213 protein-coding genes and 3 riboswitches (2 of these 216 running past the window's edge) are annotated in these 230,686 nt (G+C 50.2%); of the genes, 34 read left to right on the top strand and 179 right to left on the bottom strand.

Annotation, left to right across the window (positions count from 1 at the left end):
* Both MKX50_RS06455 and MKX50_RS06450 read right to left on the bottom strand, forming a co-directional pair.
* On the bottom strand, positions 1–2,755 hold the 5' portion of the coding sequence (locus MKX50_RS06455; RefSeq protein WP_339158835.1) for a choice-of-anchor I family protein. Its footprint begins 2,243 nt before the window's first position; 2,755 of the gene's 4,998 nt are visible here — the first part of the coding sequence; the start codon lies at positions 2,753–2,755; its stop codon lies beyond the left edge, outside the window.
* Positions 2,756–3,421: 666 nt separating this feature from the next.
* Positions 3,422–4,402: a DMT family transporter gene (locus MKX50_RS06450; RefSeq protein ID WP_339158833.1), complete on the bottom strand. Its 981-nt coding sequence runs from the start codon at positions 4,400–4,402 to the stop codon at positions 3,422–3,424.
* Between the two features lie 128 nt (positions 4,403–4,530).
* A riboswitch (FMN riboswitch) is annotated at positions 4,531–4,683 on the bottom strand.
* Positions 4,684–4,945: 262 nt separating this feature from the next.
* On the opposite strand from MKX50_RS06450, the gene MKX50_RS06445 reads away from it, so the two are divergent.
* Together MKX50_RS06445 and fetB are read left to right on the top strand one after the other, a co-directional pair.
* On the top strand, positions 4,946–5,680 hold the full coding sequence (locus MKX50_RS06445; protein ID WP_339158831.1) for an ATP-binding cassette domain-containing protein: 735 nt from the start codon (positions 4,946–4,948) through the stop codon (positions 5,678–5,680).
* Positions 5,668–6,420, top strand: coding sequence for an iron export ABC transporter permease subunit FetB (fetB, locus tag MKX50_RS06440; RefSeq protein WP_339158829.1), 753 nt, complete (start codon positions 5,668–5,670; stop codon positions 6,418–6,420). The genes MKX50_RS06445 and fetB overlap by 13 nt, the downstream gene beginning before the upstream one ends.
* A 342-nt stretch (positions 6,421–6,762) precedes the next feature.
* On the opposite strand, the gene MKX50_RS06435 is transcribed toward fetB, so the two are convergent.
* Positions 6,763–6,978 carry a hypothetical protein gene (locus MKX50_RS06435; protein ID WP_339158828.1) on the bottom strand — a complete coding sequence of 72 codons (216 nt, stop codon included), beginning with the start codon at positions 6,976–6,978 and terminating at the stop codon, positions 6,763–6,765.
* Positions 6,979–7,201: 223 nt separating this feature from the next.
* Here MKX50_RS06435 and MKX50_RS06430 point away from each other — a divergent pair, with 223 nt between their 5' ends.
* Complete coding sequence (locus tag MKX50_RS06430) at positions 7,202–7,555, top strand: hypothetical protein (RefSeq protein WP_339158826.1); 354 nt, start codon at positions 7,202–7,204, stop codon at positions 7,553–7,555.
* Between the two features lie 145 nt (positions 7,556–7,700).
* On the opposite strand, the gene MKX50_RS06425 is transcribed toward MKX50_RS06430, so the two are convergent.
* The 18 genes from MKX50_RS06425 to MKX50_RS06340 form a co-directional block, all read right to left on the bottom strand.
* Complete coding sequence (locus tag MKX50_RS06425; RefSeq protein WP_339158825.1) at positions 7,701–7,970, bottom strand: hypothetical protein; 270 nt, start codon at positions 7,968–7,970, stop codon at positions 7,701–7,703.
* Between the two features lie 6 nt (positions 7,971–7,976).
* Positions 7,977–8,822: a MetQ/NlpA family ABC transporter substrate-binding protein gene (locus tag MKX50_RS06420; protein ID WP_213592578.1), complete on the bottom strand. Its 846-nt coding sequence runs from the start codon at positions 8,820–8,822 to the stop codon at positions 7,977–7,979.
* A gap of 58 nt (positions 8,823–8,880) precedes the next feature.
* The gene (locus MKX50_RS06415; protein ID WP_339158824.1) at positions 8,881–9,564 is read right to left on the bottom strand and encodes a methionine ABC transporter permease; all 684 of its coding nucleotides are present in this window, start codon (positions 9,562–9,564) and stop codon (positions 8,881–8,883) included.
* A complete protein-coding gene (locus tag MKX50_RS06410) occupies positions 9,557–10,321 on the bottom strand; it encodes an ATP-binding cassette domain-containing protein (RefSeq protein WP_339158823.1) in 765 nt (254 codons plus the stop codon). The genes MKX50_RS06415 and MKX50_RS06410 overlap by 8 nt, the downstream gene beginning before the upstream one ends.
* A gap of 228 nt (positions 10,322–10,549) precedes the next feature.
* Complete coding sequence (locus MKX50_RS06405) at positions 10,550–11,293, bottom strand: stalk domain-containing protein (RefSeq protein WP_339158821.1); 744 nt, start codon at positions 11,291–11,293, stop codon at positions 10,550–10,552.
* Between the two features lie 249 nt (positions 11,294–11,542).
* Positions 11,543–13,825, bottom strand: a complete 2,283-nt coding sequence (locus MKX50_RS06400) for a PQQ-binding-like beta-propeller repeat protein (RefSeq protein WP_339158820.1) — start codon at positions 13,823–13,825, stop codon at positions 11,543–11,545.
* A gap of 96 nt (positions 13,826–13,921) precedes the next feature.
* Positions 13,922–14,251 carry a thioredoxin family protein gene (locus MKX50_RS06395; RefSeq protein ID WP_213592585.1) on the bottom strand — a complete coding sequence of 110 codons (330 nt, stop codon included), beginning with the start codon at positions 14,249–14,251 and terminating at the stop codon, positions 13,922–13,924.
* A 294-nt stretch (positions 14,252–14,545) separates the two neighbouring features.
* Positions 14,546–15,370 carry a carbohydrate ABC transporter permease gene (locus MKX50_RS06390; RefSeq protein ID WP_213592589.1) on the bottom strand — a complete coding sequence of 275 codons (825 nt, stop codon included), beginning with the start codon at positions 15,368–15,370 and terminating at the stop codon, positions 14,546–14,548.
* Complete coding sequence (locus MKX50_RS06385; RefSeq protein ID WP_213592591.1) at positions 15,367–16,260, bottom strand: sugar ABC transporter permease; 894 nt, start codon at positions 16,258–16,260, stop codon at positions 15,367–15,369. Before MKX50_RS06385 ends, MKX50_RS06390 begins: the two co-directional genes overlap by 4 nt.
* 126 nt (positions 16,261–16,386) lie before the next feature.
* On the bottom strand, positions 16,387–17,703 hold the full coding sequence (locus tag MKX50_RS06380; protein WP_339158817.1) for an ABC transporter substrate-binding protein: 1,317 nt from the start codon (positions 17,701–17,703) through the stop codon (positions 16,387–16,389).
* Positions 17,704–17,785: 82 nt separating this feature from the next.
* Positions 17,786–18,091 (bottom strand): hypothetical protein, encoded by a 306-nt coding sequence (locus tag MKX50_RS06375; RefSeq protein WP_213592595.1) that lies wholly within the window; start codon positions 18,089–18,091, stop codon positions 17,786–17,788.
* Positions 18,092–18,231: 140 nt separating this feature from the next.
* Positions 18,232–20,253 (bottom strand): histidine kinase, encoded by a 2,022-nt coding sequence (locus tag MKX50_RS06370; RefSeq protein ID WP_339158815.1) that lies wholly within the window; start codon positions 20,251–20,253, stop codon positions 18,232–18,234.
* Complete coding sequence (locus MKX50_RS06365; protein ID WP_339158813.1) at positions 20,250–21,863, bottom strand: response regulator transcription factor; 1,614 nt, start codon at positions 21,861–21,863, stop codon at positions 20,250–20,252. Before MKX50_RS06365 ends, MKX50_RS06370 begins: the two co-directional genes overlap by 4 nt.
* A gap of 140 nt (positions 21,864–22,003) precedes the next feature.
* On the bottom strand, positions 22,004–23,203 hold the full coding sequence (locus MKX50_RS06360) for an ABC transporter substrate-binding protein (RefSeq protein ID WP_339158812.1): 1,200 nt from the start codon (positions 23,201–23,203) through the stop codon (positions 22,004–22,006).
* A gap of 139 nt (positions 23,204–23,342) precedes the next feature.
* The gene (gene yjfF, locus MKX50_RS06355; protein WP_339158811.1) at positions 23,343–24,305 is read right to left on the bottom strand and encodes a galactofuranose ABC transporter, permease protein YjfF; all 963 of its coding nucleotides are present in this window, start codon (positions 24,303–24,305) and stop codon (positions 23,343–23,345) included.
* Positions 24,298–25,335 carry an ABC transporter permease gene (locus MKX50_RS06350; protein ID WP_213592603.1) on the bottom strand — a complete coding sequence of 346 codons (1,038 nt, stop codon included), beginning with the start codon at positions 25,333–25,335 and terminating at the stop codon, positions 24,298–24,300. Before MKX50_RS06350 ends, yjfF begins: the two co-directional genes overlap by 8 nt.
* Positions 25,332–26,852: a sugar ABC transporter ATP-binding protein gene (locus tag MKX50_RS06345; RefSeq protein ID WP_213592605.1), complete on the bottom strand. Its 1,521-nt coding sequence runs from the start codon at positions 26,850–26,852 to the stop codon at positions 25,332–25,334. Before MKX50_RS06345 ends, MKX50_RS06350 begins: the two co-directional genes overlap by 4 nt.
* A gap of 89 nt (positions 26,853–26,941) precedes the next feature.
* A complete protein-coding gene (locus tag MKX50_RS06340; protein WP_339158810.1) occupies positions 26,942–28,006 on the bottom strand; it encodes an ABC transporter substrate-binding protein in 1,065 nt (354 codons plus the stop codon).
* Positions 28,007–28,253: 247 nt separating this feature from the next.
* Between MKX50_RS06340 and MKX50_RS06335 the strand changes: the two genes are divergently transcribed.
* From MKX50_RS06335 to MKX50_RS06320, 4 genes are all read left to right on the top strand, one after another.
* On the top strand, positions 28,254–30,053 hold the full coding sequence (locus tag MKX50_RS06335; protein WP_213592609.1) for a sensor histidine kinase: 1,800 nt from the start codon (positions 28,254–28,256) through the stop codon (positions 30,051–30,053).
* A gap of 3 nt (positions 30,054–30,056) precedes the next feature.
* On the top strand, positions 30,057–31,841 hold the full coding sequence (locus MKX50_RS06330; RefSeq protein ID WP_339158809.1) for a response regulator: 1,785 nt from the start codon (positions 30,057–30,059) through the stop codon (positions 31,839–31,841).
* Positions 31,813–32,793 carry a substrate-binding domain-containing protein gene (locus tag MKX50_RS06325; RefSeq protein WP_339158808.1) on the top strand — a complete coding sequence of 327 codons (981 nt, stop codon included), beginning with the start codon at positions 31,813–31,815 and terminating at the stop codon, positions 32,791–32,793. The genes MKX50_RS06330 and MKX50_RS06325 overlap by 29 nt, the downstream gene beginning before the upstream one ends.
* A gap of 67 nt (positions 32,794–32,860) precedes the next feature.
* On the top strand, positions 32,861–33,499 hold the full coding sequence (locus MKX50_RS06320; RefSeq protein ID WP_339158807.1) for an NAD(P)H-binding protein: 639 nt from the start codon (positions 32,861–32,863) through the stop codon (positions 33,497–33,499).
* Between the two features lie 140 nt (positions 33,500–33,639).
* On the opposite strand, the gene MKX50_RS06315 is transcribed toward MKX50_RS06320, so the two are convergent.
* The 20 genes from MKX50_RS06315 to MKX50_RS06220 all read right to left on the bottom strand — a co-directional run bounded on the left by MKX50_RS06315 (position 33,640) and on the right by MKX50_RS06220 (position 56,468).
* Positions 33,640–34,197, bottom strand: coding sequence for a glutathione peroxidase (locus MKX50_RS06315; protein ID WP_213592618.1), 558 nt, complete (start codon positions 34,195–34,197; stop codon positions 33,640–33,642).
* 1,341 nt (positions 34,198–35,538) lie between these two features.
* Positions 35,539–38,547, bottom strand: a complete 3,009-nt coding sequence (gene pgmB, locus MKX50_RS06310) for a beta-phosphoglucomutase (protein WP_339158805.1) — start codon at positions 38,545–38,547, stop codon at positions 35,539–35,541.
* 55 nt (positions 38,548–38,602) lie between these two features.
* Positions 38,603–39,694 carry a carbohydrate ABC transporter permease gene (locus tag MKX50_RS06305; protein WP_339158803.1) on the bottom strand — a complete coding sequence of 364 codons (1,092 nt, stop codon included), beginning with the start codon at positions 39,692–39,694 and terminating at the stop codon, positions 38,603–38,605.
* Positions 39,695–40,777, bottom strand: coding sequence for a sugar ABC transporter permease (locus tag MKX50_RS06300; protein WP_339158800.1), 1,083 nt, complete (start codon positions 40,775–40,777; stop codon positions 39,695–39,697).
* A 204-nt stretch (positions 40,778–40,981) separates the two neighbouring features.
* Positions 40,982–42,388 carry an ABC transporter substrate-binding protein gene (locus MKX50_RS06295; protein ID WP_339158798.1) on the bottom strand — a complete coding sequence of 469 codons (1,407 nt, stop codon included), beginning with the start codon at positions 42,386–42,388 and terminating at the stop codon, positions 40,982–40,984.
* A gap of 268 nt (positions 42,389–42,656) precedes the next feature.
* A complete protein-coding gene (locus tag MKX50_RS06290; RefSeq protein WP_339158796.1) occupies positions 42,657–43,661 on the bottom strand; it encodes a LacI family DNA-binding transcriptional regulator in 1,005 nt (334 codons plus the stop codon).
* A gap of 243 nt (positions 43,662–43,904) precedes the next feature.
* A complete protein-coding gene (gene hxlB, locus MKX50_RS06285; protein WP_213592630.1) occupies positions 43,905–44,468 on the bottom strand; it encodes a 6-phospho-3-hexuloisomerase in 564 nt (187 codons plus the stop codon).
* Positions 44,469–44,484: 16 nt separating this feature from the next.
* Entirely contained in the window at positions 44,485–45,120 is a 636-nt protein-coding gene (gene hxlA / locus MKX50_RS06280) for a 3-hexulose-6-phosphate synthase (RefSeq protein WP_213592632.1), read from the bottom strand.
* A 25-nt stretch (positions 45,121–45,145) separates the two neighbouring features.
* A complete protein-coding gene (locus MKX50_RS06275) occupies positions 45,146–46,141 on the bottom strand; it encodes a dihydroxyacetone kinase subunit DhaK (protein WP_213592634.1) in 996 nt (331 codons plus the stop codon).
* Between the two features lie 12 nt (positions 46,142–46,153).
* A complete protein-coding gene (gene dhaL, locus MKX50_RS06270; RefSeq protein ID WP_213592636.1) occupies positions 46,154–46,798 on the bottom strand; it encodes a dihydroxyacetone kinase subunit DhaL in 645 nt (214 codons plus the stop codon).
* A gap of 21 nt (positions 46,799–46,819) precedes the next feature.
* The gene (locus MKX50_RS06265) at positions 46,820–47,986 is read right to left on the bottom strand and encodes a mannitol dehydrogenase (protein WP_339158793.1); all 1,167 of its coding nucleotides are present in this window, start codon (positions 47,984–47,986) and stop codon (positions 46,820–46,822) included.
* Between the two features lie 54 nt (positions 47,987–48,040).
* Positions 48,041–48,892 carry a PTS system mannose/fructose/sorbose family transporter subunit IID gene (locus MKX50_RS06260; RefSeq protein WP_213592640.1) on the bottom strand — a complete coding sequence of 284 codons (852 nt, stop codon included), beginning with the start codon at positions 48,890–48,892 and terminating at the stop codon, positions 48,041–48,043.
* Positions 48,893–48,897: 5 nt separating this feature from the next.
* The gene (locus MKX50_RS06255) at positions 48,898–49,650 is read right to left on the bottom strand and encodes a PTS sugar transporter subunit IIC (protein ID WP_213592642.1); all 753 of its coding nucleotides are present in this window, start codon (positions 49,648–49,650) and stop codon (positions 48,898–48,900) included.
* Between the two features lie 3 nt (positions 49,651–49,653).
* Positions 49,654–50,148 (bottom strand): PTS sugar transporter subunit IIB, encoded by a 495-nt coding sequence (locus MKX50_RS06250; RefSeq protein WP_213592644.1) that lies wholly within the window; start codon positions 50,146–50,148, stop codon positions 49,654–49,656.
* Entirely contained in the window at positions 50,142–50,561 is a 420-nt protein-coding gene (locus MKX50_RS06245) for a PTS fructose transporter subunit IIA (RefSeq protein WP_213592646.1), read from the bottom strand. Before MKX50_RS06245 ends, MKX50_RS06250 begins: the two co-directional genes overlap by 7 nt.
* Positions 50,562–50,576: 15 nt before the next feature.
* The gene (locus tag MKX50_RS06240) at positions 50,577–51,368 is read right to left on the bottom strand and encodes an SDR family oxidoreductase (protein ID WP_213592648.1); all 792 of its coding nucleotides are present in this window, start codon (positions 51,366–51,368) and stop codon (positions 50,577–50,579) included.
* Positions 51,369–51,574: 206 nt separating this feature from the next.
* Positions 51,575–52,327 (bottom strand): GntR family transcriptional regulator, encoded by a 753-nt coding sequence (locus MKX50_RS06235; protein WP_213592650.1) that lies wholly within the window; start codon positions 52,325–52,327, stop codon positions 51,575–51,577.
* 92 nt (positions 52,328–52,419) lie between these two features.
* Positions 52,420–54,204 (bottom strand): cellulase family glycosylhydrolase, encoded by a 1,785-nt coding sequence (locus MKX50_RS06230; RefSeq protein WP_339158791.1) that lies wholly within the window; start codon positions 54,202–54,204, stop codon positions 52,420–52,422.
* Positions 54,205–54,482: 278 nt separating this feature from the next.
* Entirely contained in the window at positions 54,483–54,653 is a 171-nt protein-coding gene (locus tag MKX50_RS06225) for a hypothetical protein (protein WP_339158790.1), read from the bottom strand.
* A gap of 114 nt (positions 54,654–54,767) precedes the next feature.
* Positions 54,768–56,468, bottom strand: coding sequence for a hypothetical protein (locus MKX50_RS06220; RefSeq protein ID WP_213592654.1), 1,701 nt, complete (start codon positions 56,466–56,468; stop codon positions 54,768–54,770).
* A gap of 468 nt (positions 56,469–56,936) precedes the next feature.
* Here MKX50_RS06220 and MKX50_RS06215 point away from each other — a divergent pair, with 468 nt between their 5' ends.
* On the top strand, positions 56,937–57,158 hold the full coding sequence (locus tag MKX50_RS06215) for a hypothetical protein (RefSeq protein ID WP_339158789.1): 222 nt from the start codon (positions 56,937–56,939) through the stop codon (positions 57,156–57,158).
* 100 nt (positions 57,159–57,258) lie between these two features.
* Here the strand turns inward: MKX50_RS06215 and tyrS are convergent, their stop codons facing one another.
* From tyrS to MKX50_RS06185, 6 genes are all read right to left on the bottom strand, one after another.
* Entirely contained in the window at positions 57,259–58,518 is a 1,260-nt protein-coding gene (gene tyrS / locus MKX50_RS06210; RefSeq protein WP_213593049.1) for a tyrosine--tRNA ligase, read from the bottom strand.
* Between the two features lie 367 nt (positions 58,519–58,885).
* Entirely contained in the window at positions 58,886–59,167 is a 282-nt protein-coding gene (locus tag MKX50_RS06205) for a hypothetical protein (RefSeq protein WP_213592658.1), read from the bottom strand.
* Positions 59,168–59,467 (bottom strand): DUF2089 family protein, encoded by a 300-nt coding sequence (locus tag MKX50_RS06200; RefSeq protein ID WP_213592660.1) that lies wholly within the window; start codon positions 59,465–59,467, stop codon positions 59,168–59,170.
* Between the two features lie 264 nt (positions 59,468–59,731).
* Positions 59,732–60,313 carry a hypothetical protein gene (locus tag MKX50_RS06195; protein ID WP_213592662.1) on the bottom strand — a complete coding sequence of 194 codons (582 nt, stop codon included), beginning with the start codon at positions 60,311–60,313 and terminating at the stop codon, positions 59,732–59,734.
* A 391-nt stretch (positions 60,314–60,704) separates the two neighbouring features.
* On the bottom strand, positions 60,705–61,184 hold the full coding sequence (locus MKX50_RS06190; RefSeq protein WP_339158785.1) for a GyrI-like domain-containing protein: 480 nt from the start codon (positions 61,182–61,184) through the stop codon (positions 60,705–60,707).
* Positions 61,185–61,267: 83 nt separating this feature from the next.
* Positions 61,268–62,170 carry a YafY family protein gene (locus MKX50_RS06185; RefSeq protein WP_339158783.1) on the bottom strand — a complete coding sequence of 301 codons (903 nt, stop codon included), beginning with the start codon at positions 62,168–62,170 and terminating at the stop codon, positions 61,268–61,270.
* Between the two features lie 125 nt (positions 62,171–62,295).
* On the opposite strand from MKX50_RS06185, the gene MKX50_RS06180 reads away from it, so the two are divergent.
* The gene (locus MKX50_RS06180) at positions 62,296–64,677 is read left to right on the top strand and encodes a polyprenyl synthetase family protein (protein ID WP_339158781.1); all 2,382 of its coding nucleotides are present in this window, start codon (positions 62,296–62,298) and stop codon (positions 64,675–64,677) included.
* Positions 64,678–64,787: 110 nt separating this feature from the next.
* Here MKX50_RS06180 and MKX50_RS06175 read toward each other — a convergent pair whose 3' ends face one another.
* The 6 genes from MKX50_RS06175 to MKX50_RS06150 all read right to left on the bottom strand — a co-directional run bounded on the left by MKX50_RS06175 (position 64,788) and on the right by MKX50_RS06150 (position 69,798).
* The gene (locus MKX50_RS06175) at positions 64,788–65,708 is read right to left on the bottom strand and encodes an endonuclease NucS domain-containing protein (RefSeq protein WP_213592669.1); all 921 of its coding nucleotides are present in this window, start codon (positions 65,706–65,708) and stop codon (positions 64,788–64,790) included.
* A 79-nt stretch (positions 65,709–65,787) separates the two neighbouring features.
* The gene (locus MKX50_RS06170; protein WP_213592671.1) at positions 65,788–66,180 is read right to left on the bottom strand and encodes a (deoxy)nucleoside triphosphate pyrophosphohydrolase; all 393 of its coding nucleotides are present in this window, start codon (positions 66,178–66,180) and stop codon (positions 65,788–65,790) included.
* 118 nt (positions 66,181–66,298) lie between these two features.
* Entirely contained in the window at positions 66,299–67,276 is a 978-nt protein-coding gene (locus MKX50_RS06165) for a DMT family transporter (protein ID WP_213592673.1), read from the bottom strand.
* Positions 67,277–67,354: 78 nt separating this feature from the next.
* Positions 67,355–67,465: riboswitch (purine riboswitch) on the bottom strand.
* Between the two features lie 151 nt (positions 67,466–67,616).
* Positions 67,617–69,038, bottom strand: a complete 1,422-nt coding sequence (gene pyk, locus MKX50_RS06160) for a pyruvate kinase (RefSeq protein ID WP_339158779.1) — start codon at positions 69,036–69,038, stop codon at positions 67,617–67,619.
* 67 nt (positions 69,039–69,105) lie between these two features.
* Positions 69,106–69,498 (bottom strand): type II toxin-antitoxin system death-on-curing family toxin, encoded by a 393-nt coding sequence (locus tag MKX50_RS06155; RefSeq protein ID WP_213592677.1) that lies wholly within the window; start codon positions 69,496–69,498, stop codon positions 69,106–69,108.
* Positions 69,499–69,798 carry an AbrB/MazE/SpoVT family DNA-binding domain-containing protein gene (locus MKX50_RS06150; RefSeq protein WP_244996629.1) on the bottom strand — a complete coding sequence of 100 codons (300 nt, stop codon included), beginning with the start codon at positions 69,796–69,798 and terminating at the stop codon, positions 69,499–69,501.
* A gap of 213 nt (positions 69,799–70,011) precedes the next feature.
* Between MKX50_RS06150 and MKX50_RS06145 the strand changes: the two genes are divergently transcribed.
* Together MKX50_RS06145 and MKX50_RS06140 are read left to right on the top strand one after the other, a co-directional pair.
* Positions 70,012–70,563: a sigma-70 family RNA polymerase sigma factor gene (locus tag MKX50_RS06145; RefSeq protein ID WP_339158778.1), complete on the top strand. Its 552-nt coding sequence runs from the start codon at positions 70,012–70,014 to the stop codon at positions 70,561–70,563.
* The gene (locus MKX50_RS06140; RefSeq protein WP_339158777.1) at positions 70,556–71,845 is read left to right on the top strand and encodes a DUF4179 domain-containing protein; all 1,290 of its coding nucleotides are present in this window, start codon (positions 70,556–70,558) and stop codon (positions 71,843–71,845) included. The genes MKX50_RS06145 and MKX50_RS06140 overlap by 8 nt, the downstream gene beginning before the upstream one ends.
* Positions 71,846–71,953: 108 nt before the next feature.
* On the opposite strand, the gene MKX50_RS06135 is transcribed toward MKX50_RS06140, so the two are convergent.
* Both MKX50_RS06135 and MKX50_RS06130 read right to left on the bottom strand, forming a co-directional pair.
* The gene (locus tag MKX50_RS06135) at positions 71,954–72,982 is read right to left on the bottom strand and encodes a Gfo/Idh/MocA family oxidoreductase (RefSeq protein ID WP_339158775.1); all 1,029 of its coding nucleotides are present in this window, start codon (positions 72,980–72,982) and stop codon (positions 71,954–71,956) included.
* Between the two features lie 106 nt (positions 72,983–73,088).
* A complete protein-coding gene (locus MKX50_RS06130; protein WP_339158773.1) occupies positions 73,089–73,985 on the bottom strand; it encodes a sugar phosphate isomerase/epimerase in 897 nt (298 codons plus the stop codon).
* A 128-nt stretch (positions 73,986–74,113) separates the two neighbouring features.
* Between MKX50_RS06130 and MKX50_RS06125 the strand changes: the two genes are divergently transcribed.
* Complete coding sequence (locus MKX50_RS06125) at positions 74,114–75,031, top strand: AraC family transcriptional regulator (RefSeq protein WP_339158771.1); 918 nt, start codon at positions 74,114–74,116, stop codon at positions 75,029–75,031.
* Positions 75,032–75,272: 241 nt separating this feature from the next.
* On the opposite strand, the gene MKX50_RS06120 is transcribed toward MKX50_RS06125, so the two are convergent.
* Entirely contained in the window at positions 75,273–75,437 is a 165-nt protein-coding gene (locus MKX50_RS06120; protein WP_283927332.1) for a hypothetical protein, read from the bottom strand.
* Between the two features lie 5 nt (positions 75,438–75,442).
* Positions 75,443–75,784: a DUF1492 domain-containing protein gene (locus MKX50_RS06115; protein WP_155609639.1), complete on the bottom strand. Its 342-nt coding sequence runs from the start codon at positions 75,782–75,784 to the stop codon at positions 75,443–75,445.
* Positions 75,785–75,964: 180 nt separating this feature from the next.
* Here MKX50_RS06115 and MKX50_RS06110 point away from each other — a divergent pair, with 180 nt between their 5' ends.
* On the top strand, positions 75,965–76,180 hold the full coding sequence (locus MKX50_RS06110) for a hypothetical protein (protein ID WP_306422056.1): 216 nt from the start codon (positions 75,965–75,967) through the stop codon (positions 76,178–76,180).
* Positions 76,181–76,531: 351 nt separating this feature from the next.
* On the opposite strand, the gene thiE is transcribed toward MKX50_RS06110, so the two are convergent.
* The 6 genes from thiE to MKX50_RS06080 all read right to left on the bottom strand — a co-directional run bounded on the left by thiE (position 76,532) and on the right by MKX50_RS06080 (position 82,271).
* Positions 76,532–77,203 (bottom strand): thiamine phosphate synthase, encoded by a 672-nt coding sequence (gene thiE, locus MKX50_RS06105; protein ID WP_339160026.1) that lies wholly within the window; start codon positions 77,201–77,203, stop codon positions 76,532–76,534.
* The gene (gene thiD / locus MKX50_RS06100; RefSeq protein WP_339158765.1) at positions 77,200–78,012 is read right to left on the bottom strand and encodes a bifunctional hydroxymethylpyrimidine kinase/phosphomethylpyrimidine kinase; all 813 of its coding nucleotides are present in this window, start codon (positions 78,010–78,012) and stop codon (positions 77,200–77,202) included. The genes thiE and thiD overlap by 4 nt, the downstream gene beginning before the upstream one ends.
* Positions 78,009–78,854, bottom strand: a complete 846-nt coding sequence (gene thiM / locus MKX50_RS06095; RefSeq protein WP_339158763.1) for a hydroxyethylthiazole kinase — start codon at positions 78,852–78,854, stop codon at positions 78,009–78,011. Before thiM ends, thiD begins: the two co-directional genes overlap by 4 nt.
* Before the next feature lie 15 nt (positions 78,855–78,869).
* Positions 78,870–79,559, bottom strand: a complete 690-nt coding sequence (tenA, locus tag MKX50_RS06090) for a thiaminase II (protein WP_339158761.1) — start codon at positions 79,557–79,559, stop codon at positions 78,870–78,872.
* A 156-nt stretch (positions 79,560–79,715) separates the two neighbouring features.
* Positions 79,716–79,820: riboswitch (TPP riboswitch) on the bottom strand.
* Between the two features lie 64 nt (positions 79,821–79,884).
* Complete coding sequence (locus tag MKX50_RS06085; RefSeq protein ID WP_213592697.1) at positions 79,885–81,057, bottom strand: SEC-C metal-binding domain-containing protein; 1,173 nt, start codon at positions 81,055–81,057, stop codon at positions 79,885–79,887.
* A gap of 719 nt (positions 81,058–81,776) precedes the next feature.
* The gene (locus MKX50_RS06080; RefSeq protein WP_339158760.1) at positions 81,777–82,271 is read right to left on the bottom strand and encodes a hypothetical protein; all 495 of its coding nucleotides are present in this window, start codon (positions 82,269–82,271) and stop codon (positions 81,777–81,779) included.
* Here MKX50_RS06080 and MKX50_RS06075 point away from each other — a divergent pair.
* Entirely contained in the window at positions 82,247–83,956 is a 1,710-nt protein-coding gene (locus tag MKX50_RS06075) for a DUF2339 domain-containing protein (protein WP_213592701.1), read from the top strand. The genes MKX50_RS06080 and MKX50_RS06075 overlap by 25 nt on opposite strands.
* A 183-nt stretch (positions 83,957–84,139) precedes the next feature.
* Positions 84,140–84,679, top strand: a complete 540-nt coding sequence (locus MKX50_RS06070; RefSeq protein WP_213592703.1) for a hypothetical protein — start codon at positions 84,140–84,142, stop codon at positions 84,677–84,679.
* A 606-nt stretch (positions 84,680–85,285) separates the two neighbouring features.
* On the opposite strand, the gene MKX50_RS06065 is transcribed toward MKX50_RS06070, so the two are convergent.
* Positions 85,286–86,158, bottom strand: coding sequence for a DUF6612 family protein (locus tag MKX50_RS06065; RefSeq protein WP_213592705.1), 873 nt, complete (start codon positions 86,156–86,158; stop codon positions 85,286–85,288).
* Positions 86,159–86,312: 154 nt separating this feature from the next.
* Between MKX50_RS06065 and MKX50_RS06060 the strand changes: the two genes are divergently transcribed.
* Positions 86,313–86,918, top strand: a complete 606-nt coding sequence (locus MKX50_RS06060) for a DUF1273 domain-containing protein (protein ID WP_213592706.1) — start codon at positions 86,313–86,315, stop codon at positions 86,916–86,918.
* A 512-nt stretch (positions 86,919–87,430) separates the two neighbouring features.
* On the opposite strand, the gene MKX50_RS06055 is transcribed toward MKX50_RS06060, so the two are convergent.
* The 11 genes from MKX50_RS06055 to MKX50_RS06005 form a co-directional block, all read right to left on the bottom strand.
* A complete protein-coding gene (locus tag MKX50_RS06055) occupies positions 87,431–87,931 on the bottom strand; it encodes a CYTH domain-containing protein (RefSeq protein WP_213592707.1) in 501 nt (166 codons plus the stop codon).
* Positions 87,932–87,985: 54 nt separating this feature from the next.
* Positions 87,986–88,585 carry a response regulator transcription factor gene (locus MKX50_RS06050; RefSeq protein WP_155609649.1) on the bottom strand — a complete coding sequence of 200 codons (600 nt, stop codon included), beginning with the start codon at positions 88,583–88,585 and terminating at the stop codon, positions 87,986–87,988.
* Complete coding sequence (locus MKX50_RS06045) at positions 88,582–89,718, bottom strand: sensor histidine kinase (RefSeq protein WP_213592708.1); 1,137 nt, start codon at positions 89,716–89,718, stop codon at positions 88,582–88,584. The genes MKX50_RS06050 and MKX50_RS06045 overlap by 4 nt, the downstream gene beginning before the upstream one ends.
* A gap of 112 nt (positions 89,719–89,830) precedes the next feature.
* Positions 89,831–90,892 carry a fatty acid desaturase gene (locus MKX50_RS06040; RefSeq protein ID WP_213592709.1) on the bottom strand — a complete coding sequence of 354 codons (1,062 nt, stop codon included), beginning with the start codon at positions 90,890–90,892 and terminating at the stop codon, positions 89,831–89,833.
* 281 nt (positions 90,893–91,173) lie between these two features.
* Positions 91,174–92,343, bottom strand: a complete 1,170-nt coding sequence (locus MKX50_RS06035) for an aminotransferase class I/II-fold pyridoxal phosphate-dependent enzyme (RefSeq protein WP_213592710.1) — start codon at positions 92,341–92,343, stop codon at positions 91,174–91,176.
* Positions 92,344–92,415: 72 nt separating this feature from the next.
* Positions 92,416–93,870 carry a PLP-dependent aminotransferase family protein gene (locus MKX50_RS06030; protein ID WP_213592711.1) on the bottom strand — a complete coding sequence of 485 codons (1,455 nt, stop codon included), beginning with the start codon at positions 93,868–93,870 and terminating at the stop codon, positions 92,416–92,418.
* A 669-nt stretch (positions 93,871–94,539) separates the two neighbouring features.
* The gene (locus MKX50_RS06025; RefSeq protein WP_213592712.1) at positions 94,540–95,634 is read right to left on the bottom strand and encodes a putative RNA methyltransferase; all 1,095 of its coding nucleotides are present in this window, start codon (positions 95,632–95,634) and stop codon (positions 94,540–94,542) included.
* A gap of 278 nt (positions 95,635–95,912) precedes the next feature.
* Positions 95,913–97,787: a molecular chaperone HtpG gene (gene htpG, locus MKX50_RS06020; protein WP_339158757.1), complete on the bottom strand. Its 1,875-nt coding sequence runs from the start codon at positions 97,785–97,787 to the stop codon at positions 95,913–95,915.
* A gap of 131 nt (positions 97,788–97,918) precedes the next feature.
* On the bottom strand, positions 97,919–98,776 hold the full coding sequence (locus tag MKX50_RS06015; protein WP_339158755.1) for an RNA polymerase sigma-70 factor: 858 nt from the start codon (positions 98,774–98,776) through the stop codon (positions 97,919–97,921).
* A 13-nt stretch (positions 98,777–98,789) separates the two neighbouring features.
* Positions 98,790–99,989: an FAD-dependent oxidoreductase gene (locus MKX50_RS06010; RefSeq protein WP_339158754.1), complete on the bottom strand. Its 1,200-nt coding sequence runs from the start codon at positions 99,987–99,989 to the stop codon at positions 98,790–98,792.
* 180 nt (positions 99,990–100,169) lie between these two features.
* Positions 100,170–100,439, bottom strand: coding sequence for a NifU N-terminal domain-containing protein (locus tag MKX50_RS06005; protein ID WP_213592716.1), 270 nt, complete (start codon positions 100,437–100,439; stop codon positions 100,170–100,172).
* Between the two features lie 157 nt (positions 100,440–100,596).
* Here MKX50_RS06005 and MKX50_RS06000 point away from each other — a divergent pair, with 157 nt between their 5' ends.
* On the top strand, positions 100,597–100,989 hold the full coding sequence (locus MKX50_RS06000; RefSeq protein ID WP_339158752.1) for a hypothetical protein: 393 nt from the start codon (positions 100,597–100,599) through the stop codon (positions 100,987–100,989).
* A gap of 114 nt (positions 100,990–101,103) precedes the next feature.
* On the opposite strand, the gene MKX50_RS05995 is transcribed toward MKX50_RS06000, so the two are convergent.
* The 4 genes from MKX50_RS05995 to MKX50_RS05980 all read right to left on the bottom strand — a co-directional run bounded on the left by MKX50_RS05995 (position 101,104) and on the right by MKX50_RS05980 (position 105,454).
* Entirely contained in the window at positions 101,104–102,135 is a 1,032-nt protein-coding gene (locus MKX50_RS05995; protein ID WP_155609660.1) for a LacI family DNA-binding transcriptional regulator, read from the bottom strand.
* A gap of 112 nt (positions 102,136–102,247) precedes the next feature.
* Complete coding sequence (locus tag MKX50_RS05990; RefSeq protein WP_339158751.1) at positions 102,248–103,084, bottom strand: carbohydrate ABC transporter permease; 837 nt, start codon at positions 103,082–103,084, stop codon at positions 102,248–102,250.
* Positions 103,084–103,926 (bottom strand): sugar ABC transporter permease, encoded by an 843-nt coding sequence (locus MKX50_RS05985; RefSeq protein ID WP_213592718.1) that lies wholly within the window; start codon positions 103,924–103,926, stop codon positions 103,084–103,086. The genes MKX50_RS05990 and MKX50_RS05985 overlap by 1 nt, the downstream gene beginning before the upstream one ends.
* Positions 103,927–104,062: 136 nt before the next feature.
* The gene (locus MKX50_RS05980) at positions 104,063–105,454 is read right to left on the bottom strand and encodes an ABC transporter substrate-binding protein (RefSeq protein WP_339158750.1); all 1,392 of its coding nucleotides are present in this window, start codon (positions 105,452–105,454) and stop codon (positions 104,063–104,065) included.
* Positions 105,455–105,730: 276 nt separating this feature from the next.
* Between MKX50_RS05980 and MKX50_RS05975 the strand changes: the two genes are divergently transcribed.
* Both MKX50_RS05975 and MKX50_RS05970 read left to right on the top strand, forming a co-directional pair.
* Positions 105,731–105,916, top strand: coding sequence for a hypothetical protein (locus MKX50_RS05975; RefSeq protein ID WP_339158748.1), 186 nt, complete (start codon positions 105,731–105,733; stop codon positions 105,914–105,916).
* Between the two features lie 44 nt (positions 105,917–105,960).
* A complete protein-coding gene (locus MKX50_RS05970; protein WP_339158746.1) occupies positions 105,961–106,185 on the top strand; it encodes a hypothetical protein in 225 nt (74 codons plus the stop codon).
* A gap of 421 nt (positions 106,186–106,606) precedes the next feature.
* Here MKX50_RS05970 and MKX50_RS05965 read toward each other — a convergent pair whose 3' ends face one another.
* The 23 genes from MKX50_RS05965 to MKX50_RS05855 all read right to left on the bottom strand — a co-directional run bounded on the left by MKX50_RS05965 (position 106,607) and on the right by MKX50_RS05855 (position 130,346).
* Entirely contained in the window at positions 106,607–109,231 is a 2,625-nt protein-coding gene (locus tag MKX50_RS05965; protein WP_339158744.1) for a cation-translocating P-type ATPase, read from the bottom strand.
* Between the two features lie 337 nt (positions 109,232–109,568).
* On the bottom strand, positions 109,569–109,820 hold the full coding sequence (locus MKX50_RS05960; protein WP_339158742.1) for a hypothetical protein: 252 nt from the start codon (positions 109,818–109,820) through the stop codon (positions 109,569–109,571).
* Positions 109,821–109,988: 168 nt separating this feature from the next.
* Entirely contained in the window at positions 109,989–111,119 is a 1,131-nt protein-coding gene (locus MKX50_RS05955; protein ID WP_339158740.1) for a phage tail protein, read from the bottom strand.
* Positions 111,120–111,121: 2 nt separating this feature from the next.
* On the bottom strand, positions 111,122–111,400 hold the full coding sequence (locus tag MKX50_RS05950; RefSeq protein WP_339160023.1) for a ketopantoate hydroxymethyltransferase: 279 nt from the start codon (positions 111,398–111,400) through the stop codon (positions 111,122–111,124).
* The gene (locus MKX50_RS05945) at positions 111,400–111,981 is read right to left on the bottom strand and encodes a putative phage tail protein (protein ID WP_339158739.1); all 582 of its coding nucleotides are present in this window, start codon (positions 111,979–111,981) and stop codon (positions 111,400–111,402) included. Before MKX50_RS05945 ends, MKX50_RS05950 begins: the two co-directional genes overlap by 1 nt.
* A complete protein-coding gene (locus MKX50_RS05940; protein WP_339160021.1) occupies positions 111,974–113,014 on the bottom strand; it encodes a baseplate J/gp47 family protein in 1,041 nt (346 codons plus the stop codon). Before MKX50_RS05940 ends, MKX50_RS05945 begins: the two co-directional genes overlap by 8 nt.
* A 31-nt stretch (positions 113,015–113,045) precedes the next feature.
* Entirely contained in the window at positions 113,046–113,441 is a 396-nt protein-coding gene (locus tag MKX50_RS05935) for a DUF2634 domain-containing protein (protein WP_213592726.1), read from the bottom strand.
* Positions 113,438–113,779, bottom strand: a complete 342-nt coding sequence (locus MKX50_RS05930) for a DUF2577 domain-containing protein (protein ID WP_213592727.1) — start codon at positions 113,777–113,779, stop codon at positions 113,438–113,440. The genes MKX50_RS05935 and MKX50_RS05930 overlap by 4 nt, the downstream gene beginning before the upstream one ends.
* The gene (locus MKX50_RS05925) at positions 113,776–114,732 is read right to left on the bottom strand and encodes a hypothetical protein (RefSeq protein ID WP_213592728.1); all 957 of its coding nucleotides are present in this window, start codon (positions 114,730–114,732) and stop codon (positions 113,776–113,778) included. The genes MKX50_RS05930 and MKX50_RS05925 overlap by 4 nt, the downstream gene beginning before the upstream one ends.
* Position 114,733: 1 nt before the next feature.
* Complete coding sequence (locus MKX50_RS05920) at positions 114,734–115,420, bottom strand: LysM peptidoglycan-binding domain-containing protein (RefSeq protein WP_213592729.1); 687 nt, start codon at positions 115,418–115,420, stop codon at positions 114,734–114,736.
* A 26-nt stretch (positions 115,421–115,446) separates the two neighbouring features.
* The gene (locus tag MKX50_RS05915; RefSeq protein ID WP_339158736.1) at positions 115,447–117,387 is read right to left on the bottom strand and encodes a tape measure protein; all 1,941 of its coding nucleotides are present in this window, start codon (positions 117,385–117,387) and stop codon (positions 115,447–115,449) included.
* A 189-nt stretch (positions 117,388–117,576) separates the two neighbouring features.
* A complete protein-coding gene (locus MKX50_RS05910) occupies positions 117,577–117,984 on the bottom strand; it encodes an XkdN-like protein (protein ID WP_055109346.1) in 408 nt (135 codons plus the stop codon).
* A gap of 20 nt (positions 117,985–118,004) precedes the next feature.
* Complete coding sequence (locus tag MKX50_RS05905; protein WP_339158735.1) at positions 118,005–118,466, bottom strand: phage tail tube protein; 462 nt, start codon at positions 118,464–118,466, stop codon at positions 118,005–118,007.
* Between the two features lie 14 nt (positions 118,467–118,480).
* Entirely contained in the window at positions 118,481–119,806 is a 1,326-nt protein-coding gene (locus tag MKX50_RS05900; protein WP_339158734.1) for a phage tail sheath family protein, read from the bottom strand.
* Positions 119,807–120,001 (bottom strand): hypothetical protein, encoded by a 195-nt coding sequence (locus MKX50_RS05895; RefSeq protein WP_339158733.1) that lies wholly within the window; start codon positions 119,999–120,001, stop codon positions 119,807–119,809. It lies immediately after the preceding gene.
* On the bottom strand, positions 119,994–120,437 hold the full coding sequence (locus tag MKX50_RS05890; RefSeq protein ID WP_339158732.1) for a DUF6838 family protein: 444 nt from the start codon (positions 120,435–120,437) through the stop codon (positions 119,994–119,996). Before MKX50_RS05890 ends, MKX50_RS05895 begins: the two co-directional genes overlap by 8 nt.
* Before the next feature lie 306 nt (positions 120,438–120,743).
* A complete protein-coding gene (locus tag MKX50_RS05885; protein ID WP_213592737.1) occupies positions 120,744–122,108 on the bottom strand; it encodes a glycoside hydrolase family 30 protein in 1,365 nt (454 codons plus the stop codon).
* Between the two features lie 79 nt (positions 122,109–122,187).
* Positions 122,188–124,191, bottom strand: coding sequence for a beta-galactosidase (locus tag MKX50_RS05880; RefSeq protein ID WP_213593057.1), 2,004 nt, complete (start codon positions 124,189–124,191; stop codon positions 122,188–122,190).
* Positions 124,192–124,270: 79 nt separating this feature from the next.
* Positions 124,271–125,098, bottom strand: coding sequence for a carbohydrate ABC transporter permease (locus MKX50_RS05875; RefSeq protein WP_155609680.1), 828 nt, complete (start codon positions 125,096–125,098; stop codon positions 124,271–124,273).
* Positions 125,095–125,979: a sugar ABC transporter permease gene (locus MKX50_RS05870; protein ID WP_213592739.1), complete on the bottom strand. Its 885-nt coding sequence runs from the start codon at positions 125,977–125,979 to the stop codon at positions 125,095–125,097. The genes MKX50_RS05875 and MKX50_RS05870 overlap by 4 nt, the downstream gene beginning before the upstream one ends.
* A gap of 82 nt (positions 125,980–126,061) precedes the next feature.
* A complete protein-coding gene (locus MKX50_RS05865) occupies positions 126,062–127,369 on the bottom strand; it encodes an extracellular solute-binding protein (protein WP_213592742.1) in 1,308 nt (435 codons plus the stop codon).
* Between the two features lie 132 nt (positions 127,370–127,501).
* Positions 127,502–128,560: a response regulator gene (locus tag MKX50_RS05860; protein ID WP_213592743.1), complete on the bottom strand. Its 1,059-nt coding sequence runs from the start codon at positions 128,558–128,560 to the stop codon at positions 127,502–127,504.
* Positions 128,535–130,346: a sensor histidine kinase gene (locus MKX50_RS05855; protein ID WP_244996636.1), complete on the bottom strand. Its 1,812-nt coding sequence runs from the start codon at positions 130,344–130,346 to the stop codon at positions 128,535–128,537. Before MKX50_RS05855 ends, MKX50_RS05860 begins: the two co-directional genes overlap by 26 nt.
* Positions 130,347–130,482: 136 nt before the next feature.
* Between MKX50_RS05855 and nfi the strand changes: the two genes are divergently transcribed.
* The 7 genes from nfi to MKX50_RS05820 all read left to right on the top strand — a co-directional run bounded on the left by nfi (position 130,483) and on the right by MKX50_RS05820 (position 136,150).
* Positions 130,483–131,166, top strand: a complete 684-nt coding sequence (gene nfi, locus MKX50_RS05850) for a deoxyribonuclease V (RefSeq protein WP_213592745.1) — start codon at positions 130,483–130,485, stop codon at positions 131,164–131,166.
* A gap of 172 nt (positions 131,167–131,338) precedes the next feature.
* Entirely contained in the window at positions 131,339–132,253 is a 915-nt protein-coding gene (locus MKX50_RS05845) for a YafY family protein (protein WP_213592747.1), read from the top strand.
* A complete protein-coding gene (locus tag MKX50_RS05840) occupies positions 132,250–133,080 on the top strand; it encodes an NAD(P)H-binding protein (protein ID WP_213592749.1) in 831 nt (276 codons plus the stop codon). Before MKX50_RS05845 ends, MKX50_RS05840 begins: the two co-directional genes overlap by 4 nt.
* 23 nt (positions 133,081–133,103) lie before the next feature.
* Positions 133,104–134,060 (top strand): ATP-binding cassette domain-containing protein, encoded by a 957-nt coding sequence (locus MKX50_RS05835; protein WP_213592751.1) that lies wholly within the window; start codon positions 133,104–133,106, stop codon positions 134,058–134,060.
* Positions 134,057–134,866 (top strand): ABC transporter permease, encoded by an 810-nt coding sequence (locus MKX50_RS05830; RefSeq protein ID WP_213592753.1) that lies wholly within the window; start codon positions 134,057–134,059, stop codon positions 134,864–134,866. Before MKX50_RS05835 ends, MKX50_RS05830 begins: the two co-directional genes overlap by 4 nt.
* Before the next feature lie 221 nt (positions 134,867–135,087).
* Positions 135,088–135,534 (top strand): DUF4352 domain-containing protein, encoded by a 447-nt coding sequence (locus MKX50_RS05825; protein WP_213592755.1) that lies wholly within the window; start codon positions 135,088–135,090, stop codon positions 135,532–135,534.
* Positions 135,535–135,658: 124 nt separating this feature from the next.
* Complete coding sequence (locus MKX50_RS05820; protein ID WP_213592757.1) at positions 135,659–136,150, top strand: pyridoxamine 5'-phosphate oxidase family protein; 492 nt, start codon at positions 135,659–135,661, stop codon at positions 136,148–136,150.
* Between the two features lie 178 nt (positions 136,151–136,328).
* Here the strand turns inward: MKX50_RS05820 and MKX50_RS05815 are convergent, their stop codons facing one another.
* The 6 genes from MKX50_RS05815 to MKX50_RS05790 form a co-directional block, all read right to left on the bottom strand.
* Positions 136,329–136,847, bottom strand: a complete 519-nt coding sequence (locus MKX50_RS05815; protein WP_213592759.1) for a DinB family protein — start codon at positions 136,845–136,847, stop codon at positions 136,329–136,331.
* 102 nt (positions 136,848–136,949) lie between these two features.
* On the bottom strand, positions 136,950–137,927 hold the full coding sequence (locus MKX50_RS05810; protein WP_213592761.1) for a YafY family protein: 978 nt from the start codon (positions 137,925–137,927) through the stop codon (positions 136,950–136,952).
* A 69-nt stretch (positions 137,928–137,996) separates the two neighbouring features.
* Positions 137,997–139,421, bottom strand: coding sequence for a VanZ family protein (locus MKX50_RS05805; RefSeq protein WP_213592762.1), 1,425 nt, complete (start codon positions 139,419–139,421; stop codon positions 137,997–137,999).
* A gap of 174 nt (positions 139,422–139,595) precedes the next feature.
* Positions 139,596–140,510 (bottom strand): NADP-dependent oxidoreductase, encoded by a 915-nt coding sequence (locus MKX50_RS05800; protein ID WP_339158727.1) that lies wholly within the window; start codon positions 140,508–140,510, stop codon positions 139,596–139,598.
* 44 nt (positions 140,511–140,554) lie between these two features.
* A complete protein-coding gene (locus tag MKX50_RS05795; protein WP_213592766.1) occupies positions 140,555–141,097 on the bottom strand; it encodes an NADPH-dependent FMN reductase in 543 nt (180 codons plus the stop codon).
* The gene (locus tag MKX50_RS05790; RefSeq protein ID WP_213592768.1) at positions 141,094–142,500 is read right to left on the bottom strand and encodes an MFS transporter; all 1,407 of its coding nucleotides are present in this window, start codon (positions 142,498–142,500) and stop codon (positions 141,094–141,096) included. The genes MKX50_RS05795 and MKX50_RS05790 overlap by 4 nt, the downstream gene beginning before the upstream one ends.
* Before the next feature lie 153 nt (positions 142,501–142,653).
* Here MKX50_RS05790 and MKX50_RS05785 point away from each other — a divergent pair, with 153 nt between their 5' ends.
* The gene (locus MKX50_RS05785) at positions 142,654–143,535 is read left to right on the top strand and encodes a LysR family transcriptional regulator (protein ID WP_213592769.1); all 882 of its coding nucleotides are present in this window, start codon (positions 142,654–142,656) and stop codon (positions 143,533–143,535) included.
* Positions 143,536–143,653: 118 nt separating this feature from the next.
* Here MKX50_RS05785 and MKX50_RS05780 read toward each other — a convergent pair whose 3' ends face one another.
* The 4 genes from MKX50_RS05780 to MKX50_RS05765 all read right to left on the bottom strand — a co-directional run bounded on the left by MKX50_RS05780 (position 143,654) and on the right by MKX50_RS05765 (position 147,704).
* Positions 143,654–144,397, bottom strand: coding sequence for a fused MFS/spermidine synthase (locus tag MKX50_RS05780; RefSeq protein ID WP_339158725.1), 744 nt, complete (start codon positions 144,395–144,397; stop codon positions 143,654–143,656).
* Positions 144,398–144,433: 36 nt separating this feature from the next.
* The gene (locus tag MKX50_RS05775) at positions 144,434–144,979 is read right to left on the bottom strand and encodes an RNA 2'-phosphotransferase (protein WP_339158723.1); all 546 of its coding nucleotides are present in this window, start codon (positions 144,977–144,979) and stop codon (positions 144,434–144,436) included.
* Between the two features lie 449 nt (positions 144,980–145,428).
* On the bottom strand, positions 145,429–146,313 hold the full coding sequence (locus MKX50_RS05770) for a phosphosulfolactate synthase (RefSeq protein WP_339158722.1): 885 nt from the start codon (positions 146,311–146,313) through the stop codon (positions 145,429–145,431).
* Between the two features lie 95 nt (positions 146,314–146,408).
* Complete coding sequence (locus MKX50_RS05765) at positions 146,409–147,704, bottom strand: MFS transporter (protein WP_213592772.1); 1,296 nt, start codon at positions 147,702–147,704, stop codon at positions 146,409–146,411.
* Positions 147,705–147,890: 186 nt separating this feature from the next.
* Here MKX50_RS05765 and MKX50_RS05760 point away from each other — a divergent pair, with 186 nt between their 5' ends.
* Positions 147,891–148,604: a 2-phosphosulfolactate phosphatase gene (locus MKX50_RS05760; protein WP_213592773.1), complete on the top strand. Its 714-nt coding sequence runs from the start codon at positions 147,891–147,893 to the stop codon at positions 148,602–148,604.
* A gap of 101 nt (positions 148,605–148,705) precedes the next feature.
* Here MKX50_RS05760 and MKX50_RS05755 read toward each other — a convergent pair whose 3' ends face one another.
* From MKX50_RS05755 to MKX50_RS05695, 13 genes are all read right to left on the bottom strand, one after another.
* Positions 148,706–149,362: a YitT family protein gene (locus MKX50_RS05755; protein WP_339158720.1), complete on the bottom strand. Its 657-nt coding sequence runs from the start codon at positions 149,360–149,362 to the stop codon at positions 148,706–148,708.
* A gap of 285 nt (positions 149,363–149,647) precedes the next feature.
* Positions 149,648–150,010 carry a hypothetical protein gene (locus MKX50_RS05750; RefSeq protein WP_339158719.1) on the bottom strand — a complete coding sequence of 121 codons (363 nt, stop codon included), beginning with the start codon at positions 150,008–150,010 and terminating at the stop codon, positions 149,648–149,650.
* 92 nt (positions 150,011–150,102) lie between these two features.
* Positions 150,103–151,263, bottom strand: coding sequence for a M20 family metallopeptidase (locus tag MKX50_RS05745; protein ID WP_339158717.1), 1,161 nt, complete (start codon positions 151,261–151,263; stop codon positions 150,103–150,105).
* A 22-nt stretch (positions 151,264–151,285) separates the two neighbouring features.
* A complete protein-coding gene (locus tag MKX50_RS05740) occupies positions 151,286–153,232 on the bottom strand; it encodes a S9 family peptidase (protein ID WP_339158716.1) in 1,947 nt (648 codons plus the stop codon).
* A 62-nt stretch (positions 153,233–153,294) separates the two neighbouring features.
* The gene (locus MKX50_RS05735) at positions 153,295–154,293 is read right to left on the bottom strand and encodes a dipeptide ABC transporter ATP-binding protein (RefSeq protein ID WP_339158715.1); all 999 of its coding nucleotides are present in this window, start codon (positions 154,291–154,293) and stop codon (positions 153,295–153,297) included.
* Positions 154,290–155,315, bottom strand: a complete 1,026-nt coding sequence (locus MKX50_RS05730; RefSeq protein ID WP_339158714.1) for an ABC transporter ATP-binding protein — start codon at positions 155,313–155,315, stop codon at positions 154,290–154,292. The genes MKX50_RS05735 and MKX50_RS05730 overlap by 4 nt, the downstream gene beginning before the upstream one ends.
* A complete protein-coding gene (locus MKX50_RS05725; RefSeq protein WP_213592780.1) occupies positions 155,312–156,157 on the bottom strand; it encodes a polysaccharide deacetylase in 846 nt (281 codons plus the stop codon). Before MKX50_RS05725 ends, MKX50_RS05730 begins: the two co-directional genes overlap by 4 nt.
* A 4-nt stretch (positions 156,158–156,161) precedes the next feature.
* On the bottom strand, positions 156,162–156,968 hold the full coding sequence (locus MKX50_RS05720; RefSeq protein ID WP_339158713.1) for an SDR family oxidoreductase: 807 nt from the start codon (positions 156,966–156,968) through the stop codon (positions 156,162–156,164).
* A gap of 7 nt (positions 156,969–156,975) precedes the next feature.
* Positions 156,976–157,887 carry an ABC transporter permease gene (locus MKX50_RS05715; RefSeq protein WP_339158711.1) on the bottom strand — a complete coding sequence of 304 codons (912 nt, stop codon included), beginning with the start codon at positions 157,885–157,887 and terminating at the stop codon, positions 156,976–156,978.
* Positions 157,884–158,813, bottom strand: a complete 930-nt coding sequence (locus MKX50_RS05710) for an ABC transporter permease (protein WP_213592783.1) — start codon at positions 158,811–158,813, stop codon at positions 157,884–157,886. The genes MKX50_RS05715 and MKX50_RS05710 overlap by 4 nt, the downstream gene beginning before the upstream one ends.
* 22 nt (positions 158,814–158,835) lie before the next feature.
* Positions 158,836–160,404 carry an ABC transporter substrate-binding protein gene (locus tag MKX50_RS05705; protein WP_339158708.1) on the bottom strand — a complete coding sequence of 523 codons (1,569 nt, stop codon included), beginning with the start codon at positions 160,402–160,404 and terminating at the stop codon, positions 158,836–158,838.
* Positions 160,405–160,486: 82 nt separating this feature from the next.
* Positions 160,487–161,701, bottom strand: a complete 1,215-nt coding sequence (locus tag MKX50_RS05700; protein WP_339158706.1) for a threonine synthase — start codon at positions 161,699–161,701, stop codon at positions 160,487–160,489.
* 223 nt (positions 161,702–161,924) lie between these two features.
* A complete protein-coding gene (locus MKX50_RS05695) occupies positions 161,925–162,281 on the bottom strand; it encodes a DUF6809 family protein (protein ID WP_339158704.1) in 357 nt (118 codons plus the stop codon).
* Positions 162,282–162,707: 426 nt separating this feature from the next.
* Here MKX50_RS05695 and MKX50_RS05690 point away from each other — a divergent pair, with 426 nt between their 5' ends.
* A complete protein-coding gene (locus tag MKX50_RS05690) occupies positions 162,708–162,911 on the top strand; it encodes a helix-turn-helix transcriptional regulator (RefSeq protein ID WP_213592788.1) in 204 nt (67 codons plus the stop codon).
* A 292-nt stretch (positions 162,912–163,203) separates the two neighbouring features.
* On the opposite strand, the gene MKX50_RS05685 is transcribed toward MKX50_RS05690, so the two are convergent.
* The 25 genes from MKX50_RS05685 to MKX50_RS05565 all read right to left on the bottom strand — a co-directional run bounded on the left by MKX50_RS05685 (position 163,204) and on the right by MKX50_RS05565 (position 187,930).
* Positions 163,204–163,617: a hypothetical protein gene (locus MKX50_RS05685; RefSeq protein WP_213592790.1), complete on the bottom strand. Its 414-nt coding sequence runs from the start codon at positions 163,615–163,617 to the stop codon at positions 163,204–163,206.
* 144 nt (positions 163,618–163,761) lie between these two features.
* Positions 163,762–164,211, bottom strand: coding sequence for an SUKH-3 domain-containing protein (locus MKX50_RS05680; RefSeq protein ID WP_339158702.1), 450 nt, complete (start codon positions 164,209–164,211; stop codon positions 163,762–163,764).
* Between the two features lie 366 nt (positions 164,212–164,577).
* Positions 164,578–165,477, bottom strand: a complete 900-nt coding sequence (locus tag MKX50_RS05675; RefSeq protein ID WP_339158700.1) for an ankyrin repeat domain-containing protein — start codon at positions 165,475–165,477, stop codon at positions 164,578–164,580.
* A 20-nt stretch (positions 165,478–165,497) separates the two neighbouring features.
* Complete coding sequence (locus MKX50_RS05670; protein ID WP_339158698.1) at positions 165,498–168,089, bottom strand: contractile injection system protein, VgrG/Pvc8 family; 2,592 nt, start codon at positions 168,087–168,089, stop codon at positions 165,498–165,500.
* 79 nt (positions 168,090–168,168) lie between these two features.
* On the bottom strand, positions 168,169–168,570 hold the full coding sequence (locus MKX50_RS05665) for a DUF4280 domain-containing protein (RefSeq protein WP_155609715.1): 402 nt from the start codon (positions 168,568–168,570) through the stop codon (positions 168,169–168,171).
* Between the two features lie 31 nt (positions 168,571–168,601).
* The gene (locus tag MKX50_RS05660; RefSeq protein WP_155609716.1) at positions 168,602–169,126 is read right to left on the bottom strand and encodes a DUF1629 domain-containing protein; all 525 of its coding nucleotides are present in this window, start codon (positions 169,124–169,126) and stop codon (positions 168,602–168,604) included.
* 16 nt (positions 169,127–169,142) lie between these two features.
* Complete coding sequence (locus MKX50_RS05655) at positions 169,143–169,760, bottom strand: hypothetical protein (protein ID WP_339158696.1); 618 nt, start codon at positions 169,758–169,760, stop codon at positions 169,143–169,145.
* A gap of 8 nt (positions 169,761–169,768) precedes the next feature.
* Positions 169,769–171,181, bottom strand: a complete 1,413-nt coding sequence (locus MKX50_RS05650; RefSeq protein ID WP_283925678.1) for a phage baseplate assembly protein V — start codon at positions 171,179–171,181, stop codon at positions 169,769–169,771.
* Positions 171,178–171,777: a hypothetical protein gene (locus MKX50_RS05645; RefSeq protein WP_339158694.1), complete on the bottom strand. Its 600-nt coding sequence runs from the start codon at positions 171,775–171,777 to the stop codon at positions 171,178–171,180. The genes MKX50_RS05650 and MKX50_RS05645 overlap by 4 nt, the downstream gene beginning before the upstream one ends.
* A 36-nt stretch (positions 171,778–171,813) precedes the next feature.
* On the bottom strand, positions 171,814–172,593 hold the full coding sequence (locus MKX50_RS05640) for a DNA and RNA helicase (protein ID WP_339158693.1): 780 nt from the start codon (positions 172,591–172,593) through the stop codon (positions 171,814–171,816).
* A 69-nt stretch (positions 172,594–172,662) separates the two neighbouring features.
* Positions 172,663–173,178 carry an RDD family protein gene (locus tag MKX50_RS05635; protein ID WP_339158692.1) on the bottom strand — a complete coding sequence of 172 codons (516 nt, stop codon included), beginning with the start codon at positions 173,176–173,178 and terminating at the stop codon, positions 172,663–172,665.
* A 45-nt stretch (positions 173,179–173,223) separates the two neighbouring features.
* Positions 173,224–173,709 (bottom strand): RDD family protein, encoded by a 486-nt coding sequence (locus MKX50_RS05630; RefSeq protein ID WP_244996650.1) that lies wholly within the window; start codon positions 173,707–173,709, stop codon positions 173,224–173,226.
* A 61-nt stretch (positions 173,710–173,770) separates the two neighbouring features.
* Complete coding sequence (locus MKX50_RS05625; protein WP_339158690.1) at positions 173,771–174,283, bottom strand: RDD family protein; 513 nt, start codon at positions 174,281–174,283, stop codon at positions 173,771–173,773.
* Positions 174,276–174,752, bottom strand: coding sequence for an RDD family protein (locus tag MKX50_RS05620; RefSeq protein ID WP_213592830.1), 477 nt, complete (start codon positions 174,750–174,752; stop codon positions 174,276–174,278). The genes MKX50_RS05625 and MKX50_RS05620 overlap by 8 nt, the downstream gene beginning before the upstream one ends.
* A 77-nt stretch (positions 174,753–174,829) precedes the next feature.
* Complete coding sequence (locus MKX50_RS05615) at positions 174,830–175,375, bottom strand: hypothetical protein (protein ID WP_339158689.1); 546 nt, start codon at positions 175,373–175,375, stop codon at positions 174,830–174,832.
* Positions 175,376–175,387: 12 nt separating this feature from the next.
* Entirely contained in the window at positions 175,388–178,036 is a 2,649-nt protein-coding gene (locus MKX50_RS05610) for a molecular chaperone (protein ID WP_213592834.1), read from the bottom strand.
* Positions 178,037–178,250: 214 nt separating this feature from the next.
* Positions 178,251–178,949: an iron-dependent peroxidase gene (locus MKX50_RS05605; RefSeq protein ID WP_339158687.1), complete on the bottom strand. Its 699-nt coding sequence runs from the start codon at positions 178,947–178,949 to the stop codon at positions 178,251–178,253.
* Entirely contained in the window at positions 178,940–180,226 is a 1,287-nt protein-coding gene (locus tag MKX50_RS05600) for a normocyte-binding protein (RefSeq protein WP_339158685.1), read from the bottom strand. Before MKX50_RS05600 ends, MKX50_RS05605 begins: the two co-directional genes overlap by 10 nt.
* On the bottom strand, positions 180,223–182,058 hold the full coding sequence (locus MKX50_RS05595; protein ID WP_339158683.1) for a serine/threonine protein phosphatase: 1,836 nt from the start codon (positions 182,056–182,058) through the stop codon (positions 180,223–180,225). Before MKX50_RS05595 ends, MKX50_RS05600 begins: the two co-directional genes overlap by 4 nt.
* Positions 182,059–182,103: 45 nt before the next feature.
* Positions 182,104–182,988: a PP2C family serine/threonine-protein phosphatase gene (locus MKX50_RS05590; protein WP_213593074.1), complete on the bottom strand. Its 885-nt coding sequence runs from the start codon at positions 182,986–182,988 to the stop codon at positions 182,104–182,106.
* Positions 182,989–183,008: 20 nt separating this feature from the next.
* A complete protein-coding gene (locus tag MKX50_RS05585) occupies positions 183,009–183,527 on the bottom strand; it encodes an FHA domain-containing protein (protein ID WP_339158682.1) in 519 nt (172 codons plus the stop codon).
* 42 nt (positions 183,528–183,569) lie between these two features.
* Positions 183,570–184,109 carry an FHA domain-containing protein gene (locus tag MKX50_RS05580; protein WP_213592842.1) on the bottom strand — a complete coding sequence of 180 codons (540 nt, stop codon included), beginning with the start codon at positions 184,107–184,109 and terminating at the stop codon, positions 183,570–183,572.
* A gap of 39 nt (positions 184,110–184,148) precedes the next feature.
* Positions 184,149–184,604, bottom strand: a complete 456-nt coding sequence (locus MKX50_RS05575; RefSeq protein WP_244996684.1) for a J domain-containing protein — start codon at positions 184,602–184,604, stop codon at positions 184,149–184,151.
* Positions 184,605–184,726: 122 nt separating this feature from the next.
* Complete coding sequence (locus MKX50_RS05570) at positions 184,727–185,158, bottom strand: membrane-associated protease 1 (RefSeq protein ID WP_110934058.1); 432 nt, start codon at positions 185,156–185,158, stop codon at positions 184,727–184,729.
* A 603-nt stretch (positions 185,159–185,761) separates the two neighbouring features.
* Positions 185,762–187,930 carry a transcriptional regulator gene (locus tag MKX50_RS05565; protein ID WP_213592846.1) on the bottom strand — a complete coding sequence of 723 codons (2,169 nt, stop codon included), beginning with the start codon at positions 187,928–187,930 and terminating at the stop codon, positions 185,762–185,764.
* A gap of 407 nt (positions 187,931–188,337) precedes the next feature.
* On the opposite strand from MKX50_RS05565, the gene MKX50_RS05560 reads away from it, so the two are divergent.
* The gene (locus MKX50_RS05560; protein ID WP_339158678.1) at positions 188,338–190,440 is read left to right on the top strand and encodes a VWA domain-containing protein; all 2,103 of its coding nucleotides are present in this window, start codon (positions 188,338–188,340) and stop codon (positions 190,438–190,440) included.
* On the opposite strand, the gene MKX50_RS05555 is transcribed toward MKX50_RS05560, so the two are convergent.
* The 21 genes from MKX50_RS05555 to MKX50_RS05455 form a co-directional block, all read right to left on the bottom strand.
* The gene (locus MKX50_RS05555; protein WP_339158677.1) at positions 190,403–191,353 is read right to left on the bottom strand and encodes a serine/threonine-protein kinase; all 951 of its coding nucleotides are present in this window, start codon (positions 191,351–191,353) and stop codon (positions 190,403–190,405) included. The two genes, MKX50_RS05560 and MKX50_RS05555, sit on opposite strands and share 38 nt — an antisense overlap.
* 176 nt (positions 191,354–191,529) lie before the next feature.
* Positions 191,530–193,716 (bottom strand): hypothetical protein, encoded by a 2,187-nt coding sequence (locus tag MKX50_RS05550; protein ID WP_339158676.1) that lies wholly within the window; start codon positions 193,714–193,716, stop codon positions 191,530–191,532.
* A 647-nt stretch (positions 193,717–194,363) separates the two neighbouring features.
* Positions 194,364–195,176, bottom strand: a complete 813-nt coding sequence (locus MKX50_RS05545; RefSeq protein WP_339158674.1) for a copper amine oxidase N-terminal domain-containing protein — start codon at positions 195,174–195,176, stop codon at positions 194,364–194,366.
* A 294-nt stretch (positions 195,177–195,470) separates the two neighbouring features.
* Complete coding sequence (locus tag MKX50_RS05540) at positions 195,471–197,474, bottom strand: Mbeg1-like protein (RefSeq protein WP_213592856.1); 2,004 nt, start codon at positions 197,472–197,474, stop codon at positions 195,471–195,473.
* A complete protein-coding gene (locus tag MKX50_RS05535; RefSeq protein WP_213592857.1) occupies positions 197,467–198,135 on the bottom strand; it encodes a hypothetical protein in 669 nt (222 codons plus the stop codon). Before MKX50_RS05535 ends, MKX50_RS05540 begins: the two co-directional genes overlap by 8 nt.
* A gap of 96 nt (positions 198,136–198,231) precedes the next feature.
* The gene (locus MKX50_RS05530) at positions 198,232–199,395 is read right to left on the bottom strand and encodes a hypothetical protein (protein WP_339158672.1); all 1,164 of its coding nucleotides are present in this window, start codon (positions 199,393–199,395) and stop codon (positions 198,232–198,234) included.
* A 15-nt stretch (positions 199,396–199,410) separates the two neighbouring features.
* The gene (locus tag MKX50_RS05525) at positions 199,411–199,731 is read right to left on the bottom strand and encodes a WXG100 family type VII secretion target (protein ID WP_213592861.1); all 321 of its coding nucleotides are present in this window, start codon (positions 199,729–199,731) and stop codon (positions 199,411–199,413) included.
* An 81-nt stretch (positions 199,732–199,812) separates the two neighbouring features.
* Entirely contained in the window at positions 199,813–200,103 is a 291-nt protein-coding gene (locus MKX50_RS05520; RefSeq protein WP_155609753.1) for a WXG100 family type VII secretion target, read from the bottom strand.
* Between the two features lie 37 nt (positions 200,104–200,140).
* Entirely contained in the window at positions 200,141–200,452 is a 312-nt protein-coding gene (locus MKX50_RS05515; RefSeq protein ID WP_213592863.1) for a WXG100 family type VII secretion target, read from the bottom strand.
* A gap of 38 nt (positions 200,453–200,490) precedes the next feature.
* Complete coding sequence (essC, locus tag MKX50_RS05510; RefSeq protein ID WP_339158669.1) at positions 200,491–204,405, bottom strand: type VII secretion protein EssC; 3,915 nt, start codon at positions 204,403–204,405, stop codon at positions 200,491–200,493.
* Positions 204,406–204,412: 7 nt separating this feature from the next.
* Entirely contained in the window at positions 204,413–205,231 is an 819-nt protein-coding gene (locus tag MKX50_RS05505) for a DUF5050 domain-containing protein (RefSeq protein ID WP_283927234.1), read from the bottom strand.
* 16 nt (positions 205,232–205,247) lie between these two features.
* Positions 205,248–205,478, bottom strand: coding sequence for an EsaB/YukD family protein (locus MKX50_RS05500; RefSeq protein WP_213592869.1), 231 nt, complete (start codon positions 205,476–205,478; stop codon positions 205,248–205,250).
* Between the two features lie 17 nt (positions 205,479–205,495).
* A complete protein-coding gene (locus MKX50_RS05495; RefSeq protein WP_213592871.1) occupies positions 205,496–205,999 on the bottom strand; it encodes a hypothetical protein in 504 nt (167 codons plus the stop codon).
* 8 nt (positions 206,000–206,007) lie between these two features.
* On the bottom strand, positions 206,008–206,499 hold the full coding sequence (locus tag MKX50_RS05490; RefSeq protein ID WP_213592873.1) for a hypothetical protein: 492 nt from the start codon (positions 206,497–206,499) through the stop codon (positions 206,008–206,010).
* 34 nt (positions 206,500–206,533) lie between these two features.
* Entirely contained in the window at positions 206,534–206,761 is a 228-nt protein-coding gene (locus MKX50_RS05485; RefSeq protein WP_339158667.1) for a hypothetical protein, read from the bottom strand.
* 47 nt (positions 206,762–206,808) lie between these two features.
* Complete coding sequence (locus tag MKX50_RS05480; RefSeq protein ID WP_283927232.1) at positions 206,809–207,690, bottom strand: hypothetical protein; 882 nt, start codon at positions 207,688–207,690, stop codon at positions 206,809–206,811.
* Complete coding sequence (locus MKX50_RS05475) at positions 207,687–208,670, bottom strand: hypothetical protein (protein WP_213592879.1); 984 nt, start codon at positions 208,668–208,670, stop codon at positions 207,687–207,689. The genes MKX50_RS05480 and MKX50_RS05475 overlap by 4 nt, the downstream gene beginning before the upstream one ends.
* Complete coding sequence (locus tag MKX50_RS05470) at positions 208,648–210,117, bottom strand: ATPase, T2SS/T4P/T4SS family (protein WP_339158665.1); 1,470 nt, start codon at positions 210,115–210,117, stop codon at positions 208,648–208,650. Before MKX50_RS05470 ends, MKX50_RS05475 begins: the two co-directional genes overlap by 23 nt.
* Before the next feature lie 17 nt (positions 210,118–210,134).
* The gene (locus MKX50_RS05465; protein ID WP_213592881.1) at positions 210,135–210,962 is read right to left on the bottom strand and encodes a hypothetical protein; all 828 of its coding nucleotides are present in this window, start codon (positions 210,960–210,962) and stop codon (positions 210,135–210,137) included.
* On the bottom strand, positions 210,941–211,813 hold the full coding sequence (locus MKX50_RS05460) for a hypothetical protein (RefSeq protein WP_339158663.1): 873 nt from the start codon (positions 211,811–211,813) through the stop codon (positions 210,941–210,943). Before MKX50_RS05460 ends, MKX50_RS05465 begins: the two co-directional genes overlap by 22 nt.
* A gap of 4 nt (positions 211,814–211,817) precedes the next feature.
* Positions 211,818–213,194: a hypothetical protein gene (locus MKX50_RS05455; protein WP_339158661.1), complete on the bottom strand. Its 1,377-nt coding sequence runs from the start codon at positions 213,192–213,194 to the stop codon at positions 211,818–211,820.
* A 266-nt stretch (positions 213,195–213,460) separates the two neighbouring features.
* Here MKX50_RS05455 and MKX50_RS05450 point away from each other — a divergent pair, with 266 nt between their 5' ends.
* The gene (locus tag MKX50_RS05450) at positions 213,461–213,895 is read left to right on the top strand and encodes an A24 family peptidase (protein ID WP_213592887.1); all 435 of its coding nucleotides are present in this window, start codon (positions 213,461–213,463) and stop codon (positions 213,893–213,895) included.
* A gap of 393 nt (positions 213,896–214,288) precedes the next feature.
* On the opposite strand, the gene MKX50_RS05445 is transcribed toward MKX50_RS05450, so the two are convergent.
* The 3 genes from MKX50_RS05445 to MKX50_RS05435 all read right to left on the bottom strand — a co-directional run bounded on the left by MKX50_RS05445 (position 214,289) and on the right by MKX50_RS05435 (position 217,747).
* Positions 214,289–214,492 (bottom strand): hypothetical protein, encoded by a 204-nt coding sequence (locus MKX50_RS05445; protein ID WP_339158660.1) that lies wholly within the window; start codon positions 214,490–214,492, stop codon positions 214,289–214,291.
* 106 nt (positions 214,493–214,598) lie between these two features.
* Positions 214,599–216,464: a hypothetical protein gene (locus MKX50_RS05440; protein ID WP_339158659.1), complete on the bottom strand. Its 1,866-nt coding sequence runs from the start codon at positions 216,462–216,464 to the stop codon at positions 214,599–214,601.
* Between the two features lie 287 nt (positions 216,465–216,751).
* The gene (locus MKX50_RS05435) at positions 216,752–217,747 is read right to left on the bottom strand and encodes a Gfo/Idh/MocA family oxidoreductase (RefSeq protein WP_339158658.1); all 996 of its coding nucleotides are present in this window, start codon (positions 217,745–217,747) and stop codon (positions 216,752–216,754) included.
* A 216-nt stretch (positions 217,748–217,963) separates the two neighbouring features.
* Here MKX50_RS05435 and MKX50_RS05430 point away from each other — a divergent pair, with 216 nt between their 5' ends.
* Together MKX50_RS05430 and MKX50_RS05425 are read left to right on the top strand one after the other, a co-directional pair.
* Positions 217,964–219,904, top strand: a complete 1,941-nt coding sequence (locus tag MKX50_RS05430) for a BglG family transcription antiterminator (protein WP_339158657.1) — start codon at positions 217,964–217,966, stop codon at positions 219,902–219,904.
* Positions 219,905–220,008: 104 nt separating this feature from the next.
* Complete coding sequence (locus tag MKX50_RS05425) at positions 220,009–222,027, top strand: PTS fructose transporter subunit IIABC (RefSeq protein ID WP_339158656.1); 2,019 nt, start codon at positions 220,009–220,011, stop codon at positions 222,025–222,027.
* A 75-nt stretch (positions 222,028–222,102) separates the two neighbouring features.
* On the opposite strand, the gene MKX50_RS05420 is transcribed toward MKX50_RS05425, so the two are convergent.
* Positions 222,103–223,443 carry a copper amine oxidase N-terminal domain-containing protein gene (locus tag MKX50_RS05420; RefSeq protein WP_339158655.1) on the bottom strand — a complete coding sequence of 447 codons (1,341 nt, stop codon included), beginning with the start codon at positions 223,441–223,443 and terminating at the stop codon, positions 222,103–222,105.
* Positions 223,444–224,389: 946 nt separating this feature from the next.
* Positions 224,390–225,733, bottom strand: a complete 1,344-nt coding sequence (locus MKX50_RS05415; protein ID WP_339158654.1) for an MATE family efflux transporter — start codon at positions 225,731–225,733, stop codon at positions 224,390–224,392.
* A gap of 401 nt (positions 225,734–226,134) precedes the next feature.
* Between MKX50_RS05415 and MKX50_RS05410 the strand changes: the two genes are divergently transcribed.
* Positions 226,135–226,911 carry a DeoR/GlpR family DNA-binding transcription regulator gene (locus MKX50_RS05410; RefSeq protein WP_280530425.1) on the top strand — a complete coding sequence of 259 codons (777 nt, stop codon included), beginning with the start codon at positions 226,135–226,137 and terminating at the stop codon, positions 226,909–226,911.
* Between the two features lie 873 nt (positions 226,912–227,784).
* On the opposite strand, the gene MKX50_RS05405 is transcribed toward MKX50_RS05410, so the two are convergent.
* The 3 genes from MKX50_RS05405 to MKX50_RS05395 form a co-directional block, all read right to left on the bottom strand.
* Entirely contained in the window at positions 227,785–229,167 is a 1,383-nt protein-coding gene (locus MKX50_RS05405) for a sugar ABC transporter substrate-binding protein (RefSeq protein ID WP_213592905.1), read from the bottom strand.
* 84 nt (positions 229,168–229,251) lie between these two features.
* Positions 229,252–230,079: a BtpA/SgcQ family protein gene (locus MKX50_RS05400; RefSeq protein WP_213592907.1), complete on the bottom strand. Its 828-nt coding sequence runs from the start codon at positions 230,077–230,079 to the stop codon at positions 229,252–229,254.
* A gap of 42 nt (positions 230,080–230,121) precedes the next feature.
* Positions 230,122–230,686: the 3' portion of a TatD family hydrolase gene (locus MKX50_RS05395; protein ID WP_155609779.1), read on the bottom strand. It continues 221 nt past the right edge of the window; 565 of the gene's 786 nt are visible here — the last part of the coding sequence; the start codon falls outside the window, past its right edge; the stop codon is at positions 230,122–230,124.

The raw sequence follows: 230,686 nt of genomic DNA, 5'->3' as shown, positions 1-230,686 counted from the left end.
GCACGATCACCGTCGGCGCGCCGCCATCCGAATTCAAGATGATTTCCGGCTCATCCAGCTTCGTATGGGTATGGCCGCCGACAATCAGGTCGATCCCGTCCACTGCGCCAGCGAGCTGCTTATCCCGGCTATAGCCTAGATGGGACAAGGCGATAATGATCTGAATTCCTTCTTGCTCCATCGCCTTTACCGTCTCAGCTGCAGCCTCTGCAGCGGGAAGAAATGCAACATTTTTTCCGGGACTCGATGTTTCCTTGGTATCTTCTGTGGTCAGGCCCATCACACCAACACGCTTGCCGTTGACGTCAAACACGACATACGGATACACGCCAGCATCCCCTGCCGCTTGAAAAGCGCCAGCCCTCATCGTCTTAGGCGATCTAATCCATGGCGCCATATGATTATCCTTGCTGAAATCAATGTTCGAGCTTACCAGCGGGAACTGTGCCTGGCTCACAAATTCGGCAAGTACGGCCGTTCCCCGGTCAAACTCGTGATTGCCGAAGGTCATTGCGTCATATTGCAGCTGATTCATGAACGCCAGATCGGCCAGCCCCAGCCACTTGGTAAAATAAAGATCCCCCGAGAACACATCTCCTGCATCGACCAACAGGCTGTTTCCGGCCGTCTCCTCGCGGATTTCCCTGACAAGGGTTCCGCGTCTTGCGACATCGGCCAAATGGGCATGCGTATCATTGGTATGCATCACCGTCAGCTTCCAGTCCGCCGCGGCAGCCTCACTTACTGTTACTTTTGCAATAGTCATTCCATAGCCGTCTTCGCTGATTGCCGTAACCTCCGCACTCCCGGCAGTTACAGGTGTAACGAGGCCATCCCCATTTACCGCCGCGATACCGGGATTGGAGGATGTCCATTTCACACCGACTTGGCCAACGCCGACGGCGTCCACCGCTGCCGTCAGCTTCTCTCCGGCACCGCCCAAATGAAGGCGCAAGTCCGTCTTATTCAAGGTTACCTTAGTAACCTCCAGCTCCAGGACAGCCACGGTGCCGCCAACCTCGTTTGCAACGAGCAGCAGCGGGCGCCCCGTCGGGCTGTATGGCGCAGGAATGAATTCCAGTCCCTCCGGCCCCGTATCGGTATCCAGGCCCGCGCCGAAATCACGTGTATTCGTATAATTGACGAATTCCGGCGCCGCCGGGTCAGTCACGTCATAAGTCATGACGCCGCCGATCCGCTCCAGCCCGATAAAAGCAAACACTTTATCGCCGACCCGGCCGACCGAGACGTATTCGGGCTCAGGGCCTTTTTTGCCGCTGCGGTCATCCTTTTCTGTCTTGCTGTTGCTCGCATTGAAATAATCCGGCAGACGCTGGGCTATAATTTGCTCAAAATCACTGCCGCTATCATACACAAGCCGCATGTCCGCAGCATTCCAAATGGAGAAAGAACGCCCCCCGTACAAATAGACCTCGTCGTTCCCCATATCCCCGGCGACCTCGACTTTATCGTAAACCGTTCCCTTGCTTTCTAGAAACTGCGCTGCCGCAGAGCCGGGGTTCAGCCGGGTTCGCAGCTTGCCAAGTGTTGTGCCGTTCACCCGGCCCGGCCATTCGGTGACATCTCCTTCATTGGCCGTAAACAGATAGGTCTGGCCGCCAAAATCATAGGCAGCTATTCCATCCGGCATATATTGGCCGAAGAATGGAACATTCTCCAGCTTGATCGTCCCGTCCTTCACCAAGTCCAACGAATTGGCCGGGTCGTTTAAATCTTTCACTCCTAACCCGCGCACGGCTGTTACCGTTCTGGCGGCGATACTGACCTCAGCGATCGCATTGTTCTCTTGCAGCGACACATAAGCGGTCTCTCCATCTGAAGAAAGGGCAATATACTCCGGTTCCAAATCGAACAAGGCGTCGGCTTTATTTCCCGGACCAGTGATGCTGCCGTCTGCGCCGGAAGCTCCACGGATATGCACCAAATCATCGATCACCGCAGGATCATCAAATTTAACATGCGTCACCTCTTCGGTCAGCGTATCGACGATCGTAACGCTGCCTTCCGGATCGATCCCGGCAAGCCGCGGTTCTCCCTCATCCGCCGTCAGTATATAGCGTCCGTCCGGCGTAAACAGAAGCATGTCCGGCTGCACGCCGGCCTCGTAAGTCGTCAGCAAATTCCCGTCCTCATCCATGACGAGTATTTTGCCCGCTTTGGCCGCATCCGCTTCCTGTACTGCTAGAGCTATGCGCTTCGTTTCCTCATGTACATCGACGCTGGTCAAGTCGCCGTATTGGAAGCCGCCCGACTCTGCCAGCTCCTTGACTTGAATCGTCTTCTCCTTCGTTAAAACACCGCCGGCCAGCTTGACGATATCAAGGCTTGGCGGATTGGAGGAACCGTTAACGAGGTAGAACCTCCCGTTCCCTTTATTGTATTTCACGATCTCGGCCACGCCGCCATCCTTGTTGGTGGAGCCGACCTGGTATGAACCGATTTTGCGAATGTAAAGCTTGTCTGTAAAATCGTAAGAGTCCGCTGCAGCGTATACATTTTGCGTTACGGAATATGCTTCCGCAGGTTGTCCATGACCGGCTTGTCCGGCATCGGTTTGGAGGTCGCCAGCCTGCGGCCCGCCAGCGCCAATTTCTCCCGCCTTAAGCTGCTTCAAATGATCAATTGCTGCTTTATCATCTGCGGCATAAGCTGCAGCCCCTGTAAATAGTGAGCCGGCAAGAAGCTGAACCGCCAGCAGTAAATATACAATCCTCCTGCCCATATTTCGCAACATGAATTCCCTCCCTGTAAGATGATTATTATCGCCCCCATCATATAGAACCAATGTTATCGTTAACGCTTTAAATGTAGCGCTTTATGTAAATTAGCTGATTGATCCATAAATGCAAAAAACCAGCAGGCTTCTTCTTGTCAGGAAGATGAATCCGCTGGCCCCTTGTTATACTTTATTGCCATCTCACTGGTGAATATGACCGAGCTGCTCCAAATTTTGCGGTCATTTCTCCGCGATGCGCTTCACAAAAAATCGATCATCATCGTTGCCTTCCACTGGAAGACAACGATGATGATCGATCGCAATAAATTATTGAAAATGAATGTACAGCAGGCAGATCAAGTTCATTATATATCAACCGTTGTACTAAGATGCTGTACCACAAGATGCATACCAAACTGCCCTAATTAAATGGAATGCAGGCATCTAATTAAACTCCAAACAATTGTACTAGGGAAGTAGATGGATTTAATACTCCTAAAATCATGGATACCACCCGTCACAGGCAACTTCTCTCCTTCTAACGACATGAAATCCATTTAAATCTATTTTTCCCTTCTTGCCGCAAAAACTAACTGCTATAATTCCATTTATTTTATTATAAGTTGAACCCAACAAATGAATATGTGGCAAGCACGTATATGTTGTTCACCTTATCTACATGAATTATGAAGACTTAAGTACCGCATCAGGCGCTGCTTGTGACTGCCGGGAAATCACGAACAGCGTAGCCCAGATCAGCATAAAACCGAAGGCCTGAGCGGCCGTGACCATCTCCTGAAAGGCAATCCAGTTGATAAGTACTCCGACCATCGGGAAGCTTAGCTCCGCAAGTGTGGCGACCGAGGCCTTGGTCGTAGTCAGCCCTTTATAATAGACGAGCAGGCTGAGCAAGCCTGGCAGCAGCGCTTGACCGAGCAAGTTCAAGGATACGGCCGCAAAAGCGCCAGCCTCAGTAGGTATGTTCCAAGCTGCCCCTTCGTTCCAGGTAATTGCCAACAACAGCGGCAGTGCCAGCACGAAGCGAAGCGAGGTTACCGTCTCGTATTTCATTTGGCCCACCATCAGACGGCCCATTACTGTAGAACCGCCCCACAGCGCCGCCGCGCCAAGCGACAGCAGGCTGCCGACCTGTACGATTTCGCTCCAGTGCCCGATCGGCAGAGTAAAGCCGAAGGTCAGCAGATAGGTGCCGGCCAGTGCCAGAATAATCAGCCAAGAGAAATGACGAGGCAGCCGTTCCTTTAGCAGCATTCTTGCCAGGACGATCGCAAACAGCGGCTGAAGCTTCTGCAGAAGCAGAACGGCGTTGGGATTGCCATGAACGAGTCCCATCGTGAACAGGATCGTGGCTATGGCCGATCCGCCCCAGGAAATGAAGAGCAGGGCTCCGGCTTGCTTCCAGCCCAATCCTCGCAGCTCCTGGCGATTCTTCCACATGACCGGAATGGCAATCAAGGCGATGATGATATGCTCCAGCAGCACGATTTGCGCCGATGTGAGCGACTTGAGCAAAATGATGCGAAATAGCGGATCAGCCCCCCAAAGGGCAGCTCCGAGAACGACTAGCCAGAACCCGCTTTTCGGGCGGGCGGCCTGCAGCGGCAGCGAAGGTTTGATTTTGACTCCTACAGTTGCGTTTTCCATCTTGCAATCTCCTTACCTTGAATACGGAGTCTTATACGCAGAAAACCCCCGTCATCGACATCGTCGATCTGTACGGGGGCTGATCAAATAAGCTTGCCTGGACATGACAAATCCACAGCATGCTTACCCTTGATCTTCTCCCATCCGGACTTTACCGTCGGCCCTGGATTTTCACCAGATCAGTCCCTGTCTCATTCAGACAGGGAGTCGCGGGCTAAAGGCCGTTCAAGGAACGGACTATCACCGCCGGTCAGGAATTTCACCTTACCCCGAAGATCCATATTCAAATTTTATTTTTGTTATTATCAAGCTCAGTTTGTTGCCTTGAATTTAGAATACTACAAATTAATACTTATTCCAGTGAAGGAAGTCACATTTGAAACCATTCCATGAAATGTTTCATGTAAATTCATTTCACTTTCAATTATTATAACATTATTTCATACGTTGTGTAATCCACTTTTTATTCCAAAGGTTTGTTAAAATATACTATATAAATATCCTGTAAAAGAGGTGCCCACCATCTTGCCTACTCTGCTTGAAATGGAACAATTAAAGAAGAGCCATGCGGACTCGCCCGGGACTCTTCTATTTAGCAATGTCAGCGCAGCGGTAGCCCGCCATGACCGCGTTGCCCTTCTGGGCATGTCCGGGCAAGGCAAAAGCACCTTACTGCGAATTTTATCCCTGCTGGATATAGCCGATGAAGGCGATATCCGCCTGGAGGGCATATCCTCCAGGCAAATCGATCCTATAGAATGGCGTAAAGCCGTCTGCTATGTGGCCCAGCAGGCCGTCATGCTGCCCGGCAGCGTCGAGGATAATTTGCGGACGGTGCATCAATTGCACCGCATTCCTTACGACGCTCCGCTTGTGGGCAAGCTGCTTGCACAAGCAGGCCTTGAGACGATCGACCTCAGCAAAAATGCAGCCGATTTATCCGGCGGGGAGAAGCAGCGCATCGCCCTGATCCGGTCGCTGCTGCTGCGGCCAAAAATACTATTGCTCGACGAAATCACAGCTTCGCTGGATCAGAGCAACGCCATAAGGGTAGAGGAACTGCTCCAACAATGGCATCGCCAGGAAGGCACCGCCATGATCTGGGTGACGCATCAACTGGAGCAGGCTGCCCGGATCAGCGATTATGTCTGGTTTATGGGTGATCATACCCTGCTGGAAAAGACGCCGGCGAAGCAGTTTTTTGAGCAGCCCAAGACAGGTCTTGCCCGCAAATTCCTAAGTCAGCCGCTGGACAGAGGTGAATTATGTCTCTCTTAGCACTCAGCTTTACGATTATTTTCGTGATGGTCACGATGCTGATTTCCGTATGGCAGAAGCTTGAGCTGGAGAAGGATATCGCCATCGGAACAATCCGTGCCGCTGTGCAACTGCTGCTCGTCGGCTACGTGCTTCAGTTTGTCTTTAACAGCAATCATCCATTATTCATCATAGCGATCGTCATATTCATGATTACCGTCGCTGCCAGCAATGCCGCCAAGCGGGGCAAAGGGCTGGCAGGAATCTGGTGGAGAGTGGTCATAGCCATTGCGGCCACGGAATTGCTCATGATGGGCCTCTTGCTGGGTCTGGACATTATAGAGCCAACACCCCAATACATCATTCCGATCAGCGGCATGACTATTGGCAACGCCATGGTGGTGGCCGGATTGTTCCTGAACCAGTTCAAACGCGATATCCTTGCTTCGCGCGGCGAAATCGAAACGCTGCTCTCCCTGGGCGCATCCGCTCGGAGATCGGTTCAGGATGTCATGAAACGCTCCGTGAAATCGAGTATGATCCCGACGATCGATGGAATGAAAACCGTAGGGCTCGTCCAGCTGCCGGGCATGATGACCGGCATGATCATCGCCGGAGCCGATCCCGTCGAGGCGGTTCGCTATCAAATTCTGATCGTGTTTGCCTTTACCAGCTCCGCCGCCATTACCAGCATCCTGCTCAGCACGCTCAGCTATCGTCAATGGTTTACGAAGGATTTGCGTCTGCGCCGGGTCGAATAGCGATATGACATTAATTTACTCTCCTGAGGAATCATTAAAAGAGATCCTTGATGTACTACAAGCTGGATTAACCTGGCATGCCTCCTTATATGCTTTACGATAATGTTGAGCCATTAAATAAGTAGTAAAAAAAACTAATTAGAAGCCCTCTCATAAAGTTTATGGGCTTCTGGCATTTTATTTATGAAAAATTCGCGTTACCTTGTTCAAAAAAACCACCAGCTTAAGTGAATTGTCCATGCTTTTCACCCCGTCATCGATCTTTCGACGAATAGCACTGTCAGACATACAATCATGCTTGTATATTTTCCGAGCAGGAATTTCGTACGCTGAATTTCCTGCTCACTTGCTTTTGGGAAAAGTCCCCCTTGTTCCCACGCCATCACCAATCTCCTCAATCCCCTGGTACCGTCCAATCTTCATTGCTATTTGTGGAGCAGTCGTATTCAATCGACTACTTACAACTATGCTTGGAAGCTTATCCGCTCCGATCCGCTGAAGGTGAGCATTGATCTGCTCCGAAGTCCATGATTCCGTCTTAAGTCCTTCGTCCAGCATCACCATTCCCCCTTAACGCGCTATATGATTGAACTGTGCATTAACTTATCAACTCAAACTCATCATGTAAGCATAGTCATCTATCTATTACATTTACTAATATCATCCTATCTTTCATTCAATTAAATACCCTTAAATTTCTATATTTACATATTATAATTAAAATTTAATTGATTTATTTTCCACAAATGTATATATTAATTAAAAAAGGAGGTGTTAATCTATGAAATTTAGTTTAAAAAGAACATCTTTTATCACTCTCTTCTTGACATTTTTAATTGCTATTACTTCAGTATTGCCAGCATCAACAGCCAGTGCAGCAAATAAGGCTAATGACTTCTATGATACCTCTCCAAAATATGTAGAAGTTTCTAGAACTATTTATTTTGGAAAGGGAGAGAAAGATTCTAGTTTTCCATCACTTAGTTACTACCACATTACTTACTTTCCAGCTGGTAGGTTTACAGGAACACTACAACTGGTTAATCCTTCCCTCACCGTTATTGATAACGATGGTTCAGGTTACCATTATGTGACCTACAGAGGTTACGTTCAATACAATCCATATTGGCCTTAGTAGATCAGGAGCATTCAGTTAACATAGAATGCTCCTTTTCTCTACTCATTAGGTAATATCTTCGCAAGTCCGGGACATCTCCATCAAGTCCAGAACTCGGATTCTCCTGATGGGAAGAATTCACTACTTCTGGCTCTCCACCTTCTTACTCATCATTTGCACCATCGTCTTCATGCTTTGAGCCCTGATTAAATAGCTTTTGCTGATTTTCGTCTTTCTCTTCACCATCAGGCTTCTCAGCCTTCGTGACCACGCCGGAGCTGTCAACGGTAACGTAGCAGCCGGTATATTTTTGATACATGACGTCCTCATCTTCTCCGAAATCTAGGGCAGCCTGTGGATGACCTGTATCGTTAGAAACAAAAATCCGGGGCCTCCCGCATGGGGAAATCCCGGATTTTTGTTTAATGTTCATTTGAAATCATTCGAAAGCAGGAATGGCGATTTCATCGTAATTGTCTTGCAGGAACTGCTTCACCTCAGGACCGGACATGGCCTTGGCCAGCTTCTGCACCGCTTCAGAGTCCTTGTTATCCTCGCGGGCTACTAGCGTAATCGCGAAATCGGATTCCGCCGTCTCGGTCAATAGGGCGTCCTTCTTCGGCGTCAAGCCGAGCGGGCTCGCATAAGCCGGCGTCATGAGCGCGAGATCCGCATCGTCCAGCATCCGCGCCAGCATAAGCAAATCCACCTCCTCGAACTTATAGTTCTTCTCATTTTCGATAATATCTGCTTGCGTCGCTTCAATGCCGACGCCTTCCTTCAGCTTGATAATGCCGGCTTTATCCAGCATATCCAGCGAACGTCCAATGTTGGACGGATCGTTAGCGATGGCGATCACCGCGCCCTCCGGCAGCTCTTCCATCGATTTATAACGCTTCGAATAAGCGCCGTATACAGCGTGATAGATTGGTTGTACAGCTACCAGATTAGCATTCTTGTTCTGATTGTACTGCTCCATATACGGGACGTGCTGAAAGAAGTTGACGTCCACTTCCTTATTCGCCAGCGCATCATTCGGCTGGATATTGTCCGACAATACGACAAGCTCCAAATTAACGCCTTCTTCCTTCAGCAGTGGCTGAACGAGTTCGAGGATCTCGGTCATCGGCGGAATAAGGGTTGCCACTTTAAGCGTGACCTCCTCCTGCTGCTGCGGCGATTCCGCTGGCGAGACCTCCTTATTCGCTGCGCCGCTGTCCGCTTGTTTACCGCAGCCGGTCACAACAACCATTAGTAATGAGAGCATGAGCATCCATTTTTTCATCGTATGTTTCCCTCCGAATATTTCTCTAAGTATATTGTAAAAATTATAAATCTTGCGGCTATGACCGCTTATCCAGCAACTTGGAAATCGTCGTGCCTGCATATTGAATACCCTGTACCAGCACGATCATCAATAGGATCACCCCGGTCATCAATTCCGTCTCAAAACGCTGATATCCGTAGCGAATGGCAAAATCGCCAATCCCGCCGCCTCCGACGATCCCCACGACGGTTGAATAGGAAATGTAGCTGATCGTCGACGTAGTTAATCCCAGCACGAGGCCTGATCGAGCCTCCACGTACAGAAACTTGAAGATCATCTCCAGCTTGGACGCACCCATCGAGCGCGCCGCTTCGATCACGCCGCGAGGCACATCGAGCAGCGCCTGCTCTACCTGCCTGGCATAGAGCGCAATCGCCACGACCGACAAAGGTATCGAGGCTGCCACCGTGCCGATTGCTGTACCCACAATGATCCGTGTGAGCGGAATCATGAAGACAACCAGCAGCAGAAACGGGAAGGAGCGGATGATATTGACGAGGCCGTTAAGCAGCCATGACCAGGTGCGGTTCTCGTAGATCTGGCCTTTGCGGCACAGGAACAGCAGGGTGCCGACAGGCAGGCCGCAGACGATGGCAGCGGCAACCGATATTCCCACCATGAAGAAGGTCTCGCCGATCGCCTTCCTGATTTCAGCCTCGTATTGAATCATACTGTCCAGCATGACAGAAATATCAAACATCGCTAACCCCCTCCGTCCCCAACAGCTGTTCCCTGTACGATTTCGGTGACAGGATCGCAGAAGCACGGTTCTGAGGCTGCAGTGCAAAGCTGTCCGTCAGCCGGCCGTCCTCCATCACGGAGACCCGTTGGCATAGCTGCGCTACTACATCCATCTCGTGCGTGACGATAATGATCGTGACGCCCAAGGTCTCGTTCACATGCCTCAAGACGCCAAGGATATCATTCGTCGTATTCGGATCGAGGGAAGAGGTCGGCTCGTCGCAGAGCAGTACCTTCGGGTGATTCGCCAGAGCGCGGGCTATCGCTACCCGCTGCTTCTGCCCTCCGCTAAGCGTCGCCGGGTATTCCTCCGCCTTGTCCAATAACCCGACAAACCGCAGGCACTCGCGAACCCGCTCGGCCCGCTCCTTTCTCGGCAGCCCAGCCAGCTCCAGGGGAACGGAGACATTGCCGCTGACCGTACGATTCTGAAGCAAGTTGAATTGCTGAAAAATCATGCCAATGGATCTTCTCGCCCGGCGCAGCTCGCCTTCACTCAGGACGGTCCAATCCTGGCCTGCTACGATGACCCTCCCTGCATCCGGAGCTTCCAGCATATTCATCAGCCGCAGCAGCGTGGATTTTCCTGCGCCGCTAGGTCCGATGATGCCATGAATCGTTCCTTCCTCAACCGAGAGAGTTACTTCCTGAACCGCAGCTAATCTGTCATTTCGCTGCTGGCCATAGCTCTTGCTAACCTCCTGCAGGGATATCATTCGATTGTCCCCCTTTAAACACCCTAAAATTGTACTACTAATTTCAAACACCTGTTATACTCTATATCTTCTCATGATTATACGTGATTAATGTCACTGTGTCACTAATTTTAACAAATATACTAATCAACAACATAGCAATAACCATGCAAAAAGCCGAAAGACGGCCGCATACAAGCGGTTATCTTTCGGCTTTAAACCTGATTATTTACATAGAAATAATTTAAATTAATTCTCCAGCCAGCTTTCGTCCCAAATGACGTAGCCCGTGGAATCCTCCCCGGCCGGTCCGATAAATTTAACGTACAGCTCGGTTGTGTTGTTAGGCAGCACCAGGACGTTTTCAACTACGGTGCCGTTTTCGATTTTACCGGTTGCAAAGGCTTGTCCATCCTTGTCGGCAATCGTATAGCTTCCCGAGTATTCCTTATCGGACTTCGGCGTTTTGAAGCCTACCAGCACGCCGACTTTTTTCGTGCCGTCCTTGACTTTAAAAGCAACGCCTTGTCCGGCACTGTTCACGCCCGTAACCATAAACGCGGCTTCGTATTGCGTCTCACCGAACTGCAAATCAGCCTTGTTCCGAGTAATGCCGCTTGTATAGTAGCTCCATTTGAAGTGAGATACGTTATCTACGCTAAAAGGACTGCGCTCTCCCTTGCCCGGAGTTTGGGCAACCGGTCCCGTCGTAATCGAAATTTGCTGTTTGGCCGCATCGAAGCGAATGTCCGCCCCTGTAGCCTCGGCCACAGCGCGCAGCGGTACATAAGTCGTCCCTTTATAACTGATGGGAACAGCCTTCGCCCCGTTGGCATCTTTAGCCGTCCATGCCTGTCCGTTCAACAAAAACGAAATGCCGTGGTTCAAGTTAGCCTGAATGCGCTCCAATGAAGAAGCTGCAGACACGCCAGCGGAAAAAGTCAACAACAGAACAAGTGCGGTTCCGATCATTACCGTCTTTTTGGATTTCATTTTCAAGAGTCATCTTCCTTTCCCAAAATATGCTATGTATTTAATTCTACATAATGATACATGATTCTACATTTTTCTTGAATGTGTCGAAGTCCCCAATTTCCAGGCAATTCCTTTAGGAAATCAGGGAGATTTCCGAACAACCACGACAAAAAGGCCCATCGAAATCCTTCGATCGGCCTATAAGTCCTAATTGTATTATTGTTTTCAGCTATCGATAGACACTTGGTGAATCATCTTGGTACACGACTATTTGTCTAGTTCCTTTAATCTATGTTCCAGCTTCTTCACGCTCAGCCGGGTAATAGCGCCGTTGGCGGATCCAGCGTATATTTCATCTCCCGTTATGTTCAGCAGGCCGCTGCGGGAGATTTGTTCCCTTAGTTCAGCGTATCCCATCCAGATATTCTGTATACGTCCTGCGATATGCCCATCCTTCTTGCTGAGCGCAAGCAAATCGTAGCCATAGGCGAGCAGGACGTATTCATCCAGCAGCACATAGCTGCCTGGGGTCATGAGGGAGTAATCCTGACTGGCAGTAACCGGAAGCTTCCATACAATGCGTCCTGTCTGCAGCTCTGCTTTTACCGGAACGCCGTCCAGAACCAAATACATATGCTCCCCTTCGATGATGCCTTTCGACGCTTGCCCCGGCACGTTCCAGAGCTTCTTGCCAGCAGCCGCATCATATAATACCGATTCATAGCTTTCGGCGGAGGAATCTGCTGACGTGGCTTTGGCTGGCAGTTGACGCTGTATAAGAAGGTATCGCTCATTCAGCACCTCAAAGCGTTCCCCCGTCTTTGCCGGATACCGTGCTGTCTCACTTCCCGTCTCCAGATCGACCAGCAGCCACTGATCTCCATGAAGAATCCATCTTCGTAAGCTGTTCGCTGGCGCAAAAGGATCGATTCTCGGACCGCCTGCATAATACGGATATAAATGCGGGTCTTCGCCGGTTATCGTATCCGCCTTGAGGCTCCAGACTACTGTGCCAGTATCCGTCTCCCTGGCTTGCAGAAGCTGGCCTGCTTGGATGAGTACATATGGATCGTCCGCTCCGGAGTTCAGCACCCGATAATCGCCTTGTATGGCAATTTCCCATTTCTGCTTCCCCGTCGTCCTGTCGAGTACAGCCAAATGGCCTGTTTCCCTGCCCATGTCCGGCCGGTCATATATAATGACGGAATTCTTGGCCCCGCCGATTTCCAGAAACCTTCCTTCTTCACCGCCCTCCAGCCTTAATTCCCACAGTACCTTCCCATCAGCAAGCCGAATGTGGCGCACCCTGTCCTCATACGCTTTCTTCTCCGGGCTGAGCGATGTATAGACGGTGACCGAATCATCCGCATTCCCCATCATCGTGAGCAGCCTGCCGTATCCGGCATCGATTTGCCACAGCTTCTCCCCTGTTAACCGATCAATGCCATATACGTTTGAATCATCATGCATCCCGCTGAAACGTCCATCATCCCCTTGAACTACAAGGACGTCATCACTAGCTCCGGTTAAGTAAGCGTATTGCAAATCTCCCTGATTCCGCCATACGTAAGGCATTTTCAATGTCGCCGGGAGCGGGCCCGCCATAAATTGATGGGTAAAGGGATAGTCATCACCAGCAAACAGCCTGCTCATCGGCTTATCGCCTGCCGGCCATATCCACTTGCCTGTCTCAAGTCGGCCCGCTGGGGAGAAGTAAGCGATGAATTGCCCTTCTGGACGTACAAATCTCCAGCTCTCGCCCTGCAGGTACGTACGCCCCGCGAGTTCAACATTCCCCGAATGCTCCTTCACAGCAGGCTGACCCAGAAGCCTGGCTGCATCTTCAGCTGAGGCTCCTTTATGGAGCAGCAAGTCGGCGATATCTCTAACCGCTGTAATAGAAACGGATGAGCTTGGCTCCATTAAGCCCTCGGATATCTCCTTTTGCTCCGTGACCCGGCTCTCATGAACCCATAGCACAATTGGCCGGTTCATTATATCGTCCTCATGCCAATGTGCAGGGCTTGCGACGATCCCGTACCAATCGTCCCACCGGGTAACCGATATCGGGCGTTCTTCCCCGTTTCCAAGAGTGCTGGCGCTCCACCGAATCGAGCTGCCGGGTGTCAATGACAGCTTTGTTTTTGCGCGCAGGCTTATATATACCGGTGCGGTATTTACTACTCGGCTTGAAGCCTCTGTCGTATACCAGACGGGAACCCATAGCTTCCCCCGGGAATAGTCCTGCAGCGAAACCATTTCGCCCGACCTGGCTTGCACAGCAAACGACTCCCCTGGCTGACCGAAATAGTTCACCTTGAAGCTATCAACCGGCTCTCTTCCGGACAGCGGTTCGGTGAAATAGGGGGCGGCCTGCTTGAGCACAAGCTGCTCCCCCGCTTGGACATGACCGGAGGACGCTTTCTGAGCCTGGATTTGATCCGCTGGAGAATTGCCGCTCCCCTCCACGTTCGCTGAAGTTGGCGCATCTGCTAAAAGCTGTGTCAACAGAATAGCTGTGCAAATAACCATGATGCCGCGAATTTTCATCGGGATTCTTCCTCCTTTTACCAAAACCTGTCTATATCTTAGACGCTCAGAAAGCAATTAAGTTGCCCTCTCCCTTTTACTCAGCACTCAGCGTATTCACATTTCCTCTAAAGCCCCTTCATACCTAAGCAGCACCTGCTCCAGCTCCTCAAAGCGGACAAAGCGGGATTCACGGTATACTTCCTTTCCTTGAAAAAAGAGCAGCAATGTCGGTGCAGACAACGCCAAGTACTCCGCTGCCGTGACGGGGGCATCCTCCATGAATACGTAGATTCCCCTTGCCTTCGAATGGGATTCCAGTAAACCGGCCGCCTTCGCTTGAATCGATTCACATACGCCGCATTGGCTCGTCTTGATTAAAAGCAGAACTAAGGGGTACTCCTGAATCATCTGTTTAATTTCACTCAATTGATATAATCTTTGCATGCAGCTTGCCTCCCTGATGTCTAATGGACGACCTGGTAGGAGCGATTGGCATCATGCCCCTTCGTCAGAACAAGTTCTTCGCATTTCCATATCCATACTGGCGTAGAGCAGTACTAACATCTATCGAAGAAACCGCCCGGATCCCCAAGCGGTTTCTTTACAACAAGTATAGCTGCATATATAGCTTTACTCTACCGGGTCGCCCCGGTGGAATCAGCGCCGCTGACGCCCCTCTGCCGGCCCGCAATGGTAACACGTTTCAGCGCGCGGGCGGCAGCTCGTCTGGTGGCCCATCTACTTCACAGAACCCATCATGCCCGCCACAAAATGCTTCTGCATCAGGAAAAATACCAGCGCCGTCGGCAGCGTGGCGATGACAATCGCCAGCATAATGAGGCCGTAATCCGGAGAATAACCCGATCCCAGATTGGAGATAAGCAGCGGGATCGTCTTCTGCTCCGGCGATTGCAGCACGATGAGCGGCCACAAATAATTGTTCCAGCTCGACATGAATGTAATGATGCCCGCGGCGGCGTAGGTCGTTTTCATCGTAGGCATGAATATTTTGAAAAATATCCCCAGCTCGCTCAGCCCGTCAATGCGCCCGGCTTCCACCATATCCTTGGGGAACATTTTCGAATTCTGCCGGAAGAAGAAAATCAGAAACGCTGTCGTAATCGTCGGCAGCATGACCGAAGCCATCGTATCGATGCCAATCGCCGGGAGGCTGCCGGAAATGTTGGCGAACATCCGGTAGAGCGGGATCATCAACGCCGCAAACGGAATCATCATCGATAGCAGCAGGATGCTGAAGACGATATCCTTCGCCCGGCTGCGGTAAATTTCAAACCCGTATCCGGCCAGCGACGCGATGACAATCGCCAAAATCGTCGTGAGCACGGAGATTTTCGCGGAATTCCATAATGAAGTCCATAGATCGGTCGATTCGGCGAGCTTCCGGAAATTGTCCAGAAAGTGACTGCCGGGCAGCAAGCGGCCCTTCGTGACATCCACCGACTTGTTGGTGGCGCTTACGACCATCCACAGAAAGGGGAAAATCGAGACAAACGCTGCTCCGCCGAGAAAAGCGTAGGTGAACACGCGCTTCAGCTTGCTCATTTTTTATCACCTGCCACTTTGAATTGAAGGATCGACAACAGAACAATGATAACCACGATAGAGTACGATACGGTTGCCGCATATCCGAAGTCCGCCGTGTACTTGAAGGACAGATTGTAAATATACTGCGAAATCGAGAGCGTCGCATTGCCGGGTCCGCCCTTCGTAATGTTCATGACTTCATCGAAGAGCTGCAGCGTACCGATCGTGGAGGTGATGGAGGTGAATAAAATGATCGGCTTCAGCATCGGAACCGTAATTTTAGTAAATTGCTTGAATGACGAGGCCCCATCGATCCGCGCAGCTTCATAGATAGAACTGTCGATATTTTGCAGCGCTGATAAGTAAAAGATCATGTTATATCCAGTCCAGCGCCAGGTAATCGCAATAATGATCGTAATCTTCGCCCAGAACGGATCGGTGATCCACTGAATCGGCTCCTGAATGATGGACAGCTTCATCAGCAGCGAATTCACCAGCCCGTCTGCCGCAAACAAATATTTGAACACAACGGAGTAAGCGACAAGCGAGGTAACGCACGGCAGAAAGATCGCCGTCCGGAAAAAACCGCGGAATTTCAGCTTGCTGTCGTTCAGCAGCACCGAAATGAACAACGCGAGAAGGATCATGACCGGAACCTGAATGATCAAGTAAATGAACGTGTTCGATAAGGACGTCAGAAATGTTTTGTCGGATAGCAGCCTTACGTAGTTGGAGCCTCCCGTATAAGTCAGATTGCTCCCCGTTCCGGTCTTGAACGACAGGATCAGCGCCTGAACCATCGGATAGAAATAGAAGGCCGCGATCATGACCACGGCAATTAGGATGAAGCTCCACCCGGTTAAATTGCTTTTGGCGCGGATGCTAAGGCCTGTTCTGTCCGCTTTCATCGTTAGCACGAGCCCCTTTCTGCCCGAAAAATAACCCCGGGGCGCTTCGCCTCAACATGTCTGGATGCAGCTCAGCGCCCAGGGGTTCTGGGTATTTGTTATGAAATGGGCGGATATCCCGCCGCTTTATTTAACCTGAGCTTCTGCCTGTGCCTGCGCATCGCTTAACGCCTGATCGATGCCTTTGCCGTTCAAGTAATTTTGCATTTCGACGATCAGGATATCCTCGATCGCATAAGTGGAAATGCCGTAGTTCACCTTTGGAATCTCGGCCGTCCAGACCGCAAAATCATTGACGATCTGCTGCCCGCCGAAGAACTCATCCGGCTTGGCATAGGCTTCGCCAGCAGCGGCCGCCTTCAGCGTGCCAATCGCGCCGACGTTCGTCAGCAGATTCTGGTACATCTCCACGTCCGATCCGAAGGTCTGGGCGAGGAAATCCGCAGCCGTCTCTGCCCCTGGTATGTTCATGACGTACCAGGAGCTTCCTCCTAAGTTCGTCGCGTGCACAGAGTTCGGCGATTGCGGGAGCTTAGGGATCGGCAGGATTGCCCATTGCCCGGCCTGGGAGGCTTCCGCTTTGACGGACGGCGTAATCCAGTTGCCCGTCGGCACGGTAGCGACATCTCCATTATTGATGTTGGCGATGAACTGGCTCCAGTCCGCGTTCACCTTCACGACGTTCGCTTCCATCATTTCCTTGTACAGCTCGAACGCTTCCTTCAACGCCGCATTGCCCGCCAGGTCAGGCGTCTTGCCGTCCTCCGCCAAATACCATGATCCGGCGGATTGAATCATCATGCGGATGATTCCCAAATCGTTCGGGTCAAGCGTAATGATGTCCTTGCCGGTTTTCTCCTTAACAGCTTTTCCAATCTCGATATATTGCTTCCAGTCGATATTCTTCAAATCGTCCAGCGTGTAACCCGCCTGCTCAATATAGTCTTTGCGGACGTACATGCCCGTGACCCCGGAATCGAACGGTACCCCGTATTGCTTGCCGTTCAGGCTGGTCGGCCCGATTTTGTAATCCGCGAAATCCTCAGAGCGCACCTTGCCGCTGAGATCATAGAACGCGTCCGGGTAGGATTGCAGGAAGCCCTGCGCCCGGTAATCCTCGATCAGCACGATGTTCGGCAGCCCTTTTGTTGTGCCGGAGTTCAGCCCCGTGTTCAGCTTCTGAATGATATCCGCTTGCGCGAATTCTACGATGTTGATTTTGGCGTCGGGATTCTTTTGGCTGTACGCTTCCTTCGCGATGTTCAGCGCGGCAATGTTGAACGCCGGGTCCCAGGCCCAAATAGTAATTTCCTCCGCCTTGCTGCCGGAATCGCCACCGCTGCTATTGCCTCCGCTTGCCGCCGGCTCTTGGCCGCCTCCGCCGGATGAGCAGCCTGCCAGCAGCACCATGCAGCTCAGGAATAAAGCTATTACCTTCTTCATCGTTTCAGCCCCTTTGATCGTATATGAGTTCTATTTCCCCTGCTGGTCTTTGATTTGTAAACGCTTACCACAGGGTCTGAATTTATCGTAGCACCGGGCCAGAAGGCAGCGTTAGCAATTCCTTTAGTGGAATTTGTGATTTTATCGTTTGGGTGAATACGCTTTCAAATGGCGTATGTTTTTTCTTTGGATTCTGGTAATTTTTTTGGCTTCTTCTAAGCTGCCCCACATCCGTTTTAAATTGTTCAGCTCCAAGAATAAATGGATTTATCGTAGTTAGTTTCTGCGGCAAGGAGATAAAAATAGTTTTTGATGGATTGTATGTCGTTAGAAGTGGGGAAATTGCCAATGATGGCTGGATTTTTGGTTTTAAGTGCGTAAAATCCATTTAATCCCCTGGAACATTCGCTTAGGGCGATTTTAGTTACATGAATTCCATTTAGAATAATAACAGCTTGGTACAGGCATTAGGATATGGCATTTTAGCATTCGATGAAGACCAAAATATAAGGCAATTTGTAATTGAATTTAATTTGCTACAATGAGCGGCAGCGTCATCCGTACGCGTGTGCCCTCGCCGAGCCTGCTTGTAATTGTCACACCGTACTCCTCGCCGTAAAGCAGCCGGATCCGGTCATTGACGTTGGCCACGCCAATACCTGAGAACAGTTTGCGCGAGCCTCTGAATTTTGCACCATCCTGGGCATTGCCTGCACCTGCACCGGCCCGAGCACCGCCTGCCTCTGTACCAGCCTGGGCGCTGGCTGCACCTGCACCAGTCCGAGCACTGCCAGCATCTACACCAGCCTGGGCACTGCCTGCCTCTACACTAGCCCAAGCACTGCCTGCACCTGCACCAGCCCGAGCACTACCTGCCACTACCTCAACCGCCCCTGCATCAGCAGCCTCGTAAGCCGGCCGCCCGGCTCTGCCCGCCGTCCCGTGCTCGAGCTCAAACGCCGCCATATCCATGCCATCGCCGTTGTCGGCCACCTCGCAGACCAATTTGGGTCCCTCTTTTGCTACCAGCACATGGATCACGCCTTCCCCCTTCACATTGAAGGCATGGAAAAAGGCATTTTCCATAAACGGCTGGATCATCAGCTTCGGCACCTGGTAATGTGCGCAATCCGGCGCAACGTAATAGTTCACCCGAATCCGCTCCCCATAGCGGATATGGTTAATGAATACATAGGCTCTCAGATTCGCCAGCTCCTGCTCCACGGTAATCGTCTCGCTGACGTTGCTGATCGTATTTTGCAGCAGCGAAATAAGCGCATGGATCGTCTCCACCGCCTTGTCCTTGCTGTTCTGCTGAACGAGAAATTTGACCGAAGCTAACGTATTGTACAGAAAATGAGGGTTGATCTGCTGCTGCAAAGCGGCAAGCTCCGCCTTCCGCTGCCCCTTTTGTGTCTCCACGAGCTTGTCGACATATTCATGGATCTCGTCGAGCATATAGTTATAGGCCCGACCCAGCTCGCGTATTTCGTAGCCGCCCGAGACGTTGACATAGTTATGGAAATTCCGCCGGGTCACCTTCGACATTTGGCGGGCCAGCAGGGTGAGTGAGCGAGTCATTTTGCGGGAGATCAGAAAAACCACGACCAGGGCGACCAGCACGATCGCCAGACAAATGAGGACGACGCTTCGCGTATTGACCATTTGGCCGAGCACCATCTGCTGGTCGATCATGTTGACGAGGTAGAAGTCATAGGAAGGCAAGTACTGGGCCAGCATGAGCTGGTCTTTGCCCATGAGCTGCACTTTTTTGACATCTAGTCCCTGATCTTCGATCTCCTCAGCATAAGACAGCAGCGCGAAGTTTCTTCGCCCGGTCAGATCCGGCAGATTGCTCGTCATCACCGTCCCGCTCTTGTCCATAATGACGACATCGTTTCCTTCGCTTGTAAAGCTGGTATAGAAGGGTTTGAAGTCATTCTCGTCAATGACGATATAGAGCATCCCGTATTCCTGGCCCGTCGTCCGTTCCAGCAGTACCTTTGTCGCCACGATGAACTGCCGCCCAGATGCGTCGCGGTACATTTGATACATCAGCTTGTCGGGATGCGCCTTTGCCTTGGCCGTGAGTTCGCTCTGCTGCAGTTCAAGAGCCGATGGCTTGGCCAAATTGACGTTGCCCGAATAGCTTCGCCCGTTCTTCCCAACGATCGCCACCCCGACGGAATAGGCATCCACCATGGACTGTACCCGTTTCATCTGCTGGGTCATGTTGTAATAGGAATTCATCACACGAATGGATTGCGGCGCTTCGGCCTCCGTCAGAAAGGTCTTGAGCGTCCCGCTCTGCTGCGCTTGATTCGCCGCCAGCACAATCGAGTAGTGGAACGCCTCGAAATTGTTATGAATCTGATCAATGACTTTGGAATTCGTAATGCTGAACGTTTCCAGGAACAGCTGCTCCGTCATACGCAAATTTGTCCATACGACGGACACCGTAATCGTCACAATGCAAATGACCATAACGACGAACAGCTTAATAAATAATCCATGAAATTTCAGCCGCTCAAACCGTGCCCTCATCATCATTCCTTCACCACTCGTTCGGCATATTGTCTCCGGTATTGGGTCGGGGATAGCCCTGTGCTCTTCTTGAACACTTTGCAAAAATAACTGTGATCGCCATATCCCACCCTGCTGCTGATTTCCGAGATCGGGATATCCCGCTTGCGGAGCAAATCGGCCGCCTTGTCGATCCTCACCCGATTGAGGTGCTCCTTGAAGCCTTCATGATGATGTGCCGCAAAGAAGCTGGATAAATAAGACGGGTTAAAATGGAAATGCCTCGCCATCTCCGTTAGGCTGATCGGCTCCGCATAATGCTTATCGATGTAATCAAGCAGCAGCTTCATACTGGGGTTGCCCTCCTGCAGAGCTTGCTGGGCGGCCTGTACGCAATCCTTCGTCTGCCGGCGGAACTCCTCGAGCAGCGAAGTAATGCCGCTAACATGCTGCGCCTCGTCAATGGCTTTGAAGTAGGCATATTTGGCTTCGTCCAGCGCCCTAACATCCAGATTCAGGCTGCCAAGCATATGTATGACGTTAAATAGAATATTTCCGATCAATGACTTAAATTCGAACACCTCCGCCGTATAGGCTTTGGTATGCCAAGCAATATAACGCTCCAGTCCGTCGAACCCTTCATCCAATTGCAGTCTGCGAATCTGCTCCATGAAGGCCTGAAGCGGAAATTCCTTCACCTCTTGCGGCTCCGGCAGCTCGCCTGGCATCAGCACAGCATCCAGCGGCAGGAAGAAGCGATACTGCAGCAGCTTTAGCCAAACGTCCCTGTAAATCCCGCCGAGCTGATCCAATCGGGGAAAGGGATCGCTGAGCACCCATAACAGCTCCCCTTCCTCTGTCAGGGAAGCAGGGCACAGCATCTTCAGTTTGGACGGCAGCGCCTCCCGCCCTTCTGCATCAACATTCAACACATATACGGAAAGCCCGGGATGCCCGGCAATCGGACCGCATGGCAGCTTTGCCGCAGCCATTCGCGGAAATAGCGCTTTCAATTCTTCCAGAAAGGATGAATTCCCGCTGCTCCCCAGTACATAGAAATAAGGGTAAGGGAACCATTCCTCCACCTGTTCGCGATCCAGTTCTGTTTCATATCCTGCAAGCAGCTTCTCCAGCGTTTGCTGCATGGAAACCGATGCGGGATCTGCGTTCTGACGCACGGCTCCGCTTGGAGCAGGCAGCTTCGCCGCTGTATTGCGCAGCACCTCAAGCAGCATTCCCGTCTCCAAGTGCGGCTTCAGAATATAATCGGATACCCCGCTCTGGAAGGTCGAGCGCACATAGTCGAATTCGCTGAAGCTGCTCAGCACAATAACTTCGATCTCCGGCCAGTTGTGCTTGATGAGCCGGGTCAGTTCCTCACCGTCCATGACCGGCATCACGATATCTGTCAGAACGATATGCGGGCGCAGCGTCTCAATCAGCTCCAGCGCTTCCCTGCCGTTCGATGCCTCGCCGACGATCTGAAAGCCGTCCTGCTCCCAGTTCAGTATATGCTTGATGCCCTGCCGGACCAGTATTTCATCATCCACAACGAGAATTCTGTACAGTTCGCGATTCCCCATCTCTACTCTCTCCTTCAAGCAACGTCCAACGATGTGCTCCTGCTTCCTATACATGCGTTTACTCCTATTCCCGCCATTGCCTTCTATTCGTGCTCAGGCTCCCCTGTTCGTTCTCTTGCATCGTTTTTGCGCCCTCGCTTTCACCCGCTATCTCGCTTGCTTTCTTACTTGCTCTCATGCCTCAACCTTGCTAGCTAATACTTGCGGCTGCTGATCTCCCGCTCCGCCGTCACTTCCGTAAACACACTCTCCGGGGTAACGATCCGCTTGGGCAGGGTACGGCCTTCCATGATTTCATTCACCGCCTGCATCAGATTTGGTCCGAGCAGCGGGTTGCATTCGACCACACAGTTGATTTTGCCCTTGATCAGCTGCTCCAGCGCCTTGCGCGTGCCATCCACGGACACGATAACGATATCCTTGCCTGGCTGCAGGCCATATTCCTCCATCGCCTCGATGGCTCCAAGGGCCATATCATCATTATGCGAAAATAAAACGTCGATATCGCCGCCCAGTCGATGGAGCAGCGAACGCATCTTGTCCTTACCCTGCTCGTGGGTGAAATCAGCATATTCACTTCCTAGAAATACAAACTTATCGGTACCCGTAATTGTATCATGGAATCCCCTGCCCCTGTCGATCGAGGGCGTCGAGCCCTCTGTTCCCTTCAGCTCCACGATCCCTATTGGACCGGTGGAGGCGGCCATTTTGTCCAGCACGTACTTCCCGGCCTTTTGCCCTTCCTCATAAAAATCCGACCCGATCAATGTCACGTATTGCGAGGCGTCGGCTGTGTCCACCGTCCGGTCAACGATGATAACTGGAATGCCCGCTTCCTGGATTTCGCCCAGAATGCCCTCCCAGCCAGATTGGACGACCGGAGCGATCGCGATCACATCAACCTTCTGCTGGATGAAGCTGCGGATCGCCTCAAACTGCTTGCGCTGCGACTGCTCGGCATTGTCGAAGATCAGCGTGATGCCCGCTTCTTTCGCCGCCTCCTTTACAGACTGGCTGTTGGCGTTGCGCCAGTCGCTCTCCGAGCCAAGCTGCGAGAAGCCAAGCACGATCGGGCGGGATGGCATGTCGGTGCCTCCAGACTGACCCTCTCTATGAGACGGCATGATTCCGTCGGACGAAAGTCTTCCGTCTAATGACAGGCCTTCTTCAGGCACGGCGCCGCCTCTTGGAATAGCCCCGTCCTCTGGCATCATGCCTCCTGCAGACCTTCCGGCTTCGCCTATCCTATTCTCATGCCTATGCGAACCAGCCGTATCCTCATTCCCCATGCGAACCGTACTGCAGCCGGTAGGCAGTGTCACCACGCAGACCGCCAAGATGAGCTTCAGCAGCCACAAGAAGAGAGGCTTCGAATCCTTGTGATACCCTTTCACCGCTCAGTCCCCCTTATCGCCTTTAAATCTCCTTATTTTGCAAGTCTAACATGTTTTTCGTCCATTTACAGGCAAAAGAGGATATCCAAGGACAAGATGCATTCCCCTTGAATATCCTTCAAATTGACAGCCTCGCCCCTCAGCTTCGCTCTGCCAGACGCCGCTCCCCTAGCAGTTTTTGCAGCAGAATGAACAGCAGCAGAAGCACGCCGATGACGATTCTGGTCCACCACGAGCTCAGTGTTCCTTCAAAACTGATGATCGTCTGAATGACACCCTGAATCATCACGCCAAAAAAAGTGCCAACGACAAAACCTACGCCTCCCGTGAGCAGCGTGCCGCCAATGACAACCGCCGCGATGACGTCGAGCTCCATGCCGCTCGCATGCAGGCCGTATCCGGAGAGCATATAGAAGGTGAACACGACGCCGGCGAGTGAAGAGCACAAGCCGCTGAAGCCGTACACCATGATTTTCGTCCGGGCTACCGGCAGACCCATCAGCAGAGCTGATTGCTCGTTGCCGCCGACGGCATACGTATTGCGGCCGAACCTCGTGTAGTGGGCCATGTAAATGCCAAGCGCGACGACCAGCAATGCGATAATGACGCTGATTGAAACGAAGGTATTCCCCGGCAGCCTGATTTTCGTCTGCGCCATCGTGGTGTAGAAGGCATTATCGATTGTAATCGTATTAATGCTGATCACATAGCACAGCCCTCTAGCCAAAAACATTCCCGCCAGCGTGGCGATGAACGGCTGGATGTTGAAATAATGGATCATCGCCCCCAGCGTGGTTCCGAACAGGATGCCGAGCGACAGCACGAGCGGGATAACTATATACGGCGGCCAGCCCTGCTGCAGAAGACTCGCCGAAATCATCGTCGTCAGCGCAATCATCGAGCCGACGGACAGGTCGATCCCCCCTGACACGATAACAAAGGTCATGCCGACAGCAGCAATCAGCAGGAACGAATTGTCGATAAGCAAATTCATCAGCACCTGGAGGGAGAAAAATCCGGTATACCTGAACGATCCGGCAGCAAAGAGCAGGACAAACAGGCCAACCGTCACAAACAGCGGAACATATTGGCGCTTAAGCATGGGGGTTCACCTCCCGGTTCGCCGGATAATTGCCGGCTTTGCCGCGCCCTCCGCGTCCGCGGAACAGCCTCCGGAATTTATCCGATTGGACCAGGCAGACGGCAAGGACGACGACCGCTTTGACGACAAGCGTAATTTCCGGCGGAACGCCCACCATATAAATCGTGGTTGTCAGGGTCTGGATAATCAGCGCGCCAATCAGCGTCCCCGTTAGATAGAACCGGCCGCCGTTCAGCGAAGTCCCGCCGATGACGACGGCCAGGATCGCATCCAGCTCATACCACAGTCCAGCATTATTCCCGTCGGCGCTGGATACATTTGAGCTTAGAATAAGCCCGGCCATTCCCGCGCACAGGCCGCAGAACATATAGACGGCAAGCATGACCGTCCTTGAGCGGATTCCCGCCAGACGGCTCGCCGTCGGCTTGCAGCCGACCGATTCGATGAACAGGCCCAGCGCCGTTTTCCGCGTCAGCAGTGAAGCGGCCGCAAACATGACGGCCACGATAAAGATCGAAAAGGGCAGGGTAAACAATGAACCAGCACCGATATATTGATATTTCGGACTGAGCACGGTGATGATTTGCCCGTTCGTGATCAGTTGGGCGATCCCCCGGCCGGCGACCATCAGAATGAGCGTCGCAATGATCGGCTGAATGCCGAAGCCTGCCACAAGCAAGCCGTTCCACAGCCCGAGCAGCGCAGATAATAGAAGAGCAGCCAGGACGGCAATCAGTACCGTTATAAGTGCGTTCTGGTCGACGCTGCGGCTGATGCTGAGACAGGCCATGGCTCCGGTAATGGCCACGACCGATCCGACCGACAGGTCAATGCCGCTTGTCGCAATCACTAGTGTCATTCCTATGGCTACCAGGATCAGCGGCGAGCCGAAGTTGAGAATATCGATAAGGCTGCCGTACAGATGGCCGTCCCTCATTTTGATGGAGAAGAAATCCGGCGAATAAATGAGATTAAATAGCAGCAAACCGGCTAACACGCATATCGGCCAAAACAAACGATGCTTGATCATCTCGGCTCCCCCCCTGCAATCGCCTGCATGACTTGCGACTGTCTTGCTGCTCCGCCTTGCACTTCCTGCACCTTGCGGCGATCCCGCATAATGGCTACGCGGTCGCTCACCCGCAGCACTTCCTCCAGCTCGGAGGAAATGAACAGGACGGACATTCCCTTCTCCGCCAAAGTGACAACGAGCTTCTGGATTTCCGCTTTGGCCCCGACGTCGATACCTCTTGTTGGTTCATCTAAAATCAACAGGCCAGGCTCAGTGAGCAGCCAGCGCGCCAGCAGCACCTTCTGCTGATTGCCCCCGCTTAAGTGGCGGATAAGCTGCTCGGGTGCGGGCGGACTGATGTTCAATAGGCGGATATATTCTTCGGCGATTTCATCCTGGCGCTTGCGGGGGATCGTGCGGAACCAGCCCTTCGTCGCCTGAAGGGCAAGGATGATATTCTCCCTCACAGTGAGATCGTCGATAATGCCCTCCGCCTTTCGATTCTCCGAGCAAAAAGCGATCCCCAGGTCTATGGCATGCCGCGGGCTGGAGATCATTCCGCTAAAACCGCCTAGCCGGACATGACCCTCATCGGCGCGATCCGCACCGAACAGCAGCCTGGCGAGCTCCGTGCGCCCCGAGCCGAGCAGTCCTGCAATGCCTACAATCTCGCCTTTATGAATGCGAATATCAAACGGTTCAATCGAACCCCGCTTGCCAAGGCGGCTCGCCTCCAGCATGATCTCGGCGCATCGCTCCGCCCCCTCTCCCGGCTGCTTAGGCAGCTGTTCGAGCAGCGAAAGCTCCTTGCCGATCATTTTCGCTACCAGCTCTATGCGGGGAAGATCCTGCGCCATGTATTCCCCAACAAATTCTCCATTACGGAGAATGGTTATTCGATCTGAAATTTCATACACCTGGTCCAGAAAATGCGTTACGAACAAAATCGCCAACCCTTCGCTTTTCAATTTGCGCATGATCTTGAACAGCTGGGCAACCTCGCTTTGATCAAGGCTCGAGGTCGGCTCATCCAGAATAAGCACCTGGGCCGAGACGCTTAAGGCCCGGGCGATCGCGATTAATTGCTGAACCGCTACCGAGTAGGACTGAAGTGTTCGCGTGACATCAATATGCAAATGCAATCTGTCCTGCAGGAGCTGCTCCGCATTCCGGTTCATTTCCTTCCAGCGGATACGCCCCAGGCTGCGAGGCTCATTGCCGATATAAATGTTCTCGGCAACCGACAGATTAGGACACAGATTTACTTCCTGATACACCGTGCTGATGCCGGCGTGCTGAGCCTCCTGCGGGTTGTGAACAGCAATCGTCCGGCCGTTCATTTCAACGCTGCCTGCATCGATCGTGTATACACCCGTGAGCACCTTGATCAGCGTCGACTTGCCTGCGCCATTCTCGCCCATGAGCGCATGAACTTCCCCCGGGAATAGCCGGAAGCTGACGCCGGACAATGCCTTGACGCCGGGGAACTGCTTATGGATGCCAGTCATTCGTAAAATAGGGTTATTCTCTGTCATTTGCACAGTCCTCTCCCTTCCATAGTAAGCAGCTCCGGACGCTTGGCCAGGCCAATTGTCCGGAGCCCCATTTTTCCTTGCCATCCCCGTCAGTACTGGCGGTTCGGCAGCTCCCGCTTCGCATCCTCCGAGGTGAACACACCTTCTACCGTAACGATCCGTTTAGCCACATCCTTGCCGTCTACCACGTCGCGTACCGCATCCATCAATTGCGGGCCGAGCAGCGGATTGCACTCGACGATAAAGTTGATTTTGCCTTCGCTCGCTGCGACGAATCCGTCCTTGACGCCGTCAACGGTAATGATGATGATGTCCTCGCCGGGCTTCAGGCCTGCGGCCTCAATCGCCTGAATCGCGCCCAATCCCATATCATCGTTGTGTGCGTACAGCACGTCGATCTTCTTATGCGCCTTCAGGAACGCCTGCATGACTTCCTTCCCTTTAGCCCGCGTGAAATCGCCCGTCTGGGAAGCGATCACCTTCAGCTTCGGATTGAAGGCGATCTCCTCGGCAAAGCCCTTCTGCCGGTCGATGGCCGGTGCTGAACCCGTTGTACCCTGCAGCTCTACGATGTTGATCTCTTCCTCGGTATCCTTGTATTGTTCGACCAGCCATTTGCCTGCGCTGCGCCCTTCCTCCACGAAATCGGAACCGATAAATGTTTCATATAAAGACGTATCTTTGGAATCCACCGCACGGTCCGTCAGAATCACCGGGATGCCAGCATCCTTCGCTTCCTTTAATACGGTATCCCAGCCCGACTCAACGACCGGGGAGAAGGCGATCACATCCACCTTTTGCTGAATGAAGTTGCGGATCGCTTTAATCTGGTTCTCCTGCTTCTGCTGGGCATCGGAGAACTTGAGCTCGATTCCGGACTCCTTCGCCGCATCCTGGATCGATTTCGTATTGGCCGTTCTCCATCCGCTCTCCGCCCCGACCTGTGAGAAGCCCAGTGTAATTTTCCGGTCGCTGGCATTCTTCTTGTTCACCGCCGGATCTTGGCTGGACTGGCTTACCCCTGGCTGCTGGGCATCCCCGCCGCCATTGCCGCTGCCATTTCCCCCAGCGCTTCCGCCGCCGCCGCAAGCCGCGGACATCAGCAGCATCAGCGCGGCCGCAAGAATAATTCCTGATTTCCTGAATACCTTCATTGTGTATCCTCCCCTTTTGCTAATCACCAATTTGAATGGCGTGACCAGATTATAAAACGCTTCCAAAACAGGAGGATATGGAGTTTCATCGCGGCTTGATGCGATTTTTTTTGCATTATTGCGGCCAGCCCGCTTTTTGTTTGTTTTCTTGTGAAGATGGTTCAATTTTTTATTATCGATTGCGTTTTTATAGGGGATCATTCATAATTTAATTTACATTATTTATAAGGAAAGGGTCCGACTTCCGATGAAGCTGATCCACTCGTTCTCCTCCAGCCTGCGGGCGAAGCTGCTTGCTATGTTCGTACTCCTGACCGTCATACCGTTAATCGCCATCGGACTGATCTCTTACCAGAAGTCGTATAATACGGTGTACGAGAACAGTAAGGCTGGCGCCGTGTTAATTGCTGAGCAGCTGGCTCAGGATTTGGAGATGCTGTTTACGGATACGGGCAAGCTGCTGGAGCTAGGCAAGCATCCGCGGGTGCTGCACTTCCTCTTCTCTCAGAACGACACCTATGAAGATGCCAAAGAAGTGCTTAAATTGATGGATTCATATCGGCAAACCTACAAATATGAAAGCGTTCTCAATATCTCGATGATCAATTTGTACGGCCGGGGAATCAGCGAGCGTCGCGGTGTCTTCCAGCTGGATAAAAATCCGCTGCGCAATCCCCACTTTACTTTTTTGCTGCATCATCCGGATACCGTGCTCTATGTTCCGCCGCCGGATGCCAATCCGCTGGACCGGCTGGACGGCTTCGCCGAGCCGCATGCCATTTCCATCATGGCTGCCGTGAAGCAGCGAATCACGCACGAAGTCATCGGCTTCATTGTGATCGATCTGGACGATGCCGTCGTCAAGCAGTTTTGCGACAATGTCACCATCGGCGAGACGGGATTCTTCTACGTCATTGATCAGAACGGGAGGCCGATCTTTACGCCCGCGCGTTCAAGTCGGGAAATCCAGCTCCCCGCGCAGGACAATTTAACGAGCTTAGCGGCCGGCTCCATGACGAGCTACGTAGATACATCTCGGGGCAGCCCTAAATTTATCTTTACCTCGGCTTCCAAGGCCACCGGCTGGAAAATCATCGGGCAAGTGCCGCTCCAGGAGATCGTGTCCGAGGCGAATTCTATCCGGCAGTTGATCATCATTAGCGTCATCTTAAGCATCGTGTTTGCGGTGTCGCTTCATTTTTTCATCTCATCCAGACTCACTAGACCTCTCCAATTGTTGAAAAATAAAATGCGGCTGGCTGCTTCCGGCTTCCTGGAATCGAAAGTCGCTCCTACAGGCAATGACGAAATCGCCGATCTCGGCCAAAGCTTCAATATTATGCTAAGCAAAATCAAGACACTGCTCGAGCAGAATATCCGGGAGCAGGAAGAAATGAAAAAGGCCGAGCTCCGGGCGCTGCAGGCGCAAATCAATCCGCATTTTCTGTATAACACGCTGGATTCGATTCTTTGGATGGCCGAGGCCGGCAAGACCGATAAAGTGATTCGCCTGGTCGAGTCACTCTCCCGTTTGTTCCGGATCAGTCTGAGCAAAGGAAAGGACTGGATCAGCCTGGAGAAGGAAATCGAGCATGTGCACAGTTACTTGATTATTCAACAAATGCGTTATCGCGATATTCTCGAATACGAGATCGCGGCAGAGCCGCATCTTCTCAGCGCTCCGACCTTGAAAATGCTGCTTCAGCCTATCGTGGAAAATGCGCTTTACCACGGAATCAAGAACAAGCGGGGCAAGGGCCTTATTCAGATTAGCGCCCGTGCCGCAGACGGCGGGGAGATGGAGCTCCGAGTTCAGGATAACGGCTGTGGAATGAACGCGTACAAGCTTGGACAGCTGCGCGCCAATTTGGCGAATCAACGGCTTCCGGCAGAAACCGGCGAGGAGGTCTCCGGCGGCTTCGGACTGCATAACGTGCAGCAGCGAATCCGGCTGTATTACGGACAGCAGTACGGCGTTCAGGTCGACAGCATTGAAGGCGAAGGTACGACCGTAACGATGCGAATTCCGATGAGGGGACGTGATTAAGCAATGAAGAAGGTATTTCTAGTCGATGACGAAATTCTGATCCGGGAGACGATCCGGGACTGCGTCCATTGGGAGCAGGAAGGCTTCCTCTACTGCGGCGATGCCTCGGACGGCGAGGTCGCGCTGCCGCTGATCGAGGAGCTTCATCCGGACATTCTGATCACCGACATTAAGATGCCTTTCATGAACGGCTTGGAGCTGTGCACTCTCGTCCGCCAGCGTATGCCGGATATCAAAATCATCATTTTGAGCGGACACGGCGAATTCGAGTACGCCCGGAGCGCCCTCAGCATCGGGATCGAAGAATACTGCCTGAAGCCGATCAGCTCTGCGGATTTGACCAGCCTGCTGCGGAGTGTCAGCCGAAAGATCGATAAGGAACGCAGCGAGCAGGCGCAGCTTGAACGTCTCCGGCGGAACGAGAGCATGGGCAGGGTGCAATCCCGGGCAAAGTTGCTGGACGATCTATGCAGCGGCTTCCTCACGACACCGGAGGCGCTGCATGCCGCGTCCCAGCTCGAGGTGCCCCTGGTCGCCCGTTATTATGCGGTCGTGGTGATGGATCTGCGCGAAGCCGATGACCCGGCAGGCGCACACGTGCCGGAACAACAGGCCACCGGTGAATTGACCAGTACCAAGAGCCGTGCAATTGAAGGCCATGAGACGGGAGCCAAGGAGGAGACGCCGGAGGGACTGTTCCTTGATGCTAGGCTCCTGCTCGGGCAGGCTGCAGAGCTAAGCACGGTGAATAGACAGCTAATGCAGCAAATCAGTGCCTGGGAGGAGGACACAGCTCTCCCCTTCCGCCAGAGCCGGACAAAGACCGGCTGGATTGTCAAAGGCGATACGGTCGATACCCTGAACGAGCGGATCGAGCCGTTCCGAAGGCTGCAAGAGAACGCGGCCGAACATGCCCGCAGCAGTGTCATGGCGGTCGGTATCGGCTCGATTCAGGATCGGCTGCAGGGCGTTCATCTGTCTTGTCTGGAAGCGGAGGAGGATATGCACTGGCAGCGGCTGTCCCGGCAGAACCGCCGAAATTTATGGGAGGCCACCCGCAGTACCTTACACAGAAACATTTTTCTGGACCGGCAGGCCTTCATCGGATTTCTAAAGGTCGGCTCTCCCCCGGAAACGCCAGGCTTCATCAGGGATTTTGCAGCGGTGCTGCAGCCTATTGACTGGAACACCTCATTGATCGGTTACTACATTCTCAACGACATCACACTGGAAGTCATTCGCACGGCGGAGGAGCTGTACCGCCAGCCCGAGTCTCCTGACAGCTTCCTTCGGCCGTTTCAGAGCGACATTGAGTCAATCCGAGACTGGGAGGATGCGTGCGCTTATCTGACCCGGCTGGCAGAACAGTTCTGGCTCTGGCGCACCCGCTCCTCCGACCGCTACGCCCACCTGCTCGTCCAGGTCAAGGCGTACATTCAAGCCAACTATGACAAGGACCATATTTCTCTACAGGATGCGGCTGATTACGTGAATGTAAGCCCGAGCCATCTCAGTAAAATATTCAGCCAGGAAACGGGACAGACGTTCATCGAATTCCTGACCCAGACCCGGATTCGCAAAGCGATGGAGCTGCTGCACTCCACACAGGCCAAAACGTATGAAATCGCCTTTCAGGTGGGTTATAGCGATCCGCATTATTTTTCTAATCTATTTAAGCGAACTACCGGGATGACCACGACGCAATTCCGCAGGAAGGGAACGCTCCCTGCAGCGTTGCACCGGGCAGAAGGAGCAGCAGATGAGAGCAGCCAGACAATTTCTTTATAGCCAGGTCCTGCCAGTCGCAATAATGCTGTTTAGCTGCTTGGTCTTTGCAGGCTGCCAATCTGCCGCGACCACGGAATCCAAATCACAGTCCATCAAAGTTGCTGCTGCGAGCGAAGATGAAGGGCCAAGCTATACCTTCGGCATCATATATCCGGTTGCCCATCTGTTTTATGAGGAGATTACCCGTTTAGCGGAGGAGGCGGCAGCTCCTCATTCCATACGGCTTATCGTGAAAGCGCCGGAAAGCTTCAGTGCCGACCAGCAGATCCATATGATGGAGACAATGATCCAGCAGCAGGTTGATGCCATCGCCATTGCTCCAATCGATGCGGCCGCCCTTGCTCCGGTCATCGACAGGGCGGTTGAGGCCGGAATTCCAGTCATTTGCTTCGAGTCGGACTCGCCGGGAAGCCGGCGGCTCTCTTTGATCGGTACGGATAACGTCAAGGCCGGGGAGCAAATGGGCCAAGTCATCCGGCAGCTGCACAACAACAAAGGTATGCTTCTCATTGAATCCGGCGTGCAGAGCATGAAAGTGAATCAGGAGCGTCTCGAAGGCTTGCTCCGGTATTTGCAGGATCATACGAATATTCAAGTGCTTGAAATCCGCTATCATGGTGGAAACAGTGACAAATCCTTATCCGATTTGGAACAAATGATCGACGATCACCCGCATTTCGATTCGTTAGTGTCGATAGATCCAATCTCCAGTTCAGCATCCGTGCTCGTCTGGAAGGCCAAAGGCTTGAACCGGTTTGCACTCTCTTTCAACATGACCCCGGAAATGAAGGAAGCGATCCGCAACGGACAGATCACCTCCGTCATTTCTCATCACGAACAGGATTGGGGACGCCTGCTCATTGAGCATCTGCTGCGGGCAGCCCAGGGCGAGCATGTTCCTCCTTTCGTTGACACCGGAATCCAAGTGGTACAGGGCCTGTCATCGGAATGATACATGGCTGTATTAGAATTGTAATTGAATGGATTGATGAATGAGAAACGTGAATAGGGGCGTATTTATGACAAATAACCACAAAATAGCCATTATCGGCGGGACAGGAAAAGTAGGACGCCATATCGCCGCAGCTGCGCTGCGGAAGGGTTATCAGGTGCGCATGCTCGTCAGAAGTCCGCGGAAGCTGGATGGCCAAGACGGCAGAATCGAAATTCTGCAGGGAACTGCGGAGAATAAGGACCATATACGGCAGCTGCTTCAGGATTGTCACATTGTGGTGAACGTTTTTGGTCAGCCGCCGGGAGAAATCCCGCAATATAGCTCCGTAACCGGCATGGTTCTCGAAGTGATGAACGAGCTCGAAATCAGCCGATATATCGGTGTAACCGGAGGCTCCCTTACTTTGGAAGGGGACCGGAAACGATTCATGAACAAAATCGGTGCGCTGCTGTTCAGAATCTTTTTCCCAGCGATGATCAAAGACAAGCAGAAGGAAGCGGCCATCATCCAACAATACTGCAATATCGAATGGACGCTGATCCGGCTGCCGTTCGTCGTCGAGGGTTCAGAAAGCGGCGGCATCAAAGAAAATCTCACCGATATGCCCGGCCTCAAAATTTCCAATCAGGACATCGCGAGCTTTATCGTCCGCCAAGCGGCAGAGGCCAAGTATATTCACAAAACCCCTTTTATTGCTACATAGAGATTGCAATTGAAGAAATTAAAGTCCCCGTCTCATTCATGAGATAGGGACTTCAAGTTCGGCTTTATGTCCGGCTTCGACTTCACTTCGAATTGGATTGGGAATCGGAATCGGATTTGGATTGGGAATCGGATTTGGCATTAAGCCAATTGCAACAATTCCTGGATGCTCGATTGGACAACATCGATAGAGTCCGTCGGCTCAAAACGGCGCACCACCCGGCCCTGCTGATCGATCAAGAATTTGGTAAAGTTCCATTTGATCGCATCGCCTACCAGCCATTCCGGCGCTTTTTCAGACACCATCAGCTTCAGCAGCTTCGCGTTGATATCACTCTCATCGAAGCCTTGGAACGGGGCCGCCTTCTTCAAATAATCGAACAAAGGATGCGCCTCCTCCCCATTGACCTCCACCTTCGCAAAAATCGGAAATTTCACGCCATAATTGACCTGGCAGAAGGACTCCGCTTCTTCATTCGTACCTGGCTCCTGTTCCCCAAACTGATTGCATGGAAAACCGATGATCTCCAGCCCTTCGGCGTGAAATTGCTCGTAAACCTTCTGCACATCGTCAAACTGGGGCGTAAATTTGCATTTGCTAGCCGTATTCATGATCAGGACCGGCCGGCCCTCGAGTTTATACAATGGGAACCGCTCTCCGTTCGTCTTAAGCACGTTGAAGTCATAGATTGTTGGCATGGATTTCTGTCACCTCATGATTGTATGTATTGATTTTCAACATATAATAGATTTGCAAGAAATGCAATAAAACTGCGATCCATAACCACTGTTTCACATTGCCAGCTGCTGTTTTGTAACCACCTGAAGTATAAAAATTCTACAGCATGCCCTCAGGGATTGTGAGTATCTGCTGTCACCAGTCCTTACGGACATGGGAGACCTTATTTGTAAGAAAAAGAGGCAGACTCGTGTGCTTACGGACACAGGATCAGCTATTTGAGCATTTTCACACGTTTTTGCTGCTGTAATGATGGAATAGCGGAACTAGGGTCCGATAGCCTGTGAAATTTGCTGATTTGGGACAAATAGCGGAAACAGGGTCCGTTGGCGGCGGCTTACAGCCGTGGAGGTGCCGAGAGTACGACGTGCCGAGTGTGCGACGTACCACGTGTGCGATGTACCGCGTGCGCAATGTGCCGAAGTGTGCGACGTGCCGAGCGTGCAATGTGCCGAGCGTGCAATGTGCCGAGTGCGCGATGTGACGAGTGTGCGATGTACCGCGTGCGCGATGTACCGCGTGCGCAATGTGACGAGCGTGCGATGTGACGAGCGTGCGATGTGACGAGCGTGCGATGTACCGCGTGTGCGATGTACCGCGTGCGCAATATGCCGAGCGTGCGATGTACCGGGCGTGCGATGTGCCGAGCGTGCGATGTGACGAGTGTGCAATGTGCCGAGAGTACGACGTGCCGCGTGCGCGATGTGCCGAGTGTGCGATGTGACGAGTGTGCAATGTGACGAGTGTGCAATGTGACGAGCGTGCGATGTGACGAGCGTGCGACGTGACGAGTGTGCGATGTGCCGAGTGTGCAATGTGCCGGGCGTGCGACGTGCCGAGTGTGCGACGTGCCGAGTGTGCGATGTGCCGAGTGTGCAATGTGCCGAGCGTGCGACGTGCCGAGTGTGCGATGTAACGGGCGTGCGATGTACCGCGTGCGCGATGTGCCGAGCGTGCGATGTGCCACGTGCGCGATGTACCGGGCGTGCGATGTACCGCGTGCGCGATGTGCCGAGCGTGCGATGTGCCACGTGCGCGATGTACCGGGCGTGCGATGTACCGCGTGCGCGATATGCCGAGAGTGCGATGTGCTGCCTGTGTAACTTGTGAACGTGTGTGAACAAGCAGCGCAGGTGCGGGGCATGTGGCGATGGGGTTGCTGCATTGGGTCATGCGAGGTATAGGCTCGCACAGCGTGCAGGCGCACAATGCAAAAAAGCCCCGCCCCTTCTCCCTGCAAACGGGAGAGGAGCGGGGCCGTGTTGCCGAGCCAGAACAGCCCTAGCCCGGCAGCAGCCAGACTAAGCCATCAGCTGCTGCAGCTTGTCCAGGCTCAGTTCGGCCGTCGAGGCAAGCAGCAGGTCGGCGGCGCCGAGCTGGGCGGCGCTTCCGATGCCGACGGCCTTCATCCCGGCGGCCCGGATGGCGGCAATGCCTGCCTCGGCATCCTCGACGCCGATGCAGTTCGCCGGATCTGCGCCAAGCATTTCTGCGGCCAGCAGAAATATTTCCGGATCCGGCTTGCCTTTGCGGGCGCTGCCAGGGTCAGCCACCGCCTGGAACCAGGAGCTGGCGCCTAGCCGCTCCAGGATGAACGGCGCATTGTGGCTGGCCGACGCCAACCCGACTGCGATTCCCTGCTCTTGCAGGCTCATGAGCAGCTCGCGGATGCCCGGCAGCAGATCGGCAGGCGTGATATGCTCGATCATCCGCTTATAGCTGTCGTTTTTCCGCTTCGCCAGCTCCGCCTTTTCTTCGGCGGTATAGCTCCGCTCACTGTCCTCGAGCACGATTTCCAGCGACTCCATCCGGCTGACGCCCTTCAGGCGTTCGTTTTTGGCACGGTCGAATGGAAGGCCTAGCTCCTCGGCCAGCTCCTTCCAGGCCAGATAATGGTACTCTGCCGTATCGGTAATTACACCGTCAAGGTCGAAGATAACGGCCTCCAATTTTTTTACAAATGGCATTCTCACCGGTTCTCCAGGCAGCAGGTTTAAGATATCTCCTTTATGCCTAATCTCCAAGCCCTCCGCGCTATCGCTCTCCAGCAGGGTATATACGACGCCCTCCTGATCAACAAAAATATCAACCCGTTGGCCATGGTTCATTATCTTAAAGCGATAACTGTCCCACTGCGCCGGCAGCTTCGGATCAAAACTGAGCACTCCATCATACGCGCGCATGCCGCCAAAGCCGTTTACAATCGACATCCAGGAACCCGCCATTGCCGCGGTATGCAGGCCATCCTTCGCATTGCGGTTCACATCGTCGAGATCCATGCGCACCGTGCGGTCGAAATAGGAATACGCGCTTGCCAAATCCCCGATTTCCGCGGAAATAATGCTGTGAATGCATATGGACAGCGAGGAGTCGTGTGTTGTCAGCGGCTCGTAATAATTGAAGTTGCGGATTTTATCCGCCAGGGAGAACCGGTCTCCGAGCAGGAACATCGCGAGTATTAGATCAGCCTGCTTAAGTACCTGATGGCGGTAAATCACCAGCGGGTGATAATGCAGCAGCAGCGGATATTTATCTGCCGGTGTGTTCTCGAAATCCCATTTTTTCTTCGTTAAAAATGTATCGTCCTGCGCATAAATGCCCAGTTCTTCATCGAACGGAATGAACATCTTCTCCGCTGCGTTCAGCCATCCTTCGAATTCTTCCTCCGTCAGCCCGAGCTTCCGGCACAGCCGATCGTAATCCTGCGCATACTGCTCCCGCAAAAACGCCGCTGTCTCATAGGCGTAGATCAGCTGTTCCTGTACCATCAGATTCGTGTACGCATTGTTGTTGACGATTGCCGTATATTCGTCGGGTCCGGTTACGGCATCGATGCAGAAGGCCCCGCCGCGCGCCGGATTGTAATGGCCGAGGTCCGCCCAGAAACGGGATGTCTCAAACAAAATTTCGGCTCCTTTGGTAACCAGGAATTCGATATCCCCGGTCGCCTGCACGTACTGCTTCATCCCGTAAGCAATATCCGCATTGATATGCGCCTGGGCCGTGCCTGCCGGGAAATAGGCCGAGTTCTCAGCACCATCGATGGTACGCCAAGGATAGAGCGCCCCCTTTTGCGACATGACAGCTGCCCGCTCCCGCGCTTTATCCAGCGTGTTATAACGAAACTCCAGCAAGGATCTGCCGATTTCGGGCTGTGTATACGTGAAGAACGGTAAAATATACATTTCCGTATCCCAGAAATAGTGCCCTTCATAGCCCTCGCCGGTAAGGCCCTTGGCCCCGATGTTTGTAACGCCGTCGCGGCCTGCCGATTGCAGCAGGGCAAAAGCGTTAAAGCGAATCCCCTGCTGCAGCGCCACATCGCCGTTGATTTCCACGTCGGCCCGCTGCCAGAATCGCTCCAGGTAAGCGCGCTGCTCTTCAGCCAGTAGATCAAAGCCGCTGTCGCTCGCCTGCCGCAGCACTTCACTGCTGCGGTTGACCAGCTCCTCCTCGGCATAATCCCGGGTCGTATGATACGAGATGTATTTGGTCAGCCGCGCGGTCTCTCCGCCTTTTAGCTGCAGCTTATATTTCGCCGACATCCGCTGCTCGTTCTGCTGCACCGACATTTCGTATCCCCAAGGGGCTTCGATGCGATGGCTGATCCCAGTGAGCAGGGCAAATTTCGTATAACGGGTACGATGCCTCATCCATAACATCGCTCTCTCATGCCCGGTCTCTTCGAGCAGCAAATTCGGCTCAGCGCGCGCTCCGCCAAGACGGGGATCGTCGGTCGCTTCCGGCTCGGCGATTTTGCCGTCCACCCCTGAAATCAGCGCGACGCTGCCTTCAAAATTCAGTGCGGTCACCTCATATTGGATCGCCGCCAAATGCTTGTGCTGCAAAGCGACCATCCGCTGAATCCGGATCAACACGCGATGTCCCGCCGGCGACTCCCATTCAACCTCGCGCTGCAAGATTCCCTTCTGCATATTCAATTGCCGTTTGGAGCTATGCACCTTGCCGGAGTGAAAATGAAACGGATGCCCCTCGACTCTCAGCTCGATCCATTGCGCGTTCGGAACATTGAGCATAGACTGGTTGCGCGACGGGTACCCGTAAGCCCCCTCGGGGTATACAATCGGATCGGAATCGTAGAAGCCGTTTAAGTAGTTGCCGACAACCGATTTTCCTGCCTTGCCGTAATACCCTTCCTCATAATTGCCGCGCATCCCGATATATCCGTTGCCTAAAGCGAATATGCTCTCATTTCTTTGATTGTTTTCTTCATCATAGGACTGTTCAGTAACGTGCCATTCCTCATAAGGATACAATGCCTTCGGATGCTCGTATGGCTTCATTTTCATCTCTGCCAGGCCCCTCCAATTCCGTAATCATTCTCTTGTTGATTGCAGCCCATGGTTAACCCTTGACCGATCCGCCCATAAGCCCTTTGACGAAATATTTCTGCAGCAGGAAGAAAATCGTCAGCGGCATCAGCATCGAAATGAATGCGGCCGAGGTCAGCAAATGCCAGTCATTGCCCCGCGAGCCAACGAGGTCGGCAATCTTCATGGACATAACCTGCACGTTCGGCTGATTGCCGATGAAAATCAGCGATACGAGGTAATCGTTCCAGACCCATAGGAACTGGAAGATCGCTATTGAAGCCAAGGCTGGTACGGACAGCGGCAGAATCAACCGGCTGAAAATCGTAAAATGGCTAGCGCCGTCAATAAACGCCGACTCGAACAAATCTTTAGGCAGCTGGCTGATGAAGTTATACATAAAGTACGTCACAAGCGGCAGACCAAACGCGGTATGCGCCAGCCAAATGCCCAGGTAGCTGCCATTTAGGCCAAGCGCCGTGTAGTCCTTCAGGATCGGAATAAGCGCGACCTGAATTGGAATGACGAGCATGGCGATGATGATGACAAATAGCGTCTTCCGGCCCGGGAATCGCAGCCAAGCAAAGGCGTATGCCGCGAACGAAGCGATCAGTACCGGAATAATGGTCGCCGGCACGGCTATTGTCAGCGTGTTCCAGAAGGCCTGGGACAGGCCGGTTCCTTTTTGCACCGTTTCGCTGCCGTCCCCGAGCTTCAGCTTGTATTCCTTCCCGGACAGCACGTTCTTATAGTTGTCCAGCGTAAAATCAGGCTTCACTTCCCAGCCGCGCTCCTGCATATTGATCGTACGGGCTCTGCGGTTCTCCCATACGAGGCGTTTGTCGCCCTCAGTAACGCCAGCCTTCAGCTGGTCATCCGTGTAGGTTGTGCCATTGACCTCGATCGGCTCGCGCAAATCGACGTCCTTAGACAACTGCACTGTTTCTCCGGCCTTCCATTCCTGGTGGGGGAACACCTTCCACCAGCCGGTCTGCAAAATATCCGCCGCAGGCCTGAACGAGGAGATGAAGAGTCCCAACGTCGGGAGCAGCCAGATGAAGCAGATGATGCCGAGCACAACGTTGACTACGGTCTTGTTTCCTTTTCTCTTTTTACGGCCGACCATTTAGAATCCCCCCTGCTTGCGGAACTGGCGCAAATTGATAATGATTACAGGCAAGACCGCGATCAGCAGCACGATAGCCAGCGTAGAGCCGTAACCGAAGTTGCGGTACATGAAAAACTGCCGGTAGAACTGCGTCGCAACAACCTCTGTATCGTATTGACCTCCCGTCATCACCATGACGACGTCAAATATTTTCAAAGTGAATACAATAATGGTCGTAGTGACCGTCAAAATCGTCGTAGAGATATATGGAATCATAATGCCGAAGAAAATCTTGACTTCTCCCGCACCGTCCACGCGCGCCGCCTCCAGAATATCCTCGGGGACGCCCTTGATTGCGGCGGAGAAAATAACCATCGCAAATCCCGTCTGCATCCAAATCAGGATGATAATCAGAAAAAAGTTATTCCATGGCTGGAGCATACTTGTCCAGGCCTGCGGCTCACCGCCAAAAAATGTAACAATTGCGTTCAATATCCCGATTTGTTCATCGCCAGGCTGATAGTAGTAAACGAACTTCCAAATAACGCCGGCAGCCACAAAGGAAATCGCCATCGGCATGAAGATTATCGACTTAGCGATTCTCTCGTAGCTGCTGCGGTCAGCCAGAATCGCAATCAGCAGACCCAGGCTTACGCAGGCCAGCGTCCCGACGAACACCCATAGCAGGTTGTTGCGCAGCGCCGTCGCGAGCAGGCGGTCGGTAAAAATAGCTGCATAGTTGGCCAGACCGACGAACTTATCCGAGGAGGCATTGAAGAAGCTTAAATATAGCGTCCGCAATGCAGGCAGAATAAGCAGCCATCCCAGGACAAGGGTTGCCGGACCGACGAAGACGTAAGGCAGAACTTTCCGGCGGACATGCTCCGGGTACTGCTCCACCGCCCAGTTAAACGAATAGTAGATTTGATAGATGCCGACGACTCCCCATAGCACAGCGAATACGGCCGTGAGCAGCGGATTAAGCGTCGAATCGCGGAAAAACAAGAATATCAAACCGTGTACGGCGATATTGGCCAATAGTACAAGCAAGGATAAGAGCACGGCTTTCATGCTAATTCTTGGTTTTGCTTGTGTACTCATAATAGCTCCTCCTATAAGTTTTGCGAAGCAAAACTATCTTCGTAAGCATACGCTTGTTTTGCGAAGCAAAACTTGTCTTCGTAAGCCTTGAATTACTTCGTGATCAAAAGTTGATAAGACAAGAAAAGAGGAGCAGCTAGCAATTAAACCACAGTGCTCCTCTTTACCAGTTAACAACGTGTGAAAAATGACGATAATTGCAGATTAGTTATCCCAGCCGGACTGAATTTGCTTCAATGCGTCATCCAAGGAAGCCGTACCGCTCACGTAGTCGGTCATCCCCTTCCAGAACGTACCTGCGCCAACTTTACCAGGCATCAAGTCAGATCCGTCGAAGCGGAGCGTGGATGCATCCTGTACGAGCTTCGCCATGCGGCGGTCGGATTCGGAGCTGTACCAGTCGAGAGATGCGTCGTTCATAGGCGCGATAACGCCGCCGGATTGAACCCAAGTTTTGATGGATTCGCCTGTCGTGAAGAATTCCATGACCGCGCGAACCTCCGGACGATCGTTGAACATCGCGTAAATATCGCCCGCTACAAGTACTGGCTTGCCGTATTCTTCATCAATAGATGGCAGGTAGAACCAGTCGTAATCTTCATCCACTTTAGCCGTTTCTGGGAAGAAGCTGGTGATGAAGTTGCCTTGACGGTGGAACCAGGCTTTTGGAGGGTCCGTGAACATTGGAGCCGGAGCATCACCGAATGCCGTAGTTACGATCGATTTCGTGCCGCCGTATACATAATCTTTATTCATCCAGATGTCAGACATAATTTCTACAGCACGCTTCACTTCAGGAGATGTGAACGGAAGCTCGCCGTTTACCCACTTGTCGTAATTCTCTGGAGTTGTAGTGCGGAGCATGATGTCCTCCACCCAGTCCGTAGCTGTCCAGCCTGTGGCTGCACCGGACTCGATACCGATACTCCAAGCAGGGTCGCCGTCTTTGGCGATTTGCTCGGTCAAGGCCATCATTTCATCCCATGTCTCAGGAATTTTGTATCCTGCTTCTTCGAACTGCTTCTTCGGATACCATACCAAGCTCTTCACGTTACTGCGGTTCCAGATCCCCGCCAGAATTTTGCCGTCTTTGCCGTCCATCGTTCCCATGTCCAGCCAGCTTTGGTTGTAGTTCGCTTTTAATTTGTCCTGGTCAAGAATGTTGGTCAAGTCGATGACTTTCCCCGTTTTTGCGATAGAAGCCAGCAGACCCGGCTGCGGGAAGTCAGCGATGTCCGGAGCATTTCCGCCGTCTACGCGGATATTGATCGTCGCTTCGAATTCTTTGGAGCCTTCGTATTGAATGTCGATCCCGGTTTTCTCCTCGAATTCTTTAATGCTGCTTTCGAATTTCACTTGGTCAGCATCTACGAACGGACCGAACATCGTTACTTTCGTTCCTTTGTATTCGCCCTTCAGCGCAAGCTCCAGAGGCGACAGATTCTCGTTGCTGCTGCCTTCGTTTGCTGCTCCCTGGTTGTTGCCCCCTGTATTCGCTGGCGGCTCACTTTTCGGCGTATTGCCGCCCCCGCCACAGGCGCTCAGCACCATCGTAAATGACAGCAATAGTACGAGAAGCAATGACATTTTTCGTCCTACAGCGTTCTTCATCTTATGAACATCCCCTTTAGTTTAGTAAATCTTGCGTCCCTAGTTGCAGGGTCTTGCATTCTTGCTTCTTCCTCGCTTTTTGCCCGCTAAACGGATCATTCTTCTCCAGGATCACCCCCTTCAAGAGCTTCAATCTTCGTTTCTTAGGCTAAGCATATCATGATCTACAAGGTCGCATACGTTTACATTTTGCTGATTCCTCATTCAAATTTTTACGATTTCCCGATTCTGAAAAGCTTTTCAGAATCGACAGAAAAATAAGTAAATCTTACTTTTCTCGGCAGGAATCCCGTACAATGAGCCGATGGGCCATTTTTTCTCGTAAAATGTCGATGCTTCCTGTCGTGACCAGTTCATGCACCTTCTCTGCCGCGCGATAACCCAACTCGTAGATCGGCTGCGCAATCGTCGTCAGCTTTGGAATATACATGCCCGCTACCCGCAGGTTATCGAAGCCTATAACGGATACTTGCTCCGGAACGCTGATATTCCGATCGTTCAAATAAGATATTGTCCCCATAGCGAACTCGTCGGCTACGCAGAAAACCGCGGTGATGCCCGGGTGCTCCGCAAACAATTCGCCGGCTGCCTCATACGCATGCTCAAAACGGTGGTTCGCATATTTGACCTTCTCCACGTTATGCTCCAGTCCGCACTCCGTAAGCGCTTGCAAAAAACCTTCGAAACGTGGCGGTCCGGCTATGGAATTCTCATGGTTGAAGCCAATCATGCCGATTTCAGTGTGGCCAAGCCCAATTAAGTATTTGACCGCATCATATGCCGCCGCCTTATCATCAATCTCCACGCTCGGAATGTCATATTCATAGGAGTGGGAGGAGACAAGAACAAACGGGATTCGGCTGCCGGCCAGCTTCTCGTAATACTCTGGAAAAATAATGTCACTAGCAAAAACGATACCATCCACCTGTTTCTCATGAAACGCGTCGATGTAGGACAGCAGACGATCCTTGTCGCGGTCCGTATTGCAAATCATAAGACTGTAGCCAAGCCTGATGCAGGCATCCTGCACTCCCCGAATGATGCCGGAATAGTAAATGTTCTCGATATCAGGGATCAGCAGGCCCAGCGTAAATGACTTCTTGTAAATCAGGCCCCGTGCAAAAGAGTTCGGCTGATACTGCAGCTCCTCGATCGCATCCAACACCCGCCTCCGTTTACTCTCAATCACTGTATCCGGGGCGTTCATAACACGTGATACCGTGCTGATGGATACTCCTGCCATCTTGGCAACATCCCGAATTGTAGGTTTCATCTTCGTCTACTTCCTTTTTTGAAAAGCTTTTCAACGCCATTATAGCAAGCCCTTTTTATTTTGACAATAACTTTTTAAAACGCTTTCAATTTTGTTTCCTATGAAAATAAATCTGTAAACTCTCACTCTAAACGAGAAGTATAGGCCCGACTGCGGCGTAAAAAATGAAACCCGCCAGGGTTTACCCCTGACGGTGTATAGGTAGCTTATTCGCTCCAAAGTCCGAAAGTGAGTCTCGTTTGCCTACTCCAGATTGGCATGCCGGGCAAACATATCAGCGTCGGTCTGCCCAGTCTCCCGCTTCAAATCAATGATGATGCTGTCATAAATCAACCAGCTCAACTGTTCAAAGGAAGATCCCTTTGTCTGGATGGACTTCGCGTTATCCCCTTCTTCCTCCACCTTAGAGGTGATGCCGGGAATTTTAATGCAGGCTGCAGCCATTGAACCAATCGTATTCGAAGGAAAAATCGTCAGCGTAGCCAGCTTTGCTCCCTGTTCGACTGCCTTTTGCGCCATCGCCTTCAAACTGGCGGTTTCGCCAGAGCCGGAGCCGATAATCAGGAGATCGCCTTGCTGAATGGACGGTGTAGTAGGTTCTCCGACAAAATACGAGCTATAGCCCAAATGCATCAGGCGATTGGCGAATCCTCTGGCCGCGAATCCGGAACGGCCGGCCCCTGCCACAAATACCCGCTTGGCTTCAGAAATCAATTTTTTCACCGTGTCGACCTCTTCCCCATTCACCCGCTTCGCATTCTCTGAAAGCTCTTCCAATATCGCCAGCAAATTACTGCAAGGTTTCATTGATTGCTCTCCTCCTTCAGGCTCTCCGTTCTATCGCTTCCTTAATCAACCGGGCTTCCTTGACCGGATCCTCTGCATGGGTAATCCCGGTGCCCACGATAATGATATCGGGCTCCAGCGCAACGTATTGAGCGATCGTGCGGCTGTTAATACCCCCGGCAACAGCGATCTTGGCCGACTTGGCATGCGCCTTCATCACCTTCAGATCATCAATCGGCTGTCTGCCGGCCGCCTGCTGGTCAGCCCCCGTATGAACGGCCAGCACATGGACGCCCAACTGCTCCAGCTCATCGATCTTGGCCGGCAAATCGTCCACGCATATCATATCGACCACCAATTGCTTGCCGAACTCGTTTGCGGCCTTCAGGCAGGCTTTGATGGTCAATATATCGGTAACCCCAAGCGCTGTCACGTATTCGGCTCCAGCGTCAAAAGCGAGCTTCGATTCAAAAAAGCCACCATCCATAATTTTTTCATCAGACAAAATTTCCTTGTCCGGAAAGCGCTCCTTGAATCTTTTAACCGCATTCATGCCCTCGGCGATGACAAAGGGAGTTCCGATCTCGATAATGTCGATATAGTCTTTGACCTTCTCGGCAAATTCCAGCGCTTCCTCCAGCCTCAGCTCATCCAAAGCCAACTGCAGCTTCATCTTTCTGTCTCCTCTCCATGATTCTTTATTTGAAGGCAGGGCATTGCCCCGGATAATCCAAAAGCTCCTTCAGTTCCTCATCCAGCCGTACAATCGTTAGCGACAAGCCGTTCATATCCAGGGAAGTCACGAAGTTCCCAATCAAGGTGCGATCGATCCGGTGGCCCTGTCCCGTCAGGATTTCCGCCACCTTGTCATACACTACATACAATTCCATCAGTGGGGTCGCGCCCAAACCGGACAGCATGACAGCCAGCTCCTCCGATTTGCTGAAGCCAAAATCCTGCAGGATGGCGCCGGTCATTTCGGCGGCGATTTCATCCGCCGTCTTCAGCGGCTCCACCCGGATTCCCGGCTCGCCATGGTGGCCGATCCCGAATTCCATCATTCCTTCTTCGATGGTAAAGTTGGGAGAGCCCGCTGCCGGGATCGTGCAGGAGCTGAGTCCGACGCAAATGCTCCGGGTATGGTCGACGGCCTTCTGCGCGGCAGCGATCACTTCATCCAGGGAGCCGCCCATCGCCGCCCTCGCACCTCCGGCCTTCCACATGAACAGGCCGCCGGCAATGCCATGACGCTTCTCTCTTGTCTCGGGCGGGGAGGAGGCGATATCGTCCGTCGCAGTCACGTATTTAACGGGAATTCCCTCGTCCTCCGCAAGCTGTACCGCCATTTTGACATTCATGTTGTCGCCCGCGTAATTGCCGAACAGGCAGGCCACCCCTTGGCCGGAATCGGCTTCGACGATTGCATCCAAAAACGACTGGGCCGGCGGTGAAGCGAAAACTTCGCCGATGGCGGCCGCATCCACCAGTCCCTCGCCGACATAACCGAGGAATGCCGGTTCATGGCCGCTGCCGCCGCCCGTCACGATGCCAACCTTGCCCTCTATCGGGGCCTGAATCGTCTTCACCACACGATCATTGCGCTCCGACAGTTGAATCGTATCCCCATGAGCTTTGACATACCCTTTCAGCATATCGTCTACGATGAAATCGGGGTTGTTTACAAAACGCTGCATTTCACACCCTCCTTAATCGGCTTTGACCAGCCGGAGAGAAGCCTCGGCCAAGGCTTCCAGAATGATATAGCAGGAAGTCGCTCCGGCGTCCTGATGCCCGATTGCGCGTTCTCCGAGACGGCTACCGCGGCCGACTTTGGCTGCCATCTCCTTGGTGGACTCGAGTCCCCGCTTCGCAGCATCAAGCATATGACTCAGGCAGACCTCCATATTTCCGCCTTCAGCGGCAGCTTCCTCGTAAGCCTTCACCGCTGGGTTCAGTACATCGATCAAGGTTTTGTCACCCACCTGCGCGTTCGTCAACATGGCGATCCGACCGTAAGCCTTCTGCAGCATATTCAGCATGACCGTAGTATTTATGACGGGTTCGTCTTTCGAAGCCGTGGCCATCCCCCTGAAAAAGCTGCCGTACAAGGGGCCCATCGAGCCGCCGATTTTGCTGACCAGCACTTTGCTGAGCGTCAACAAACCTTCGCTCATATCGGCATCGAGTTTGCCGAGCTCCTCGCCTGCCATGGAGAAGCCCTTGCTCATGTTGATTCCATGATCGCCATCCCCCACTAAGGCATCGATGCGGCTCAAATAATCCCGGTTAGAGCAAACGGCTTCAATCATGGCTGTCACTACGGCGATGCCCGCCTGGTTCGTAAATTCCATCAGTGCTCATCCCCTCCCTTTTCATGCTGTCCGGTACAATTCTTCATAATGCTTCAAAATGCCCTCATGCAATTGGGTCGCCGCCGGAATCCCGGTATAATGCGTAATCGCTGCGCCGATTCCGTGCTCCTCTACATACAACCGCAATTCTTCGCATTGGCTGTCCGCATCGTTGCGGAAGAGAAACGCGGCGGCGATGCCTTGCTGCAATCGGCTGTTCTTAAGCCCGTATTCTTCACATTGCAGGCAGGGCGCCACCAACCGATCGTCAGCTTGCAGCTTGCGAATCGGCGACCTGCACACCCGGTTGATCGTATCGACGATGCCTGGCGTTTGAAAGCGGGCAATCGCAAAGTCTACATATTCAACCAGTTCCTGGTTAGAGAAGCCGTACTTCCGCTCCAGCATGCTCGCCGACTCCAGCATTGTCTCCCGCACTTCCTGTACCAAGGTGTCATGATGAAATACATCCTGGATAATCTCATAGCCGTACACATGGCCGATATAGCCGGCCCAGGCATGGCCGCAATTAATGATGTACAATTTCCGCTCTAAAAATTTTTGCAGATTATCGGTATACACGGCATTACGAATCGGCTTCATGCCGGGTTCGGCCAGCTTGTTTTGTTCGATGACCAGTTCGTAATCTTGCCCGATGTTAATGACCGCCTTGCCTTCCTGCTTACCCTCCAGCACCATGCGGTCGACAGCTGTATTCGGAAATGAAGCAATCTCTTCCAATTCTTTCTCCGATAGACTTCCCTCCAGCTCCAGTATGCTTTTCTTCAAAATATCGGAGTTGAACATGGCGTTCTCACAGGCAAGGATATTCACCTTGCTTTTCCCTGCCTCCTGCCTGGCCCGTAATCCTTTCAGCAAAACGGGCGCGATTCGCGGCAGATTGTCGGCCCATACCGAGGTTGTAATGATATCCGCATTCGCCAATGCCGCAACGGTCTCTTGCTCCTGGGTAATGGAAGAGACGGCGCTCACATGATCAATCGTTTTTCTGAGATAATTTTGTTCAATTAGATATAAATCGTAAGCCTTGTCCCGGTTAATCTGAGCAATGATCGCGGGATCTACATCGACAAAGGTGATTTCGTATCCCGAATCATGCAGCAAATCCCCGATAAAACCTCTGCCGATGCTGCCGGCTCCAAAATGCACCGCTTGCAAAGGTACCACCTCTTTTTGTTATGAATTTATTGTTGTATTCTTCCTGGCGTCCAAGGGCTTCTCTTAAAAAATACCGGTAAAGGCTCCAATGATGCTTACAGCAATGATGATAAGCATAATGACGGTGAAATTCTGGCTCTTCTTATTAAGCCACCAGTACAGGCCGAGTACGGCCAAAAGAGGCAACAGGCCGGGGATAATCCCGTCGAGAATGTTTTGCACCACAAACGGCTCGTTGCCGTTGCCGAAATCGAACTGCAGCGGAGTACTGAGCTTGACATAGGTGGACGACAATGCCCCCATCATGAACAATCCGAGTGTGCTTGCCCCGACGATCAGATCCTTGATCCGCCCGGAGTGCAGCAGCTCCCGGATGGACGCCTTGCCAGTGCGATAACCGTACACGGACAATCTGAGGCCGATCATGATTTGAATCAGCGGCAGCAGCAGGAGGACGAAGGGACCGATGATGCTCCCGGTCGCGGACAACGTCGCCGCAAGCGCGAAGATGATCGGCTTCAGCGTAGCCCAGTCAATGGAATCGCCGATCCCCGCAAGCGGCCCCATCAGCCCTGTTTTCATCCCGGTGATCGATTTGTCGGTGATCGGCTCTCCCTTGGCCTTCTGTTCCTCCATGGCGATGACGATGCCATTGACCGGCGACCCGAATACCGCCTCCGTATTATAGAAAACGAGATGCCGCTTCAGGGCTTCCTTCATATCCTCCGGATCGGAATACAGCTTCTTCAGAACCGGGATCATGGCCGTTGTAAAGCCGAGCGCCTGAAGCCGTTCGTACGAAATGCCCATCTCCGCTACCATATAGTAGGTCAGCCAGTTGCGGCGGATGTCCTTCTCGGTAATCAATTTACCGGTTTCCGTGCCGGCTTCTGCTGTTTTCTGCGTTTCCGTCATTTTCATCACACCTCCAAATTCTTCTTATTATTGTTGTAATAAGTGATTAGAAGAACTGCGCATAAGCCGAAAATAGCTGCTCCGATCACAGGAATTCCGCTGAATTGAACTAAGAAGTAACCGATGACGAACCACGGAAAAAGTTCTTTTTTCCCAATGACGAACATCGTCAAAGCGAAACCGAGAGCTGGCAGCAGACCACCGGCCACACTGAAACCGTGAACCAGCCATTCCGGAATGCTGTTCATGAAGGAGTTAACGGCATCCGCGCCATAGAGAATAGCGAAAAACGGAATCGGAAACCGGAAGAAAAAGCTTAAAGCGGTAGGATAAACGACGGAAGCAAGCACAATCTTTCGGGTATTTCCTTCCTCCGCATACCGGTCGGCCATATGAACGAATATGACATTGACCGTCTTGCGCAATTGATCGACGAATACGCCCATGACACCTACGGGCACGGCTATGGCAACTGCCAGCGCCGGTGTAAGCCCGGAACCGATCGCAATGGGAATAGCGATAAGTCCTGCGAGACAGTCATCGGCGGGAAGATTGGAGCCCGCGGCAACCAGGCCAATATAGAGAATTTGCACAGCGGCCCCGATAATCATCGCCTGCTTGACATCGCCCATGATTAGCCCGATGGGGAGAGCGGCAAACAATGGCTGCCGTATCGCATGGGTGATTGCATAACCGATATCCGTTTTACAAATCCAATACCACAAACCCGCAAATATACTTACGACCAGCAATTCCATCGCTTATCCCCCCAATTTTTTCAATGCTTTATCCAGCGATAGCTTGGTTTCCTCCGGGGTCACCTGGAAGTAAACCTCAACTCCCCGATCTCTCATGCAGATCAGATTGTCTGCATCATCCCGGTCAATGGAGATTCCTTTAACTACGGATGTCCGATTCCCGGCTGCGCCAAGTCCGCCAATCTGTACCTCGGCAAACACAATGCCCCTCTCCACCGCATTCCGTACATCTTCAATGTTCTTGAACAGTACGAGAATACTGCCGCTGTCATACTGCCCGGCGTTAGCCTGCTCGACGAAAGAAGCGATGGATAGCACTTGCACCTTGATGCCGGGAGGGGCCGCCATCACGTAAATATCCGCCATAAACTCGTCTTCGGAAAGCTCGTCGTTAACAACGATGATCGTTTTGGCCGTGACGGTATTGCTCCATTTCGTGACAACCTGTCCGTGAATCAATCTAAAGTCGACTCTCACCAGTTTGATTCCGTTTAACATGCAGATCCCTTCCTTTCTTTAATGATTTTGGTGATATTGCGTATGCCTTCAGCCCCGAATTCAATAATTTTGTCTTCGATGCCTTCCCACTCCCCCAACGACCTACGCGTTTGCGCCTCGATCAGCATCGGCAAATTAACTCCGCAAATGACGGAGTATCCATCCTTTTTTGCAAAATAGGCACCGATATTTGATGGAGTTCCTCCGTACAGATCGGTCAGGAAAATGGAATCCCGCGGGGCATCGGTTAACTGGGAACCAATATGTTCAATCAGCGCTTTGCTTTCCATTCCTGCCAATAAAGAAAAGCAATACACATCCTCTAATTCTCCGATAATAAGTTCCGCGCTTCTCTTTAATTCCTCACCGAATGTCCCGTGCGTGATGATGATAATCCACGGTTTGCTGTTCATAGCTATCCTCCTGTCTTAGCCTCTAGACTTACCGCCAGTAACATTTACAATCGTGCCTGAAATATACGATGATCGATCAGATAACAGATACGTAACCAGATCCGAAATTTCTTCCAACTTTCCTCGTCTACCCAAAGGGATCATTTTCATATATTCTCCGGAAACATCTCCGGACTCTATACCTCTTGTATAGGCCAAAGCCTTTACATGCTCAGGATTGCCCATCGGCGTAGGCTCATTGATCCCGGGAGAGACGCCGATCACTCGAAGATTGAAACGACCGAGCTCCTTCGCCCACGATAGTGTGAAGGAATTCAGAGCCCCCTTGGTTGCGGAATAAATGCTTTGCCCTTTGGAGCCTTCCATACCGGCTTCGGAGCTAATGTTTACAATAACCCCGCTTTTTTGCTTGATCATTATTCTTGCGGCCGCCTGGGCACAGAAAAAGGCGCCTTTGACATTAACGTTGAACATAAAATCAAAATCTTCCTCGTTAAACTCGTGATCCTTGTCGCCGTAATAATAATCCACTAACAATTTGGGCCGGTTGACTCCGGCATTGTTAACCAAGCCATCAATCCGGGAATATTTCTCCGTTACCTTGTCTATCATTTCTTCTACCTGCAGCTTGTTTGTGATATCGCATTGGATAAAATCAACGTTATTGTAAGCGGAACCAAAAATATCAGCGATTACGACCTGTGCCCCATTCTCACTGAGATTTTGCACTATTTTAGCCCCAATACCCGAGCTTCCCCCTGTAACGATGATGACCTTCCCCGCCAAATTCAACCAGTCGCCTGCCATTTGTCAATTCCTCCTTATTATGCAGCTGATAAGACATCGTGACGTCGTGACATCCTACTGTTATGATTACACTGTTTTTTTTCTTTGTCAAGCGCTTTCATAGAAAAAAAGGACAAAAATAAACCCATCGCCCTAATTTCACGTCTTGACGGAAAAATTAAGCGACAGGTTTATCATTTTCATTATATTCATTCACTAATAGCCGTTCATTCCTTATATCTCAAGCGTACCTTGAACCGGTTAAGATCGCCTCTGTCTCTGGAAACAGAATATTCAATGGGCCTATCTTTGTCATCATAAGTGACCGTCTCGACCAATTGTATGGCAAATCCTGGATCCACCTTCAATATCGCGGCATCCTCGGCGCTGGCATTGATCGCCCGAAAGGTCTTGTTCGCAAAACTGATTTTAAGAGAATAATGCTCTCTTAGTGTTGCAAACAAGGAAACTTCCGAAAAATTAAACCGTTCCAGCCCAGGTGTTATATCCGCCGGAACATAAGTTGTCACCAGGACGGAGGGCTCGTTCTCAATAAATCGCAGCCTTTCCAACTTGTAGAACCAAGCCGACTCCTTTTCGAAAATGCCCTTCAAGGCATCATTCGCCATAACGCGCTCGCTGCTTAACAGTTCCGTTCTGGCGCTCAGTCCTTGCCGACTGGCTTCCTCATTGAAGCTTCGCAATTCCGCGAGATCCCACTGGTTTAGCTGCTGCTTGGTGACAAAGGTTCCTACCCCTCTTCGCTTTTCCAGATACCCTTCGCTAACCAGCAAATCAATAGCCTGTCTGACCGTAGTTCTGCTGACTCCATACATCTTCATTAATTGTGTTTCGGGAGGCAAGCTGTCATTTACTTTGTATTCTTCGTTTCTAATTTTATGGATCATATCTTCTTTAAGTTGAAAGTATAAAGGAATTGGACTGTTTTTTTCCAGTTCATACTGAGCTAAATTACCCATTGTGTCCTCCTAACTGATTAAGATGTCACGTTGTCCGTACTTCCATTATACAGCAACTATGAATTGTTGTAAAAACAGCTTGTCAAACCCAATTAAGGCTCGATTCCCCAGACCAGATCTCCGTTGTTGTATAATGTTACTTTGTTCCAATCGGTATATGAAGTCTTGGTGGCATCGAAGGAGTAGTCGTTGTTCTCATTAAAGTTGGACCAGTCGGCTTTGGAGATCCGCAGTTGGATGTCCCCGGTCTGCCCGCCGGGAGCAATAGAGCCTGCTGCGGCCGTGAAGCTGAGCTCGACGTAGGTGTCTGCATTCGTGCCAGAAACGCTGCCGAAGGCCGTTTGAATGTTGCTTGAACCCACCTGAGCCCAATCGATCCAGGCGTTCATCGTTTGATTGCCGTCTTTCGTAAAGTAATAGCGAAGCTTCAGGCTGCTTAGATTGACAGGGCTCGTTCCGTTATTTTTGATGTTAAAATACGGTTTGATTTGATTGTCGCTGGAGTTTGTATCCCCAGCCCGATATTGTAAAACGAGGGAGCTGGAAGGCACTGGTGTACCTTGGGGAGTTACGCTGGCCTGCGTGGAATGGGAGCTTGTTCCGGCGCTATTCGCGGCGCTCACCACATAATAATACGTATTGCCGTTCGTCAATCCCGTATCCGTATAGCTGGTAGCTGCAACGTTGCTGGCAATCGTCGTGTAAGGCCCGCCGCTGACTGCTGCTCTCTTGACCGCATAACTTGTCGCCCCGGAGGAAGCATTCCAGCTCAATACGGCTTGTCCGTTCCCTGCCGCAGCTGTTAAGCCTGTTGGAGCGGCCGGTACTGTTGGCACCGGAGTATTCCCGTTATCCGGAACCGGCTGATAACCAGGCGTTGTGTAAATTCCGCTAAGCTGAGATGTGGCGAGTGTGCCATAGGTGCTGTTCACTACGGTTTTACCCCAGTCCGTCAAGCTTCCCGCCGGGCCCGTTGCCAGATCCAAATATTCGACGCCTCCGCCGTTGCCATACCAGGACCAGGCCAGCCAGCCAACGCCTTTCTGCTGGGTATAGCTCAGGATCGTCGCCTCATCCACATCGCCGCTGGAATGCTTATGTCCAAATTCGCCAATGATAACGGGAATATTTAGGGCCAGGGCATTATCAATGTTGCTCTTTACCGTTGCTGCGTCGCCGCCTGCATATTCGTACATATGGATAGAGAAGATCATATTTTTCAGCGGATCGGTGCTCGCAACAGCCAATCCTTTTTCAAAGATCGAGTTCGGATATTGTCCCCAGCCTGCCGCATCCACAACGAGCGTGTTCTTAATGCCAGCATTGCGGAGAGCCGGGATCGCCGCCTGATAACCGCTTGCCCAGCCATCCGAACTCCATGACCCGAACCATTCATTGGCAATGTTGACGATGACGCGATCCTCTTTTCCGATTAACGCATCTTTAATGCTGATCCAATAGTCAACGGCACGATTCAGCGTAGAGGCAGAATCCGAGCCTGTCGCATCATGTACTTCGAGCATCGTAATGAGATTATATTGATCACATAAGGCGATGATATTCTGGACCGAAGCGACATCGTCCCTCGTCCACTGTCCCCCATCCGACAGTACGATTCTTACGGTGTTCGCGCCTGTCGCGGCGATCGCGGGTATAGCTGCTGCCAAATCATTCTTGAACCAGGTGTGGGCATGATTGACCCCTCTCATGACAAATGGCTTGCCCGTCGCATCATAAAGCGTTGTACCGTTCACATAAAATCCCTTTACAGGCGTAGCTGCCGCGGATGCTTGCCCGCCGGAAACAATAGCCGAAGCTGTGATGACGGCCATAGCAAGAAGCATTGTGGCAAAAGACTTCAACCGTTTTCTAGCCATAAACAGAACCCTCCAATTCAATAGTTTGGATTATAGGTAAGCGCTTACTTAATTGGCGTTACTCCGAACCTCCTTTCTGCGAAAAAGTAGATAGAAATGGAAATTACACTTTTCATCATACATTAATTGTAAAAATATTTCTACAGTTTATTATATTTTGTTAGCGTTATTATGATAACAAATTTATCGAGCTGCGGTGACAAAGAAGGATGCCCCAGCCACTATATGAATAGTTAACGGGGCATCCCTCACCTATGAATGAATGAATGATATGTTGACTATTCTGCTGATACAGGTTCCTCTGTCTCACCATGACCGCGGTTACTTGCCAATTTTGCTGGCAGCTGCCAGGCCGTTACTATGGCTAATAATACAAAGATGATATCCATCCCGCTGAACATCGTTGAGAATAGATTTGGAAACATGCGGATGACATCCATGCGGAACATCGACAGAATCCCTTCCACCTCACCAATTACATAGTAGCCATTGCGTAAGTCTACCGAAGTTTATGAATGATAAAAGGCCACAGTCACCATTGCGGTGCTATGGCCTTTTCAATTTTATAGTGGAATCGTGTAGAAAATACGCTTGCCTTTTTTATCCGCAAACCAAACCAGCTTGCCATCCATGAGGATCGGGTCGCATTCGGAAAGTACAAATTGAGAAATTCTGTTGATTGCACCAACTGGATTACCTTTGCCGTCAACTTCGACATACTTCACATCCAGCGGCGAATTCTCGCGGTCAAATTCCTGCCACAATACCATGAACCGATTATCGTTTACTTTTACTAATTTAGGGATGGAGCCAATAAGATCCGTACCTGATGTATATTTCGCTATAGTTATGTTATTAACTGCACTTTCGCTCAAATTAGAACGAGGCACTACAGCAAGCATGATATCACGAACATCCTTATCCAGCCCGACCATCTCAAAATTGGTATAGGACTGCACCTTAGAGTGGTCAACCTTGTTATAGGCAGTTATATAATGCGTAGAGGAAATCTCGAATCCCCCGAGAGAAACTCCAGTCGCATTAGCACCAATACTACCAGGAATATGAAATAAATCTACTTCTTTATACTGTGATCCGTTTCCTTTATGAAGCACGATCGACCGGGGGTACGCATCCCCATGATCCACCAGGACATGTTCCTTCCCGTCATATTTAACAAACTGGTTAAAGGAATGGCTTACATGGTTCTTCTGAAATTGTCCTAAATAATTAGTTATGCTCATATTCGACGTATTAATAATTAAAGTAAGCTGAGACTGATGATTCTTGCCATCTGATGTTAGATACCTCAATCGTGACGTATGTAATACAAGCTCATCGCCATGTTCAGCCATTCTAGGGGCTGCGGAACGAAACGGCTGAATGGTGAAGCTCTCTCCGCCCTTAATAGAGACACTGTCAACCCGGTTGAAATTTTTATCATAGCGAACGACTCGAATTACTTCCTTACTGTCGTTCTCTTCCTCATTTTCTTGGCCATAAGCAATATAGTTGTATTTCTCTCCACTATAAAAGGCTCCATAGAGCGGCATTTCAAGAGGGAGCTCTTTGCTTGAAGTTACCTCATAATCCTTGTTGTACGTCTCGATTCGAACACGCTTCTCATCCGCGATTATACTGCTGAACGTACCATCGCTATTCTTTATTAAATGGGAACGGATCGGCTCGCCCCTTCTTGGGAAGTAAGACTGAACAATATTATTTTCCCCTACTCTTGTTCCTGCCGCTTGATACGCATTTTCAGGCAAGTATGGATCTACAACAATACTATTGGTCGCTGAGTCAAATGAAACATCAAATTTTAATGCTTTGGCCAAATCTCTGAGTTGAAAATAGGTATTGTCATCAATATTATAAGCCTGTATCGAATGAAGCTCCCCATCAATCATAACCTTGGCCGTTGATAGCTTGGCTTCATACCCTTTGCCAGAACTATAGTAAGGGGTACGGAAAGATTCATTGGCTGAGTAAGCCTTGCCTGTAGTTAATTCAATCGCATTCTGACCATTGTTCCAGGTAATATTAAATTGACTATTCGTTCCTGATAAATGATTTGCCAAATCACGCAAACGAAAATAATTGTAATTCTGAATATTAAATCCGGAGCTGCGAACAACCTCGCCATCGATGACCACATTACTAGTGCTTACCGTGGCTGTTACCTTCCCTTCTGCATAACTTACTGATGCCCCTAGGAATAAAAAGAGACATAATGCCAACAACAACATACTAATCTTTCTCATCTTGTCCTCCACGATTAAACTGTAGTATTGCTTATCCTACGATGAAATCTGATCTTATTCGTCAGACCGTTCGCAAGATAATTCTCATCTCTAAATCTGGTCCCCTGCCTCAATCCCTCTAGCGACTTAGAACCTTAGACCTATTAAAATCAGTTCTATCATATCACAATACTTTGGATATATCTGCCTATTTTCGACAATGAAAATAATAGATGCAAGATGTGAGATAGCATATTCACTATTCCCAGCTGTCTCCAAGCTCTGGTGCTATCGGCAAGATGAAGCTTTTTTAGGGCTTATGATAATGTTAAAAAGCCATAGTCACCGTTTTCGGTACTGTGGCTTTTTGCAATTGGTCAAAACTCTACTAACTGTCCATTTTCATCTCTTTCCGGAACGATCACTCCTACGCCAACATATTCTGGAGTATGCCATTGCGTTCCAAAGGAGTGACTGCGTGTGAAGCGTGTGAGACCTATAAAAAAGCATGTAAAGCAGTCGGCAAGAAAGCATGCGAAACCCGTAAAAATACGAAGTTTAAGCGGTGGCGGTGGCAGTTCGATTTCAACGACCCGAAGAAACGAAATCGCGCTGCTTTCCGCCGTTTTGTTTCTAATCGCCGCCTCGCTCAGCTTGTACGTAGCTTGGAATGATTTAAAATCCGGCGGCACCTCCGAAACGCTCATCTAACTACGCAGAGACGCCAAGAAGAACCGGCGTCTTTTCGCATAAAACAAAAAAAGCACAGCACCCTCCCCCAGGAGATTGCTGTGCCTTTCGTTTCGTACCCCTAAACCAATTTCACCAAATGGTATTTCTTCTTCCCTTTGCGGACAATGATGAAGCGGCCTTCGATCGCCAGATCGGCCGTAATCTCGAACTCCAGCTCATTGACCCGCTCCCCGTTTAGGGAGATGGCCCCGCTCGTAATATCCTCGCGCGCTTGGCGTTTCGAGGGTTCAATGCCTACGTCAACGAGCCAATCGACGATATTCTTGGAGTCTTTGGCTGCTTCGAAGGTCGGCATTTCTTTGAAGCCTTGTTCGATTTCATCAGCGGTCAGAGACTTAATATCCCCGCTGAACAGAGCGGCAGTAATTCGCTTAGCCTCGGCCAGCGCATCCTCGCCGTGTACGAACCGGGTCATTTCCTCGGCCAGCGTAATTTGCGCTTCGCGTTTATGCGGCTCGGTCTGTACCTTCTCAGCCAGAACCTCAATCGCCTCTTTATCGAGGAATGTGAAGTATTTCAGGTATTTAACGACATCACGGTCATCGGTATTTGCCCAGAACTGGTAGAACTCGTACGGTGTCGTTTTCTTCGGATCAAGCCAGACCGCACCGCCGGCCGTTTTGCCGAATTTCGTGCCATCGGCCTTCAGCATGAGCGGAATCGTTAAGCCGAAGGCTTTCGCTTCCGGGCCTACTTTTTTGCGAATGAGATCCAGCCCGCTTGTAATATTGCCCCATTGATCGGAGCCGCCGATTTGCAGCTGAACATCCTCTTCCTGATACAGATGCAGGTAGTCCATCGACTGCAGAATTTGATACGAGAACTCCGTGAACGAAATTCCGCTATCCAGCCGGCTTGCTACGACATCTTTGGCCAGCATCGCATTGATACTGAAATTCTTCCCGTAATCCCGCAGAAAATCAATCACGTTCAACTGATGCGTCCAATCATAGTTGTTCACCAGTCTCAGCTCATTGTCCCCGTCGGTCATAAACAGCTTCTTCATTTGCGCAGTCAGCGCCTCAACGTTAGCCTGTACCTGCTCCATCGTCTGCAGGCTGCGCTCAGTCTGACGGCCGCTTGGGTCACCGATCGTTCCGGTTGCGCCGCCAATGAGAATGACAGGTTTGTGCCCTGCCAGTTGAAATCTTTTCAGCACGATAAAAGGAATCAAATGCCCGATATGCATGCTGTCTCCCGTCGGGTCCACCCCGCAATACAAGGAGATCGCCTTCTCCTCGGTCAGCTTGCGGAGCCCCTCCGCATCCGTCTGCTGATTAATCGCTTCGCGCCATTCCAGTTCATCGATAATATTCAACATGTTCACTCCCTATACTCTCATAAAATAAAAAACGTCCCCTAGTCTGTTACAGACTAAAGGGACGATTGATTTAACCGTGTTACCACCCAATTTGTACGATGATCTCAACATCCGTCAGCCGGCTTCGCCATCATACCACTCTCAGCTCGCTATCGTGAGCCAACCCGCTTGGCATTACCCAAGATACTCCGGAGTGTAATTCGCAAGGTTCAGTAATGCTGCCAGGTCGCATCAACCCCTGGCTTTCTGAGAACAGTGACTGCCCGCTACTTCGTTCCATCATCGTAAATCACATATAAGTTTACAGAAAGTATAGTGAATTGATTTTCGATTGTCAAATGTATTTTTCCCCTGAGGAAATGAATCATAAATCTTTGGTTATCATGATATCCATTTCCTTTTGCTGACGCTTACGGAGAGATTTCCGGCCTCTTACCCACTCTTCTATCAAAATAATCAATCCTATTAGAAGTAATACAATATACGCAATCTTACTTTCAATTCTGTTGGTTGTAAACATCCATGTGATCACAGCAGTGAACAGTATAGGGATGACGGCACCGAGTATGAAACTATTTCTGCTAGCCATAAAATACTGAACAGCCGACATACTAACAATGATGAAAAACACCGTTAAATCCGGCATCTATATCCCTTTCCTCTCTGCATTATATTTCTCGATAATAAGTCGTGCATCTTCTAAGGTAATACGTTCCTCAATGGCAAGTTTCTTAACGAAATTAACCAAAGGTTGTGAATTCTCGTCCTGAGCTAGTTCAATTTTTTGAATCAGTCTGTCTAATCTGATGCGAACAGTAGGATAAGAAACCTCGTACGCTTTTGCAAGGTCCTTTAAGGAGCCAGAATTAATAATGAACTTACGCATAAATTCGATATCTTCTGAATCCAACGATAAAATCCACAAAGGAATATTCCTCTCCCCCATCTATCTCCCTCCCTTGTTTCCTAGGATAACCAAAATATTAATAAAAGTAAACAATATTTTTGTTTATTTCTTAACTTTGTTTAATAAAAATTAATTTTATTCAATAAATCAGGAGTTGTAAAAAGAAAATTGTTAATGGAATCTTTGCGGAAGTAAATAGCGGATGCAAAAAAGAAGGGGCTGTTTTAGCCCCTTCTTCATCATATCAACCGGTTGGTCATGAATGTATTTGGTGTGGTTAATTACACTTATAGAGGACTTTCCTTAGCTCGACTGCTTGCCGTCAATTGCACACAACAATACGCTGGCAGCAAGACCAAGGCGGCGATCAAGCGTCTGAGACGGGTCGCTGGAGAAATCAACATTAATTTTCGTGACAAACGGATTGAAATTTTGTTTAAAAGTAGTCACCGTAATGCCATTTATTTCCACGTTATAAGTTTGCGGAATTAAGCTGCTGAGGAACCGCCGCAGCAGTGCTAGCAGCCTGCTATCCTCTTTGATCCGCCCGATCTCGGCCTCGCCCGCATTCAGTATGATCCATTCATCTTTCAAAATAGACTTAAATCCCTTTCTGCGCAGGCTTCCGACGCGCTCGCCCGTACGCGCATCCTGAACATCGTAGGTCGCGGAGAAATCGATCACATTACGCGCCTTGATCGTCAGCAATTCCTCGCTCATGCTCTCATCACTGTACAGCCGAATATCCTCCTTTAGCTTAAAGGCCTTCATTTGAGAATACATGACGAGCTCTTGATTGGCATTATAAATATGAAACCTGGCACCCAGTACGGAGATTATCTTTTGTCTTACCAAATATTGATCATAGCTGAACTTATTATCCACTTTTCGCGATGGCCTCCCATGAGCTTTATTATTGTTTATAATACGACAAGCTAGAGGCTCTGTATATAAAGTTCATGGCAAATTTTCCGAATTATAGTTCCTAAAGAAATGTGTTTTCCCAGTGGACTTTTCATACCGAAATGTCTTTCAAATAGTGGACACCTGAAATATATCTGCACCATCCGGGAATATCTATATATAGATTTTTATAATATTCAAACACAATATGCAGTATGAACTATGCGTTGAATGATGATCTCCCCTGTGTCCTCATTTGCATGGACATTCACAATTAAAACGTCCACACTATACGCACAAAAAAACCATCCCCTAATTAATAACGAAATTCCCGCCTCGTCGCGACCCCAGGTTAGCGTTTAATTAAGTTAATTCAATTCAATGCAATATATATATGAATTTCTGCATTGTCCATATCTCCACCGCTTTGATACTCCTCAAAATCGCTGCTGAATTTTCTATCCAGCTCCATCGACCACAGCTGCATCCAAAATTCAGCCACCGCCTGCTGCATATGGCCCTGCACAATAAACTTAGCATATTTCCCCGCAGGGATCGTTTCGATCTGAATCTCAGTCTCTTCTAAACTTTTTTTGGCATCAGAGTCCCCCGCTTCTTGCACTTCGCAGCATACGATCACATCATATTCGCCATGAACATCCATCTCATAATGGGTGTATAAGCCTATGCTTTTATCATTCCGTTTGTCAGGTATCGAGTGGTAGATTCCATCCTGATAAAACCGCTGCCAGAGCTCACCTATCTTTTGGCTCATATATGGATCGTTGTTGCTGGTTCTAATCTGAATCCCTGCGACTCTTTTTTCTTCTACATGCACTATTTCATAATTCATAGGCTATACCTCGTTTCATTTGATATTGAGGTCAGTATAGCAGCCTTAATTAGACAACAGCATGTCATATTATAAAAACTAGCTCATGAATATTTTCTTAAACTCGCCTCCAGCCTTTGCTTTATGATATTCCGGACATGCTCCGGTTCTATCACCTCAGCAGCAGCACCGTAAGACAATATGTACCCGTACACCCACTCATCCTCGACATAGGTAACTTCTACTATAAAGCTTCCGTCCGGAAGTTTAGTTATACCATTCTGGTCAAATTCGTCATAGACTCTATAAGCCATGCTGGACTCCATTTTTAAAACAAGCTTTACCGTTCTATGATTCATATTGGAGGGATAACTCCAGACTTCCCCCGGCTTCTCTCTGCTAAAAGTTTCTTGAGAGTATGCCAGATTTTTGATTCGGGTCACCTTGAACATTCTAAAGTCATTTTTCAACCTGCAAAATCCATAAATATACCAGCCTTGCCCTTTAAAAATCAGCTTTATAGGCTCTGCGATTCTCTCGGTTTTAACTCCATACGAACTATAATAATCAAAGGCCACTACATTTCTGTTTAAAATCGCCGTTTTCAGCAAGTTGAACTTCTCCTGCTCCGAAGCATCAGAGCCCCACCGGGAGAAGTCGACATCAATCCAGCTCGTAGACTCTTTGTTGAATATGGCTGCGAGCTTACTCAGCACGGGCTCGACATCTGGAACATTCAAGGCATTCAAGCCTTGAAGCGAAGAGAGAATGTCTACCTGCTCCTTGTCTGACAGCATCGATTTGCCCAGCACGAATTGATCAAGCAGACGAATACCTCCGCCCCTCCCCTTATTCGTATATATGGGGATTCCCGCCGCACTCAATGTATCTATATCGCGGTAAATCGTCCGCTGCGATACTTCGAACTGCTCGGCCAATTGCTTGGCGGTTACCTGCTTTTTATCTAATAAAATATACACAATTTCAAGCAGCCTGTTTATTTGCATCACTGTCACCCCAGCCTATTTTACCAAAGTGTATGGGCCGATGTTGTAACCAATAAGTTTCTTTCACGTATATGATGTAAGCATCATCCGTCCACTAAACAACTAGAAATTGAGGGAAGCCAACAATGAATGAGTTAATTACAATCCAAGCCAATACGTGGTATCAAAGGGCTGAGCAGAAGGCAGTTCAGTATTATGCCTCTCTGCAAACGCGGGCTATGGATCATATGTATGTTCAAACTCTGACAACTGATTTTCAACTGTGGAAAAAAAACCATGTTCCCCGCTCCTGGCATTCCTGGCTTCCACGCGGCAGCAAGACGCCCGATGTACTGGGCTATCATCAATATATCGGCTGGCTGAATCGCACCGGCAAATTGGACGGCTATCTAGATCGAAGCATTTCTTATATTTACATGCGTGACCTGGGCAAGGCTCTGGACTCTCCAGATACTCAGGCTCGGATAGAGCAAACATCAGCTGACGTTAAAAAATACCTGCTTCGCTACACCGGTACCAAACAGGGAGACCCGCCTGATTTTATGAGTCTGGCCGGGCTGTACCGATGGGCTCAGAAGGAGAGCATAGAAGACGCCGTTATCTGGCTAATCGATAAACTAAACCGCGTATCCGCCCATATCCCTCAGGAAATGGATGCGGAGCATGCCCAGAGAAAGCTGATGAAAATCATCATCGGCGTAGTGCTTCATGTCATGGATGAGCTGGATGACAGCCTATCAGCCGACGAGCGTTCGAAGCGGCTTGATGAAGCGATCCGCCTCGGTTACTCCTATGGCCTGACCTATCCTTTTATTGACGATCTCCTTGATTCAGAAATTCTGAATACCGGGGAGAAGGAACAATTTTCCCGCATGATCAGAACTGCACTGCTTACCGGCTCTGTTCCGGAATCCGGAGAGTGGGACGGCGAGAACAGGGAATTTATTCAGTATGTATATTCAGAGCTTCGGGAAGCTTTTGAATATATTAGGAACTCCCAGCCGCCGGAAACCATCAATATCTTCTTTGAGCAAGCTTATGTGTTTTTTCAGGCTCAGGATCTGGACCGTGCGAAGGAGCTGTCCCATCCTGCCTACACCAACGAGGAGCTGTACCTGCCTGTTATTCTAAAATCCTCTTCTTCCCGATTGATTGTCCGCTCCGTCATTGGCGCACCCGGGGATGAAAGCTTCGAGCGGCGGACGTTCTACTACGGGATCTATAACCAGCTCGCTGATGATTTTGCGGATATGTTCGATGATATAAAGGCCGGAGCCGTGACGCCCTACACCTATTATTTGCAGTACAGCAAGCAGCGTCCGGACCTGATGAATCCGTATGAATTGTACTGGACCGTCATTTCCTATTTGATCCACGACGTGTATTCTTCAGATGCCAGAACACGGGACATTATCCTGAATCGTGCCATCAACGGATTAAAACGCAGCAAGGAACGCCTCGGGGAGATCAAGTACAATGAAATCATAAACATCTTCGCCTCGGGAAATCGGGAATTTAACCGGCTCGTCCAACGTATGGTTCAGCAAGCGGACGATGTGGACTTCCTTGACAAGCTGCTTCGAGATCAAATCATAACCGTACTGAGAACCAGCCGGAAAGAGAAGGATCGCTTCATCGATACGATTCATTCTGTCCGCCGCGAGATCAATCAACAATTGCAGATTCCTAAAGCGGGAGAAATGCCGCCCGTCACGAATTCGCTAATTGATGCCGCAAACTATAGTCTTCAAGGAGACGGCAAACGCCTTCGGCCTATTTTAACGTGGGTTATGGGGGTTCATGAATATGGCCTGGAGCCTGCGGCGATTATGCCGCTGCTGAAATCATTGGAGTATATGCATACAGCTTCTTTGATTTTCGACGATCTGCCTTCACAGGACAATGCGCCTACCCGCCGGGGACGCCCCACTCTTCATCAGGTTCATAATAGCGCCACTGCGGAGCTGACGGGGCTGTATCTGATTCAGAAGGCCGTTGAAGAGCAGTCCTCCCTGAGCGGTTTTGAGGCCACGGCCGTACTCGCCTTGATGCGATATTCATCCCAAAAGGCCGGCGAAATCTGCATGGGTCAGGCCATGGATTTAGAAGCCAGAGGACAGATGTTAACCCTTGAGCAGTTGAATACGATATGCTTCTACAAAACAGGGATCGCCTTTGAGGCTTGCCTGGTGATGCCAGCCATTCTGGCTCAAGTCAATGAGACGGAGATCACAGCTCTAAAGAAATATGCCTACCATGCAGGCATTGCCTTCCAGATTAAAGATGATTTGCTGGATTCGGAAGGTGAAATTAGCTTATTGGGAAAGCCCGTTCGTCAGGACGTTGAAAACAATAGTTCGACCTTTGTAACCCTTCTAGGTCATGATGGTGCCCGAAGGGCGATGTGGGAGCACTATTGCCGGGCCGTGGAAGCATTAAACGATATACCGCGGGACAATGCTTTCCTTAAGCACTTATTACATTATATGGTGAGCAGAGATAAATAAAGCGATAACAGCAAATCATTCTGTACGTTAGAACGTCATGAGTTGAGGATTCGTGTGAAAGAGATCGAATATCCGATCCATGACGTCTAACGTATTTTTACCTTTTGAAGCTAGTTCATTTCATAGCTTTGCTGGATTAAAGATCTGGCTTCCTCCAAATGATCGGTCGTCATAATTGTAATTTCAAGATCCCCCGTTCCAAAATGTCCAATATTCCTTACATCCCGCGTAAAACCAGGCTTAAGCTCAATAGAACTTGGATCCACTTTGACAAAAACCGTAATTGCTTTCTTTTGAGGGTGAATTTCTACGCAGGCAAAGTTCTTGATTCGTTTAAAGGCAATATAATCCTGAAGTATATTCAGTTGTACATCGTCTCCAATGGCTAATATAAAAGCCTTGAGATCCTCATACAGATTAGTCAGTTCTTCGCTTGCTTGCGCAAGGTAATCGGAGACTGTTTTTGAATTTTTACTGTTGCCTTTGCTGTTGCTTGCAGTTTCAGCGGATGCCGTAGATGGGCTCGCTGTTGTTGCATTCACCAGATCAAGTAAAAACAACTCTTCACCAAACTTTTTGTATGTATACAGCTCTATATTTCGATTTATTTGCTGTACGGCGTATTCATCGTACTTTGTGAAGCCGCCGGCAATACATAACAGACGAGGAGCGCTCCAATCAATCGCATCGGCAGCCTCCACTCCAAATCTCTTCTGCACAAGCAAAGTAAACTCAGCTTGATGATCCATCAGCCAGTCCAAATAGTACAGCCCTTGATTCATGACATTCTCATTTGTCGTCCTTTTATACTCTATAATGACTGGCGAATTGTTCTCATCAATACCAAGTGTATCTATTCTGCCGTTGTGTCGCTTCCCTGTCGTGTATTCCGTAGCCAAAAAACGAATTCCCAGTAATTCCTCCAAATGCCGCTCCATCATCGTTTGCAGCGATTTCTCAATCGTTGCGGTTTGACCAGCTAACTCTACGGCTCCACTAGCCGTTATACGAAATAATTTAATATCCCCCATTGTTGCCCTCCAGCTACTAAATGATCATTTTTAGTTACGATAATATTAATTTTCCTTAGCTAATGAAATTCGACAAATTTCAACCCTCTCCTCCCGCACTAAGCTTCCGGACAAACACTTTATCCGCCTCAGCGAACTCAAATAAACCAAGCTCACTCTTGGCTATCCAGCAGTATTCATCATGATCGGCTAATGTAATTGTCCCGGCCTGATATGTTGCCTTCCAGGCAAACAGCCTGATATGCACATCTCCATACCAATGGTCATTGACGCCAACAAATTCATACGGTTCAATCGCAATATTCATTTCCTCCATGAGCTCCCGGCGAAGGCACTCTTCTCCAGACTCGCCTTCTTCGATCTTTCCGCCCGGAAATTCCCACAGCCCCGCCTGGGACTTCCCTTCTTTTCGGCGTGCTATTAGCAGTTGCCCTTGTTCATCCTCAATGATTGCTGCCGCTACTTGGATCATACTGCTCTCACCTCTCGTTAATTCTGGCACAAGTATACAACAAAAAACACACCCTCCTCCAATCGAACCAGCCGATCTAAGGATGGTGTGCTGACACCGACATAAATATACAACGACGCTAAGTTAACCGTCCTGCGGTTCTTGCTCGCATTTTATAGAGTTCCGGCAGCATGACCCCAAGCAGCACGATGATGACCCCGCCCCATTGCAGCATTGTCACGTGCTCGCGAAGAACGAACGAGGAGAGCAGCACGGCCACCGGAAGTTCTGCAGCTCCGAGTATGCCCGCCATTCCCTCGCCGATGTGAGGCACGCCGACCGCGAATAGCACCGGAGGGATAAAGGCTCCAAACAGGCCAAGCAGGAAGCCGAACAGGAGCAATTGGCTCCATAATAAGCCGTTAAACAAGAAGTACGGCGGAAACAAGATGAACACAAGCACCAGCCCGCCGGTAATCATCCAAGCGCTGCGGTAAGCCGGGTGAACCGACGGTATCGCTTTACCGCTAAATAGAATAAACAGGGTGTAGCTGACAGCCGATAATAGTCCCAGCGCAATGCCAATCGCGGGGAAACTGGTCTCCTTCTGCTCCATAAGTCCAGCAGCAAGCAGCGTACCTCCGAGCAGCAATACCAAAGTAAACAGCATGATTCCATTTGGGCGCTGCCGCTTGCTAACCGCTTGAATTAAAACACTGATCCAAGTGAATTGAAACAGCAGCACAATCGCCAGCGAAGCCGGAATATAGCGCAGCGATTGATAGTAGAGCAATCCCGTAATCGCAGTAGGCATTCCAGCCAGCATCAGCAGCAATCTATGCTTCCAGGTCAGCTTCGGCGAATGAGCCGCCGTTGCTTCCGATTTCTCCGAACCTGCTGCCGACTCCGCTACTGCCCCCAAACGATTGCCCTTGCTGCGTTCTTTCCAGGCCGTATACATGGCCAACAGCCACGCCAAGATGCATCCCGTCAACAACTGTGTGCCCACCACTTCGCCAAGCTGATATCCTTGGCCATATGCGAGTACAACAATCGTCGACAATATGCCGTAGCTGCTCGCTCCAATTAATACAGACAATAGGTATTTCATTTTCATTTCCTTGCAAATCCTCCCCAACGTATATCAAAATAAGCCCAGAAACGCAAAAAATCCTAGCTGCGAAATAAGAATCGGCAATACCGTTCTCATTCTCGTAGCTAGGAAGTTACGGCTTCCAGTAGAAACCCTCGCTCCGATTTAATGTTAGTTCAGCGAGGTTATACGAAAAATAATCTATGCGATGCAATTGTCACACTTATGTCTGGCAGCTGCAGCAAACCACAACGTAATAACCAAGACACATCTTACATGACAAGCAGGAGACTGTCAATCCCTTTAAGATGGATCCAAAACCAGCTTCCTCCATGCATCCTCCAGATTTAATTTTACGGCTTCATCATGCCTTGACCTGCTGAATCTGAAGCAGGTTGGTCGTCCCCGCCTGCCCTAGCGGCAAACCGGCGGAAAGTACGACCGTGTCGCCCGGGTTCACATAACCTGTCCCCAGCGCCCGCTGAATAGCTGTTTCGAACATTTCATCTACTGTAGCCACATGCTCCCCCAGGAGGGGAATGACGCCTGAAAGCAGACAAACCGCAGGCAGCACATGCCGATCATAAGTAATCGCCAGAATCGGCGCCTGGGGACGGTACTTCGATACCATTCGGGCGGTGAAGCCGCTCTCGGTCGAAGTAATAACCGCTGCGGCATCCAGCTCCAGCGACGCGCTTACGGCGCCTTGGCTGATTACCTCCGTAATATCGGCGGCATGCTGTGCTCTCTTCCGGTTGAATTGCTCGCGATAATCAATCATAAGCTCTGCCTTCCGGGCTACCCGGGCCATCGTCTGTACAGACTGCACCGGATATTTCCCCGCCGCTGACTCTCCCGAGAGCATAACCACGTCCGCACCTTGAATGACTGCGTTATAGACGTCGCTGACCTCCGCGCGTGTCGGGCGCGGATTAACCTGCATCGACTCCAGCATATGCGTCGCGACGATAACCGGTTTGCCGGCCAAATTGCATTTATCGATCATTTCCTTCTGCATGGCCGGGACGTTCTCCACGGGTACCTCTACGCCGAGATCGCCTCGGGCAACCATAATGCCATCGGATGCCTCAATGATATCGTCCAGCTCCATGACACCTTCTTCATTCTCGATTTTGGAGATAATCTGCACATGTCCGGCGCCGCGCTCCTCCAGAACCCGCCGTACTTCCCGAATATCATCGCCCTTGCGGACAAAAGAGACGGCGATCATCTCGATCTCCTGTTCCAGTCCGAAGCCGATATGGCGGATATCCCTTTCGGTCACCCCCGGCAGAGTCGTATGAATTCCCGGCAGGTTTACGCCCTTTCGCGGCTTGAGCTGGCCTCCGCTTTTGATGAGACAACGAATTTCCGTACCTTCGACATCCATGACACTCAGCTCAATCAGGCCGTCATCGATCAGAATGCGGTCATTCTTCCGGACAACCGAGGGCATTTCCGTATAGTTGACCGAAATCCGGCGCGCATCGCCTTCGATTTCCTCGGTTGTCAGGATCAGCTCCTCGCCGGCTGTCAATTGACAGGATGCATCCTTCAGCTTGCCGATGCGCACCTCCGGTCCCTTAATATCCATCATGACCGGGATATACGCATTCAGCTCCCTGGCCGCCTCGCGCAGACGCCGAATACGGCCTGCGTGCTCCTCAAGATCTCCATGCGCCATATTCAAACGAGCCACGGTCATGCCCGCATGGATCATTTCCTTTAAAGTCTCCACCGTGTCACAAGCGGGCCCGAGCGTGCAAATGATTTTTGTCCGCAGCATGAAATTCCTCCTTCTTCTGAAATTGCCATATTATATTCATTACCCTAAAAACATCATCTATCCTCTCTCACTTCTGAATACAATGCTCACGAAAAATATGTGCAATATCTTCAAGGGAGTACTTTCCGGTTACGATATCAACCATGAAGTTAACTGCAAAGCTTCTCTCCATTTTTAAATGATAACCATTTATAAGCAGAAAGGTCTTAACAGACAAATAAGCAGTGCGCTTATTGCCGTTGTGGAAGCAATGATTTTTAGCTAAAGAATCGACCAGTTCAGCTGCTTTATCAAACAATGACGGGTAAGCATCCTCACCAAATACGGTTTGCCCCGGTCGATGGATCGCTGACTCCAGCAAAGAATAATCTTTAACCCCTGCTTGCTCCAAATCCTCCATCTGCTTCATCATAAAATAATGCCCGGCAACGACTTCTTCCTTGGTTAAATACTTTACCATTTACCGGTCCCTTAAATCGTCTAAGATGTCCCGATCCTCGTTGAAAATATCATAGAAAGCTTCGAGCACTTCTGGGCGAACATGATCTGGCAGCTTTGTCGGAATAACTTTTCTAAGGACCACTTCGCCTTTATTATTTTCTATAAATTCAATTTCATCGCCTTGCCCTACATTAAGCTTTTCTGCTAAAGCCTTTGGTATACTTACTCCCAAACTGTTTCCCATCCGGCCTATTTTACGTGAATATCTCATAGCCTTTGATCTATTCGTAGTTCTATCCACCTTAGCTACACCACCCAACTCAATATCCTCCTCAATAGTATAATCATCGCACAATTAGTTATACCTTATAACTGTAATTACATAATAACATTATAACTCGAATTCATGTAAAATATAGCAATAAAGCGAGATCGAGTAGTAACAATTATAACGATGTATACTTAGCCATTTTTTTAAAAGAATGAACTTTTACCCCGGTTCGTGACTCTTATAGGGGAGTGAGGTGAAGCAATGAATGCGGTTCGATACGTAAAAAAAGCAAAAAAAGGGAACAAAGAAGCGCTCCTCCAACTGATCCTGGCCGAGAAAGACGACTATTACAGACTCGCACTGACCTATATGGGAAATTCGCATGATGCGATGGACGCCATGGAGGATATGATCGTCAGATTGTACGAGAACATCGGCCAGCTCAAAAAGGAGGAAGCCTTCTACAGCTGGAGCCGAACCATTCTGGCCAACAGCTGCAAAGCCTTGCTTCGCAAGCGCCAGAAGCTGGTGCCGCTGGATGATGCGGCCATGAACAGCAAGCTGACAGAAGACCTGGACCTTGCCCTTCCTAACGATCCTTACCGGCACAGTGATCAGCAAATGGATATCCGGCAAATGCTGCTCCATTTAAATGAACAGCAGCAGGAAGCGATCCAATTGAAATATTGGCATGATCTCGATTACCAGACGATTGCGGATATGATGGGCGTGCCGGTCGGGACGGTGAAATCGCGTATTTTTCAAGGATTAAAAAAAATGAGAGAGCTCTATGGGGGTGAAACGGATGGATAATATCGAAAAGCGGCTAACAGAAGAGAAACGGCGCCTGAACACCATCGCCGCACCGGAGGAGCTGGAAGCCCGGTTACGAAGCGCCCTCGACGGGGCTGCCCCAGCAAGAACAAAACGGATATCCGTGGTCTGGAGAGCCGCGGCAGCCGCTATATTGTTAATCGTTATTTTTGGCTATAACTATAATGCCTTTGCTTTCTACGGCAAGAAGCTGCTTGGCTTCGACGAGTTGATCAGCAGTACGCTGCAGGAGTTGAACGATCAAGGGATGGGGCAGCTTGTGGACAGGAAGGCAACCTTAAGCGACGGAACGGAGCTGACGATCAATGGCATCATGACCGATGCCAACCAATTGATCCTGTATTACACCTTGATGAACCCTAAGGGGATCGATAATTGGAGCGACCCTCCGTTCAAGCCGTCCAAGATTACCGGCTTCCTGACGAACTCCCATTTGGAAAGCGGCGTATCGCAGCCCAACGAGGGCCAGACCGAGGTGAAGGGAACGATCACCTTCGAGCCCGTAAGCCCTTTTGCCAAAAAACTGACGCTGCATTATTTCGAACCTGGGGAAAACAACCAGCTCATCGACCACGCCCTCTCCTTCGCCTATGATCCGAACCAGGCGATGCAGACCGAGGTGAAGCAGTCTATCGGCAAGAAGGCACAAGTAGACAAAGGCACGATAAACTTCCAGTCGATCACCGCTACGCCAACGATGACCATGATTGAAGGCTCGTTAAACGTAGATAACTTTGACCGCCTCCCTAGAGCATTAGACGGGATCGAGCTGATTGCCAACGGAGTGCCTGTAGAGATGACCGGAAGCGGGCATGGATCTTCTATCCGAGGCAGAAAGTTTGACTTGCGCTACAATCCGCTGCCCAAGCCCTTGAAATCCCTGGAGCTCGTTATGAAAGAATTCGCCGGTTACCAGCAGTTGGATCAGAGGCTGCCCCTCGCGTCGGCTGGCGAAGAGCCCTTCACATTGGAAGGCAAGGAGCTATGGGTGAAAAAAGTAACCGTCACGGCCCAAGGCGTGGAAATCACGATCGCGACCGAGGAGGATGTCCTGCTTGACGGCGTCTCGATCGAAACGCAGGGCGAGACCATTTCTTTACGTACGACCATCGGCCAGATCGAAACCAAGCTGGAGGATGGAACGATCCTGAAGGAACGCACCCTGCTGTTTGATTCGCAGGCCAAGCCGGAGTACCTGCGCATCAAAGGGATGCATTACATGAAGGAATATAATGTGGTTGTCGATATTCCCATCAATTAACAGAGCCGCCGCTTTCGGCGGCTTTTTCTTTATTCTTGTGCAAAAAAATAAAGGAGGAGCATGCTGCTCCCCCTCCTTCCAACCCTTTTCATCTAACTGCTTACTGTGTTACCCCAGCATAACCTTCCGTCCGCTCTTCGCGCTTTCGATTGCTCCGAGCACCATGGCCATGCTGTGGATGTTATCGCGGCAATCGGTCTCGGCCGGACGGCCTTCCTTCAGAGCCAGGAACATTTCATCCAGGCAGCCCTCATGCCCCGGCTTGCCGTTCCAGCGCAGCGGCGCCTCCACGCGCACCGTATCGCGCATGAACTTCTGCTCCGCCTGTTCGCCGGCATTTACGACCTCCGCATAAGGCGCCTGGACGCCGTCCCAAATCGCCGTCCCTTTCTCGCCGATGATCCGCCATTCAGCCTCCCAGGACGTCGGAGCGCCTTCCGCGCACCACGAGCCCCGGTAGCTGAACACAGAGCCGTCCGACATTTCATAAATGCAGACGGCCGAAGCATTGCCCGCATACCAGGAGCCCGGAGGGTTAAACTCATGGCAGTAGACCGATACGGGGTCGGCGCCGGCGATAAACCGGGCTTGGTCAAAAGTGTGGATCGCCATATCCAGAATCAGCGGACTTTCCATCACATCGCGGAACCCGCCAAAATGCGGCCCCAGGAAGAAGTCCGCATTGATCATGCCGGGCCTGCCAATCGTGCCGGAGGCGATCAGCTCGCGCAGCGCACGGATATTGACGTCGTACCGGCGATTCTGCATGACCGATAACGACCTGCCCGTAGCATCCGCTGTTTCAATAATTGTCCTGGCCTGCTCCATCGTGGCGGCCATCGGCTTCTCGCCAAAGACGTGGCAGCCCTGCTTCATGGCCGTCGTGCTGATCTCGAAGTGACTGTCCGGGATCGTCACGTCGATGACCAAATCCGCGCCTGTACCGGTAATCGCCTCCGTCAGTCCGGTATAAACACCGCACGCCAGCCCAAAGGCGTCCCGGACTTTCTCCGCCTGGCCAATATGCACATCGACCAGCCCGACAACGAGGGCATCGTCCCGCTTCAGCAGCTCCTTGATCCACACGTTCGACATTCCGCCGCACCCGGCGACCACGATCCGATGCTGCTTGCTCATTGTTCACACCACCTATGATTCAACTTGTATGCTTCGGAATCCATTTCAAACCCTTGCCAGATATCCACGTCGCTAAGTCCAACATGGATGATCACTCAGCTCTCCCCTACACCGGGTTTGGCACAAAAGCCCCGCCGCGGCACTGCTTCAAGTAATTCAGCGCATGCACCTGGCCGGTCATTTCCAGCTCGCCCTGATAGACCGGATCATGCCAGCCCTCAATATCGATCGTGCTCTTATACCCGGCTTGACGTAAAATCGTAATAATGTCCGTCCAGTTCGTGTCGCCAAATCCCGGCGTCCGGTGCCAGACAAATTCCTTCGGTCCGTGAATGCCGTATTCCTTGACGATATCCCAAGCTATCGTCGCGTCCTTGCCGTGCACATGGAAGACTTTGTCTACCCACTTCCGCAGCTGCGGAATCGGATCGATCAGACTGACCATCTGATGGCAGGGCTCCCATTCCAGGCCCAGATTGTCGGCCGGAACCTCGTTGAACATCATCTCCCAGGCCTGCGGGTTATGAGCGATGTTCCAATCTCCCTTCCACCAGGTGCCGCCCATATCGCAGTTCTCGAACGCGATCCGCACGCCCCGGTCCGCTGCGCGCTTCGCCAGCTCCCCGAATACTTCCTTGAAGCGAGGCAGCGACTCATCGATCGGACGGTCCGTCAGACGGCCGGTAAAACCGCTGACGATATCTGCTCCGAACAGATGCGCGTGATCGATCGCGCGCTCCCAGCTGGCCAGCGTATCCGCATTATCCCCTTCTCCAGTCAGCGGGTTGCCGAACACCCCGATGCTGGAAATGACTACTCCGTGCTCATCTATAATCTCCCGCACCTGCTTGGCAAGCTCCGCCAAATCGATGCCTCCCGTTGTTTGCCAGAAGGTGAGGCTGAATGACTCAAAGCCATGCGGCAAAATTTGCGGAATGACCCGTACCGCATCCTGTCCGCCCACCAGCGTGCCTATACGTAATAAATGATTGCCGTTTTGCATTTGCCAACCACTCCTATATTGAGTATATTGTGAAGCATAAGCCCATTGTATAGCGCTTCCCTGAATATATCTCTATACAATCTTGTGCTTTTTGGGTTCTATATTGCGCTAGAGGAGCTGTGCCTGACATGACGCATCCCCAGGAATTGCGGGAGCATACGTATTTTAATGATCCATCCTATCCGTTTAATATATTTCGCCTTCGCCAGGAACAGCAGCAGAAGGGCACCCCTTCGTTTTATTTGCATTGGCATGACCATTTCGAGATTCTGCTGGTGGTTGAGGGAAAGGCCGTTTTCTTGATCGACAGCAATCCCTATGAAGCACTGCCCGGCGATATCATTCTTGTCCCCTCTGGAGCTCTGCATGCAGGTTACGCCGCTGACGAAGGGCTGCTGGAATACTATGCCATCGTGTTTAACGCGGCGCTGCTCCGGCATGGCAAAACGCCCGACCCGAAGCACGCGCTCTATATTGCGCCTTATCTGGACGGAGCTCTGCTATTTCCTATCAAGCTAAGTCATCAAGACGAAGAGAACCTGCGCTTCAAGCATATTCTAGAAGAGATCATCCGCGAATTCAAAAGCAAGCAGCCCGGATACGAGCTCATGGTCAAAAGCCAGCTGTACATGCTGTTCACCCTGCTCTCCCGCCGCTTCATGCCCGGCGATCAGCGAGGGCGGGCGAATCTGGCCCATACTCGTAACACGGATCGCTTCAAACAGCTGCTGCTCCATATCGATGAGCATTATGCCGAGCCGATCACCGTATCCAAGGCAGCGGCGATGATGAATCTCAACCCGTATCATTTTTGTAAAATATTCAAAAAAACGACCGGCTCCACGCTGATTGAATACGTCAACTTCATTCGCATCAACGAGGCCATGAGACTGCTAAGCGGCAGCGATCTCACCATTACGGAAATCGCCGGACAGATCGGCTGCGGCAACCCGAATTATTTCACCAAGCTGTTCAAGCAATACAAAGGCCTGACGCCCTCCCAGTGGCGGAAGGAGGCTGCGGGACCCGGCTTGCAGCGCCTCTAAGCGGAAATTGCAGCTCCGTTATGCCTGGCGGTCTGGCGGTCTGGCGGCCCCGCAGTCTAATGGCCTTGTGGCTTCGTCTTCGGGCCAGCAACCAATTGCCGTATGATCAGGTTATCCCGTTCCCAATAATAAGGGAACATCCGGCCCGGCGATTACAACCGCTGCTGCAACATTTTTTACAAAAATATAACTCCAGAGCAAATAAAAAAAGAGGCAAACCCCTGAAAGCACAGGGATTTGCCTACTCCTTCCGCTCCTTAATCAATTCCAGAAACTCTAGTATAATATCCGAAACGGCATCTTCCTCCGACGTGTGAATATACTTGCTTACCCGCAGAATATCCCCTTTATAGAGCTCGATGAGCTTCAAGGTGGATTCCTTATCATTCTGCCTTGCTTTATCCAACAGGTTCAGGAACTCACCATCCGGGACAATTCTTTGATCATCTTTCGCTTCCATTTGTTCACCCCTTGCTGACTCATGTTCAACTCACGGGCAACCTCCTGCTCGGTTTTGTCTTGGATATAGATCTTGAAGATAATCGATCGGCCCGTGTCAGACGGGAGGGCATTAATCAACTGTCTTACGACGATTTTGTTATCAGAAGATGAGGTGAAACTGGTTGTGGCCGGTTCCATTCCGCCAAATGAACACTCCCGCTTCCGCACGACCTTTGCTCGATACTGAATCCGCCAGGCGATCCGATACACTTCTCTGCGATATTGCTCGTACACGGTTTGTTGTTCTTCCAAAGCTACCTCCCCCTTTCAAAATCATCTTCTACCTATAGGGAAAAATTCTTAGAAAATTAACAACTGAGAAATCACCTTATTTATTGAAATTATAACATTTATTTCTATATTCTTGGTTGTAATTCTCCCTTATTATTTTCTCTATATAGTGAAAGGACATTTAGAAGAAAGGAGGGAGCGATGATGCAGGTTGCTGATATGGTTACTCTAGTCACAAACGTCGGTTTTCCCGTTACTCTAAGCTTTATCCTGATCAAATACTTACTGCAAACGATGGGCGAAAAGCTGGACAAAATGGACGATACGATCCACCTCTTAAGCCAGCAGGTCAAGAGCCTTGAAGCTCATGCCGATGCTGCTAAAGCTGCAGATCATGCGGACACGAAAACGAAATGAGGAATACAGGCGACGGAAACAGGAGTAGACTCATAAAGCTGCTGCTCGGGAAGCACTCCCCCTTAAGCATCGCTCCAGGCGGGCCGCTTCCTTTCCTATCATCTTGCTCGCAATCTCTTTAATCTTTATAGAGCCTATAAGGTGCGGCATAGTTTGTACCGAAAAAAGGGGCATTTGTTTATACATTATATGTGCATTAGCGGAAAAATATGACTCGTATTTAATAAGACGTAAAATCCCAATTTTTGTTTCTGAGACCAAATAACTGAATTTTTCATACGGCAAAAAGGCCGCAGATTCCAGTGATGAATCTGCGGCCTGCTTTGATGCTTCAGGGTCCGCGCCGTTCTGTTATCGTCCGGCTGCCCGGGCGACCTGCTCCAGCAGATTTCTGGCAGCTTCGCGTACATTCGCCGCCTGTGTAGCCGCAGAGATGACAGCAACGCCGTCCGCGCCTGCTCGCACCACCTCAGCAGCACGCTCAGCGTTAATGCCCCCAATACCGACGATCGGCAATTGGATCCCTTGCGCCCGCATGTCCTGGATCATTCCCGTCCCCTGCACCGGGCGCGCGTCATCCTTGGAGATCGTCGGGTAGACCGGGCCGACGCCGATATAGTCGGCGCCGTGAACAAGCGCTGTCCGCGCCTCCTTCACCGTGTGCGCGGACACGCCGAGGATGCGGTTGCCGATCCGTGCGCGAACGGTCCCCGCGGCTTCATCGTCCTGACCGACGTGGATGCCGTCCGCCCCGATCCGGGCGGCTAGCTCCACGTCATCGTTGACGATGAATGGCACCCCGGCGCGGCGGCAGGCCGCTTGCAGCTCGAGAGCGAGCGCAAGCTTGGCCTCCCCGGTCAGCGCGCCCGGGCCCTTCTCGCGGAACTGGATCATCGTCGCGCCCCCGCTCAACGCTTCCTCCACGACGCGCAGCGGCTTCTCCCGGCAGTTCACGCTGCCAATGACGAGGTACATCCGCAAGTACCGGCGCATTTGTTCAGGAGAGATGCTGCTGCCGCTCATCGCTCCTGCTCCTTTCTGCGGCGAAGTGCCCAGTGATTCGTCGGGCCATGTCCCTGCCCCAGCTCCAGGCTGTCCTCGATCGCAGCCTGGATATAATCGCGGGCCATCTGCACCGCCTCCAGCACTGGCAATCCCTTCGCCAGTCCGGCAGTTATCGCCGCGGAATAAGTACAGCCCGTTCCGTGCGTATGAACGGTATGAATCCGCCGGCCCTTCAGCTCCGTGCAAGACGCGCCGTCGTAGATCAGGTCGACCACCTGCTCGCCATCCTCGTCGTGTCCGCCCTTGATCACGGCAACTGCCGGGCCATAAGCGCAGATGCGCTTGGCTGCCTCACGGCGATCCGCCATCGAGCGGATAGTCATGCCGGACAATGCCTCGGCTTCCGGTATATTCGGCGTGACGATCAGCGCCAGCGGCAGCAGCTGCTCCTTCAAGGCTCGCACGGCTTCCGGCAGCAGCAAATCTGCTCCGCCCTTGGCGATCATCACCGGATCAACGACGACATTGCGCCAGCCATGCTCCTTGATGCGTCCAGCCACCGCTTCAATAATCTCGGCGCTGAACAGCATCCCCGTCTTCAAGGCATCGACGCCTAGATCGGTGCTTACGGCATCGATTTGCTCTACAGCAGCTTGCGGCGGCAGCGGGTACACGCCCTGAACGCCCAGCGTATTCTGCACCGTGATGGCGGTAATGGCCGACATGCCGAAGACATCCAGCTCCTGGAATGTCTTGAGATCGGCCTGTATGCCCGCACCGCCTCCGCTATCCGAACCGGCAACCGTAAGTGCTCTGGCTATGCTCATATCAATGCCTCCCCTGTGGCGGAGGCCTGAAATTCGCGAACCGCAGCATGTCCCTTCAGGGAGTGAGGGTGAAGTTTGGCCAACTCATCGAGAAAAGCGACTTGGAAACTGCCCGGGCCGATTTCAGATGTGCGCTCAGCCGCCCGTGAGGCAGCCGCGCCGTAAAAGGCCAGCCCAGCTGTACCCGCCAGCAGCAAATCCTTCTCCACCGCGGCAAAAGCGCCCAGCACCGATGTCAGCAGGCAGCCTGCTCCCGTCACCTGGGTCAGCAGCGCATCCCCGCCGCTAACGATCCGGCACAGGCTCCCGTCCGAGATAACATCCTCCTTGCCTGTAATCGCTACGATCGCATTCAGCTGCCGCGAAGCCCGCAGGCCAAGTCCGGCGTTCTCATTGTCGGCGCCATCCCCGGCGTCAACGCCTTTGATTTCACGCGACTCGCCGATAAGGTTGGCGATTTCCGCCGCATTTCCCCGCACGAGGGAGACCTTCACCTCGCGGAGAATCCGCAGCGCCGATTCCGTGCGGAATGCCGTTGCCCCTGCCCCAACCGGGTCAAGCAGTACCGGTACGCCATGCTCATTCGCCGATTTTCCGGCAATGATCATCGCCTCGACCTGCTCCTTCGTCAACGTGCCGATATTGAGCACGAGCGCCCCGGCGATTTTTGCCATATCGGCCACCTCCTCCGGCGCATACGCCATGACGGGAGATGCACCAAGAGCATATAGCCCGTTTGCTGTAAAATTGGTAACTACTACGTTGGTCATATTATGAATAAGCGGTTTGGTTCTCTGAACCTTTGTAAGAAGTGCTGTTATATCGTTTTCCAGTGTATTCATTATGATCCGCCTCACTTATAATGCGTATTCCGCCGTGTTCATGGACACCGGCCAATCCTGAACGTTATAGGCCATATCCCAGAACATATACTCGAGCTGGCAGCTCAATAGATAGTGCTCGGTCATTTTTTTGCGTTCAAGCTCGGTTGTCATTTCCGCCCACTTGTCCAGACGCTCGGAGAATTTAGCGGTCGTATTCGTCCGCGTCTCATAGAAATGGATCCATTCATAGAATGGATGGGCCTCGGTCGGCTGCACTTCTCTCATCAGCTTCTCCCCGATCTCCAGGTAAGTCCACGGACACGGCAGCAGCACCGCCATAATTTCAGCCAGGCTTCCTTCATGGGCCACGTTCAGCATGTGGCGGATATAGTGATGTGCCCCCGGAGCGAGCGCATAACCCTGCATTTCATCATAGCTGACTCCGGCAACCGCACAGAAGTTATTATGCGGATGAACTTCACTGTTCAGAATAAAAGAGATTTGCTGATTAAACATTTCGATCTCGTCGCGGCTCGAGCATTTGGATATGGCAATGCCATAAATCCGCATATACGCCGTTAAATATTCATGATCCTGCTTGACGTAGTGAATGAGCTGCTCCTTCCGCAAGTCGCCGTTAGCGATTCCTCTCACAAAAGGGTGTTCAAAAATAGCCTGAAAGATACCGTCCGCTTTCTGACGAAGCTCCTGCGTAAAACTCATGGTTCCCCACCTCCGGATATAATGCGAACATGATCAGGAAGCCGTTAGGGACGATGCCGCACATGCAAAAATACCAAAAAGGCCGCTCCATCAATGGAGCGGCCTCATTCAACGCCACCTTTACACGGGCAGCAAGCTGCAATAAGTGTCAGGCATCGGATTCCGACTCCACTTTCCTACGCTAGTACGAACTAGATCAGGTTCAAAGGGTCCAAGATTACGATCTTGTCTCAGCCGCTGCCGGCTCCCCTAGTGGACTTCCTATTCATTTTCACTATTACTGTATCTGTCTTTACAAGTGTTGTCAAATTTTTGGCATTTCATTTTACTTGCCGCAGCATTTTTTGTACTTGAAGCCGCTGCCGCACGGGCATGGTTCGTTGCGGCCGATTTTGGTGACGGACACCTGGCTTTTGTTCAAAGGACTTAGCTGGCGATGCGCCGCTCTCAGCTCCACATTTCCGGAAATCCGGTTCATCTCAGAAGGTGTATGACCTCTGTGCATCCACAGTCTTGTATGGTTGTACACATCGTTCATTAGAGCGATAACCGTATCCGCCTGCTCCATGCTTTGGAATTTCAGGCCTCTTCTCTCGAATTCATGGATCAGCTCTCCCGAAGTCGCTTGCATCGTGCAGGCTAACTGTATATCGTCGATAAGATAGTCGATCATTTCCGCATCACGGGAAATTTCCTTCATGATGTATGCTCTCAGCTTTGTCAGCTGCGGCGTCATCTCGAAGTAATCTTCATCGGCATATTTCAGCAGTTCTTCGCGTTTCGGAATGAAATAAGGCTTGCCTTGTACTTGCGCCAGCAGTTCTTTAAGCTCTCCTTGCGAATCCTCTAGAGACAAATATCCGTCGACGATGAAGCCGTCCTCTATCGTATAATTCTGTTCTCTGCTCGTTAACTCTCCAAGCAGCTCCTTGAACCGTTTCTGATCGAGCTGTTCGCTGTTCTGCGCATTGTAAATTTCAATGACCTTATCCGGTTCGATCACACCGTATAAGTGCGTCATAGCTAATATATACTCATGAACGAGCTGTACACTCGCCCGTTGTTGATGGAATTTTGCGTGATCCAGCTTGGCATAGGCTTCTCTAATCTCGTCCGGCAGGACGACATAAAGCTGACCCTCGCTGAAATAAGTAAATACTAGCCCACGGTTCATTAAATACCAGTAGTGCTCAATTAGAATGAGATTGTTCTGCAGAACAGGTTGACGAAGAAGCGATTCGAACAATTGCCATTCCAGGCCGCCGACAATCAGCAGGGCGGATTGCAGATGCTCCGCATCGGTCATGTATGCTGTTAGCGCTTCTATTAATTCTTGCTTTTTCATCTTGGAACGTCCAGGCAAATTGCAGGCCGAAGCAAGCGATGACAAACGGACCTTCGTCAAATCTTGAAGAATGTCAGGCAGGCTTGTCGTCACTTCCCCGATAATCGCATGCTGGATATTCATTTGTTCAAGCATTTCATTATAATCTTCCAAGTTCAGTTCTCCTCTTTCAATTCCTTGTTTCCTTTGGATTTCCTTTTGCCTCATACCATCATTATACCACCGGATAATTCTCCTATTTCGGGCTCAACTACATATACTACCACATAAATGGCATCTAGGAGAGGGATTCTCAGCAAAATTCATAATTTGGTTGTTAGGTTTACCATCGGCATTGAGATGCATAAACACCAAACGCAGCACATTAAATGGAAATGACGCATCTAATTAAGCATAAGACAACTATTTCTGGAAATTAGATGGATTTTTACACCTTAAATGATGGATTCAGACCATTGCTGGCAATTTCCCTTCTTCTAATGACAAGAAATCCATGTAAATCGAATTTCCCTGTCTTGCTGCAGGAACTAACTGCTATAAATCCATTTATTACGAGTTAAACAACAAAAATGGATAAGGGCAAGCACGCACAATGTTCCTGCAACTGCTTGGCTCCTAGATCGATTTCTGCAATGATATCGTACAATAAACCTAAAGTATTTACTTCCAAAATATGGACTTGAAGGATTGCCAGCCATCCGTTATTGTCAATGGTTGATCAGGTATCGTAATCAGAGTGTTCAACATTTAAATAAGCAGAGGTGATACGAACTTGGATAAAGACAAAAAGATCAGAGAACTGGAGGAAGAATTAAGAAAGATCAGCGAACAACTGTCTGAGCTGAAACTAGGCGAAGGACCCGCATCAAAACCTATGAACCCGGTACTAGAAAAGGAAGCGGACCAGGATCCCGCCCTTGATCCGTCCCTTCGGGCACAGCGGCAAAGTCAGCAGTCCGGACCACCGCCATGGAACCCGCAAGGCCCACAACAGCAACAACATCAGCAAGTTTACCGACAACCAGAGCAGCAGCAGCAACAACAGTATCTAAACGACCAACGCCGGCAATCGGACCCGCAACTAAAGCAGCAGTCCCAACAACAGCACTACCAGCAAGAACATGTCCAAAATCAAGACACATTCGTTGGCATGCGGCATAACCAGCAGCAGACTGACCACCCTGGGTGGGGTCCGCATCGATCGCAACAACATCAACATCAGTATCCACACCAGCATGAGCAACAACATCAACATCAATCTCAGCACCCACACCAATATGAGCAACATCAGGAGCATCAACAAGCGGGGCAACAGCGGAACTTACAACACGATTATCAGCAAATGTACAATCAACAGGAGCTGCCACATAACGATCAGCAGGGGCACTCTTTAAGTCAGGAAGCATCCCCCGATGCTCCGCAGTACAGCCAGCAGCAACAGGCACAGTTCCTGAACCAGGCGCCTCCTGCGGGAGCGCCATATCCAGGCCAACAGCCGAAATTCCAGCAGCCTTCGTTTGTGAAGCCTCCGGCGAATCCCCCCCGTACCTCGCAAGATTGGGAATACGCGATTTCACGGGTATGGCTGCCGCGGGTTTTCATCGTCGTGTTATTGCTTGGCGTACTCTGGCTGTTCATGGCCGCTGTCAACGCCGGATATTTAAATGAGCCGCTGCGCTGCCTGCTAGGAGCCGTCCTCGCCGCAGTCATGTACTGGTTTGGAGACAGGCAGGTTCGCCAGCAGCGTGAGGCGTTGGGGCAGGTCCTACTAGGCGGAGCGAACGCCGTGCTGGTGCTCACTCTATTTGCCGCGCATATGCTCTATAACTTGATACCGCTTGGCATTGCCTTTGTCCTGTACATCATGTCCATCGCCTTTGGCGTGTTCATAGCGGTTCACCATCGATCGCAAACGCTGGTCATCATTGCCTTGCTGTCCGGATACCTCATACCGTTTCTGGTCAAGTCCCCGGCCAGCCCGTGGATGTTCGTGCTGTACGAGGTCATTTTTTCTATCGCCATGATGCTCGTAGCAATCCGTTTCAATTTCCGGGCCGCTTATATCGTAGCCATTTCCGTCCTGCATGTACCGCTCCTAATCCTGTATGTGCAAGGCCTATACGATAAGAGCAAATATCTCTTCTTAATCGCCGTATTATTACAGCATTTCGTATTATATGGAATTACAGTGGCCCGCCGCTACCGGCACAAGCTGGATCAGATGATTTTGCTGCCGATTGGCTTTTTCCTGCTCTCCCTTTGGGTCATCGGACTGTACTCTGGAGAGGAAGGTTATACATTCAGCATTCTAATGGCTTTATTGTCCATCCTGTACAGCGTGACCACCGTGCTGTCCTTAAAGCACAAAGAAATGTCGCAGCTATTTGCTTCCATTGCTACATACGGCTGGGTCGTATTTATCGTCGACAGCGTAGGCAGCAACTACAAGGCCAGCGTGCTGCTTGTCTTGGGCATGCTCTCCTTGGCGCTTGGCATTAAGCTGAGAAGCCTGCTGCAGCAAATCGTCGGCTTAACCTTATACTTGTTTAGCGCATTGCTTATTTTATTCAGCCCTATACCTGCGTTTTTCTCCAGCGAGACGCTGGCCTGGTTTTTGCTCGTCATCAGCATGCCGATTCCGTATTTTATGGTAAAAAATGAACAGGAGCCTAAATGGATCCATTCTCTTTGGAACGTCTTCAATTGGGTTGAGGCAGCGCTTTGTCTCATTTTCCTCACCCAGATTGCCCATGTATTAGGCAAATCCTTCAGCAGCGATGTCCAGCATTTGAGCTTGTCCGGCGCATGGATTCTTTATTCGGCCGGCCTGATTATTTTCGGGCTGATCACGAACCGCTCCCGCGTCAGACTGGCAGGCGTTATTTTCTTGTTTGTCATTTTGCTGAAAGTCGTTATTATTGATTTGCCATGGGTATCGATCGGCGTAAGGGCTGCATTATTTATCGCCTTGGGGCTTGCGGGAATAGCTACCTCGAGATTGCTTTATAAGAAGAAGCAGGACGAGGAGCAGCCCATGTCCCCGGATGCATAAACAAGAACCAGAACAGCAGTCCTGTGTGTAAAATATTAGCTGATTTCTTGGCAGTGTCAGAGGAACCGTCTTTTAGGCGGTTCTTTTTTCTGCAATACAACCGCACTCCGCATATAAATTGCCACCAGGATTATGATATAATCACGGCACGATGAAATTTATGTAATTTTAGGGAGGCAGTACATGCTCACGTTCCAACAGAAGATCCACATTCTTGAATCCTTTCCCCAGCTTGAGCGCCGGGACGTATCGCTGGGTCGCGTCAACTTCCACTATGAAGGCAGCATTTATGACAAAAAAACGGTCGGCTATCATCTGCATCCAAACGGCAACGGCTTTATTTATGCCGGGCGGCTCGATCGGTCCGATGTGAATGATAAAGGCTTCGTCAACATTCGCGACTTCACGGAATCCGAGCTTCGCCAACTGGTGCAGCAATCGATCGATTCACTGTCCGGGCTGAGTGCAAGTTATTCCGGTTCCCCAGTACCAGGCACAGGAGCCGCTGCAATAAGCGGTGATACAAGCGGGTTAGGTATACAAGCGGCAATATCAGGCGAGAACTCCAGCGAAGAGCTTTGGCTTGACCCGGAAGGAACCAGCCTGCTGCTCAAGCCAGCAGACGACTTATGGTATGTTTACGCCGGCTCCGCCATTGAAATGGTGTTCGAGACCCGGGAGGAAGCAGAGGAATATTTGCGCGAGGAAGGCTTTGCACCTTAGGGAAGGCAGGGCTGCCCATTTTATATAACTTCAAAATGATGCAACAGCAACTGATAACCACAGTCCAATGCTCTTAATTGGCTGTGGTTTTTTCGCATACAAATATTTTTTGTCAAGATGAATCAAAAAAGTGTTTGAAATTAGACACAAAATGTTTAATAATATGTAATAAGGGTGACACAAATTGTTCACAAATTATGAATTCAGCATTCACAAGGAGCTGATCCGTATGCAAAAGCCAAAAACAGAGTATAAAAACGAAAGCAACATCTTTGCCTGGATTGTCGCATTAGGTACATTCTATACACTGTTCTATACGACCTTTACGATCCTGGCCATTCACGGTTAATAACAAACAGAACATAAGATTTAGGCCTTTCTGAGAGCCAGAAAGGTCTATTTGTGTGGAACGGTTTCTCAGGCACTACATGCTTATTCGAAGGATCGTCGGATGGGGCTGCTCCGAATTACCAGCCGACGCTTTTAACCATTCTTCCATTCAGCACAACACAGTACCCGAACAACGCCTAATGCTGCCAGCCCACCAATAAACCGCCGAACCCGTAAGTTCGTTCGGCCGTTATCATATTATAGGAGCGAGTAAGCTTAAATTGCGCTATCAATCACGTCCTGCGGAATTTTTATCTCATCCAACACATTGTGATTGGAAATTTGACCGTTCGAGCTCATTACCCATAACGTGAATTGATCTTCGATTTCCATCTCCAATTCCAAATACATGTCGATTCTCGTTGGAAGATATGTTTCTTTATCTATAGCATTACTGAGCATGATTCTTTTAATCGTAAGCACTTCCAGCATTGCTGCCATTTCTTCTTCTTTACCGATGGCTACTTGACCTATTAGGCTTGCTGCCAATTTTTTATATTCGTCTCCCGAAAGGTCGGCAGACAATATATATTCATCCTCTTCTTCGGTAACTGTGACTTCCTTATTCATTAACTTGAAATTCTCCAATCGAGCTTCCAGGCTAGATGCTTGTTGCATTCTCGAAATCAAACCTTCCTGTACAACCTTAGGAATCCTAACCCAAGCACCATCCGTTAAGATATAGATACCTTCATTCGTTATGTATTGCTTAATCACTGTCTTACCTTCTTCCTCGGCGTCGTTTTCGAGTTCCTGGTAAATGGCGAATGGCTTCTGTTGAACGTCTATCATCATAACGGCCTTGGTGTTATTGCTTGTTTCTTGATCGCCTTGCTTTACCGTCATCTTTTGATTAACATTTCCTTGCATCGAATAGCTCTTTAGAGCTTTGGCAGCTTCAGCTGATCTCATAATCAATTCGTCGACCGTAGGCAAAGGACCTTCAGCTGAAGCTGAAGCAGAACCAGCTTCGTATACATCTGCGTTCGTTGCAGGTGTATTCACGCTTCCCGCCTCCTTCTCCTTTCCACAAGCTGTGATGTTTACTAGTAACATTGCCCCCAATAGTACTGCTGTGAATTTCGTCAAAGATTATTTCCTCCTAATTACTTAGTACTCTAAACATAATAATCAAATTGCACCGATACTGAAATTATTTTTCCTGTCAGGTAGCTATCTCAAGAAAGCTATTCTATGATTATAAATAATCCAAAAAATTTTAATAGAACGAAGGAGTCCTACATTGAAGAACTTATTCGTGACCGGTTACCGGGCTCATGAGCTTGGCATTTTCAATAATAAACATGAAGGAATCCCCTATATTCAGCAGGCGATCCGGAACAAGCTGATCCCTCTTCTGGAGGAAGGCTTGGAATGGGTGATCACTCCCGGACAATACGGCGTCGATCTTTGGGCTTGCGAGGCCGCCATTTCGCTAAAGACGCAGTATCCGCAGCTAAAATGCTCCATTATTACGGCATTTAGTAATCCAGAGGAAAAGTGGAGCGATGATAAAAAAATATATTACGAAGAGCTGCTGCGAAGTATCGATCACTATGCCGCGGTAAGCAAAGAGTCTTACGAGGGCAAATGGCAGTTCATAGCGAGGGACGAGCTGCTCCTGCGTAAAACGGATGGCATCCTGCTCGTCTATGACGAAGAGATGGGCGAGGCCAGCCCCAAGTTCATTAAGCAGCGGGCGCTTCGCAAACATGCGGAAGAAGGGTATGAAGTCCTTACCATCGGCGCCGAGGAAATTCAATCCTTGGCCGAGGAAGAGGCGGAAGCCCAGTTTAATGATGAGCAAGCTTATGAATGGCTTGATCCTGGGCAGGAATCATCAACATAAACGGATAGTCACGGCCCGAGCAGCGAGAAACTTTACTCAACCAGCGAGCGAATTTATTGCTTTTTGCAGGAGTTTTTACTCGGTCATTGGAGCCAATGCTCCTTCAACACGGTCTATAGCTTCATTCAATGCTCGGTTCTCTGACTATCCAAGTTAATTGGATTTCGTGCATTTATTCTATTCTGATCAGACAATAACGAGAAAATAGGTGGATAGCGAGTATCTATAAACGCTGGATTCATCGGATTCGCTTTCTTTCTTCGCTATTAAAGACACGAAATCCAGTTAATTATGCGGTTTACGACTACATGTATATTTTAAATACCAGAAATCCATCATTATCCATTCGCTGTTACCGGAACTTACCTACTAACCCGTTGAACCTATTTTTTTGACGCAAAAAAATGCCCCCCAGCCCAATCCGGTCGACCAACCGCCGTCATGCAGCGAACCCCGCGCGCTGAGAAGGCACGCGGGGTGAAAAACAGTAAGATGGCATCGAATCTACAAGTTCAACTCGAGCGCTCCTGCAGTTCCTTCCATACTTTCTTGTTGCTATATTCCTTATTCGTGCTAATGTCCAGACCGAACCAGTCCGGCGGCGTAAACCCGACCGCTTCCTCTTCGGATGCAAACTCCACCTCAAGCACCATCAAATCAATTTGATCATACAGGTCGACCTCAATGATTCGTCCGTTCCAATTCGCCGTTACCCGGTTCTTTGTTAAGGGCACTGCCTGGTGTATCCCTGTAATCTGTTCGTAGATCCCTTCCGATATTTCGTACTCTACTTCCTCCCGAAGCAGACCATGCCCCTTCTTAAAGGTATGCGTATATGTAACCTCGCCTGTCGACAAGTCCTTGATTTTACGCACGCGCAGTTCCTGATCGCCAGCCAGCGCCAGATAGGTCTGCTCGATTCGATGCTCTGATTGCAGTTGCAGCTCCCCTTCTTCGATTAAAGATTGGGGAATCTCCTGAAGCAGAAATTTACGCTCAATTTCGAATGACATTTGCTGACACATCTCCTTCTCTATGATGACTTACGATGGAGAGTAGCCCGAAGCCTACTTAAACCATCCCTTCTCTTTAAAGCGGGTAATGGCCTCGATTCGATTGCTTACTCCCAGCTTATCCAGGATGACGGAAATATAATTGCGAACCGTCCCTGTAGTAATGAACAGCTCGCTAGCAATTTCCTTGGTATTTTTCCCGTCGGCGACAAGCCCCAGTACTTCTTTCTCCCGCTCGGTTAACGGGTTCACTTCCCCGTAGGCCTCATCGACAAGCTCTGATGCGTAGATTCTGCGCCCCGCCATAATACTGCGAATGGAAGTTGCCAATTCCTCGCTGGGACTGTCTTTCAGCAAATACCCGCTTGCCCCGGCTTTAATCGCCCGTTCAAAATACCCCGAGCGAGCAAAGGTCGTTAGAATCATCACTTTACAGCCGGAGCCTTTCAGCTCTTCTGCCGCATCCAGACCATTCTTCACGGGCATTTCAATATCCATAATACAAATATCCGGCTTATGCTGATGAACTAGCCGGACTGCATCTTCCCCATTGCTGGCCCTGCCGACTACCGTCATATCTTCCTCCAAATCAAGGATTGAAGCTAGAGCTCCGAGCAGCATGCGCTGATCTTCGGCAATGACAATTCGGATCATATCGATGCCTCCTCTACGGGTTGTTTTAGTGAGCTGGGTACTTTAATTGTCAGCACCGTCCCTCCATTTGAAGCAATTTCCATGCTCCCGTTAACAAATTCGAGGCGTTCCTTCATCCCTCGCAGACCATTTCCCTTGAAATAGTAGGAGTTGACGGCTATGCCTACCCCATTATCCTGTATTGTAACGATTAATTCACCGCGAGACGGTCTAATTGCAATAGAACAGGCCGTAGCGCTGCTATGCTTGACGATGTTCGTTACAGCTTCCTTAAGACACATGCTGAGCACATTCTCATTCATCAACGAAATGTCCAGCTGCTCAGGATCCCCTTCCAGCGAAAATTCAATTTGAGCAGCCTTCAATATTTGCTTGATCCGAAATATCTCATCCTGTAGTCTCGTTCCTCTCATCTGAGTAACCAACTCGCGAACTTCCTTCAATGCCACTCTAGCTGTCTGGCGCACATCAGCAATCTCGGCCTGTGCTCGGGAAGGATCTTCATCCATCAGTCGGCCTGCAAGATCGCTTTTCAGACCGATTAAAGACAGCTTCTGGCCCAGCGTATCGTGCAAATCCCGAGCAATCCGCTGACGCTCCTCCAGCTTCACCAGCTCCGAAATCCGCTTGTTGGCATCCTCCAACTGTCCCTGCAATCGATCACTCTTATTGCGGTTATACGTCGTAACCGGCAGCAGAATAACGCCGATCAAGCTGACAAGAACGAATGGGAGCTGCGTAATGAACCACGAGGTTTTCGTAAGAAATCCCCAATTTATCGTTACCACCGTTGTGACCAGGTGAATTGTATACAACGTAATAAAGCCTACCTTGTTTTTGATATTTCCTATGAAGAAGGCCAGAAACAAAGAGAAATACACATAGCCGAATAACATCGTCATCGTAATTGAAATAGCGATCTGCAAGCTGGTCCAGAAATATACCTTCCAGCCCCTGGACACAAATGACAGAACATAACAAACGAAGAAAGCGATGATCAACAAGCTTCCCAACACCATCTGGTAAGGCGCGGACGATCGGAATATGAAGTAAAAGGGCAAAATGTAGAAAACAACCCAGATGTATGGACTCAACCCGGTATTTCTTTGAAAAATCTGATACCATTTCTGCATTTTCCCCGCCACCTTTTGTTAAGATGATTCATTTTTTTCAATACCCCATTATGCAGTTAGTATAAACAAAGAACAAGCCCATTACTATCCAAAATAAAGGGCTTGTTCTTCTTTATTTCGCTTGAACGCTTGGTAGCGGACTAGGATTGTGCCCAACGGTAGGTTTGCGCTGAACTTCCTTAACCTCCTTAAGCTCCTTAAAAGAAATAAACGTCTTGCTCCGTTCGTCCCACAGACGGAAGCGCAGCGATTTAAGACTTGTTCGGATCGTGATCGTCGTCGCTTTCTGCAAAGGCGGCGTAGCCTCATGGGCCTTCTCCAGATTGTAGTTCGGCACCTTCGGGCTCAAATGATGAACATGATGGAACCCGATGTTGCCAGTAATCCATTGCAAAATTTTCGGCAGCTTGTAATAGGAGCTTCCTTCCACCGCTGCGTTCACATATTCCCATTCTTCATCATGCTCAAAGTAAGAATGCTCGAACTGATGCTGAACATAGAATAACCAAATCCCCAGCATACCGGATACAAAAAAGATCGGCAGTTGTACCAGCAAGAAGGCCTGCCAGCCGATCGCCCATATTAATAATCCATACAAGCCGACTAGCGCCACATTGGTCACGTAAGTGCTAATTCTTTCTTTTCTCCGCGCATCTTTACGATTAAACCGATAAGCCACAAGGAATATATAGATCGGTCCGATAACAAGCATCATAAACGGATTGCGATACATCCGATAGACGAATTTCGTCCAGGCCGAGGCAGCCATATACTCATCGATCGTAAGGAGCCACATGTCTCCAACTCCGCGCTTATCGAGATTGCTGCTCGTTGCGTGGTGGATCGAGTGGGTATTTTTCCATTGCTGATAAGGACACAGTGTGAGAACACCCGTGATCGTCCCAAGTATTTCATTAGCCAACCGGCTCTTGAAAAAAGACTGATGACAGCAGTCATGGAATATGATAAAGGTTCTGACTAGAAAACCGCCAGCAATGATGGTGATCGGCAAGGTCAACCAATAGGATACCGAGAGGCTTAAATAAGCGCCATACCATAGAAGTGCTAAGGGCAGCAAGGTATTAATCAGTTGGCGGACACTTGATTTCATGTCAATCTCCTCGTAAGGAGCTACGTTTTTCTTCAAATCTGACAGACGGTTGGATTTGTTCATCTTTCATTTTCCTCCCCGGGCCTGACGCGCCATTTATTAATCTAACGACTGGAACGCCGCAATCTTTGATGTATTCTAATTATAAAAAATACGGCCTAGGTGAGACAGATATATCCGTCAGTACTTGAACATGATAAATGTCATGTCCGTTTCCTGTTTATTCCGTTGATTCACCTTTCAACTGGAACTACATACAGAACATAACAAACCTGCTGCAAAAAAGACCAACACAAATAACGCCCGCCGGAAGGCGAGCGCTAGATTTAAGCTATATCCAGCTTCTACGACGATTGCCGCAGCGGCAGCCTCACGAAGCGCTCGATGCGATCCACGGCCTCCTGCAGCTGGGACATGCCCGTGGCATAGGAGCAGCGGATATAGCCTTCTCCGCCTGCCCCGAACACCTGGCCGGGCACGGCGGCTACTCCCGCCTCCTTCAGCAAGCGCTGCGCGAACTCCTGCGAGCTCAGGCCGGTGCCGGCAATTGACGGGAACACATAGAAAGCTCCCGCCGGCGCGTGACATGGAAGGCCAATATCCCGCAGTGCGGAGACGAACCACTGCCTGCGCTGATCGTAGGAGCGGATCATTCCCTCCATCTCCTGCATACCGCGGCGCAAGGATGCGATCGCTGCCACCTGTCCCATCACTGGTGCGCACATCGCCGTGTATTGATGGATTTTCAGCATGGCTGCGATCAGTTCGGCAGGGCCGCACACATAGCCGACCCGCCAGCCTGTCATGGCGAAGGCCTTCGAGAAACCGCTGATCACGAGCGTGCGTTCCTTCATCCCAGGCAGCGAGGCGATGCTGACGTGGCTCTGCCCATAGCTCAGCTCTGCATAAATTTCATCCGAAATGACAATGAGATCATGGGCGACAGCCAGCTCGGCGATCGGCACCAAGTCCTCCCTCGTCATGACGGCCCCGGTCGGATTGTTGGGATAATTCAATATCAGCACCTTGGAACGGGGCGTGAGATGACGCCGGAGATCCCGGGCGCGCAGCTTGAACTCCTCTTCTGCCGAGGTCTGCACCTCTACAACCTTGCCTCCATGCAGCTGGGCGATTGGCGTATATGCAATGTAGCTTGGCGTCGGTACGATCACCTCATCCCCCGGCATCAGAATGGTACGAAGCGCCAAATCGACCGCCTCACTGCTGCCTACGGTTACGAACATTTCATCCGCTGGGCCGTAGTCTAAGCCGAATCTTGCCTGCAGATAGCCGGCGATTTCCTCCCGAAGCTCCATAAGCCCGGCATTCGGGGTGTATCCCGTCGTCCCGCGATTCAGCGCTGCGATGCAAGCCTCGACTACAGGTCTTGGCGTTACAAAATCCGGCTCGCCTACAGCGAGCGATATGACATGCTCATCCGCCGCACCGACAAACGCCCTGATTCCAGATGGAGGTATCTCCTGTACTACCGGATTAATCCAGTCATTTCTCATTTCAGCCCACTCCGTCCCATTCATTTACTTCCCGCTGGAGAATCAATCATCATCCACAGGGTTGAGGCGAGGTCACGTTTGAGTGAACATCTCCCTGGCCGCTTCACCGATGATCCTTATCCCCGCTTCGATGTCCTCGTCGCTTACGCGGGAGAAGCCCAGCCGCATCGTATGCTGCCCAGTGCCATCCGTATGGAAAATATCCCCCGGCGTAAATATGACGCCCCGCTGCTTGCAAATCTCCAGCAGTTGTCTCGTATCCGCACCTTCGCTGAAAGATACGAACAGATGCAATCCTCCGTCTCCCGTCAGCCGGTTATATGGCAAATACGCTTCGCAGCACTGCTTCGTCCATTCGTATTTCCGTTTGTATTCCGTCCTGGCTTTGCGCAAATATTTATCCAGGTTGCCATTGAGCAAATATTGATAAAGTATCGATTGATCCAGTGTTGATGTATGGATGCTGCGGGCCCGCTTCAGGCTTTCCAGATAGTAGATCAGCTCCTGATCCGCCAGAACCCAGCCTACCCGGAGACCGGGAAACAGCACCTTGGAGAAGCTGCCCAGATAAATTACCCCATTGCCCTGGCCAACCGCTGCGATCAGCGGAGACACATGGGAGCCGGAGTAGCGAAGCTCTTCGTTGAACCCGTCTTCGATAACGGGAACCTGATAGCGGGTCAGCAGCTTCATGAGCTCCAGCCGTTTCTCCGGGGACATAACGATTCCGGTCGGATTGTGGTAGGAAGGCACCAAATAAGCACAATCGAAGGATTGCCGCCGCAGAGCCTGCTCCAGCTGCTCCAAATCGATGCCGTCTCTTTCCATGCCGATGCCAGTGATCTCGTACCCATGCAGCCGCAAATTTTTGATCGCGGTATGGTGGGTCGGATTTTCACATATAACGGCTCCGCTCCGCTTCGTCAAGGATGACAGCACCAAATCCAGGCCCTCCGTGAAGCCGTTCGTAATGAGCAAATCCTTCCCCGCCAGGTCCACGCCTTTTTGCTCCATATACTGCTTCAACAGATCAATTAGCGGCTTGTAGCCTTTGGCGTAACCGTAGTTGAGCAGAACTTCGCCTTCCACCGCCATCCGGTCAAGGAACGCCCGCTTGACGTTGCCGAGATCAAACAGCTTCTCGTTCGGGGCAATGCTCGTAAAAGAAATCGTGCCCCGCTCCGCGCGTATGCCGTGCTTCATCAGGTCCATTGCCTCGGCCATCCGAGCTTGTTCATTCATGCGCTCCTGCCAGTCCAGCCGCCATGATGGCGCGGCCGCGCTAGCTGTGATCTGGGCAATGTAGCTCCCTTTCCCCTTCACGGTGTAAACCAGGCCCTCTTCCTCCAGTCCCAGGTAAGCCGAAATAATCGTATTGCGGCTCACGCTCATCAGTTCGCTGAGCTCCCGGGTTGAAGGAAGCTTCTGATGCGGCTGGAGAACGCTTTTCATGATCATGCGCTTCAAGTATTCTTTTACCTGAACGTAGGCCGGCCGGCCTTCCACTAATTTGAAATCCTGATACATCTTTATCTCTCCTATCCCTATAGTGGCATAGAATCTATATTGGCAAAAGAACCACAGCCCTGCATTGTTGCCAAGGTTGTGGTTCCCTTTCATCTATAACCGATCCGTTTATATTTTCACTATTATAAGTTGAAACATTGCAATCCCACTTATTAGTTCATTTTATATAAGCTGCGTGTCCACTAAGCTGTGTCGTAAACTAAATGGAAATCATGTATCTAATCATGCTCTAAACAAATGTTTCAGAGGGGTAGATGGATTTTATGCATCTAAAATCAAGAATCCAGCCCAAAATAGCCTTCTTCCTTCTTTTAATGACATGAAATACATTTAAATCTGCTTTCGCTTCCTTAGCGTAGAAACTAACTGCTATAAATCCATTTAAAAATGTAAACAACTATTGAAATGGATGCGCGACAAGTGCTGCTGCTACAATGATGGGGGGGGCAAGTTCCGCAAATCTTCCCCGATCGCTGTTGCCCCCCGTTTTCTTGGATTATATAGATTCGTAAGAGGTACGAATCCGATCACAAAGGCGACCGGATGCCTAAACTCTCGAAGCAGCTTTAAGGCGATCACATGCTATGCTTCCGAAGCAGCTTTCTACCAGACATCTTTCAATTTCTTCAGAAGCATTTTTCTTCCTTGCCTGCATCCCACTTTTTTGGTTCATCTTTTATATCTCTTTCTGCCTATCAAAATGACAAAATCGAAGGTTATGACAGGCTGCTTGTTCATCGTCTGCATCAGGCGAAGCTGCTCCTCACCGGCCTGCCAGGCCAGCGGAGTCATCTGCAGCAAATCCGCCAGATCTTTCTGCTCTATTAGAAGCTCGTATTTTACCTGCTGCATGTCCACAAGCTCAAAATGACGGCGAAACAGCTCAACCGTCCTGTCATTGGAATACGTCCGCCGCGCTGTCTCGCTATGCAGCGCCCGCCGTATTTCCTGCAAATACTCCGTGCCCGGGATCACCTTCATCACCAAGCCATCATCCGCAAGCATACGGTGAAACTCGGAGTAATTCGCCGGGGACAAGATGTTCAGGATAACATCGAAGGAACCGTTGGCAAAAGGACATTTGGCAAGATCGGCAACTCCCCACAGCATTCCGGGATTGGCCTTAGCCGCCAATTGGATGCCGGCTTTGGAAATATCTATCCCTGCGGCGACAAGCTTGCACCCTGACGTGCCCGCCAGATGGCGCACCAACGCCGATAGATGGGAGCCTTCTCCGCAGCCTGCATCCAGTATCGCAGCAGCGGTACATTGCCTTTCCCCTGGACTCTGACCCAGGCTGGGCCGCACCACTTTTTGTTGTACCAGCTCTCCCCGCTGCCGCGCCTGTCGCTCAAGCACTTTATTCTGCAGCTCCTGCTGCATGGCAGCTTGCCGCTGAAGTTGATGCTGCTGCATTTCCTGCTGCTGACGTTCTCGCTGCTGAAGTCCTTGCTTCTTCAGCCCATGCGATCGACTCTCTCGCCGCTTCAAGTCCTGACGCTCCAACTCGTTCCGGACAATCTCGCCCAGGCGGTCGGTCAGCCCGCGAAACACCCCTGCCCGGCTAACTCGGGCACGCGATTGAAACAATCGCTTGTCGTATTTCTCCTTCGGAGCTTGCAGCAGGAAATTGACGTACCCCTGCTTTGCGATATCAAAGCAATGACGGTTTTTGCAAATTAGACTATTGTCCTGTAAATCTAGCGGACCCGAGCACACCGGACAAATGACTGTTCCGGCAGGTATGGTATGAAATATTAACATGCTATCGCACCTCATTCATTCGTATTGAGTTAATGAAAAAAGGCACAGTTAAATAAACCCAGGCATCTTCATTCTTAAAAACCCGGGGTTATCCTTCTGTACCTCTCATTAACGCAACCGAATGTAATGAATCATCTGATAGCAACCTCTTTCCTGTATAAGCTCATGCATCCTTGAACATGGCAATAAAAATGACGAAAGGCGCTTAGAACAAAAGCTCCTTCCGTCATTTTAACTTAAAGCTGATCCAATTGTAAAATCAGGGATTAAATCAGGGATTACACCATGATTTTGCAGATATCATTCGTAAATTCCACCGGATCCTGCACAGGCAGGCCTTCGATCAGCAGCGCCTGGTTGTACAACAGGTTGGTATACAGGCTCAGCTTCTCCTTATCGTTCTCATGCGCGGCCTTAAGCGATTGGAACACCTCGTGGTTCACGTTGATTTCCAGCACTTTGTCGGCCTGAACGTCCTGGCCGCTCGGCATCGCCTTCAATATTTTCTCCATCTCGATCGATAGGTCTCCCTCGGCCGACAAGCAGACCGGATGAGATTTCAGCCGCTTCGAGGCTTTAACACTCTTCACTTTGCCGCCCAGAATGCCCTGCATCGCCTCAAACAGCTCTTTGTTGCTGCTCTCGTCTGTTTCCTGATCCTTCTCGTCTGGCTCGATGCCGAGGTCTCCGCTCGATACCGATTTGAATTCCTTCTCCTTGTAGTTCAGAATCGTCTTGAGCGCGAACTCGTCGATATCGTCAGTGAGGTACAGGATTTCATAGCCTTTATCGGCGACAAGCTCCGTCTGCGGCAGCTTCTCGATCCGCTCGATCGATTCGCCGGAAGCATAGTAGATATACTTCTGATCCTCAGGCATTCTCGAGACGTATTCATCCAGTGTAACCAGCTTCTTCTCCTTGGAGGAGTAGAACATAAGCAGATCCTGAAGATCTTCTTTGTGCATGCCATAGTCGTTGTACACACCAAATTTCAATTGGCGGCCGAAGGAATTGTAGAACTTCTCGTACTGCGCTCTTTCATCCTTCAGCATGCTTTGCAGCTGCCCCTTGATCTTGTTCTTGATGTTGCGGGCGATCAGCGTAAGCTGACGGTCATGCTGCAGCAGCTCCCTGGAAATGTTGAGCGACAGATCCTCGGAATCGACCATCCCTTTGACGAAGCCGAAGTAATCCGGCAAGAGGTCGCCGCATTTGTCCATGATCAGCACGCCGTTGGAATACAGCTCCAGTCCTTTCTCGTATTCCTTCGTATAGTAATCAAACGGAATGTTCTCCGGAATGAACAGGATCGCATTGTACACGACTGCGCCGTCCGCGCTAATATGGATATGCTTCAGCGGTTTGTCGAAGCCGTAGCGCTTCTCGTGGTAGAAATTCTCGTAGTCCTCTGCGGTCAGCTCGTTTTTATTTTTCCGCCAAATCGGCACCATGCTGTTGATCGTTTGCTCTTCCTTGTATTCCTCGAACTCGTTCTCCGTGCCTTCCTTAGGACGTTGTCCGCTTACATCCATCTTGATCGGATAACGGATGAAGTCGGAGTACTTCTTGATGATCGCTCTTAGACGGTACTCTTCCAGGAACTCATCGTATTGATCCTCTTCCGTGTTCTCTTTAATTTTTAGAATAATATCGGTGCCTGGCGTCGCCTTGTCGAACGGAACGATCGTGTAGCCGTCCGCCCCTTCGGACTCCCATTTGAAGGCTTGGTCGCTGCCAAACGGCTTGCTGATCACGGTTACCACGTCAGCTACCATAAACGCCGAATAGAAGCCTACACCGAATTGGCCGATGATGTTGTGGCCGTCCTTCGCTTCATTCTCTTTCTTGAACGCCAAAGAGCCGCTCTTCGCAATAATCCCGAGGTTGTTCTCCAGCTCTTCCTCGGTCATGCCGATCCCGGTATCGGAAATCGTCAGCGTGCGATTCTCCTTGTCCGGCGTAATTTTAATGTAGTAATCCTCGCGGTTGAACACGAGATTGTCGTCGGTCAGCGCCTTGTAGTATATTTTATCGATCGCATCGCTGGCATTGGAGATGAGCTCTCTTAGAAAAATTTCTCTTTGTGTATAAATGGAGTTAATCATCATTTCCAGCAATCTTTTGGATTCCGCCTGAAACTGCTTTTTTGCCATGAACAATAATCTCCTTTCGTTCCTTTGCTTCTAGCTACTTAGATCCTTCACCTTGTTAGCACTCAAGTTCGCAGAGTGCTAATTCTTTCTTTTATATACCATATAGTAAAATTTAAAGTCAACCCGTTATGCTACATATGCGTTAACTTATCCGGATTTCTAATAAAATAGATGCCTCGGGCTGCCCCGTCTTCAACTTGCAGCAGTACAATCGTATCTATGCTGCCTGACGAGCGAACAATGACGCCGGTATCTCCGTTTATCGTAGCCAGCTCGAAATGAACATCCCCTTGCTGATCTAGCTGCCGCATTAAACCAAGCAGGAAACGGCTGACATGATCCCGCGATGTGATCGGACGCACTGCTGCCGCTACTTTGCCTCCTCCATCGGAGAGAACGACGACATCTTCGGTAAGCATCGCTAACAATACATCCATATTCCCCTGCTCCAGCGCCTGCAAGAAGGCCTGAACCCAGCGCTGACCTGTCGCTTCCCTGTTGTTTAGGATGCCGGCAGCGTCAGCCCCCATCTTCCCCCGGGCCCTGCTCATGAGCTTCCGGCAATTCGCCTCGCTCTTGTCCAGCAGTCCGGCGATTTCAAAATAATCGAACCCGAGCGCCTCGCGAAGCACGAAGACAGCCCGTTCGGCTGGAGACAATCGCTCGAGGAGAACGAGCATAGCGTAAGACAGGAGCTCATTGCGCATCAGCGTTTGCAGGGCATCCTCTTCCGGCGTTGGCACGGGCTCGGGCAGCCAGGGGCCAACATACTGCTCGCGCCGTTTCCGGGACGACCGCAGTAAATCCAGGCAGCGATTCGTCACCATTTTGCATAAATAAGCTTTGGGCTCCTCGATATGGTCCGTATTCATGGCATAGACCTTCAAGAATACTTCCTGTACCGCATCCTCCGCATCCGCTGCCGAACCGGTCAACTGGTAGGCGAGAGTAAACAGCAATCTTCTGTATTTTTCATAAAGCTCATGCATTGGCATCGTCCTTTCACGGTTTCCGATGGGGCTGCTTCAACAGGCTTGCGATATCCCAAGTATATTGGCGAATTTTCCAACCCAGCCTGCCTGTAATTATCATATCCAGCCCCCATTGCCGCGTCCAGACCATCCCCCGCTCCCCTCCCAAGCCGAAGCAGTACGCATCCATATAACCCTTATGCTGTGGAGCCGGGCGGCCGTTCAAGTCCGCCAGCACAATCGCTCCCAATCTGGACGCCTGTGCGCCTCCTTCTTTGCATGTCATGGTGTCAGCGCGGCCGGTAGCCGGATCGACGATTCTCGCGCAGTCCCCAATGCTGTACATCCCCGGCATGCCTTGCACCCGGTAGCTTGCATCTACGATAACCTGCCCGTCAGCCGTAAGCGGCAGCCCCATCTCCCTTAGTGCTGGATTCGGCAGCAAGCCTAGCGTCCACACGCATAATCCCGCCGGGATAACCTCGCCGCTTGACAATGACACCATCCCCTCTTTTTCCTGAAGCGCCTTGACTTCATGCAACACGGTTACGCCATAATTATGAAGCTTGTGTTCCAGCCTGCGCCCCACTTTGAGAGGACCCTCCGGGAACAGCCTCGCCTGGGCATTGATCAAATACACCTTGATCATCTCCGGATCGATTTCCAGGGCCCCGGCTTCCTGGCGCATGAACCAGGCCAGTTCGGCCGAATTTTCGATTCCGCTAATGCCAGCCCCGGCCACCACCGTAGTCAGCAGCCGCTGCTTCTCCACGGGATCCGTCGCCTCTGCAGCCTGGCGCATATTCTCCTGCCATTGCTGACGTATTGCCGCAGCCGCCTTCAGCTCCGTTAAAGCGATCCCCCCCTGATCAGGTTTAGGCCGCCTTACGATGCTGCCAACCGTAACTACGGCAATATCGTACGCAAGCGTATGCTCCTTGCCTTCGCCATCCCGATAGCGAGCTTGCTTCTGATCATGCTCGATTCTTCCAACAGTTCCTCTAATAACCTGGATATCCGAAAACATGCGCGTAAAAGGAATCGTGATCTCCTCCTGATGGGCAGCAGGCTTAAAGAGCAGCACCTTCCGCAAATGATAGGGCTCCTTATCGATCAGAACAATTCGTATCTTCCTTGTCTCACCTGCTTTTTGAAATGCTTGCCGGATAGATTGAATCGCATTTATTCCTGCGTAACCCCCGCCTACAACCAAGCATATTAATTCGTTCATCTTTCCCAACTCCTTTATGCTGTTTCCCATGGGACGGCAAAGGAGCCGGATTTGTGACACACAGCAAGAAAAAAAGACGGTTCCCTAAGGAATCGCCTTTTTTCTTCTAAAGCATCCATTTCACCTAAAGATAAATCCGTATAATCGCTTACTGCAGACTTATCGCAAACCAACATTTTGTTAACCGTAAATTTTCTTGAACGCTTCTTCCGCTTGTTCCAGAATTGGATCCCAGTCCGCTTCCGGCTTCTTTGTAATCGTCACGAAATCTCTTAATCCAAAAATGTTATCCACGCCTTCAATGCCCAGAAGGGCGCTGGCCAGCGGATGATCCGTTGCCTCGCCGCTCTTCAAGGATATGCTGCGCGTGCCTTCGAACAGCGCTTCCTTCGCGCTGATCTTCACGGCGTTCGGATTCGGGGTGGCCTGTACATCGACTTCCAATGCCATTGCTATCTCACTCCTTTCCATTCCCCGCTATTGTAGCATGCTTCGCCTAGCTTGACGAATAGCCCGCCATAGCTGCACTGACATACTTTGTTCATATTGCGTTCATATTCGCGTTCTATATTGAAGGGGCCTTACATTCAAATTCGGGGAGTGTGTTATGGTAAAATACAGCAAATGGTTAATCCGCATTGCGGCAATTTATTCTCTTATCGGCGCTTTGATCGGTGCGGATATGGCTGGGCGATATGATTACACGCTGACTCCCGCTCATGCCCATATTCTCGTCGTCGGCTGGCTGACCTTGTTCGCCTACGGCATGTTCTACTATATCTTCAAAGAGATCAGCATGGTCAGAACGGCCAAGCTGCACGTATGGTGCAGCATCATCGGCGGCGGATTGATGCCCTTCGGCATGCTCGTCTACTACAAAATGCAAAGTACGGCGACGTTGCTGGCCTTCATCCTGCCAGCCTGTGTCCTGCTGCTCGCCATCGCCCTGTTCGTCGTTATTTTATTTTTCGATAAAAGGCTGTTCCGGGCCAATAGCTGATCACGATGTAACGCCCTCATACATAGAGCCCTGTTCTCCCTTAGCAAGGGAGACAGGGCTCTTAACATTCCACGGATTGAACAGGCCTGTCCTCCAGCGCAGCAAGCCGCTTCGCTAGTTGAGACGTTTCGTCGAATTCCGGATGACCAGCTCGCCGGGGAAGGTTTTATGGGCGTGAGTTATTTTTTTATCTATTAAATCAAATAAGATCTTAATCGTCTCCTGCGCTATTTCCTCTGTCGGCTGCTTGATGGTCGTGATCGACGGATTATAATAGAAGGAAATATCCAGCCCGTCAAAACCTACAACAGAATAGTCCTCAGGCACGCTTAGGCCCGCTTCAAATATCGCTTTGCATGCCCCGATCGCGAGGCTGTCGGATACGGCGTAAATCGCCGTGAACTCTTCACCGGACTGAAGCAGCTCCTTGGTGACCTCATAACCGTTCTCCATGGAGTAGCTGTCGATATCCTCCCGCATAGGGCGCACCAGCCGCTCATTGTATTCGATGCCGTGCTGCTTCAAGGCTTTCTTATATCCTTCGTATCTCAGCTTGCCAATACTTACGTCATCCATTGGCGCGGTAATGATCGCGATTTTGCGATGTCCTTCATTGCATAAATAATCGACGATTTTATAGCTCTCCTTGACGTCGTCGACCGAAACGGAGGAGTAATCGTTAGGATCGAATTCTTCCGTCATCCCGATCGTACTGAGCACGAACGGCACGGTTAACTGATCCAGCTTCTCTTTGGAATGCGAGAAATACCCGCCGAGGAACACAATGCCCTTCAGCCGCTTCTCCTTCTCCAGCTCGATCGCCACTTCGATTTCATCCTGCTTCTCGTCGACGCGCTGCAGGATGAAGGAATACTTCTTCCGCTGAATTTCCCGCTCGAACACCTGAATCATCGGGTTGAAGAACGGGTTGGTGATCCCCTTGATCAACACCGCGATCGTCTTGGACACCGAACGCTTCAAATTTCTCGCGCTGTTGTTCGGCACGTAATGATTGTCTTTGATGACCTGCATGATCATCGCCTTGGTCTCTTCGCTAATATCGGGGTGGTTGTTGATCGCTCTGGAAACCGTAGTTACCCCGACGCCGCACATCTTGGCAATATCTTTAATTGTAATAGAAGCCATATTTGTTCTTCCCTTACATCGTAATCTAAACAGCTACACCGGATACATTTCATTAGAATAGCAGTTAAAGTTCCAGAAAACAAGGCGGATTCCGTCCAAAACACAGCAGCCGTCAGCCTTTGACCGCCCCTGCAACAACGCCTTCTATAATATACTTCTGACAGAGCAAATAGAATATGACGATCGGCACGATCGCCAGCACCAGCATGGCCATCATAGCACCCATATCGATAGAGCCGTATCCGCCTTTCAGGTACTGGATCGCAATCGGGATCGTCTTGTACTCGCTTCCGATGACGAGATCGGGGAGCAGGTAGTCGTTCCATACCCACATGACGTTCAGAATGGCGACCGTGATCGCAATCGGCTTAAGGATCGGCAGCACAACCTTAAAGAAGGACTGCGCGGGGTTGCAGCCGTCAATCATAACTGCTTCTTCGATTTCGATCGGAATCGACTTCACGAACCCGCTAAATAGAAAGACGGATAATCCCGAGCCAAAGCCGAGGTAAATGAGAATGATGCCGACCGGGTTGTCGAGATTCAGGACGTTGGCCGTCTTCGTCATCGTAAACATCACCATCTGGAACGGCACGATCATGGAGAATACAAAAATGTAATACAGCAATTGATTGAATTTCGTCTTGACTCTCGTTATATACCAAGCGGTCATGGACGTAAATAGGACAATCACGGCTACGGAGAAAACGGTGATGAACAGCGACATGCCAAACGCCGATATGAAATCCGTCTTGGCGATCCCGCTCGTATAGTTGCTGAGCCCGGAAAACGTTTCGCTATTGGGCAGCAAAAACGGGGTATCGCTGATAAAGAACTTTCCTTTAAATGAGTTCATTAATACGATCAGGATCGGAGAAATGAAGGCAACCGCCAATAGGAACAAAATCAGAAAGATGAGCGTATCTGCTCCTTTGTTTGTCTTTTGCATCAGCTCTCAACCTCCTTCCTTCTAGTAATCAGCAGTTGAACAAGCGCAATCAAGGCCACCAGGACAAAAAATACAACCGCTTTGGCCTGGCCTACGCCTTCCCAACCCGTCTTACCATAGAAGGTGTTGTAAATATCCAATGCCAGCATCGCCGTCTGCTTCGCCGGCGCGCCTGCTGTGAGAGCCAGGTTCTGGTCAAACAGCTTGAACGAGTTCGACAAGGTTAGGAACAGACAAATTGTAATCGATGGCATAACGAGCGGCAGCGTCACGTTGCGCAGTACCTGAAACCGGGAGGCGCCGTCGATTTTCGCCACCTCAATGACATCCTTAGGCACGTTCTGTATACCCGCGACGTAAATAATCATCATATAACCGATCAGCTGCCAGTTCATCAGCACGACGAGTCCCCAAAAGCCGTACTTCGGATCGAACGTCAGAGTGAGATCGAATTTATACAGCACGCCGTTAATGATCAGCTGCCAGATGTAACCGAGCACGATCCCGCCGATCAGATTCGGCATGAAGAACACCGTGCGGAACAGGTTCGTTCCTTTCTTCCCGCGGGTGAGCAGCATCGCAAGAATGAAGGCGAACACATTGATTGTCAGTACCGAAACTACAGTGAATTTTACTGTAAACCATAATGCATTCAAAAAGTCCTGGTTCGAGAACGCTTTGACGTAATTGCTTAATCCTACCCACTTTGCATCGTTCACGGTCGTAAATTCCGTGAAGGAGAGGTATACACCTAATATGAACGGTAGAACAAAAGCTACCGAAAAGGCGATGATCGTAGGCAATGCAAAAAGGGCAAAATATTTTTTCATCGACTTTTGCATGTTTTCTTCTCCTATCTCAGTATTCAACATGATGATGATAACGGAATGCCTGTTCATTCATCGATCATCGGATGGAAATGGGATTGATGCCACTGGGCTTCTATTGGTAACCCAGTGGCATCGCATACACCCGACGTCATTTTGCCTTTTCTGCTGCCCAGCTCTCCGTGAACACCTTCACAACTTCATCCCAGGATTGGTTGCCTTGAACGTATTGCAGCAAAGCATCACCGAACTGATTCTTGAACTCCTCGCTCGGGAACGCCGCGAACGTCCAAGGAACAGAGGTCACATCCTTCTCCATCCAGGACATCACTTCTTTCGCCAGCGGGTCAGCCGGCTTCTCGTTTTCATTAAACGTATTGAACGGTGCGATAAAGCCCAGCTCCTGCGTTACATAAGCTTTTCCCTTATCACTGGTGAACAGCCATTCCAGGAAATTGATTGAAGCCTGCTGCTTCTCAGGCGACACTTTGCTATTGATCGCAAGGTAGTTCTCGGTACCGATGGCCAGACCTTGCTTCTCTTCGCCGCTAACTCCGGTGTAGATCGGTAGGAATTTGATATCCTCCGCCTTGACCACGTTGCCGCCTACTTCATTGATTTGGCCCCAGGCCCAGTTCCCGTTCTGAACCATCGCCGCTTGGCCAAGCGCAAATTCAGCCATAGAGTCGGCTACGGATTTGCCTCCCAGCAGCGCTCCCTTCGTCACCGAATTGTTCGTATACAGGTCAAAAATGTTCTTGAAGTTGTCCGCATATTTGAACTGCACTTCATTCGCTGCAAGACCGGCCAGTACGGTGTTGTCAAACTCCGTATTGTCCTTGAATTCATAGTACAGCGGCAGGTTGGCCAAGTGCGTCTGCCATCTCCATTGCTCGCCAGCGCCAAGCGAAGTAGATGCAAATACGCCTTTGATGCCAAGCTGATCCTTCTTCGCCGTCATGTCCTCGACAACCGCTTTCAAAGTACTAAAGTTGTTGATTTCGGACGCGGACGAAATGGAGACCGCTTTATCCGGCAGCGCAAAGAATTTCTGCATGATCGCATCATTATAAATGATGCCGTAGCCTTCCACGACGTAAGGTATGCCGTACACGCCGCCTTCACTTGTCACCGCGAGGCTTGGATCAGATAAGTAACTGTAAAGCTTCGTATCTTTCAGATCGAGTGTGTAATCCTTCCATGCTTGATAGCCGACAGGTCCGTTGATTTGAAAAATCGTCGGCGCATCCTTCTTGGATATTTCCGATTTCAATTTCGTTTCATAAGTACCGCTTGCTGCCGTAACAACTTTGACCTTAACCCCTGTTTCCGCTTCATAATCCTTGGCGATCTTCTCGTATACTTCCGCAATCTCCGGCTTGAAGTTCAGGAAATAAATTTCTTTTGCTCCGCCAGAAGCTCCTTCGCCTTTGGCGCCATTCTCCCCGGCAGCCGAATTATCACCCTTGCCGCATGCCGCAGCCAGCACAGTTACCAGAGTGAATACAAGCATAATCCCCAGCATTTTCTTCAGCTTGTTCATCGTCTAGACCCCTCTTCCTTAATGAATATCAGTTGTCATGAAAACGCTTTGAAATAAACATGGTAGCGTTTTCGGAAACGTTTCCGAAAATGGGATCGGAATCCTTTTCGGTAACGTTTTCGGTGACAACGTTATAGTAGCACAGGAAACCCAAAGTTCGCAATGCTATTTGCTGTTTTTCAAAACATGTAATTCTTTCAGTAAGCTTTCAGCGTCCATTCAAATTGAATTAAGCCGGTCAAGGTGATGCGGGAATCTCCGCACAAACGAATCTTCTTGCATAAATCGAGAGTGATGAGCCATATCGCCGTCTCGACCAGTGAAATCGCCGCCGGCACGGAGCAAATCAGCGCAAGCTTCCAAGATCAGCTCAGCGCCATAAACGAGCTCGAAGCTGCGGCCGGACAGCTGTCCGCCATTGTCGAGAAGCTGTGGAATATTACCTCTGGATTTACGGTGTAGCATGAGAGTGAATTTGCTGGGATCGAGCAGAATGATGGGGACGGGTGGGAATGTTGGGATTGATGGGATTGATGGGATTGATGGGATTGATGGGATTGATGGGATTGATGGAAACGATAGGAACGATAGGAACCATGGGAATTATGGGACAAATGCGATTTATGCGACTAATGCGACTAATGGGAGTGATGGGAGTGATGGGAGTGATGGGAGTGATCGGACTGATTCGACTGATGAGATTGCTGGGAACGTTGGAGCTGTTGGATTAAATGGTGGAATTGGCTGAACTCCTGGAGCTGGTCACCCGCTAACAACCGCTAACGGACAGGAGATCCGCTAATCGTGGAAATAGGCCCCTTTCGCTATGCTTACGGACACTGGTTCCGTTATTCAACCAAATTGACTGCAATAAACAGGCTTCGAGGAGCAATAGCGGAACGTAAGTCCGTTGGCTCTCAAGAATCCTCGTTTTTTCACAAATAACGCCCCCTGTGTCCGTTTAGGATTGCATATATTCAGTTGCCCAGCCAGCCACCCAAGCCACACAGCATACAAGCCGGCAACGAACGGCCGACAACCAGCTGACTTATAACAGCAATTGCAGATATGTAAAAAGTTAGACGAAAAACATCGCGTTTTCCGTCTAACTTTTATTTTAGGGGCTTGTTGGACAGCCCCCTCTCCATGTATTTATTTTGCTGTTCTTAGGCGCATGAACACCTTAATCAACTCGTTTATAAGGAGCGGAATCAAGGCCAGCCCAATGACGACTCCCCAATCCGCGAGGGACAGGTTATGCACTTTGAATGCCGCAGCCAGGAACGGAATACTGATCGAGGCAAACTGCAGAACAAGCCCGGCAATAACCGCGCCGACCAGAAGCTTGTTGGAGAACAGTCCGACCTGGAAAATGGACTTCGTGTCGCTCCGCTTCGTAAAGGAGTAGAACAGCTGCGATGCGGCCAATACAACGAAAGCCATCGTCCGTGCATACGTCATCGCTTCATCAGAAATATTCGCCGAGGTCATGCTGAAACCATGTTCTCGCAGCCCCAAGTAGAAGGCTACCAAAGTCAGAGAACCGATCAGAAGACCGCCGAGAATCGCCCGGAACGCCGCTCCGCCGGCGAAGAAGCTCTCCTTCGGATCCCGCGGCTTCCGTTTCATCACATCTTTCTCGCCTGGATCCACCCCAAGCGCGATCGCCGGCAAAGTATCCGTCACCAGGTTGATCCAGAGAATCTGGGTCGCCAGGAGCGGCAGCGGCCAAAAGAACAGAATCGAGGCCAGAATCGCTACAACTTCACCGAAATTACAGGACAGAAGGAAGGTGACCGTCTTGCGAATGTTCGAATAGATATTCCGTCCTTCCCGGATCGCATGCACGATGGTGGTGAAATTGTCGTCGGTCAAGATCATGTCGCTGGCACCCTTCGAGACATCGGTGCCGGTAATGCCCATCGCTACGCCGATATCGGCGTTTTTCAAAGATGGCGCATCATTCACCCCGTCGCCAGTCATTGAGACGATATTGCCTTGCGCTTTGAATGCTTTGACGATTTTAACTTTGTGCTCTGGGGATACACGGGCAAAGACGCGAATATTTTTAATCTTCTGGGCAAAAGCCTCATCGGAGAGCTCATCGATTTCCGCGCCCGTCATGCTCTGCTCGATTGAGCTGGCAATGCCAAGCTCCTTGGCGATCGCCACGGCGGTGTTCCGATGGTCGCCGGTAATCATGATTGGCGTAATGCCCGCCATCTTCGCTTCGTGAATGGAATCCTTCACTTCGACTCTTGGCGGATCAATCATGCCGACGAAGCCCAGAATCGTCAAATCCTGTTCCATCTGCTCAGGCTCCAGCATTTCCTCGGTATCCTTATAGGCTGCGCCGAGAACCCTCAAAGCGTCGTCCGACATCCCTTCGGCCGCCTGCAAGTACTGCTGCTTCAGCTCCTCGGTCAGCGGAACCACCTCTCCGCCCACAACGGCCGAAGTAGAGATCTTCAGCAGCTGGTCGATGGCCCCTTTCGTATGAACACGGTAGCCCTGTCTCGTCTTGTTTAGCGTAGACATGAGCTTGCGGTCGGAATCGAAGGGCCTCTCGGAAACCCGCTTGTATTCCGCTTCCAGCGATTTTTTCATAATATTGTTCTGCTCGCCATAAATGACAAGGGCCACTTCCGTCGGGTCGCCCGTACTTTCTCCGTTCTCATGGGTCGCGTCGGAGCAGAGCACGAAGGTCTTAATCAGCTCCACCGGAGGTTCATCACCCAGCGGCGTAGCAGTATAGTATTTTACGACCGTCATTTTATTCTGAGTCAAGGTACCTGTCTTATCCGAGCAAATGATACTGACGGAGCCCAGTGTCTCCACGGCGGGCAGCTTCTTCACGATCGCATGAATCCGCGACATGCGGGTAACGCCCAGCGCGAGAACGATCGCGACGATAGCCGGAAGCCCTTCCGGGATCGCCGCTACGGCTAGACTGATCGCGGTTAAGAATAGCTCGAACAAATCGCGTTTCTGAATCAGCCCGATCACAAAGATCAAGACGCAGATACCAATGGCGATGTAGCCCAGCGTTTTGCCGAGCTCCTCTAATTTTTTCTGCAGTGGGGTCAGCTCTTGCGTATCCTCATCGAGAATGGTGGCGATTTTCCCCATTTCCGTATTCATTCCGGTCGCTACGGCAATCCCTTCTCCCCTTCCATAGGTTACAAGGGTGGACATGAATGCCATATTGGACATATCGCCAACCGTGATTTTGGGATCGTCCAGACGTGCTTCGGCGTCTTTGTCGGAAGGAACAGACTCCCCGGTCAACGCGGATTCCTCGATCTGCAAATTGGCGCTATCCAGCAGCCGAAGATCAGCCGGTATGTATCGGCCTGCATCCAGTATGACAATATCCCCGGGCACGATGTCCTCGGAATTAATCTCCTTCACCTCACCTTGACGGCGAACGAGCGATTTAGGCGTGGTCATTTGCTGCAGGGCTTCGATGGCCTTCTCCGCCTTTTGCTCCTGGAACACACCGATCAGCGCATTCAGCAGAACGACAGCAAGAATAATGATGGCATCCACATATTCGCCTACGATGAGCGTAACTATCGCTGCGCCCAAGAGCACATAAATGAGCATATCCTTTAACTGGGCCAAAAATAGAGCGACCATGCTTTTCTTCGGCTTGCCCTTTAATCTGTTCGGCCCGTGCTGCTCCAGCCTCGCGCGTACTTCTTCATGAGAAAGCCCGACAGCCGGATCGACCTGCAGCTCCTTGAGCACTTCTTCCTGCGATTTCAAATGCCACATTAAAGAAACACCTCTTATTTTTGATAAAATGCATGTAATCTTACCTATATTGTAAACCCAATCGATCATAAATAATCGATTGGACTATTACTATATACGAACCAACATGCAAGATGTACTCAAAAATCAATCCAGGTTATGGCATAGCATACAAAAAGGGAAGCTTCCTGAAACGGCCGCTTCCTTGATAATAAAAATGACACCCTATGGAAAATAAGTGAAGTCATGTTATATTGCTCGCTAACTAAATTAAATGCGCTATAACTACCATATGTTTGTAATCTTGTTCGGTTTGAAATTTTGTCATAAATAACACGTCTTGCGGCGTTCCTCATGGCTATTCTGCTATTTCGCTTTCCGTGACTTCCTCGTACCTCTCAGCCAGGTGTTCATAGTTGCAAATACCGATAGTTCCTGTATCATTCTTATACACAAACTGTCCTGGGATGGCCACGAGCTCATGAGCCCCATCTTTTAGGGTTAATGACTTCAGCACACCTTCGGGCGAGAAATTAACTGATACCCCCACACCTGTCAGTAATATGATCGTGTGGATCGACGACAAATCTTTAAATTCAACTGCTTCCACGCAGTCTTTGGATTTAAATATTCTGATCATTTTCAATCACTTTCAACACCCTTCAAGTTGTTTTTATTTCAAACTAATAGTGAATAATTTAAAATTACTTTAATATCCTTGCCAGCAAACTCAATAATTTCTAGGCAATCTTCGATTTAAAAAACCTCTCCTTATTTTTTAAATATACAGCCAGTACCCTACCAATTTAGTTTGGTATGCCATAGAAGAGGCAAGACCATTTTCGCGTGTATTTCTTATCTTCAAAGGGACCGTAGAATCGTATAATGACGTTGGATAGGTGTAACTGGAAATTGATGCGTAGCTGCTATTTTCGCCGATATAAATTTTAACAATCTTACCTGCGATAAAATCCAAGTACAACGCAAGAAGGGATTCTAAACCTTTATTAGCGGTTAGTATATTAAGGATAGGATACGCTCCTGTCTTATCACTAATAAGCGATACTATATTTTTTTGGTACCCCGAGTAACTACCTACGCCAACTCTAGAAGCAAACCCCGCCCCCTCAGCTTCCGTTATAAACATTAATTTAGATAACCCTGCGGGGAATGAATATATATCCTTGACGACGGTAGCACCCACTTCTGATGTATCTAGGTAATTCATAGGTAGGTAATTACCTTGTTCTAGTGTACCTAGGATACCCCCGATGTTAATATCTTTACGTACGTTACCCGCAATCAAATTAGCAAACGAAGCTGTGATTTTACCCGTACCGTTATGATATCCTGCAGGTATGGTATATTGCCCACCTTGCATCGTTATTGTAGAGGTCACAGCCCCACGGTCAGGCATCCCCCCTGTAATAGAACCGTTTGCATTACTCGCTGTGTACCCATTCAGTAGCTGCGCGGCGCTTGCATTCCCGGTCGCCTTTACGATAGAGTTGAGTTTTGTAATCAACGAATCCCAACTCTCGCTTGTGGATGCCGAAATCCCTTTGGCAACAAGCGCGGCAACCACTTCCGCTTTCCGCTCATTGCCAAGCTGAAAAGCCGAATCAGCCCTCGATTGCGCAGTTGCGGCAGCTGTATTCGCCGCATTAGCCGTAGTTTGCGCTGCGGTGGCCGCATCATAGGCCGACTTTACTGCCCGTGGTGTTGCTGCCAAAGTCTCGCTAGTGCTGTTCGTAGCGTTAGATAGCTTCACAATCCCCGCCTCCGCTACTGATGCCGGAGGGATTTCGATATGATCTACATCTTGACGTAGTTGATTGATCTCTTCCCCGATTGCATTCATATCTTGCGGCTGAACCGTGTCGTTCAAACTCCAGTCTGTCTTCGCCATTCTTATACCTCCTTAACTTGTACCGTATGCAGCAGAAGAGTATCTGTCGTGATCGGTACATAAACGTTATTGGTTGTTTTAATGTTGTTATGCGCATCTTTAAGCTCAATTTTCGTAACTAGCGACACATCGGCTGCCGGGACGATATACTGCATTCCCACAGTTGAACCGGTTACTTCCTTTGCACTAAAGCTAGTAATCTCGACCGTATCATTCAACACGACCTTCGAAATATTCGCATCAACAAATCGAGCCACATCATTCAAAAAAGAGCTTACCATCACTTAATCACCACCTCCGGGCCGAAGTCGGCAAATGGTTTTGCTCCCAGCTTCCACTCGCCTAATTTATAGTTCCAATCGATTTCCTTGGCAGTTATCCTCTCTTCCAAGCCGATGACATCTCCTAAGCTAGTCTGCTGCTGGTAGATCATGTTCGCAGGCTTTAACATCTTAACCGTATATTCAACCTCTTTAAATACGGCTGCATCATCAAGATTGGTTGTAACGGTTAACTTAAAAGCTTGGGGATCTACACTGACAATCGTGAGTCCAGCCCCAACTAAAAAATCAAGCTGACGCTGCAAATACCGCACAGTAAATGGCGGTTTCGTAGAATACCGATTGATCAGCCGCTTTCTTCTGAACTCTAGCGTTTCTGTGGCAGGGTCGGCCTGTATGCCTAGAATCTTTTCCCGTCGTTTAATTGCCTGCATCGAAGCACTAACTACGAACTGGTCATCCAGCAATTGGTTAATGGCCTTCTCGACACTGATCCATTCCTGCGACTCTGTCTCTGTCAATTCCACAAAATCCACGACATCATGGTATAAGTCCGGGAGGTACTGCATGAACCTATTCACTCAGCGTCACCGTCCCCATGATTGGGATCTGTTCATCGGTCAGTACGACATTCACAGCCGCTCCATTCAGCATCGTATGGGTGACATCAACCACACCCTGAACAGTCAAAATGCGAGATTCGATGTGCGCGACGCGAACGATCAGGGATGGGGCATTGGCCCACGATTGCCGAAGGGATAACAGATAAGCGCTTATCGCATCTTCAACATCACTTTGTACTTGTCCCAAAACTGCTTCAGGAGCTAGTGTCAATGACGCTGCGACATCCATTACGCACGCCTCGGCCCCCGTGATCGTTACCTCATGGCCAATCGGCGCCAGTCCCAAGCCCTGGCCTTGATTTTGTTCTGGATCAATCCTCGTTTGAACCTCGTCGATCAGCGTTTGAGAAGGCTGGCTGAAATCGGCCGCGAGAATTGTCGCCCTTACCGTCCCCCCGCCATTCCATGCCGGAAATACTTTAACACCGCCTACACCGGAAATTTCGTTAATCTTTTTCTTGTAATCCGCGATGTTGCCGCCAAAAGGCTGCTCGTTAATCGCATCCATGTACCGCTTCCGCAAGGCTTCATCACTTTCTGCATCCTCTCCCGGTACGAGTACATCCGTCAGTTCAGCACGAACCAGGCCTGCAACATATTGGATGGGAAGCATTCCCCCGTACTCCTGATTGCCGGCTACCCCCGGCGTTTCGCATTCTACAACCCACTCGCCTGTAGCGATCCTGCTGACTGCAACATAATCAAGATCGTTGATTGAGAACCTGGAACCTGCAGGCACATCGATAGGAACGTTATTGGAGCCATAGAACAAAGCTTTCCGCCTTGCTTTCGTTGCTGGTTCACGGTGAATCCCGAACTCGGCTGTACGCCGTTCCAAATATTCTGCTGTGGCCGTATCGGCGTATGCAAGGTTGTTGTTTATGTCCAGCTCCATATACATCTGGGCCAGCTCCGCTGCAGCAGGAGCCAGAGCGTCGTAAATGATGGATCCCTGGCGTTTATCGACATTATGGGATACCTTATCTAGCATTCTTTTCAAAATATGTTCATAGGTTTGTTGTTCATACATTCATTGTCACCTCGCTCTTAAAATCCCCGAAGATAGAAACTACCGTAAACGTGGCTACCGCTTCATCCCCGGTGATTGTGATTTGCATGTTTTCCACCCCAGATATACGGTTGTCCGCTAATAATGCTTCCTTTATAAGACGATTTATTTCCGATCGCACATACCCCTGACTTTGCCCCTGCAATCCTGATAACTCGCTGCCGAAATTCGCATCATAGATAAGGTGTGTGAACCGGTCGGTTTGGAGTATTTTATACACGGCTTGCCTGACCGCATCCAAACCGTCAATCATGCCCGTGCACCGGCCTTTATGAAAATCTATGCCGTATGTCCGGCTCGTTTCCAGTGCGGCCTCTGCCGTCATTAAATTGCCGCCCAACGGTATCATGGTCTCACCACCTTATCCAGCACCACATATTGTTGTCCCCCCTGCATTCTTAACAGCAAAACACCATCCCCCGCCTTTAGGCCCTCACGAATAACGATCTTTTCTGTTAACGCATCCTGGGTTGAACTATCATTGATTTGATGGCTGTGTTTCAGATCCATTTCATGCCTAGTCAATTGTTCGGTCAGAACAAAAAAATCCTCATCCAGCAATAAACGCTGATCGACGAGGATTTCCAAAGGTTGTTCTTTGGTCACTGTGCCAAACATGACCGCTACAGGATGCTCTGCTTCATTCAGATTCATGGTGATTTGCTTTATCGCATTGGCCAGACTCATTCGATCACCTTCAATTCAATTTGCAATGTGTATTCTTCGCCGCTGAAACGGTGGGAACATTCCTCAACCAAGTAAAGCTGGTTGATCGCCAATTCTCCGATCTCTATATGGATATAACAGCCAGCGCGAATGGACGGATTTCCAAGGGCATCCACCTTTAAGCTTTTGGTTTCGCGGTTTTTAAGTTTGACCAGCTGGTCGAGAAGCTGACGAATTTGAGCATCATTCATGTTCTCGTCTACTTTTTCGTAATACTGTAGTCTCCCCCATTTGGCCATATTGGCGCTATCCTGGGCGATATGTACATCCCGCTTCTTGGTGTCTTTGTTGTCACGTACCAGTTTGATCTGGTTATACGTTTCGCTGTCGATGCTCTTTTCAAAGCTGAACCCGGTCATCAGACTCTCGTCCCCGATCGCTATATCCAGCTTCATATCCTTTACATTTTGCAACGCCAGATTACCGTAGTCGTCGTAAAACACGTAGATGCTTCCCGTGTTGACCGTTGTGAGTGCTAAAGCTTTGTCGATGATATCAATCAGCTTCTGGCCATCCTCGATCAAATTGGGAATTGCATATTTGGTATCTGCGATATTGCCCCACTTCAACTCGAAGTCGTTGGCAATCTGCTTGATAATCGCAGCTGCCGTCTTATTTTTAAATACGTAGGTGTCTGTAGCGGTTAAGTATCGAATCTGATCATACGCCTTGATCTTGAGCGTTTCTTCTTGGCTTCGCCCGATTGAAAATACATAGCCATAAAAAAGGGGCTTATCCTCATACTTCACAGTGACGATATCCCCGTTTTGAATCATATAGTTACGATCTTGCAGCATCGTAAAATCTAGGCTTCCCGGCTTGCCGATCCTGGATGTTTTCCAGGTTGCATCCGTGACAAGCTCCGATATATCATATACACCGCCTTGTTTATCGTCGGTTATTACTTCCAGCATGTTACCCCTCCTTTGGCAGCTTAATGACTTTACCAATGGGCAGCCGTTTTAATTCACTGTCTTTGATCCCATTCAGCGTTTGTATTTGCTTATATTTGCTGCCATCACCCAAAAATTGTTTAGCCACTTTCCAAAGGTTGTCCCCCGCTACAAGGGTATAAGTCTCAGGCTGTACCCGTGTATCTGCGCGAGACGCTGACTGGTTATTAGAAATTGCCGTTTCTTTGCCTGTTGCATCCTTTACAAATCCGACCTTCCTTGCGGCATAGAAACGATATTCTTTAAACGAGATTTGATAGTGTATGTCCCCAACAGTACCGGCCTCTTCACCCCAGCCAAACTTTTCAATACTCACTGCCATATTGATATTCAAATTCGAACCGGTGAGCACCAACCGAACCGGGCGTTTTTTACTTCGCCAATCTTCAATTTTATCAATGTAATAAGCCGGCTTGAACATCGCTCTGCGTTCTACATTAACCCCCGGGAACCAACTTGCCGGGAAGAAGCTCTCAAATGCAATTTCTTTCAGCTTCATATTTTTGATGACGTTAATTTCGCCTAACTGGGATATTTCGTATGTCTTACTATCTCCGCTGGATTGCACTTCAATTTTACCGGGAAGGACCGGGAATTCAATCGCTTCGGTTCGATTGTTGAATGATAGGGTAAGGGTGTACTTATCCACGGAACCCCTCCTTTCTGCACTATAATTTACGCGTATAATCTCGATGCACTCGATGCTATTTCTTCTTCCAATGTAACTGTAATTTGCGAAATGATCGTATCCAAATCTGTACCGTTATGAATATCGCCGGTGCTGACGGATACCGTAGGTGTTAGCGTTACGAAATTTTGGATCGACTTCATTTCTGCCAATTCACGCATCGTTTTGAGGTCTTCACTACTGATGTCCACCTTGTCTTCAATTTTTCCAACACTGCCCACTTTATCAACTTTGTCAATAGATGCTGCAGGTACACCGGTTTGACTGAACAAAGAAACGCCAGATCCCCCAGGGCCGCCTTTCGCTTCTTCATCTGTTTGTTGTTTTGCTCTTTGCGCTGCCTTGTCCGCGAGCATATCCGACAACTTTTGTTCTCGTTCATGTTTATTTTTTGCAGCTCTCGCTAAGGCTTCAGCTTTTTTATTGCCAGCGAAATTATCGATTTGATCTATCAAGTTAGTCAAACTGAATGTCCCTTGTATTTGAAAATTAGACCCTGTTACTTTATTGATAGTGTCTAACACATCGTTTATTTTAGCGATGATTCCGTTAACTAGCATGTCGATCTTTTGCGCCCATTTTTTAATGGGGGCCATCATGCGTTCAACCAAATCCCAGAAAAAAGCTGGAAGCAGATCAAGGGAATTAAGAAGAAAGTTCCATACTCGCATAACACCAGCTACAAAATCGTCGTTGGTTGTCCACAGTTTATAAAGCGCCAAAATTAAGGATGCAATCAAAGTTATGATTAAAACGATGGGATTAGCGTTCATGATCGCATTCCATAGCGCCTGGGCTATGGCTGCAATCCTTGTAGCTATCGCTGCTGCATTTGTAGCTATCGCTGCTGCATATGTAGCTATCGTGCTCCAGTTTAGCGCTAAGGTTAACCCCCCGATCGCTGCCGCCAATCCCCATACAATTGGGCCGAGAATGGACCAATTTTCAGAGAAGAAGCTATATACTTGCGCTGCATACTCGACTAGCTCAATCATCCACGATACCACCGTAGATATGCCCATGGCTAATCCGTCCAGAAAATTAGTCACGCCATCAGACTGCAAGTAAGTAGTTAACAGGACTACCAGTTCGGTAATTCTGCTTAAAGGGCCCCCTGCTTCCCCTAAGCTCCCGACCCAGCCCTTAATGATATTGTCGAGAACGGTCATCGCACCACCAAAGGTCACCGGCATTTCCTCAAACATCTTGTCAATCTGTCCCGATTGATTCTGGAAAGCCTTAACGAATTGATCAGCTGTTAATTCATCGTTAGCTGCCATTTGCATCAATTGTCCGCCGGAAACTCCCAACCCATTTGATAAAATCTGCATCATGCCCGGAGCGTTATCTAAAAGCTGACGGAGTTCATCGCCTTGCACAACCCCATCTCCCAACGCTTGAGACATACGTTGCATCGCACTTTCGGCATCTGCTGCTGAAACTCCACTAATCACCAGGGATTTGTTAAAGTTATCCGTGAAATCAAGCAAATCATCGTTGTTCTTGAATAAACCTTGCGTGCCTACTCCAAGCTTGGTGACTAACCCGGCAGTTGCGCTATAACTCATCCTTGTTCTATTGGCTATATCTAAAACTTGTTGTTGTAACCCAGCCTGGGTGCGCAAACCATCATTAACAAAAGCTAAACGGGCGTTGGTAGCAGCCATGTCATCGGACACCGCCATGGCCTCACCTATCACGCCCCCTAGTTGTTGGGCAAGTTTAACCCCCTTGGATATAACACCAACGAGCTTTTTAACTGAGGATTCCGTTTGCTTCAAGCCATTGTTAATAGTTATATTTGCATCGTTTAATGTGGTGTTGATTTGCTGGTAATTGTTGTTGATTGCCTGTGTCATATGAATCATCTTCTGGTGATTGTTAATCAAATTCAGAGTCGCTTGCACTGTTGCCACTTTGTACTTCACCTTCTTTCGAAGCAAATACCTATCTCTTCATCTTTTTCGCCGCTTTATCTTCCGCTGCTACCCTTTCATCAATGCAAGCCATAACAAAAGCCCTCTCTTCTCTAGAAAGGGCTAAAAACTCATTAGGCCATTTATGAAACTTGTGGAGGGCATAGTAAGCATAATTTGCCTCACTGTCGCCCTCCCGGATTAGTTTTTTGCTTCTTCCACCAGATCCTCCATCCCAACATCAAAACCGCTCAGCCGTTGGATGTGTTCAGCAAGCGTAGCAATCTCACCGGGCAACAGCACTTTATTTACGTATTGCTCAGGAGTGGTACAACCAAGTTTACTGATGGACTCCGCATCTTTAAAGTCAGGTACGAGCGTGTTATTGATGACAGATGTCGTGTTAAACTGCTGCGCATTAAACTCTACCTTCCCTTTTTTAAGGATGGTGGTTGAACGTTTGCGAAGCTCCTCAAAATCAGGACCTGTCATGGCCTTGATCTTGAACTTTAACAGGTTTCCCTCCGCATCTTTAAACCGCTTGGACACGGTCACTTCTTCCGTCAAACCATCAATGGGGTTAGCGTTCAAAAAATCTTGCAAGCTCATATCTATTCCCTCTTTCTCTTTTATTGAATAGTATTAAACATATCCGGCATGTCCACATCCTCAAACGTAAACGGAATTTCCTCCTCCAGCATATCGTCGCTGGTGGCATCAAATTTGGAGAGGATCAGACTATCGACATTGCAGTTTTTGAGAATGATGGTTTGCTTACCCGCAGCACTTCCCGGCTGCTCGTTGACCATCATTAGATCAAACCAAAAATCCTCACCTGTTTTAATATAGTTGATCATCAATTCCCTAAACAGCGACGTTACATAATAGACCGTCAACGTGCCGGTGCCCTTCCATCCAGCAGCACGCTGTGGCGTATTCGTTTTACCAAGCACAGGCACATCCACTTTGTTTTTCTCGGCGGTGGCTTCCCCGGTCTTGCCGTAGAGTAATTCCTCCACCCGTCCGTTGATGGTTACAAAGGCTCGTGCAGTCTTGCCGCTAATGGCATCTTTAACATTAAATACTCCCATTTATGAATCCTCCCTTAACGTACTGTGACACTGATATAAATTTTTTCGACGCTATCCACGGCTTGAATCCAAAGGTTGATTCCAATGGAATCTGAATCCTTGCCCGGCAACACTTCAATATCTTTTTGAGAGTCAAAATTTTGGATCGCACCAATATTCTGCAAGCTCTCGAGATAAGAGACCGCTTCGGCTTTAAACAGATTTCGTCCGTCTGCATCATTGGATACTTTGCCGAGAAAGTGCTGTTTGAACACCCTGGATATATCATTAGCGATGGCGTCCAAGGTGCGAATAATCCGGTTTTTGCTAAAATGCTTACCCCGGTCCATCGTAAATGTCGTGAGCGTATTAATATCCTGCACAATTCGTACCTGTCCGTTGTCGGCTGCAAGCACCATTTCGCCATTACTAATCGCCTGAACAAGCTCTGTCTTCGTATATTTCGGAGATACATCAGCAGCGTTAGGGATCACCGCACAAGTCAAAGATTGGTTGACGTTTGCCCCTGCTTCCATAGCTGCAATCTCCCATACCAGATAGGTCGGTTCTACCGTTAATCCGTCAGCGGTCACAACACCGTTTTTCAGGCTGATTACACCTTCATGATCCGCTTCAGGATAGTTGCACAGCATGGTCTGAAACTTCTTCCCCTCGTTCTCCCGGAGACGTTTGGTATAGGCCGTTGCGAGTGATTTAATGACACTATCTTCTGTAGGCACCGCCAACACGTCAAATTCCTCCGCCTCAAACGCAGCAAGGGCCGCGGCATATTCCCCAGCTCCGCCAGAACCGTCCGCCCCGCCCTCCAAGGAGGTCACAGCAGCGTCTGTCAGCACGCCTGTACCACTAAAGTCCACAAAGTCATTGGATACCAGATCCTCTGCTTTTTCGACAGTCTGAATATCCACTTCCTCCTGATCCAAATAGGTAATGACATTAAAAAAGCCCAGCATATCTATGTTGGACTGGATCGATACTTTCAGGTCATTTCCTCGCGAGCCGCCGTATTTAGCCGTCGCTGTCAAACTGCCTGACACGGCGCTTGCCTTCACTGCCCCGTTTGCTCCTAAGCGATAAATCAATACTTGATTAACATGGGAAAGTGCCGCAGAAATATGCCTGATCCGTGAGTCGACCGCATGAAAGCCGATAGCAGCTAACGAGTTCTGCATAAATGTGCTTGCTTCAAGTGTCGTGATTCCTTCTCTCCCCCAAGGCAGATGAGCGGGAACCGCCAATATACCTCGTTCTCCTAATTTACCAAGTGCCTGAGCTTCAGATTTGAAATTAATGTACACATCAGGCAATACTTTGTTTTGTGTAGTCCATGTGCCGCCCATTTATTTCACCTCTCTGATCATAAATTGTTCTACTAACTGTTTCGCTTGTGCGATGGTATAAGTCTTGTTATCCTCCAGCACGCTGCTAAGGATATCTCGATCAACACCTTGCCACTGCTCAGATTGCACAAATTGTTCCTTCGTAAAGCGAGCTGCGTTCGTCTTTTGCTTTGTATCTTCTTCTTTTTTAGCCATAATTTAAGAATCCCTCCCGCTCGAGTGTTTGCATTTTTGGTGTTTCCGGCTGCGGCTTCCACACCCAGAAGTTATAATCCACGAAGAAATGTAATGTCTGATCATTAACTTCATGCTTCATATTCAGTCCCCGGTATAATTCGCCATCGATCTCTACTGTCGCTAGCGCATCATAGAGTATTTCTGCGGTTGCATGAGCCTCTTCGTTGTATTGCGGGCCTTCCGGGAAAAAGCCAATGTCGAAGGTATGAGTGCGGTGATAGCGCCTGTCCAGTTCTTGCACTTGTGATGTTGTTAGCAATTGAACCATGAAATATGGTGTTTCCAGGCCCTGCTGATTCTCAATCTCTTCGTCGTAAATAGTTGTGCCAGGAAATGCTTTCGCCAGAGCGCCTGCGATCCCCTTACGAATGCGATTTAAACTTACTGTGTTCATAGCCCCCTCCTTTCTTATCATCGATCTTGAGCGGGAATGGATCTGGGATTTGCACCACAACAAAAAAAGCCGGCGAATCGCCAGCCATGACATAAGTTGTCTGCCCATTTGTGGTGTCCCTGAATCTCATTCCCACACTATCATAATAGCCCGGTTATCTTGGCAAAGTGGGACAGGCTCCGGTCAAGGAGCGGACAGGTTGCGGCCTTTGATTTGTATAATCCATGAAATTTCAAGTCCGCATGCCTTTCAATATCATCAAGCAAAAAAGAGAGCTGTGGTTCACAACTCTCTTTGCAAACACGATTAAATGTTGAACGTATGGAACGATAATGCCGGCAGCTCGCAGGAGATGGATTCGCTCCCGACCTGCAGCGACAGCGTTCTTGGCTCTTTAAACGGGTTCGCTACGATTACGATCCGGCCTCCGTCCGGGTTCTGGAAAGCAAGCGCGTTCCCGGCCGACGTTCCTCGGATGCCAAGACGTACGGCTCCCGGCTGGATAAAGTACGAGAAATGGCGCATCACGTAATATTCGGGATTGTAAACGACCCGCTTCGTATCCGGATCGGCCGTGATCATCGCGTTTTGCGTCCAGCCCCAAGTGCTGCGGCCGCCCGGCTCCAGCACCATATTCCAATAGATGTAGCTGTTTACGCCATTGGTGTAATAATGCTTGTACAGGTTGAACACGTAATGAGCATATTCCCAGCTGTTTTTGCCATCGCCGCATTCATTCTCCGTCTGCATGTAGCGGAGCTCGGGGTAGCTCTCTACCGTGCGCTGCAGGGCATATTTACCGGCCCACTGATAGCCGACACCGCTGATGTACTGTCTGGCCTCCGGATCGCTCAGCACCACATTGGCATAGACATCATAATCGGTGTTCTCCTGACGGTACGGATCAGGGCCGTTAATCGTTCCCAGCCAAATTTCCGTGGTCAATCCGTGCTCCCGGAAGGCCGGGCCGAGATAATCGCGAATGAAGTCGCGCAGCTGCTCGCCGGTCCACACGCAGGAAGGGAACTTCTGATCGGCGACAGGCTCGTTCTGTACATACACTTGATGAATCGTGATGCCTTCCTCGGCATAAGCTTGAACGAATTTGACGAAGTATAAGGCGTAGGCTTGCAGAACGTCCGGCTCCCACCGCAGCGTTCCGTAGTTGTACGCTTTCGGATGCTTCATCCAGGTCGGCGGGCTCCAAGGCGAAGCGAATAACGTCAGATTGGGGTTCCAGCGCAGTGCTTCTTTTATATAAGGAATGAGAACCTGCTTGTCCCGCTCGATTGAGAAATGCTCCATCGCGTAATCGCCGTCCGTCTCGTTCAGGCTGTACCACTCGGCGGCATAATCGCTCGCTCCCATCGGCAGCCGGCAAATGCTGAACCGGCATTCTCCGTCAGGATCGAACAGTTTCTTCATCACCTCCTTTCGCTCTTCATCGGAGATGTGCTGGAGCGCAAAATAACCGAGCTCATTGAAGCATCCGCCAAAGCCATCTACGGTCTGGTACTGCTCCTCCGTTACCTGCAGGCTTGCCGGCAGGTGAGTTGAACCCGCTTCGTTCCCTGCATTTGGCGATATGTTGAACGCACTAGCTCCCGCAAGGGGGAGCACCTGCTCCTGCCAATATTCCTGCTGCGTCGTAGAAATCCATGTCTTATTCATTGGGACTGAACCTCCTGAGTATTATGATGTCCGTTGAAGAGCCGCTAAGTTGCTAAGCTGCTGAGCTGCTGTGCTTCCGTCACTTCTCCTCTATAATCAGTACGCCCCAGCGCTCCAGGGTCAACTGCTCCCCGCTTGCCACGCTTCGTCCCGCCAGCAATTCCTCGCCGTTCGGATGCGGGTACGTCATGACCTGCTCTTCATCGGAATAGTTCATATAGTAATGGACGAGCTTGCCCGCTTCGTTCCAGCCGGACTTCGTGATCAGCGGGAAAGCGATCTCCTGATCCTTGCCCCACAGTCCCGCCTCCTTCACCGCTTGCTCCAGCACCTGGCGCATAATCGCCGGGCTCGGCAGACAGCCGATATAAGTCGCGACCCCGTCGCCGTACGTATTGCGGGTAATCGCCGCATAGACTCCCCAATGCGGGTGGTCATAATAGGCAAGCACCTCCGCCGTCGTCGGCGTAATCAGCTCCATCCACGTCTCCACAACATTGTGCTCCTCGCCGACGCCGAAGGGATCGCCTTTCAGCGACACATTGTTCGGCTCGACGAACATGCTGTAATAAATGCCGCAGGCTTCGTTGATGATGCCTGGCTGATGTGTCGTTCTTACCTTTATGTGTTCGTTCGTAAATCCGCTCTTGAAGGAATAGACGATATGTCCGCCTTGGCGTACAAAATTATTCAATCTTTCGAGCAGCTCATCAGATGCTGCATACAATGCCGGTACGATCAGCAGCTTATAGTCATTCAGATTGGCGCTGGATGGATGCACGATATCGCAGCCGATGTTCATCTTGTACAACTGGTCGTACATGAGTCGAACCACATCGTTGTAATTCTTCTCCTGGCCCGGCAGCTTGAACCACTCCAGCGCAGTCAGCGCTTCGTTGCTGACGAGCATGGCGGCCTGATTTTTTTTCTGCAAATTCACGAGCTTCGAAGATAGTCTGGCAAAATCGCGTCCGATCGTCTTCGCCTCGTTATAGACCGGGTTCGGCTCAAAATCATGACTGAGCAGTCCTTTCCAATACGTCTCGAATGAATTATGGATTGAATGCCAGTGCCAGTATGCCACCATATTTGCCCCGGAGGCGAGATGGCTGAACGCCTGCAACCGCAGCTGACCCGGATACGGGACCCAATGGGCAAACGCCTGAGCTTCCGTCTCCAGCACGAGATAGCTGGTTCCTTTCGTAGAACGGGCCACATCGCCGCCGAACGAAATTTCGATGCCGGTCAAATCATCCTGCGACGGATGGTAAATATCGACCCCGGTAATGTCAAAAGCTTCGGAAGCCGCGAAATGGTCGACATCCGGCTGTACCCCATAGGAATAACCCCGCCACTCGAAATCGAAGTTCTGGGTCACGAATTGATCCGGACGTTTATACTCGTTTACAATGGCCACCTGCCAGGCCAGAAAGTCGGTCACCAGCTTCCGCTGGAAGCGGGCAAACTCGGCGCCCAGGCTGCCGTTGATCGTCGCGACGACCGAAGGGAAGTCCTCCCAGCTGTTGATCCGGTTGCTCCAGTAAGCGAGTCCAAACTCCTCGTTTACCTTCTCCACGGTTCTGAATTTCTCTCTCATATATTTCACGAACTGTACCTGTACGTTGGGCCCTGCCGTATGATAATGCTTCGTCTCATTGTCGGTCTGGTACCCGATGACGGCCGGATGATCCTTCACGCGCTCCATCATTTTGCGGATGATTCTCTCGGCGTAGAACAGGTATTTTGGATTCGTTATGTCCATGATTTGCCTTGCTCCATAGCGCCCTTCTCCTTGCGGCGTCACCGCCAGCACATCCGGGTGCTCCTTCACCATCCAGGTAGGAACCGCATAAGTCGGGGTTCCGACGATGACCTGAATACCCGCTGCATGCATCGCCTCTAAGACGCGATCCAGCGAGGTAAAATCAAACACACCGCTCTGCGGCTCATGCGTGCTCCAGGTCGATTCCCCGATGCGCACCACATTAATGCCGGCATCCTTCATCATTTGAATATCCTGATCCAACCGGTCGTAAGGCATATACTCATCGTAATAAGCGACTCCATAATAAAGCTTTTGCATTTTCTGCACAGTCGTCTCTCCTCTCTTGATGAAGCATTCTTCCATTCTTCTCACGCGCCCTCTTAACGTGGCTGCCTGCCTACCCCTTAACCGCACCCTCCGTAATGCCTTCCATAATAAAGCGCTGGAAGATCGAATAAATAATGACGACCGGAATGGCCGTTAGTACGAGCGCCGCCAGAATGAGCGACCACTCTTTGTTGTACTCGCCGAACAGCATGTTCGTGGACAGAATCAACGTGTACCGGTTAACGTCGGTCAGCATAAGCAGCGGAAGCAGGAAGTCATTCCAGATCCACAGGAAGTTCAGAATTCCAATCGTGACTGAAATCGGCAGCAGCAAGGGGAAGATGATGCGAAAATAAGTCTGAAAATCGCCGCAGCCATCGATTCTCGCCGACTCCTCCAGCTCCTTCGGAATGGTCTTGACGAAGCCGTGATACAGGAACACCGCCATATTCACGCCAAGCCCGATATAGATCAGGCCCAATCCGTAGGTCGTGCCTTGTACGGCCAAGCTCTTAGCCACTCTGGTCAGCGAAATCATGATGGAATGAAACGGCACGAGCATCGAAGCGATGAACAGGAAGAAAATGAAGTTGCTCAGCTTCCCGGGTGTACGCGACAGTTTATATCCAGCCAAGCCAGCCGCAAAAATAATACCGCCAACTCCCATAATCGACACGATCACCGAGTTCTTCACGCTGTTGAGCAGATTGATTTGCTGAAAAGCGTACACATAGTTTTCAAAGTGAAGCTTCGTCGGCAGCGCCATGACAGAACTGAACATTTCCCCCTGGGTCTTAAACGAGTTAATGACCGCCAGGTAAATGGGGAAAAAGGAAACCGCGGCCAGCACGGCGAGCAGTAAAGTAACGAAATAAGAGGCTGCTGTTCGCTTTCTCATGATTCCACCTCTTTTCTCTTCATGACGCTAATTTGGATAAAGGTAAAAACGAGGATGAACAGGAACAGGATGATCGACTTTGCGCTGGCGTACCCGTACCTGAAGTTGTTGGAGAACGCCTCCTCGTATATGTTCAAGGTGATCACCTGCGTGCTGCGCCCCGGACCGCCCCCGGTCAAGCCGTACACGACATCAAACACTTTGAACGCACCATTGAGCGTAAGGAACAAGCAGATGGTCAAGGCGTGGGTGATCATTGGCAAGGTTACACGCATGAAGCGCTGGTACACATTCGCTCCGTCAATAATGGCCGCCTCCTGCAAGTGCTGAGGTACGCCCTGCAGTCCCGCCAAGTAAATGATCATCATGTACCCGACGCCGTTCCAGAGTGACACAATAATAATGGAGTAGAACGAAACGTTCGGATCGCCGATCCACCCTTGATCGAGAAAGGTGAGTATCGTTTTCTCGGCGATTTGCGGCAGCACTTGCGTAAATACAAAGGACCACATAAACGCGCTGATGATCAGACTGATCATATTGGGCATAAAAAATATCGTTCTAAAAAATCCCTTCGATCTTCGTTTTGATTCAATCAACACCGCAAGGAACAAAGCGAAGACGTTCTGCAATACGACCATGATCACCACGTATTTCAGCGTAAACCACAGGGAATGCATGAAATCCGGATCATCGCGCAAAATTTCCACGAAGTTAGCAAGTCCTACAAAATCATAGGCACGGTTTAGCCCGTTCCAGTCGGTCAAGCTGTAGAACATGCCGCCAAGCGTTGGAATGAGCAGGAAAATGCTGTAGATTATAAATGCTGGCGCTAGAAAGGCAAAGAAAGACAGGTACTTCCGATAACCTTTAGAGAGCATGGTTACATCACCTCAGATGTTCGAGTATTGGGTTAGTAGAAAGGCAGCGCCACAAACCCACGCCGCCCTTCCTTACCGGAACCTACTTGTTCACTTTATTGAAATCCTTCCAAGCCTTATCCAGTGCATTCAGCACGTCCTCCTGAGACATTTGCTTCGCGAAATAGCTTTGCAGCCCTTTACCGACCTCGTCCTTGACCGCCTGAGGAATCCGCGGATCCTGATACGATTTGCCGGCCTTCACATATTCGGTAGCATCATTGACCCATGGATAGCTTTCAAACGTGTGTACGGTAGCCAACGGATTGAATTTCAAGCTCTGGAAAAACTCATTGGAATCGTTCTCGTCCAAAATATAGTTGACCAGGTCCAGCGCCACTTCTTTGTTCTTGCTGGTCGGCGACACGGCGAGCGAAGTGGAAGTACTCAAGTTGATCAGTGTTGCATTAGGATTGTCGTTGATCGGCAGCGGGGCAACTCCGAAATCAAGATCCGGATTGGATTTCAGAATCGTCTCGGCATACCATGGGCCTTGGATCCACATCGCGCCTTTCCCTGCAGCGAAGGCGGCCGCGCCGTCGTCGCCGCTGACTTCCAGCGCCTTGTCCGTTCCGTTCGCATTTACCAGATCGATGATCTCGAACATCGACTTCATTTCGGAGAAGGAACCGTTATTGCTGTACATTCTGTCGACGAAATCAGGATTATCGGTCTCCGTAAGGGCTCCTACGGCCAGCGGCAGGAACAGCTGCGGAATCCACGCTTCCTGGTAGGACAGCACAAACGGCGTGATGTTGTTCTCCTTCAGCTTCTCTACTACTGCTTTCATTTCGGTTAACGTCGCTGGAGGCGTCAGTCCCAGATCGGAGAAGATTTGTTTGTTGTATAGGTAACCCCAGGATAACGTCTCCAGTGGTACCGCAACGACCTTGTCGTCATACGTAACGGAAGGCTTTACGCTGTCGAGCAATTTATCAACGAATGGCTGGCTGGACAAATCTTCGAGGTAACCCGCTTTATAGAACGTCGGCACCTCGTTAACAGCATGAAGACTGAATACGTCCGGCGCATCATTCGAAGCCAGTCTCGTCTTCAGAATTTGCGGCGCATTGTCCGCATTCGGCATTTCGAGTTGAACCTTAACATCGATATTTTTCTCTGCTTTCTGTTTGGCAATGAAGTCGGCAATGTACTTATCGTACTGTTCCTTGAAGCGAGGCTGGGCGATAAACACCTTCAGATTGACGGTCTGCGCCTTGCCCCCCGTATCTGTCTTGCCGGAATCACCGCTGTTCGCGCTTCCAGATGAAGAGCCGCCTCCCGATCCGCAGCCTGCCAGCAGGCCTACAACCAATATTGCGCTAAGCAGCAGTTTCCATTTGTTCTTCATGCTTTTGACCTCCCCATGTCTGATGTTGGTTACGCTTACATTGTAAAATAACAAAGAAAGAGATTAATTCGACGAAATTAACCTCTTTCTTTGTACAATTTTGAACCTCGTTCTTGCCTTCTCAATATGAAATTAACGCTCTTTCCTCATTTCACCCGGTGCGATGCCATAATGCTTCTTGAACACGCGGTAGAAATAAGCGAGCTCCTCGTAGCCGCAGCTTTCGGCAATGGCCTTGATCGGCAGCTTGCCTTCCAGCAGCAGCGCCTTCGACTTCTCCATCCGCAGCTGCAGGATGTAATCGGACAGATTTTGGCGGAACTCGTTCTTGAAGGCGCGGCTTAAATATTCTTTGCTGACGAAGAACGCGGACGCAATCTGCTCAAGCGTAATCGGCTTGCAGAAATTGGCCTCGACATAATGCTTGATTTCCGGCAGGTTGAGCTTCCGCCGGTATTTCCGATGCTCCTCAAGCTGGTTCATCGCCAGCAAATACAGCTTCGTCACATCGCTTAGCAGACGCTCATAGGATTGCAGCGCGGCTTCGTCGATTTCGAACCGGAAGCCCTCTACGGTCTGCGAGTTGGCGATCATCAGCTCCCGGAGCAGTACGATGAATTCCTGATAAATCCGGTCCTGCATCCTCGCCTGCTCCGCCTCCGCATTGCCAAGCTGCCGGAGCAGCTCCTGGAACGTATCCCGGATGCCGGAGACATCCAGCCGGTTATAGTAAGACGCGAGCGCCGGCTTGTATCCTTTGGCGATTTGCAGGAAATCGATCTGCAGCGTAAATTGCTCGCGGTATATGACGCGGGAGGATTCCAGCTCATTTTTGCATTTTAACAGGGCGGCATTTAACTCCTTCGGATCGATCGGCTTAAGAATGTAATCCTTGGCTTTGCAGCGAATCGCCTGCTTCAAATAGGTGAAGTCGTCATAACCGCTGACCACGATCACCTTCGTCTCCGGATAGCGCTCATTCAAAATGCCCAGCAGTTCCAGTCCATCCGCTCCAGGCATGCGCATATCCGTAATAACCAGCTGCGGAGAGCGGGCCTCGATCAGGCGCAGCGCCTCCAAACCATCATCCGCCTCACCGACAATTTCCATGCCATACTCATCCCATGACCCGTACCGCTTGATCATCTCGCGCGGCATCTTCTCATCATCCACGATTAACGTTCTGATCATAGGAGCTGTCACCCTCTTTCATCATCGGAATTTGAATGCTTACTCTTGTGCCGACCCCAGACTCGCTCTCTACGGATACGCCGTATTGCAGCCCGAAATGCATTTTGATGCGGGAGGCTACGTTATTCATGCCGATGCGGTCTCCGCTTGTCCAGATTTGATCGGTCTCGCGGCGCAAGCTCGTTTGCAGTTCCTTTAGGGCCGCTGCGTTCATCCCCACCCCGTTATCTTCAACGAGAATGTTGACGCCGTGCTGATTTTGCCGTACCTGCACCTTGAGGCGCCAATCCCCCGGCTTCTTGTCGAGTCCATGCTGGAAGGCGTTCTCGACGATGGGCTGCAGCGTCAGCTTCGGAATCCGGCAGTTCAGGGTCTCTGGATCACATTCTATTTCGTAGCTGATCCGCGGCGAGAAACGCTGCATCTGGATATGCATATAGTTATTCAGGTGATCCAGCTCGGCCTGGATCGTTGCCAAATCATTCGGTCCGCGGACAACATACCGGAACATATGGCTCAGCGAACGGATCAGCTCGTTGATCTCTTCAGGCTTGCTGGAGAAGGCGAGTCCGCCGATCAGTTGCAGTGTATTTTGCAGGAAGTGCGGATTGATTTGTGATTGAAGCGCTTTCAATTGGGCGGTCTTTTTTTCCAGATTCATGCTGTATTCAGTCTTGATGTACTCTCGAAGCCGGTGGGACATATTATATAGCTTAAATTCCAGGAATCCAAGCTCATCGATCCGCTTGCTGACCGGCGGCTCCCGGTCTTGAATGATGCTGATGCCGCGCATTGACTTGGCCAGACTGACGATCGGCTTGGAGGTGCTCCAGGCTAAAATGACTGCGATCAGCAGCGACACACCCGCTGAAATAATGCCCACAATCAACCCGTAATTGAGGTTCGTCCTTGCGCTCTGATTAATATATTCGGCAGGAATGATCTTCACCAGCTTCAGGTTCCAGGGCTCCACCGTATTGTAAAAAATATAGCTGTCCTTTGTCTGGATATATCCCGGGCCGCTGTCCGTATTCCCCAGCTTTTTCAGCACATTCGCTATACGTTCCGGGGCTTCGTTCTGATTCTCCGGGCCTGGCATATACATGATTTGGCCGTCCCGGTCGGCGATAAATACAGAATAATCCGGCTCCGACCGCAGCAGCTCCAGAGCGCTGTCCATCATCTGCCATTTAACCTCCAGCAGGATGCTGCCCAGCAGTTCCTTGTTTTCGAACCGGTTTACGCTGCGGATGAGATTGAATTTCGACGGATCGCTCTCGTTGCTCGTGATCATGAAGTTCATGCCGCTGGATGTCACTTCGTTCCACATGGCCGGCACCTCTGGGGGCGTGCTGATCTGCTTCTGCATGCTGTTGATCGTGAACAGCTTGTTCTTCTCCTTCAAGTATAGCTGGATTCCCAGCAGATGATTATTCCCCGAATAATAGACTGACGTCATCGTATCGATGATGCTGCGCTGGGCGTTGAACTGATTGGACAAGGTCGAGCCGTCCATTTTATTAATATATTCATCTAGCGTATTGCTGATCAGAATCGTATAAATGAGATTATTGAGCTGAATGAACTTCTCTTCCAAATATCCGCCTGTCCAGGTAATTCGCGTGATGTTGGACTGGATCACTTCGCTTTCCATCGATTTTCTCGTATTCTCGGCAGACAGGACCGTCACGACGATGAGCGGAACAACGGATATCAGAATCATGATCAGGATCAGCTTGTTCCGGATGCTCCGCCGGAATGGAAAAATGAACCAACGATATAGCAAGGCATCCCCTCCTTGAGTGATTTTATTGTATCACTTTAGGGGTAGGTGTCTAGATGAATTGTGTGAGTGTTAGGAAATGGCAGGGGGACGCGATTCGGTTATAATCAGTGTATAGATGAGTAGATGGAGGCCCGGTATGGAACCCAGAGTTAAGCATTCGTGGAAGCTGACGGAAGAGGAAGCCGTCCAATTGCAGCAGGAGCTGGCAAGGCAAGTGATCGCGGAGGATCATCTGGCTGACGTCCAGTATATCGCCGGAGTCGATGTGGCTTATAGCAAGCATAGCGGCAAGTTAATCGCTGCCGTCGTAATTTTGGAGGCGGATTCCTTGAAAGTTGCAGAATCCGTCGTCGTGGAAGACCACGTGCAATTCCCGTATATCCCGGGGCTATTCTCGTTTAGGGAGCTGCCGCCCGTCATTCAGGCATTTCAGCAAATCAAGACGCCGCCGCAACTGATTGTGTGCGATGGCCAGGGATTGGCTCATCCCCGGCGTTTCGGCTTGGCCAGCCATTTGGGCGTCCTGTTCAACATGCCTGCCATTGGCTGCGGCAAGACAAGATTACTAGGGGAATTCGAGGAGCCCGGCTTGGATAGAGGGGCTATGTCCTCGCTTATGGATCGCGGCGAAGTCATTGGCAGCGCAGTAAGAACGCAGGATGGGATCAAGCCGATATTCGTCTCGGTAGGTCATAAGATTTCACTCGCGACCGCCTGTGATTGGATATTGAAGCTGGCTCCGCATTACCGCCTGCCGGAGACGACCCGCCAAGCGGATCAGTTGGTGAATCGGGTGTTGGGCGGGGCAGATCATGTTTAATAGGATCATGAAACAGGTAGAGCCGCGAAGAATCTGAATATATTACATACATCGAAAAAGTATTGAAAAAGAAAACACCTCGCTTTTAATCCTGACAACTATGTTGTCAGGATTGTTAGTTTAGGATAAGAGACAGGTGACCACACTTCACTGACCGAGGGGGAGGATATCCTTGAGACTGGATCGTTTGTTGGGAATCGCGCTGGAACTGATGGCCAAAAAAAGAGTAACCGCTGCGGAACTCGCCGCCAAGTTCGAGGTTTCGATTCGGACCATCTACCGTGATGTCGAACTGATCAATCAGGCTGGCATCCCGGTCGCTTCGTTTACCGGTGCGGACGGCGGGTTCGAGTTGATGAACGGATTTTTCCTGACGAGGCAGCACTTCTCGGTCGATGATTTATCGGTGATCTATACGCTTTTGAAGGCGATGGAAAGAGCTATGGGAGGTGCCGTGGCACCCGCAATGCGGAAGCTGGCCAGCCTGAATCCGGATCTGGCGAACGAAGGAAGCCACGAAGCCGTCATTCTAAGCATCAGCACGTCGGACTATGAGAGAGATATTGTTCAGGAGCTTTTCCGAGCTGTCCGGCAATCCCGCGTCGTCAGGCTGGAATACACAAGCACATCCGGCAAGGCAACCGAGCGCAGCGTGGAGCCTCTGAATCTCTTATGGGAAAAAGGCGTCTGGTACTTGGAAGGGTACTGTCGATCGCGGCAATCGAAACGGTATTTTCGCGTGTCGCGAATCGCCTCGCTCGATGTGTGCGGGGAAATATTCGTCCCACGGCAAATTCCGGACGAGTCGGAAGAGAGCGAAATTCAAGGAATTTGCGCCCATCTTCGTTTCGGCTTGGCGGTTCGTACCCGCGTATTCGAGCAATTCCCGGGTGAATGCACGTATCAGGGGGATTGGATCGATGTGCACACGACCTTTTACAAGAAAGAGTATGCGTTATCGGTCATTGCCAGCTACGGAACGAACGTCGAGATTGTATCGCCGGCTGAACTGCAGGATGATGTCATCGCCCATATCGAAGCCATCCGCCAGCATTATGCGAAAAAACGAGGAGGAAATGGAATATGACGATTTTGGTGACAGGGGCAACAGGAACGGTTGGACAACATGTAACGGAGCTGCTGGTGCAGCGGGGAAGTTCCGTTAGGGCGCTAACGCGTCATCCCGAACGGGCAAAAGCCAAGCTGCCGGAAGGCGTAGAGATTGCGGCGGGCGATCTGATGAAGCCGGAGACACTGAAGGAAGCGTTGCAAGGGATCGAGGCCATGTTCTTGATTATCTCCAGCGACGAACCCCATGCTGATCTCTACACGGACCCTCAAGTTATAGCGCTGGCGGAAGCTGCCGGCGTGAAGCGAGTTGTCGTACTGGTCGGCTATGAGGAAGGCATCGTAGAGGAAACGCTGCGAGCCAGCGGCATGCAATGGACGCTGGTTAAGCCAGCCGAATTTATGGCCAACGTGCTGGCGGATTGGGGGGAGACCATCCGAACGGAAGGCGTCGTGCGGGAGTTCTACGGGGACGCGCTGAGCGCGCGGGTACACGAGGGCGATATTGCCGCCGTTGCCGTTGAGGCACTATTAGGCAGGGGCCATCACGGTCGAAGCTATCCGCTGACTGGACCCGAAGCGCTGACACGCCGAGAAACGGTTCGCGCGATCGCAGCGGCGGCCGGTAAGGACATCCCCTTCATCGAGCTGACCGAGGAAGAAGCACGTCAGCAATGGCGGGATCAGGGCTATGACGAAGAGAGCGTTGATTTTTTCGTACAGATCGCGAAAAATCCGCCAGAGGCTGGCTATACCGTGCTCCCGACGATTGAGCAAGTACTTGGGCGGCCAGCCCGGACGTTTGCCGAGTGGGCAGAGGAGCATAAGCGGATGTTTCTATCCTAACGGGGATCAGAGGAGGGATAAAGATGGCGTACGCCATAGAAGCGCATGGCTTGCGCAAATCGTTCCAGACGCATGAGGCTGTGCGCGGAGTGGACCTGGCGATTCGGCAAGGGGAGCTGTTCACGCTCCTCGGTCCGAACGGCGCCGGCAAGACAACGATGATCCATATGCTGACCACACTGCTGCGTCCGGACGAGGGAACGGCGAGCATCTGTGGGTACGACGTGGTGAAGGATGCCGCTGTCGTGCGCAGACATATCAGTGTCACGGGTCAGTACGCGGCGCTGGACGAATCGCTGACCGGCTGGCAAAACCTGACCCTGTTCGCGGGGCTTCACGGCTATTCACGCAAGGATGCCCACGCGCTTGCGGCAGAATTGCTCGGATCGTTCAAATTGGAGGATGCGGGCAGCCGAACCGTCGGAACATATTCCGGCGGCATGCGCCGACGGCTGGATCTTGCAGCCGCCATTCTCCCGGCGCCCCAGGTGATGTTCCTTGATGAGCCAACGACCGGGCTTGATCCCCAGAGCCGGCGTGAGCTGTGGGCAGCGGTGCGCCATTTGGTGAAGAACGGGACAACTGTGCTATTGACGACTCAGTACCTGGAAGAAGCCGACCAATTGGCCGATCGTATCGGTTTTATCGCTCAAGGCAAGGTCATCGCCGTCGGCACGCCAGAGCAGTTAAAAGCGTCGATCGGCGGCAAGACGCTGACGATCCGACTGGCGGAGGGGACCGATTTAGCTGGCATTTGTCATCTGCTCGCAAACGAACATGGTCTAACAGCCCATTCGGAAGAAGACGGGCTGACTGTGAAAGCAGCGGTGCCGGAAGCCGCGCTGGCGCATGCGGTCATCGGCAACCTTATCAGTCAAGGGATAATGATCGACGACTTCGCCTTGAACGAGCCGAACCTTGACGATGTGTACTTCGCGCTGACCCCAGATCGCGGAAATGGAAATGAGGTGGCAACATGAGTATTCTGCAGACATATGAAGGGCGAAAACCGCGGCGAAGTCCAAGCGGCCTTGCTGCAACTGCGCTATTCATGCGAAGAACGCTGCATCATATGAGAAACAACGGCTTCGGCCTGGCTGTTGAGGCGGTCTTGTCGCCGATTATCATGCTGCTCATCTTCACCTTCTTGTTCAGCGGGGCGATTGCCGGCTCTGTCAGCGGGTATATTCAGTATCTGCTGCCGGGCATCCTCGTGCTGACCGTTGTGCCGATGACAGTTTATAGCGGTACGACGTTATGCACGGATATCGCCAGAGGCGTCTATCATCGGTTCCGCACAATGCCGTTTTGGCAGCCCGCTGCCCTCTTCGGTTCGGTTATTGCCGATGGCTTGCGCTACTTGGCAGCGGTGCTCACCGTTCTGGCCATGGGATTTGCGCTTGGATTCCGGCCGGACGGGGGTATCGGTGGCGCTGTGCTGGCGGGGATATATGTTTTATTTTTTGCCTATAGTGTAAGTTGGGTGTTTTCGCTCATAGGTAATGTGGCCAAGCAACCCGAGACGGTATCGGGCACAAGCATGATGCTCGTGTACCCCCTCCTATTCGCCAGCAACGTGCTCGTCGACACATCGACAATGCCCCGATGGCTGCAAGTCGCGGTCGATATGAACCCGATCAGTGCAGCCGTTGCTCTGACGCGCGGACTGTTTCACGGAACTGCGGACGCAGTCGACCTCGCGGCGGGCATCGGCGTCGGCCTGCTGCTGATCGTCATCTTCGCTCCGCTGACAATATATGTTTACTTAAAGAGGCAAGTGCGGTAGGAGAGGGAAACGGCGATGATCAAACTTAGTCCGCTTATTTAGTTTCCATAAATGAGCGAACTAAGTTTTTTTCTTTTCATATGCCTATGATAAGCATACGTCCCTTTTACGCCATCCATAAACAAAATAATAAGCACTAAGGATATTAGTATAATTTCATATATTTCCCTCTCCGTCCATATATGGTAAGGTATGACCTAGTACTATTGTCGGAGGAAATCATGAAGAAACTCAGTATTCTATGTTTACTATTTATTATGGTCGTCGCCGGTTGCAGTACCGACTCTTCATCATCAGAGGGAGCTGACACTCCTATCCCCATTGAAGAAACGGTGTCCGTGGGGGATATGGATATTACTGTCGCATCGTTTGTGGATCACAGGAAACGGAATAGGAACCGAATTGTAACCGTAAACGTTAGTGCGAAAATAGCAGATGACAACAATATCGAACTCCGGACCGAGTATTTCACTTTAGTGGATGCCGAAGGCACCCGCTATTATCCTGATCTGTCTAAAAGCCAAATCTTGAACCCACCGCTTTCCCCGGTTCCGCACGGACAAATTCATTTCGAGCTCCCCCGGAATACACGTTCACTGGCCATTGCCATTACGAACAATCCTTTAAGCGCAAATGCCGAGTATTCGACGGTTACGTTAATGTACTGAGACAATGCACTCCATTATGTCATAACCTTTGTATAGCATAAGCCAGCGTGTACTACTTTTTTTCGGATTAGGGAAAGGTAACAGAACAGATGATAAAATATAATTTTTTTGAAAGGATGAAAACATGACGAGTTCTGTTACCGACAATCAGGAAGCGATCAAAACCGTCCATGAATTAATCAAAGGGATCGAAACCGCGATGCTAACGACAGTTTCAGAAGAGGGACTCGTATCTCGGCCCATGAAAACCCAGGATGTCGAGTTTGACGGAACTCTTTGGTTCCTGACAAAGAAGGATAGCGGCAAATTCCACGAGCTGCTTCAGAATCAGCATGTGAACGCAGCCTATGCGGGAAAATCCTTTGTCTCTATCCGCGGTAAAGCTGAGTTGGTGGAGGATCAGGAGAAATTGCAACAACTGTGGAATCCGATGTACGAGGAACTGCTTGAAACCACTTCTGATGATCCTAATCTGGTTCTCATCAAGGTAAATGCGGAAACTGCGGAGTACTGGGATTCGGGCAATAAATTCAAAATGGTCAAATTCTTGTTCCGCAGAATGTTAGGCAAGAATACCGAGGGAACGGATATGAATCAGATTGTTAATTTGAGTTGAGGCCATGTTATATTGGCGGGGTTCTCCGGCCGTCTGTAACGGCAGGTTCTCATAAATGGCCACCAAAATGGTGGCCATTTATGAAACTACCCCGCCCTTCTGACTATGGCTAAGCTGTTTGAGATGTCCGCATCCGGCTAGTTGCGAAGTCACTCGCCTGCCAGGATTGCTGCCGAAATTACTGCCGACTTTCCTGGCACTCCATCAAATAAAATAAATAATCCGTTGGAACCCCAGCATACCCTTGCTGCTTCAACATCGCGGTCACATTGCCACGGTGATACGTCCCGTGATTGACCACATGATGCAGAATATCGGAGAAATGCGTATCGAGCCGGCCATACTTGGGATGCTCAATCGTCATCGCCTTGTCCAAATCCGGCGTACGCCGCAGCAAATCGCGGAACTGTTCAGTTACACCGCCGAACAGTCGCTGCATCTCGTCTACGGTTTTTACCTGCGCTTCCTCTGTCCACTCCGGGATCTTCGAAAAAATAATCTCGTTCGGTTCTCCTGCGAGCACAGACATATAGAGCTGCTCGAATAAGTACATATGTCCGAGCGTTTGCGCTACAGACGGGAACACGCTCGTCACCTCTGCATGAAATACATCCTCTGGAAGCTGCCCTAGGTGAGCGAATAGTCGGTCATTCGCCCAAACATGATATTCGTATAATTGTTGCGAGTGTTGAAGCATAGATGAATTCACCTCTCCTTGATTCGTCATCGTTAGACTGTCACTGCCGCAGCCGTATCTCTATCGTATACCGGATTCGCTGACAATCGGTGTCAGTGAAGTTCAAGCTCCGTCGCTATTGTTAGCGTAATGTTCTGCGATTCCATACGCCATTTCCCGGATCATACACTGTAGCTCAAGCGGTTCCCGAATCCGAATGGCCGTGCCAAACGTGATCAGATACATCGGAAGGTACTTGTTCATTGTCGGGACATCGAGCAGAAACCGGGCCTCTCGATCGCTCCGTTCGGTCAAATAGTGGCGCAAATGCCAGTGGGAGCAAACCGCATTCAGTGCGTCGGACTCTCCCTCAATGCAAATGACCGTCAACGGTCCGTCCGCCTCCCGACTTCGCTCGGACTGGTCGCGGAGGTAAGTCGACGCGGAGAAATGCAGAGGCTGATCAAATCGCAATTCGGTCTCCTCCAGCCCCTCGATTCGGTCTACACGGAACGTCCGAATCTCCTGAGACCGATGGCAGAAGGCGACAGCGTACCATTCATTCCGGTCATAAGCCAGCCCGTACGGATCAACCTTACGTTCGTATGCCTGCTCAGCATTTGCTTTACGATAGGCGATGCGGACCGTTCTTCCCTCCTTCGCCGCCTGCTCTAGATCCCTGAGCAACCGAATGACGGAAGGCGGACGCGCTGGAGCAATCACATCCAAGCCGATTGTCTGACGGGACAAATCATGGCGCTGCTCCTCATGCAGCCCGTTTTCCACCTTCTTCAATGCGCTCTGTAACTCCTCCGTATATGGATAGCCTGCGCCTTGCGCAAATTTAAATGCGTCCACAAGCGCCTTCAGCTCTAAAGAATTGAAGAACAGTGGCGTCTCCTTAAAGCTGTCCAGAATGCGAATCCCGCCATCATGGCCTGATTCTGCGATTACCGGTACACCGCTGGCACATAATGCATCGATATATCGATACACGGTGCGGACGCTAATCTCTAAACTGTCCGCGATCTGCGCAGCGGTGAGCTTCCTTCCAGAGCGCAGCATCCAGAGCATAGACAGCATGTTATCCCATTTTGCCATCGAACTTACCCTCTTTTCCTTCCTCAAATTAAGGGAACTAATTAGAATTCAGATCGAGTGAACGATGATTCATTTCACTGCCGGAATCAACGTGGACCAAGACGATTCATTCACCGTTCCTGTGAACCGGTAAACGGGTTGGTAATACCCTTTTGAATCATAGGTATAGGTCAGTTCATATTCGTCCACATTCAGTTGGTCGCCGTTCTTCAAGTTATTGAAAACATAAAAGTTCCCCTTGGCAACATCCATATAGGCTTGAGCCGGACTAATAATTTCAATTTTGCGTACAAACTTGTTCTCTTGCAAAGAGTAAAATAAGTTATGTGGAATTTGGTGTTCTCCGGAAGGTGCAATCATTACCATTCCACTTGTATAATCGTTATTTCCTCGAGCGATGTCTGCGATGGACCATTCAATATCCCAACGAATCGTATCTTCATTTTGTGTGCTGAATACAGCATTTGGGGGTAATATGCCGCTGGAAAGCATCCAGCTTCCATAATACTCTCCATGCTTGGCCAATTCCTCCTGCTCCATCGGGCCGCTTCCATCACCTTCGGTTGATAACCACCATCCGCCATCGTTGACAGCGTAATTAAACGTATATTCCTTTCCGTCATCGGCATGAAGCATCCATATGCGGTTAAATCCATCCATGCGGACGCCGCCGACCTGCTGCAGGTTAAAAGTACGCTTCATCAGCCCTGCCATCTCTTCCCCATATTTAAGATGATGAATGCGGCTGTTGGAATAAAGAGATACCGGTTCGGCCTCGGTTGGTAAATTGGCGTTAAGCGTTACTTTAACATGACTCATGTCCTGCGTAATCGCCGGACGAATGGACAGGTTGCCAAGCTCTTTCATATTGTAGACAAGCATAGCTCCGGAAAAAAGCAGGGCAAAAAATAGCGGTATACTGAGCGCCTTCCATACAGATCTGACCGCGAGCTTTCGACGTTCAGCGGTGTTTAGGATTGCGCTCATCACGAAATATCCCGCCATACTTCCAAGTGTGTTGTGTAGAATATCGTCCAGTTCAAAAATACCCCTGCGGCTCAACATCTGAATGCACTCAATCCCCAGCGTTATAAGAAGCGACAGAAGCAGAACAGGACCGAAACGGCGTGTTGTTTTGCCTAGAAGCGGCAGCAGGAAACCGAGCGGAGCGAACATCAGCATGTTAAAAATAATCAACTGCCATTCCTGTAACGACCATTGATTCCATGCATTCACATAACCGCTGAAGATCCGGAAATTAACCCACCCCTCATAATTGGCGCCTCTGCTGAATGTCGTTAATACCATAACTACAACAAACCACGCCAGAATCAGGAAAGTCGCGATAACCTGCCTGGCGGTTACGTTTCTTCTCCCGCCTCTCTTTCGGTATAAGGCGTAGGATAAATACGAGCCTCCGATGAACACCAAAGCTATGATCAGCGCCGTCGGCAGAATCGGCAACAGTCTGTCGATGATTCCTTGTAAATCCATGAATAAACCCTCCATTTTACGACTTGGTCAATGAGGCTGACATTTCTATAACGAAATACAACACCATTTATTTCACACGTATCGTAAATTTATAAGCGAAAAAAAGTATACAAACAAAAAAGAGCCTCCGATTTAATCATCTGGTAGGCTCCTAAACTAATAATGCCTCAAACTTTAGTCGAGGGTGAGGACGATCTTCCCGCGGCCGCGTCTTGTTTCGATAGCCCGGTGGGCATCGCCGACCCGATCCAGCGGGAAGGTCTCTCTGATATGGATGTGCAGTTTGCCTTTGGAATGCAGTTCGACCAGTTCTGCAAGGCGGGCTGCCGAGCGTTCGCCGCGGACAACGCGGAGGCCCAGCTCCTCGATCAGGTCATAGGCGAAAAACGTGCATATCCGTTCCTTGGCCCGCACTAAGTCCACCGCAGCCCGAAGCCCCTCGCCTCCAGCGGTATCGAATGCGGCGTCGACGCCATCCGGCGCAATCGCGCGTACTCGCTCGGCCAGTCCTTCCTCATACGTCAGCGGAACAGCGCCCAACGAACGAAGGTAGTCGTGGTTCCTCTCGCTGGCAGTACCAATGACGGTCTTGGCCCCCCACTCCTTAGCCAGCTGTACGGCAAAAGCACCCAGCGATCCAGCCGCGCCATTGATCAATACAGTATCGCCTGGCCCAACGCCGATGGCTTTCAAGGCGATATACGCCCCTTGGCCATTGCCGGTCAGCCCCCCTGCCTCTTCCCAGGTCATACTGCGGGGCTTGTTGACGATTTGATCTATGCCCACAACCACGTATTCCGCGTAACAATTCATTAGCGCGAAGCCAAGTACCTCGCTGCCTATTTGAAAACCCGTAACACCTTCACCCACTTGATCGATGATGCCCGCGAACTCATTGCCCGGAATTTGCGGAAGTTGAATAACGACGCCCTGCGGTGTCCAGCCGCTTCGCAGGCCGCAATCATAATGCTGTACCCCGGCCGTTTTTACCCGGACCCTGACTTGGCCTGGACCAGCCTGCGGATCGGGAAACGACATAACCTCCATCACCTCAGGCCCGCCAATCGAACGAAATGCTGCTGCCTTCATAGTGTAACCCTCCCTTACTTACCCATATTTTATAGCGCCATCGATTACCGTAATGTTTTTAAAGCGCCGCTCCATGCGATAAGCTGATCTAACATTTCGTTGATTTTATCTATGTGCAGCTCGGCAGGTTTAAATGTTTTGAAGTTCTCAAAATCCGTAAACATCGAAAATGTTGGATGTGCACGAACGTCCGCCACGAGTAGTTCTCCTAAAATCCCGCGTAAATGTTCGGCTGCGCGGGCTCCGCCCGTTGAACCATAGCTAACGATGCCCGCTGCCTTATTGTTCCATTCGCTTCGTGCTGAATCCAGTGCATTTTTTAACACTCCGGTAATGCTGTGATTGTATTCCTGGACAATAAATACGAACCCGTCCAAGCTGGATAACTTTTCAGACCAAGCGATTAAACCAGGCTCCTCACCAGTCCCTTCTCCAAAAAAGGGCAATTGAAAGTCTGCGATATCTACGATTTCATAATTCGCATCTCCACGCCTGTCAGCGATTTCTTTAACCCAATTACCTACTTGTGGACTGACGCGTCCTTGGCGTGTACTTCCTAAAATAATACCGATGTTTAGTGGTTTCATATGAGTTCCTCCCTGTTTGCTCTTTTCAAATTATCTTCTTTCTGAACGGCATGCCTGGCTCTCCCGAACTGCATATAATAGAACAACAAAATACCCGCATGCAAAACCGCAAGAACCAAATAAATATTGCTGTAAACGAACGCTGACGGATGTGAGTTCACTGGATTCCAACGTATGCTCGCGCCTTGATCGACAATTTGTGCGTAAACCCCCGCCGCAATGGCGCCGGAAACAAAATTCAGCATCGCAAGCAACCCCATGCCTACGCCTGTCTGTTCTTTTGGCAGTGAAAGAGAAATCGCGTTCGACAACGCAATGGATAGGAAAGATTGCCCGACATTGCCGAAGATCAGGATGATTGCGATGAACACTGGCGGCATGCCTGCGAAGGTGGACAATAACCCGAAACATGCGAGCAGCAATGCCGATGCCAAGTAGAATAGAAACGAATTGCCCTTTTTATCTGCCAGCCTGCCGCCTTTGCGTCCCAAAACCGCCGTTATAGCTGCAGCCGGAACCAGTGCGAAGCCTACCAGTCCCGGTTCCAGCTGGTTGACTTGCGCCAACAGCTGCGGGCTGAGAAATACAAGCGAATACCCTATTCCAGTCGCCAGAAATGCAATCGTCAGCCCAAGCGAATATCTTTTGCTTCGGAACAGAACGGGCTTGATGAACGGATCCGGTACAGAGTGAATTCTTGTCATAAATAGGACGAACAAGAGCAAGCATCCGGCGGCGGGCATCCACGCTTGATTCGTAATCGCGAGCAGCAGCAAGGCTACAGTCCCTGCAAGCAATCCGCCTCCCAGCCAGTCAATCCGGCTTGAATTCCCGGGCGTATCATTCAAATATTTGCGGTAATAAGGCAGCGCCAGCAGCGTGAACAGCGGCATGCAGAACAGCCATCGCCAGTGAACAACGCTCACGAGCAAAGCAGCGATAACCGGACCGAGCCCGCTGCCCAGCGCAAGACCGGTCATTGCAATGCCAAGCGCGCGCCCTCGGCTTTCCGGCGGGAAGTACCGAACCGGGATAATGCCGGCTGTAGCGGGAATAACCGCAGCACCTGCGGCTTGCAATACTCTGCCGAGCAGAACGGTCCAATATTGCTGGGCGAACAAACCAATCATCGAGCCAAGCGCAAAGAAGAGCAGCCCGAAGGTCAGCAAATGTTTGAGTTTATACGTATCGGCTAACCTTCCATAGGTCACCGTTCCGATCGCATAAATCAACAAAAAGGCGGATGACACCCAACTGACCTGCGATAAGGATAAATCGAATTCTAGAGCAATTTCAGGCAGCACAATATTGAACATCGTTGCGCTCATGACGGAAATGACCAGCGTGAAGGCCAGAATCCGAATCAACTTTTCGCTGGTTTGTTGCTGGAATGCGGCTTTCATAGCGTGAGCCCTCCTCTCTGCCTTATGCGGTATTTTTTACGCAGAGCATATTGCTTTCCTTACATGCTTTATTTTACAATCACTTATAAATAAACAAAAATATATCTTTACACATATAGATCATATACTGAGGTATATGGGAGGGAGACGAATATGGAGCTGCTGCAGTTGAGGTATTTTCGAACGGTGGCCCGGATGGAGCACATGACGAAGGCTGCGGAGGAGCTGTGCATCGCGCAGCCTGCGCTGAGCAAGACGATTTCAAGACTGGAGGAAAACGTTGGGGTTCCACTGTTCGACCGGCACGGAGGGCGGATTCGCCTGAATGCGTTCGGTAAAGCTTTTCTCGACAAAGTTGAGAAGGCCCTCGCCCTATTGGAAGAAGGAAAGAAAGAAGTGTCCGAACTGGCTGGACTCGAACAAGGGAGCATTCACCTCGCGACATCAACGCTGGACAGGTTATCAGATGCACTTGGCGAATTTCTAGCGCTTCATCCGGAAGTCAACTTTCGGATTACACAGGCTTCGATGGAGGAAATGGCGCATTTGGTGGAGACAGGCGAGGTTGACATGTGCTTCACGCCGCTGCCAATCGATCGTCCTGACATTAGCACGGCGTCTGTTTTGAAGGAAGATGTTTATTTGGCTGTCCCCCAAGGACACCGCTTTGCCGGGAGAAAGAGCATCCGCTTGAGTGAACTGGCGGAGGACCCGTTTATCGGGTACAAGGAAGGGTTTCCTGTTCAGAAAATGAACGATTTGCTGTTTCAAGAAGCGGGGATCACTCCTAACTTCGTCTGCCGGGTCGACGAACCTGCCGGTATTGCAAGCCTTGTCCGCGCCGGGCTGGGCGTTGCACTTGTAGGAAATTGCGGCGGCTCCGGCTCTCCGCTGAACTTGCTGCGAATTGAGTTCCCCGTTTGCCAGCGCAATTTCCAAATTGCATGGCACGAGAAACGGTATCTGTCCCTCGCTGCGCGCAAGTTTCGTGATTTTCTCATCGGGTACTTTGATAAATCAGTGAAAGCGGGTTGATATTATATAATGTTAAACCTGGGGAAAAGGGCTGCGTTATATCCCAGCCCCTCCTCAACAAACTGTAAGTTAAACTGTCTAACAATTATTAACGAACCTTCGCTTATTGCATGAATCATCAACTACGGTCATAAATAATATAACCCTGCCCAGCCTCGAACTCGATAAATCCCGCCATATGCCGAAGTTGATAATGGATGTTTTGTTTGCTGCCCATCATAATAATATTGCGGAGATCCCTGTCCCCTTCAACGGGCAAGGCAAAACACTTCGTATAAGGAAACACTTCGCCAAGCGTGCTATGTATCGCATTCATCCATTGATCCTGCTCGCCCCTGCCCATGAGGTTCATGATTAGCGAACCGTGGTGCCCCAGCTTGCTTGCAGCCATATGAAAGAACTCGCTGGACAGAAGATGGTTAGGCGTCCCCTTAGGTGAAAATGCATCCAAGACGACATAATCATAGACATGCAGAGGTTCGTTCTCCAACAGAACTCGACCATCGCCAACCTTCACATTATCTTTGGAATATCCAAACCACTCCTGGCTAATATCTACGACCGCTTGATCCAACTCCGCCACATCAAACGTTTTGTCCGCAAAGTGTCTAGAGAGTGTGCCAATCCCATGTCCAATCAGAAATACACGTTCAAATGAGGGTTGGTTATATTCCATCAGATGACAGATTGCCCGGGGGTATTCCAGCACGACACGCTCCGGATTAGCCATATCCATCGCCCCTTGTACCGCCTCTTCTGAAAACTGCAGCACACGAAAAGTCCCTTTCTCTCCATCCAATTCTACTGCTTCATATACGGCAACCTCATGACCTTGGCTGAAGGTTTTATACAACAATTTCAAGCGAACTAATTCCCTTCTATGTTGAGTTAAAAGATATTACTTAACGATGTACTCCCACGGTACATGATCACATAACCATACCTGATTTTCCGACCGGTAAAAAATAAATCCATCCCGATGCATAGCTCCTGCCCGAACTTTCAAAACAACCGGCTTGCCATGACGGCCGCCCACGCGGGTGGCTGTCTCCCTCTCCGAGGTGAGATGTACATGCTGACGGGATTGTTTTGTAATTCCCTGCATGCGAATACTGTCAACGGATTGCGCTGCGGTACCATGGTATAAGTATTCTGGCGGAGCCTCTACTTTAAGTTCTACATCTACAGCAAGGGAGTGGCCTTGATTGGCACGAATTTTGCTGTGGTCTTCATTAAAACTATAGCGCTGTTTGCTATTCTCTCGTACAATCCGCTCCAGGGTATTCATATCCACGATACGCCCCGCACGGTGCAGACCTGTAAGCAATTCCTTGACATCCGCCCAGCCGTTCGCATCAAGCTTGATCCCCACCACTCCGGGATTATGACGCAGGATCAGGCTCAGGAAACGACCCAGCTCAACATCTTGTTTACCTTGTCTCATATCCATGCCCTCCTTTCCTTTTTTCTTTCCCGTTCTCTAACCGTTCATCTAATGAGTGAGGTTCCAAGGACGTTACTAAAAACATCAACAATCCTGGGATAATGATAGTAAAGATCCCCCAACTTTCCAAGTAATCATTCAAAACTCCCTTTCTATATAGTGTTTTTTAGTGTTCACCCGTGTTAGTTAATTTCTCAAGGAAGACCTGACCCGTATTATCTACCTCCGTTAATTATCCAGAAAATTTCACCCAACATTAAAAGCTTATTCCTTCTCGTTTCTGAAATGGAATAAGCTTTTAATGTTGCTATAAAGAGTGGTCTTGCTTTTCAACTACTCATTAAAGGTAACTGTCTTCAGGCATTTTTTCATATTAGCAGGCAATTAAAGAATAGCGCGTACCCGTTGAATCCCGGTACGCGCTGATTTTGCACCATGGACATCCAGGCTTAAATCACATAAAAATATTCCTTTTCCTTTTCTTTTTTCGTTCTGACCCCAAAGGTAAAAGTATCCTGACGGAGTCCTCGCCGCAGCGTTTCAAGAGAAAGAATATCGCCTGGAAAGATATTCCCTAAATTGGCGTTAGGGCCGAATTTGTTCAGAAACAGCACCTGCTGACTCTTTAAAGGCGCTTCCCATATCAATTTATCCGTATCCGTTACAAACTTCAGCACATCATCCAGAAGATTCAACCGGCATTCACCATGTTCATCGAAAACGCCGACCCCCATGCCTGACTCACGAGCTTCAATCGTTAGTAGCTCTGCCCCTGCCTTCAGATCGGCCTCTAGCATATCGGCCAGCACGGCTGCATCTATAAGTGATCCCGACAATTTTTTTCCGTATTCCGTAAAGACCTTTAGGCCATACTTTTTGCCTTCTTGGATCAATTCCGTACGTTTATCGCGGGAGAGTTCAATCGTACCATCCGATACTTCAACACCATTAAAACCGAGATTGCATATGGTGTTGAAGAAATCCGGGACTACGTCTTGCTGTACGGCCGTCTCCAATAACGTGCCGCCCGGCATAACCGTGACCCCATGCAGTTTGGCCAAGTTGATTTTATAGAGCAGCAATTCAGTATTATAGAGCGGGGCCGTTCCAAATCCAAATTTCACACAATCGATATAGTTTGAACCTGTCTCCATCAGATCCATAAATGAGTTTCTGCCAAGACCCTTATCGATAACCATCGTATGTCCCCGACTAGAAACAAGGTGTGTTTCGTTCGTGCTATCAAGTACAGATGGTTTACGAAATCCGCACGGGTCACTTAATTCTGTTGGCCAAATTTCATGTAAGGAACTTTTCATCTGGATTCTCCTCAATTCTTTTTGACTTGTCGCTTCATTCCAATGACATAGGCATCATATGCTGATTTTTCATGGCATGTGCCCATAGCTTTGAAATTTATAAGAGCTATTTAATCAATTTGAGGAGGGGGTTTGATTAAAAAAAATACAAAACAAAGGGTTCCAAGCGATAGTATGGAAACCGTTATAAAAACCAGGCTATCGGACTTATCCATCATCCAGCCGAATAATGGGGGGCCCGCCGCTACACCCAAAAATCGCAAGCTGTTATATAGGGACGTGATCATCCCCCGTTCACTTTTCTGAATCGCACCGGTGATCATCGTATTTAAGCAGGGGAGGAGCAGGCCGGTTCCAATGCTGCTAACCGTTAGCAACCCGATAAATACATATATATTTTTTAAAAAGAACAAGGTGGCAGCAAGAGAAAGCGTCATGGCAACCAACCCGATATTCATAAGCCATCGCATTAATTTGCCATTTTTTTTAATCAGGCTTCCCGTGGTATATGAAGTAATGACCATACCTAATAAGGGAATGGCCAGTACCAAACCTTTCATGACTCCATCGATATTGTAAGGTTTCTCCTCAAGAATATTAGATAAGTAAAAAAGCACCCCAAACAATATAAAGAGTCCTAACGAACCTGCGAAAAATGCAGTGATGAGCCATTTCCCTTTTTCCCTGAATATTTGTCCAATTTTTTTAATGTATTTTGATAACTCGTTCTTTTCGTTCTGTTTCGGTTCTTTGATCAGAAAGATCACGGCTAACAGAGACAAAGCGCAAAATACAGGAAAGGCGAAAAATGAGGCATACCAGACGATCAAAACAAGCAGGGAACCGATGATCGGACTAAGAACTTTTCCCGTCCCGTTCGATGCCTCGATCAAACCAAGTGCCTTGCTCTCCGTCCCCCCATCGTATAAATCACCTACGAGCGCCATAGCAATCGGTGCCGTTCCTGCTGCAGCAAGACCCTGAATCGCTCTGGCGGCAATGATAACCGCATAGGAGTCCCAGATGGCACCAAACCCGGCCAAGATTCCGGCTCCCCCATAAATGATTAGGGCGGGCACAATAATGACCTTTCGGCCAAAACGATCGGACAGATAGCCGATCACCGGAATGAAAACTCCTGCAGCCAAAGAAAAAATAGATATGATTAAACTGCTTTGGAATTTACTGATTCCAAGCTCTCTTTGCATTACGGGGAGAACCGGTACCAGCATGGAATTGCCGAAAACGAGTACGATAGGGATCGTGGCAAGCGCAATAAACTCCCAGATGCGTCCTTTTGAGCCGTTATCTGATTTTGTCGACGTGTCCTTTGATTTCGTAGGTTCTGTCAGTTCTATGTCGCTCTGGAAGCTAATATTCAGCTTTCGCGATTTTGTTTTTTCCATTTGTGATAGCTCCCCTGACCTGGATTGTTCGGTTATTATCTGCATATAGCAAAATAAGTATTCTTCTTATGAGCTTAGAAACGGATATACTTAAAATTTCTTATGTACCGGGGAGAAGCACCACTTTCAATTAGGCCAATATACTGTTATAAAACCTCGCATTATGCTGGCTGAAAGGGATGTTAAATGACTATAAAGATTATACAGGGGCACAACCATACACTCGGAGCTTCAAGAATTAATGTCATCATTGATGTTATCCGAGCTTTTACTGTAGCGCATTATGCTTTTATTAAGGGGGTACAGGGAATCATTCTGGCGGGAACTTTAGATGATGCTTTTCGTTTAAAAAGGCAATTCCCGGAGTTTATTTTAGCGGGAGAGATCCAAGGTCTTCCGATTGCGGGGTTTGATCTGGATAATTCGCCCGTACGTTTGCAAAATGCAGATCTAAGGGGGAAATTCCTGATTCAGAAGACAACCAACGGAGTAAAAGCAACCTTAAACTCATTAAATGCAGACCATATATTTGTTACGGGTTTCACTAATGCAAGGACGACAGCGGAGTTTATAAAGCATAAATTATTGAGAGAAGACACCGCCATATCCATTCATTTAATTGCTTCACACCCATCCGGGGATGATGACCTGGCATGCGCGCAATATATATCAGGCATTTTACAGAATTCAAACCGTATATCGGCTGATGAAACGATCGAGCGGATTCGAAAGTCGGAAGCGGCCAAGAAATTTTACGATCCCGCGAAACCGGACTTCTTACAAGAAGATATTGGGCTTTGCACGCGAGAGCTGTCTTCTGAATTTGTTATGAAAGTGAATTATAAGGACGAACTTCCGCTTATTGAGAAGGTACAGGTACAGGAATTAAATCATGAATGAACTTGAAAAATCATTTATACGCTCATTGCCAAAAAACCAGCCCACTTGAAGGCTGGTTTTCTTGTCTTTCTTGTCTTTTGAATAGGACATACGGAGGGAATTCACTTTTTACGCCAGGCAGGATAAAAAACCGACTTCAAACCTGGGAACTGATGGAACCAGTTGACAATCCGGGTAGACAGCCACTGGCACACAACGGCAAGAATAATAATTTTCCAGTCAATGACATATGCAGTGAGGGCAAATATAAATCCGTTCATCCAGAACAACGAAGTGCCAGGATTGATTCTTTTGTATTTGTAGATCGCCAAAGCTACATAACCGATTCCTCCGTTGGATACCCGCTGCTTGATCAGGATCGCGATGGCGGTTCCGAGAATGACCGAACCGAACAACAAATCGATCCATACATTCGAAAAAGGAGGATCAACGAACACCTCGAAGAAATTGACGGATACGGACGTTACCGTGATGACAAACACGGTTCCAAACGCGCTGATCCTGCCCAAATAATTGACCGTGAACACAAGAAAAATAGTATTAGCAAACCATAACCCGAAGCCCATGGGCAAACCGAACGCATGATTCAAAAGGACAGCGATTCCTGCTCCTCCTCCGGAGGGAATGGCATGAGGAAACAGAAAAGTAGCCATAGCGAATCCCTGCATGACGGAGCCGGCGGTGATCAGGGAAAATTTCTTAATGACACGGCGATAGAAGAGTGTCTTATTTCGATTGGGGATGAACGGCAAGTTCATATGAAATCAATCATCCTTCATAGATTGGAATGACAAGCCAGTCCTGCTTTCTTATTGTATGCTTGTCACTGAAAGGGGAGACCGAGAAATCGTTAAAAAGAAAGATGGGTCTTCAATTGAAAATGAGGCGAAAACGGGTAATACAAGCGTCGATGCTTACGAAATCTTCCTTTGCCCTCAGATAAGTCTTTGCATCTATCAAGTAAGAAAAAGATATGATAACCCTATAAAAGATCGGTTTGGGAAAGTGGGAACAATTAATCTTCCACTTTCTCTTACCAAACACTATATTTCATCCGGTCTAAAATCCCAGTAATCTTTACTTACTAAGCCGCTGCATTCACATTCAACAGTTTTTTGAAAGAGAGAACGCATTGCTTTAATCGAAGTCGTACTATCATATTGTAAACTTCCATTTAACAATATAGCTTCGCCGCCTCCATCATTTTTGTAAAACCATCCGTGACCTTTGAATTGATCATTTTGATAAAACCCTACAGATATCCAATAACCATTAACTGAATCGGGCCAATTAATAGCCTTTATATCATTTAACGTTAGTAACTCAACCGTACAGGCTTCATTGGAAGGTACAAAAATATCACCGTTTGAAGCATTTGATGCAGATTCATCTAATGTTGCAGGCATTACAAACTATTAATTCTCCAACGACAAATAGCAAAAAGGAGCCGTCCCCTAGCAGAGTAATCTACTAAGGGGATGCTCCTCTCCAAACAGCGTTAATCTTTCATTTGTTCCATCAATAAATGAGCTAATAAAGCACTGCGCAGGGCAATGTGATCCAGCTCGACATATTCATCAAGCGCATGGGCACCGTGGCCTATGGCCCCCAGTCCATCTAACGTCGGCACATTTAATGCCGCGGTAAAATTGCCGTCACTGGCTCCGCCCGTAGCCGCCTCCTGCAAAGGGAAGCCCAACTCGCGGGCGACCGACTGCGCACTGGCGAATAAATCGCGGCTCATCGCCCGTTCCATCGGCGGACGCACCATGCCTCCCTGCACCCGAAGCTTGACGTTATTCAATACGGGCGACATATTGCTAATAAGCTGACTAAGGCGATCGGCCTCGTCTTTAGACTCAATGCGCAGCTCAAATTGCGCCCGTGCATAATCGCTCACCACGTTGACGGCCGTCCCGCCAGAGGCCAAACCGACATTAACCGTGGAGCCCTTCTCATAGTTCGTCAAACCCTGCAGGAACAATATTTGATGAGCCAGTTCCTCCAGGGCGCTCACGCCTTCGCTGTGGTTGATTCCCGAGTGGGCGGAAACTCCCTCAATTTCCAGTGTGAATCTGCCCACTCCCTTGCGCGCGGTTTTTAGCTTCCCGTCAGGGCCGAGTGCCGGCTCCAATACGAATACGGCGTCGCTCTTCGCCGCCTCCTCCTCGATCCATCGTCTGGAGGACGGGCTGCCGACTTCCTCATCCGTATTGATGAACAATACGATATTTTTAGTTGGATTACACTGTGACGCAACGGCATACATCGCATACAGCCCCTGCAGCAGGCCGCATTTCATATCGAAAATACCTGGCCCGTACAGGCGGTTCCCTTCTTGCCTGAAAGGGCGGCAGGCCACCTCTCCCTCCGGCCAAACCGTATCGATATGCGTCAGCAGCATAATTTGCCCAGCCCCTGTCTCCGCTGCTGCTCCAGCTTCCTTCCTTAAATACAGCTTGACCTGATCCCCGAATTGTTCCTGCGGAATCCGTTCGACCGTCCCTCCGATCAGCTCCTGAAACCGCTGGATGACAACCTCCATCGCTTGATCTACCAGCACTTTGCTTCCGGTCGGGGAATCCATGTTCACAAGCTGCTCCAGATCTTTCAGTAAAGCAGCCCGCTGCCCGTTAATAAATTCCAACAATTTACTCAAGGCGCACCTTCCTTATGCTTAGTTAATGAACCGCAAACCAATCGGCCAACGCCTCAAGCCGCGCTACGCGCTGCTGCGGTCTGCCTATAGAAGCCAGCGCATGCGAGGCGCCCGGAAACAGCATAAATTCCACTTCCTTGCCCAAACGCTTCAATGCCTGGAACCATTGTTCCGCCTGCTCGACGGGAACCCGGTGATCCTTCTCCGCATGAATAATCAGAAGGGGTGTGGCAACCTCCCTGGCATAGCGGATCGGCGAGCGTTCCATGATGAATTCCTCATCATTCCAAAGATCGGACTGACCGCCCAGCTCATATAAATTGATCTGGAAGCCGAGATCACTGTTGCCGATTTTGCTGTACATGTTGCAGATTGACCGTTCTGTTACAGCTGCTTTGAACCGGTGGTCGCGGCCGATGATCCAGTTGACGAGGTACCCCCCATAGCTTCCACCCATTAAATAAAGCGGTTCATCTGCTGCCGCATCGCCTGAAGCGACGGCATTTTCCAGAAAGCCCAGTATATCCTGGACGTCCTTGCCTCCCCACTCCTTAATAATTCCATAGGAAAATGCTTGGCCATAGCCATAGCTTCCTCGCGGATTGCAGAAGGCAATCCGATAACCGCGGCTAGCTAAGTACCAAAAATCATAATGAAACGAATGGCCGTAAGCCAAATGAGGCCCGCCGTGAATCATTAAAATCGTGCCCTGACGGACGCCTCCGCTATCTGTGACTGGATCCATGGTCCAGCCCTGAACAGTGAGCCCGTCTGGCGTCAAATGCGAATGCTCGCGAATGTCCAGCGCAGGCAGCTGCTGGCGCAGCTCCTCGTTGCAGTTAGTCAACCGCTCGACCGCCACCTTGTCGCTTTCTTCCCGCCATACCGCACGGTACAGCTCCCCTGGCCGATCCATCGCATCGGCTACAAGCACGACGGCGATCTCTCCAGCCGTGGCGTACTCCACATCGAAGGCCAGGACGTTTAGTTCAAGAGGAAGGGCGGTGATTTCCAGAGAGGCGGTATCCAGCTTGTACAGGGTTTGTCTGCCTTCATTCGTTCCGGCGAACAAAATACATTCCTCATTCGCAGCACGCACGACCGCATTAAGACCCGTACGTTTGCTGTCCCCGATGACGTGATAGCCTAGCGGCACATCTACGTTCCCTTCCAGCCAGCGGCCTTCCCCGCCCTGTTGTATATAAAACCATTTGTCGAATTCAGCGCTGTTCGGCGTATCCTTCTTCCCCGTACCGAGCACGGAGCCGTCCGGAAGCGGAATCAAGGCGGAGACCGATCTTGCTTCATGCTTCAATTTCGAGATGGAGCCGCTTGCCCTGTCCAACTTGCGGATTTCAGGCCGCTTCTCCAGATCGAAGCCGTCCGGGAAGTCGGTTGTAAAATACAAAGCCGAACCGTCCGGCGAAAAAGCAGGATTGCCGTAATCCGACTCTCCGGAAGTAAGCCGCGAAATTTCGGATGTCCCCACATTCACCTCGAACAGATTGGTATACCCGTTGGTCATGCCCTCGCCATCGAGCTTGTACCGCATTCTTTTAATTTTGTAAGCTGTCGCGTTCACTTCGTTGTCCCGGCTTGTAAAGACAATGCTCCGGCCATCGGGAGCCCAGATGTAATCCTTCACTTTACGCTCGGTTACGAGCGGCCTGGCATCACCGGTAGACGGCTCGTACAGCCACAGCCCACCCGTCCGCATAAAGGCCAGCAGTTCCCCGTCCGGCGACCATCGCGGACTGGCATCCGCAGCAGGCCCTTGACCGTCCGGCGGCGATGCGAACAGGGGAGCTTCCGTGCGTGTGGCGGTATTGAAAAGGATCAGCTGACTGGAGTAAGCGTCCCGTTCAATGTCCATTTTCCCTTTCGCCAGCACCAGCTTTTCCCGTTGCCCGGGATGCACATCCGGCGCTCCAAGCAGTGTAATCCGACCTAGATCGATTGATTGCAGCATGTCGTATGCAACTCCTTTATCTTAGATGATCACGACGCTAACCTAGTTGATCACAAACACTTCTACGCGTCAACCAGATGACACGCCACCCAGTGATCCGGTCTTGCTTCCCGCCATTCCGGCTCAATCTGACGGCACTGCTCCACCGCCCATGGGCAGCGGGTATGAAACCGGCAGCCCGTTGGCGGATTCAGTGGGCTCGGCAGCTCTCCGCGCAGCGTAATTTTCTCCCGCTGCCGCTGTATCTTCGGATTAGGGATCGGAATTGCGCTCATCAGAGCCTGAGTATAGGGATGCAGCGGCTGGTCAAACACCGCAGCCTTATGGCCGAGCTCGACCATTTTCCCCAGGTACATGACGCCGACGCGATCGCTCACATGACGGACGACGGACAAATCATGCGAAATGAACAAGTACGTCAAATCAAGCTCCTTCTGGAGCTGCCCGAACAAATTTACGATTTGCGATTGGACGGAGACATCCAGAGCGGACACCGGCTCATCGCAAACGATAAATTGGGGGCGCAGCGCGATAGCTCTTGCGATGACGATCCGCTGGCGCTGCCCGCCGGAAAACTCATGGGGGTATTTCTCCAGACTGGCCGGGGACAGCCCGACCATCTCCAGGAGCTGCCTCGCTTGCTGCTCCTCTTGTCCCGGATGGAGCTGATGAATCCGAAAGGGCTCTGTTAAAATGTCGCGAACCTTCATTCGGCCATTAAGAGCGGAATAAGGATCTTGGAAAACGATTTGCATATCCTTTCGAAGCTTCCGCAGCTGTTCCCCCGAAAGCGTGGACAGATCCTGCCCGTTATAGCGCACTTGCCCTTCCGTAGGACGCTCCAAATACAGCACCGCGCGCCCTGTCGTCGATTTCCCGCAGCCGCTTTCGCCCACAAGGCTTAGCGTCTCGCCCGGCATCAGGTCAAAGCTTACTCCGTCGACCGCTTTAACGACAGACCGGCCCAAACCGAAAAGCTTGGCCGATTGCTTATAATGCTTCTTTATATTATCTGCAACGAGCAAGGGAGTGATCTGTTCCCGCTGTTCCGTCATACTCATTTTCTTTCCCCCTCTGCCGGGTGCCAGCAGGCTGCCGCATGTCCTTGCTGAATTTCGGCCAGCTCCGGAGTCTGCTCCCTGCATATGTCCGTCGCTCGCGGACAGCGCGGGTGGAAGGGGCAGCCGCCGGGCATGTTTTTCAAATCCGGCACGACGCCTGGGATCGTATTCAGCTCCGCCCCCTCATCGCCGAATAAATCTGGAATGCTGTTCAGCAATCCGATCGTGTACGGATGGCGCGGCGATTCAAGCAAATCGTCCACTGCCCCAACCTCCATCAGCCGGCCTGCATACATGACGGCCACGCGGTCGGCTGCGTCAGCAATGACACCCATATCATGTGTAATCAGCAAAATAGACGTGTTGTATTCCCGTCTAATTTCCTTTAACAGGTCCAGTATTTGCGCCTGTATCGTCACATCGAGCGCCGTTGTCGGCTCATCCGCGATAATGACCTGGGGATTACAAGCAAGCGCCATCGCGATCATGACCCGCTGCCGCATCCCGCCCGACATCTCAAACGGATATTGATGAAAACGGGCCTCCGGGTCGGAAATGCCTACCGCTTTCAGCAATTCGATCACTTTTTGTTTGCGCTGCGATTTGCGCAGCTTGGTATGCAGTATATATAATTCCTCAATTTGCCGGCCAACCGGAATCAAAGGATTCAAGGCGGTCATCGGCTCCTGGAAAATCATCGAGACTTTATTGCCGCGAATGTTCCGCATCTGCGATTCAGACATGCTTCTTAACGATACGCCTTCAAGCGTAATGTCCCCGTGATCAAAACGGGCATTTGCGGGAAGCAGCTTCATCAAGGACAGCGCAGTGAGGCTTTTGCCGCTGCCGCTTTCCCCGACGAGGCCCAAAATCTCGCCCTTATTCAACTGCAGGGATACGTCTCGGAATGCCGTCACCGGACCCGATTCCTGCTGAAAAGATAAAGTAAGCTGCTCGATTTTCATAATAGCGGAGGCAGCAGCACTATCGCCCGCCGAAGATGTTTGCCGCGGAGTCGTCATAACCAGCCCCCTCCAAGCGGTTCATGAAATTGTCCCGCGTACTGCCCGGCATGGTATGCCGCGATCTCCTCGCAGGTGGCCCACCAAACTTCCGGGTCGTTTTTCAATCGGGTCAGCAGACGTTCCAGTGCAATAATCCGCGACCCCCGGCCGCTGATCCAGCAGTGGACGGTCAATAAGAACAGCCCCCCGTAACGCTTGATCCCTTCAAATTCCTGATACCATGTATCTGTCACGGTGTTCGGGTTTAAGGGCGGATTCCCCGAAAAACCCCCAAAATAACGATAAAAGATAGCGTCGTCAAGCAGCCACTGAACCGGCACTTCCGGCAGCCCATCGATCCAATAAGGATGGTCATAGCCCATCATCGAGCTGTCATAAGGGATGCCGTGACGCTGCAGCAGCTTAAAGGTATCGGGCGTCATCTCCCACGACGGGGAACGAAATCCCATCGTTCGGGGACCGATCACCTTCTCCAGCGCCTGCTTGCCCAGCACGATGCTTTCCTCTACCTGCTCCTCGCTCAGCTCATCGACCCGTTCGTGCAAATACCCGTGTAGGCCGATTTCATGCCCCCCTTTAGCGATGGCCTCCACCGCCATGGGATACTTCTCGGCAATAATGCCCGGGATATAGAAACTGGCTTTGATATCTAAGCGGTCCAGCATCTCCAGAATCCGGTAGATGCCCTGACGGGGCCCGAAGGCTCTCTGTTCCAGCTCTCCGAGGGCATTGGACGGGGCATTCCGGGTCCGCCACAAATAAGGGCTCTCTCCGTCGAAATCAATACTGAAGGCTGCAGCGCAGCGCTTCCCGTTCGGCCAGCTATAAGTCGTATGCATCGCTTCAGGTCACCTTCCCGTCCTGGGGCTGCGGACGCTTAAAGGTACCTGCCGTACGGCCGCCATCTACCGCGAGTGTAGACCCTGTAATGAAAGAGGCGCTCTTCGAGCACAAATACAAAATAGCCGCAGGCGCATCCTGCGGACCGGATGTGCGGCCGAGCGGAATTTGGTTAATCATATTTTGCACATAGTCTGCGGACAGCTCGCTCACTTCGCTGCCTGGAGCAAATCCGGGAGATACCGCGTTAACCCGGATCTGATAAGGAGCGAGCTCCAGCGCAAAGGAACGGGTCAGCATCGCCAAAGCGGCTTTGCCTGTAGAATAATGCCCGCCCCCGATTTGATTGCTAAGCGCAGCCCCGGAGCTGATGTTGATGATCGAACCCTGCTTGCCGTCCTTGATCATTTGCTTGGCCAGCAGCTGTGTCAGCAAAAATGGAGCCGTAACGTTAACCCCAAGGGAAGCGTTCCATTCATTCGTGCTCATTTCCAGCAATCTATGTCTTTGATAAATTCCGGCGTTATTGATCAATATATCTGCTGAAGACCATTCCTGTGCGATGAACTCAGCCAGTTCAGCGATCGAGGCTTCCCGGGTCAAGTCGGTTGTATGGAACAGGAGCTCTGCGTCCTGCAACAACGGATCTTCTCCCATCGCTCTCAGTTCATCATGGCGGATGTCGGATAAGCACAGCTTCGCTCCCTGCGCCGCAAAGGCCTGGGCAATCCAAGTGCCGAAAATGCCGGCAGCTCCGGTTATGACCACCTTTTTACCAATAAACTCTCCTTCAAAATGCAATGCGCTCACCTCGATGTTATCTTCTTTGATTTTTCGGATCCAGCCGATCCCTGACAGCGTCTCCGATCATATTAATCGAAAGCACAATGAGGAAGATGGCAAGGCCCGGAAACGTGGCTAGCCACCAAGCTGTCGAAACGTACTGCCTTCCTGCAGACAGCATATTGCCCCAGCTCGGGTTAGGCGGTTGAACCCCCAGTCCGATGAAAGACAGCGAGGCTTCGAACAGAATCATAAGACCGATCTCCAGAGTAGCCACTACCACCAGCGGGGGAATCAACTCGGGCATAATATGCTTTATGAGCAGCCGGCCCGGGCGAGCACCCAAAGCGGCTGTCGCTTTCACGAAGTCCTTGTTCACCGTTGAGAGTGTCGTGCTTTGGGCTACGCGGGCATATCTCGGCCAGCGTGTCAAACCAAGGACAATGATCAGGTTCAATAAGTTGGGCCCAAGCACCGCTACGGTCAAAATCGCGAGCAGCAAAAAAGGAATGGACATTAATATGTCGGCAACGCGCATAATGAGGGCGCTGACCCAATTTCGATAATATCCGGACAGCATTCCGAGGAATCCGCCGACGAACCCGGAAATAAAGACGGCCGTCACCGATACGACCAAGGAGACACTCGCCCCGTGAAGGAGCCGGCTAAATACATCCCGGCCTAATTCATCGGTGCCCAACAAATAGGTCGAGCCGTCCGGACCAACAAAGCCAGGCGCTTGCAAACGAAGCGAAAGCTCTATCAGCGTAGGATCATGCTTCGTAAACAATCCGGGCAGAAAGGCTACAACAACGAAAAGCAGCAGGATAAGCGCAAACGGCAGTACGGAAATCGTCCCCAGCCTCCGCAGCCGGGCCTTCGCTCTTGCTGCCAGCGAACGGGCTTGAGCCTGCTGATCAGGCGCAGGCGTAGGTGATATGTTCATTGTGATGTTTCTCTCCCCAGCTTGATCCTTGGGTCAATCCACCCATAAATAAGATCCGTAATCAGGTTAATGAAAATATAAACCGCAGCCCCCAAGACAACCACCGCCTGCACCAGCGGGAAATCCCTTGCCGCGATAGCTTGAATCGTCAGCTGTCCCAGGCCAGGCCAGGCAAATATCGTCTCCGTAATGACTGAGCCTCCTAATAAATTCGCGCATTCCAGCCCAATCACCGTAATGATGGGAATGGAGGCATTCCGCAGCAGGTGCCGGTACAGCATCCGGGGAATACCCACCCCTTTGGAGCGGGCCGTTCTGACGTAATCCTGACCCAGCTGCTCCAGCATGCTGGAGCGGGTCATTCTCGCCACCGTAGCAATGGACAGCGAGGCCAAGGTGATGGCAGGAAGAATCAGGGACTGTAAATTCTCCGCTCCCGAAGAGGGCAGCCATTTCAGCTGCACCGCGAAAAGCATAATTAAAAGGATGCCTGTCCAAAAAGCGGGCATGCTTTGCCCGACCAGAATGAACGGCATGCATATTTTTTCGATCCATGTGCCTTTATAAATCGCTGTGATCATCCCGAGCGGCACGCCGATAATCACGGTCAGAATGAGCGCGAATATCGCCAAATCGATCGTATAGGGGATCCGCTCCATCACAATGTCCAGAACGGGCATATTTTGAATATATGAATAGCCGAGATCCGCTGTAAAAATCTGCTTCAGGAATTGCAAATACTGAAGACCCACGGGCTGATCCAGCCCGAGGGCGTGCCTTAGCACAGCTATATCTTCAGCGGTTGCATTCTGAGGAACCATGAGCAGAACAGGATCTCCGGTCAAGCGCAGGATGAAAAAGATGATGGTAGCTACTCCAAAAATCGAAACCAGAGCTTGGACGATTCGCTGTCCTACGTAAAGCATATGCGCTCCCCCCTACGCTCCCTTATTTAACCCATTTGATATCTTTGACGAAGAAGTTCTCCTGCGGATCAGGCTGCCACTGCAGCTTATTAGATGCGCCGTATAGTGCAAAGTGCTGATATAATCCGATACCCGGCACATCCTGCTGAAGGATGTTCAATGCGGTTTTATAATTTTCGAGCCTTGCCGCCTCATCCGTCGTTGTTCTTGCCGCATCTACCGCTTGATCGAATTCCGGATTAGAGTAGCTGCTCCAGATCGTATCGGTACGGAATAGCGGAAGAAGAGTACCATCGGCATCCATGCAGCCGCAGGACCAAATGCCGTAGCGGATGCTGCCCCATTTGCGGGCAGGGTCCTGAACTTTTTTCAGAAAAGTGGCATGATCTGTGCTCACAATATTGACTTTAATTCCGATTTTGTCGAGATCGCCCTGAATGGCTTGAACGACACGCTGGTCAAATGACGGTGATGTAGGCAGGTCAACTGTAATGCCGTTGTCATATCCTGCCTCTTTCAACAATTCCTTGGCTTTCTCCGGATCGTAGTCAAAGCCGGAAATGCTAGGATCGTAGCCGAACGACAGCGGCGTCAGCACCTGAGTAACCCGCTCGCCATAGCCTTGCAAAAGCGATTCGATAATCGAATCATAGTTAATGCCGTGAGCAATCGCCTGATTTACCGCAGTTGATTTTGTCGGCGTGTCATCTACCATGTTGAAGGCCAGAAATGCGATGCGCTCTGTCGGTGTGGAGATAATTTGCAAATTGGAATTGCTCTGAATGCTCTCCACATCGTCAGGGCTTACCCCGGCTACGAAGTCAGCCTTGCCCGAGAGCAGGTCAGCCACCCGGCTGGCCCGGTCGGGTACGAAACGGAATTCAACCGCTGCAACTTCCGGTTTGCCGTCCCAATATTCCTCATTGGCCTTCAGCGTAATATTCGTTCCTTTGGCCCAGCTGTCGAACAGGTATGCGCCGCTGCCTATAGGTTTCAAATTGAACTGTTCATTGCCTGCTTCTTCAACGTATTTTTTCGGAACAATGCTCAAATTGACGAGCTGCGCCAGCAGCGTAGGGCTCGGTTCATTTGTTGTAATCTTAAGCTCATTGCCCTCTGCTTCCACAGAAGCGATCATATTGAAGTTGGCATACTGCGGGCTGAGAAATTCCTTGTCCAGAATCCGCAGGATGCTGAATGCAGCATCCTCCGCCGTGAGCGGGTCGCCGTTGTGGAACTTAATATTGTCGCGAATCGTAAACGTCCACTCCGTTGGGGAATCCTGCTTCCAGGCTTCGGCTACTCCCGCTGTAATTTCGTTGGTCGCTGGATCGCGGCGGAGCAAATTGTCAAAGATGTTCCGGTATACCGCATAGCTGTCAAAATTGTACTGCAGCCCTGGATCCAAATTGGCCGCTTCATTGGCAAGATCGACGACCAGCTTGCGGCTATCCGTTGAAGCTTCACCCTGCTGCTGCGGTTTATTGCTGTCCGCTTGCTTGGCAACGCTGCATCCGGCAAGGGCGATGATACATAATAGTCCAAATACTAAAACGGCGGTTTTTTGTACGCTTCTCCATGATGCTTTCATGTTAAATCCTCCAGTAGTGTCTTTTAGTAAAAAACTTGAATAAGATTAAAGCGATATTAGACGTAGATTCATGCGATCCATGCTATCGTCTGGTTAGGCGGGCTCCAGGCTCCAGCACGGGGACCTGGACATTCACGGTTTTGGGATATTTTATTCCGCTCCCCGTATTCAGGGCTATGACGGTCTCCCCTTCTTTAATCCATCCGCCTTCCCTAAGCTGACGGGCCGCCGCGAAGGTGGCTGCGCCCTCTGGACAGACGAACGCCCCTTCCAAACTTGCGATTGTCCCCAGTTCCTTCAACAGCGTGTCATCGTCAATGGCTACTGCACAGCCACCGCTTTCGTAAACCGCTTCAAGGACAAGGAAATCGCCTAGCGCCTTTGGCACGTTGATTCCGAAAGCCGCTGTCGCTGAGTTCTCCCAAAACTCGGAGACACTCTTGCCTTCCTCCCATGCCTTGACGATCGGCGCGCAGCCTGCTGCTTGAACAGCTACCAGCCGCGGGAGCTTGTCTTCGATCCAGCCTAGCTCAATAAGCTCCTTCAGCGCTTTATAAATTCCTATCAGCCCTACGCCGCCACCTGTCGGATAAAGAATGACATCGGGCACTTTCCACTGAAGCTGTTCCACGATTTCCAGCCCCATCGTTTTCTTGCCTTCAATCCGGTAGGGCTCTTTCAGGGTCGAGGCATCGAATAAGCCATGTTCCTTGACCGCTTGCCCGACAATTTGCCCGGCATCACTGATCAGGCCATTGACCAGGTACAAATTCGCGCCTGAGATCGCGCATTCGTTACGGGTAATTTCCGGAGCTCCCACCGGCATGACAATGGTGGCCCGGATTCCGGCCCGGGCGGCATACAGCGACCAAGCCGCGCCTGCGTTGCCGTTAGTAGGCATAGCCAGCTCCTGTATCGCCAACTCCTTGGCCTTGGATACCCCAACAGCCGCTCCCCGTGCCTTGAAGCTCCCTGTGGGGATCACCCCTTCATCCTTCATCCACAATTGCCCGATTCCCATCGCTGCGCCAAGGCGATCCATCCGCAGCAGGGGAGTCATCCCTTCTCCTAACGTCACAATATTATCCGGATCGGTGACAGGGAGAAGCTCATGATATCTCCACAGGTCGTTGGATCGTCCTGCTAGAGCAGCTGGACCCCAGCGCTTCTTGAGCTCCTGAAGATCATAATCCACGAGCAACGGAGAGCCGCATGCGCACAGCTGCTGGATGATATTGAACTCATACTTTTCCCGGCATTTGGGACAATGCAGATGACTGATGTAGCTGAATTTCATAAGCCAGCCTTCCTTCGTGATAGTAATCGCCTGTTAAGCACTTCTTTCTATTTTCTTTTTCCTACTAATCAAGTCGGTATACTAAATCATTAAAAAACAATTTATCACGTTAAATTATTGATGTCAATATGGATTGTGAAGGATTCACAGGGAGCGAACCAACCAGAGACAAAAAAAGATCGCCCCGGTAATGAACCGGTAGCGATTGCTCAGGTCTATCAGTTTATTTATACATTTCCATAGCTTGGAGCAGGCTTGTCAAGCTTTGCCTTGACCTTAACTGGGTATATATAGAACTACCCACTAACTCATTCCGTGTTGTATAAACTTCTACCATCATTAGTGTACCAAGCTGAAACCCATGAATAAAAGAAGCTTCAGCATACATTGAACCAGATTTACTTCGCAAATCAAGTAATTCTTCAAGCTCACTAAATTCTGTTGCCGATAACTTCTTCTTCCACATTTTTATGGCTTCGGAAATTCTGCGGTTCAATGCACGGTATTCGGGATTAGTTGGAACAATCGTTTCTTCAGGGCGAATGTCTCCACGATATAACGCTTCTAAACTACCTCTCATTTCCCTCTTCCCTTCATTGAATTGCGGCTTCATGAAAGAAAAATTAGCACATGAAGCGGTTCGCAGTAAAAAACACTTCTTTTGCAAAGGCATGCCACTTCCGTTTATTTGTTCAACTTCTTTCAGTCATTCGATAAGAAAAGTCCGGAATTTCAAAATAGGTGCAGGCCGCGTCCATTATATATACCGCAAAAGAATTTCTATCATACTCCCAGCTTTTTTGATATTTCGTCTCCCTTCATACAAATTTCAATTATCCTCTCGAATTACTCACAGTCTCTTTTATAGTGTCATTATTCCTGATAGTCTTACTTAATGTTACGCTTTAACGTCACATCTTTAATTATATGACGTTACAGCGTAACGGTCAATGATTTTATATTAATTCATGGTATATTGTTTTATATAGGTTTTGGGAGGATTACAATGAAAATCAAAATTAAATTGCAACATCTTTTAGATGAACGGCATATTTCTCAACGTCAGTTTGCGATTATGGTTAATATGCGTCCTGGAACAATAAATGCCCTTTGCAGAGGAACGACAGACAGAATTTATATCAGCACTCTAGAGCAAATTTGCACGGCATTGAATATACACATTCATGAATTGATAGATATGGAAGATTGAGCGTTCCTCCTGTAGGGTTAAGGCTTCAATTCTATCTGGACTTTTATACATTCTCATTCACTTACTGCTATTCTTCGCTTCTCCTTTTGATTTTGAGTATCAAAAAAGCTCATTCCTACCAGTGTGGAATAAACCTTTAAAAGAATGATTGGTATAAGCACTATTTAAACTAACTTAGAGCATAAGGGAACCACCGTTAATATGGCTATTTAATGCTTCGACAGAGGTGTTGGGAACCTTAGTTATTTGTTAACAGTAAGTCAGATTAGCTTAAGCCTGATTAAAAATAAAATCAGATGGCTTCTGACTTTTCTTCTACCAGATTTCCCTGCTCGTCATATTTTTTAAAACTTAATATTCTGCCTAAAACTCTATATTTAACTAACTTTATACAACCATTTTCGTAATACTCCTTTTGCGGACCTTCTAGTACATTTTTGTCGAGATACTTAATTTCTTTGACTTGTCCATTCGGATAATATTGCACCATTCCCCCATGCTTAATGCCGTCTTTAACTACGTAGTAACTTGCTAAACCACCATTCTCATAACAATCATAGATAATACCGGTAAATAAATGTTCGTTACCCTCTTGATCATACTGCACTATAAAAGAATCATATTTGTCTCCTCCATAGCTAAATGTATCATCGAACCGACTACCATTTGCTAGAATATAATCTTTGTTCAGTATTTTATCTTCCAAACTTTGGGTCCTCCGATTTTAGGATCGTATTTTAGTGATATAACTATTAAAGCTGTTAATTCCATGCGCTGATCTATCGTATGACGAATTATGTTCATAGCATTGTTAGATCAAATTATTTGTACTAACCAGAATTATCTCCTATTAATCTTCAACAGTAATAACATCCAGTACCTCACCAGTTATTATATTGTTTAGTACCTGATAGAAATCATTCCCTAGACAGATAAGAAAATCATCATTTCCACCGTAAAATAGTCCAGATAAAGAAATGTACCAAGTCATATCCATTAGGGGTATTTCTCCAAATATAACAAATGGCTCATTACAATATCGCTCATATCTTTTCGATAATTCCCGGAAAATTGAGCTTGAAGCTTCAATTGGATCTATAATCAATTTTAAATAACTACCTAATCTTTCAGGATTTTCAAACTCGATTATCAAGCCACCATATTCTTTTAGAAAATTAATCGCACTACCAAAGACAAAATATCCTTCGTCGTCTAGAATTTCTGTATACTGGCTAATATTTACAACCCGCCCTTCAAACCAGCCTGCTTTTTGAAGTAATTTTAGCACCTTATCTTCCATTATCATTCTCCTTATAATCATTTATTGTAATTAATTTACTATACATAGGATTACAGTTTAAACATATTCCCTTAAATTCACCTGATTTAATAGGTATAGATTTTCAGTATTGGTCGGTAATGTTCTCGTTAAATAAAGCTCGAGCAAGCAAGTCACTATTAGCTAATATGGCGACGACAACTAAACTCACTACCACTACAACTGCAATGGAGACACAAAAACGTAAACAAAGTAACGCTCCAGTTAGTTTTTTACAACAACTTTATATATCTTAATGAGGCCCAATATAAAATAGACTCATCCTAACTTAATAGAATGAGCCTGAATAAATTAATTATATTAAATTTATATAACTTTTCAGACTTGTCATGAAATTAACAATGATACTATTTCTCCCTGATTCATTTTTTTCGCTAAGTCCAATACACTAAAATTTCTCATAAATTCATTCGAGTATTCTATTGATGGGTCTATTCCATGTTCTAATAACAGTTTCACAGCTTTATGGTTTCCTTTTCTAGTGGCTATGAAAAGCGGATTTGTTTTAGGTGAACTTAAATTGAACATGATATTCTTACCAAGGAGTAACTCTATTAGCTCATCTTCTTGACATAATATTGCACTAATAAGTTCTATCCCACTAAACTTATTAACATCTATATTCATAGATAATAATTGTATAGCCATTCCAATATTATTGTTTAATATGGAAGCGTTAAGTAATGAACCATCTTTAGTTAAAATATTTATATAATCTACTTTTTCTTGAATAAGTGTACTAACATATTCATTATTATTATTTATTATATTATTTGTAATATTTTGGGACAGCTCTACAATCTTTGAATCTTCTCCCCATAAATTCTCTTCATTATATTTCGAAATATAATATTTGTACTCTGGCGATGTAGGCTTTGGTCCTTTAAGTACAGCATCGATAAATTCCTGCGGTGGACAGTAGCTATATTGCGTAATATATTGAAAAATTAGATCCGGTGCAGCATACTTTGTTAAGCCATCTTCACTTATTACTCTTATTTCTGAAAATCCTAAAGTTTTTGTTTCTTTATTGTATTGAACAACTACAGAGTCATTTGAAGTTCGATCTACATTAAGTGGGTATCTTATATATTCCCACAAGTTTGAAACAAATTCCTCCGAAAGACTTGCTCTATGAAAATCATTTTTTATATTTATCCATCCCACATTTTTTGAATTCTCAAAGTGATGAAGAGAATAACAAGTCATATCTTTATAACATATCATTATAATCCTCCTTTTCACCTCTACTTAATCAGTTTCATTGCTCTTAAAATATCTTGAGATCGTTCGCTGTAACACCATCCACAAACTATAACCCCATCACCTTGGACGATTTTGCTTATTTGATCGTCTGATAATTTAGTTATGTCTAATACATTCACATTCGGATTATTCCCCCACTTCATTAAATCCGAATCAAAAAAGGTTTTTTCCGGAATTAAAGTGCCGTCTACTGTACCATGTGCTCCTGTTAAAATGTTTACTTTACCTTTTGATTCTTCCACTATATTTGTGAAATGTCGTTGTTTAATTTTATCTGTAGATACATGGATACTTCCCCCTGCCTCATTTTTAACCAAGTAAAACGTTGGCTCATCAATACCTCTGAGAATCCCCTCATCCGCCCCTTTAAAGAAGTCAGATAAATATGGTACATCTTGGCCATCACTTCCATAACCACCTCTATTACTAGCCTTTTTACCTTCCTCGATTTTATTAGCAGCGCTAGTATCATGAAGTTCAAGTGAATTTTTAGGACTAACTGTTACTTCCGATTCCTTGTTGGATGGAACATCGATATCTGTTTTATTAGTCTCTAAATGTGGATTTTGAGTTTTATTACTACTAGATGTTTTTGGCTTAATTCCCTTTGTAAATAGATCCTGCAACGCGTTCTTAACAGGCCTTAGGCCTACTAAGAAACCAGAGAACATAGCGCTTTGAGCACCCACAGTTACTGCCTCTCTAAATGTAGGTCTGCGCCCGTTAATCAGTTCTGTCAATGTATAGTCAGTATATCCACTAGCAAATCCACTAGCAAGCATTGCTGTAAAGCCACTCGCTACCTGACTCGTCGTAGCAGGGAGTAATGTCGTAGACGCCGCGCCCCCAACGGGTCCAAATATCCCGCCGGTCACGGCGCCTACAATTCCACCTGTTAGGGCACTTCTTAAGTAGGTTTCCCCACTACTCCATTCTCCCCGGGCTAAGTCATTGGCAAGGGTCGCACCAACCGCCCCAACCGCTCCAAATGCTGCCCCCATGAGTATTGCTCCAGCAACTCCGCCAGTAACCACTGTAGCCGTGACTACCAAGGCGACTACCACTACAACTGCAACGGCGGCGCAAACTTTATCCCAGAATCCCCAGCCGCCCGACTTTTCTTCCTGCGGCGGCGTATAAGTCTCAATCTCATCGTCATACTTTGGATAGCTTGTCCGGTCGGCACCGTCCAGCTTGACCTGGCTTCCGAGCAGGTGATACTCGCTCTCAACTGTAAATCCGCTCAGCTTGCTTAATTTCTTGGCCAGGATCATGTTCGGTGTACGGAATACCACACGCTTCGGAGTGTACAAAGAAATATCCTCGCCCGCATTCATCGTCAGCTTCCGGTGGCTTGTCAGGATGACACCTGCGGCATCATCAAAGCTAATCATGAGCGGCTCTTTGGAACCACTCACCACATTAATCGCTGTCGGCGTAATTTCTAGCTCACTGCCGTGCTCTGTGCCAAAGTAGCGATTGTTGGGGTCCCCGGTTTTGCTGCAATCCTCTCCGTTCGTCCGGACACAGCCGATGACCTTAGCCTTGCTTCCTGCATCATCCGGGAAGTACAAGCTCGCATTCGTTCCCTTCTGAGGCATCGAGTACATGGCACTGCCCGTAGGCGGGGCAAAGGGAAACCAATAGGCCGATGCAGGCGACTGCTCCTGATCGATCTCCAAATGCAGCTTAACCTGCTGACCTTGGACATCTAGCACCTTCCCGTTCATCGAGACGCCGACTAACTTGGGGTTATGTATCCGATTCTGACGTATGCCATCTCTTCTCGATAAGCGATAGTTATAGATCAGTTGGCCCTGATCCATGGCGGCTTTCATTTCACTAATCACCATCGGTTTATCTCGGAACAGAACCTCGTCGCCGATGGCATAACGTGTGCCGCTTTGAACCTCGTATGTAAAAAAATCGGTATGATGCACCGAGGCAGATCCTGACTTAGCCTCTTGATACGCTAGTAAATCTTTGCTTGCCGTATACGGCAAATCATCGGGAAGCTGCATGCTGTTCCTGTTCGGCACGCCGATATACATCCGTGGTTTAGCTTCATAAATATCACTGAACACCACGCTCTGCAAATGACTGGCCATCCGTTTGAGGAACTCCCAGTCCGTCTCATCATACTGGATGATCGGCTCGCCAATAGGCTCGTTTTCACCTACAAGTTGAATCACATCGTACCCGGCGTAAGCTTTCAACACACTTTTGACGAGTTCACCGTACGTCATGTTCTTATTCTGGAAGGATCGGCGCCTCTTCTGGGCATCCAGCCGGCTCGTGCCGGAAATGGCTTCCAGCTCTATACTATAAATCCCGTTGTGATGCTTGGTCTGTACGTTGGCGATGAGTCCGCTAAAGATCTTGGTTTCCCCGTCAAACACCTGAACCTGGTCATCCGTAGACGCTTTGAGTACGGCGTTAACCTGATCCTGATCATCGACAAGGCCGCGAATGAATAGTCGCCCATGCTCATTTGGCTTCCATTCCATTTGAATGTCTTGAACTACTTTGATTCGATATGGCGATGTTACGCTTATGTTTTCAAAACCTATCATATCCACTAGCCTCCGATCGCATAGCTTTTCATGCTGTCCGGTCGCCTCCGCTTATGCTCTTCATATTTGGCATATCATTCTATTCCTCTTCATGCTGGCCACTGCTGTTAAAGCGAATCACCCCGCCTAAGGAGCAATGTAATTCTGACTCGGTCGTCAGAGCCGATTTCCCTTCTACCCTTGCCTGTTCTTTAGTTTTCTCCCACTTGCTGCCGGCCAGCAGAGCTAACAGACAAGGCTTCCCCTGTATTTCCTGGCCATCCATCGAGATGAGGTAAACCGTCTCACCGCTCTGATTTTCCGGACTGCTGCAGATTCCAAAATTCGAAATATTTACTTCGGGAATCGAGTCCGATTCGTTCATCATCGGTTTGCCATTGACATAGGCCCCGTGGCTATTCGGCAAATTCAATTTCCGTAAATGTGATCCACAATCGCAAAAAATATTAGCGCCACGCACAACGTACTCATACTTATCCATCAGTTCACGCCCTTCCCCAGCTTTCGTTCCATCACTCCACGAGAACTTTCTTCAAGCTAACCCCGATCATATCCCGGCGGAGTATGCTCTCAGCTACATCTAAGCGGACAATGATTAAAGGTTGCTCGCTTTCTTGCACGCGGAAAATACGTTTCTTCGCCACCTTCTCCCCTTGAAGCACCAGCTTCTTAATGACGCTTCGATCCGCATTAAACTCACTGCTTGGACTTAGAGCTTCGACTTCCTCAAAAAAAGGCAGGAAGTAAAGACTTTGCTTACTATTGAGTTGGTCCATCAGAGGAATATGCTTAAAAATACAATCCGGCTCGTACATAGCGATCAATTTCTTCAGCTTCTCTGACAACAGGTAGAGCTGATTGCTTAATAGATCCAAGTACTCTGTATCGGTAGATGCCTTAACCTGAAAAATCGTCGTATCTGCAATTTGATGAGAACGTAAGCGATTCATATGCCGAATATCGATTTTTTGCCGAATATTTTGTAAGACTGGCGTGTCGGAATAGCGTTCATCCTGCTGCATCACAAAGTAATCCATGACATCCCTCCTCCATTCACTGCTCTGAAGTGTTTTCTTCCGGTTCGGCTTCCGGCTGGCCATAGAGCAGCTCATTGCGATCCCGGTATTCTCCGGCCAGAATGCAAATATTCGGTTTCTTGCCCAGCTGGTTGTAGCCCTCGCATTCTAAAATAGAAGGGATCATACTTCTCATAAATTCGATAGTAAACAAATGATATCTTATCGCTTCAATTTGCAAGATTCGTTCAATATCCATCGTTGAGATTTTCCGGGCATAGCTTGTTTTTACAGCTTCCAACTCCCGCATTCTCTTGAATAAAGAATCAAATATAAAATCGGCCTGCCAGTGAGAAAAACACTCTACGGGATCAAGAAACCAGCGCTCATCATGAATATCGATGCGATAACTAGCTTTATGCTCCATGAAGCTTGTCCGCAGTAAAGAGAGATAGATATATTGAATATCTCCCTTCATCCCTGCTTCTTGAAGCTCGGCCGCCTTTTTACACGCTGCATCCACAGAACTCACAAATTCCCCTATCGTAGCCTCTTGATTCTGGATATAGCTATCAGAAATAATATCCAAGTCGCCCTGCCAACGATCAAACACATGATGTTCCAATAAATGACCCAACGCCTCTTCACGACTCATGACAGAACTCATTCGATATTCACCCGGCCCCCGCTAAGCGTGACCTCATCCTCCACTTTAAGCGAAGCATTCCCTTGCACGAATTCAATGCCTGACTCCCCTTGGATAAGAATCTTGGCACCGCCGTTAATTTCGATATCTTCCATGGCCGACAGGGAAATCTTCTTATCGCTGTTAATTTCAATCCCCCCATCATCGGTAAGTTTCATCAGCAACTGGCCTCCGCCAATAATTTCAACCGCGCCGGGTTTAAACACAATTTCTTTGCCATATTTGGTACTGATGCTCTTCACTGACGGGTCGCTTCGTTTCTCAGGATTAGAGGAGTCGGTATCTACCGAGCTCGCGGCAAAAGCGTTTTTCTCTTGTTCATCGGGAAAATAAAGCCGCACTTCATCCCCTTTTTCCGGCATGCAGTACCAGCCGCTCCCATCCGGGGATGAATAAACCGTGGAATAAGCAAACCACATCGCTTCATTGACAGGTTGATCCCGATCAATATGCAGCTTTACCCTGACCTTATCCTTCGCCACATCAAGAATCGTTCCGAATAACGACGTTCCTGCTAAGGCATAAGGATATTCCGTTCGGCAGCGCAGCCCTTTGGCATCCTTTAGGTCATACAAGCTGCTCAGTATGCCGTTCTCTAGTTTCGTCTCCACGCGGCTGACATACAATGTCCGTTTCTGGAAGGTAACCGCCTGGCCCAACTCAAACACCTTGTGGCTTGTAACCGTGTAACTGATGCTATTTTGCTCTGATATATCCTTGACACCATTCTCGGACTTCAGCTTATAGTCTCTTAAATCTTTATTGACAGAGTAGTTGTATTCATCTAATTTCTGTGGGTTATCAGCGTCTGGCAATCCGACATACAGTTTGATACCGGTTTGAGAGCTGACAGGAATAAGAGGAGCGTGGAAATGCGAGGCTAATCTCCTCATAAATGCCCAGTCGGTTTCTTGATATTGGACCAGCAATCCCCCCGTCTTGTTGCCTTGCGATGCTTCGTCAATGACATCGGAATCAGGGTAGCTGGCGATAATTCGATGGAACAAACTTTTATAAGATAGTTCTTTGTTTTGGATCGATCCAGTTTCCTTACGGATATCCATAAGGATGGATAAGCTATGGGCTTCAATGGCAATGCTTCTTACACCACGCGCAGCTTGTACGGATATATTCGTAATTACACCGTGAAACAGAGGGATTGCCTTATCCTCATCCTGGACCGCAACCCGAATGGTATCGCTCGCATTGGCTTGTTCAATATACTTATCCTGCATGTCTTCGGAAATAATGCCGCTAAGTTTCAGCTTGGCATGTTCGTTCACTTGTTTTTCAATGACGAGTTCCGTAATTCTCTCAAACTTATAATTTGATACCTTAATATTTGCAGACGTATAGATGATCTCACTCATGCTTGTTCCCCTCCCTCTTCTTCAACATGGACAATGAGACTGCGAATGGCTTGATACGCCACATCTCTCCAATCGGGATAATCCTCATATCGGCAGCAGAAGGTTCCCATGAGGACTTTGCCTTCAAATTCGAGGAAATACATGATGTTAAACAAGGCTCCGTCGATCACCATATTTTTGAACTCAAAGTATCCGAACGTTTTCTCGTTTACAGTCTCTACCCCGCTTTCATAGAAAATATGGGAGGGATTCGATTTTTGAATCATCGTTTTCATGCCAGCAGACAGTTCCGCTACCATCTCATCCTTTAACTCATGATCTATTCGGTTGAGAGTGAAATTAATGGCGCCCGACTCATCGCTTCTAATGATTTCAGGCCGTTGTTCATAGGGATACTTAATGGAACGAATCTCCTTAGGCATTTCTTCAAAGTCAGCAGGAAGGTAGAGAGAGATTTTGTCCTGATAGAAAGACTGCATGGTAAATTCATAATACCGGTTCCCAATTTTCACCGGCCCATCCGCAATAGAACGGGATACCATCGATTGCTCTGCTTCATTAATGATCTGCGTAATCTTCTCATCCATAAACGACATAACTTTTCCTCCTCCTTTTTTGGGGTAAATCCAACCCTAATCCACAATCACCCGCTGGCTGCCGCCCGGGGTCATGCCCAGCCTGCCGCCGCCGCTGCCGCGGACGCCATCCAGAATGCGGCCCAGGTACTTATGGATCTCCACATTCGTATACTCCCTGCTGCTCATGCCGAGACGGCTCGTCATATAGTGCAAAATGACGTCCCGAGCGAGGGTTCCCTCGTTCATGCACATCATTGTAAACATGAAGTCCTGCGGGTCGCCGCTTCCCTTGCGCATCATTTCCTCTGCGAAGGAGCGCAGAATAACCGGAGACAAGGTGCTTTTGCCGTAAGCCGCGTAGCGGACATGCAGAATATTCACGGTATTAAATTCAGTCGCCAGGTCCCGGAAGCCCTGATAGTCCTGGCGCAGCCGGGCGCCTTCCTTCAGCTTGAAGCGGCACAGCTCCAGCTCAGAGTCATCCGCCTCAAGCTGCTGCTCATCGATTACAATCTCGCTGCGATACGTCCGCCAGTCGCCGTCCTCGTCGCCAGCATGGAAACGAACCTTTAATGCAGCCTCCCGCCCCGTGGCACGGTATTTGATGCTCACAGCATCTTTCAGCAAATACAGCCGCCCTTGATGCTTGACGATGCCGGGATGCACAATCAGGGAATCTGCGCCAACCTCAACATGGGCACCCGAAATGATGCCATCCGTATATTCGTGATAGTAGACGTCCACGAAGTCGCGGGGGAAATCCCGCAGATTTTCCAGCATCGCTGTCTTTAGAATCCGGCCCTTCTCAAACTTCGGTGCGATATGGTTAAACATTGCCTTCCCCTCCTTCCGGCTGTGACGTTTGTACGACTCACCCGGTTATGTTCTTGAGCAGATGACCTATCAAGCTTGTTGTCCCTCCATATGAACGCCGTTCAAGTACAGTTCAGGATTCCCTTTGCTCAGTTCAAGTACTTTTTTATCAACGACATAGGTTTTTGCAATAATATCGTGAAGAGCCTGCTTCCTCTGGGTAAAGGCAGCCATGATATAACCGACATAGATCGTTAACATCGAGATTATCCGGCTCCAAAATCTTCCGCTAGCCCGCAAAAACGTTACACGCTCATAATTTTGATCCACAACAATGATGCCAAGCGCCTTTTTGCCAATGGTTCCTTGCAGTTTGGAAGACTCCAATATCGCATAATACAGCCAAGGTACAGAGAAGGCAGCGGCTATACGAATCGTCGAATAAACGATTTCAAATACTCTGCTATCCAGCAAAATAAGTCCCTTTCCGATTCCAACAAGCATGTCAAACATTAATTCAAGAAACGCTAGCGCAAAAGCAAGAACGTAGATAATAAAATAATCCAATATACTTGCAAATAACCTCTTCCAAAATCCAGCGTACATAAACGAATCTCCTTCAAAACGCAAATTCTAAGTCTAGCGCCGCTTTTAATCCGGCCAGTTGAAGCCCTTGCTTGCCAAATCCAGCTTCCTGGTGGATTCCAATGGCTTGGCATTGCTTTTCTCATACAGAAGCATTTCCTTGTTGACGACATAGGTATCAGCGATTTTATCGTGCAGGCCTTGCTTATATTCCGTGAAAATCGCCATGAAATAACCTATTCCGAGGATGGATGAAATCAGTTTGCTCCAAAACCTCGCATTGGCCTTCCCCCAGGAAATTCTCTCATTCCTATCATCCACCACGACTACACCGAGCATGATCTTGCCCAAGGTTGCTTGGTATTTGGAAGATTCCATCAGAGTGAAATACAGCCACTGAACGAGCAAACTGAATATCATCAGCATCCCGCTGTAACGATACATCAACTCTTCTGGGGGAATAAAAATAAAGGTAACTATCAATAAGGACAGCACCATAAAAATCCGGTCAACAAACATGGCAAAATACCTTCTCCACAACACGTCATACATCCGACTCTTTCCTCCCAGTAAACCGCCTGCCCGTCTCAAAAAAAGACTCAACGCCATGCTTCTACACGGCGGCAGCGGCCTCCACTTGTCTGGCTTTCAGTACCTCTTCCTCCATCAGGCAAGTGCCAGCAGCGATATCATGCAGCGCCTGTTTTTTCTTGGTGAAACCCGCCATGAACCAGCCAATCAGTACCGTGATGGCCGAGAAGCTTTTACTCCAAAATCGTGCAGTCGCCCGGTGGAAGGTAATTTTCTGGCCCCCCTGATCAACTACCCTGAGTCCCATCGCCATCTTGCCAAACGTCGCTTGGAACTTGGAAGATTCCATGATCGCGAAGTAGTGCCAGAATAATACCGCCATCAGAACCATTCGACTAACGTTAAACAACACGATTAGTTCATCTAAATACTCATAGATGTCATAGGGATCCCGCAGGCACCAATACCATGCAAAAGTGGTCAATATACCAATCACCTGATGAATCGAAGCGACAACCAATAGATCCAATAAGGCAGCTACCGCCCTTTTCCAAAATCGTGCATACACGATGTCTCGCCCCCCTGCTTTATGCATGCGCAATGCCCGTTTTGACATCATCGTCTTTTTGACAGCTGAGCATAAAGAGCAGGAAGCTCTTCTTTACTACATAGGTCCCCGCCATTCTGTCATGCATCGCCTGCCGCTTCTCATGAGAGAAGGCCATCAGGTAGCCTAAGCCAAGAATCAAACCGGAAAGCAGCTTCCCCCAGTACCTGGTATTGGCCCTTGCGTATGTAATTCGTTCGTAGTCTTTGTCCACGACCATCACCCCAAGGAGTCTCTTCCCGATGGTAGCTTGGTATTTGGATGACTCCATCAGACAGAAGTAAATCCAATCACAGGTGATCGATATTAATAGATGCGTTAATACTAAATAGATAGAATTGTATTCAAACAGCTCTCCCGGCAAAATCCAAATGAAACTGATCAATGTAGCCGCCACACCGGTAATAATCCGATCGATCGCCAGTGCTGCGTATCTTCGCAATAAAACATCGTACATTTCCGCTCTTCCCTTCTTGTCAACCCAATGTTAGCCTAGTAACTGAGCCTACTGTTTCAACTACTCTTCAATCGTTCCTAGCTTAGCTGCTGCAGCTGCATTTTTTTCTCCTCTAACACCTTAAGGGCATTGACGCAGTGTTCTTCCCCCAACTCTTTGCATAAATGCTGAATAAACTCAGCACTTCCTACGGCTCCATCCGGAACACGAACTACCCCTTGGTTACTGAGTACCACGAATTGGCCGCCAAAAAAACGGGTATGCTCCACGCTCGTTATATTGTGATAATGGATCGTTTTTGTTCCGTACCAGTGTCTAACTGCTACAAAGGAGTCCGTCGCCGAAGCTTTATAACTCAGACATTCCAGCCACATGAAAAGAAAAAGAAGGATGATGCCCATTACTGCGTTTCTATAAATAACTTCTTCTCCCGGCTGATCAAAAATATTTTCAGTGAATAAAAAATAGAGTAGTACTCCTCCAGCTAAGCAGCCTATGATGCACATTAAGCTCCAAAAGCCCGGTCTACGTAAAATCATTTCGCCTGCCAGACCGCGTTTTGCTGGAAGAAATGTCGTTCTAAGCAATTTTCTGCCGAGCAATCTTCCAAGAAATAAATACATTTTCCTATCCCCCTACTTCGTCCCGTCAAAAAAGTCCAGCTCCGACCGGTCGCTCTCAAACGGGAACAGCTCCTTGCGGCCAAGCAGCAGCCCCTCGTTCTGCCGGGCAATCGGCAGAACGTAGAAGCCCCAGTGGTTGTCGTCCGCGAAGACAAAATACTTCGTCTCCCCGTTCACGATGGAGTCGGTATCGTCCTGCGGAATTTTGTCCCCATAGACCGCCTGAATATCCTCGTATTTCACGGACTGATAGTCCTTGGTCCGGTTATGGTACACATAGCTGTGACGCAATCCGCCGTCCGCTCCCCGCAAAAGGAACTCGATCTCCTGCGTATGGTACGGCCGCGAAATGAAGCCCAGCACCCGGTTCGTCCGCTCTAGGCTGGAGATGAGCTCCAGCTCGCGGCGGTCATGCGTATATGCGCTGACCGAGTACGGGATGACGGCCGCATGGTTCGTAATGCTCGTCTCGATGACGCCAGCCTTCCGCGCGTTCAAATAGCGGATCGCTCCGCGCAGGCAGGCCAGCTTCAGCTCGGGCACCCGGCCCTCGGCCGGCTTTTGCCGGAACTCGATGCTCCGTCCCGGGACGAATTCCTTCAGCGCCTCGCGGAACACCTCGATCCGGCATGATTGTCCCGTCAGCTTGATGATCGAGTATTCGCCCAGCACGCCGTCCTGATAGAAGCCGTCCAGGAACTTGCGCAGCACCTCGTAAATGTCGCCTTTGATCAGTTGGGTAATTTCCTTGATGTTGAACACGACATCCGGAATTTCATACTCGTCCTTCAGCTCGCCGCCCCGCGATACCGACAGGAACCAGCGCTCCATCGTCGTAATCTGCAAATCGTTATCCCGGCTGCCGTCCGCTTCCGCGTCGAAGCGGTTGCGCAGAATACCGGTTTTGCGGAAAAACTGCTGCTTCATTTCCTCGGCAATTTCCCACAGGAAATAGAAATTGCCGCGCACCCGGTAATATTCGTCCCGCGAGCGGTTCTCGTACATGGCGTAGGCTGTCGGAATCACCGCCTCCGCCTCCTGGTAGCGGCGCTCCAGCTCGGCATACACCGCCTCCACGCCGTTCGCATCCACCTCGCGGAACAGGTCGTTTGCCGGAATGTCGATCAAATCATCGATATCCGTCACCCGGCGCCGGCCGCCCGTGTAATAATCGGCGAAGACGATTTTCATGAACTGCATAATCCGATAGGTGATATTGTTGCCGCCGAAATGCGTATCCCCGTTCTCATACGTCGCATCCATCGCGATGCGATAGGACATATGCCCGTCCTCGACACGGAACCGGCAGGAGGAAAGATCCGTCGTCCCGCCCCCGCAGTCGATGACAAGCGCTTTATATTCCTCGCCCTCGATGAACAGATTCCGCTCCAGCCCATCGGCGATCGTGTTATACAGCACGGCCATTCCTTCGTCCAGCGCCTCCTCCTTCTCAATCCGGTAATCCGGCAGAATGGCGGAGAACATTTGGAGAAACGGCGCTTTCATTTTGACGGGGCTGGTAAAATGCAAATTTTTGAACTTGCATTTGAATTGATGCTCCGCCATCTGGATGACGTGTTTCAGATACGCCTGGATAATATCCTGACGCAGCACGGTTGCCGTGTTTCCCTCACTGTCCATTACCTCGATCGGCTTGTCGTAGTTGTTCACCCAACGCTTTAGCCCCTGAAAGACCGAAGCGCGGCTGCTGTAGCTGCTGCGGCGGATATTCAGCAGCGCCTCATGGCCGAACTGGTATTTCACCGCGGCCGGGTCCGAGCAATCCGCTACGCTTACCGCGGTAGGCAGCGCCTCGCTCCATTCCAGCTTCCGGTACGTCGGATCAGGGAACTTGACGAAGTTCACCTCATTGGAACGAATATGGCCGTTCAATACGTCGAGACTGCTTGGCGACTGCGCATATCCGCTGTACAAAAAAGCGCCGGCCGTCGTATTGGAAGTCCCGAAATCGATCGCCAGCACGGCATCCGTTGCCTGCAGCTCCCGGATGTCCAGATCGGCCAGCGGAATTTTATAATATTGGATTTGAATCGGCGGCAGAGCCTGGCTCTGATAATACGCCTTGTATATGTATTCTGAATCGCGCTTGCGCAGGAACAGCAGGCTGTACTGGCGGTTCGACGTCCGCTGCCATTCCATGCTGCTGTCCGCCGCCAAATAAAAGCTGCCCGCCTCGCCCTCCTCCTTGCGCAAATTAAGAATGCCGCAAAGCTCCATCCGGTCGTTGACGAGCAGCACATTGGACTCCGCAAACATCGCGGGAGCCTTTACTTTATAACCGTCACTCTTATCGATGGCGATTTCCGGGTAAATGACGATGCGGGCCGGAACGCTGATGCCCCCGTCCCCTTGCAGCGAGGCCTGCATATATTTGCGCATTACCGTCTTCACGCGCTCGAAGCCGCCTTCGCAGTACGGGCCAATGAACATCTCTTCGTCCGCGCCCAAATACTTCAGAATGACGCGGATCATCTCCTCCCGGTCGAGCCGATGGCTGAGCCCTTCCACGAGCCGTTCCCGGTAGCAAATATTACGCAGCTGGAAGGTGGTCATCTCGCTCAGCTCATCGTGCGTATAGCGGACCTTCCCGCGCACCCGCTGTTGGCTGGTGGAATCCGTGTACAGTTTATAACCCTTCATGCTTGATAAATTCCTCCTCCAAAATGGTTAGGGGCATCCTTTAAAACACCTTTTCAAAAATCAAATTTTCAGCACCGAGAAGGTTGAGTGAAGTCAGGACTGAGGAAGCGGAGCGTAGGCAAAACCTACGTGAGCACCGGAAGGAGTGAGTGAACTCAAGATTCGATGTCGCATATCCCCCTTGCCCTGCTTCGTGATCAAAATTTATCCCCCATTAATAGAGGGCGATTCGGTCCTGGATCATAGTATCCTCGGCATCGATAATCCCCACATGGCAATCCCAATACACCTCGGTGCGGTAGCGCACCGGGAGGAACAGCTCCATCAGCAGCTCCAGCTTCCGGCCGGCGAGCTCCGTCTTCTTCTGGCCGATGTAGAACAGCATCTCGTCCTTCTCCTCGCTGTTGACGTAAATCGTCGAGCGGCGGAAAATCCGGCTCACCGTGCTCCGCAGCAGGTTTAGCGTCTCGCCCGTGTCGTACATGCGGAGGATCGCGCAGGCGATCCACTCCCGCTCATCCCGCTCCAACAGGCCGATCCGCTCCTTCACCCGCTCGCCGAACGCCCCGGCCTCCAGGTCTCGCAGCACGAAGCGAATATGATATTCCCGCTTGTTCATCCCCTGCATGAAGTCCAGCTCCGCCAGGAAATGAATCAGAATATCAAACAGCGTGTGGCGGAATTCCTCGTCCTCGGTCAGGTTGATGTCGAGCAGATCGCGGAACACGTCGTAGAAGCGGTAGAACGGATTAACCTCGACCTCGATATGGTCGCCCGCTGCAGCATTCAGTTCCTCCAGGCTAAGCTCCATGTAAGGCGAGTACACCTTGGCCGGAAGGAAAGTAATATCCCGTTTTTGAATGCCGGCTTCCTTCGCCTGAACGAGCAAATCCCATATGTAATTCACGCCCATTCTCCTTCGCAGCGATATTCCGGGAACGACATCTGCACCTCGGACACCAGGAAGCTCATCATATCCTCCGCCAAATAACCCAGCTCCCTGCCGGAATCCCGGTAGTTGAACTTCAGGCACATCCGCCATTTTCCGTTATCCACCCGTACTTCGTCGGTAATAAACCGGTTCAGCTCATAGGTCAGCGCAGGGCGCGCGGACGGCGGACGAATCTCCACATCCACCAGCTCCAGCCATTCCGACACGGCAAAAGAATGAATGATCCGCACGATCTCGCCCTTCGAGCGCACGACCTGTCCCTGTCTGCGGCCATAGTTGCTGATGAAATCATCCCGCTGCCGGTTCGACATCAAGGCGTAGCTCAGCTTGCTCATGCTCGTACCGACCGGTTCAACCACCTTCAGCACCTGCCAGGCGTCAGATTTGTCGCGCGTCGATACGACAGTCAGCTCCTCCGGGGAACGCTTGATGTACCGGATACTGTCATCGTTGATATCGACGAGATAGCCATGCTGCAGCCCGCTGCTCCGCAGCGGCAGCGCATGCTCGAAATTCACGCGGTCGGCCGCGGGAACCGGGAAGCCCCCCGTCTTCAGCTCCAGGCGCTGAATGTTCCAGAGCGGCACCAGATCCGTTCTTTTATATTCTTCATATTCCTCCAGATGTACCGTAATTTCCTGAACTTCCTCTTCCTCCCCCAGCTGCAGCTCGCCCCCGACCAGAACGGCGTTCACGAACTTGTAGGCATAAGGATGATTGATCGTTCGCCAAGGAAGGCCATTGCTCAGAAACACATGGTACAGCTTTTCAATTTCACGTATGTATGTCATATTCCGCTCCAGCCTGATTTGAATGGCATGGCGGCCTCCGCTCGTCACCAGCTCTCCCCGGAACGTCCGGTCGCTGTAGAGCAGCTCCTGGATGACAGGATATGGGCACTCCAGAAAAAAAGAGAACAGCGGCAGCTCCTCCCCCTCTTTCAACCGGGCTACCAAGCTCTGCAAATCAATGCTGCGCGGCCCCGTATCCTCCGGAATCATCGGGAACAAATACTCGTGCAGCGGATCCCATTCCTCCCGGCGGCACATCGCCGCATAAATATCGTATTTGCTGTCCTGGTTGCCGACCTCCTCGAATACCCGCCGCTCGATCTGGCGATTGAGCTCCTCCTGATATTCGACCACGCCGAGGAACACGCTGCTCATCAAATTGCGCAGCATGCCGCGCTGCTGTAAATCCTCCATTTTGCTCAGCCGATCCATCACAATGTCCTTCATGATTCTCTACCTCCGCCCGGCGCCGCCGATGTATCCTGAATGCCATTTGTCGTGCTGCTGCCCGCTTCCGCCTGCTCCGAGCCAGAGGATGAACCCGTCCCCTGGCTATTCGGGCTCTGCGCCTGGCCCTGCGAATTTGCCGCGGGTGCCTGGCTGCTGCTGCCGTTATGGCTGGCAGCTCCGCCTCCGCCTGCAGTTGTTCCGGCAGCCCCATTCCATGCCGCCGCCCCGTTCGACCCCAGGTTGCTGGACAGTCCTGCACCCGAGTCCGTATTCTGCCCGGATGCCGGCACGATCGGATTGCGCTTCTCATCGGCTTTGGCAATCTTCCGCTCCATCGCCAGCACCCGCTCAAGCTTGTCGATTTCCTGGTACATTTCCTGGGCCAGCGTGTAAGCCTCAATCGCGGCGTTATAATCCAGCGCGGCTAGCGCGCGGTCGCCCTTCTTCTCTAAATTGTCAGCCTGAAGCGTCTTCGTCTCCCGGTGAATGTGGTTGATCTTGCCTTCGGCCTCTTCCATCTTCGTCTCCAGCTGCTTCTGGCCGCCCGGATAATTAGCCTCAATCGCCGCCCGGTACGCCTTTCTATACAGCTCCAGCGCGCTGTTGTAGTCCTGGTTCTGGAAGAGGATATCCCCTTCCTTCATCACTTCCGTCAGCTTCGCGACCGCTTCGCTGCGCTCGATCCGCGCCTCGATGTCCTCCACCTTGAACGGCTTGTACTTATCAGCCTCGCCAATCGCCTTCGTATAGCTGTCCACCGCCATATCGAAGCTGCCGTCCTTGACGTATTCGTCGCCATCCGTCACCGCCTGGGCCACGCGCTGCTTGTTGCGCAGCAGCTGAAAATGCAGCTTGTCCTTCAGCTTGCTGGCTGCGTTCTTGGCTTCGCTGTAAGCCTTCAGCGCCTTCGGATAATCTCCGGCGGATGCGTATTCGTCGCCTTCCTGCTCGTATTCTGTCATCAGGGCGACCGTCTCGGCCAGCTTGACCGCCTGCCTGTACTTCGCATACCAGATGCCGCCCCCGGCAAGCGCCAGGGTAAGCAGAATTATTCCGATGCGCATGATCCATTTCTTGCGGTTTTTTGGCTTCTCCGCAAACGTCTTATTCGCGTAAATCGCGGCAGCGGTGTAATTGTTCACCGTCTGCCGCTGCTTGCTGAGGACGATGTCCTCCAGCGTATCTGTCAAGCTGTCGGGATCACTCGATTCCGCTAGTGCATCGAGCATTTCCGGCAGCTCGACCTCTTCCCAAATTCCCGGCGTGCACAGCAGAAGCACATCCCCGTCGGAAAGCGGGGTTTTCTCCGATATATAGGGCTCGAACCGGTCCGGCCGCCCCATGTAATTCAGCAGGTTTCCGCGTTCCTCATGGCTGGACAGCCTGTCCTCGGACACTCTACCGTCCTCCAGAAGGAGCTGCGCCAGGCTCTGGTCCTTCGAACGCAAATTAAGCCGCCCGCCGCGAAAATGATACAACCGCGCATTGCCGCAGCTCGCCCACACCATCTTCGTATAATTCGTCACGACGACGAGCACGCTCGCCTTAAGCCGAACTCTGCGGCTCTCGAACTTCAGCCACTCATGGGCCGCCTCCAGATCCTGCTGGATCTTCTTGCGCGACAAAGACGGCTTCGCCATAAAATTCTCCAGGATAACGCTGACCGCCATTTTCGCGCTAAGCACCTCTCGATCCGTATCGAGGCCATCCGCAATCACGTAGCAAGCCATGTCCTCGAGCTCCACGAAGGCAAAATAATCTCTGTTGTCGATAAACGAACCCGCTTCCGAGACAAATGCGGTCTTGAAATCGCTGTTCTCCTTTCTCATGTGTCCCTCCGTTTCCCCCGTCCTGCTGCGAGAATAATGATGTGATTAGATCACTTGCAAAATAATGACCGTAGCGTTGTCCTGATGCTTGTATTTCTTGCGCTCGATGAGGCTGATCATTTCCTCCGCGGCATCCTGCGGGTGCAGGCCCTGCATCAGAATCTGCTCCATCTCCACCTCGGTAAGCGCATCGTATACCCCGTCGCTGCACAGAATGATCGTGTCATTCGCCTGCAGAGGCACCGGTTCGCCGACCTCCATGCTTTGGAAGCCGCCATACCCCAAATAATTGATCAGCTGGTTGCGGTTCGGATTCTCCTTCGCTTCCTCTTTGCTGATTTCACCGGCCAAATACCTGGCTTCGAGCACCGATTCCAGCGTGTGCTTGGAGTTGATCGGCATGAATTCGCCGTCCCGGAACAGAATGAGCATGCTGTCCCCAACCGCTCCCCAATGCAATAATCCTCCAGACACAATTCCGACGACGAGCGTGGTTCCCCCGGTCGCTCCGCCCAGCTGCTCCATAATTGCCCGGTTGCTGATCAGAGCCGCTTTGTGAAAATACTCGGGAATATCCGCCGGATCATCCACTTTTAAATACTCCCTTGAGAACATCGTGACGGCCAGCGTGCTGGCCATTCGCCCATACGACAATCCGCTTATGCCATCGGCGATCGCCGCCATCGTTCCGATGCGCGTCGTCGAGCTTGAGAAGTAGTCGTCCTGCTCGTCCCGCTTGCCGATCGTCTGGGCATTCCCGATTTTGACCGTTTCAATGATGTCTGGAATATACATGGGTTCGGTATCTTCGCCGGGAATCTCCGCCACAGGGCTCGTCCGCAGCTTCTGCCGCAGCACAAGCAGCACGGCGACTACGATCAGCGCAGCCGCAACGATTCCGTATGATTCGATAAAACTCCAATCCTCCATCATGACCATCCGTTCTTTGATTAACTGTTATCCCACTCGAAATGTGGACCGCATAAAGGCACGAACACGAATTTGCTGCGGCCGAGCTGGATTAAATCATAGGCGTTAAGCTCAACCGGCGTGTATACCGCTTCATTGTTGTGGTAAGCCAGCCCCGAAGCATCACCGGGAAGCAGATAGAAATTGCGCTTCTTCGGGTCATAGACGATGACGGCATGATTGCGTCTGGATACCGCGTTGTCCCCAATGATTCGGATTTGCATTTCCTCCGCGCGGCCGATAAAGTTTTTCTCAGCCAGAATGCGGTAATCCTGCCCCATTTGCGGGCCTTCGACGCAGACCAGCCAGCCCGTTACGGGCTGAATTCCTGTTGTCTCTCCCAGATAAGGCATCGTCTTCTCTTCCATATCCTCCGCGATCTGGGGTCTGCGCGATTCGTTCCGCGAAGGCTGCTCTAGCGTCGTATTGCAATATGGACAAGTGTTGCCATGCTTCCGCGTACTGAACATGTGTCCATTCAGGCATCTCGTCAAGCTCATCTTCGATTCATTCCCCCATATGTAAGTAAGTGTATTTCCCCGTTATTTGACCAACAGCCTTGTATTGGCGATAAAAATCAGATCTCCCGGGCCGATTTCCACCGGCTCTTCGACAATCAGCCGCTTCGCATCGCTGCGTCCTGCTTTGCGAATGCCTGTCCCGCTGTGGGATTCCGCATCCTCAATGAACCACTGGTCGCCGACGCGATTCAAGACAGCATGCTCGGAACTCACGAGCGACGCATACTCGCTGTCCGACAAATCTATGTCAACCTCGCCGCTCTGCGTATTTTTTCCGATGAGAACCGAGGTCTCTCCCTTGACGTACCATTCTTTTACGCGCTCTCCGTCATCATCGAGCAGCACGATCTTTGTGACCGCTTCCCTCGCCAGGGACGGCTTGGCATGGGGACGGCCTCCGGTCCAAATCACTACGCTGGCAATCACGGCCGCTCCCGCGACGATGGACATTTGCCATGTATAATGCAAAGGACGGAGCAGGGCATACAGCACCATACCGGCTAATATTACGTACAGCAGCAGATCGATGAGTGTAATCCATTTGTGGTTCTCCGGCTTCAAAGCGCTCCCCCCGTCAATGTTGTATGTATGCTAAATGCGTTATTTTCGATAGCCAAAAAATTGATTGAAGATTCCTGTCGTATCCAGCGGATTTTTCTCGCTGGCTTCCTTGCTCTGGGCATCCGTCTGCCCCTTGGGCGACATCCCAAAAAACTGCTCGAATTGCTTGCGCATCGCGGCCGGGTCAAAGCCCTCCGCCTCCATCTTCCCGGACGCCGCGTCAGACGTCCTCTGGCCTTGCCCTTGCTGCGGCCTGCCGCTTCTCTGCCCCGAACCCTGGTTCGGGTTAGCCAGCTTCTCATCGTATGCCGCGCGAAGCTGTTCGTCGCTCAAAGTCTCGTAAGCCTCGACAATTAGCTTGAACTTGGCTTCCGCCTCCGCGTTGCCTGGATTGACATCCGGATGATATTGCTTGGCCAGCTTGCGGTATGCCTGCCTGATCTCTGCCGCCGTTGCCTGCCGGGAAACTCCGAGCTGGGCATAATAGTCGGTCACGTTCAACGCGTTCCCCCGCTTTCGGTTGTGCTTGTGCTAGCGTGCGATTGCATCAAGGTATAGTAAATCTCAAGGGGCTTGGCCCCTTGAGATCGCTAGCTATCCTGGTACTATGAGTGCAATTAGTTGCTTGCGTCGTAGCCGCCGTTCAGTTTGGCCAGCTCCGTTTTGTCTTTCTTCTGCTTCACGTACAGCTCGAAAGTACCTACGCCTTCTGTGTCGCCGAATGTTTCTTTGTAATCCACCACGAACGCGTTAGGGAAAGTGATCTCCCGAACAACTTGATCCGCTGCGATAACCTCAAGCGTTAGCTTGCGGTAGCAGTCTGCTTTCTCAGCAGGAACCAGGGACCACAATGCCAGCTTCAGAGTGTCGTCCGCTTTGTCGCCATCGGTAGCCGTAATGATTTTACCGCTGATTTTCAAAGTGGAGCCTACATCGGTGGATCTAGCGTTGGAATCGTCCGGTGTATCCGTGTCATAAATTACTTTTTGAATGTTGTCCATTCCGAGCTCGATCGTTTCGGCTCCTTCTACTTTCAATCTGAATCCCATAAGTAAATCCTCCTCAAAATAAAATGATATTGGTCCGGGCGATACAGCCTGCCCGAAATTTATGTAACGAGACGAGCCGATGAAGGATCGTCTCCTACATACAAATTATGTTATTACTTCCTGATAAAAGTGGCACCTATCAAATTCAATAGGTCTCCGTCATTATTTCCCTGCTCCAAAAGTCGTTTCCGTGAAGTTTCGGCTGAATTCAAGATTCGACGCCGAGCTACTCCCAGTCCCCGCTTCGTGATCAGAAATTGTTTTTCGGACCTTAAATCAGATTCAAAAAACGGCTTTTCAGCACCGAGAAGATTGGATGAAGCTAGGGACTGAGGAACGGAGTGTAGGAAAATCCTACATGAGTCCCGGAAGGCCCGGGTGAATTCAAGATTCGACGCCGAGCTACCACCAGTCACCGCTTCGTGATCAAAAGCCCTCTTCGAATTACCTCTAGGCAACTTTTCAGCACCGAGAAGGTTGGATGAAGACGAAACTGAGGAGCGGAGCGTAGGCAAAACCTACGTGAGCACCGGAAGTTTCGGCTGAATTCAAGATTCGACGCCGAATATTCTCCCAGTCCCCGCTTCGTGATCAAAAGTTGCCTTAGACTTTGACTGGGCTGGTGCCTTTGGTGATCATTACTTCCAAATTCTTCACATTACCGTTATAGATCAGGTCAATGTGGCACAGATTGTTCTTCTCGTCGATCACATAGTTCATGTCATCGCCGTCATGAATGATTGAATTTATGAAACCGCGCTTGGCCAGCCACATGCTCTTCTGGCTGCTCGGGTTGTTGCTGAAAAATTTAATAATGTTCTCATGCTTAAAGTCCGCGGTCTGGAAGCGGAGAATCCGCTCTATGTATGTGCTAACCAAGGTTTTGTAAATCGAGTCGAACCCGTCCTCGGACGCGGCCAAGCTTCTCGCCTTGTACACCGTAATCCGGCGAATGTCTTTGCCTTGCAGCTGGGCATTCTCCGACGAGAAAATAAAGCCGAAGTTCTTCCGGTTGATCGAATCCTTGATCGTATTCGTGAAGCCGGTAATCTCCTTGGCCATCGTCGTTACGGCCCGCAGGCTGTTCTCGCCCGCTTCGATGTCAAAGCGCACGCCAGGGAATTCTTTGCTCGTGTTCTTGAAGGATTCCTTCAAGTATTCCGGACATTGATATGCCGCCACGATTCCCGCAGCTACATAGGACGCGCCTACGTATACGCCCTCGATCCACAGCTTGAGAATGTCCTCTTTCTCCTTGGAGAGCTGAGCGCCGTTTTCGGTCTGCACCATGCGGCTGTCGATGACAACCCCGGACTTTTCCTTCGGAATGACCGTAAAGTTCGGGATACACGGAATGGCATATTCGCTGTATTCCTTGCGGATCAGCGGCGCGCATTTGTCGATGTATTTGTCGATTCCTGCGGTAGCCATGTTGTTAAATGTCGTCTCTTCACCCGACTCGAAGCTGAAGAAAATTTGCACCTTGAAGTCTTTGACGACCTGCATAAGCATCGACAACGATTCCATCGTGTTGCCGTCCTGCTTGGCAATTTTCTCGTTGCCCTTGAAGCGCTCGCGGGTAACCTTCACCTTGCCGGCTGTCTCCAGCTCTACGGAAGGCACAATGCCGAACCAGATCGTATCGCTGAAATCATTCTTGGAGTTCACCGTGTTCAGGTAGGTCTCCAGACGAGGAATGTTCGCGCTCTTCACGATCATATCGAGCTTCGTATTTGTCACAAGCAGAGAAGGAGCCATGCCCTTGTTCTTGACCGCATATTGGTCAAAGAACATTTTCACGCCGAGAATTTTCTCGACCAGCGGCTTCACTGTTTTGACGAAATCATCTTTTGCCGTTTTGTAGAATTCCAGATACGTGTTGTAGTTCTGTACCTCTGTCTCCAGATCAATATCTGTACTTACAGCCGGCAGCGGGCTGAATGTGCGAACCACCAGATCCTTCACATAACCGGACGGAGACTCTGTGATCGAGTTATAGTCTTCTTCGAAGACTTGAGCCAGGTCATTGGAGCTGCTCTCATCCAGCAGCACGAGCTCCGTGCTCTCGCCCTTCGGCGCCTCGATGATTTTCAGCTCGCCGCTCTCCCCGATCGTGAGCATACCGATTTGTACAGCTTCGGCATCCTGTTCCTCGTTCGAGCTGCCCAGCAGAAGCCGCGTCTTGATATCCTCGATCGCGAGCGGAAGCATTGCCATCACGTTGTTGTAATTGGCGCTCGCTTCTTCGAACATCGCGTTCAGCTTGTCCCCCATATCCAGCTTCTTCGGATCTTCGTCATCCAGCTTCTCGTATTGACCATACATGTAATGGATTTCCTTCCGAACCTGGCGAATGTCGTCCATGACTTTCTTCGGAGAGATCATGTCGAGCAGATGCTCGAATCTGAAATCCACGTTGGTCATCCCTTGGCTTCGTTTCGTGTCGATCAGCGTGAACAGCATTTTCAGGAAATCGTTGTGTTGATCGATCCGGATCTCGGAGATCGCTTCCTCGGCAATTCCTTCGGGCTTCTTCAGCATGTAGACGACCTTTTGGTTAGCCGCGTTGAAGAATGAGTACACCGTCGGCGAGAACTTGTCCAGAAACTCATCGAAGCTCCGCACCAATAGCTGGCTGTTAATCTCCTTGATTTTGTCGTCGCTTAGGCTGTCAATGCCTTTGACATCACCCACGATGGTAATCAGGTCCAGCTTCTCGGGATTGATCTCCTCGAACAGCATCGTTCGATTGGTCTGATTGATAATATCCATTGTCGTAATTCCTCCTCCCGTTTCTACAAAAGCGCAGCCGGCCTGATGAAATCTCGGATTCATTCCCATGCCGGACGCTTGTACTACTGATTTTTCGACAGTATCCGACTATCGTACCTGGATACATGAGTCGCTTGACCGGGAGGCGATACACTCCACCCGGGTCTCGAGGGTATTATCAGACACGTCAATACGAATTGTCAATATATTGAATTGTTGAGGTATTCAGGGACTAAAGAACCTTATACCCATATTTTCAAGGGAATTATATCCAATCAAAGACCTATTTTCTGGAATTATATACAATATTCAAGCTCTGATTCCGATATAAGTTTAAATATACATATTTGAGCGACTATTTTCGCTCTATTTCAACACTATATAGTACATAAGGCGGGTATCGGTAAATGAGGCAAAAAAAGCAAAAACAATCATCAACCAAACTTTTGACGAGTAGGACTTTTATCCTGATTTTTGTTTTTACGTTTTTTACGTCAATTTTTCACAATTCGGCCAGCATTTCTGCAAATTCCTTACAAGAATACCAATCTGACGCTTTTGACGCGGTCTTTGTTTTGGATACAAGCTACTCCATGAATCATGCCGATCCAAACAAAACGGCCAGCGAGGTCATTCATATGTTCATGGATATGAGCGAAGCAAGCAGGACGCGAGTAGGCTTTGTGGCATACAACCATCAGATTGTGGCCTCCAAGCCGCTGACTTCGATTTCCGTTGCGGCGAACAAAACGGAGCTGAAGCAGAAAATTGCCGGACTGCGCCGAAGCGGATACACCGATTTAGGACTGGGTTTGAACACGGGCGGGAACTTAATTTCTTCAAAAGCAGCTGAAGGTGAGGGGAGCGGACGCAAGCCGTTCGTCATTCTGCTCTCGGACGGGGAAACCGACTTTGGCCCCGGATATTCCAAACGGACGGCCGCCGATTCGGCCAAGGATGTAGATAAAGCAATCGCCAAGGCGCAGAAGGACGGTTATCCGATCTACACCATCGGACTGAACCATGACGGGACGGTCAATCCCGATGAGCTGGAGCGGATCTCGAAGGAAACGGGAGGCGCATCGTATATTACCAGCAGCGCGGACGATCTGCCGGAGATTTTCAATCGGATTTTTGCGGCGGAAATGAGGTCGGTACTGCTTCCGGTGGCTGGCGTTACCGCTACGGGACAACTGCAGGAGGTGCAGGTCGATATTCCTAATTCCAGCATGCGGGAAGCCAATATCATACTGCTCTCCGAGCATTCGCTCAAAGAGACGCAGCTGTTCTACAGCTCGGAGAACATTCGCATGTTCAAATCCGGAAGCTATACGCTGATCAAGGTATCACAGCCAAAGAAAGGAACGGCCAAGCTCAAATTCAGAGGGACACCTGGGGATCTCGTCAAAATCAATCTGCTCGGCAGCTACGAGATGGAGGCCCATGCCGCGATCACCAGCAAAAATGCGATCAAGGGACAGCCTACCGGCATCGAGGCCAAGCTGGTCCACCCGGCGGCGAATGAGCCGCTAACGGAACAGGAACTTTACGACTCCCTGCAGGGTCAACTGATCGTTACCGACCTGCAGACGAACAAAGACACAATGGTGGATATGAAAAATGAAGGAACACGCTTCTATGCCGAGTACGTGTTTCCTTCTTCAGGCCAATACAAATGGCAGGTAAAAATGGACGGGCCAAGCTTCTACAGGCATAGCGCCGTCCATGAACAGAAGATCGTCAATCTTGCACCTACTGTCCATGGCAGCGAACACGTGGAGGTCATCAAAGAAGATGGGCAAGCCATGCTGGCATTAAGCGACTTATTCCTCGACGAGAACGGGGACGAATTAACGTATCAACTGCACCGTGGCGCCCCGGACAAAACAGTAAGTCCCGAGCTTCAAAACGGCATGCTCGCTTTGTCGCCGTTAAAAACCGGACAGACCCAGATTACGCTGACGGCTACCGATTCGGAGGGCGGCTCGGCCACCGCGGTCCTGAACGTTCAAGTCAAATCAAAATATACGGTACTGAAATGGTCTATCGCCGGAGGCATTCTGCTGCTTGCCGCCGCTGCCGGTTTATTCTTATGGCTTCGGCCGAAACCGGGCTTTACCGGCAAGCTGGAAGGATATTTCCTTGCAACAGCCAGCGGAAGCGAAGTGCCGGTCAAGTCTTGGCCGCTCACCTCGTTTGAGGGGCGGAAGGTCACGCTCCTTGAGTTGTTCGTAAGCCTCGACGTTCATGAGCCGCTCCCGGAAGCCGAGCACATCGTCTTTACGCCGGGAAAAGACGGCAAGCTGATCGTGAAGAACACATCGCGCTCTTCCCTTGTCCGCAACCGCACGCCGCTGCCGAAGGACAAAAAAGAAGCCCTCGAATATAATGACAAGCTGTACATTACATTCGAGGACGGCATTACCGAAATCGAGCTGCGTTATAAGGCGATTAAGCCTGCGACGAATATTTTTATCCGGAGCGGCTCTTCCGGCGAACAGACGGGCTAGTCACGTATTCCATCGTAATCGCTGCCTTGAACCATTTAAGGGATGAACAGCGCTTGTCCGGGGATACGATGAGCCCGCGTTGGATCGCTCGGGACAGGAACGGCCAGCCGCGCTTCAGCCCGGCGCTGACCGGCTTCAGGCGGTCGTCGAACAGCCGCTTGCGGACATCGGTCGGCGCTGTGCCGCGGCAGCAGTAATACAATAAAGCCGCCAGGCTGTAAATATCGCTAACCGGACCTTGCTTGGACTGCTCGGAATAGAGCTCCAGCGGCGAATAACCTGCCGTCGTCAGAATCGGATGCGCGCCGCTTTCCGCAAAGCGTACGGCCGAGCCGAAATCAAGCAGCTTCGCACGACCCTCCTGGTCGATCATAATATTGCCCGGCTTCAAGTCACGATGAATGACTCCCTGCTGATGAAGATGCTCCAGCGTCTCGATCAACGGAAGCATCGTCCTGTACAGGAAGCCGGGCTCTATCATGTCTGGACGTCCGCCGACCATTTCCGCCAGCGTCATTCCTTCGATGAACTCCATGACGATATAGACGGTGCCATTTTGTTCAAATTGATCGATACAGCGGACCACGCCGGGATGCTCGCAGGCCTTAAGAAGGACTGCTTCATTGATAAATGCATTCCTCAGCGCTTCATACTTGTCGTGCGGCACGCCGGATAAACGGCGTACGGAACTGCCATCCTTCCCTCTGCGCACAAGCGCCTTCGGGAAGAACTCTTTAATTACGCACTTCATTTCCTGTTCTTCGCTTCTGGCCACATATACTATGGCCAGCTCGCTCGTTGAAATTGTGCTGCGGACCCGGTAGGTCCGCTGCTCCTTGCCGGACTCCGCGCTATGCAATCGCGCATTCCGGCGCAAACCACCTGCGTCATTCCCCAATAAACCTTTATTCACTGTCAACCTCCGTGAACGAACGTTATGTATATCCTCATCTTACCAATTTATGAACAAGTTGACCATGCATGATAGGCATACTGTGATTAAAGCAGGGATGCCCTTCACCATCCTCTGTCTTCTCTCTTAAATCGTAAGATCAGACAGCAGGATACCATGAAGGGCACCTGAACAAGTTAGTTATTCAAATCATCAAACATGGAACCGGCAACGGTTACTTCAATTTGATCAAGCACATGAACTCCTTGCAGAGCAGGGAGTTTATTATAGGCATGAGGCAATTTGGACAGCTCCGCTTTATCTACCCATGCTCTTACATAATACTTGCCGTTCGGCATGCTGGCATGCGTATACACTGGAATATTGCCTGGGTTAATTTGAATTGTGACCTCCGTCGTTTCCGTAATTTTGTACATCTTAGGCTCGCCCTTTTTCACGAATTCCCGGTATTTATAGGCCGCATGGCTGCCAGCCGAGGAGGATTCGCTATAGCCCTCGAGCACTTTTTTCCAGAATACATGGGTCTTGCTCTCATCCTGGTCTTGGGAGTAATAAATCGGTTCGACCACCTTGGTATAGCGTTTGGGATCGCTCTTCCGGTCCTTAACTTCAAGCAATACCGCACCGTCTACACCTTTCGGATCCTCGGCCTTCAAAATCCCTGGAACAGCTTTGAAGCCGCCGCCTTGGCGGGCAAGCCCTTCATTTTTAATGTTGACCGCTTCTTTCTTGGCGTTGATATAGATCAAGTTCGTCTCGTAGCGGAAAGAATTAATCAGGGCCTGAACCAGATCGCGGTGATCGGCCGTATCTGCTTCCGACTGCTTGAACGTCACCGTCTTAACGGTAAAGGTATAGCTCCCTGCCGGATTGAAATAATATCCCGATTTGATCGGATAGGCGTATTTCTGCAAATCGCGGTCAGTAGGGAACACAGCTTTATCATACAGGGACTTGTTGTTCTTGCGATCCTTGGCTGCATCTCGCGCAGTCGCGTACTCCTGAGCCATCGACTTCTCCTGCTTCCATGCAAGATTGGCGCTCGCCTGCTGGGTGAATACCCGCGGATATTGGCCAGGCACCGCTACCCCATAATCAGGGGCATCGACCTTCACGCCGTCAGGCTGGTAAGGCTTCCCTTCCTCATCCAAATGGTACATCCAGCGAATGACGTTGTAGGTATAGCTCTCGTTCTCCCAGAATAAATCCTTCTTCAGCGACTCTGGCGTGTTACTGTCGATTTTATTCTGAAAGGACGGCTTAGCGATATCCTTCTTTCCATTATAAACGTAGAATTGATAGGCCTTCTTATCCAGGCCATCCTGGAAGGAGGCCGTAGCCGTACCGCTCTTCGTTTCCGTTCTGCATTCATTATTCCCTTTTTCGTTTTTCCAGCACGTGGTCTCTTTGTAACTATAATTTCTTTGAATACTGCCTGCTTGCGATACCGTGCCAACTCTCTGAATCGGAGTGTTTGGATTAGGATCAGGTTTCATCCATTTCCGGTTCAGGGGATCGTCGCCGAAGTCCTCCCTTTTGATTGTCGTCAGGAAAATCGGGCTTCGGGTCACCGTCTCACTCGGCTCATTGACGCGCGGATTGTTCAAGACCTGGTGGGCTCTAAATAAAGTAGGCGTATCGTTGGTTACGTTGAGCTCACCGGTCGAATTGCTTGTCCACCATGCATCAGATCTAGGCAATACAAGGGTTGCCGTATTCGGATTACCCTGGTTTAGCGGGAACCGTTCCCTTTTCGATAACACATCATGTCCAAGTCCGACAGGGACGACAACCTTGACCGCCTTCGGATGGGAGTCGAGGACATTGTTGCTTAAATCCGCCTCTTCCGGCGATTTGCCATCCTTGTTGATGTTGAATTGGATTCGAACCTCGCTATCCGGCATCGTAAAATCGGCATACAGAATCCGGCTTTGATTCCGGTCGAGCTTGACGGTGCCTGACTCCGTTGTTCCATGCCCGCTGAATTTCAGCCCATCCGCGGCGGTTATTTTTCTTCCATCGCTCACGCGTGTAATCGCCCATTCATATTTCGAGTTCACCGAATCAATAAAGGTCGAATTCACCTTCACGCCAATCCGAACTGTTTCCCCTGGCACCGCCTCAACCGGCAGCTGCTCAAACTGTGCCGAGACGTCGTCCCTCATTAAATTAAACGGGGCGATCGGGATATCCAGATAAGTAATACCGATACTGCTATCGATATATACCGTCCCGAACCCCCAGGAGATCTCTGTCGGCGGCTGAAGTACGTGAACGTAGTCGATCCATCTGCCGTTTTTGGGTTTGGCATTTTCGTCATAGACTACTTTATCCGCCAAGGTAGAGTTTTGATTGTTGTACATGAACTCTTTATACGGCACTCCTGCGTAATGAGTATTTAATCCTTGTAAAATAGCCGCTTCAAAGGTTCCGTCAGGGAGATACTTATTGCGCGGATCTTTGTAAGCATCAAATTTATTCGGCGATATCTTATACTTGGATGTTACTCTATGATCTGTCCATGGGTTTGAAATGAGGGGGAAATTTTGTATTTTGGTCCCGCTCCAGCCAGCAAACCAGGGTACATCCTCTGTTGGGATTGCATGACCGTCTTTAGAATACCCGCTGTACTCCATCATTTCCTTCCCTTTATGATTTAATTTTCGGCCATGTGATTCCCCATAGACTATTTCATAAGTGTGCAGCTTGATCTTTTCTTTTTCTTCTAACTTTTCGCTAGGCTGAGATGCTCTATTTAATCTATCCCGGATTAAATCCTTTCTAAGATTTAAACGCTGATTGTTCTTCATAATATGATCTTTGTAATATTCTGATTCCTTAAAGCCATATAATTCACGCATATCGTGGTTTATCTTTTGAATGACTTCATCCACAGTCTTGGGAAGTTGGCTAACGGGTTCTTCTTCAGAAAAAATAGTTTGATAAGGATATATACCGCATAACATAATCACAGTTAATATTATCCTTATTGATTTTTTCATGGTTGCACCTACTTATAATATATAGTTACTGCAATATTTGAATTTATATTTGATGCCACTCTAATCTTAAACGTATCATCAGAAAATTCTTTCGGTTCCAGCTCTGGTTCAGGCGTTTTTTTAGTTTTGACATAGCTCATAACAGACTTCACCGTTTTTTCTTCCACTCTTTGCAGCAGGATCTCTTCTAACTCTTCCAGCTGCATTTCATAATCTCCCCCCCACATGCCAAAGTCTATCAGGATGGCCATGAGAGCTTGCGTACCTTCACCGCTACTTTTTTTGATATCCATCATTGAGCCAGTATTGTACTTAATTTTGAAGCCGTGCAGCGTTTCCTCTACAATTTGATCCGAATCAGTTTTAACCTCATTAGGATCAAATCCGGCCGTATTAATATAGACTGTTCTCACTGCGGAATCCCATTTTACGGACGCATCCAATCCCTCACTTATAAAACGAAGAGGAACGAAGGTTCTGCCGCCTACTCGCTCTGCTGCCGTATCCATTTGTTTCTCCACGCCATTCACCGTGTACTTCTTACTGCCGAGCACCAGGACTACGCGGTTTGAATCCAGGTCTACCGTAACGGTCTTGGTGGCCGCGTTCCAGCCTACTTTTGCCCCCAAAGCCTCACTAACAAAACGTACAGGCACCTGTACCCGCTGAGCCTTATCTACATAAGGCTGCTCATCCGGGAAGTAAATGCGGTTCGTATTTACCTCCACACGCAGCGGCAATGGTTTAGCTGCGGTCCAAACCGGGACCAGTCCCATCAATAACAGCAGCATGGCTAGTGCGGTTGCGATTCTTTTTTTCATATTCCTACCCCTCCTGGTTTTTGGTATATATGTACTTCCTCCCATCCATTTGTATCGTTCAACTTATAATAAATGGATCGATGGCAGTTAGTTTCTGCGGCAAGAAAGTAATCATAGATTTAAATGGATTTCATGTCGTTAGAAGAAGGGAAATGCCAACGATGGGCTGAATCCTTGATTTTAGGTACGTAAAATCCAACTAATCCCCTAAAACCATTGTTTGAAGCCTGTTTAATGCCATAAATTCCATTTAAAGCACGAAATATAGGTGTAGACCTCTCAACCCTATTTCTCTTAAAAAGAAACGCCCATTGAAATATCCTTGGAGATCATCCGCTCAATCTTTCGATACTGCTCCTCGGCATGCGTCAGGAACTTCGCCTTGCTCTGCAGCTCGGCAGCCACCTTCCTGTGGCGCTGTCTTACTTGGTCGCAGGCGCGGTGGACCTGGTGCACCTGCCGCTGCACGTTAGACTCGCTGTAAGACCGGCCGGTGCTGGAGGAGATCCGCTCCGCCTGGGACAGCATCTGCTGTACCCGGGAGCCCAGGTAATCCTCAAAATTTTTGAATTTCAATTTCAAATGGTTTAAACGGCTGAAGTCCACGGCTAGCTTCACAGAGGTATGCGAGCCGTATCCTTTGATGATTTTGGCCGTATAGTTCTTGTTCTTGCCGGAGGAAGGAGCCTTCCTGGCCGTAAGCATGCCCGCCGCCCGCTTCGGCAGCTGCGCCAGTAATTTGATATTGGACTTAAACGCGTCATATCTCTTGGACAGCCCAGCTTTGGCCTCGTTAATGGCCGTATTCACGCTGTTCGAGACATCATTTACGGTTTTGTCCCAGGCCTGTTTAATGGCGGCAATAATCTTTTTCGTTCTTTCGGCAATGCTTCTGAAGAAGCTCGTCACGGCATTTTTAACCTTCTCTTTGAATCGCTCTATCGCCTGTGCCGCACGAACTCCCGCCACCGCGATATCCTTGGCTAGTTCTTTAGCCCGTTCCTTAAATTTCCCCCATTCCGTTTTCACCTGCTCCGCGAACCTTGTTAAAGCATCTCCGACCATCTTCCCCGCTTTGACGAGCTTGGCAGCGGCAATCGTCAGTTGCTTCACGATCCAGTCGCCAAACTGATTGAGCTTGTCCATGACGTAATTAATCCCGTTCATGATGTTCTTGCCCAGAGATTTCAGGAAATCATCAGCGAAGATATATGGGAACAAATAAGCTGCGATAAATGTAACGACTAACTCCACCTCATCCCCATACTCCTCGGCAATTTTACTGAACGCATAATCGTCCAGATGGCTAAGCACCATCGCCGCCCCGACCCACTTCTGGAAGTCGCCTTCTTTTTCGAAGCCTTCGGCCCCGCTTTCCATGAAGGCCAGCACACCATCGAGCGCATAGCTGCGGTAAGGCTCCTCCATCGTCTCATTGATATAGATGGTGAATTCATTAATAAATTTCGGAATATCCCCCTGCTCGGCCAGTTCCCTTACTTGACCGTTCTCGTCGAGGATGATGTTAGGCCGGTGATTGTAAATGAATTGCTCCTGCTTGTCCGTTTCAATATACTTAATCGTCCCCGCAATGGGATTCAGCAAGCAATTGACGAAATCGTCCTTGGCTGAAACCGAGGTTATTTTGTGTTTATTCGCTTCGATCCGATCTTTATACTTCTCGATGAACTCCTTGGAGAAGCCCTGCCCGTCGAACGAAAGCGCCCGATCCACCTTATCGGACAGAATCGCTACGTACTGCGTTTTATTACCGCCCTTCGAGTGGCCCGTAACCGTGATATTCTCGTATTTCAAGCTCTCGATATATTCCAAAGCGGCGATCTGCTGCTGCGTATCCGACAAATACCCGCCCTGCCCGTTATCGTGCCATTCATAATCGCCACCGGTTCCCCGAAATACGACGGTCGCCTCCCCTTGCGGATCAACGAACGTGGCTGCCCGCATCCCGGCCTCAAGCGGCTTGCCGTCACTGCCCCGAATCGTTTTGCCGTTCTTGTCGAACATGACGCCGGTACGGCCGTCCGCGACGGTTAAGGAACGCAGCTGCGAATCCTTCTCGATCGCCCGCAAAATGACAAGCCATTCTTCCTTGGACATTTTACAGGGATACTCATCGTCGGTGCCGATTTTGCCCAGATTCCGGCTTTTGTCCAGACCGTTGCCATATAGAAAGGAATCTACGATATCTCCGACCTTCTTATTGTTGCTGTCAGCTACCCCTTGAAGGTATATCAGGTTGTTCAGCAGCAGCAGTTGATTCTCTTTCAGCTCAGCCATCCGCTACGACCTCCTCTCCGTTCTGCCTGATCGTCATATCCGGAGTCACCATGACCGATTTATAATCCCCAACGAAATAGCCCTCATCCTGCAAAGCGCTCAAATTCTGAGGTCCTGAGCCAATAGAATCGTACTTCTCATCCACCACGACATACAGCCGTACGAATCCGACCATTTGCTGCTCGCGCATTTTCCCGGCGATTTGGCGCAAGCCAGCCTCGATGTCCTGATCCTGAACCAAAGATTCCTTCACAAAAATAACCGTATCCGACGAGAAATTCTCATCCTGGCTATAAATCTGCTCTACCGGCGTGTTCTTATTTAAACGATCCGGCAAGACCCCCTCGCCAAAATCCACATATAGCTTGAACTCACCGTAAGTTCCACGGACAATACCGGAAAGCGCCGCCTCATATTGAGGTCTGATGAGTATACCGAAGTACCCGTCGCTGATGCGGTATGAGCCGTCTTCCATTTTCGTGCCCCACACCTCGAAATGATCCTGCTCGGAGCCTTGTTTCGGATAAGCCTGCAACCGGTCATAGCTGTATGCCCAATCGCTCAAGCTCAGTGAAATCGGAACGAACTCTTCCCCATACTTCTCCTCCAAATGTGACAACATTTGCTCCTTGATCGCTTCCGGGTTCGGTTTCTTGCTCATACATCCACTCACTCCCCATAAAATAATGATGCTTAACAGGCTCAAGATGAATTTCGTCGTCCTCTGGTTCACAATTTCCTCTCCTTTAAAGGTGGATTACCATTCCAACGAGATTTCGGGAAACATCAGCATATTGTCCATGTAATTCTGAAATTCCTGCTCAATTGTATCGGTTATAAATACGATCTCCCGGTCCAGCAGTTCGCCGGTTCGGGCGTTAAAGCCCTCCATTACAGGAATGACCGCAATTGTATTCTTATTCATCGTTAACAGAGCAGCGCCCGACAGAATCGTCTCCACGCTCCGATAGACGTCATACACCATATCTACAGCCTGGTTCGTCAGCTGCTCCCCGCACTCGCGGATAAAACTCTTGATTTGATCAATTTCGATATGACTGAATTCGCTTTGCAGTGTGCTTCGGTTCTTCTCCAGCTGTTTCTCCGTATATCTGATGACTTGCTCAATGGAGCGCCCTACGCTCTCTTCTGTCAAGCCGTCCATTTTTAAAAATAAAGAGTATAGCCCATAATCCATGACCGGCTCCTCTTCCGTACTCTCTCCGAAAAAAATATGCCATACATCCGGCCGGATCGTCCCGACCGTATCATAAAACCAGCTTACAAATTTAGAATATTCGCTTTGCCGCGCCGGAATGGCATTGCCTTCCGTATCAAATTCTAGAATCTTGAAGTAAGCCTCTTCCAGATCCGTTTCTTCCGTCTGCTGCTTCACAAACACAACCTTATCCAAGCATTCCCCAACCGGGTCATGCTCGGCTACGAGATTGCGCACCCTTCCGGGAAGCTCCTCGCCCGTAGGCACCGCGAATACAGTGGCCTCCAGACCCAGCCGCTCCGCAAGAAAAGCCGCGCAATAGCCGCCCGCCCTCATTCCAGTCAAGACGCAGCTGCCCTTATCTCTCCACTGCGAGGCGCACTCCGTCACATCATCCAGGAAGTGATGAATGTCCAGCTGCAGCTCCGGGTGCTCATGCGCATGGGGCACGATGACGCTGCGGCCCTCAACGTCTGCAAATATGTACAAGCTCATATATTCCAGCTGCCTATGCTGCTGCAAAGACAAGCGCAGCAATGCGGGGCTGGACTCTATCTCGCGAGTCAACAGCTCCAGATCAGGGTATCCGCTTAGCTCTTTCCCCCATTCGGAGAAATGCTCCAAGGGGCGATGGATGAACGGGGATATGTCCCCTGCGCTCACCAGCTCGCATAACAGTATTTTATCCTTATCCCTCAACACGCCAGGTACACCCCTTTATTTCTTAGCATTCCTCTGCTGCTCAAGCTTCAGCGCCTTCTGCCGGGCTTCGATACGCCTTTGCTCGTCGGCTCTCTGTACCTCGGCGGCCAGCCTCTCCAAGCCTGTCTGCAAGGTCTCGATGTCCGAATACAATCGGTTAATCTCGTTCCGCGTTTGCGACCGGTAACTGTCCGTCAGCGCTGTACCCGCGCTGCCCTTCCACCAGGACGCTACCCCGGCAAGCTCGGCTTGCAGCCTGGCTTCCTCCCGCTTCACCTCGCCCAGCTCATTGCGGATATTTCTAGCTGTGCCGCTTATGGCACTTGGTGTGCTCATCTCCCCACCTCCCGTTCCATGAGAATGAATTTAGAAAATGGCGTGATAACAGCAGCCAACTGTGTACCACGCCGATCTTCCTTATTTACGAAGCGCGCTAGCGATATCTTTCTCGCTTTGCTCCTTGATATCAGCGATTTTGTCGAGGTTCTTGCTGATGTTCTCCACGCATTCAACCAACTTATCAAGGTTAGGCTTCAACTGTCTGAACTCGTCCACGAAAGCCTTGGCGGAATCCCCTTGCCACCAGCCCTCAACGGAATTAATTTCTCTGTGCAGCTGCTCTACCAGATCCTTCGCATTTCTGCCTTTGTTCAGAATAGACTTGGCCACACTGCGGGCCTGCCCAGGACTAAACGTTAAGTTTGACATTATCTCACCTCCTTTCAAGCGTCATCATCCGGATCAGCTATGGCTTCAGCGCCGCCAAACGCTGCCGCTCCTCCATCGCTTTCCGCCTTCGCTCCTCTTCCGCCCGATCGACCGCATGGGCCAAATTGCTGCCGAGCTTGGATTCCAGGCTTTCCAGCTTGCGGAGCAGATCGCTGATTTCGCGATGAATCTGCTGGTACCCGGTTCTAAAGCTGGTGCCCGCTTCTCCCTTCCACCAGGTGCTCACATCGCCCACAACACTTTGGTACTTCGATGACTCGCGCCTGATATCTTCGGATATGACACGTACTCCAGCTGCTTTTCTGCGGATTTCTCCTGATGAAGGCATTTACACCCCTCCTCCACGAATCGGCTTGCCCGGATGCTCTAGATCATGACCTTCTCCTGCTGCCGCGAGAATGTGGCCGTACGCAGACCCGTAAATTTGTTCTTCACAATGAAATAGCCGTCCCCAAGCTCCATGTCCTTCTCCTGGCTCCCGTACGGGAACCTCGTATTGAACAGGCTTTGCTCCTTGAGGCTGCCGAGCAAGAGGCCGGTTTGCTCCTCCCGCAGCACCTTGCCGAGGCTATCCCAGTTGTTGGCGAGCTCCGAGGTCTGGTCCGCCGCGATAACGGCTACCTTCATGCCGCGTTCCTGCTTGGCGATGCGCTCGATCAATTCTTTGAGCGAATATTGATCCCCGTTGGTTAGCTCGCTTAAGTTATCGATGACGAAAATCATCTGCTTCCAGGAACGGACAAGCGCGTTCAGGTCACCGTTCGCCTGTCTTGCCGCCAGGAATTTGCCGCGCCGGTCGTCCAGCTCTTGCTTGACCGCATCGATGAAGTCGTACATATCCTCGACCTGCGACAAATCCGTTACGCAAGGCAGCTTCATCAATTCATAGATTCCCATCGAGCTGGAATCGAGCGCATAGACCTCCAGCCGGTCCGAACCCAGCTTCTCGTCCAGCATGCTGATCCATGAGACAAGCTGCGTGCTTTTGCCCGACATCGCGTCGCCGGCGATCATGATCACCGGAGTCACTGTCAGATCCACATAGACCGGCATCAGGTCATGGTCGCCAAGTCCGATGGCCAGCAGCTCTCCGCCCTGATTGATCTCTCTCATGTCTATTTTGGCAGGCATAATCGGGATCGGCGTTGCCGGTTCAACCAGGTTCTCCTTGGCGAAGAACTCGAAGTCCTGAATAAGCTCTTCCATGCTCCGCTCACTGAACTCCGGAATCGCCGTCTGGAATTCGAGCGGCGGCTTGCCGTTAACCAGGCCTCTCCCAGGCACCTTGGCCGGCTCCAGGCCTTCCGTCCGCCCGACGATATTGGCGTATTCCCCTTTATCCGTGAGCTGCAGCGCCACCGCCATTTTGAAATTCACGGACAGCTTGTAGCGGACAAGGGAGCTGTTCGTCGCCGTCACGACCATGTAAATGCCGAACTTGGAGCCTTCGCGGGCCAAGGTAACCATTTTCTCGTCGATTTCCTCGTAAGTCTCCGACAGCGCGAAATAGTTGTCGATGACGAGTACGATGGCCGGGAGCTTCCCGCCGTTAAGCCTGTAATCGTTAAAGCCATCGCTCTGGCTTTCCTCGAACAGCCTCTTGCGCTCATCCATTACCCTGAACAGGAATAAGACAAATTGCTGGATCGTCGACTCCTGCTCCAGCGTCATAACTCCTCCGCAATGCGGCAGGCGCTCGAACAGCTTGAAGGAGGAACCTCCGAAATCCATGACATACAAATGAACGTCGGACGGCGAATACTTATAGGCCAGCGACATGCACAGCGACCTCAGGAGATACGTCTTGCCTGTGCCCGGAGAACCGTACACGAAGAGATTGCCCTCGGCCGCAAAATCGATCATGAGCGGCTCCTGGAGCTGGCCCCGCGGATCATCCACCAGGCCGATCGGTGCGCTGAGGATCGCTTCTTCCCCAGGCCAGCCAAGCTCCATATTCAGCCCGGTTCCCGGAGCGTACAAATCGTCCAGGTACACCGTATCTGGAAGCGGCGGGAGCCAAGGCCCTTTAAGCGCCTGTACTCCGCTCTGTTCCGAGAAGGAGATAATGTGCTCAACCATGCACTTCAACTGAGAAGGCATTTCCTTCAGCGCAATCTTCTCCTCCTCCAGCGGATAGATTTGCTCGGCGCGCCCATGAAGCGAAATTTCGTAAATGCGCTTCGTGCGGTTCTCGCTCTTGAGCATTTCTCCTTCCGGGTCGTAATCCGCCCCAGAATACGCCGATTGAAACAGCTCAAAAATCTCGTCGTTGCCCACCTGGATATACGCCCGGCCCGGCTCCTTGATCATCGCCGCATCCGGCCGTTTGATCACGTCCTTGCTGTCGGCCTCGTCCTGAACCTTCAGGCAGATTTTAAATTTGGAGTTGCTCCAAATCTGGTCGTCCACGACACCTGCCGGCTTCTGCGTCGCCAGGATCAAATGGACGCCGAGGCTTCGGCCGACCCGCGCGGTACTGACCAGCTCTTTCATGAACTCCGGCTGATCCTGCTTCAGCTCGGCGAACTCGTCGGCAATCATGATCAAGTGAGGAATCGCCGGCATGCGGCCATCCTCGTTTTGGCTGTAATAGAGCTTCTGGTATCTGTCTATGTTATTTACCCCAAATTCCGAGAACACACGCTGTCTCCGCATCAGCTCGCTCTTAATGGACAAGAGGGCGCGTGTCGTCTGATTCCCGCCCAGGTTGGTAATCGTCCCGACCAGATGCGGCATGCCCTTGAAAATATCCGCCATGCCGCCGCCCTTATAGTCGATCAGCACGAACACGACATCATGCGGATGATAGTTGATCGCCAGGGAAATGATGATGCTCTGCAGGAGCTCACTTTTCCCGGAGCCCGTCGTCCCGGCTACCAGGCCATGCGGACCGTGGCCGGTCTCGTGCATATCAAGATGGAACAGGCTGCCTCCGGCTTTGATCCCGATCGGCACGCTCATGCCCTTGAACGGCTTGTTTCTCGTCCAGCGGGACAGCAGATCGACTTCCCCGGTCGTCTTGGCCTGCAGCATATCCAGCAGCGTCAGCGAGGTCGGCAGCGCAAAGCTCGCGCTCGAATTTTTGATCCGCAGCGGGGCCATCCGGCGCACGGCCTCCTCCAGCTGCCGCATGGGAACCTGATCCGGGATGAATGTCGATTTCTCGCCGGACTCCCGGTCAGCCAGCTCGCCGTTCTTGCCCTGCAGGACGATGACCTGCTTGCAGTTCATCGGCAGATAAGCCTGATTCTTGGCGATATATACCGATGACACCCCAAGCGAAGCGCATTTGTTGTACAAGTATTTATTGATCGGCTCCTCTTCCAGAAGCGTAGGATCCTCCACGATGAAGACGAAATGCGGCAGCGGACTCCCGGCTACCTCTTTACGCTCCCGTTCCTTCAGCACTTCGTGCAGCCCGCCGAGCACCTGATGCGCAATCGCCTTGCCGCAGAGGAGGAACCTTGCATCGAAGCCGTCCGTCCACAGATGCGGCAGCTGCCGGAGCCAGCTCCACTTCTCCAGCCCTTCCTCTGCAGCCAGCACGACGATGCGCACATCGTCGTATCCGTGATGCGTAACGAGCTGCAGCAGCATCTGCGTGACCATCGCGAACGTCTTCTCTTCCTCTCCGGCGATGCCGCAAATTTCCGAAGCCATCAGATTGATCGACACCGGCACATCCTGAACCCGCTCAAATTCGAGGGCCAGCCTCTGCGGCTCCATGATGAGCGGGTCGCTCTCCATGATGATCGCCTGCTTCGTATATTTGATGTGCAGCGCCGCAGGGACGCTGCCTACCCCAAGACGAAGCGACAGGAAATCCGGTGAAGATGGCGTTCGCTCCCACAGCCGGTTATCGATGTCCTGAATGCGCTGCAGACAAGCCGCAGGCTCCGGATTCATCTCGTTCATGGCTTTGATTTGCTGTTCTCTGGCCAACATCAGCTCGCTGCGGGTATCTGCGATAAATTGCAAATACTTCTGCTCGCGCTCTTTTTTCTTCTTTCGGTACTTCTTGATTTGCGAAGCAGCGGTAGCAAGCGACACGATCAGCGTCATGACGGTCATCGCGATGGACAGCATCATGAACATCGACTGGTAAGTCAAGGCGAGCAGTAATGTAATGACCAGCATCACGACCGGCGGAGCCAATAACGTGAACCAGGATATTTCCGGCTTCTCGTACGCATGAGGCGGATTGGGAATTTCGATTTCTCCGCTGGGCATTTCCGGCAAGAAACGGGGCTGACGGCTAAATTCATATTTTTCGTTAATCATATTTACCTCACGACTCCGTAATGACTTTCTCCGCTTGGCCGCCGGTCAGCGACATCTTGTACCATTCGAACCGGTGGCTGAAATAGATCGTATCGCCCAGAATATGAATATGGTCGGCGCTGTCCCCGCAAATGCGGATTTTGCTGCCCGTGTCCGGATCGATGCGATACACCGAGCTGTCATTGCTGCGGTTGGCGCAATAAATGTAACGTCCGTCGCTATTCAGGCTATTCGGCGACACATCCGCATAGACCTGCGCTTCCCCTGTGTGCAGATGCAGAGCAGTCAGCAAGTACTGGTTCTTCGTGTCGGCGAATAGCAAGTCGTCGCCGATTTTCAACAAATGGGCTGGTACGGATTCCGAGAGCTGCTCGCGGCTGCTCCCGCTAACGTGACACGACCGGATTCCTTGCTGAGTTCCGTAATACACCTGCTCTCCTTCCACGACAAAGCATTCGACTGGTTCATCGGTCACCCGTGATTCCTTCGTCCCGTCGGTCAGGCAGCGATACAGCTTATGATCGGTCTCGCTCTTGTAATAGAGCCAGTCACCGCTTAGGACAAGGCCGCAGCAAGGACGGTCGATGAGCAGCTGAGTACTTCCTGATAATAGATCCAGGAGATACAATCGGTTCCCCCGGCTTTGGTCACTGTAATAAACGAGATCTCCCCTAGGATTCATGAACCAGAACACGCCTTCCAAGAGGGTACTATCGCCGGAGAACCGGCTCTGCATATGCGTGCCGGAATAATGGCGGATATCGGCAAGCAGCAGCTTGTCCTGAGCCCCGCAGATCAAGCCTCCCGTGCTGATGTTGACATTCACGCGGGTCCACCTCCTTCTAAATGAGAGTCAGCAGTGCTCCGAAGGCCACGCCTTCTTCCTCCAGCGTCCGGGCGGGGTCAAGTATGCGCCCCAGCGGCTCGGCCTGCAGCCGATGCTCCGGAGTGATGGACAGGCCCAGCGCGTCGGACAGCATCGCCAGCAGTTCCCCGGAAGTTACAAAGGCAGGCACCTTCAATTCCTTCGCGAAGCCCTCGCCAGCCTGAAACGTTACTACGACATAGTCCATCTGCTTTTTCCCCTCCCTCAGTTCTTGACCGACAATATGAGCATCCGCTCGGATTCGAGCTGATAAGCGACATCCTGTCCGGCATCTTCGGCCAGCTGCAAATATTTGGTCTGGAACTTGTACTCCGATTGCGCCTTCAGCTCGACCTCCGTCACCAGCTGCCCTGTCGCTTCATTCATTTCTTCCTTGAACTCGACGGTTACCGTGAAATCATTGTATTTGCCGTTCGCGGAGGCAAAGGTGAGCTCACGCGTGCTCAGCCCTTGATTCGTCCAGGTCAGCTTCAAGGCATCGCCGAATGCCTCCGCAAAATACTCTACGAATTTCTCCTCGTCGACGCTCGCATCCAAATCTCTATGAGACTCATAAATCAGACTGCGATCCTTCGCTGAACGCGCGGCATTGCCAAGGGCCGTTCCCAGCACGATTTTCTCTTTTCCCAAATACATCAGCTCCACCATCGGCTCCAGTAATACCGATAGCAGTAAAAGAAGCAGCATGGCTATAGCTATATTTTTCATAGTCTCTTTTACCAGTAGTCCTCTTCATAGTAAATCAAGTCTTTATAATGCTTGAGTCCCGTCGTTGTCAGGGTGAACGAAACCGGAATCTCCCGTTCGTATTTCTCCCCCCACAGCTTGATGCTTAGCGGGTATACCGCCTTGATCGTTACCGTGACAGGATGCCCGCGCTGCTTGTAGGGCTTCTCGATATCCGAGGCGTTTTCATATAAAGAGGCGTCGCCGCCTTCAGCGGAATGCTCGCCTCCCCCTTCCTTTTCGGCGGAAATGACGATTTGATCGGCCTTGTCCCGGTACACCGGGCGGTCGCTCAGCTTCCTGAGCGTATCTTCCTTGTATTCGTTCTTCAGGTAATTATCGCTGGCCACGACCTGAGACAAATGGAAGGTTTCCACCACTAGTGTCATGTACCAGGGAAAAAAATAAATAAAGTTCGTAAACAACAAAATGGCGATCGAAACGAGAATAGAGACGAGAATCGATTTTGCGAATGCGCGCATTTTATTTCACCTGTGCCTTATGTAGTCGCCTGCATTAAGCCATCATGTCCTCGATCGCTTTCATGAACATCTCCCACACCTCTTTGATCCATTGCTCCAAGAAGGTGTTCCGGATTAAAGTAACAGCTACGGCGATGATGACGATCACACCAACGGTGACAGCGATTTGCTTCACGCCAATATCTCCGCGCTCCTCCTTCCAGAAGGAGAGTTTCTTCTCGTCCTCCCGCTTGCTGTGCCGCTTGCGATTTTGATATTCCATAACCAATGCCCTCCCATGCTTTTTATCTTCGTTTGAAATCTTCCGGTTTATTGAAACATTTTGATAGAATCCAAAATAGTGAATAAATAGTAGATGGCGATGTAAACGACCAGAACGAGGATAAGAACCAGCTGAATCCGCGAATTCGTTCGCTGCCTTTTCTCCAAATCTTCTTCTAACGCTAGAATCCGGTAGCTGTCTACTTCATTCTTGAGATATACCATCTGCGATATATTGTCATAGCCTTTGAGCCGGGTCTCCATTAAGTCGCAAAATTTAATGATGTAATGGATCGGCACCCGTTTCTTCAGCTGCTTGAGCGCATATTCCTCGCCGTATTCAATGTTGTCGAGCATGACGCCAAGCTCCTCCGCCATATCATGATTGGCGTTTGGCAGGTAATCCCGGATGACGTCCGCAAGGTAAATATTGACCGACTTCGAATACTGGTAGTACACCATGCTGTAAAAGGCCGGAAAATCGAAAGCGATATTCTTGTTCTTGCGCTCGATCTTCTGCTCCATTTCGGAGATGGGGTACAGCCAGCCGAGAATGATGAATATCGCCGTGACGTAACCTAGCAGCAGGTTGGCGCTCATAAATATGGCCGTAACAACGACCCCAGCCGCGGCATAAAATATCTGCTCCGCCCGCAGCTCCTCGGGTTTCATCGGCAGGTCGAGCCGGTCGATCATTTTCTGGTACCGGATGCGCTCTGCATTCCCAAGCAGCCTGCTGACGTACTTGGCGGCAAATTTTCGCTTGAAGCCTTTGAACTTGTCATTAAATTGGGCATTCTTGCGTTCCTTCAAATATCTGCGGTTGCGCTTCTTCTGCTTTCCCTGCACGGGCTTGAAAAAAGGATAAATGAACACCTTCACCAAGTAGAGTATGGCGGCCAGCGCGCTGAGTTTGGCAAGCATCGTCATTTTCTGTCACTCCCCGGCCCCAGATTGCCCTGGAGCGCCTGCGTGCGGGCAAAACTGAGACATATGATGCTAATCATGACCGTGTTGATCATTTTGCCGAAGGTGCTGTACAGCATGAATTCTCTGAAATCATCTACCGACAGGGCATATAGAAAGAACAGCACAATAATGACGGTCTTCAACAAGAAGTCCCGGTTCATCTTCCGGAAAATCCGATCCTTCCGCGCATTGATTTCGCGCAGCACCGCATTCTCATCCACGATGTCGAGAAAGATATCGGCCATGCCCTTCCGTTCGTTGTATTCGAAGACTATTGCCTTCTTGGCAAAATTGTCGAACTTGGGACCGAGCTGACGGTTCAGCAGCAGAATGGCCTGCTTGAACGAGTATCCGTTATTCTCGCAGTTATCGATGAACTGCTGGAAGTAAGGGCGGATGGACGGCTTGATGTATTCGTCGCTTTCCATTACCTTTTTAATCGCGACCAGCACCCCTTCCCGCGCCAAAGGGCAAATGATATCCTCGGCATCCATGATGCTCTCCAGCTTCTCAGCCTTAATCGCTTTGGACTGCATGACGAAATAGGTCAGCAGCCCGATGAATATCGCTACGGTCACGACTACAGCCAGAGTGACGTTCTTCATGAAGATGACGACGATCAGCACCACAATGGCAAAAGCGATGCACAATAGCGAAGTGAAGCTCTCCAGTGTCAGCGGCAGATTGAAGTCGAGAATCAGTCCCTCGACAAGCCGGTTGTATTTGGCGTAAACATTTTCCTTCTGCTTAACAATGCGTTCCTTCTTGACCCGCTCTACATAGCGCTTCGTATTGTATCTGCCGAGATGCTCGGCCAGCGTATCGAGCATGCCGAGAAAGAACCGTCCGGTGCCTTCGAAGAAGCGGACCTCGAATATGGCGTTAAACACGATGAATGCGGCAATCCCCAAAGATAAACTAATGATTGAATTGGTATCCATCGAATCCGTACTCCTCTATTTCGTCTTTCCCCGGCGGCTGTGTCAGAAACTCGAAGCGGCTGCGTTTGATGCCGGCTTTGATCATCGTCTGCTGCACTTTCTCGGACAGCATGCCGACGCGTTTGTGTTTGCCGATGATTTTGAGCACGCGGTGAGTTCCTTCCTCCTCCAGAACGTCCTCCGATACGAATTTGTAAATGGGATTAACGATCGGCTCCAGTCCCTCGGAGCCCAGCACCTCGGAAATCGAAGTGACCTTCCTTGTCCCGTCGGCCAGCTTCTCCTGGAACACGATGAACTTGACGGCACTGCAAATGTTGCGAAGCGCCAGCTCCGCCGGCTCATTGGAGGCCATCAGATAGGCGGTCAGGAAACGGTAAATCGCCTCCCGGTCGCCCTCGGCATGCAGTGTCGTGAAGAAGAAGTGGCCGGTCTGGGCCGCCCGCAGCGCGGTCGCAAATTCCCCAGGCGTTCTCAGTTCGCCCGGGCCAATCCAATGGGGCGACTGCCTCATGGCATTAATCAGCAAATTCTCCATCGTCGCCGGGCTCGCGTCATCGTCATCCGGCACCGATTCGTATTGCAGCACGTCGTTGATGATTCTCCCGTGCTCGCTGTTCCCCTCCCGCTGCAGCAGCCGCATCTCCGAAGGATTCTCGATCGTAATGATCCGGGAAAGCGGATTGATCTCCTTGACCATCATCTCGTTCAGCGTTGTCTTCCCGCTGCCTGTCGGCCCAACCGTAATCCAGGAAAGATCGGCTTTGGGCAGCAGGGACAGCAGCTTGAACATATTGACGGAGAATGATTCATTTCGCAGCATCATTTCCGGGGTAATACTCTTCTTGCTGAATTTCCGGATCACCACTGCCGGCATGTCATAAGGCGAGATGTCGGCATGAGTGGCATTCACACGGTATCCTTCGATCGTACGGGCGTTAACCATCGGAATCTTCGGCGTGAGCCGAACCTTGGAAACGCCGAGCAGCTTGGATATAATCCGCTCCAAATGCTCGCGGTCGATAAAATGCTGATCCCAGGGAATCGTCTTCCCGCCGCTCTCCACGAAGATTTGATCGGTGCCGTTGATCCGTATTTCATCAATCGTTGGGTCCTCCATCGCCTTCGTGATCGGTCCGTAGTGGGTAATTTCATTGATCAGCGCCTGCTTCAATTCCACCAGCTCAAAATATCCTTCGACGACCGGCTTCTGCGAATCCACGAATTCATGGATATATGCCTTCGTCATTTCGCGCTTGCGGGCAGGATCGTTCTCCCGGCGAAAGGCGTGGGTTGCTACTTTCGTTATGTATTTCTGGCACAGCTCCAGCGCTTCCTCAAACTGAATGGTCGTGTACTTATTTTTCAGTTCCTCCATATCTTCAGGCTTGCTGATCTGGTGCGCTACTTTTTGCTGCATATCGCTGATTTTTGCACGGGTGAGCATTCGATCTGATCCCTCCCTTACTGGTTGCCGAGAATGTCTGCCAATTTGCGCATTTCCCGCAGAAAATATTTGTTCACCAAAGGATTATCCCTAACATACAGCTTTCCCTCGAGCGAGTAGGCATAGGCCGCTTTGATCAGCGGCAGGGACGCCACGATATTGAAGCCGAACTCCTTGAACCCTTTGTAGTCATAGTTGATATCCTGAACGTTCATGAGAATAACGCTCGTGAATTTCGCCGTGCTGATGCCGACGGAAGCGGCAAAATCAAGCATGCGGGTCATGTTGCTGGGAGCCTCGATACGTTCCGTAGCCGTAAAAAAGCCGACATGCGAGGATTTCATCGCTCCCAGACAGAACTCGAGCGGGGGATTGTTCGGAATATCGAGCAGGATGATGTCGAACATCCCTTTGAGCGTATCGATGACCCGCTCCAAATGCTCGAATTCGAAATCGAAATATTCTTCAAGCAAGTCATGCGGGCTTGGGGACAGCACGTATAAGCGTTCATATTTCGTGGCCTGAATTTCCTCCCGGAAATCGACCTTGTCGCTTTTTAGCACCCTTATCAGCCCGTTCCCCCTCTTGCTGGGCTTCACATCCAGGTAGTGGTAAATGTTCGGATTGAACACCTTCAAATCGACGATGCAGGTATTCAGGCCTTTCTGGGCCAGCAAATAACCGAGATTGCTGATGACCAGGGCGTTGTCCACCATATCGCACGCAGGGATAAAGCCGACGACGCTGTAGATTAGCTTGCTGTCCTGCAGCTCCGTCCCCATTAACTCCTTCGCCGAAATTTTGCTCAGCACGTCATCGAGCTTCAGTTTGTCGTGTTGATCCATGACTCCACCTCTCTTTGCAAAGTAGGCAGCTGATCCAGAATAACCTGGCTATTCTTGCGGCTCAGTATCGTAATCAAATATTTCTTCCCGTCGTAGCCGTTATATTTGGCGAATTTATCGATTTGCTCCCTCGTTCCTTCGAGGAGCAGTGATCTCGGCTGAATGCTCTTCAAGAAGTCGTTGCTCTTCATGACCTCCTGCCGCTTGTCTTCGCTCAGCTTGAGCACTTCTTTGTATACCTCATAAATCGAATGGCTGCTGGAATTGAGCATGTCCCGGACTTCGATGCTGTCAAACAGCACCTCCGTCTTCATTTGGGTTCGTGTAGAGACAAACGCATTCGGATTGCCGGAGCTATCCGGCACTTCCTGCTCGAACGATACGCGAATCCTCACTTTATCGCCCGGCATGAGAATGTCCCCGCCCGCCTCAAGGAAGTTGTACGGCAATGTAAGCACCTCATGCTCCTCGCCGAGCTCGTACAGCCATTCATTTTGCAAAGGCTTCTCTTCCATGAGCTGATCCTTGTACAAAATGCTGCCGTCCCGCAAATAGTATTTCGTAAATTTATCCGTCACGGAAGGCAGATCCTCAGCCAGAATCATATCCTCGGTGTACTCCTTCCGGATGATGGCATATTTCTTAATTTGTTTGTCCGTTAAAGCAACATATGCCGGAATCCCCCCGCTTTGACTGACCTTCAGCACCTCTACCGTGTCCTTGGCCGCCTCGTTGGCATTGTTTAATACGATAAAAGACACGACGATTACGACAATACTGAACAGTAGGGCCAAAATCTTTTTGAACAGTTTTTTGTTAGGGGAGACGCTTTTTACCGTACTTAAGTCCATGAGCCTACGCACCCTCCATTAATCTTAGAAGCATTTGTCCAAAAGCCTTCTCAAACTCGGCTCCCGTGTTCGTCACAGGAATATCCGTCTCGATCTGCGCGTCGAAGGCGTCGCTGTAAGGAACAACCCCGGCCGTTTTCATTTCGTACTGAAAGGAATCGCTGATGCCCGAGGCGAGTATTTCGCTCACCTTTTCGGGTGCAAATAGCGCGCCTTGGAACCGGGAACGGTCGTTGTATTTCGTCACGATGACCTTCGATTTGGCATTAAAATAAGACGCCTTCTCCCGATCGAGCACCACCTCTACATTTCGGGCCGTACTAAGGACCGCATGCAAGTTGTTCGGTATACATAAGCCGAATACGTCGATATGGATCATCGTCTCCTGAAAGCTCCGCAGCAAATCAAGCGGCATATCTAGCAATACAAGATTAAACTTGGTTCGAAGCACGGAAATCAAGCCTACCAGTTTCTCGCTGTTATAGAATTGCTCCATCAGCTTGCGGTCATTGAAGGAGTACCCAAGCGAGGTTAGCCAGAGCTGGTCTTGGATATTAAAAGCCGTCGTCATGTAATCCTGAGGCCTGGCGAGTGTGCGGATCAGCGATGCGCTCATCTGCTCATCCTTGTTCGTCATATCATGAAAACGGCTAAAATACATATTCATGCTGCGGTATTCCGCATCCATGTCAACAATGATGCTGCTCAGCCCCCGCTTGCTGGCTTCATGCGCCAAATTGACGGCGGTGCTGGTCAACCCGTTGCCGCGATGTCCGGTAACCGCAACGACTCTGCTGATCCCGCGGCTAATGTTGGCAATGTCCCTCGTTAGACGGTCTGTGGCCGTCAGCTCGGCGGATGCCTCTGACTTTGGGCGGAAACGGTCGAAGAAGGAGCGCTTCTTCTCGGTTTGGCCCGGCCGTGCTTGCGGTTCGTGCATAAACTTGGCTTCTGTCTTAAAATCATTATGTATAGGGGCAGTGCCATTCCGGCTCATTTCTTCAATGGCGCGCTGGAATACTTCTGCCGGAATTCTCGCCGTATCGCAGACAACAATCTTCAAGTGGTCAAATCGCTGCGTCAGCATGCCCAGCTCAAAAGGCTTCATGAAATCTCGCGTGACGAGGATCACGGGAACCCTTGAGGCGCTGTTAATCTCGATCCATTCCAGCAGCTCGTTCAACTGCTCCCGGTCAAGGCCCGGCTTTTGTGTAAAGGCCTGATCCGTTATGAGGATACCGTCGCCTACAGGATTTCCGCCATTCAGATAATCCGACAAATTTCGCAGTTCAAGAGCATGGGGATGAATGACTGTTGTCTTTTTAGGCAGATACTGCGTCACGATTCTATGAAACCCACCACTTACAATAAGCAGCTTCATGTGTTCACCTACTAAAGCAAAAATCATATTAATTAGTAATATTTACCTCGCTAATGCTGATCATTATACAAGTAACCTATAGGTCGTACAATACCTTATTTGTATAAATAATCCTTAATATAGACTTATTTCCTACCTCTAGAGGTCTTAAGTTTTACGAGTTTTCGAAAACAGGAATAAAGTAGTAGGTACAGATTTTTTGACAAATTTCGGGAAATGGTTGAAAATATTGGCGTATTTGATCGAACAATACGGAGGGTTTCTCTATGAATATATGGTTGGCATCTGCCTTCGTCCTGCTCCTGCTATTATGCAGCATCAGTGATATAAAAAAACGCATCATTCCTAATCAGCTTGTCATCCTGCTTCTCGCATTGGGCTTGCTTCAAAGCTGGCTGTATTTCTACCTGGCAGATGCCCTGCTAGGCTTACTCTTTCCTTCCCTCCTCCTGTTCCTGGCCAAATCCAAATGGAATTTCTACATAGGCGCAGGGGATATTAAACTGCTATCGGCCATCGGGATCTGGGTGGGCTGGCATGCCAATATTTATGTGCTACTAGCGGGCGGTGTTCTTGCACTGGTATATGCGGGGATAGTCGGCTGCTTGCGCCGCGGACAAGCATCGTCCATTCCATTTGCTCCATTCCTGTCGGCAGCGGCCATAGCTATCTATGCAGGATTGGTTGTTCAGCAGCTATAAAAGGACTGGATAACAAGTCCTTAAAATAAAAGTTAGACGGAAAACATCAAGTTTCACCGTCTTTTTTTACACGTCTGTTTTTGATGTTTGCTGTTGTGAGGTAGTTGGGTGTTGGCGGTTGAATGTGGATGTGGGTGTGGGTGTGGTGTTGGCTATGTGGCATGGCTGGCGGGGCAACTGGATATCTGCAACCCTGAACGGACACAGAGGACGCTATTTGTGAGATAACGAGGAATCTGGAGAGCTAACGGACCTGTGTTCCGCTATTGCTCCCAAAATCATGTTTTTGACAGTCCATTTGGCCAAATAACGGAACCAGGGTCCGCAAGCATAGCAAAAGAGGGCCTACTTTAACAAATAGCGGATCTCCTGTCCGTTGGCAGGTGACCCGCCCTACGAGTTCACCGTCTCATCAATCTCATCAATCCCGCCCGCCCCATCAGTCTCACCAGTCTCACCAGTCGCACCAGTCGTCATAAGTCCCATCATTCCTATCATTCCTATCATTCCTATCATTCCCATCATTCCCATCATTCCCATCATTCCCACCATTCCCACCATTCCCATCAGTCCATCAATTACATCAATCCCATCCATTCCACTAACCCCCAAGCCCCCCTCTAAAGATGATGGGGGCGTCCAAAAGGTCAGGGTTTACTGACTTCTGGACAGCCCCATTCATTAATTGCCTCCGGAATCGAGCCTAGCGTGCCCCGATATTCGTTCCACTTGGTGTACCCGAGCCAATTAAATCACTCCCAGAAGCAAGCTTCAGGAAATTGCCCAGATTCGGAGAACCGTCGCTATTGCGCGTTAATGTTGGGGTCAGGCTGACGAAGTCCTCAGCGCTGGCGAGAAGTCCTTTGGCGTTTTCACTTTTTTTGTTCTTCCACCACACGTTCGTGCTGGACACATCGGTGCCGCTAGTCTTATCGCTAGCGCCGCCTTGGAAGGATAAGTTGTTCGTGAAAATATGCGTGCCGACATCGAAGGCGAAATTGCTCTGTCCATTCGCCCAGGATGTATTGTTCTTCATTTGGATCGAGCCAGGATTGCTGTTGTAAGTAAAGCCATGCTTCTTGTTCTGGAAGGCGATGCTGTTCTCGACAATGTGGTTGACCCCGATTTTCTCTCCGCCCAGCTTGAAGCCATTCCCGTCACTATCCGTCGTTGAGGTGCCATCCGAGGTCTGACCATTATGATGGGCAATGCTGTTGCGGATCGTCACCGCTCCAATCGGGCCAGTATCGGACTTGGTGTACAAATCCCAGCCGTCATCGACGTTGTAGGCTGCGATACAACCGTCAAATACGTTGCCCGGGCCGACAGTCAGCTTGGCAGCAAAACCGTCCGCATCCTCCCCGTTATCCGGGTCATAGTTGTCATGGGAATACGAATTGATGACCAGATTATAGCTTGGCCATTCATCAAACTGCGCGCTTGAGGCATAGCGCCCAATTTGAATGCCTGTATCCCGGTTATGATGCGCCTCGACCTGATCGATCCGGTTGTAATTTCCGCCAATGTACAGCCCGTTATCACCTGCGCCTTTGATTTCAAGGCCTTTAATTACCCAATAATGCCCATATAATTGAATGCCGCGGTTCGTAGAGGCAAATGCCTGGGCCGAGAAATCTAGAACCGGCTTCTCATTGGCATAAGCAACCAGGTTTTTGCGGGCGCTGGAGGTGCCGTTATTGCCGCGTTCGATCGTAATGGTGGAATCGAAGCTGTAGGTCCCTCCGCGCATATAGATTGTTTTGCCTGGAGCTATTCTTGTGATGGCCGCAGCAAGCGTGGTCGGCTTGTCCAGCGTTCCCGGGTTGCTGGCAGAGCCGTTAGCAGCTACGTAGAGATCCCCATCTGCAGGAGCCGGGATGCCTGGATCCGGATCAGGATTCGGCGGCGGATCCGTTGGCGTCGTGCCCTCTTCAAGCTCCGTTACGGAGACGTTATCGAATTTAGCCAATGTTTTACCTGTCACGAAGCCGACGGCTCCGGCGGTCAGGCTGGAATCGGTGGCCGTCAGCTCCAGCGTATTGTTCACATACATTTTGATGGTAGAACCCGACAGCTCCAGCTTGACGTTATACCATACGCCTGTTGACAGCGGATAATTTTTGGTCACGAGCGTCGAGGAGGAGCCGCCCACTTTCTTGCGGATTTCCAGCTTGCCTCCTCCGCTATTATAGAGTGATGCTGCATAATAGTTGTTGCCGTCCTTATAACGGCCTGCCACATAGGTGCGATTAGTTCCATTGAAATCTTCCACTTTGACATCGGCCTGTGCAGCATAGTTTGTCCATGCGGCGTTTCCGGCCGAAGTGCGCCCTTCGCTTGTGCTCGTCTGGGAGTATACATAAGAATTTCCGTCCTTCACTACAGCCCAAGTACCGGTCGTCGACGTCCAATTATTACTGTTACCGCTTTCAAAATTGTCGCTAAAGAGCGCAGCCGCATTTGCCTGTCCGCTTGGCAGCCATGGAAGAATAAGCGCCAGGCATAGGGCAGCGGCGATGATTTTATAAGTGCGGATGTTAAACGGAATAACGGATGATTGGGAATTCATGATCATACCTCCATTATAAAGGATATATTGCACCTTTCCTTAAAACTCCTGGAGCAGTAAGCAGGCTCACCTCCTCTAAGAAATAAGGATTATATCTGGATGCGAATGTTTGCGGGCTAATTGTTATGCTAAATTTTTAAAGCGGTTACATCAATAATCATTTTTACATATTATAGTCAATATGCCTTTTTGGGGGAGGTTATCAGATATATTTCCCATAAAAAAACCTTGAAGACATATAGTCATTCAAGGCTCTAACCTGCAAAAATAGATATTATGCCGGCTGGCTATTCAAATGGATATTTCAAGCCCCACTGGGCTCTTAACTGATCAAGCAGCTGCATGATTCCGAGCGATTCCGCCAATGTGATTGCGCTGCTTTCGGTTTCTCCGGCCAGCAGGCATCTGCCTACCTCCTCGGCTTCAAATGCATACCCCACAGCAGTCCGGTCATCCTTTACCTCAACCGGTTCCTGCCCGTTCACGTGAAGAACAGCCTTCGTGGCGTTCAGGAATGAAGGGATATGAATCGAACCTTCCGTCCCGTAAATATAAGCTTCGTTCGTAAGAGCGAGCCTGACCGCACCGTGAAGAGAAGCTGAGCGCCCTTGCCCATAATCCAGCAATATGGAGAAGTGCTCGTCGACTCCCGTCTCGCCGATATGGGCCGTGCTCCATACCTGCTCCGGATTTGGGCCAAAAATCATGGATGCGAACGATACCGGATAAATCCCTGCATCCAGCAATGCACCGCCTCCAAGCTCCGGATTCAGCAATCTGCCGCTTGGATTCCAGTCGCTGCGAAAGCCGAATTCCGCCTTGAGCAGCTTGATCTCACCGATTCTTCCTTCCTCCAGCCATTGTCTGACCTGAATGATCGGCGGCAGAAACCTCGTCCACATCGCCTCCATCAAGAACAGCCGTTTCTCCTTGGCCACCGCGATAATCTCTTCAAGCTCCCTGCTGTTCACCGTGAAGGGCTTCTCGCACAAAACGGCTTTCCCGCCACTTAGAGCGGTGATGACATTATCCCGGTGAAAAGGATGCGGAGTCGCCACATAAATCGCATCGATCTCCGGGTCGCTCACCAACTCCTCATAGCTTCCATACGCCCGAGGGATATTGAATTTCGCGGCAAACTGGTTCGCGCTATTCAGAGTTCGCGAGCCGACCGCCATTCCTTCCCCATTGCTGACATGCGTTAAATCTGCGGCAAATTTCTCGGCAATCCAGCCCGTCCCCATGATGCCCCAGCGGATTGTCTTTCTCGTGTTCTCCTTCATATCCTTCCTCCCAGTCGCTATTTGCTGGAGATAGCCTTAATGGTTTGCTCCTATTCCCTCATACTACCAATTTCCGGGCGGATTCACCATCTTTATTCGGTCAGCCAGCATGTGTGCTAGTGAATTGGGTTTGGATAACTGCCTGGGCTAGGCTATAATGGGAGCGATTTATGCATGGAAATTACTTAGAATTTTAGGCAAGGTGTGGAATGAACGATGAATACGCGTCAACAGGAAATATTGCGAATGCTGTTAAGCGATGCTGGCCGGTATTTTATAGTGCGCGACTTGGCGATGAATTTAAGCTGTTCGGAGAAAACGATTCGAAATGATTTCGATGCCATTGACGTTTACCTGGCTCAACACGGAAGTGCCAGACTGCTGCGCAAGCCAGGGATCGGCGTGAAGCTCGACATCGAAGAACAAGAGCGGGCCAGGCTGTTCCACCAATTATTCCGCTCTGTTCAAGATAGCGGATATGAACGGGACGATAACCGGATGGCCGCGCTCGCCTACGAGCTTCTCATGAATACCAAGCCTACAACGCTTCAGGAATTGGCAGATAAATATTACGTCAATCGTTCCGTCATTAAAAAGGATTTGGATTCACTGCATCCGTGGCTGGAAAAAAGAAAGCTTGCCGTCGTCTCCAAACAGAAAGTCGGAATTACAATCGAGGGTGCCGAGAAAGACAAGCGAGCCGCCCTCTCCAAAGTGTCCCAATTAATCGGGACTACGACCAACCACTTCATCAAAAGGCAGTTTGAAGCCTATGAGGTGGATATCGTAACCCGGGAGTTGAAACGGCTGGAGGAGGAGCAATCCGTTCATTTTACGGATGAAGCCTTTGATAATTTGCTCGTCCATACCCTCCTCATGATAAGACGTACGAAGCTGAATCAGCCGATTTCCTTTTCCAAGCAGGAACAAGCCTTTATTCGCAATAAAAGAGAGTACCAGTGGACGCTCGCCTTTACTCAACCACTGGAGCGCTCCTTCTCGGTCCATTTCTCTGCGGATGAGCTCGTTTATTTAACGGCGCATTTATTAGGCGCAAAAATCCGTTCGCACAGCCGGATAGAGACAGCCGATCTGCCCGAACAACCGCTGAAAATTACCGCAGAAGTGACCGAAATTCTGGAATCTCTATTGCGGAAAATGTCCAGCCTGACATTTATTGATTTTGGGCAGGATGCCGCACTCAAGGAAGGACTCGGCATCCATTTAAGTTCAACGATCCATCGCTTGAGCTACGGGCTGAGTGTAACGAACCCGCTGCTGCACGATATTAAGAAAATGTATCCCTATATGTTCAGCATGGTGATTTATGCGGCTAACGAGCTGAACCGCAATTTCAATTTTGCAATCCCGGAAGATGAGGCCGCTTATCTTACCCTGCATTTTCAGGCAGCCATCGAACGGTTAAACAAACAGACGAAGCTCATCAGGAATATCGTCACCGTATGCCACATGGGGATAGGCATCTCGCAAATTCTGCGCTCGAAGCTGGAGCGCAAATTCAGCGCCATCCAAGTACTCGACTCCGTTCGAAGGGCGGATCTGAAGGCATACCTGGATCGTCATCCGGTGGATTTTATCGTAACGACTATTCCGCTGGACGGCATTGATGTTCCTCATGTCGAGGTATCTCCTCTGCTGGAGGCTGCGGACGTAAAGAAAATCGCCAGTTTTCTTGAACAATTGGAGGAGCATTCGCCGGATGCCTCGGCTTCTTTCTTGCAAATGCACACGGAGCCAGCTCTGATTCTTACTCAGGTCGAAGTGTCCCATCGGTTCGAAATTATCGAGCAAATGGCCAACCTCCTGTATGCCAAAGGCTATGTAGAGCAAAACTATGCTCATCAGGCACTCCTGAGGGAAAGAGCCTCCTCGACGGCCATCGGCGGCGGAATTGCTATCCCTCACGGCGATCCCAAGCTCGTGAAGCAATCGCAAATTGCCATTGCTACCTTAAAGGAACCGCTGGATTGGGAGCAGGACAAGGTCTCAATCGTATTCATGCTGGCGCTGCGGAGTCAGGAGCAGGAGAATACGAAGAAGCTGTTCCACCGGCTTTCGCTGCTTAGCGAGCAGCCCTCCCTGGTGGAGAAGCTGATCCGGGCCGAGCAGCCAGAGGAGATCTTTTCACTCCTATAAAACGTATTTTGCCGGAAGCTGCGGTAAAAATAATAACTTTTTCCCCTGTTTGATTAGGTTAATATCTAGATGTAAACGATTTAAACAAAGGGGAGGTTCTCCAAATGAAATTTTTAGCCATTACCTCATGCCCTAACGGCATTGCGCATACTTACATGGCCGCTGAAAATTTGCAGAAGGCGGCCGACAAGCTAGGAGTCGGCATGAAAGTGGAAACCCAAGGCTCTATCGGCGTAGAGAATGAGTTTTCAGAAGAGGACATTGCCCAAGCGGACGGCATCATTATTGCCGCTGACAAGCATGTAGACAAAAGCCGCTTTGTCGGCAAAAAGCTGTTGGTCGCTGGGGTTCAGGATGGGATTCGAAATCCGGAGGCTTTGATCGAAAAGCTCGTTCGCGGTGATGTACCTGTCTATCAGGCCCGTCCGGGGCAAGAGCCTTCCGGCGGCAGCGGCAGGCAGCAGGCAGCCAAGCAAAACCAAATTTACCGCCATCTGATGAGCGGTGTATCCTACATGGTACCGTTTATCGTCGTAGGCGGGCTGCTGATCGCGATTGCCCTGTCCATAGGCGGAGAACCGACGCCAGGCGGACTGCAAATTCCGGAAGGCTCCTTCTGGAAAATCGTCGAAAGTCTGGGCGGGGCTGCTTTTACCTTTATGGTGCCGATCCTGGCCGGGTTTATCGCTTTTAGTATCGCTGACCGGCCTGGCCTTGCTCCGGGGATGATCGGCGGCTTCATCGCCGCGAACGGCAGCTTCTACGGCAGTGAGGCAGGCGCCGGATTTATCGGCGGAATTATCGCCGGCTTCCTGGCAGGTTATGTGGCGCTGTGGATCAAGAAATGGAAGGTGCCCAAAGCGATTGCTCCTATCATGCCGATTATCATCATCCCGGTATTGGCGTCGCTGATCGTCGGTCTCGCTTTTATTCTTCTTCTTGGCGGACCGATTGCGAAGTTTTTTGAATTCTTGACCTCCTGGCTGGCCAGCATGCAGGGAACCAGTTCAATCCTGTTGGCCTTAATTCTCGGGGCGATGATTTCCTTTGATATGGGCGGCCCAGTGAACAAGGTTGCTTTCTTGTTCGGCTCGGCGATGATCGGGGAAGGCAACTATGAAATTATGGGACCGATTGCCGTTGCAATCTGTATTCCGCCGATCGGGCTCGGACTTGCGACGTTCCTGTTCAAACGGAAGTTCCATGATGCGGAACGGGAGTCCGGCAAGGCATCGTTCACCATGGGATTGTTCGGCATCACGGAAGGGGCGATTCCCTTCGCCTCCCAAGATCCGCTGCGTGTCATTCCCAGCATCATGATCGGCTCCATGACCGGATCAGTCATCGCCATGATCGGCCAGGTTGGCGACCGGGTAGCACACGGCGGCCCTATCGTTGCCGTACTGGGCGCAGTCGATAACGTAGTTATGTTCTTTATCGCTGTCATTATCGGCTCATTCGTGACGGCATTGATGATCAAGCTGCTAAAGAAGGATGTTGTTCAGCCTCAATTCGCTTCAGCTAATGGAGCAATCGCAGAGGACAAGGCTAGCGGTAAAGACAACGCTAAAGCTGATTCTGAAATTTCCCCAGCGAATGAAGCTGTTGCTGCGCCTGCTGCAGAACCTGCAACCAAGTCTCCAACGGCAGAGCAACATAAGCCTATTAGTAAATTCACGGATATTATTAGTTTGGATCTTATCGAAACCGAATTAACGGCCACGTCCCGTGACGGTGTCATTGATGAGATGATCGGGATGCTGCAGGCGGATGGAGCGATCAGCTCGGCTTCCGAGTTCAAACAAGCGATACTAAACCGTGAGCAGGAAAGCTCCACCGGTATCGGCATGAACATCGCCGTACCGCACGGCAAATCAAGCGCTGTCTTGGTGCCGCGTGTCGTATTCGGAATCAGGCAGGACGGCGTCGATTGGAACAGCGTAGACGGTACCGCAGCCAAATTGATCTTTATGATTGCGGTCCCTGCCGAGAACAGAGGCAATGAGCATCTCAAAATACTGCAAATGCTCTCCCGCAAACTGATGGACGATAACTTCCGGGATCAGCTGTTACAGGTTCAATCGAAACAGGAAGCCTACGCGCTTCTGGATGAGATCAGGTAAATTGGAAGCGGCAAGCCCCTTAACAAGATCAACGATCTGTTAAGGGGCTTTTTTCAAACGCCTTATTCTACTATTTTAGCTTGAAGTAACACTGCCCGTTACCGGTTCCTCTGTCTCTGACGGGAGGATATCGCCGGATTCCTCAGGGGTCGTTGTAATGTATACGGTCAGCGTCGCACTGTCCCACTTTACCGTGGCACCCAGCGATTCGCCGATGAAGCGGATTGGCACCATCGTGTGAGAACCGACAAGCTGCCCCGGCGCATCCAGGTTGATGACCTGTCCATTCTTCTTTGCGGCCTTGCTGCCCAAAGTCAGCTCAATGCTCGTATCGCCTTTGGTTGCGGCTACCGACTGCGTTTTGGCATCCCACTTCAAGGTAGCGCCCAGACGCTCGAAAATGGCTCTCATGGGCACGAGCGTACTGCCGTTTTTCATGACTGGCGGCTGTTCAAACACCATGATTTCACCATCGATGATCACTCTGATTTTATCGAAGCTGATTTGCAGCTTGTCCGGTGTAATGCCTTTTCCGAAGTTACGCTCCCGGATAGACGAAATTTGCGATAGACTCGCAGCCCGCTGCAGCTGCAATTTCTCTACGCTGTTGTTACGAAGTGCGATAATGGACGATTCCGTTTCGGCTTTCAGCCGGTTCATATCGTTCACTGCTTCATCCCGGGCAGCCTGTAGATCCTTTCTCGCATTGGCAAAAATCGTGGCCATTTGCTCCTTCGCTGTGGTCAGACTCATGCCGCCCTGCGCATACCTCCACATCGTACTGGAGGAATAGGACGGATTGCTCTCATTATCCAGCCTCCACATCAGGCTGCTGCTATAGTTCGGATTCATCGTATTGGCATATTTCCACATGATGCTTGAGGAATAGGACGGATTAACATTATTGCTGTATTTCCACATCAGACTGCTGGAATAGTTAGGGTTAATCTCATTATTGAATTTCCAATGGATGCTTGAGGAATAGCTCTTAGCGCTTTCCTTGCTGTACTTCCATAACGGGCCGGAGGAATAATTCGGATTAATCGCCCGGTCATATTCCTGCAATTTGCTTCGATAGCTCGATTGTTTGCCGTAAGCCGCCTGCAGCTGTTTATAATCCTCTCTGAGCAGCTCCGTCAAATAAGCCAGATCCTCGTCCAGCAGCTTCTCCAGTGTTGCCTGATCCTCTCTGGACTTCTGCAGAAATTGCTCGTAATCTCCCCGAATCCGTTTCAAATCCGAGTCATACTGACCCCGGAATTCGTCGCGGATGGCTTGATACTGCTGCGCCATTTCTTGAATGAACGCATCGTCCGCCTTCGCGGCCTGCGCGTTGCCGCCAGTAGCGCCAAACAATCCCCCAAGCATCGCCAGGACAGCGACAAGTATGTAATATTTGCGTTGAAAAACCTTCATGCACCCTTCTCCTTTGCTATTGATCTTGTCGGTTACAAGGGGTTCGCCATTGCCGCTGAAAAACCTCTAACTTTGTCGAAAATCAGAACTTTAAGACTGTACGCCAGCTTTAATCAAAACTTTTGTCCAGGGAATTAATTCCTATAGCCGTTGAGCCCGCCAATTACTAAAGTCATAACATGGAAAGCTAAAAACTAGGAATAGTTCTCCGTGAATTTAGATTTATTGTTAAACACTTTTTACCGTAAAAGCAGGCGAAAATTCTAACGGTTGTGAGCGACGCTATTTGGGCAAAAATAGGGTTTATCTAAATGTAATGGTTGCCAGCGGGCCTATTTCCCGTTTCTTTCGTAGGCAGAGGGGCTGTTTCGTCCAAATAAGCGCGCATACAACCGTTAGAGAAGAAACCTCCGCTTTTGGGGACGATTAGGCGCTGTGACAACCGTTAGCGCAGCATTGTTCCAAACAGGTCGCTCATTCGAGACTAATATGTTGATCAAGCACCGCTTTCTAGGTTGGGGGTGAAAATGAGTTCTAAGCATCCGGTTACACTTCCGGGTTCCGGGGTGGTACACTTCCGGCGACTAATGCCAGCCACTAAGCTAAGTGTTCCATACCGCTTATGTTCTCGGAGTCCTGTGCGATGGTGGGATGTTATCCGGGAACGGGGGGGCAATCATCGGCCGTATTCCCGAACGCTTGAATGCCGGGTTTCTCGTCGCACGAAAAATACATGTCACACAACGGCTTTAACTCAACGTTCTCCAACACGTATTTAATCTGTTGATAGACACAACGGACTTCTGCCGTGTTGCATCAAAATCAGGAACAGGTATGGTTTCTAATACTATGCATATCCTCCTGCTCAAAGATCCCACTAGATTTAGTTGCTGTGTGCATTACGGTGTCTTGCTCAGAATCCTCGAATATACAAAACTTGCTGAACTTAACCATCAGACTCTGCAAACAGCTCCTTCTTCCGCCAGCGGCCAAACCGGTAATACACATAGGAGAACGCGCTGCTAATGACGAAGCTTACGGCAATGCCCGCTGCTATCCCCTTCTCGCCGAGCAGCCCCGCAAACCAGTAAGTCAACGGATACCGCAAAATCCAGAAGGAAATGATGTTCAGCACGAGCACCTGCATCATCGCTCCTGAAGCGCGAACCACCCCATTAAATATGAAGTTCAGGCCTAGAAAAGGATAGAAGAAAGCAATCATCTGCACGTAGGAGGCCCCAAACGCGACAGCCTCCCGCTCAGAGATAAACATCGCTATGCCCGGTTCCGCCAGGAAATAAATGATCAGCGAGATCAGCAGCATGATCGCCAAATTAAGCCAAGTAGCGTAATTAGCGATTTGGCGCACACGCCGCCACTGTCCGGCTGCGATATTTTGCCCCGCCATGCTCGTCACCGCGACGCCAAGCGCTTGGGCCGGAAGCATAATCAGGCTGTCCAGACGCTGGGCCGCGCCAAACCCGGCCACCGTATTGTTTCCGAAGGAAGCTACTACGCTCATGATCGCTGCCGAACCGGCAGAAATAACCATCATTTGCAGACCAGAAGGGATGCCTTGCTTTAATATCAGCCAGACTTCCGCTTTCCTCGGCCACTTCGGCATAGAGAACGGGATATGTTTGCGGCGAATGCTGAGCACTAGCCCGTAGAAGAATGCAGCTCCCTGAGCAGCAACTGTCGCATAAGCCGCCCCTTCGATCCCGCCGTGAAACACGGCGATGAACAACGGATCGAGCACCGCATTCAGGACGACCGCAATCGCAACGAACCGCAGCGGCGTCTTGCTATTGCCAAGTGCCCGATAGACTGTACTGATAAAGTTATAGCCGAATAGGAAGAGAATGCCCAGAAAATTAATTCGCAAGTAACTTGCAGCCAGCGAAATCATTTCATCAGGCGTGCCCAGCAGAAGCAGAACTTCTTCGGCCAACACATAGCCGGCAATGCCAAGCACAATCGCCATCAAACCTAAAATGACGGAAAATGCATTCACATAGCTTTTTAAAAGCTGCTCATCCTGTCTGCCCTTGATTTGCGACAATATGGTAAGCGCCGCATTATTGACACCTATAATGAAAGATAAGATCGTAAACAGCACCGTGCTGGAGATTGCCACCGCGCCAAGCGCATTCGTACCCAGTAAATTGCCGACCCATAAGCTGTCGATGAATTGGTAAGACACCTGCAGCAAATTCGTGAGCAGCAGCGGTGCCGAAAATGCAACGAGCTGCTTCCCGATATTGCCTTTCGTGAAATCATGCTGCTTCATATTGGTCCCCCCTCCTCCACCCTATATCATATCAGATCGCCGGGGCATTACCCCTTCAGACCATGAAACGAATTGGATTGTTCTAACCGGAATTCACAAGTTTCCGAATAAAAAAGCGGCTGGGAGCATCCCAGCCGCTTTGCATCGTCATTTTGTCGTAATCGCCTATTGATATAAGACTATGTTCATCTATCATAATATGATCCTGATGTTCAATTCACCAAAAAACGAACAGCCTTGCTCCTATGGTATCAATTCCTTGCCTCCACATGTGCTAGAGACAAAAAACAAGTGTTAGTAGCTGTTTGTTTTTGTTTATTAATTTTCTAATATGTGTTATATTTAGAGTGTTTAGAAACAATATATCCCATTATATATAGAAGAAACGTGAGCGTGTTAATATGCTGAGAGAAGAACGATTAAGAGAAATTGAGGATATGCTGAAAAGCAATGGAATGGTCGAGGTCGCCAAGCTTTCCCGGCTGTTCAATGTCACTGAAATGACGATTCGCCGCGATCTGGATGACCTGGTGCAGCGAAAAATCGCCGTTCGTTCCCATGGTGGGGCCATGCTTCCCCCGGACAACGTGTTATCGGAACGTTCCTATGAAATGCGAATCATGGTGAATCGGGAGGAGAAGGAGGCTATCGCCAGAGAGGCACTGGCATTAATCAACGAAGGAGATCGCGTCTTTTTTGACTCCAGCACCACGGTTTACTGTCTGGCCCAGCTGATCTCCAATACGCAAAATTTACTGGTCGTTACCGATACCCTCTCCACCGCCAATGAACTGATGTCCCGATCCCGGGTTAAGGTTATTTGTCTTGGCGGCGAGCTGCAGAAGGAGACCGGCTCATGTGCCGGGCCGTTTGCGGAGCAGATGATCGAGTGCATGAACTTCAATACCGCTTTTATCGGGCTGCCGCGAATTTCCATGAACGGGGTTCTGTCCACATCCAGCATTAGCGGGCTTAGGATCAAGCAGGCGGCCATCCAGCGCTCCAAGAAGGTCGTCATCCTGATTGACAGCAGCAAGCTCGGTGACCCTGAGTTTTTGGAGGTCGGTCACTTGTCCGAGGTAGACACGGTAATTACCGATTCCAACATCGATCCAAGCTTCGTCACCTACTGCAAGAGCATCAACGTGAACGTGATCATTGCTAAGGTTAACGGGTAAAGAACCAGACTGTTAGGCTGACTTTACTTAGAGAGATGGGATGAGATGAGATTTGATAAGATAGAATGAGGCTAGATTAGATTAGATTAAATTAGATGTGGCGAGGAGTTGTCCATCAGCCAAGCTTACGGCTTGTAAAGAGTTTGAGAATTAGGGGGTTCGTTGGGGAAATGTCTTTCATTTCCTCTTTGGCCCCTCTTTTTTTGTTCTGTCTCCTTCTCCCCAATTGCTCAAGACTCCTCCTTTATCGTGTTCAGCTCCTACAAACCTTATCCTTGCGTTAGTACCCCCAGGCATGGCATGGAGGGCCATTGTCTGTTAAAGCGAAATGTATTTTATACAGCTAGTTAAGTTGTTTTATAAAAAAAACATGCGCTAAATGCAATTCATGCAGCTAGTTTGCCTGAATGGAACGAATTCGTCGAAAAAGCTTTAAACTAAATGCAGGTTTTGCAGTTAGTTCCCTCTAACACGGCCAAAACCGCAGAACTAACTGCATGAATTACATCTAGTTACCTGATCCTGACCATCTTAGGTACAATCATAAATCCTTAGTTAATTTATTGGAGGGAAAAAGGCTCCAGTTCAAGTAAGGGAGCGTGAGGATAATGCAGCATTCCAGCCGTAGAAACACAATTCATAGTGAATTCATGCAAAAAGTGCACCACTTTCCCTCGCTGTGCCCGCATTGGCTCCTTCACCCGGAATATTCCTGTATTTGCACTTCAATAGATTATTGGATAGGCTCTTCTGTAGAAAAGCATGTATTATATTGAAGGTATTATGACACCAACCAGTGATCAGCAAAAAAATAGCAGCCAGAGATCTTAATCTCCGGCTGCTATCTTCTACTTGTTGTCTAATCCTTTAAAGCTAAAGTGATCTTCGAATCTGGTCAGCGGCATCTTTCAAAGCATTCTCCACCGTCTCCTGTCCGTAATAAGCCTTCTGCACGGCTTCGGCCCAAATATCCAGGAATCGGGTAATTTCAGGATGCGCCGGCAGACGGAGTCCGGCTACTTTGGACATCTCCTGCACCACGGACAGGTATTGTCCTTCCTTCTCGCCCCAGCTCTGCACCATGGCCGCCACCTTAGGATCTTCCCATGCCGAGGCGCGTACCGGATTCATGTTGCCCGAAAGATGCGTCTTGATCATAACCTCTCGGGAGGTCGTCCATTGCAGGAACTTCCATGCAGCATCCTTATGCTTGGAAGCTGAGTTCATCCCCATCGACCATACCCAGATAGAAGCGCTGCGCGAACCGTCCGGACCTTCCGGTGTCAATGCATAGCCCACATCGTCGGAAACCTGCGATTGGTCTTTGTTCTCGTAAGTAGAGGCAAAACCGTCGGCCTCATTCAACGAGAACAAATATTGACCCGAAGCGAAGCCCTGCAGCGCTTCATACCAGGTGAACAAGCCGGCGCCTTCCGGAGAGCCTTGCTTGATCATATCGACGAACAGCTTCGTAGCTTCAATACTTTCAGGCGAATCAATAGCCACCTCACCGTTGTCGTCGATCAGATGCACGCCATAGGTTTGCAGCATCGTGCCCAGCGTCAAGTACGTCAGATCCCAATACTTATCGAACCGGGTGACGATCGGATAAATTTTCTGGCCATTCTCATCCGTCATATTGAGTTTGGAAAGCTCCGTCACCATTTTGCCGAGATCCTCGTAAGTTTTCGGTACTTCCAGATTATATTTCTTCAGGATGCTGGGACGGTAAGCCAGGTTATAGCTTTCATAGTTGATCGGCAGCGCGTACAGCTTGCCTTCTCCTACGCCTTTGAGGGGTTCTCCCGTCCAGCGGCCCGAATTGACGATCCCCGGCACAAAATCGTTGAAATCCCAGGAATCCGGCGTCTTGGACTTATCTGCAATATAGTCGTCCAAAGGCTCGACCCACCCGCCGGAAACATACTGCCAGTTGTTGATCGGCGAAGTCATAAAGACATCATAGATTCCAGTATTGGAAGAGAGATCTGCCAGCAATTTTTCAAAAGCCGGGCCTTCCGCCAGCACCTCATACTTCACCTTAATCCCCGTTTCCTTCTCAAATTCAGGAATGAGCGGTTTAAGTGCATCTACAAAAGTATGGGAGACGAGAAGCAAGTTAATTTCCTCCCCCTGAGTTGTTCCTCCTCCATTTCCCCCACTGGACGCCTGATTGCCCGGAGCTTTCTGTCCGCACCCTACAAGGGAAGATAATATGAGTATTGCAATAGCTAGAAGACTAATCTGCTTTTTCATTTTTGCTACACCTCTTTCCACAATTGGTTCACAGCCTGCATTCTATATTCGTAAAATCCAGTACTTCTGGTTCCCCCGCAAAAATCAGTCCTGCAGCGTTTCACGAAGCTCGCGAACGCGATCCATAAACTCCTTCAGCTTGACAACGTTCGTCTTGCCACTCATTAAATTCGGATCCTTGACGGATACGCCGAGAATCGCACCGTCGGCCACCTTCAGCAGCTCCTGGCAGTTGCCTGCGTCTATGCCGCTGCCCACAAGCACCGGCAATTCCGAGCCTTTCTTCACGGCAAGCACTTCTTCGACCTTCGTCGGGTCGCCGGTGCGGAAGCCGGTAGCGATCAAGGAGGATGCGCCGAAGAACGCCGCGTCGCGGGCAAGCTCTTCAATTGGCCGATCCGCCACGATGGCATGGCTGCCATGCTTGACGTGAACGTCCGCAAACACGTGAATTTCCTCGGCTTCCAGCATCGATCTATAGCGCAGCGCTACGCCTGAAGCCCCTTCAACAAAGCCTTCGTTGGCGATATAAGCGTTCGCCCACTGGTTGACCCGGACGAACTGTCCGCCAAAAGCCTTCGTAGCCGCTATGGATTGAATCGCCGCATTGGCCACGATATTTACGCCCATCGGCAGATTCGTCTCTCTGCGGATCCGCTCGCCGATAATGGCGATGCAGGCTGCCGTCTCCGGACCCATATATTCCGACTTAACGAAAGGAATATCGCCGGCGTTCTCGATCATCAGTCCATCGACGCCCCCCTCAATGAGCCGCATCGCCTCCTCTACGCAATAATCGTAAATATCCGGCAGATTGTATTTTTTGAACTCCGGAGAGCCTGGAAGCGGGAGCGAGTGCACCATGCCGATAATCGGTTTTTTTACGGGAAAGAGTTCTTGAAGTATGTTCATTGTCAGTTCTCCATTCTGCCTGTCTCGGCTTTTTATTGTGTGTTATTCCTTGATTCCCCAGATGCGCATCGCATTTGTACGGAACACCTGCTCCAGCTGCTGCTCGGTGAGACCGATTTCTCGCAGCTTGAGCTGTTCTACAGCGGCCGACTGGTAAGGAGCATCCGAGCCGTACATTAATTTCTCGCTGGATACTTGCTCGATGAAGATTTTAATATCAAATGGAAAGGCCTGTGACATGTCCACATAGATATTCGGGTAATCCTGGGCCGCGATAATCGCCTCCCATAAATACAAATGCATTCCGGCGTGGGCGAGCACAACGTTGACCTTCGGATAATTTTTGGCGGCAATGGCCTGCAGCGAAGGGAGATCTCTCGGCGCATCGCCGGAGTGGAACAGTACCGTCAACCCGTACTCCTCCGCCTTTTCCATCAAAGGCCCCATCACCTTCATATCGTTTGGCCGATAGAAATCATATCCGGCAACGAGCTTAAGACCTTTACAGTTCCATTCCTTCACATACTTGTCGATCAGCGCACAGGTATGCTCCTTGCCGAACGTCGGGTTAATGCGGGCTACGCCGACCAGGCGATCCGGATATTTC

Source organism: Paenibacillus sp. FSL W8-0186 (assembly GCF_037969765.1).
GTDB classification, from domain to species: domain Bacteria; phylum Bacillota; class Bacilli; order Paenibacillales; family Paenibacillaceae; genus Fontibacillus; species Fontibacillus woosongensis.
Note: the sequence above shows the minus strand (reverse complement) of the source record. Positions and strands in the feature narration are given on the sequence as shown.

Coding starts and splice junctions, on each gene's coding strand:
- MKX50_RS05805 (WP_213592762.1), bottom strand. CDS start 139,421: ATGGATTTACAAGGAATCATCGACAGACTGTTGCCGATTCTGCCGACG.
- MKX50_RS05480 (WP_283927232.1), bottom strand. CDS start 207,690: ATGACGATGCTTGCCAAACTCAGCGCGCTGGCCGCCATACTCTACTTG.
- MKX50_RS05940 (WP_339160021.1), bottom strand. CDS start 113,014: ATGCTAGATAAGGTATCCCATAATGTCGATAAACGCCAGGGATCCATC.
- MKX50_RS06380 (WP_339158817.1), bottom strand. CDS start 17,703: ATGAAGAAGGTAATAGCTTTATTCCTGAGCTGCATGGTGCTGCTGGCA.
- MKX50_RS05595 (WP_339158683.1), bottom strand. CDS start 182,058: ATGAGAAAGGAGAACAGCGATTTCAAGACCGCATTTGTCTCGGAAGCG.
- MKX50_RS05990 (WP_339158751.1), bottom strand. CDS start 103,084: ATGCAAAAGACAAACAAAGGAGCAGATACGCTCATCTTTCTGATTTTG.
- MKX50_RS05665 (WP_155609715.1), bottom strand. CDS start 168,570: ATGGATAAGTATGAGTACGTTGTGCGTGGCGCTAATATTTTTTGCGAT.
- MKX50_RS06295 (WP_339158798.1), bottom strand. CDS start 42,388: ATGAAGAACGCTGTAGGACGAAAAATGTCATTGCTTCTCGTACTATTG.
- MKX50_RS05875 (WP_155609680.1), bottom strand. CDS start 125,098: ATGAGAAAGCGAACAGCAGCCTCTTATTTCGTTACTTTACTGCTCGCC.
- MKX50_RS06305 (WP_339158803.1), bottom strand. CDS start 39,694: ATGGTCGGCCGTAAAAAGAGAAAAGGAAACAAGACCGTAGTCAACGTT.
- MKX50_RS05835 (WP_213592751.1), top strand. CDS start 133,104: ATGGCGTACGCCATAGAAGCGCATGGCTTGCGCAAATCGTTCCAGACG.
- MKX50_RS06425 (WP_339158825.1), bottom strand. CDS start 7,970: ATGAACATTAAACAAAAATCCGGGATTTCCCCATGCGGGAGGCCCCGG.
- MKX50_RS06040 (WP_213592709.1), bottom strand. CDS start 90,892: ATGAACAAATCCAACCGTCTGTCAGATTTGAAGAAAAACGTAGCTCCT.
- MKX50_RS05950 (WP_339160023.1), bottom strand. CDS start 111,400: ATGGTAAGCTCTTTTTTGAATGATGTGGCTCGATTTGTTGATGCGAAT.
- MKX50_RS06405 (WP_339158821.1), bottom strand. CDS start 11,293: ATGAAATCCAAAAAGACGGTAATGATCGGAACCGCACTTGTTCTGTTG.
- MKX50_RS05650 (WP_283925678.1), bottom strand. CDS start 171,181: ATGAGTGAGATCATCTATACGTCTGCAAATATTAAGGTATCAAATTAT.
- MKX50_RS05735 (WP_339158715.1), bottom strand. CDS start 154,293: ATGAGTATGACGGAACAGCGGGAACAGATCACTCCCTTGCTCGTTGCA.
- tenA (WP_339158761.1), bottom strand. CDS start 79,559: ATGAGTTTTACGCAGGAGCTTCGTCAGAAAGCGGACGGTATCTTTCAG.
- MKX50_RS06145 (WP_339158778.1), top strand. CDS start 70,012: ATGAATGCGGTTCGATACGTAAAAAAAGCAAAAAAAGGGAACAAAGAA.
- MKX50_RS05670 (WP_339158698.1), bottom strand. CDS start 168,089: ATGATAGGTTTTGAAAACATAAGCGTAACATCGCCATATCGAATCAAA.
- MKX50_RS05460 (WP_339158663.1), bottom strand. CDS start 211,813: ATGGACTTAAGTACGGTAAAAAGCGTCTCCCCTAACAAAAAACTGTTC.
- MKX50_RS06370 (WP_339158815.1), bottom strand. CDS start 20,253: ATGATGATGAGGGCACGGTTTGAGCGGCTGAAATTTCATGGATTATTT.
- MKX50_RS06005 (WP_213592716.1), bottom strand. CDS start 100,439: ATGGCATTGGAAGTCGATGTACAGGCCACCCCGAATCCGAACGCCGTG.
- MKX50_RS05710 (WP_213592783.1), bottom strand. CDS start 158,813: ATGCTTTACGTAGGACAGCGAATCGTCCAAGCTCTGGTTTCGATTTTT.
- MKX50_RS05655 (WP_339158696.1), bottom strand. CDS start 169,760: ATGAGTCGTGAAGAGGCGTTGGGTCATTTATTGGAACATCATGTGTTT.
- MKX50_RS06205 (WP_213592658.1), bottom strand. CDS start 59,167: ATGCCGGATTTAACGGTGTTTTTCATCATTGTTAGTATGTCGGCTGTT.
- MKX50_RS05560 (WP_339158678.1), top strand. CDS start 188,338: ATGAGGCAAAAAAAGCAAAAACAATCATCAACCAAACTTTTGACGAGT.
- MKX50_RS05475 (WP_213592879.1), bottom strand. CDS start 208,670: ATGGATACCAATTCAATCATTAGTTTATCTTTGGGGATTGCCGCATTC.
- MKX50_RS06165 (WP_213592673.1), bottom strand. CDS start 67,276: ATGAAAATGAAATACCTATTGTCTGTATTAATTGGAGCGAGCAGCTAC.
- MKX50_RS05540 (WP_213592856.1), bottom strand. CDS start 197,474: ATGGCTGAGCTGAAAGAGAATCAACTGCTGCTGCTGAACAACCTGATA.
- MKX50_RS05860 (WP_213592743.1), bottom strand. CDS start 128,560: ATGATCAGAACGTTAATCGTGGATGATGAGAAGATGCCGCGCGAGATG.
- MKX50_RS05760 (WP_213592773.1), top strand. CDS start 147,891: ATGACTATAAAGATTATACAGGGGCACAACCATACACTCGGAGCTTCA.
- MKX50_RS05430 (WP_339158657.1), top strand. CDS start 217,964: ATGAATACGCGTCAACAGGAAATATTGCGAATGCTGTTAAGCGATGCT.
- MKX50_RS05695 (WP_339158704.1), bottom strand. CDS start 162,281: ATGAGAGGTAGTTTAGAAGCGTTATATCGTGGAGACATTCGCCCTGAA.
- MKX50_RS05895 (WP_339158733.1), bottom strand. CDS start 120,001: ATGGCTAAAAAAGAAGAAGATACAAAGCAAAAGACGAACGCAGCTCGC.
- MKX50_RS06335 (WP_213592609.1), top strand. CDS start 28,254: ATGAAGCTGATCCACTCGTTCTCCTCCAGCCTGCGGGCGAAGCTGCTT.
- MKX50_RS05440 (WP_339158659.1), bottom strand. CDS start 216,464: ATGAATTCCCAATCATCCGTTATTCCGTTTAACATCCGCACTTATAAA.
- MKX50_RS06125 (WP_339158771.1), top strand. CDS start 74,114: ATGACGCATCCCCAGGAATTGCGGGAGCATACGTATTTTAATGATCCA.
- MKX50_RS06450 (WP_339158833.1), bottom strand. CDS start 4,402: ATGGAAAACGCAACTGTAGGAGTCAAAATCAAACCTTCGCTGCCGCTG.
- MKX50_RS06250 (WP_213592644.1), bottom strand. CDS start 50,148: ATGTTAAACGGAATCAAACTGGTGAGAGTCGACTTTAGATTGATTCAC.
- MKX50_RS05840 (WP_213592749.1), top strand. CDS start 132,250: ATGACGATTTTGGTGACAGGGGCAACAGGAACGGTTGGACAACATGTA.
- MKX50_RS05485 (WP_339158667.1), bottom strand. CDS start 206,761: ATGGAATATCAAAATCGCAAGCGGCACAGCAAGCGGGAGGACGAGAAG.
- MKX50_RS05500 (WP_213592869.1), bottom strand. CDS start 205,478: ATGGACTATGTCGTAGTAACGTTTCAGGCTGGCGAGGGCTTCGCGAAG.
- MKX50_RS06445 (WP_339158831.1), top strand. CDS start 4,946: ATGGAACAATTAAAGAAGAGCCATGCGGACTCGCCCGGGACTCTTCTA.
- MKX50_RS05615 (WP_339158689.1), bottom strand. CDS start 175,375: ATGTATTTATTTCTTGGAAGATTGCTCGGCAGAAAATTGCTTAGAACG.
- MKX50_RS05675 (WP_339158700.1), bottom strand. CDS start 165,477: ATGATATGTTATAAAGATATGACTTGTTATTCTCTTCATCACTTTGAG.
- MKX50_RS06175 (WP_213592669.1), bottom strand. CDS start 65,708: ATGGGGGATATTAAATTATTTCGTATAACGGCTAGTGGAGCCGTAGAG.
- MKX50_RS06385 (WP_213592591.1), bottom strand. CDS start 16,260: ATGAAAGCGGACAGAACAGGCCTTAGCATCCGCGCCAAAAGCAATTTA.
- MKX50_RS05550 (WP_339158676.1), bottom strand. CDS start 193,716: ATGTACAACAATCAAAACTCTACCTTGGCGGATAAAGTAGTCTATGAC.
- thiM (WP_339158763.1), bottom strand. CDS start 78,854: ATGAATACACTGGAAAACGATATAACAGCACTTCTTACAAAGGTTCAG.
- MKX50_RS05535 (WP_213592857.1), bottom strand. CDS start 198,135: ATGAGCAAGAAACCGAACCCGGAAGCGATCAAGGAGCAAATGTTGTCA.
- MKX50_RS05900 (WP_339158734.1), bottom strand. CDS start 119,806: ATGGGCGGCACATGGACTACACAAAACAAAGTATTGCCTGATGTGTAC.
- MKX50_RS06155 (WP_213592677.1), bottom strand. CDS start 69,498: ATGGTAAAGTATTTAACCAAGGAAGAAGTCGTTGCCGGGCATTATTTT.
- MKX50_RS06365 (WP_339158813.1), bottom strand. CDS start 21,863: ATGTATAGGAAGCAGGAGCACATCGTTGGACGTTGCTTGAAGGAGAGA.
- MKX50_RS06415 (WP_339158824.1), bottom strand. CDS start 9,564: ATGTTTGATATTTCTGTCATGCTGGACAGTATGATTCAATACGAGGCT.
- dhaL (WP_213592636.1), bottom strand. CDS start 46,798: ATGGAATTTACGAACCAGGCGGGCATCGCCGTAGTGACAGCCATGATT.
- MKX50_RS05495 (WP_213592871.1), bottom strand. CDS start 205,999: ATGAAAAATATAGCTATAGCCATGCTGCTTCTTTTACTGCTATCGGTA.
- MKX50_RS05705 (WP_339158708.1), bottom strand. CDS start 160,404: ATGAAAGCATCATGGAGAAGCGTACAAAAAACCGCCGTTTTAGTATTT.
- MKX50_RS06055 (WP_213592707.1), bottom strand. CDS start 87,931: ATGTCATTCGAAATTGAGCGTAAATTTCTGCTTCAGGAGATTCCCCAA.
- MKX50_RS06300 (WP_339158800.1), bottom strand. CDS start 40,777: ATGAGTACACAAGCAAAACCAAGAATTAGCATGAAAGCCGTGCTCTTA.
- MKX50_RS05995 (WP_155609660.1), bottom strand. CDS start 102,135: ATGGCTTCTATTACAATTAAAGATATTGCCAAGATGTGCGGCGTCGGG.
- MKX50_RS06255 (WP_213592642.1), bottom strand. CDS start 49,650: ATGGAATTGCTGGTCGTAAGTATATTTGCGGGTTTGTGGTATTGGATT.
- MKX50_RS06035 (WP_213592710.1), bottom strand. CDS start 92,343: ATGAGAAATGACTGGATTAATCCGGTAGTACAGGAGATACCTCCATCT.
- MKX50_RS05680 (WP_339158702.1), bottom strand. CDS start 164,211: ATGGAAGATAAGGTGCTAAAATTACTTCAAAAAGCAGGCTGGTTTGAA.
- MKX50_RS06170 (WP_213592671.1), bottom strand. CDS start 66,180: ATGATCCAAGTAGCGGCAGCAATCATTGAGGATGAACAAGGGCAACTG.
- pyk (WP_339158779.1), bottom strand. CDS start 69,038: ATGCTGCGGACAAAAATCATTTGCACGCTCGGGCCCGCTTGTGACACG.
- hxlB (WP_213592630.1), bottom strand. CDS start 44,468: ATGAAACCTTGCAGTAATTTGCTGGCGATATTGGAAGAGCTTTCAGAG.
- MKX50_RS05810 (WP_213592761.1), bottom strand. CDS start 137,927: ATGGCAAAATGGGATAACATGCTGTCTATGCTCTGGATGCTGCGCTCT.
- MKX50_RS06435 (WP_339158828.1), bottom strand. CDS start 6,978: ATGCTGGACGAAGGACTTAAGACGGAATCATGGACTTCGGAGCAGATC.
- MKX50_RS05590 (WP_213593074.1), bottom strand. CDS start 182,988: ATGGAGGATTGGAGTTTTATCGAATCATACGGAATCGTTGCGGCTGCG.
- MKX50_RS06075 (WP_213592701.1), top strand. CDS start 82,247: ATGTACAATCAACAGGAGCTGCCACATAACGATCAGCAGGGGCACTCT.
- MKX50_RS05935 (WP_213592726.1), bottom strand. CDS start 113,441: ATGATACCGTTGGGCGGCAATTTAATGACGGCAGAGGCCGCACTGGAA.
- MKX50_RS05645 (WP_339158694.1), bottom strand. CDS start 171,777: ATGTCGTTTATGGATGAGAAGATTACGCAGATCATTAATGAAGCAGAG.
- MKX50_RS05795 (WP_213592766.1), bottom strand. CDS start 141,097: ATGAAACCACTAAACATCGGTATTATTTTAGGAAGTACACGCCAAGGA.
- MKX50_RS05865 (WP_213592742.1), bottom strand. CDS start 127,369: ATGAAGAACAAATGGAAACTGCTGCTTAGCGCAATATTGGTTGTAGGC.
- MKX50_RS05750 (WP_339158719.1), bottom strand. CDS start 150,010: ATGCCTGCAACATTAGATGAATCTGCATCAAATGCTTCAAACGGTGAT.
- MKX50_RS05610 (WP_213592834.1), bottom strand. CDS start 178,036: ATGAAGGGTTATAAACTGTACACGGATTCCACCAGCCAACAGCGGGTG.
- MKX50_RS06180 (WP_339158781.1), top strand. CDS start 62,296: ATGAATGAGTTAATTACAATCCAAGCCAATACGTGGTATCAAAGGGCT.
- MKX50_RS05660 (WP_155609716.1), bottom strand. CDS start 169,126: ATGGATTACTTTGTGATGCAGCAGGATGAACGCTATTCCGACACGCCA.
- MKX50_RS05515 (WP_213592863.1), bottom strand. CDS start 200,452: ATGCCTTCATCAGGAGAAATCCGCAGAAAAGCAGCTGGAGTACGTGTC.
- MKX50_RS05405 (WP_213592905.1), bottom strand. CDS start 229,167: ATGAAAAAGCAGATTAGTCTTCTAGCTATTGCAATACTCATATTATCT.
- MKX50_RS06200 (WP_213592660.1), bottom strand. CDS start 59,467: ATGGGGGAGAGGAATATTCCTTTGTGGATTTTATCGTTGGATTCAGAA.
- MKX50_RS05565 (WP_213592846.1), bottom strand. CDS start 187,930: ATGGATATTATCAATCAGACCAATCGAACGATGCTGTTCGAGGAGATC.
- MKX50_RS06000 (WP_339158752.1), top strand. CDS start 100,597: ATGGTAAAATACAGCAAATGGTTAATCCGCATTGCGGCAATTTATTCT.
- MKX50_RS05800 (WP_339158727.1), bottom strand. CDS start 140,510: ATGAAGGCAGCAGCATTTCGTTCGATTGGCGGGCCTGAGGTGATGGAG.
- MKX50_RS05520 (WP_155609753.1), bottom strand. CDS start 200,103: ATGTCAAACTTAACGTTTAGTCCTGGGCAGGCCCGCAGTGTGGCCAAG.
- MKX50_RS05985 (WP_213592718.1), bottom strand. CDS start 103,926: ATGCAAAAGTCGATGAAAAAATATTTTGCCCTTTTTGCATTGCCTACG.
- yjfF (WP_339158811.1), bottom strand. CDS start 24,305: ATGCTTAAGCGCCAATATGTTCCGCTGTTTGTGACGGTTGGCCTGTTT.
- MKX50_RS06190 (WP_339158785.1), bottom strand. CDS start 61,184: ATGAATTATGAAATAGTGCATGTAGAAGAAAAAAGAGTCGCAGGGATT.
- MKX50_RS06225 (WP_339158790.1), bottom strand. CDS start 54,653: ATGTTCCGCATGGATGTCATCCGCATGTTTCCAAATCTATTCTCAACG.
- MKX50_RS05465 (WP_213592881.1), bottom strand. CDS start 210,962: ATGGATCAACACGACAAACTGAAGCTCGATGACGTGCTGAGCAAAATT.
- fetB (WP_339158829.1), top strand. CDS start 5,668: ATGTCTCTCTTAGCACTCAGCTTTACGATTATTTTCGTGATGGTCACG.
- MKX50_RS05690 (WP_213592788.1), top strand. CDS start 162,708: ATGAAAATCAAAATTAAATTGCAACATCTTTTAGATGAACGGCATATT.
- MKX50_RS05490 (WP_213592873.1), bottom strand. CDS start 206,499: ATGCGCGCATTCGCAAAATCGATTCTCGTCTCTATTCTCGTTTCGATC.
- MKX50_RS05725 (WP_213592780.1), bottom strand. CDS start 156,157: ATGCATACGACTTATAGCTGGCCGAACGGGAAGCGCTGCGCTGCAGCC.
- MKX50_RS05785 (WP_213592769.1), top strand. CDS start 142,654: ATGGAGCTGCTGCAGTTGAGGTATTTTCGAACGGTGGCCCGGATGGAG.
- MKX50_RS05605 (WP_339158687.1), bottom strand. CDS start 178,949: ATGGGCGTGAATTACATATGGGATTTGCTCGTTCAGGCGAAGGAAGCC.
- MKX50_RS05400 (WP_213592907.1), bottom strand. CDS start 230,079: ATGAACATACTTCAAGAACTCTTTCCCGTAAAAAAACCGATTATCGGC.
- MKX50_RS06350 (WP_213592603.1), bottom strand. CDS start 25,335: ATGATCAAGCATCGTTTGTTTTGGCCGATATGCGTGTTAGCCGGTTTG.
- nfi (WP_213592745.1), top strand. CDS start 130,483: ATGGAACCCAGAGTTAAGCATTCGTGGAAGCTGACGGAAGAGGAAGCC.
- MKX50_RS05790 (WP_213592768.1), bottom strand. CDS start 142,500: ATGAAAGCCGCATTCCAGCAACAAACCAGCGAAAAGTTGATTCGGATT.
- MKX50_RS06325 (WP_339158808.1), top strand. CDS start 31,813: ATGAGAGCAGCCAGACAATTTCTTTATAGCCAGGTCCTGCCAGTCGCA.
- MKX50_RS05730 (WP_339158714.1), bottom strand. CDS start 155,315: ATGACGACTCCGCGGCAAACATCTTCGGCGGGCGATAGTGCTGCTGCC.
- MKX50_RS05570 (WP_110934058.1), bottom strand. CDS start 185,158: ATGGGATTCAGATTGAAAGTAGAAGGAGCCGAAACGATCGAGCTCGGA.
- MKX50_RS05965 (WP_339158744.1), bottom strand. CDS start 109,231: ATGTGGCATTTGAAATCGCAGGAAGAAGTGCTCAAGGAGCTGCAGGTC.
- MKX50_RS06015 (WP_339158755.1), bottom strand. CDS start 98,776: ATGCATGAGCTTTATGAAAAATACAGAAGATTGCTGTTTACTCTCGCC.
- MKX50_RS05455 (WP_339158661.1), bottom strand. CDS start 213,194: ATGAAGCTGCTTATTGTAAGTGGTGGGTTTCATAGAATCGTGACGCAG.
- MKX50_RS06345 (WP_213592605.1), bottom strand. CDS start 26,852: ATGACAGAGAATAACCCTATTTTACGAATGACTGGCATCCATAAGCAG.
- hxlA (WP_213592632.1), bottom strand. CDS start 45,120: ATGAAGCTGCAGTTGGCTTTGGATGAGCTGAGGCTGGAGGAAGCGCTG.
- MKX50_RS05620 (WP_213592830.1), bottom strand. CDS start 174,752: ATGTACGATGTTTTATTGCGAAGATACGCAGCACTGGCGATCGATCGG.
- MKX50_RS05425 (WP_339158656.1), top strand. CDS start 220,009: ATGAAATTTTTAGCCATTACCTCATGCCCTAACGGCATTGCGCATACT.
- MKX50_RS05870 (WP_213592739.1), bottom strand. CDS start 125,979: ATGCTCTCTAAAGGTTATCGGAAGTACCTGTCTTTCTTTGCCTTTCTA.
- MKX50_RS05435 (WP_339158658.1), bottom strand. CDS start 217,747: ATGAAGGAGAACACGAGAAAGACAATCCGCTGGGGCATCATGGGGACG.
- MKX50_RS06330 (WP_339158809.1), top strand. CDS start 30,057: ATGAAGAAGGTATTTCTAGTCGATGACGAAATTCTGATCCGGGAGACG.
- MKX50_RS06140 (WP_339158777.1), top strand. CDS start 70,556: ATGGATAATATCGAAAAGCGGCTAACAGAAGAGAAACGGCGCCTGAAC.
- MKX50_RS05955 (WP_339158740.1), bottom strand. CDS start 111,119: ATGGCGAAGACAGACTGGAGTTTGAACGACACGGTTCAGCCGCAAGAT.
- MKX50_RS05525 (WP_213592861.1), bottom strand. CDS start 199,731: ATGAGCACACCAAGTGCCATAAGCGGCACAGCTAGAAATATCCGCAAT.
- MKX50_RS05825 (WP_213592755.1), top strand. CDS start 135,088: ATGAAGAAACTCAGTATTCTATGTTTACTATTTATTATGGTCGTCGCC.
- MKX50_RS06315 (WP_213592618.1), bottom strand. CDS start 34,197: ATGCCAACAATCTATGACTTCAACGTGCTTAAGACGAACGGAGAGCGG.
- MKX50_RS05415 (WP_339158654.1), bottom strand. CDS start 225,733: ATGAAGCAGCATGATTTCACGAAAGGCAATATCGGGAAGCAGCTCGTT.
- MKX50_RS06030 (WP_213592711.1), bottom strand. CDS start 93,870: ATGTATCAGGATTTCAAATTAGTGGAAGGCCGGCCGGCCTACGTTCAG.
- MKX50_RS06045 (WP_213592708.1), bottom strand. CDS start 89,718: ATGCAGAAATGGTATCAGATTTTTCAAAGAAATACCGGGTTGAGTCCA.
- MKX50_RS05635 (WP_339158692.1), bottom strand. CDS start 173,178: ATGTACGCTGGATTTTGGAAGAGGTTATTTGCAAGTATATTGGATTAT.
- MKX50_RS06025 (WP_213592712.1), bottom strand. CDS start 95,634: ATGTTAATATTTCATACCATACCTGCCGGAACAGTCATTTGTCCGGTG.
- MKX50_RS06135 (WP_339158775.1), bottom strand. CDS start 72,982: ATGAGCAAGCAGCATCGGATCGTGGTCGCCGGGTGCGGCGGAATGTCG.
- MKX50_RS06240 (WP_213592648.1), bottom strand. CDS start 51,368: ATGGCAGGCGACTGGTTGAATTTGGCGGGGAAGGTCATCATCGTTACA.
- MKX50_RS06275 (WP_213592634.1), bottom strand. CDS start 46,141: ATGCAGCGTTTTGTAAACAACCCCGATTTCATCGTAGACGATATGCTG.
- MKX50_RS05420 (WP_339158655.1), bottom strand. CDS start 223,443: ATGAAGGTTTTTCAACGCAAATATTACATACTTGTCGCTGTCCTGGCG.
- MKX50_RS05445 (WP_339158660.1), bottom strand. CDS start 214,492: ATGGATGGGATTGATGTAATTGATGGACTGATGGGAATGGTGGGAATG.
- MKX50_RS05450 (WP_213592887.1), top strand. CDS start 213,461: ATGAATATATGGTTGGCATCTGCCTTCGTCCTGCTCCTGCTATTATGC.
- MKX50_RS05885 (WP_213592737.1), bottom strand. CDS start 122,108: ATGAATAAGACATGGATTTCTACGACGCAGCAGGAATATTGGCAGGAG.
- MKX50_RS05890 (WP_339158732.1), bottom strand. CDS start 120,437: ATGAACACAGTAAGTTTAAATCGCATTCGTAAGGGGATCGCAGGCGCT.
- MKX50_RS05820 (WP_213592757.1), top strand. CDS start 135,659: ATGACGAGTTCTGTTACCGACAATCAGGAAGCGATCAAAACCGTCCAT.
- MKX50_RS06235 (WP_213592650.1), bottom strand. CDS start 52,327: ATGGGTAATTTAGCTCAGTATGAACTGGAAAAAAACAGTCCAATTCCT.
- pgmB (WP_339158805.1), bottom strand. CDS start 38,547: ATGAAAATGAAGCCATACGAGCATCCGAAGGCATTGTATCCTTATGAG.
- MKX50_RS06420 (WP_213592578.1), bottom strand. CDS start 8,822: ATGAAAAAATGGATGCTCATGCTCTCATTACTAATGGTTGTTGTGACC.
- MKX50_RS05715 (WP_339158711.1), bottom strand. CDS start 157,887: ATGAACATATCACCTACGCCTGCGCCTGATCAGCAGGCTCAAGCCCGT.
- MKX50_RS06070 (WP_213592703.1), top strand. CDS start 84,140: ATGCTCACGTTCCAACAGAAGATCCACATTCTTGAATCCTTTCCCCAG.
- MKX50_RS05625 (WP_339158690.1), bottom strand. CDS start 174,283: ATGCATAAAGCAGGGGGGCGAGACATCGTGTATGCACGATTTTGGAAA.
- MKX50_RS06260 (WP_213592640.1), bottom strand. CDS start 48,892: ATGACGGAAACGCAGAAAACAGCAGAAGCCGGCACGGAAACCGGTAAA.
- MKX50_RS06245 (WP_213592646.1), bottom strand. CDS start 50,561: ATGAACAGCAAACCGTGGATTATCATCATCACGCACGGGACATTCGGT.
- MKX50_RS05740 (WP_339158716.1), bottom strand. CDS start 153,232: ATGCTGCAATCAATCGATCTAGGTCGGATTACACTGCTTGGAGCGCCG.
- MKX50_RS06220 (WP_213592654.1), bottom strand. CDS start 56,468: ATGAGAAAGATTAGTATGTTGTTGTTGGCATTATGTCTCTTTTTATTC.
- MKX50_RS06340 (WP_339158810.1), bottom strand. CDS start 28,006: ATGAAGGTATTCAGGAAATCAGGAATTATTCTTGCGGCCGCGCTGATG.
- MKX50_RS06185 (WP_339158783.1), bottom strand. CDS start 62,170: ATGCAAATAAACAGGCTGCTTGAAATTGTGTATATTTTATTAGATAAA.
- MKX50_RS06050 (WP_155609649.1), bottom strand. CDS start 88,585: ATGATCCGAATTGTCATTGCCGAAGATCAGCGCATGCTGCTCGGAGCT.
- MKX50_RS05910 (WP_055109346.1), bottom strand. CDS start 117,984: ATGAGCTTGCAAGATTTTTTGAACGCTAACCCCATTGATGGTTTGACG.
- MKX50_RS05930 (WP_213592727.1), bottom strand. CDS start 113,779: ATGAGTCTGGCCAATGCGATAAAGCAAATCACCATGAATCTGAATGAA.
- MKX50_RS05545 (WP_339158674.1), bottom strand. CDS start 195,176: ATGAAAAAAAGAATCGCAACCGCACTAGCCATGCTGCTGTTATTGATG.
- MKX50_RS05600 (WP_339158685.1), bottom strand. CDS start 180,226: ATGAAGGACATTGTGATGGATCGGCTGAGCAAAATGGAGGATTTACAG.
- htpG (WP_339158757.1), bottom strand. CDS start 97,787: ATGGCAAAAAAGCAGTTTCAGGCGGAATCCAAAAGATTGCTGGAAATG.
- MKX50_RS05640 (WP_339158693.1), bottom strand. CDS start 172,593: ATGTTTAACCATATCGCACCGAAGTTTGAGAAGGGCCGGATTCTAAAG.
- thiD (WP_339158765.1), bottom strand. CDS start 78,012: ATGAGCATAGCCAGAGCACTTACGGTTGCCGGTTCGGATAGCGGAGGC.
- MKX50_RS06390 (WP_213592589.1), bottom strand. CDS start 15,370: ATGAGCAAGCTGAAGCGCGTGTTCACCTACGCTTTTCTCGGCGGAGCA.
- MKX50_RS06430 (WP_339158826.1), top strand. CDS start 7,202: ATGAAATTTAGTTTAAAAAGAACATCTTTTATCACTCTCTTCTTGACA.
- MKX50_RS06110 (WP_306422056.1), top strand. CDS start 75,965: ATGATGCAGGTTGCTGATATGGTTACTCTAGTCACAAACGTCGGTTTT.
- MKX50_RS06320 (WP_339158807.1), top strand. CDS start 32,861: ATGACAAATAACCACAAAATAGCCATTATCGGCGGGACAGGAAAAGTA.
- MKX50_RS06290 (WP_339158796.1), bottom strand. CDS start 43,661: ATGAAACCTACAATTCGGGATGTTGCCAAGATGGCAGGAGTATCCATC.
- MKX50_RS06410 (WP_339158823.1), bottom strand. CDS start 10,321: ATGATATCCCTGCAGGAGGTTAGCAAGAGCTATGGCCAGCAGCGAAAT.
- MKX50_RS05585 (WP_339158682.1), bottom strand. CDS start 183,527: ATGAGCTTGACGAGATGCCTGAATGGACACATGTTCAGTACGCGGAAG.
- MKX50_RS06130 (WP_339158773.1), bottom strand. CDS start 73,985: ATGCAAAACGGCAATCATTTATTACGTATAGGCACGCTGGTGGGCGGA.
- MKX50_RS05755 (WP_339158720.1), bottom strand. CDS start 149,362: ATGAACTTGCCGTTCATCCCCAATCGAAATAAGACACTCTTCTATCGC.
- MKX50_RS05630 (WP_244996650.1), bottom strand. CDS start 173,709: ATGTATGACGTGTTGTGGAGAAGGTATTTTGCCATGTTTGTTGACCGG.
- MKX50_RS05765 (WP_213592772.1), bottom strand. CDS start 147,704: ATGGAAAAAACAAAATCGCGAAAGCTGAATATTAGCTTCCAGAGCGAC.
- MKX50_RS06375 (WP_213592595.1), bottom strand. CDS start 18,091: ATGGATTTTACGCACTTAAAACCAAAAATCCAGCCATCATTGGCAATT.
- MKX50_RS06010 (WP_339158754.1), bottom strand. CDS start 99,989: ATGAACGAATTAATATGCTTGGTTGTAGGCGGGGGTTACGCAGGAATA.
- MKX50_RS06230 (WP_339158791.1), bottom strand. CDS start 54,204: ATGGCTAGAAAACGGTTGAAGTCTTTTGCCACAATGCTTCTTGCTATG.
- MKX50_RS05775 (WP_339158723.1), bottom strand. CDS start 144,979: ATGAGACAAGGTAAACAAGATGTTGAGCTGGGTCGTTTCCTGAGCCTG.
- MKX50_RS06395 (WP_213592585.1), bottom strand. CDS start 14,251: ATGCAAAGATTATATCAATTGAGTGAAATTAAACAGATGATTCAGGAG.
- MKX50_RS05830 (WP_213592753.1), top strand. CDS start 134,057: ATGAGTATTCTGCAGACATATGAAGGGCGAAAACCGCGGCGAAGTCCA.
- MKX50_RS06400 (WP_339158820.1), bottom strand. CDS start 13,825: ATGAAAATTCGCGGCATCATGGTTATTTGCACAGCTATTCTGTTGACA.
- MKX50_RS05410 (WP_280530425.1), top strand. CDS start 226,135: ATGCTGAGAGAAGAACGATTAAGAGAAATTGAGGATATGCTGAAAAGC.
- MKX50_RS05815 (WP_213592759.1), bottom strand. CDS start 136,847: ATGCTTCAACACTCGCAACAATTATACGAATATCATGTTTGGGCGAAT.
- MKX50_RS05980 (WP_339158750.1), bottom strand. CDS start 105,454: ATGAACAAGCTGAAGAAAATGCTGGGGATTATGCTTGTATTCACTCTG.
- thiE (WP_339160026.1), bottom strand. CDS start 77,203: ATGAGCGGCAGCAGCATCTCTCCTGAACAAATGCGCCGGTACTTGCGG.
- MKX50_RS05700 (WP_339158706.1), bottom strand. CDS start 161,701: ATGAAATTCAGCTACATCAGTCATCTGCATTGTCCCAAATGCCGGGAA.
- MKX50_RS05925 (WP_213592728.1), bottom strand. CDS start 114,732: ATGCTGGAAGTAATAACCGACGATAAACAAGGCGGTGTATATGATATA.
- MKX50_RS05470 (WP_339158665.1), bottom strand. CDS start 210,117: ATGCTCACCCGTGCAAAAATCAGCGATATGCAGCAAAAAGTAGCGCAC.
- MKX50_RS05905 (WP_339158735.1), bottom strand. CDS start 118,466: ATGGGAGTATTTAATGTTAAAGATGCCATTAGCGGCAAGACTGCACGA.
- essC (WP_339158669.1), bottom strand. CDS start 204,405: ATGATTAACGAAAAATATGAATTTAGCCGTCAGCCCCGTTTCTTGCCG.
- MKX50_RS05880 (WP_213593057.1), bottom strand. CDS start 124,191: ATGCAAAAGCTTTATTATGGAGTCGCTTATTACGATGAGTATATGCCT.